This window comes from Dyadobacter ginsengisoli DSM 21015 (assembly GCF_059568735.1).
On sequence record NZ_JCANTY010000002.1, the window covers coordinates 115344 to 346029 of the forward strand.

At 47.6% G+C, this 230686-nt stretch carries 161 protein-coding genes (2 of these 161 only partly in view); 62 read left to right on the plus strand and 99 right to left on the minus strand.

Features of this window, described 5'->3' with window-relative positions; all coding sequences use genetic code 11:
- A protein-coding gene (locus BP71_RS06920) for an alpha-amylase family glycosyl hydrolase (protein ID WP_496377836.1) crosses the window boundary here: on the minus strand, positions 1 to 451 show its 5' end (the start). It extends 1238 nt beyond the left edge of the window; only the first 451 of its 1689 coding nucleotides appear in the window; the start codon lies at positions 449 to 451; the stop codon falls past the left edge of the window.
- A 33-nt stretch (positions 452 to 484) separates the two neighbouring features.
- A complete protein-coding gene (locus BP71_RS06925) occupies positions 485 to 1045 on the minus strand; it encodes a VTT domain-containing protein (protein WP_496378997.1) in 561 nt (186 codons plus the stop codon).
- A gap of 245 nt (positions 1046 to 1290) precedes the next feature.
- Between BP71_RS06925 and BP71_RS06930 the strand changes: the two genes are divergently transcribed.
- The gene (locus tag BP71_RS06930) at positions 1291 to 2493 is read left to right on the plus strand and encodes a S1C family serine protease (protein WP_496377837.1); all 1203 of its coding nucleotides are present in this window, start codon (positions 1291 to 1293) and stop codon (positions 2491 to 2493) included.
- Between the two features lie 16 nt (positions 2494 to 2509).
- Here BP71_RS06930 and BP71_RS06935 read toward each other — a convergent pair whose 3' ends face one another.
- Complete coding sequence (locus BP71_RS06935; RefSeq protein ID WP_496377838.1) at positions 2510 to 3574, minus strand: response regulator; 1065 nt, start codon at positions 3572 to 3574, stop codon at positions 2510 to 2512.
- A gap of 306 nt (positions 3575 to 3880) precedes the next feature.
- Between BP71_RS06935 and BP71_RS06940 the strand changes: the two genes are divergently transcribed.
- Positions 3881 to 4717, plus strand: a complete 837-nt coding sequence (locus BP71_RS06940) for a universal stress protein (RefSeq protein WP_496377839.1) — start codon at positions 3881 to 3883, stop codon at positions 4715 to 4717.
- 48 nt (positions 4718 to 4765) lie between these two features.
- The gene (locus BP71_RS06945; protein ID WP_496377840.1) at positions 4766 to 5344 is read left to right on the plus strand and encodes a hypothetical protein; all 579 of its coding nucleotides are present in this window, start codon (positions 4766 to 4768) and stop codon (positions 5342 to 5344) included.
- Positions 5345 to 5539: 195 nt separating this feature from the next.
- Here BP71_RS06945 and BP71_RS06950 read toward each other — a convergent pair whose 3' ends face one another.
- Entirely contained in the window at positions 5540 to 6103 is a 564-nt protein-coding gene (locus BP71_RS06950) for an NAD(P)H-dependent oxidoreductase (RefSeq protein ID WP_496377841.1), read from the minus strand.
- A gap of 790 nt (positions 6104 to 6893) precedes the next feature.
- Between BP71_RS06950 and BP71_RS06955 the strand changes: the two genes are divergently transcribed.
- A complete protein-coding gene (locus BP71_RS06955) occupies positions 6894 to 7028 on the plus strand; it encodes a hypothetical protein (protein ID WP_496377842.1) in 135 nt (44 codons plus the stop codon).
- 118 nt (positions 7029 to 7146) lie between these two features.
- Entirely contained in the window at positions 7147 to 7566 is a 420-nt protein-coding gene (locus BP71_RS06960) for a Crp/Fnr family transcriptional regulator (RefSeq protein ID WP_496377843.1), read from the plus strand.
- On the opposite strand, the gene BP71_RS06965 is transcribed toward BP71_RS06960, so the two are convergent.
- A complete protein-coding gene (locus BP71_RS06965; RefSeq protein WP_496377844.1) occupies positions 7532 to 10033 on the minus strand; it encodes a cation-translocating P-type ATPase in 2502 nt (833 codons plus the stop codon). The genes BP71_RS06960 and BP71_RS06965 overlap by 35 nt on opposite strands.
- 280 nt (positions 10034 to 10313) lie before the next feature.
- On the opposite strand from BP71_RS06965, the gene BP71_RS06970 reads away from it, so the two are divergent.
- From BP71_RS06970 to BP71_RS07010, 9 genes are all read left to right on the plus strand, one after another.
- Positions 10314 to 10706, plus strand: coding sequence for a hypothetical protein (locus BP71_RS06970; RefSeq protein WP_496377845.1), 393 nt, complete (start codon positions 10314 to 10316; stop codon positions 10704 to 10706).
- Positions 10707 to 10797: 91 nt separating this feature from the next.
- Positions 10798 to 15144, plus strand: coding sequence for a CusA/CzcA family heavy metal efflux RND transporter (locus BP71_RS06975; protein WP_496377846.1), 4347 nt, complete (start codon positions 10798 to 10800; stop codon positions 15142 to 15144).
- Positions 15144 to 16286: an efflux RND transporter periplasmic adaptor subunit gene (locus tag BP71_RS06980; protein ID WP_496377847.1), complete on the plus strand. Its 1143-nt coding sequence runs from the start codon at positions 15144 to 15146 to the stop codon at positions 16284 to 16286. Before BP71_RS06975 ends, BP71_RS06980 begins: the two co-directional genes overlap by 1 nt.
- A 95-nt stretch (positions 16287 to 16381) precedes the next feature.
- Positions 16382 to 16891 (plus strand): heme-binding domain-containing protein, encoded by a 510-nt coding sequence (locus BP71_RS06985; RefSeq protein ID WP_496377848.1) that lies wholly within the window; start codon positions 16382 to 16384, stop codon positions 16889 to 16891.
- 334 nt (positions 16892 to 17225) lie between these two features.
- A complete protein-coding gene (locus BP71_RS06990; RefSeq protein ID WP_496377849.1) occupies positions 17226 to 17756 on the plus strand; it encodes a Rieske 2Fe-2S domain-containing protein in 531 nt (176 codons plus the stop codon).
- Between the two features lie 12 nt (positions 17757 to 17768).
- Complete coding sequence (locus BP71_RS06995; protein WP_496377850.1) at positions 17769 to 18200, plus strand: thioredoxin family protein; 432 nt, start codon at positions 17769 to 17771, stop codon at positions 18198 to 18200.
- Position 18201: 1 nt separating this feature from the next.
- Positions 18202 to 19131: an FAD:protein FMN transferase gene (locus tag BP71_RS07000; protein WP_496377851.1), complete on the plus strand. Its 930-nt coding sequence runs from the start codon at positions 18202 to 18204 to the stop codon at positions 19129 to 19131.
- 5 nt (positions 19132 to 19136) lie between these two features.
- Complete coding sequence (locus BP71_RS07005; protein ID WP_496377852.1) at positions 19137 to 19361, plus strand: DUF4266 domain-containing protein; 225 nt, start codon at positions 19137 to 19139, stop codon at positions 19359 to 19361.
- Positions 19362 to 19379: 18 nt separating this feature from the next.
- Positions 19380 to 20597, plus strand: a complete 1218-nt coding sequence (locus BP71_RS07010) for a DUF3570 domain-containing protein (protein ID WP_496377853.1) — start codon at positions 19380 to 19382, stop codon at positions 20595 to 20597.
- A gap of 98 nt (positions 20598 to 20695) precedes the next feature.
- Here the strand turns inward: BP71_RS07010 and BP71_RS07015 are convergent, their stop codons facing one another.
- Positions 20696 to 21211, minus strand: a complete 516-nt coding sequence (locus tag BP71_RS07015) for a DinB family protein (RefSeq protein WP_496377854.1) — start codon at positions 21209 to 21211, stop codon at positions 20696 to 20698.
- Between the two features lie 265 nt (positions 21212 to 21476).
- Between BP71_RS07015 and BP71_RS07020 the strand changes: the two genes are divergently transcribed.
- The 6 genes from BP71_RS07020 (at position 21477) to BP71_RS07045 (ending at position 27690) form a co-directional block, all read left to right on the plus strand.
- Positions 21477 to 21812: an ArsR/SmtB family transcription factor gene (locus BP71_RS07020; protein ID WP_496377855.1), complete on the plus strand. Its 336-nt coding sequence runs from the start codon at positions 21477 to 21479 to the stop codon at positions 21810 to 21812.
- A gap of 84 nt (positions 21813 to 21896) precedes the next feature.
- Positions 21897 to 24359 (plus strand): YbcC family protein, encoded by a 2463-nt coding sequence (locus BP71_RS07025; protein WP_496377856.1) that lies wholly within the window; start codon positions 21897 to 21899, stop codon positions 24357 to 24359.
- 5 nt (positions 24360 to 24364) lie between these two features.
- Positions 24365 to 26224: a proton-conducting transporter transmembrane domain-containing protein gene (locus tag BP71_RS07030; protein ID WP_496377857.1), complete on the plus strand. Its 1860-nt coding sequence runs from the start codon at positions 24365 to 24367 to the stop codon at positions 26222 to 26224.
- 201 nt (positions 26225 to 26425) lie between these two features.
- The gene (locus BP71_RS07035; RefSeq protein WP_496377858.1) at positions 26426 to 26731 is read left to right on the plus strand and encodes a DUF983 domain-containing protein; all 306 of its coding nucleotides are present in this window, start codon (positions 26426 to 26428) and stop codon (positions 26729 to 26731) included.
- Between the two features lie 11 nt (positions 26732 to 26742).
- Complete coding sequence (locus BP71_RS07040) at positions 26743 to 27063, plus strand: acyl carrier protein (protein WP_496377859.1); 321 nt, start codon at positions 26743 to 26745, stop codon at positions 27061 to 27063.
- 57 nt (positions 27064 to 27120) lie between these two features.
- The gene (locus BP71_RS07045; protein ID WP_496377860.1) at positions 27121 to 27690 is read left to right on the plus strand and encodes a PhnA domain-containing protein; all 570 of its coding nucleotides are present in this window, start codon (positions 27121 to 27123) and stop codon (positions 27688 to 27690) included.
- 893 nt (positions 27691 to 28583) lie between these two features.
- Here the strand turns inward: BP71_RS07045 and BP71_RS07050 are convergent.
- Positions 28584 to 29360 (minus strand): NUDIX hydrolase, encoded by a 777-nt coding sequence (locus BP71_RS07050; RefSeq protein ID WP_496377861.1) that lies wholly within the window; start codon positions 29358 to 29360, stop codon positions 28584 to 28586.
- Positions 29361 to 30077: 717 nt separating this feature from the next.
- On the opposite strand from BP71_RS07050, the gene BP71_RS07055 reads away from it, so the two are divergent.
- From BP71_RS07055 to BP71_RS07065, 3 genes are all read left to right on the plus strand, one after another.
- Complete coding sequence (locus tag BP71_RS07055; RefSeq protein WP_496377862.1) at positions 30078 to 32966, plus strand: TonB-dependent receptor; 2889 nt, start codon at positions 30078 to 30080, stop codon at positions 32964 to 32966.
- 111 nt (positions 32967 to 33077) lie between these two features.
- The gene (locus BP71_RS07060) at positions 33078 to 34772 is read left to right on the plus strand and encodes a TolB family protein (protein WP_496377863.1); all 1695 of its coding nucleotides are present in this window, start codon (positions 33078 to 33080) and stop codon (positions 34770 to 34772) included.
- An 18-nt stretch (positions 34773 to 34790) separates the two neighbouring features.
- Complete coding sequence (locus BP71_RS07065) at positions 34791 to 35594, plus strand: SDR family NAD(P)-dependent oxidoreductase (RefSeq protein ID WP_496377864.1); 804 nt, start codon at positions 34791 to 34793, stop codon at positions 35592 to 35594.
- A gap of 187 nt (positions 35595 to 35781) precedes the next feature.
- Here BP71_RS07065 and rpiB read toward each other — a convergent pair whose 3' ends face one another.
- From rpiB to BP71_RS07115, 10 genes are all read right to left on the minus strand, one after another.
- Positions 35782 to 36273: a ribose 5-phosphate isomerase B gene (rpiB, locus tag BP71_RS07070; protein ID WP_496377865.1), complete on the minus strand. Its 492-nt coding sequence runs from the start codon at positions 36271 to 36273 to the stop codon at positions 35782 to 35784.
- Positions 36274 to 36330: 57 nt separating this feature from the next.
- Positions 36331 to 37173, minus strand: a complete 843-nt coding sequence (locus tag BP71_RS07075) for a TIM barrel protein (protein WP_496377866.1) — start codon at positions 37171 to 37173, stop codon at positions 36331 to 36333.
- Positions 37170 to 38450 (minus strand): MFS transporter, encoded by a 1281-nt coding sequence (locus BP71_RS07080; protein ID WP_496377867.1) that lies wholly within the window; start codon positions 38448 to 38450, stop codon positions 37170 to 37172. Before BP71_RS07080 ends, BP71_RS07075 begins: the two co-directional genes overlap by 4 nt.
- Before the next feature lie 47 nt (positions 38451 to 38497).
- Positions 38498 to 39283 carry an SDR family NAD(P)-dependent oxidoreductase gene (locus BP71_RS07085; RefSeq protein WP_496377868.1) on the minus strand — a complete coding sequence of 262 codons (786 nt, stop codon included), beginning with the start codon at positions 39281 to 39283 and terminating at the stop codon, positions 38498 to 38500.
- Entirely contained in the window at positions 39276 to 40154 is an 879-nt protein-coding gene (locus tag BP71_RS07090) for an AraC family transcriptional regulator (protein WP_496377869.1), read from the minus strand. The genes BP71_RS07085 and BP71_RS07090 overlap by 8 nt, the downstream gene beginning before the upstream one ends.
- Positions 40155 to 40172: 18 nt before the next feature.
- Positions 40173 to 41105, minus strand: coding sequence for a nucleoside hydrolase (locus BP71_RS07095; RefSeq protein WP_496377870.1), 933 nt, complete (start codon positions 41103 to 41105; stop codon positions 40173 to 40175).
- Between the two features lie 71 nt (positions 41106 to 41176).
- Complete coding sequence (locus BP71_RS07100) at positions 41177 to 42175, minus strand: nucleoside hydrolase (protein ID WP_496377871.1); 999 nt, start codon at positions 42173 to 42175, stop codon at positions 41177 to 41179.
- Between the two features lie 19 nt (positions 42176 to 42194).
- A complete protein-coding gene (locus tag BP71_RS07105) occupies positions 42195 to 43649 on the minus strand; it encodes a RagB/SusD family nutrient uptake outer membrane protein (RefSeq protein ID WP_496377872.1) in 1455 nt (484 codons plus the stop codon).
- A gap of 83 nt (positions 43650 to 43732) precedes the next feature.
- A complete protein-coding gene (locus BP71_RS07110) occupies positions 43733 to 46750 on the minus strand; it encodes a SusC/RagA family TonB-linked outer membrane protein (protein ID WP_496377873.1) in 3018 nt (1005 codons plus the stop codon).
- A gap of 423 nt (positions 46751 to 47173) precedes the next feature.
- On the minus strand, positions 47174 to 47395 hold the full coding sequence (locus tag BP71_RS07115; RefSeq protein WP_496377874.1) for a hypothetical protein: 222 nt from the start codon (positions 47393 to 47395) through the stop codon (positions 47174 to 47176).
- 400 nt (positions 47396 to 47795) lie between these two features.
- Between BP71_RS07115 and BP71_RS07120 the strand changes: the two genes are divergently transcribed.
- A complete protein-coding gene (locus tag BP71_RS07120; protein ID WP_496377875.1) occupies positions 47796 to 48773 on the plus strand; it encodes a serine hydrolase domain-containing protein in 978 nt (325 codons plus the stop codon).
- A gap of 233 nt (positions 48774 to 49006) precedes the next feature.
- Here BP71_RS07120 and BP71_RS07125 read toward each other — a convergent pair whose 3' ends face one another.
- From BP71_RS07125 to BP71_RS07145, 5 genes are all read right to left on the minus strand, one after another.
- Positions 49007 to 49678, minus strand: a complete 672-nt coding sequence (locus BP71_RS07125; RefSeq protein WP_496377876.1) for a LuxR C-terminal-related transcriptional regulator — start codon at positions 49676 to 49678, stop codon at positions 49007 to 49009.
- Positions 49679 to 49823: 145 nt separating this feature from the next.
- Positions 49824 to 51050 carry a T9SS type A sorting domain-containing protein gene (locus BP71_RS07130; RefSeq protein WP_496377877.1) on the minus strand — a complete coding sequence of 409 codons (1227 nt, stop codon included), beginning with the start codon at positions 51048 to 51050 and terminating at the stop codon, positions 49824 to 49826.
- A 36-nt stretch (positions 51051 to 51086) separates the two neighbouring features.
- Positions 51087 to 52562: a hypothetical protein gene (locus tag BP71_RS07135; protein WP_496377878.1), complete on the minus strand. Its 1476-nt coding sequence runs from the start codon at positions 52560 to 52562 to the stop codon at positions 51087 to 51089.
- 86 nt (positions 52563 to 52648) lie between these two features.
- Positions 52649 to 61063 carry a DUF7948 domain-containing protein gene (locus tag BP71_RS07140; RefSeq protein ID WP_496377879.1) on the minus strand — a complete coding sequence of 2805 codons (8415 nt, stop codon included), beginning with the start codon at positions 61061 to 61063 and terminating at the stop codon, positions 52649 to 52651.
- 327 nt (positions 61064 to 61390) lie between these two features.
- Complete coding sequence (locus BP71_RS07145) at positions 61391 to 64558, minus strand: sensor histidine kinase (RefSeq protein ID WP_496377880.1); 3168 nt, start codon at positions 64556 to 64558, stop codon at positions 61391 to 61393.
- A gap of 458 nt (positions 64559 to 65016) precedes the next feature.
- On the opposite strand from BP71_RS07145, the gene BP71_RS07150 reads away from it, so the two are divergent.
- Positions 65017 to 65664, plus strand: coding sequence for a response regulator (locus BP71_RS07150; RefSeq protein WP_496377881.1), 648 nt, complete (start codon positions 65017 to 65019; stop codon positions 65662 to 65664).
- 101 nt (positions 65665 to 65765) lie between these two features.
- On the opposite strand, the gene BP71_RS07155 is transcribed toward BP71_RS07150, so the two are convergent.
- The 4 genes from BP71_RS07155 to BP71_RS07170 all read right to left on the minus strand — a co-directional run bounded on the left by BP71_RS07155 (position 65766) and on the right by BP71_RS07170 (position 72518).
- Positions 65766 to 68801 carry a sensor histidine kinase gene (locus BP71_RS07155; RefSeq protein ID WP_496377882.1) on the minus strand — a complete coding sequence of 1012 codons (3036 nt, stop codon included), beginning with the start codon at positions 68799 to 68801 and terminating at the stop codon, positions 65766 to 65768.
- A 17-nt stretch (positions 68802 to 68818) separates the two neighbouring features.
- Positions 68819 to 69439: a LuxR C-terminal-related transcriptional regulator gene (locus tag BP71_RS07160; RefSeq protein ID WP_496377883.1), complete on the minus strand. Its 621-nt coding sequence runs from the start codon at positions 69437 to 69439 to the stop codon at positions 68819 to 68821.
- A 213-nt stretch (positions 69440 to 69652) separates the two neighbouring features.
- Positions 69653 to 71653 (minus strand): T9SS type A sorting domain-containing protein, encoded by a 2001-nt coding sequence (locus tag BP71_RS07165; protein WP_496377884.1) that lies wholly within the window; start codon positions 71651 to 71653, stop codon positions 69653 to 69655.
- Positions 71654 to 71765: 112 nt separating this feature from the next.
- Positions 71766 to 72518, minus strand: coding sequence for a hypothetical protein (locus BP71_RS07170; RefSeq protein WP_496377885.1), 753 nt, complete (start codon positions 72516 to 72518; stop codon positions 71766 to 71768).
- Positions 72519 to 73255: 737 nt separating this feature from the next.
- Here BP71_RS07170 and BP71_RS07175 point away from each other — a divergent pair.
- From BP71_RS07175 to BP71_RS07185, 3 genes are read left to right on the plus strand one after another with little or no spacing between them, the layout of a single operon-like run.
- A complete protein-coding gene (locus BP71_RS07175) occupies positions 73256 to 73621 on the plus strand; it encodes a hypothetical protein (RefSeq protein WP_496377886.1) in 366 nt (121 codons plus the stop codon).
- 60 nt (positions 73622 to 73681) lie between these two features.
- The gene (locus BP71_RS07180) at positions 73682 to 74323 is read left to right on the plus strand and encodes a TetR/AcrR family transcriptional regulator (RefSeq protein WP_496377887.1); all 642 of its coding nucleotides are present in this window, start codon (positions 73682 to 73684) and stop codon (positions 74321 to 74323) included.
- Between the two features lie 10 nt (positions 74324 to 74333).
- On the plus strand, positions 74334 to 76508 hold the full coding sequence (locus BP71_RS07185; protein ID WP_496377888.1) for a hypothetical protein: 2175 nt from the start codon (positions 74334 to 74336) through the stop codon (positions 76506 to 76508).
- Positions 76509 to 76533: 25 nt separating this feature from the next.
- On the opposite strand, the gene BP71_RS07190 is transcribed toward BP71_RS07185, so the two are convergent.
- The 11 genes from BP71_RS07190 to BP71_RS07240 all read right to left on the minus strand — a co-directional run bounded on the left by BP71_RS07190 (position 76534) and on the right by BP71_RS07240 (position 93641).
- Positions 76534 to 77427: a helix-turn-helix domain-containing protein gene (locus BP71_RS07190; protein WP_496377889.1), complete on the minus strand. Its 894-nt coding sequence runs from the start codon at positions 77425 to 77427 to the stop codon at positions 76534 to 76536.
- A 49-nt stretch (positions 77428 to 77476) separates the two neighbouring features.
- The gene (locus BP71_RS07195) at positions 77477 to 78295 is read right to left on the minus strand and encodes an SDR family NAD(P)-dependent oxidoreductase (RefSeq protein WP_496377890.1); all 819 of its coding nucleotides are present in this window, start codon (positions 78293 to 78295) and stop codon (positions 77477 to 77479) included.
- A 258-nt stretch (positions 78296 to 78553) separates the two neighbouring features.
- A complete protein-coding gene (locus BP71_RS07200; RefSeq protein WP_496377891.1) occupies positions 78554 to 80722 on the minus strand; it encodes a T9SS type A sorting domain-containing protein in 2169 nt (722 codons plus the stop codon).
- A gap of 60 nt (positions 80723 to 80782) precedes the next feature.
- Entirely contained in the window at positions 80783 to 81073 is a 291-nt protein-coding gene (locus BP71_RS07205) for a hypothetical protein (protein ID WP_496377892.1), read from the minus strand.
- A gap of 61 nt (positions 81074 to 81134) precedes the next feature.
- Positions 81135 to 81296 (minus strand): hypothetical protein, encoded by a 162-nt coding sequence (locus tag BP71_RS07210; protein ID WP_496377893.1) that lies wholly within the window; start codon positions 81294 to 81296, stop codon positions 81135 to 81137.
- Between the two features lie 825 nt (positions 81297 to 82121).
- Positions 82122 to 85007 carry a glycosyl hydrolase gene (locus BP71_RS07215; protein ID WP_496377894.1) on the minus strand — a complete coding sequence of 962 codons (2886 nt, stop codon included), beginning with the start codon at positions 85005 to 85007 and terminating at the stop codon, positions 82122 to 82124.
- 128 nt (positions 85008 to 85135) lie between these two features.
- Positions 85136 to 86857, minus strand: a complete 1722-nt coding sequence (locus tag BP71_RS07220) for a RagB/SusD family nutrient uptake outer membrane protein (RefSeq protein ID WP_496377895.1) — start codon at positions 86855 to 86857, stop codon at positions 85136 to 85138.
- Positions 86858 to 86869: 12 nt separating this feature from the next.
- Positions 86870 to 90298 (minus strand): SusC/RagA family TonB-linked outer membrane protein, encoded by a 3429-nt coding sequence (locus tag BP71_RS07225; RefSeq protein WP_496377896.1) that lies wholly within the window; start codon positions 90296 to 90298, stop codon positions 86870 to 86872.
- 231 nt (positions 90299 to 90529) lie between these two features.
- Positions 90530 to 91579, minus strand: a complete 1050-nt coding sequence (locus BP71_RS07230) for a FecR family protein (protein ID WP_496377897.1) — start codon at positions 91577 to 91579, stop codon at positions 90530 to 90532.
- A gap of 161 nt (positions 91580 to 91740) precedes the next feature.
- Complete coding sequence (locus BP71_RS07235) at positions 91741 to 92322, minus strand: RNA polymerase sigma factor (RefSeq protein WP_496377898.1); 582 nt, start codon at positions 92320 to 92322, stop codon at positions 91741 to 91743.
- Positions 92323 to 92885: 563 nt separating this feature from the next.
- Positions 92886 to 93641, minus strand: a complete 756-nt coding sequence (locus BP71_RS07240) for an SDR family oxidoreductase (protein WP_496377899.1) — start codon at positions 93639 to 93641, stop codon at positions 92886 to 92888.
- 525 nt (positions 93642 to 94166) lie between these two features.
- Here BP71_RS07240 and BP71_RS07245 point away from each other — a divergent pair.
- The 3 genes from BP71_RS07245 (at position 94167) to BP71_RS07255 (ending at position 105185) form a co-directional block, all read left to right on the plus strand.
- A complete protein-coding gene (locus BP71_RS07245; protein WP_496377900.1) occupies positions 94167 to 98165 on the plus strand; it encodes a hybrid sensor histidine kinase/response regulator transcription factor in 3999 nt (1332 codons plus the stop codon).
- 198 nt (positions 98166 to 98363) lie between these two features.
- Complete coding sequence (locus BP71_RS07250; RefSeq protein ID WP_496377901.1) at positions 98364 to 102356, plus strand: hybrid sensor histidine kinase/response regulator transcription factor; 3993 nt, start codon at positions 98364 to 98366, stop codon at positions 102354 to 102356.
- 552 nt (positions 102357 to 102908) lie between these two features.
- Positions 102909 to 105185, plus strand: coding sequence for a DUF6923 family protein (locus BP71_RS07255; RefSeq protein WP_496377902.1), 2277 nt, complete (start codon positions 102909 to 102911; stop codon positions 105183 to 105185).
- Between the two features lie 493 nt (positions 105186 to 105678).
- Here BP71_RS07255 and BP71_RS07260 read toward each other — a convergent pair whose 3' ends face one another.
- On the minus strand, positions 105679 to 106443 hold the full coding sequence (locus BP71_RS07260) for a helix-turn-helix domain-containing protein (RefSeq protein ID WP_496377903.1): 765 nt from the start codon (positions 106441 to 106443) through the stop codon (positions 105679 to 105681).
- Positions 106444 to 106954: 511 nt separating this feature from the next.
- Between BP71_RS07260 and BP71_RS07265 the strand changes: the two genes are divergently transcribed.
- Positions 106955 to 107617 (plus strand): response regulator transcription factor, encoded by a 663-nt coding sequence (locus tag BP71_RS07265; RefSeq protein ID WP_496377904.1) that lies wholly within the window; start codon positions 106955 to 106957, stop codon positions 107615 to 107617.
- An 80-nt stretch (positions 107618 to 107697) separates the two neighbouring features.
- Here BP71_RS07265 and BP71_RS07270 read toward each other — a convergent pair whose 3' ends face one another.
- Positions 107698 to 113943, minus strand: coding sequence for a DUF8202 domain-containing protein (locus tag BP71_RS07270; RefSeq protein WP_496377905.1), 6246 nt, complete (start codon positions 113941 to 113943; stop codon positions 107698 to 107700).
- Positions 113944 to 114649: 706 nt separating this feature from the next.
- Positions 114650 to 115429, minus strand: a complete 780-nt coding sequence (locus BP71_RS07275) for a helix-turn-helix domain-containing protein (protein WP_496377906.1) — start codon at positions 115427 to 115429, stop codon at positions 114650 to 114652.
- Positions 115430 to 115861: 432 nt separating this feature from the next.
- Between BP71_RS07275 and BP71_RS07280 the strand changes: the two genes are divergently transcribed.
- The gene (locus tag BP71_RS07280) at positions 115862 to 116443 is read left to right on the plus strand and encodes a LuxR family transcriptional regulator (RefSeq protein WP_496377907.1); all 582 of its coding nucleotides are present in this window, start codon (positions 115862 to 115864) and stop codon (positions 116441 to 116443) included.
- 220 nt (positions 116444 to 116663) lie between these two features.
- Here BP71_RS07280 and BP71_RS07285 read toward each other — a convergent pair whose 3' ends face one another.
- Entirely contained in the window at positions 116664 to 120518 is a 3855-nt protein-coding gene (locus BP71_RS07285) for a hybrid sensor histidine kinase/response regulator transcription factor (protein WP_496377908.1), read from the minus strand.
- Positions 120519 to 122186: 1668 nt separating this feature from the next.
- On the opposite strand from BP71_RS07285, the gene BP71_RS07290 reads away from it, so the two are divergent.
- Entirely contained in the window at positions 122187 to 125282 is a 3096-nt protein-coding gene (locus tag BP71_RS07290; RefSeq protein WP_496377909.1) for a T9SS type A sorting domain-containing protein, read from the plus strand.
- 162 nt (positions 125283 to 125444) lie between these two features.
- Here the strand turns inward: BP71_RS07290 and BP71_RS07295 are convergent, their stop codons facing one another.
- The 3 genes from BP71_RS07295 to BP71_RS07305 form a co-directional block, all read right to left on the minus strand.
- Positions 125445 to 125612, minus strand: a complete 168-nt coding sequence (locus BP71_RS07295; protein WP_496377910.1) for a hypothetical protein — start codon at positions 125610 to 125612, stop codon at positions 125445 to 125447.
- A 195-nt stretch (positions 125613 to 125807) separates the two neighbouring features.
- Positions 125808 to 126581: a DUF4249 domain-containing protein gene (locus tag BP71_RS07300; RefSeq protein ID WP_496377911.1), complete on the minus strand. Its 774-nt coding sequence runs from the start codon at positions 126579 to 126581 to the stop codon at positions 125808 to 125810.
- 4 nt (positions 126582 to 126585) lie between these two features.
- Complete coding sequence (locus BP71_RS07305; RefSeq protein WP_496377912.1) at positions 126586 to 128898, minus strand: TonB-dependent receptor; 2313 nt, start codon at positions 128896 to 128898, stop codon at positions 126586 to 126588.
- Positions 128899 to 129135: 237 nt separating this feature from the next.
- Between BP71_RS07305 and BP71_RS07310 the strand changes: the two genes are divergently transcribed.
- Both BP71_RS07310 and BP71_RS07315 read left to right on the plus strand, forming a co-directional pair.
- Complete coding sequence (locus tag BP71_RS07310) at positions 129136 to 130167, plus strand: sensor histidine kinase (protein ID WP_496377913.1); 1032 nt, start codon at positions 129136 to 129138, stop codon at positions 130165 to 130167.
- Positions 130164 to 130895, plus strand: coding sequence for a LytR/AlgR family response regulator transcription factor (locus BP71_RS07315; protein WP_496377914.1), 732 nt, complete (start codon positions 130164 to 130166; stop codon positions 130893 to 130895). Before BP71_RS07310 ends, BP71_RS07315 begins: the two co-directional genes overlap by 4 nt.
- Before the next feature lie 602 nt (positions 130896 to 131497).
- On the opposite strand, the gene BP71_RS07320 is transcribed toward BP71_RS07315, so the two are convergent.
- Complete coding sequence (locus BP71_RS07320; protein ID WP_496377915.1) at positions 131498 to 133648, minus strand: alpha/beta hydrolase; 2151 nt, start codon at positions 133646 to 133648, stop codon at positions 131498 to 131500.
- Positions 133649 to 133672: 24 nt separating this feature from the next.
- Entirely contained in the window at positions 133673 to 133825 is a 153-nt protein-coding gene (locus BP71_RS07325; protein ID WP_496377916.1) for a RagB/SusD family nutrient uptake outer membrane protein, read from the minus strand.
- Positions 133826 to 134649: 824 nt separating this feature from the next.
- On the opposite strand from BP71_RS07325, the gene BP71_RS07330 reads away from it, so the two are divergent.
- Positions 134650 to 135879, plus strand: a complete 1230-nt coding sequence (locus BP71_RS07330; RefSeq protein ID WP_496377917.1) for an exo-beta-N-acetylmuramidase NamZ family protein — start codon at positions 134650 to 134652, stop codon at positions 135877 to 135879.
- Positions 135880 to 136543: 664 nt separating this feature from the next.
- On the opposite strand, the gene BP71_RS07335 is transcribed toward BP71_RS07330, so the two are convergent.
- Entirely contained in the window at positions 136544 to 137140 is a 597-nt protein-coding gene (locus tag BP71_RS07335) for a short chain dehydrogenase (protein WP_496377918.1), read from the minus strand.
- A gap of 459 nt (positions 137141 to 137599) precedes the next feature.
- The gene (locus BP71_RS07340) at positions 137600 to 137833 is read right to left on the minus strand and encodes a hypothetical protein (protein WP_496377919.1); all 234 of its coding nucleotides are present in this window, start codon (positions 137831 to 137833) and stop codon (positions 137600 to 137602) included.
- 262 nt (positions 137834 to 138095) lie between these two features.
- Between BP71_RS07340 and BP71_RS07345 the strand changes: the two genes are divergently transcribed.
- On the plus strand, positions 138096 to 138851 hold the full coding sequence (locus tag BP71_RS07345; protein ID WP_496377920.1) for a helix-turn-helix domain-containing protein: 756 nt from the start codon (positions 138096 to 138098) through the stop codon (positions 138849 to 138851).
- 283 nt (positions 138852 to 139134) lie between these two features.
- Here the strand turns inward: BP71_RS07345 and BP71_RS07350 are convergent, their stop codons facing one another.
- From BP71_RS07350 to BP71_RS07480, 27 genes are all read right to left on the minus strand, one after another.
- Positions 139135 to 139665 (minus strand): hypothetical protein, encoded by a 531-nt coding sequence (locus BP71_RS07350; protein ID WP_496377921.1) that lies wholly within the window; start codon positions 139663 to 139665, stop codon positions 139135 to 139137.
- A gap of 23 nt (positions 139666 to 139688) precedes the next feature.
- Positions 139689 to 141116, minus strand: coding sequence for an FHA domain-containing protein (locus tag BP71_RS07355; protein WP_496377922.1), 1428 nt, complete (start codon positions 141114 to 141116; stop codon positions 139689 to 139691).
- 42 nt (positions 141117 to 141158) lie between these two features.
- Complete coding sequence (locus BP71_RS07360) at positions 141159 to 142433, minus strand: protein phosphatase 2C domain-containing protein (protein WP_496377923.1); 1275 nt, start codon at positions 142431 to 142433, stop codon at positions 141159 to 141161.
- A gap of 7 nt (positions 142434 to 142440) precedes the next feature.
- The gene (locus tag BP71_RS07365; RefSeq protein ID WP_496377924.1) at positions 142441 to 143343 is read right to left on the minus strand and encodes a serine/threonine protein kinase; all 903 of its coding nucleotides are present in this window, start codon (positions 143341 to 143343) and stop codon (positions 142441 to 142443) included.
- The gene (locus BP71_RS07370; protein WP_496377925.1) at positions 143340 to 145589 is read right to left on the minus strand and encodes a protein kinase domain-containing protein; all 2250 of its coding nucleotides are present in this window, start codon (positions 145587 to 145589) and stop codon (positions 143340 to 143342) included. Before BP71_RS07370 ends, BP71_RS07365 begins: the two co-directional genes overlap by 4 nt.
- Positions 145590 to 145626: 37 nt before the next feature.
- The gene (locus BP71_RS07375; protein ID WP_496377926.1) at positions 145627 to 146208 is read right to left on the minus strand and encodes an FHA domain-containing protein; all 582 of its coding nucleotides are present in this window, start codon (positions 146206 to 146208) and stop codon (positions 145627 to 145629) included.
- A gap of 138 nt (positions 146209 to 146346) precedes the next feature.
- Positions 146347 to 146841: a hypothetical protein gene (locus BP71_RS07380; protein ID WP_496377927.1), complete on the minus strand. Its 495-nt coding sequence runs from the start codon at positions 146839 to 146841 to the stop codon at positions 146347 to 146349.
- A gap of 63 nt (positions 146842 to 146904) precedes the next feature.
- Positions 146905 to 147699 carry a hypothetical protein gene (locus BP71_RS07385; protein WP_496377928.1) on the minus strand — a complete coding sequence of 265 codons (795 nt, stop codon included), beginning with the start codon at positions 147697 to 147699 and terminating at the stop codon, positions 146905 to 146907.
- A 66-nt stretch (positions 147700 to 147765) separates the two neighbouring features.
- The gene (locus tag BP71_RS07390) at positions 147766 to 149934 is read right to left on the minus strand and encodes a M48 family metalloprotease (RefSeq protein WP_496377929.1); all 2169 of its coding nucleotides are present in this window, start codon (positions 149932 to 149934) and stop codon (positions 147766 to 147768) included.
- A 425-nt stretch (positions 149935 to 150359) separates the two neighbouring features.
- A complete protein-coding gene (locus tag BP71_RS07395; protein WP_496377930.1) occupies positions 150360 to 153119 on the minus strand; it encodes a CHAT domain-containing protein in 2760 nt (919 codons plus the stop codon).
- A 6-nt stretch (positions 153120 to 153125) separates the two neighbouring features.
- Complete coding sequence (locus BP71_RS07400) at positions 153126 to 155024, minus strand: caspase family protein (protein WP_496377931.1); 1899 nt, start codon at positions 155022 to 155024, stop codon at positions 153126 to 153128.
- A gap of 92 nt (positions 155025 to 155116) precedes the next feature.
- Positions 155117 to 155884 carry a hypothetical protein gene (locus BP71_RS07405; protein WP_496377932.1) on the minus strand — a complete coding sequence of 256 codons (768 nt, stop codon included), beginning with the start codon at positions 155882 to 155884 and terminating at the stop codon, positions 155117 to 155119.
- Positions 155881 to 156897, minus strand: a complete 1017-nt coding sequence (locus tag BP71_RS07410) for a sigma-70 family RNA polymerase sigma factor (RefSeq protein ID WP_496377933.1) — start codon at positions 156895 to 156897, stop codon at positions 155881 to 155883. Before BP71_RS07410 ends, BP71_RS07405 begins: the two co-directional genes overlap by 4 nt.
- A 16-nt stretch (positions 156898 to 156913) precedes the next feature.
- Positions 156914 to 158737 carry a sensor histidine kinase gene (locus BP71_RS07415; protein ID WP_496377934.1) on the minus strand — a complete coding sequence of 608 codons (1824 nt, stop codon included), beginning with the start codon at positions 158735 to 158737 and terminating at the stop codon, positions 156914 to 156916.
- Positions 158734 to 159396 (minus strand): response regulator, encoded by a 663-nt coding sequence (locus BP71_RS07420; protein WP_496377935.1) that lies wholly within the window; start codon positions 159394 to 159396, stop codon positions 158734 to 158736. The genes BP71_RS07415 and BP71_RS07420 overlap by 4 nt, the downstream gene beginning before the upstream one ends.
- A 135-nt stretch (positions 159397 to 159531) precedes the next feature.
- The gene (locus tag BP71_RS07425; protein WP_496377936.1) at positions 159532 to 160161 is read right to left on the minus strand and encodes an N-acyl amino acid synthase FeeM domain-containing protein; all 630 of its coding nucleotides are present in this window, start codon (positions 160159 to 160161) and stop codon (positions 159532 to 159534) included.
- Between the two features lie 54 nt (positions 160162 to 160215).
- The gene (locus tag BP71_RS07430; RefSeq protein ID WP_496377937.1) at positions 160216 to 160875 is read right to left on the minus strand and encodes a methyltransferase family protein; all 660 of its coding nucleotides are present in this window, start codon (positions 160873 to 160875) and stop codon (positions 160216 to 160218) included.
- A 406-nt stretch (positions 160876 to 161281) separates the two neighbouring features.
- Positions 161282 to 161524, minus strand: a complete 243-nt coding sequence (locus BP71_RS07435) for a hypothetical protein (RefSeq protein ID WP_496377938.1) — start codon at positions 161522 to 161524, stop codon at positions 161282 to 161284.
- Positions 161525 to 161636: 112 nt separating this feature from the next.
- On the minus strand, positions 161637 to 162572 hold the full coding sequence (locus tag BP71_RS07440) for a DUF7674 family protein (protein ID WP_496377939.1): 936 nt from the start codon (positions 162570 to 162572) through the stop codon (positions 161637 to 161639).
- Between the two features lie 164 nt (positions 162573 to 162736).
- Complete coding sequence (locus BP71_RS07445; RefSeq protein ID WP_496377940.1) at positions 162737 to 164482, minus strand: HAMP domain-containing sensor histidine kinase; 1746 nt, start codon at positions 164480 to 164482, stop codon at positions 162737 to 162739.
- A gap of 18 nt (positions 164483 to 164500) precedes the next feature.
- Positions 164501 to 165625: a sensor protein KdpD gene (locus BP71_RS07450; protein WP_496377941.1), complete on the minus strand. Its 1125-nt coding sequence runs from the start codon at positions 165623 to 165625 to the stop codon at positions 164501 to 164503.
- Between the two features lie 102 nt (positions 165626 to 165727).
- Positions 165728 to 166813 (minus strand): porin, encoded by a 1086-nt coding sequence (locus BP71_RS07455; protein ID WP_496377942.1) that lies wholly within the window; start codon positions 166811 to 166813, stop codon positions 165728 to 165730.
- A gap of 90 nt (positions 166814 to 166903) precedes the next feature.
- On the minus strand, positions 166904 to 167464 hold the full coding sequence (locus tag BP71_RS07460; protein WP_496377943.1) for a K(+)-transporting ATPase subunit C: 561 nt from the start codon (positions 167462 to 167464) through the stop codon (positions 166904 to 166906).
- 57 nt (positions 167465 to 167521) lie between these two features.
- Complete coding sequence (gene kdpB, locus BP71_RS07465) at positions 167522 to 169561, minus strand: potassium-transporting ATPase subunit KdpB (RefSeq protein ID WP_496377944.1); 2040 nt, start codon at positions 169559 to 169561, stop codon at positions 167522 to 167524.
- A 13-nt stretch (positions 169562 to 169574) separates the two neighbouring features.
- Positions 169575 to 171263, minus strand: coding sequence for a potassium-transporting ATPase subunit KdpA (kdpA, locus tag BP71_RS07470; protein WP_496377945.1), 1689 nt, complete (start codon positions 171261 to 171263; stop codon positions 169575 to 169577).
- A gap of 149 nt (positions 171264 to 171412) precedes the next feature.
- Positions 171413 to 171490, minus strand: coding sequence for a potassium-transporting ATPase subunit F (locus tag BP71_RS07475; RefSeq protein ID WP_084599926.1), 78 nt, complete (start codon positions 171488 to 171490; stop codon positions 171413 to 171415).
- Between the two features lie 285 nt (positions 171491 to 171775).
- Positions 171776 to 173125 carry a sigma-54-dependent transcriptional regulator gene (locus BP71_RS07480; protein ID WP_496377946.1) on the minus strand — a complete coding sequence of 450 codons (1350 nt, stop codon included), beginning with the start codon at positions 173123 to 173125 and terminating at the stop codon, positions 171776 to 171778.
- A gap of 338 nt (positions 173126 to 173463) precedes the next feature.
- On the opposite strand from BP71_RS07480, the gene BP71_RS07485 reads away from it, so the two are divergent.
- Together BP71_RS07485 and BP71_RS07490 are read left to right on the plus strand one after the other, a co-directional pair.
- Positions 173464 to 173775 carry a DUF7674 family protein gene (locus BP71_RS07485; protein ID WP_496377947.1) on the plus strand — a complete coding sequence of 104 codons (312 nt, stop codon included), beginning with the start codon at positions 173464 to 173466 and terminating at the stop codon, positions 173773 to 173775.
- A 194-nt stretch (positions 173776 to 173969) separates the two neighbouring features.
- On the plus strand, positions 173970 to 174875 hold the full coding sequence (locus BP71_RS07490) for a prohibitin family protein (RefSeq protein ID WP_496377948.1): 906 nt from the start codon (positions 173970 to 173972) through the stop codon (positions 174873 to 174875).
- A 57-nt stretch (positions 174876 to 174932) separates the two neighbouring features.
- Here the strand turns inward: BP71_RS07490 and BP71_RS07495 are convergent, their stop codons facing one another.
- Together BP71_RS07495 and BP71_RS07500 are read right to left on the minus strand one after the other, a co-directional pair.
- A complete protein-coding gene (locus BP71_RS07495; RefSeq protein ID WP_496377949.1) occupies positions 174933 to 175268 on the minus strand; it encodes an HflX-like GTP-binding protein in 336 nt (111 codons plus the stop codon).
- 129 nt (positions 175269 to 175397) lie between these two features.
- On the minus strand, positions 175398 to 175769 hold the full coding sequence (locus BP71_RS07500; protein WP_496377950.1) for a DUF7674 family protein: 372 nt from the start codon (positions 175767 to 175769) through the stop codon (positions 175398 to 175400).
- A 529-nt stretch (positions 175770 to 176298) separates the two neighbouring features.
- Between BP71_RS07500 and kdpA (BP71_RS07505) the strand changes: the two genes are divergently transcribed.
- The gene (gene kdpA, locus BP71_RS07505) at positions 176299 to 177993 is read left to right on the plus strand and encodes a potassium-transporting ATPase subunit KdpA (protein ID WP_496377951.1); all 1695 of its coding nucleotides are present in this window, start codon (positions 176299 to 176301) and stop codon (positions 177991 to 177993) included.
- A gap of 34 nt (positions 177994 to 178027) precedes the next feature.
- Here the strand turns inward: kdpA (BP71_RS07505) and BP71_RS07510 are convergent, their stop codons facing one another.
- Positions 178028 to 179992: a KUP/HAK/KT family potassium transporter gene (locus BP71_RS07510; protein WP_496377952.1), complete on the minus strand. Its 1965-nt coding sequence runs from the start codon at positions 179990 to 179992 to the stop codon at positions 178028 to 178030.
- Between the two features lie 273 nt (positions 179993 to 180265).
- Here BP71_RS07510 and BP71_RS07515 point away from each other — a divergent pair, with 273 nt between their 5' ends.
- From BP71_RS07515 to BP71_RS07525, 3 genes are all read left to right on the plus strand, one after another.
- Positions 180266 to 180418 carry a Ca2+-dependent phosphoinositide-specific phospholipase C gene (locus BP71_RS07515; RefSeq protein WP_496377953.1) on the plus strand — a complete coding sequence of 51 codons (153 nt, stop codon included), beginning with the start codon at positions 180266 to 180268 and terminating at the stop codon, positions 180416 to 180418.
- A gap of 55 nt (positions 180419 to 180473) precedes the next feature.
- On the plus strand, positions 180474 to 180704 hold the full coding sequence (locus BP71_RS07520; RefSeq protein WP_496377954.1) for a Ca2+-dependent phosphoinositide-specific phospholipase C: 231 nt from the start codon (positions 180474 to 180476) through the stop codon (positions 180702 to 180704).
- Between the two features lie 379 nt (positions 180705 to 181083).
- On the plus strand, positions 181084 to 181995 hold the full coding sequence (locus tag BP71_RS07525; protein WP_496377955.1) for a metallophosphoesterase family protein: 912 nt from the start codon (positions 181084 to 181086) through the stop codon (positions 181993 to 181995).
- 9 nt (positions 181996 to 182004) lie between these two features.
- Here the strand turns inward: BP71_RS07525 and BP71_RS07530 are convergent, their stop codons facing one another.
- Positions 182005 to 183129 carry a helix-turn-helix domain-containing protein gene (locus tag BP71_RS07530; protein ID WP_496377956.1) on the minus strand — a complete coding sequence of 375 codons (1125 nt, stop codon included), beginning with the start codon at positions 183127 to 183129 and terminating at the stop codon, positions 182005 to 182007.
- A 252-nt stretch (positions 183130 to 183381) separates the two neighbouring features.
- Between BP71_RS07530 and BP71_RS07535 the strand changes: the two genes are divergently transcribed.
- The 5 genes from BP71_RS07535 (at position 183382) to BP71_RS07555 (ending at position 189564) form a co-directional block, all read left to right on the plus strand.
- Complete coding sequence (locus BP71_RS07535) at positions 183382 to 186282, plus strand: TonB-dependent receptor (protein WP_496377957.1); 2901 nt, start codon at positions 183382 to 183384, stop codon at positions 186280 to 186282.
- Between the two features lie 27 nt (positions 186283 to 186309).
- Entirely contained in the window at positions 186310 to 187128 is an 819-nt protein-coding gene (locus BP71_RS07540; protein ID WP_496377958.1) for a tyrosine-protein phosphatase, read from the plus strand.
- A 395-nt stretch (positions 187129 to 187523) separates the two neighbouring features.
- Entirely contained in the window at positions 187524 to 188234 is a 711-nt protein-coding gene (locus tag BP71_RS07545; RefSeq protein WP_496377959.1) for an alpha/beta hydrolase, read from the plus strand.
- A gap of 170 nt (positions 188235 to 188404) precedes the next feature.
- The gene (locus BP71_RS07550) at positions 188405 to 189265 is read left to right on the plus strand and encodes a helix-turn-helix domain-containing protein (protein WP_496377960.1); all 861 of its coding nucleotides are present in this window, start codon (positions 188405 to 188407) and stop codon (positions 189263 to 189265) included.
- Between the two features lie 41 nt (positions 189266 to 189306).
- Positions 189307 to 189564, plus strand: a complete 258-nt coding sequence (locus BP71_RS07555) for an alpha/beta fold hydrolase (RefSeq protein ID WP_496377961.1) — start codon at positions 189307 to 189309, stop codon at positions 189562 to 189564.
- A 98-nt stretch (positions 189565 to 189662) separates the two neighbouring features.
- On the opposite strand, the gene BP71_RS07560 is transcribed toward BP71_RS07555, so the two are convergent.
- The gene (locus tag BP71_RS07560; protein WP_496377962.1) at positions 189663 to 190421 is read right to left on the minus strand and encodes an SDR family NAD(P)-dependent oxidoreductase; all 759 of its coding nucleotides are present in this window, start codon (positions 190419 to 190421) and stop codon (positions 189663 to 189665) included.
- 261 nt (positions 190422 to 190682) lie between these two features.
- On the opposite strand from BP71_RS07560, the gene BP71_RS07565 reads away from it, so the two are divergent.
- From BP71_RS07565 to BP71_RS07580, 4 genes are all read left to right on the plus strand, one after another.
- On the plus strand, positions 190683 to 191267 hold the full coding sequence (locus BP71_RS07565) for a Crp/Fnr family transcriptional regulator (protein WP_496377963.1): 585 nt from the start codon (positions 190683 to 190685) through the stop codon (positions 191265 to 191267).
- 232 nt (positions 191268 to 191499) lie between these two features.
- A complete protein-coding gene (locus BP71_RS07570) occupies positions 191500 to 192162 on the plus strand; it encodes a hydrolase (RefSeq protein ID WP_496377964.1) in 663 nt (220 codons plus the stop codon).
- 117 nt (positions 192163 to 192279) lie between these two features.
- A complete protein-coding gene (locus tag BP71_RS07575; protein WP_496377965.1) occupies positions 192280 to 192699 on the plus strand; it encodes a hypothetical protein in 420 nt (139 codons plus the stop codon).
- A 387-nt stretch (positions 192700 to 193086) separates the two neighbouring features.
- Positions 193087 to 193689, plus strand: coding sequence for an NADPH-dependent F420 reductase (locus BP71_RS07580; RefSeq protein ID WP_496377966.1), 603 nt, complete (start codon positions 193087 to 193089; stop codon positions 193687 to 193689).
- Positions 193690 to 194068: 379 nt separating this feature from the next.
- Here BP71_RS07580 and BP71_RS07585 read toward each other — a convergent pair whose 3' ends face one another.
- A complete protein-coding gene (locus BP71_RS07585; protein ID WP_496378999.1) occupies positions 194069 to 194467 on the minus strand; it encodes an aldehyde dehydrogenase family protein in 399 nt (132 codons plus the stop codon).
- On the opposite strand from BP71_RS07585, the gene BP71_RS07590 reads away from it, so the two are divergent.
- Entirely contained in the window at positions 194432 to 194584 is a 153-nt protein-coding gene (locus BP71_RS07590; protein ID WP_496379001.1) for a helix-turn-helix domain-containing protein, read from the plus strand. The two genes, BP71_RS07585 and BP71_RS07590, sit on opposite strands and share 36 nt — an antisense overlap.
- Positions 194585 to 194901: 317 nt before the next feature.
- On the opposite strand, the gene BP71_RS07595 is transcribed toward BP71_RS07590, so the two are convergent.
- Both BP71_RS07595 and BP71_RS07600 read right to left on the minus strand, forming a co-directional pair.
- Positions 194902 to 196650 carry a RagB/SusD family nutrient uptake outer membrane protein gene (locus BP71_RS07595; RefSeq protein WP_496377967.1) on the minus strand — a complete coding sequence of 583 codons (1749 nt, stop codon included), beginning with the start codon at positions 196648 to 196650 and terminating at the stop codon, positions 194902 to 194904.
- A 45-nt stretch (positions 196651 to 196695) separates the two neighbouring features.
- Positions 196696 to 199779 carry a SusC/RagA family TonB-linked outer membrane protein gene (locus BP71_RS07600; protein ID WP_496377968.1) on the minus strand — a complete coding sequence of 1028 codons (3084 nt, stop codon included), beginning with the start codon at positions 199777 to 199779 and terminating at the stop codon, positions 196696 to 196698.
- Positions 199780 to 200207: 428 nt separating this feature from the next.
- Here BP71_RS07600 and BP71_RS07605 point away from each other — a divergent pair, with 428 nt between their 5' ends.
- Entirely contained in the window at positions 200208 to 200522 is a 315-nt protein-coding gene (locus tag BP71_RS07605; RefSeq protein WP_496377969.1) for a Ca2+-dependent phosphoinositide-specific phospholipase C, read from the plus strand.
- A gap of 385 nt (positions 200523 to 200907) precedes the next feature.
- Positions 200908 to 201465, plus strand: coding sequence for a hypothetical protein (locus BP71_RS07610; RefSeq protein ID WP_496377970.1), 558 nt, complete (start codon positions 200908 to 200910; stop codon positions 201463 to 201465).
- Positions 201466 to 201503: 38 nt separating this feature from the next.
- Here the strand turns inward: BP71_RS07610 and BP71_RS07615 are convergent, their stop codons facing one another.
- A complete protein-coding gene (locus BP71_RS07615) occupies positions 201504 to 201854 on the minus strand; it encodes a hypothetical protein (RefSeq protein ID WP_496377971.1) in 351 nt (116 codons plus the stop codon).
- Positions 201855 to 202379: 525 nt separating this feature from the next.
- Positions 202380 to 202910, minus strand: coding sequence for a hypothetical protein (locus BP71_RS07620; RefSeq protein WP_496377972.1), 531 nt, complete (start codon positions 202908 to 202910; stop codon positions 202380 to 202382).
- Between the two features lie 472 nt (positions 202911 to 203382).
- Between BP71_RS07620 and BP71_RS07625 the strand changes: the two genes are divergently transcribed.
- Positions 203383 to 204018, plus strand: a complete 636-nt coding sequence (locus tag BP71_RS07625; protein ID WP_496377973.1) for an FISUMP domain-containing protein — start codon at positions 203383 to 203385, stop codon at positions 204016 to 204018.
- Positions 204019 to 204151: 133 nt separating this feature from the next.
- Positions 204152 to 205651 carry a recombinase family protein gene (locus BP71_RS07630; protein ID WP_496379003.1) on the plus strand — a complete coding sequence of 500 codons (1500 nt, stop codon included), beginning with the start codon at positions 204152 to 204154 and terminating at the stop codon, positions 205649 to 205651.
- A 293-nt stretch (positions 205652 to 205944) separates the two neighbouring features.
- On the opposite strand, the gene BP71_RS07635 is transcribed toward BP71_RS07630, so the two are convergent.
- Both BP71_RS07635 and BP71_RS07640 read right to left on the minus strand, forming a co-directional pair.
- Entirely contained in the window at positions 205945 to 208137 is a 2193-nt protein-coding gene (locus BP71_RS07635) for a BspA family leucine-rich repeat surface protein (protein WP_496377974.1), read from the minus strand.
- A 272-nt stretch (positions 208138 to 208409) separates the two neighbouring features.
- Positions 208410 to 210401: a tetratricopeptide repeat-containing sensor histidine kinase gene (locus tag BP71_RS07640; protein WP_496377975.1), complete on the minus strand. Its 1992-nt coding sequence runs from the start codon at positions 210399 to 210401 to the stop codon at positions 208410 to 208412.
- A 165-nt stretch (positions 210402 to 210566) separates the two neighbouring features.
- Between BP71_RS07640 and BP71_RS07645 the strand changes: the two genes are divergently transcribed.
- Positions 210567 to 211304 (plus strand): LytR/AlgR family response regulator transcription factor, encoded by a 738-nt coding sequence (locus tag BP71_RS07645; RefSeq protein ID WP_496377976.1) that lies wholly within the window; start codon positions 210567 to 210569, stop codon positions 211302 to 211304.
- Between the two features lie 263 nt (positions 211305 to 211567).
- Complete coding sequence (locus BP71_RS07650) at positions 211568 to 211708, plus strand: transposase domain-containing protein (protein ID WP_496377977.1); 141 nt, start codon at positions 211568 to 211570, stop codon at positions 211706 to 211708.
- Between the two features lie 167 nt (positions 211709 to 211875).
- Here the strand turns inward: BP71_RS07650 and BP71_RS07655 are convergent, their stop codons facing one another.
- The 3 genes from BP71_RS07655 to BP71_RS07665 form a co-directional block, all read right to left on the minus strand.
- Entirely contained in the window at positions 211876 to 212328 is a 453-nt protein-coding gene (locus BP71_RS07655) for a hypothetical protein (RefSeq protein ID WP_496377978.1), read from the minus strand.
- A 143-nt stretch (positions 212329 to 212471) separates the two neighbouring features.
- Complete coding sequence (locus BP71_RS07660) at positions 212472 to 213059, minus strand: Crp/Fnr family transcriptional regulator (RefSeq protein WP_496377979.1); 588 nt, start codon at positions 213057 to 213059, stop codon at positions 212472 to 212474.
- 38 nt (positions 213060 to 213097) lie between these two features.
- Positions 213098 to 214111, minus strand: a complete 1014-nt coding sequence (locus BP71_RS07665) for an NAD-dependent epimerase/dehydratase family protein (RefSeq protein WP_496377980.1) — start codon at positions 214109 to 214111, stop codon at positions 213098 to 213100.
- A 130-nt stretch (positions 214112 to 214241) separates the two neighbouring features.
- On the opposite strand from BP71_RS07665, the gene BP71_RS07670 reads away from it, so the two are divergent.
- Together BP71_RS07670 and BP71_RS07675 are read left to right on the plus strand one after the other, a co-directional pair.
- Positions 214242 to 214730, plus strand: coding sequence for a hypothetical protein (locus BP71_RS07670; protein WP_496377981.1), 489 nt, complete (start codon positions 214242 to 214244; stop codon positions 214728 to 214730).
- 55 nt (positions 214731 to 214785) lie between these two features.
- The gene (locus tag BP71_RS07675; RefSeq protein ID WP_496377982.1) at positions 214786 to 215052 is read left to right on the plus strand and encodes a dihydrofolate reductase family protein; all 267 of its coding nucleotides are present in this window, start codon (positions 214786 to 214788) and stop codon (positions 215050 to 215052) included.
- 341 nt (positions 215053 to 215393) lie between these two features.
- Here BP71_RS07675 and BP71_RS07680 read toward each other — a convergent pair whose 3' ends face one another.
- From BP71_RS07680 to BP71_RS07720, 9 genes are all read right to left on the minus strand, one after another.
- Positions 215394 to 216476, minus strand: coding sequence for a glycoside hydrolase family 99-like domain-containing protein (locus BP71_RS07680; protein WP_496377983.1), 1083 nt, complete (start codon positions 216474 to 216476; stop codon positions 215394 to 215396).
- Positions 216477 to 216498: 22 nt separating this feature from the next.
- Positions 216499 to 217485 carry a metallophosphoesterase gene (locus BP71_RS07685; protein ID WP_496377984.1) on the minus strand — a complete coding sequence of 329 codons (987 nt, stop codon included), beginning with the start codon at positions 217483 to 217485 and terminating at the stop codon, positions 216499 to 216501.
- A gap of 34 nt (positions 217486 to 217519) precedes the next feature.
- Entirely contained in the window at positions 217520 to 218641 is a 1122-nt protein-coding gene (locus BP71_RS07690; protein WP_496377985.1) for a glycoside hydrolase family 99-like domain-containing protein, read from the minus strand.
- A gap of 83 nt (positions 218642 to 218724) precedes the next feature.
- Entirely contained in the window at positions 218725 to 219738 is a 1014-nt protein-coding gene (locus BP71_RS07695) for a DUF5627 domain-containing protein (RefSeq protein ID WP_496377986.1), read from the minus strand.
- Between the two features lie 38 nt (positions 219739 to 219776).
- On the minus strand, positions 219777 to 221531 hold the full coding sequence (locus tag BP71_RS07700) for a RagB/SusD family nutrient uptake outer membrane protein (RefSeq protein WP_496377987.1): 1755 nt from the start codon (positions 221529 to 221531) through the stop codon (positions 219777 to 219779).
- A gap of 17 nt (positions 221532 to 221548) precedes the next feature.
- Entirely contained in the window at positions 221549 to 224545 is a 2997-nt protein-coding gene (locus tag BP71_RS07705) for a SusC/RagA family TonB-linked outer membrane protein (RefSeq protein ID WP_496377988.1), read from the minus strand.
- Positions 224546 to 224573: 28 nt separating this feature from the next.
- Positions 224574 to 226415 carry a RagB/SusD family nutrient uptake outer membrane protein gene (locus BP71_RS07710; RefSeq protein ID WP_496377989.1) on the minus strand — a complete coding sequence of 614 codons (1842 nt, stop codon included), beginning with the start codon at positions 226413 to 226415 and terminating at the stop codon, positions 224574 to 224576.
- A 9-nt stretch (positions 226416 to 226424) separates the two neighbouring features.
- On the minus strand, positions 226425 to 229967 hold the full coding sequence (locus tag BP71_RS07715; RefSeq protein ID WP_496377990.1) for a TonB-dependent receptor: 3543 nt from the start codon (positions 229965 to 229967) through the stop codon (positions 226425 to 226427).
- A 166-nt stretch (positions 229968 to 230133) separates the two neighbouring features.
- Positions 230134 to 230686 carry the 3' portion of a FecR family protein gene (locus BP71_RS07720; protein ID WP_496377991.1) on the minus strand. The gene runs 500 nt beyond the window's last position, so the window shows 553 of its 1053 coding nt (coding positions 501-1053); the start codon falls outside the window, past its right edge; the stop codon is at positions 230134 to 230136.

The window sequence follows — 230686 nt, forward strand, 5'->3', positions numbered from 1 at the left end:
AAGACCAGTTATCACCCGAATGATGCAAGACCACATCCAGAAAGACTCTGATATCAAGTTCATGGGCCCTTTCCACCAACCGGGCTAGATCTTCTTTGGTCCCAAACCGCGGATCAATACTCAGGTAATTCTCAATCGCATATCCATGATAAGCATTCTTATTGTTTTCGAATACCGGACTCAGCCAGATCGCCGTACAACCCAGATCATGGACATAGTCCAAATGCATAGTGATGCCGTTTATCGTGCCACCACAGAAGTTTTGCAGCTGCTCGGCATTGCCAAACCCTTTTTGCCGGCCCTCGTGGTCTGCGCAGCTTCGGCTATGCTCGTCATGAAAGCGGTCAACGAGCAGAAAATAAATAAATTCTTCCCGCCACTCCCGGTTCGTGCCGGTCCAGTACTTTTTCCCGGGAACCGGACTTAAATCAATTTCTTGAATAGAATTCATACGTTCTTCTTTCTGCATTTAGTCCTTTCCCGGCTAATTATTGTTGATCCTTAATTTGCCGCTTTTTGGATTTGATTCTCCCGATAAAAAACAAATGGCAATCAATACAACCAAAGCCGCGAACATTAGGTGTCTCCAGGCTTTTAAATGAAAGGAGAACAACTCGAGTTGTTTGTTAAAAAACATTCCGGCAGTGATATAAAAAGTCACATAAGCTGCTGTAATAACACCGTTGACCGATATAAAGCGTATCCATGAAATCCCGCTGGAAGCCGCAACAATGGGGCTCAGAAACCGGATCTTTGGCAAAAGTGCTGAGATAATAATGGTCCGGGTGGCATGTGACACAAAATCAGACTCTAATTTTTGTATCAACTTTGAATTTTTCTTCGAAAAAAGGCGGCTCGTCCATATTGCTCCTTTACGCGAGATAAAGAAAAGTATCGAATCAGCAATCAGTAAACCAGTCAGCGAAAAGGCGCCCGCCACAAAGACATTCAATTTTCCATGGGTGCAAATATAACCAAGGCTCAGGAGGGCCGCTTCCTCAGGTACAGGCGTAAACTGTTCCAGGACGGAGAACCACAGCAGAATACCAAAATTAAGAAAGGTGGGCCATACTTGTTACTTAGGAAAAGTGATTCGAGCCAGAACTTATATGATGGTATTGGCTCACATTTTTTTTATAAATCTCCTTTATCTGCACGCGAAAGACGCTGACTAGGATCATCTTTTCCGCCAATTTTCATCAGTCTAACACTACTGCCGAATTCCAACCTTTACCTGCCGATATTACTTTCGAAAAACTTCGGGACAGCCAGGCTTAAACGGTAAAAAAGATGAACTGCAATCGCATTTCTGAAAGAAAACTATTCAAATCGCTTTTTGTTCTGAGCGTATGTTTGCTGCTATCGGCTTGTAATGGCCAAGGTCAGCAAATAGAAAAGCCGAAAGGCGTCTTGCCGGTTACATCTTTTGCCTCAAAACAATTATCTGTACAACCCACGATGAACGTTCGGGCAGATAAGCGCTCGACGAGTATCTTGAATTTTCGATTTGCAGCCCTACGCGCAACACTATCAACTGTCCTGATTAAAACCAGCTACCCTAAAGAGACTCCCAAAGCAGTTCCGGATTTCTATTATGATTTCTTTGATAAAGACGTTGTCGGTCCGTATAACCGCTCCACAGGAGACCATTATAAGAACAGGAGCGGGACTGCATCCGGGGTGCTGATCAGTGATGACGGATTTATTGTCACCAATTACCACGTCATTCAGGCAGCCGACCTAGTCGAAGTCACACTCAGCGACAAAAGGTCGTATTCCGCCCGGATCATCGGTACTGACAGGGCAACAGATCTCGCTTTGCTTAAAATTGAGGAAAAAAAATTACCGTTCCTTTCATTCGGCAATTCAGATTCGCTCATGGTAGGTGACATAGCACTTATTGTTGGGAACCCATTGAACTTTACCTCCACTGTAACAGAAGGGATCATCAGTTTCAAAGCACGAAACATTGCCCAAAGCAATCAACGGTGGGTATTGCAATCCTATATCCAGACAGATGGCGTGGTCAATATTGGTAACAGCGGTGGGGCGCTCGTGGATCTCGAAGGGAAATTAACCGGCATCATCACGGCGATCGCCTCACCGAATGGCGTATACGCGGGCTATTCTTTTGCAATTCCTGTGGAGGTCGTTAAAAAAACTGCCGACGATCTGCTTAATTATGGTATGGCAAAGCGAGGGAGCTTTGGTATGAGCACTTGCGAAATGGATGCGGACAAAGCAGCGTCGCTGAATACATCCGTTGTAACAGGTCTGCTGATTGAAGATGTCGAGCAAACCGGTGCCGCTCAGTCTGGTGGACTAGCTAACGGGGATATCATCACCATGCTAGACCATGTCGAGTTGGAGTCCACCGCGCAGCTTAGTGAACTGATTGCACGGTCACACCCTGGTCAGAAAATGACGGTAACTTTTGTAAGAAACGGCCGCAGGCATCGTACCGAGGTTCACCTGGGTAACCAAGTCGACTAATTGAGCTGACTCCCAACTAGTTTCGCATGCGGGCCAGCTTTTCATAATTGAGAATCGTAATCGTGCTCCCTTTCAGTTCGAGCAAGCGCTCATCCTTGAAATCTGACAGCATCCGGATCACCGTTTCGGTGGCCGTACCAGCCATCGATGCGATGTCTTCCCTGGAAATGGCCATAGCAAAGGGTTTAGATTTATCCTCATGATATCGATTGACCAGTGAAACGAGCGACTCGGCAACTCTTTTTCTGACCGAATCATAGGCCAGATGCAAAAGCTTCTCTTCCCTCTCACGGACATTATCTGAAAGCATCCGAATGAATTTCGATGCCACAATGCGGCTTCCCTGAATCAAATTCAAAAAGTCCTCTTTGGGGATGAGGGCGACCTCACAAGCTTCCAGACACACCGCTGATTGTTGATATGGCTCTGATTGCAATAAATCCAGATACCCTAAAAAGTCGCCTTCCTTATATAAACTTGTGATGTATTCCTTACCCTGATCATTAGAACGGCATTCCTTGATTTTCCCCTTTTGCAGAAAAAAAAGATTGCCAGGAAAACTGCCTTCCGAATACAGCATATCTTTCTTTTTCAAAACCTTGACCCGTTTATTCGCGCACAGGTTTCCCAAACCATTCGCCGTCCCTGCTTCTGTCAAAAACTCGTTGATCCCTTCTCCCGACCTTTCAAAAGAACGTTTGAGCCGATCATTCTTACTGAGTCGTGTCTCAACTGCATTGAGCAGCTCAACGTCATCGTAGGGTTTTGTCAGATAGTCGTCAGCCCCCAGCATCATCCCTTTACGGTAGTCCTGCCTTTCGGCCCGGGCGGTCAAAAAAATGAAGGGGATGTTGGCAGTCCTCTCGTCTTTGCCCAGAAGATGCAGCACTCCGTACCCGTCCAGCTCAGGCATCATGATATCGCAAATAATCAGGTCGGGCTTGGCCTGAGAAGCAATCTGGAAGCCTTCCTTCCCATTCTGAGCGGTCAAAACCTTATAATTGGCCAGTTCGAGAATCTCAGCGGTGTTTTCACGCATCATGGGGTTATCCTCTATCAATAGAATAATTTTTGCTTCCAAGGGTTGGTCTAAAATTTCGCCAGTAGTCCTGCCAAGTTAACATCTTGACAGGCAAGAATCAAGCCTATTAATTTCAATCATCATAAAGCTCGAACTATAAAATCTGATGTATTTGCTATCTAACCAGGAAATCGTAATCAGCGACTTGCGGTCTGCTTTCCTGGCCCCGGGAAGGACATAAATGTACCCTCAAGCGGAAAAACATACTGATCCTAATCATATTAAACATTGACCTTGATCCTTCCCCCAGCAAAATCAGGCTGTTATTTTAGTGAAGATTATTGTTTCACGTAAAGTTATCCGACAATGAAAAAGATCATCGCCGCTATTGACGGTTTGAAATACTCAGAAAGCACAGCCGAGTATGCCGCCCAGCTGACCAGAGAAACCCATGCGCATTTGGTCGGCGTCTTTAACGAAGATAAAAACTACCACAGTTACTCCATTTATGACCTTTCACTTGAGGACGCTCTGGAGCAGAACATCACCCAGGCATTGGATGAACACGACAAAATCATCCAGGAAAATGCCGTATCGCAGTTCACACAGACTTGCGGGTCCGCCCAGATTAATTTCAGCGTTCACCATGGCAAAAATGCGGCCATGCCCCAACTTTTACACGAAAGTCTGTACGCGGATTTGATGGTCATCGGTAAAAAAGAAACCTTCTCGCGCTTTGATCAGGACATTCCGACGAGCTTTGTCAGGAACCTGCTTGAAAACGCGGAGTGCCCGGTATTGGTCGTACCCCAGCAATTCGAAAATATCGAAAAGATTATCCTGCTATATGACGGAGGTCCTGCGTCGGTACACGCGATCAAAATGTTCAGCTATTTACTTCCTACCCTGGGTAAAATGCCCGTTGAAGTGCTGACGGTTAAACCATTGCAACTGGACTTACATTTACCCGATAACCGCTTGATGAAGGAGTTTATGAAGCGACATTTCCCCAAGGCAACTTACAAGGTAATACAGGGTGAGCCGGCCGTCGAAATTGTCAAATACTTAAAAAACAAACATCAGAATGAACTTGTTGTCCTTGGCGCCTTTCAACGGTCAATGGTTTCCAGATGGCTTCGCGTCGATATGGCAGACCATTTGATGGCCCAACTCAAAACGCCCCTTTTCATTGCTCACCGCTGAGCGGGCGTCACCCGATCGATACAAACAAACCTACCAATTTGTAAAATTATGAACATAACTACCCCCACCCCCGAAATTGCCGGTCAACCGGCAAAGCCCGAATTTATCCCGGGCTCGCCGGTTCAGCCGCAAATTCCCTATGAGCCTGAAATTATTCCCGAGCCAGGTGTTAAGCCACCAGAACAGCCACAGGAGCTGCCTCCAATCAGAGAAGCGAGATGGACCAGCCTCAGTGTGCTTCTGATGTTAGCGATGGCATTGCTTTCCGGGTGCACAAAAGATCATCAGATCCCTATTTTTGAAATCGAAATAAGAACCCTTCCTTTTAGCCTGGCAACACAGTCAACCGTTTTCAGGATGGAAGCAGTCCAATTGGGAGATAAGCCCATTGTGGAGCATGGTGTGGTATACACAGCTTATTTCCGCGGTGTGGGCAATCATAATCAACTGCCCACGACCAGGGACAACAAGGTTGCGTTTGACACGAAGCTGTCCCTGGGTGCTAACGAGTATAGTTACGCAAAAGACATCATTGCAGGACGAACGTATTTTTATTATAGAGCTTATGCAATTCTGGATGATCATTCGGTCGTATATGCAAACAAGTTGAGTTATGTGATCGAGTGATCTCGGCGAAGTTGACATTTGTTCCTACCGTTTTGCTGGTGTACGACACCATTTAGCCCCGAATTCATCGGCGTTTCCGACATGCGACTACACGAATTTGGAGTAATGAAAATAGGGTTCTTTACGGCATCAAGATCCTCACACAACTATTGAGCGGCCCAGCCAGAGCAATCGAGATTGCCCAATGAAATGACCTCAATCGATACGCGCAATCTCTTTTTCGATGTGTCGGCGTTGCTTTTCATCCATGTATCTGACTCGTCCAATTCGCGTTATCTTTAGGGGTTTGATACCGCAAAACTCCAGAGTAGCCTCTTTAACTGCTTTAATATCACTGTTGGAGTATTGCCACCAAAGCCAGATCGCCGGGGCATCAGATGTCGTAATGATATGAGCTGACTTTCCTGACAGGTATTTGTCCCAAAAAGGATCTTTCTGATGATATTTAAAAGCGAACCCTGGCAGCAAAGTCCTATCAAGAAAGCCCTTGAAGAGAGCCGGCACCGAACCCCACCAGACCGGGTAGATAATCACCCATTTATTGCACCATAATATATTCTCCTGGGCCTTACGCAAGTCCGGCTCCAATTGCTGAATATCGGAATAACCCCTCCACAAAATCGGATCGAAGTGCATTTCGCCAGGGTTTTGTCGGCGGACATGATGTCCGGCGGCGAGCATTGCGCCTTCATAAACGTCGGCAAGTTTTCCGTTAAAGCTGCTTTTGTTCGGATGCGCCAGTAGTAAGTAAATGTTCATTTTAGTTTATTGACTGATGAGACCGATACCCGCCGGTAATAAGATTTTATTGTACGCAACGGAACGGTTTGCTCCGACTCGCTGATGAAAAGCTATTGGATTGAGGCGACGTACATCGCTTTTCAAGGATGAACTGCAAGGTGAAACTTTCCTCGGAGAACGACAATGCTAACATTCAGTCTAAAGGATGACCTAGGTCATCAATTTAAAGGGTCTTCCGATGGGAATTACTCCAACCGGCTGCGAAATCACCGATCTCCACATATGTTAAATCAGCCATATCTTCATATCGTCAAATTAATGCAGAGTAAACCCTGCACGCACTGGCCAGTAATCCACACGGACTGTCTGTTGCCGAGGTAGCCCGTCGCCAGGCCAAATTCGGTGACGACCATTGCCGGACTATTCACGAATGTTCCCTTGCTGCTGACCATCCTTGTGTCGACCGCTTTGCAGATGCTGCTATTGTATGTACCCACAGTTGAGGATACTTTTTAAGACCAAACCTTGGTCAGCAGAGAGTTTGTTGCTGACAGCCGCCGTATCGCTGGGCTGCATTATAGCAATCGAGCTCTCAAAATTTATCCGGGTAAAACGTTAGCCATGGCTGACACTGATCGTTCAGGCCTCAACAAAATTATCCTCGAAGGAGCCGTCCCGATAAGCATCGAAAACCATGTCACGATGAATACAGCATATACTTTGGACGTTTTGCGTTGCTGTGTGACCCTGGTCACAGACCGACGGTAGTCATTTTGTAAATTTGCATGATTTCCAATCCTGTCAGAAAATGAACATGCACGCAGAGCAAGCCGCAATAAGCCAATATCTGGAAACCTATTTCAGCCAATTCGCGCCGGAACTGGTCAGAAAACTGGCCCAAAACGGCATCCTGCGGGACTTTGGGATTGTGATGAGCAACTGATGCGACCGGGGCAGTATTTTAAATCTACTATGCTGATTGTGGAAGGTGGCGTGAAGCTATACCGGGAAGGCCAGGATAGCAACGAGTTTTTTATTTACCAGCTAGGTCCGGGCAATGCGTGCGCGTTGTCGATGATCTGCGCAACAAAAAAGAGCAGAGCCAGATTTCAGCCAGGGCGGTAGAGCCTACAAGGGCCATACTCGTACCCATAGCATTGATGGATGAACTGATGACAAGCCACAAAAGCTGGTACTATTTCGTGTTGGAAACTTACCGGTCCCGGTTTGAAGAGCTTTTGCAGGTCGTCGACGGCATTGCTTTCAGGAGTATGGACGAGCGGCTGGAATTTTATCTAAAAAACCAGCGAAAACTCCTGCAAAGTGATGAAATATCAATCACTCACCAGCAAATTGCCAGTGATCTGAATTCATCCAGGGAGGTTATCTCACGGCTGTTAAAAAAGATGGAACAAAGAGGCCTGGTCCGCTTAGGCAGAAATACGATCACATTACGCCCCGATTCCGGTTATAAACCTTGACTATTTCATACCAGACTGTAAACAAAAATCCGGTACCTATGCTGATCAGCAGCTGGCTAAAACTCAGCTTCTCAAGGCTAAAAAAACGGGTAACGACCGGTATGAGAAAGATCAGGACCGAGAGAAGTACCGTAATGCCAATGATCATCGGAACCAGGTTGTTTTTATATCGGATCGTTTTCCAGATCGGGTGGCGGAATGACCGGTTCACTAATGTCAAACAAACATTTGCAGCCAGCAGACCTACAAAAACCATAGAGCGGGTGAGATTTTCACGATACGACTGCGTCAATGCATACTGGTACAAAAGCAGCATGCCAGCCGCGATAACAAGTCCTTGCAGAATACTCACCGAGAGCTCTTTCAAGCTAAAAAAGGTGGAGGTGAAAGGTCTGGGCTTTTGCAACAGTAGGTCCTTTTCCAGGGGCTCGTTTTCGTAAATGATCGAACAGGTAGGCCCCATGATCATTTCAAAAAAGATGACGTGGACCGGTGTGAAAATATTGGGATAGGTCCAGTTCAATGCCAGGGGTATAAAAACGGTCAGGATGATCGGAATATGGATGGAAATAATGTAACGGATAGCGTTTTTAAGCGATACATATATTTTGCGTCCCATCGCCACAGCATCTACCATCCGGGCCAGGTCATCATCGACCAGGACCAGCGACGATGCCTGCTTGGCGATTTCAGTTCCCTTTTTCCCCATCGCAATCCCGATGTGGGCAGCCTTCAATGCCGGACCGTCATTGACACCGTCGCCGGTCATGGCCACAATCTGCTCCTGTGCTTTCAGGGCGTTAACCACTCTCAGTTTTGCCTCCGGAAACATTCTGGCAAAAATCCCCGTCTGCATTACTTTCTCCTCCAAAGCTCTGTCATCCAGGGCAACCAACTCTTCACCCAGCATAACCTGTTCGGCTCGGTCAAAACCAATCTGCCTTGCAATGTTCTGCGTGGTAGCCGCATTATCACCGGTAATGATTTTCACCTGGATTCCCGCGCGGCCAAACGCCTGAAAAACTGATTTGATATTGGCCTTGGGAGGATCATAAAAGGCCACCAAGCCCAAAAAATGAAACGTCAGTTGCTGCTGCTTTTCGGGAAATACTTTTTCAGAATAGCTGCTTTGTCCTACTCCCAATACCCGGTACCCTTTGGCGGCAAGCGCATTGACAGCCTCCCATACCGTGCTCATCTGATCGTCGGACAGGCCGGAAAGTGCCATAAGTGCTTCGGGTGCTCCTTTGGCTGCAACAATGCGTTCCGAATCTTTATTTTCAAATACATGAGTCATCATAGGCGGCTTCCCTTCCAGTGGATATTCGTGCACCAGCTTAAACTCGGCCCGCCTGTCGATCGCTGCCGAACTTGCATACGCCTCATGCAAGGCCACTTCCATCGGATCGAAGGGCACCGGCTCACTTGACCACATCGCCATGGCCAGCAGATCTTTGCCCTGTTCACTTAATGCGCTGTCAGGGGCATGGATCAGGTTTTGGGCATGGATATATAAACTGGCCAACTGCATTTTGTTCTCGGTGATCGTTCCGGTTTTGTCCGTGCAAATAACCGTTGCGCTGCCCAGTGTCTCTATGGTCTGGGTCCGCTTGACTATGATGCCCATTTTCATCAGCCGCCAGGCTCCCAGCGCCATAAAAGTTGTAAACGCCACCGGAATTTCCTCCGGCAAGATGCTCATTGCTAATGTCAATGCTTTTAAGAGGCTATCTAAGAGGTTTTGTGTGCGTATATAGTTGATCGCCCAGACGAGCAGAAAAACAGCGCCGCCGATAATGGCCATCTTCTTTACGAAGTTGGAGATCTGTACCTGAAGTGGTGTAGGCTCCTGCTCTATGGATTGCAGGCTTGTTCCTATCTCAGCCAGTTTTGTTTGACTACCTATTGCAGCAATCTGGACGACAGCCCGCCCGCTGGCCACCAATGTTCCCTGAAACACCTGGGCGCCGGGTTCATTTTTTGCAACAGCTAAGGATTCACCGGTAAGAATAGACTCGTTGACAGAAAAATCGTGTGCTTCCAGAACTACTCCGTCTGCCGGGATTCTATTTCCTTCTTCTATGATTAGCCAGTCGCCGATCACAATATCCTCTCTCGGGATTTCGATTTCGAGACCATTCCGAATTACCCTGCATTTGGGCTCTGTGAGTGATTTAAGCTCACGCAACGCATTACGACTTTTGGAGTCCTGATAAAGCGAGATGACAGAAATAGCCAGAATCGCACCGAGCATGAAAAAGCCTTCTCCCCGGGAGCCGGTGACAAAATAAATCGCTGATGCAGCGATCAATAAAATCAGCATCGGCTCTTTTACAAGCCCTAAAACAGCACCCCAAAATCCGCTTTCCCTTTCGTCCTCCACCCTATTCTCACCATATCTGTTGCGTGACTCCAGTACCTGGCTGGCCGAAAGGCCCCGAGCAGTGTTCATTGTGGGGATAGACATATAGGGTCGATTAATGCATACTGAAGGTCAATGATGATTACGGAAAGAGGTGCGGAATTCCGGTGCAATCATCGGTATTAAAACCCAGTCAATACCCATTTCTACTCCAACGAATGCAATCAGGCACTTCCGGATGGCGCCCTTTAAATAGAACAAATCCAAATTTCAGTGATCTGCTCATTATCACGACCAATTCCGAAGAACTTAATGCAAGGCTTTGTAAATTTGACAACTGCCGCGGCGTCAGCTGCAATTTTGCATATCATCAGCACTGATCTGGTTGAAAAAAATTGTTTCCATATTGCTCCTTTCGGTATACATGATCTCGACAACCGAGCTGGTCGAGTTCTCGAAATTACCTGTGCTTTTCAAGCATTACCAAGAGCATAAAGCCTGGAACAAAAAAATTACATTTTTTGAATTCATCGTTGAGCATTATGCGGAGTCCATCGCAGATAACCCCGATTACGATCTTGATAAAAAGCTGCCCTTTAAATCGCATGTAGATCATTCGTTCGCGTTCAGCCTGGCAGCTCCTCCGGCTCCGCCTTTTCATTACAGCTTCAATCCCCGGTTGGTGCCGGTCGCGAAAAAGCTATCCTTTGCATTTTCCCAGCACGAAACATTCTCCACTTTTCTTGCCACCATCTGGCAACCGCCGAAGCTCTGTTAATCCAATTTAGTTTTTCAATGCGCACGCAAGACCAAGGCTTCGCGGGCTGTACGCATTTACGCTAATCTATTCCGGATTAACCATAACATTCATGCTAAATAAAATTATTGGCTTCGCTGTGGCCAACAAGCTCATCGTGGGCCTGTTTGTCCTGGCGTTGATAGCCTACGGCAGCTACGAACTGACCCGGCTCCCCATCGACGCGGTGCCTGATATTACCGATAATCAGGTTCAGGTCATTACCATCGCCCCATCGTTTGGCGCTACGGATATCGAACGGCTTGTCACTTTCCCTATCGAACAGGCCAACAATAACATCTCTGGCCTCAAAGAGATCCGAAGCTTTTCCCGCTTCGGGTTGTCGCTGGTCACGATTGTCTTCGACGATGCCACAGATATTTACTGGGCCAGACAACAGGTTTCAGAGCGGCTTTTAAAAGTGCAGTCACAAATCCCCCAAGGCATCGGCACACCGGAACTCGGCCCGATCAGTACCGGCCTTGGTGAGATTTATCAATATGTGGTCAGGCCCAAAGCGGGCTACGAACACCGTTATAACGAAACCGAGCTGCGCACGATCCAGGACTGGATCGTCAGACGGCAGCTGCTGGGTGTCAAAGGAGTGGCGGAAGTGAGCAGCTTCGGCGGAAAGCTTAAACAATACTCTGTTGAAGTAAATCCCGAAAAACTGCTGTCATACGGAATTACGATCAACGAAATATTTGCCGCTTTGGAGGCAAACAATCAGAACACCGGCGGTGCCTACATTGAAAAAGGACCAACGGTACTCTACATACGCAGTGAAGGCCTGGTCGAAACCCTGGACGATATCAACAACGTCTCCGTCAAAAACCTCAGCGACGGGCAACCATTATTCATCCGGGATATTGCCGAGATCAAAACAGGTTTTGCGACGCGCTATGGCGCCATGTGTTACAACGACCAGGGGGAAGTTTCCGGGGCGGTGGTGATGATGCTCAAAGGCGCCAATAGCAGTGAGGTCATTAAAAATGTAAAAGAACGTGTGGCGCAGATCCAGCAAACCCTGCCGGAGGGCGTAGTGATAGAACCCTTCCTGGACCGCACTAAAATGGTCAACAATGCCATCGGCACCGTTGAGAAAAACCTTCTGGAAGGCGCCCTGATCGTCATTTTTGTTCTGGTGTTGTTCCTGGGAAACCTGAGGGCCGGCTTGCTGGTAGCCTCGGTGATCCCGCTGTCGATGCTTTTCGCCGTGATCATGATGAACACCTTTGGCGTAAGTGGGAACCTGATGAGCCTGGGCGCGCTGGACTTTGGTCTGATCGTCGATGGTGCGGTCATCATTGTCGAAGCGGTCATGCACCAGATCACGCATAGCAAGAAGTTCAGCGGTCTGATGGCCATCAGCCGGGCGCAGATGGATGAGGAGGTAAACGAGTCGGCTGACCGGATGATGAACAGCGCAGTATTCGGCCAAATCATTATCCTGATCGTGTACCTGCCCATCTTTACGCTGGAAGGGATTGAGGGTAAAATGTTCAGGCCGATGGCGCAAACAGTCGCTTTTGCACTACTGGGCGCATTCCTGCTCTCGGTTACCTATGTCCCCATGATGAGCGCATTGGTTTTGAGTAGGAAAGTGAAGCATAAACCCAACGTGTCGGACCGCCTAATGGCAACGCTGGAACGCGGTTACCAAAGCGCACTTGCACGGGTGATCAGCCACCCGAAGACCGTTCTGGCGTTCGTACTACTGCTTTTCGGATCAGCAATTTTCACATTGACCACCCTGGGCGGCGAGTTTATCCCGGCCCTGGAAGAAGGGGATTTTGCCGTCGATACCCGCGTGCTCACGGGAAGCAACCTGACTACGACTATCCAAAACACCCAAAAAGCAGCGCATATCCTAAAAACCCGGTTTCCGGAAGTCGAAAAGGTAGTGACCAAAATAGGTAGCGGCGAGGTCCCTACCGACCCCATGCCCATGGAAGCGAGCGACATGATGGTGATTTTGAAAGATAAAAGCCAGTGGACCTCTGCGAAAACCTTCCCCGAACTGTCTGAAAAAATGAGTAACGCATTAAAGGCGGTTCCCGGCATTACAGCCGGCTTTCAGTACCCTGTGCAGATGCGGTTCAATGAGCTCATGACCGGTGCAAGGCAGGATGTGGTTTGTAAAATCTTCGGCGAGGACCTGGATACCCTTGCACATTATGCGCAAAAGCTGGGGACACTGGTAAATCAGGTCGATGGAGCCCGCAACTTATATGTGGAAGCGGTCTCCGGCCTGCCCCAGATCACGATCCGCTACAACCGGAGCAACATCGCACAATACGGGCTAACGGTCGGCGCAATCAATAAAACTGTCAATACAGCCCTGGCGGGGCAAAGTACCGGGATGATTTTTGAAGGTGAAAAGCGTTTCGACCTCGTAATCAGGATCGGTGGCGGGCAGAAGAAAAATGTAGAGGACATCCGTAATCTGCTTGTACCGACCCTAAACGGAGCACAAATCCCCCTGCACCAGCTTGCAGATGTAAAAATCCAGAATGGCCCCAACCAGATCCAGCGCGAAGATGCCAAAAGACGCATTGTGGTGGGTTTTAATATAGCCGGAAGAGACGTTCAAACCATCGTGGAAGAGCTCCAAATCAAAGTCGGTCAAAACCTCAAACTTCCGGCTGGTTACTACGTGACGTACGGCGGCTCGTTTGAAAATCTGAATGCGGCCAGGCAAAGGCTTATGGTTGCAGTACCTATCTCGCTCGTCCTGATCTTTATCCTGCTCTTTTTTGCCTTTCATTCCGCGAAAGACGCATTGCTGATCTACTCGGCCATTCCGCTTTCCGCCATTGGGGGAATTCTCTCCCTGGCCCTGCGTAACATGCCATTCAGTATCAGCGCCGGGGTTGGGTTCATAGCGCTGTTCGGAGTAGCTGTCTTGAACGGGATCGTGCTGGTTGCAGAGTTCAAAAGAATCAGAAAAGAGGGAGAAACCGATATCCGCAAGGCCATTATGGAAGGTACCATGCACCGGTTGCGGCCTGTTTTAATGACGGCGTTTGTGGCCTCGCTGGGCTTTCTGCCCATGGCGTTCAGTAACGGAGCGGGCGCGGAGGTGCAAAGGCCACTGGCCACGGTGGTGATCGGCGGGTTACTGGTCGCTACCCTGCTGACCCTTTTTGTATTGCCGGTCCTGTATTTGTTTTTTGAAAGCGGCACAGATTCCAGGCTTAACAAACCGGGTGTCGCCATGATACTGGGACTTACGTTGCTCTCTACTTCCGTTTTGGGACAGGAGAAAATCAGTCTGAAAAGCGCGATAGAACTGGCGATTGCCCACAACCTGACGCTGAAAAGTGAGCAATTGCGCACAGATTATCAGAAAGCAATGATGAAAACCGCCACCGCGCTCCCACAAACCAGTTTTGCGGTCGAGGCGGGCCAAATCAACAGTTTTTACACCGATACCCGCCTGAATGTTTCTCAGTCGTTCAGCCTTCCGCTTGTATATTCCAGACAAAAAAACCAGCTTCGGCAGGAACTTACAGCCAGCGTGCTTACCGTGGCCGTCAGGGAAAACGAGCTGAAACGCAGCGTCGCTAAGCTCTATTATACTTTTCTATACCAGCAGGAAAAGCTGAAACTGCTGCGGTCACTCGACAGCCTTTATACTGATTTTTCACAAAAAGCACAGCAGCGGTTAAAAAGCGGGGAAACCGGAATCCTCGAAAAAACTGCCGCTGAAACACAGCTGGGCCAAATTCAAATGCAGTTGCAGCAGCTGGAAGCAGATCTGGAAGTATCGCGGCTGCAATTTCAGTTATTGCTCAATGCGGGAACTCCGGTAGAACCCTCGCCAGTTGACCTGAAATTCAATTTGGTTGTCATGCCGGATTCGGCAGCAATCACACGCCATCCGCAAGCCAGGCTACTCCAACAGCAGCAGCAAATCGCGGCAGCTTCGGTTGAAGTTGAAAAAAGCAAGCTTCTGCCTGGGCTAACGCTTGGATACAACAATATGAGCATACGGGGAACAGGTGCCGACGACAAGCGCTACAATGCCTCGCAAAGGTTCCACGCCGCGCAGCTTGGCCTGGGCATACCTTTGTTTGCCGGATTCCAAAAGGCCCGCATCAGCAGCGCCAGAATAAGCCGCCAGATTGCCGACCAAACCTACAATGCCGGCTTGCAAACTTTACAAATCCAATATCAAACCGCGTTAACCGAGTATCACAAATTTGGAGTAACCGTGGATTACTACGAAAAAACAGCGCTTGCCAATGCAAATGTGATTACCCGCGCCGCCACCGGGCAGCTTACTAACGGAAGTATCAACTATCTGGAATGGGCGCAGCTGATCAGCCAGGCTGTCAGCATCCGCAGCCAATACCTGGACGCTGTTCTGAACCTGAACTCCCAAGCCATCGAACTCAATTATCTCCTGGAAAACTAATGCGAAACAAACTGAAATACGTAATCTGTATCGGCATGCTCGGCCTCACACTGAGCTGTACGAGCAAGAAAGAATCCCAGGCGCCGGCTATTTCCGGGCCGGAGGCGGAAAGCACTGTCACGCTGAGCGACGAGCAGCTTGCCAATGCGGGGGTAACGTTGGGGACTTTTCAAACCCGCACCGTTTCGTCGACCCTCAAACTCAACGGCAAGATCGATGTCCCGCCGCAAAATGTCGTTTCCATCAGCGTACCATTGGGTGGCTATCTGAAAACAACCCGTCTGCTTCCAGGTACTCCCGTTAGAAAAGGAGAGGTTTTGGCGGTAATGCAGGATCAGCAGTACATTCAGCTGCAACAGGACTATCTGACTGGCAAGGCACGGCTCAGTTATCTGAAAAGCGACTTCGAGCGACAAAAAGAACTGAATTTGAGCAAGTCCAGCAGCGACAAGATCTTGCAGCAGGCCGAATCCGACTACCACAGCCAGCAGGTGATGATCCGCTCCCTTGAAGAAAAACTAAGCCTGATCGGGATTAATGCCGAAAGGCTCTCCGGCGAGAAAATTTCCGGGAGCATCAACATTTACTCTCCCATCAGCGGGTATGTCTCGGCGGTGAACGTGAACATCGGAAAGTACGTATCCCCTACCGAGGTGCTTTTTGATCTCATTGACCCGACCGACATTCACCTTGCGCTGAAAGTGTTTGAGAAAGACCTGTCCAAAATCAGGATCGGGCAGCAGCTTACCGCCTACACCAATAGCGACCCGGACAAAAAGTACTTTTGTAAAATCATCCTGATCAGCAAGAACCTTTCGCCGGAGCGCACCGCGGAAATTCATTGCCATTTTCAGCGTCATGAGCCCACGCTAGTTCCGGGAACTTTCATGAATGCGGATATCGACCTGGAAAGCAAGCGTGTACTCGCTTTGCCCGAGGAGGCGATTGTTTCTTTTCAAAGCAAAGAGTACATTTTTTTGCCTGAACAAAAAGGAAAATACGTGATGACCCCGGTTCAAACCGGAACAACCGAAAATGGATTTACGGAAATCCTGGGCGGCGAAAATCTGGCAGGCAGGCAGGTGGTCGTACAGGGAGCTTACTCCCTGTTGATGTCGCTCAAAAATAAATCCGAGGATTAATTACTGTTTTTAATTCCATCCGGCAAACATTTCAGTAACTAACTGATTACCAAATCAATAAACGTTTCCCCTTAAAGTGTAAACAACTAGGAACCATGTTAAAGAAAACCCTTTTTGCCCTGCTGACCATCTTGGTCATAATGCAGTTCGTCCGTCCGGAGAAAAACCTTTCCGACGACCAGACCCACGCCTTGTCCACAAAATATGTTGTACCTGCGGAGGTAGGCGAAATCCTGGCGGTCGCCTGCAAAGACTGTCACAGTAACAAAACCAGCTACCCCTGGTACGCCAACATCCAACCCACGGCGTGGTGGCTGGATCATCACGTCCAGGAAGGGAAGCGCGAACTGAACTTTTCGACATTTGCCAGACTGCCGGTCGCCGTCCAGAACCACAAATTCGACGAGATCATCGACGAGGTGAAAGAAAAGAAAATGCCGCTCCCCTCCTACACTTACCTCGGGCTTCACGCCGGGGCGAATTTGACTGACGAGCAACGGGAAGTGCTTATTAGCTGGGCGCAAAGCCAGATGGCACTATTGAAAAATCAGTATCCAGCCGACAGCCTCAAAATGAAGCGGCCCCTTGTTCCGAAAGCTGAATAGCGGCCCGATTAAATTTCGATTAAAGTGTAAGTTTTAGGAAACAAAAAAATATAATTCATCCGTTACAATAAAATAAAAAAATGACTTTAATCAGTTTCCATATGTTAAATTATATCAATGTATTTAACTGACAATCATAGACTTACCAATTATATACAAATTAACACAGAACCTGGGAACCTTATTTAGCTATTGCACAAAAGGAGTATTTAGAATAAATAAAAATTCAAGCGAACCAACACCGTTACAAGTTGCTTCCGGACGACAAAATCAACGCAACAATAGGGTATGCCTATTCGTATTCTATACCAGAAATTCAACGTCCTGCTAATTTATGATGACACGTCTTGATTTTTTAAAATCCCTCGGGTTTAAAGGTCCGGCCCTGATGGCGTTATTGACTTCGTGCGTGCACGAGGAAGATACCTTTGTAGAAGCTTTGAGCATTCAGGACCAAATTTCCGACTCCCCGGTTGCCGCCACTCCTTCCCTTGACGGCACTATCGGTAATGTCAAATTGAAATCCCCGACTGCGATTACAACGGAAGCACTCAATGCCATTAGGGGTGTCAGGCTTAGAATCGACCTCACGCAATCCGCTAATGCCGGGTTACTCACCGTCAGAGGCTACCTGATCAGGAACGGAATTGTAATCGCCCAGTCGTCATCGGGTGTCATAGTAGCGGCCACGCAGACTTGCAGCCATGAGGCAAAGAATAAAGTTATTTTCAACAAAACGGAATTTTATTGCACCGAGCACGGTGCCAGATTTAGTCTATCCGGAGCAGGCCTAAACACTTTCGGAAATGCGGGCCTAAACATTTACAAAACGGCAACCGACGGAAACACGGTTGTTGTGTACTAATCAAAAGACAATATGAAAACGATTATCACTTCCCTGCTTGCCATTCTTACAGCATTGCCATTACACTGGAAATTGAACTTTGCGGACGCCCGGGCGGAAGCCGAAGCTTCACACAAAATGATCCTACTCAGCTTTTCGGGCTCCGATTGGTGCGGGCCCTGTATCAAGCTTACCAAAGGTGTTTTCGGGTCTGCAGAGTTTACGGAGTATGCCCAGGAAAACCTGGTACTTGTCAGGGCTGATTTCCCCAGGCAAAAGAAAAATCAGCTGGATCAAAACCAGGTAGCACTCAATGAGAAACTCGCCGATCAATACAACAAAAAGGGCGTCTTTCCCCTGACCGTCCTGCTCGACCCGAAGGGAAAAGTATTGAAAGAATGGGAAGGTTACCAGCCCTCGGTGAATGCATTTATCGCAGATATCCGCTCCCATTCGGGAAAGTAATATGAAAGAAATCCTGGTAAAACGCTCGCTCCGTCTGATGGGGAACCGGTTCGACATAAGTGCTGTGGCAGACAACGCCGCCCGGGCTGATCAGTATATAGACCTCGGAATAGCCGAAATTCAGCGTATCGAAAAACTGCTCACTACTTTCAGCGACGACAGCCAGACCAACCGGATTAATCGCCAAGCCGGACTGGGCCCGGTTGTCGTGGACAGGGAAGTTTTTGATCTGATTGCCCGGTCGATCAGGATCTCCGAGCTCACCCAGGGCGCATTCGACATCACCTATGGCTCGATTGACAAATCACTCTGGAATTTCGATCTGACGATGACATCCCTGCCGCCCGCCGCAGTCGCGAAACGGATGGTCAGGCTGATCAATTACAAAAACATTGTCTTAAATGCGTCGGACTGTTCCGTACTACTGAAAGAAAAGGGTATGCGGATTGGCTTTGGCGGCATTGGCAAGGGCTATGCTGCCGAAATGGCAAAAAAAGTAATGCGGGAAGCGGGAGCCGTCTCCGGCGTAGTGAACGCATCGGGCGACCTGACCACCTGGGGAAAACAACCCGGGAACGCCGACTGGACTATTGGGATTGCCGACCCGGACGCGAAGAACTCGCCGTTTTCGTATCTGAAAATCAGCGACATGGCCATAGCAACCTCCGGAAGCTACGAGAAGTTTGTCACGATTGACGGACGCCGTTATTCGCACACGATCAACCCCAGAACCGGGTTGCCTGTTACAGGGATAAAGAGTGTTACCATCTTCTCCCCCAATGCAGAATTATCCGACGCGCTGGCCACACCGGTGACCGTGCTGGGGGTAAGAACCGGACTGGATTTAATCAACCAAATGAAGGATATAGCATGCGTGATCATTGACGATCACAACAAACTGTTCACCTCCTCAAACATTCATATCCATTAAAACGTATGGACATTATCGTCACCAGAAAACTCGTATTAATTAGTGCCCTCGCGGCCGGCCTGTCATCATGCGTGTCTGTGAAGGAGTACCAGAAAAATCGCATCAATGACTCGGAAATGGAACTTTCGGCCCGCAAATCCGAGAAGTTCGAACAGAGTTTTTACCTGTACCGGGAAGGCGCTTCCGGGGCAAACGGAGGAAAAAGTGGCGGTGGCTGCGGCTGCAACTAACCCTACTATCAGAACCTTATGAAGAGAATAACCTATACCGTCGCGGCACTATTGAGCTTTTTCGGATCAGTGCGGGCACAATCACCAGATAGCACCGAAAATGGGTACAAGCCCAAAAAGCTGAAAATCGAAGAAGTCAATTTCGTTTCAGGCTACTACCATCAGAATGGCAACAACTCCGCGATTACAGGTGGAATCGGCACGGAAAAGCTCTATGATTTTGCGAACTCGCTGGAAATACGCCTGAGCAAGACCGACCGGAGAAACCGCGTCCACACGATCTCAGCAGAAGCGAACATCGATTACTATTCGTCTGCTTCTCAGGACAAGATTGACCCTTTGACGATTTCTTCGGCTTCCAGAAGCGATACGCATATCTATCCGAGTCTATCCTGGAACATGAAAAATGATGCCAACCGCACGACCAAGGGGGCTATGTTCTCCTATTCTACCGAGTATGACTACAAATCCTATGGTTTCGGGATCAATTTCACGAAATCTTCCAAAGACAATAACCGGGAGATAACCCTGAAAGCGGGGACATTTCAAGACACCTACATCGCGATTCTACCTTCCGAATTGCGGCCAAGCGGTTATAGTTCCGGCGCCGAGGGGGACAAATCCAATCTCTATCATAAACCCAGGAACACTTATAACGGCTCGATCGCCCTCTCGCAGATCGTCAACAAGCGCTTGCAATTGATGTTTATCGTAGAACCAACCTATCAGGAAGGTTTGCTCGGTACTCCTTTCCACCGCACGTATTTTACCGACGGAAGCGAAAAGGTAGAGCATTTACCCGGCAGCCGGTTCAAACTGCCCGTTGGCCTGCGCGGAAGTTACTTTGTCGGCGACCGTATTGTATTGCGGGGGTTTTATCGCTTTTATGCCGACAACTGGGGAATGAGCGCCCATACTGTTTCACTGGAAGCCCCTGTCAAAATTACGCCGTTTTTGTCGTTAAGCCCCTATTACAGGTTCAATACGCAGAGTGGCGTCAGATATTTTGCCCCCTACAAGCAGCATAACCCTGACGCTACCTATTATACGAGCGATTATGATTTATCATCCTTCCAAAGCCATTTTGGCGGCATGGGTATAAGGCTTGCACCTCCGGGCGGTGTGATGGGCATCCGTCATCTTGCGTCATTGGAGATTCGTTACGGCCACTTTTACCGCAATGCCGGGACAGGAATGCAATCTGATATCGTCACGCTGGCCGTCAAGTTTAAGTAAACGGCCCGACAGACTGATTGAATGCAATGCTCGATTCACCGCAGGTGAAAAGGGAAGCTCCGCGTAAGCAATTTTTGCCGGGGCTCCCCTACCCTTTTTTAATCGCGGCCCGCGCCTGAAAGGATGTATCTGATCTGCTCCAGGTGATTTATATCATGGCCGGCATAATACAATGCGATGTCCCGGATACTTTCCATTCCCCGCTCCTGGTGGATACCATAAAAATCCCATTGCGCTGGCTCAAGCTGGTGATACAAGTTAAGATTGCTCTGCCTCAATTGCCTGAACAATGCAATGGAATCCCGCACCGGCACTTCTGCATACTTGCCTCTAATGGCCCACTCAGCCTGATCGAATGCCTGGATCCCAGTTCCCGGCATGCTAAGAATTGTACGTATCCGGTAAGCCCCGACAAGTTCATCGTCGGCCAGGTGCGCCAGAATTTCAGTAATTAACCACTTTCCTGGTAAAGGCCTGAGCAGCAATATCTCCGGTGGAACATTGGATACCAGGTATTCGAGAATGTCAGCCGTCTGCGCCTGCATTTGTAACGGCTCCCGTCCCTGGACATAGCTTATAATACGTTCCTTATATGCCTCGAAAGATTCAGTCATAAAAATGTATTTTCATTGAAGTGCTTAAGTTCAATGGAATTTACGGAACAGCGCAAATCTCATCGACAGAAAGATATGTATTGTAGACCAAAACCTGACAACGGCAAACAGTCACCTTCACGCCCGGTACCAGCTCAGTGAGGCAACAAACTTCGGCGCAAAATTCCACTTCGTGGAAACACCGGTGCCGATGGATTTTTAAACCAAAATCGTTGAAAGTCGATAAAATCACTTATATTTGAATATTCTAATATAAGAATTAAGCATGAATAGCCCACTACACCTTTATAAAGCCGAGTTCTTCAAGACGCTGGGGCATTCTGTCCGTCTGGCAATCCTGGACGCGCTCAGAGAGGGCCCGCTTTCTGTGAGTGAATTGCAGGCTATTATACAAACCGAACAATCCATTCTCTCGCAGCATCTGGCCAAACTACGTGCAATGAAGTTTGTAAGCAGCCGCAGAAAAAAAACCACGATCTACTATCATGTCCATGACCGGGAAGTCTATCAGTTCCTCGATCTGGCGAAAAATATATACGCGCGCCAACTCCAACAGTCGCAGGAAATGCTCAAAGAGCTTATTCCCTCAGATATAGGCTAATGGTTTATGCAGGAATGCGCGGAACCGATGAAGAAGATCGGGATATCCCACGGATATGTTAGCGGTAGACAGCAGCAAAAGTAAATGAATGCCTCAATTAACGATAGTCGGGCCAAAAATGGCTTATACAACGAGCAGGACACGCTTGCACTGCTGAGGCATTTTTTGCCTTCACAACCCCCGCTGAAAGATTTCATACACCACAACCCGCTACATGGCTTTCAAGGGTTAAAATTCGAAGACGGACTTGCCCGCGCCTCGAAGATTTTTGGTTACCAGCTTTACCTTCTATTGGAGGAGTACAGGTCGCTTTACAGCTCGGGACGTATCAGTCGCTCCGCGTTGGAACGGGTGATGATGGAAGAACATCCCGGCAAAGATTTCGAAAGCTGGCAGGACAGGCTTTTTTCCAAACAATACAGCAGCCACAAGCACGCTCGTATCGGATCACTGCGATCCAACTGGAAGAGATTATATAAAATTGACCTTGACTCGCAAACACATCCGGCTCTGTTTCGTATCCTGTCCGGTTACCTGGACCAAGGGATCGCTACCTGGCGTTTTCCGGTAGACCCGGCAGGGTTTATCAGCTCCCTTCGCAAAATGGAGCAGAACGGCCTGGTGAGTTTCTTTCGCAATAAACGTGCTTCGCGCCTCCTACTAGATACTTCCTGCGAGACAAAAGACCTTTTGGATACCCTTGTTGGCCGGCCCGCTTTATACCGGCAATATATCTTTGACCAGCAATTTGCCCACCCCGGATGGTCAGGCATGGCTTCCTGGGTCGAAAACACCCCCGGAAGCCTTCCACTGGAAAGAAGAATTTCCGTCCGGGAGCTGATTCAGCTTGAATTGCTGCTGGAAATCGACGCGCTGGATTCCCGTTTCGGGAACACCTGGCTACCATTGGGCAAGCAGGTCGGGACGGTGTCCGGGGATATTTTCGCTCCTGTGGAAAAGACCGAACTGGAGCAGGTACTGGCAATCTGGCAAAATGCTTTTGAATGGACCTACTACGATCAGGTACTGGCCATGCTTTCCCGCCGGAAGGGCAACCATGAACAGCATAACAACCGATCCTCTCAAAGTTTGTTTTGTTTGGACGACCGCTCCGGCTCACTCCGTCGGCATCTCGAGCAGGCTGATCCTGCATGCGAAACCTTCGGGACACCCGGCTTTTTTGGTGTATCGTTCTTTTTCCAGACTGAACCCGGCGGAAGTTATACCAAACAAGCCCCGGCCCAAAGCAAACCTACGCACCTGATCAAGCTGGTTGGCGCAACACAAACCCGCAAGACCAGCCTTGATCTTCCCATAGGCTCCAATTCTCTTTTCCGGGGCTGGCTTATTTCGCAGACATTTGGCTTTTGGGCTACATTCAAGCTACTGCTGAACATTTTCAGGCCCCAGTCAGGCCTGGTCACACCCGAGCCTGTCAAAGAACAGGACAACGCCCCCTGGCTCAGCATCGAAAACAGCGCCTCATTCGAGTTGGAGAATGGCTTGCAAATTGGCTACACAGTACCCGAAATGGCCGACTGCGTCGAAAGCGTGCTGCGAAGCATCGATCTGACAGTTGATTTTGCCCGGGTTGTATATGTGATCGGCCATGGAGCGAGCAGTGTCAACAACCCCCATTATGCCGCATACGATTGCGGAGCCTGCTCGGGCAATCCGGGCGCGATCAATGCCAGGGTTTTGGCCTGGATGGCCAATCATCAAAAAGTACGCGAGCTGCTTAATAAAAAGGGAATCCATATCCCCGACCGCACCCAGTTCGTGGGGGCCCTTCACGATACCACCCGGGATGATCTCACTTTTTACGACACCCAAACGCTTTCCAAAGAAAACGGTCGGCGGCATGACATCAACCGTAAAGCTTTTGTCAGTGCCCTGGACCTGAATGCGAAAGAAAGAGCCGGAAGGTTCGCTTCCGTAGACCCCAAACTGACGCCTGAAAGGGCTCATCAGGCGGTAAGGTCCAGATCCGTCTCCCTGTTTGAACCTCGTCCCGAGCTCAACCATGCTACGAATGCGGTTTGCATCGTCGGGCACCGGAACTTGTCCAGAGGACTCTTTTGGAACAGGCGCCTTTTTATGAATTCGTACAATTATGCCAGCGATCCCGATGGCGAGACCCTGTACGATATTTTAAGCACAGCAACGCCGGTTTGCGCCGGCATTAACCTAGAATACTTCTTCTCGCGGACAGATAATCACCGGCTCGGGGCGGGTAGTAAACTTCCTCATAACGTCATGGGACTTTTAGGGGTCGCAAATGGCATGGAAGGAGACTTACGGACCGGACTACCCAGCCAGATGACTGAACTCCATGACCCTGTCCGTCTCTTGATGATTGTTGAACATTTCCCCAGTGTCGTCTCAACGATCATCGGCGGATCCGATAAGCTTCGTGAATGGTTTGCAAACGAGTGGGTCCATTTGGTGGTGATTGAGCCCGGAAGCGGCGCTTTACTCAGGTTTAAGGATGATCGTTTTGTGGCTTACCGCCCATCTGCTTATCATGAAAATGCTGTGGAGCCATGACGTGTATGATCATACTGTTGCTACTGATTCCGTTGGCCGGATTTTTGATAAGCCTTATTGCCCCTTCCCAAAACGAGGGGCTGATCTCCCGCATCGTATTCATTACGACAGGCCTGCAACTGCTTACTTCCCTGGCATTTACAGCCTTCTGGATACTGACCTGCCGCCAGTCCCTCGCCGCAGGGAGCATGGTGATTTTCAAGTCTGGCAGCTACGAATATACCCTGAGTTTGTTCTTTGACAAAATCACTTTTGTCTTCCTTCTCACGGGATCCGTACTAACTTTCCTTGTCACTACTTACAGCAGAAGATACCTGCACCGGGAGGAAGGTTACAAGCGCTTTTTCTACACCATTCTCCTTTTTTATTCAGGATACAACATCACCATTTTCTCAGGGAATTTCGAGACGCTTTTTATCGGCTGGGAAATCCTGGGCATCACTTCATTCCTGCTGATCTCGTTTTACAGGGACCGCTATTTACCTGTCAAAAATGCGGTCAAGGTATTTTCGGTTTACCGCCTCGCGGATGTGGGCATATTGCTGGCTGTCTGGGCGAGCCATCACTTATGGAGCACCTACATTACTTTTGAAAAAATATCCGACTACCAGCTGGTACACCGTCAGTTACAGGCACACGGTCTGATTGGCATCGCCGTTTCCATTATGATTGTCCTTGCTGCGGCAGCCAAATCCGCTCAATTGCCATTTTCGTCCTGGCTTCCCCGGGCGATGGAAGGGCCTACCCCTTCGACAGCGATCTTTTATGGCGCCCTTTCTGCGCATATGGGTGTGTTCCTGCTGCTGAGAACATGGCCGTTCTGGCAGCACCAACCTGGGATCCGTCTGTTGATCGGCACGATTGGGTTATCAACAGGCATCGTCGCAACAGGCATTGCACGGGTGCAATCGTCGGTGAAGAGTCAGATTGCCTATGCATCCATTTCGCAAATCGGATTAATTTTTGTGGAGATTGCGGCAGGTCTGGAAAACCTTGCGTTGCTGCATTTTGCCGGAAATGCCTTTTTGAGGGCTACCCAACTTTTAATATCCCCTTCCATAGTGAGCCAGAGGATCGGTGGCTATCGGCGAGCCGAAGAATCCCATTCTGCCAGCTTGGAAAGATGGATTCCGGATCGCCTTCGAACCGGGTTATATATGCTCAGCCTAAAAGAATGGGGACTGGATCTTTTCATGTACCGTTATCTGTGGAACCCATTTAAAAAGGTTGGAGGGGTGCTCGGTTTTCTTACTGCCCGCCGAGTAGGCCTGTTCTTTATTCCCGCCTACCTGGCGGGCGCGTTTCTTAGTTTTAACCAACACTATCTCCCCCAGGACTTACGGAGCTGGTTGCCTGCTGTGTTTTCTTTCCTTGGGCTGATAATGGCCATCAAATCCTTTTCCGAAAGGAAAAATGTCTGGCTGAGCTGGATACTGGTTATTACAAACCATCTTTGGGTTGCTCTAGCCGTATCGTACAACGAAGCGGTCCCCGCAGATCAGCTCCTGCTGTATTTAAGCGGGGTCATCGTTACCGGTCTGGCCGGTTACTGGTGCCTGTCACGCCTTCGAAAGTTGGAACGCCACATCGGACTAGGCCAGTTTCACGGGCATATTCAACGGCATAAACGAATTGGGATCGTATTCTTTCTTTCATGCCTGGGATTGTCAGGATTTCCCATCACGCCAACGTTTATCGGCGAGGATCTTGTGTTCTCCCACATTCATCAAAATCAGGTCTTTTTTGCATTTTGTGTGTCGCTGGGGTGCATTATTAACGGTTTATCCCTGATCCGCATTTATGCAAGGGTCTTCCTGGGGCCGGGCATGCGCTCACAATATGAATTGACCTACCGCTCGTCCTGACTAAACCGGCTATGTCCAGAAAACAGGCCTGTCAGATAGAGATAAACATAAAAACAACATAGAAAACATTGAACTCAGCTAATGAATGATGGCAAGCAAGAGAATAGCAAAGTGGAACAGCCTTCAAAGACCAGCCCTATCCTTTTGGTAAATAGTATTCTAGGAATGAAATGCCCACGCTGCCGTAAAGGCCATCTTTTTGTGAAGAAAAATCCATATGTGCTCAGGGATAGCCTGAAGATGCCTGACTCATGCCCGGTCTGCGGACAGGACTTCAAGATCGAGCCTGGATTTTACATTGGCGCCCTATGGACCAGTTTCCCGATCGTGATACTGATTATGACCGTGCTTTCCGTACTCCTGCTCGTCGTGCTCGGCATAGCACTGGAATGGTTCTTCGTTGCGATCACCATCACGCTATTGGCGTTGCAACCGCTGATCATCCGGCTCGGCAGATCTATCTGGATTCACATATTTGTGGGTTTCAAGCTGCAGAGCGATAGGTAAAGATGGTTACAATGACTATGGAACTCCCGATCGCCAGGTCTAAAATATCTCTATCTAAAAACGACCTTATCATTCACCCCGACCACCACCACATGCAACTCACTGAAAAACAAATTATTAACATCTTATACGACCGCTTCACGCCAATGGATTTGGTCATTACCCGTTCGATGAATTTACAGGCGGACCTTGGACTTGATTCACTGGATATAATGGAACTGGTTGTCGTCCTGGAAACCGAGTTTAACATAATCATTTCAGATCAGGAGTCCGATGAGATCCGGACCGTCGACGGAATTATCAGATTAATCTACGAGAAAATACAGCGATGAACCTGCATATCACTCGGACAATAACGTGCAATTGAGGAAAACAATTTTTGACCATATATGAATTTGAAACTTGAAAAAAGAAGCGGCAACGCATGTGAACTATGTAAGTCCGATCAGCAGATCTCCGTTTATCAGATCCCTCCGGTCGGTTACACCGACAGTGAGATCATCATATGCAAGAATTGCCGGGCACAGATAGAAAGAGAGCAGGAAATGAATAGCGATTACTGGAGTTTTCTATCCGAGGCTATGTGGAGCGAGGTTCCAGCCGTCCAGATCGTAGCCTGGCGTATGCTTAGTCGACTGAAAAATGAAAGTTGGGCTGCCGACAATCTGGATATGATGTATCTGGACCAGGATTTACTGGCATGGGCCCAGGCAAGTTCGGATCACCAGGGAGCCGCTGATTTGGCCGTTCACCGTGACAGCAATGGCAATATTCTAAAAAACGGGGACTCGGTTGTGCTCACCCGGTCACTGGATGTCAAAGGGAGCTCCCTGAACGCCAGAATGGGCACTGTAATAAAGAACATACGGGTTGTGGAAGAGAATACAGAGCAAATTGAAGGCAAGATCGACGGTCAAGTGATCGTCATATTGACCAAGTACCTTCGCAAGCAAGTTTAAAGGCCTATTAACCTCTCCCTGATAAAAAAATGATCCAGAAATTAAATCAGCTTTTCAAACAACTTGACCGTCAAAAGTACCCCTTTGTCGACGGGCTGTACTATTTGTTTATCATTATTTTTCTGCTGCTGCTCTTTTTATTTTTCGCCTGATGCCTTTCAAATGAGCAAACGACTGGCAAGACCAACCTTAAGATCCTATTATTTATCAAAGGGAATTACCAGCAGTATTGAAAGGAAAATTATCAGATGCCCCATTGGAGCTTCTCTGACCGCTGGCCATTAATCGAAAAAACGTTCCAGCTGCAATAAATGAACGTGAACAGACTGGTAATGGCCTGTACCTGGTTGAGCTTTACCGGCAAACCACTTGTTCAAATATTAAGGGGACACTTTCCAGTAGACCAAAACAAGTACCGCGGAAGAATATCGAGGAAAAACCGCTCTTAGGATAGTTCGAAATATTATGGCCGGGTCCCGTGGACCTGGTTATAATTGTAAAGAGGAGCGAACTGGCCGGCTATATTTAACACCTATCTCTGTCAATGAAAAATATCCTCCATAGGGAGCATCGAGCCGTAGTCAGGCGCGCCAACCCAGACATTGTTGCAAAAACACTTTCCGTCCTTCCACTATTATGCTGCTATATCTGCCGAGCACGTATTGGAGCTACTCTCGCTCAGACAGTACGACACTGTAATCCTTGTAGACTTCGTCCGGCAAAGCGAACTACTACCAGCCATTAAAAGAATCCGCCTTGTTCCGCCAAACACCCCTATTCTGATTTTTTCCGATGTACCGGGAGAATCTATGCTAAAAGCATTTCCTACTAATTGAGAATGCCCGCACTGGGCACGGTAGCTTCGATATATCTAGAAATTGATAAAGAACCCATCATTCAAACAAATCATTCATCAGCAGTTGACTATGGTTTTGATTATTGAAACGGTATAGGTACGGCGCCTTGTTGGCGGCCCCGGTATACTTCTTCTCCAGACGCTCCAAGACATTCAGGCGTAGAATGCGTTTGGGAAAGTTGTTCTGTGCAAAACGTTTGTCAAAAATTGCCTCGTAAAGCTCCTGGATTTCCTGCATCGTGAAGGTTTCCGAGAGCAGATTGAATGCATTTAATTTTTGGTCAACTGTGAGCCTGAGCGTCGTGAGCGCATTTTCCACGATCTGGTTGTGATCCATGATCATCGGAGGCAATTCTTTGATCGGATACCAGTCGATCGATACGTCAAGGTCCGTCTTCTGCGGAACGACCTGGCTCATATCTACCAGCGCATAGTAGCCAATGGATATGAAACGCCGCGTAAACCAGTCATAGTCCATTCGGCTCCTTTGTCCTTCGACGAGTGGGTTGTTGAACAGGTCGGCATTCTGCGCTATCATCCGGTCCAGGAAAGCCCGGCTATTCCGGTTTGCCTTTCCCATCACCTGAAATTGTTCCAGATACACGTCCTTGATACCCGTGCGCGCATGAAGTATTCGCCTGGCCGCTTCGTCTGTGTCCTCATCCTGATAGACAAAACCGCCGGGCAGGCCCCAAAAATCGCCTTTGAAAGAAAGTTTAGGCACCAGTACTTTCAGCTGCCTGTTCTGGTAACCCAGAATGACACACTCAACAGATACCTGTTCAATATAATTCTTGTCACTTACTGTTTCCATCTAGCATTTTGTCCACTTAAAGTCCCCCGGGCATCCCGCAAAGTGACGGCTACGGAGGTCCCAAATATACAGATTTGTCCGTATTATCTGCTATTGTAGAAAATATCCGCCAATTTCTCATTTGCCCACTTCATTTCAAACCGGAAGTCGCTGGTAAATATGAACACAGAACATATCCCGGTGAGTCCTTTTCTTAAATTAATTCAATGCATAGCCGAGCGAAGACGACACAATCAAACAACGTCCCTTAAAAGGAGACGGCAAGTTTAGTTGAAAAATTGTAGGCTTCCAGTGACTAGGATGACGGCATTAAAATTTGGAATAAAAGCGAAAAAAATATTATCTATTTGTGTAGATAATAATAATATTTTACCTCTATATTTGTGAAGTAATATATGATTAAATATTTACGCATTGAAATAAGTAGCTTCCAGTCATGATATTATGACATGATTGGATTTTTTAAAATTTCTCAGCCTTTCGCTCGGAAAGCTGCCGGTATTCTCTGTTGACTTGTGGATTCCCTGAGCTGTCCGTCTGCGCCAGGGACGATTAGCCAGCGTATGTTTCTGGCGGCGATAGATAGGTATTTAATGGAAAATTATGAGTAAAAAGCGGTGTTTCAGAAACGAATCATCATGGAAAAATACAACCTGACAATATCATTCGCCGGGGCAAAAGCAATTACTTGATTTGTACACAATAACCGATATATAGATGAACAGACAATTCTACCTTCCCCGGCCTAAAAAGATGTTTCGGCCGCTCTCTGGACTTGTGTTCCTATTCGTTTTCAGTTGTCAGGTTGCGTTAGCTCAGTCATCGGTTCACGGAAAGGTGGCCGATGGAAAAGGAGAAGCCCTTTTGGGCGTCAGTGTAAAAGTGAAAGGTGCCGCACAGGGCACCGTTACCGATGGTTCGGGCAGCTATCAGCTTTCGAACCTTAGCCCGTCCGCGACGCTGGTGTTTAGTTTTATTGGTTTTTTGCCCAAGGAGATAGCAGTCGGCTCCCAGACGACCATTGATGTGACGCTTACTGAAAGTCCTGCCAGTCTGGATGAAGTGATCGTAACCGGTGTGTTCGATAAGCGAAGCCGGATGGAATCCTCGGTCGCGATATCCGTTCTTCCCTCCAAGCTCATTCAAATGCAGGCCCCGCTGAGCGCGGCCGATCTGTTGCGGAATGTGCCAGGCGTGTACGTCAACTCATCGCTGGGGGAAATCCGCAACACGGTCAGTTCCAGAGGCGTGAATGTGGGCGGAAACGATGTGTCCAACGGGTATTACTACGTCTCGATGCAAGAGGACGGCCTGCCTGTAACGAATGCCACCTATGGAAACTATGGCCCGGATTTCTTCCTGCGGCCAGACCTTACATTAGGCAAATTAGAAGCCGTCCGGGGCGGCACAGCGTCGATTCTCGGCAACAATGCGCCAGGCGGCATCTTCAATTATGTGTCCAAAACTGGAGGCCAGACGTTTGAGGCGCAGGCGCGGGTCAAATTCGGGCTGGAAGGCGACGGCCGAAATCCCTATTACCGGGCCGATGTCAATGCTGGTGGCCCGCTAGGCAGCGACAAGACGCTCACCTTTAACTTGGGCGGCTTCTGGCGGCAGAACAACGGCGCCCGCTATCCGGGGTATCCCATGAACAACGGCGGCCAAATCAAAGCCAATGTGGCGAAACACTTCAAAAAGGGCTCACTGAAATTGTACGCCAAGTACCTGAACGACCACAATTCGTGGTTTGAACAGTTGCCGACCGTTGATTTCAAAAACCCTCATCTCGCGCCCGGCGTCAAGCAAACAAGCTCGGTACTGATCCCTGCTGTTTCCGCCGACTACACCATCAACCAGACCGGCGAGCGGGGTACTTTCGATTCGCGGGACAAGATTCATTCCAAGGACCTGGCCATCGGGCTCAATTTTGACCATAGTTTCGGCAAAGGATGGACGATCGACAACAAGGTCCGTTATTCCTACAAAACGTCGTATTGGAACACAACCTCCATTCCATACCCGTTTGCGATTGATAACGTGACATTCTACGGAGTGAACAGTCTGGCAGGAAAGCTCGGTACGTATTCGTTCCGGGATCTGGCCACCGGTACCGAGTTGGCCAATGTTACCCAAGGCATCAACTTCGTGAACGGGGCACCCGCCGGACTTAAATTTACGGTCAACAGCAGCAGCCTTCCCGGGGAGCAGATCCAGAAAAACTCCTTGTTGTTCAATCCGCTGATCGTGTTTGACAATCGCGTAAAGGAAACCATCGATCAGCTCACACTGACCAAGCGGCTTAGCCACATGAGCTTTACGGGAGGTCTGTACTATGCGCATGCCAGTGTCAGTCGGCGCAATCCGAACGGGGTCGGCAGCATGTTCGGGCTCATGGTAAACCCACGTCCGCAGCCGACAGCCATCGTGTATACCGACATGCAGGGAAAGGTGTACCAGGTTACCAACCCGCAGGGCATAACGGGCGGCTCGGGCCGAAGTGTTGCCACTAATATCTTTGACGTCACCCAAAATCAGTTGGCAGGTTTCTTTGGTCACAACTGGGAAATGTCCGACAAATTGAACTTCGACTGGGGCATTCGCTTCGAACGTATATGGGTTAGAGGCAGCAATCAGATCGCCTCGGCGACGACTTCCACCGACGGGGGAACGGACAAAAACCCACTGACATTATATGACAACATGGGCGGAGCCGTAACCTCGACCTTAGGCTATAATAAATCGGTCAAAACGATCTCCTATTCAGCGGGCCTGAACTACAAATTCAACGACCAGCTTGCCGTATACGCCCGGTATTCGCGGGGCCGCAAAGCGCCCGATCTGGGTATCTATCTCAACGTGCAGTCTTCGGTCAATGCCGATTACCTCAACCCGATCGCCCAAAGTACACAGCAATATGAAGTAGGTTTCAAAGCCAAAAAAGACCGGTTTTCCCTCTTCGTTACCCCTTTTTACAGTCTGCTGGGCAAAGTCCCACAGCAAGCCCTCGGCCAGGAATCAGCCGAGCTGACCTCCACGTACACGACCGCCGTTCTTTACAACAAGTTTAAAACCGTGGGCGTCGAAATTGAAGGGACCTACAACCTGACCAAACAACTCAGTGTCAGGGCCGTGGCAACATTCCAGAAATCAACGGCTATCGATTTCAATACCTGGGTACTGAATGGCAATGGCAAGGCGGACGATCAGATTCAAAGTTATTCGGGTAACGAAACCGACTATTCGCCTCGTCAGATCCTGCGCATTTCCCCGACCTATACGTCGGACAAAATCTACGGTTCGATCGACTGGTCGTATATGGGCAGGCGGGCAGGCAACGTTGCAAACGTATTTTACCTGCCAGGCTTCGACCAGACCAATCTGAACCTGGGCTATAACGTTTCGCGCAGGTTACAGATTCAGGCCAATGTCAATAATGCATTCAATCAAAATGGCATTATGGGTTGGTCGGCGCCGGGCGGGTTTCCGGCTTCGCTGAACACACAGGGCTTCACAAAGGCCCAGATGGAGGGCAATCCCAATGCCGTATTTTTTTCACTCAGCCTGCCTCCGAGGTCTTATTTCCTGACAGCAACCTACACTTTTTAAGCTAATACCATCACAAACGAGCGATAATTCCCTCAAAACCCGATCACAAGGCGAATGCTGATTGTACCATCCATTTCACAATCCTGTTATAAATCAAACCAAATGTTTAAAATGAAAAAGTTAAGTCATCTGATGTGGGCTTGCAGTGTGGCGTGCCTGCTGCATTTCCCGACCGTCAGCAAAGGGCAGAAGGCTCCCGATAAGCAAACCAATTACGCGCTTACGCCAAAACTTCCTCCCCCACCCAGGCCAGAACCATTCAAAGTCTCGACCATCCCTCTACCTGCCAGTGTGCTGGACGCAGTGTTGGTCAACTACCTGCCCGATGCCCAACACCTGATTATGGAAGTTACGCTGGTCGGTGCAAAAAAATCGAATCTTGCGGTTATGAAAGACGACGGCACAGGATTCAAGTGCCTGACCTGTGATCTGCCCGAAAACATTGGCGGAGAAATGCCGGTACCGCTCCCGGATGGCAAGCGCGTTTACACGCCAACCGGGATTCTGGAATGCAGCCCGTCTATCCTGGATTGCAAGCAAGCCCGGATATTGCCCCTGACCTACCCTACTGTGCCGGGAGGAAAAACGATCGCCCGTATTGCCAGTAACATGTCGCAGGACGGCCTTCACGTGGCCTACACTTTGCTGGCGGCCAGGCCATTGCCGAGCGCCCTGGTGCTGGTAAGCGAACTAACACGCGTTTCAGATGAAAAAGGGGACCGCTATGAACTCGCTAAAACCAAAGTAATTTCCGGAGACAAGACAGCCTTGCCGGGCGCGCCGGATTTCAGGCCCTTCTTCTTTGGAGGCGGAGAGGTAAAGAGCTTTACCGGGATGGGTCAGTACCTGACAACCATCAGCGCATTCGAGGCGGGTAACTTCGATATCGCCAAAATCGATCTGACGACCGGTGATGTAAGCCGGTTCACCCGGCATTACAGCTATGATGAGGGTGTATACCCGTCCCCGGATGGCAAGTGGTTAATTTTCCAGTCGCACCGGCATACGACCCGGATGGACGCATTTAGCCTGATCCCCCGCCCGCTGATTGTCAACAATGCGCTGGCACCGGGGGTTGCCGAATGGCGGAATGAAGAAGTGGAAGGGTTCAGGGATGCCAGAAGGTATTACGGCCTGACAATGACCGACCAATATGGCGACCGGACCCGCCTACCCGAGGACGGATACACCGGCCAAAACCTGACAACGGCATCCGACAACCTGACCGAATACAACCATTTTGGCAACTTAACCTGGCACCCAAGCAGCACACGCGGGGTTTTCTGGGAACAGAGAGATCCGAGAAAGGTAAAAAAAGGCGAGGCAATGGGTCGTCTGCGGATGATTACATTTACATCGAGAAAACCGACTACCCCGCTTAAAATCGTGACCCCGAAGATGGAATGGGCAACGGACCTGGAAAACATCAAGCCGCTCGATTCTTCCCAACCTACCGAAGGAAAATTGATCGGGTTGGTCTCCGGCCATGCCAATGTAAGCACGCAAAAGCCTGCATCGCCCTCCGAAGCTACGGTTCTTAAAATCGAATACGTCAATTTTTCAGATGATGGAGAATATGTATTGAATGGCTCCGAAACGATTAGTCAGAAAACGTTTTGGGATGCAAACTGGAACGCAGACATTACAGTCACAGGCAAACACAAAGGATTTCTGAAAGTCGACAATGCGAAGTTTACCGGCAAAAGTCATGGATCGGGCATCATCCGGACACAACTCGACAACCACAAAATCGAGGTGGATCTTTCAAAAGGCCTGCCAACCGGCGTGCCGGGTGAGCTTCGGTAATCCTCAACCAAAAACTCTATGCAATTAGCGAATAAAACGATTGTTGTTACCGGTGCCGGAAGCGGCATCGGCCGGGAGCTGAGCTTGCAACTGCTGCAAGGCGGAACCAACGTTGCGGGCGTGGATATCAATTCCAATGCGCTTGATGAAACCAGGCGACTCGCAGCTTTGGGACCTGGTCAATTCAAAGGCTTCCAGGCAGACATTACCAATCGGGAAAGAGTAAGCTCGTTACCGGCCGAAGTGCTCGCCCATTTCGGCACGGTCGACGGGATCATCAACAATGCCGGTATCATTCAGCCTTTCCGCCCCATTCTTGAACTGACGATGGCGGATATCGACCGCGTTATGGCCGTTAATTTCTACGGCACACTCTACCTGATCAAAGCATTTTTACCCCTTTTGCTGGCGCGGCCGGAAGCGCATATCGCCAATGTGTCGAGTATGGGCGGCTTTGTGCCGGTACCTGGCCAGACGCTCTACGGCGCAGCCAAGGCAGCTGTCAAACTGCTCACCGAAGGGTTGTATGCCGAGCTCAAAGACACCCATGTGGAGGTAACGGTCGTTTTTCCGGGTGCTGTTGCCACCAACATCATGCAGAATTCGGGCCTGCATGTCCCCAAATCGGATACGGGCGGCGAATCCAAATTCAAACCCATACAGCCCGGGGAAGCCGCCGGTCAGATACTCCGTGCCATTAAGAAGGATAAATTTCGCGTGGTGGTGGGCCGGGACGCCTGGGCGATGGACAAACTGTACCGGTTCAGCCCAAAATATGCGGCTGACCTGATCCAAAGAAAGATGCGTTCATTGCTTAATTGATCGCCAACCTGATGCGCACAGATGGAAAGCTCACGGGTGAAACCATCAACACAGCTGCTGATGCACCAAAAGATCCAATACCATTTACAAAGGAAGGGAAAGATGCCGTAGCACTGTATTTCTCGAGTCAGGGCTACGACGTAAATGTAGCTTTGAAAGCTATTGATAATTGGAGCACAAGCATGATTTATCTCGAATCCAGGGTGTCAAGGTCGTCTTTCTCTCTAAAATTAAGCGCTTCGGTTTCTTCGATCAGACCCAGCGAAATGTCGTGTCGGCCGCCCTCGTACGGGGTCGTCAGCCAATTGTCAACGATGTCAATGGCCTCGAAAATGCCGATGCATTTACCTCCCAGACAAAGTATGTTGGATTTGTTGTGAGCTGACGTCATTTTAGCCTGATAGGTACTATAGCACAATGCGGCCCGAACGCCCTTATATTTGTTAGCGATGATGCTCATGCCAATTCCAGTCGAGCAGATCAGGATACCTCGGCTGGCTTTCCCGCAGGCTATCGCTCCCGCCACTGCGGCAGCATAGTGCGGATAGCGGACAATCTCCTCCGAATTCGACCCGACATCTTCCATCGTATAGCCCTTATCCCTTAGATACTTCACCAGAGTCATTTTCAGCGCATACCCCCCGTGGTCGTTACCAATCAGAATTGTTTCTTGTTCCATTAGCTAATATTCTTTCAGTTTTAAACGTGTTTTTCCGTTTGCCTAAATCTATAAACCTTAAACTTGTTTCATGGCAGCCTGTTTTTCATTGTAAACATTCAACAGCGGTAGAAGGTATTCGACGGTTTGGCGGGCAGCTTCGTCAGGGTCAGGTTTGGGTAAGATCTCAGCCGAAATCCAGCCGTTGTAACCTGCCCCGAACAGTTCATTGAACAGTCTAGGAAAATCGACATGGCCCTGTCCTGGTGCCTTGCGATTGGAATCGGCCACGTGGATGTAATGAACGTAGTCAATGTATTTCGCGAGTTCAGGCCCAATAGACCGGTCTTCGATATTCATGTGAAAAACATCCGGCATCAGCATCATATTGGGCCGGCCCACCTTTTTCATCAATGCAACACCCTCTTCAACCGTATTGATAAAATCAGTTTCGTAACGGTTCACAGGTTCCAGAATCAGGGTGACCTCTTTGCCCAGGGCGTAGTCACACAGCTCACGGGCTACTTCGATAAACAAGTCTTCCACATACAATGAGGGTCGGTTTTCGAGCGCACCACGAACCCTTCCAATATTGACCGTCTTGCCAAAACCGTCAGCCAGATCGATGAATTCACGGAAAATCCGTTTAACCTCCTCCCGCTTGACCGGGTTTTCATGTGTCAGCATCAAACCGCCGTCGGCGTATACCTGCCCAGTGGAAATACACGAAACTTCCAGGCAGTTGTCGGTCAGCAATTCGCGAAGCCGTGGGGGATCAACTTCCTCGGCCCGTTTCAACGCAAGTTCTACCCCATGAAACCCAAGGTGAGCCGCCTTAGGTATACAAGCTTCGAAGCCCCTATAAACCACAAAGGCACTGGGCAGAGCATGGGTATTTGCAATCGCGATGGATAGTTTCATTTCTTGATCAATGAATAAGTGGACGGCAACAGAGGCGCAGTCTCGATTTTTTTGATGACAACAAAAACCAATACAAAACTTAGCGGGTGTAACAAGCCTGAAATCAGAAAGGCCGGGCTATATCCAAATCGTTCGATGACAAGACCTATTACCAGACTGAACAGCATTGCCCCGTACGTAGCCGCACAGCCCATTAAACCGGATACAGAGCCGACGATCGCCGAAGGAAATAAATCGGCCACGATGGTTTGCACGATGGTTGAATATAATTGATGTCCGAACATCGCCATGCTAAAAAAGACAATCGCCATCGGCAGCGAGGCCTCAGTGATCAGTAGCGATGCGGGTAACAATGCTGCGGCCATCCCCAAAGGTATTTTTCGCGAACTGTCCAGCGAAACGCCTCTTTTCAACAAATAGCTGCTCAACCAGCCTCCCAGGAAACTTCCAGCTCCGGCGAAGGCGTAGGGTATCCAGGCATAAGCCCCAATACCTTTGATATCAAGTCCGCGGACGTCGTTGAGATATTTGGGCAGCCAGAAAATAAAAAAGTACCAACCGGCATCCGGCAAAAATTTAACAAGCATTATACCCCACACTTTCTTGTATCGAAGTATGCTCAGCCAGGGGACATGTCTTTCACCCGGATCGACCGGTTCGGTGGAAGCTCGAATGTAAGCCCGTTCTTCCTCCGTGACAAACCGGTTATCGTCTGGTTTAGAATATACGCGCAGCCAGACCAGCACCCAGATCAGGCCCAGCGCACCGGAAACGATAAAAGCCCACCGCCAGTTCAGGGCGATAATGACGGATGCGATCAGGGGTGGGGCCACCACTGCGCCCAAGCTCGAACCGGTATTGAAAATCCCGAAGGCCAGAGCGCGTTCTTTCGCTGGAAACCATTCCGAAACCACTTTGGCCGAGCCAGGAAAACCACCTCCTTCACCGATACCCAGCAGAAACCGGGCCACGCCCAACCCCAACACACCGGATACAAAGCCATGCAGCACATTGGCTACCGACCACCAAATGATCATGAGCGCATAGCCTTTTCGGGAGCCTAATACATCAAGAATCCGTCCGCCAATAGCATACATAGTGCCATACGCGAGCAGAAACAGGCTATTAATAAACCCGTACTGGCTGTCGCTAATGGCGATTGTTTTGCGAATTTCGCTCAACGCCACCGGAAGGTTCTGTCTGTCAAGGTAATTGACAGCGGTCGCCAGGGCAATCAGACCAACGACGCACCAGCGAAAATTTGGAATCGTTTTCAAAAGCAGTTCCGAGTGATAATGAAATAAATCTCACTTTAAGTATTTGACTAATAGGGCTTTCCAAACGTATTCAATAAACCTCCGTCTACGTACAGGATCTGGCCGTTGACAAAATCCGATGCCCCGGAAGCCAGAAAGATCGCTGCTCCGACCAGGTCCTCGGGTGTCCCCCATCGGCCGGCCGGCGTGCGGCTTATGATGTACTCGTTGAGTGGATTACCGGGTTCCCGGTAACTGGTGTTGATAGGTGTGGCGATGTAGCCCGGCCCGATGCCATTTACCTGAATGTTATATGTCCCCCACTCTGTCGCCAGACTCCGTGTCAGCATTTTCAAACCGCCTTTGGCCGCAGCATATCCTGACACGGAGTCCCGGCCCAATTCGCTCATCAGCGAGCAGACGTTGATGATTTTACCCCGTTTCCGTCCGATCATCGCCTTTCCAACGTATTTCGAAACCATGAACGGGGCAGTCAGGTTGGTGAGGATCATCGCCTCCCAATCATCTTCTCTCAGTTCTTCCGCCGGCGCTCGCCGGATAATACCCGCATTGTTGACCAGTATATCAATGGGACCGCTCATCTCGATTTGCCGGATGGCCTCTTTTACTTCATCCACTTTTGTAATATCAAACAGCGCCCCTTGTGCATTGATACCGGTATTCTGAAATTCCTGTATACAAGTCGCCAGTTTTTCCGGATTACGGGCATTGATGATCAGCGACGCTCCCGCTTCACCCAGTCCTTTGGCAATAGCAAACCCGATTCCTTGCGTGGCACCAGTGATCAGGGCGCGTTTTCCATGGAGGCCGAATCGCGATAACGAGTCATTCATTGTTATGAAAATGTAAATACTGGTACTGAGTCGGTGTAAATCCGGTGATTTTCTTGAACTGACTGTTGAAATGGGTGAAGTTATTAAACCCGGTTTCGAAACAAACCTGAGAAATACTTAACCTATTATCTATAAGCAACTTACAAGCACTTCCGATTTTAATCTCATTCAGAAACTGCGTGTATGTTTTGTTGGTATGGGATTTAAAGTACCGGCAGAAAGCGGTAGAACTCATGTTGGCAATACCGGAGACGTCGTCAAGCGAAGGATTTTCGGTGTAATTGTCAATAATAAACTGGTACACTTTGTTGATGCGCTCACACTCATCTTCATTGATGGTTTTCGCAAACGCCTGGCTGGAAAGCAATTCATATTCTTTCGTCTCGGCCATTACTTTTAAGACCGAAAGCAGGTCAATGATCTTTTCGATACCGTCTTTTTTCTCATCAATATTCTGCAAGAGCCGTTTCAGAACCTCCCTTCCATCTCCTTTAAACTTAATGCCACGTTTTGATAAGGAAAACAACCGACGGATAGGGGCCGTTGAGGGTAAACCCAGAAAGTCATCACCTAAAAACGACTCGCGAAAATAAATGACCATTGCTTTGGAGACAAGACCAGAACCTTTATGGTAATACTCCTGATCGCTGCGATAGAGGTGGGGTATATTGCTGCCATACAGCACCAGGTCTCCGGGCTGGAACCGTTCCATGCTATCGCCGACAAACCGGATCCCGGTTCCTTCCTGCACGAACATGATTTCGAGCTCCGGATGAAAATGCCAGGACGGGAAAAAGTACGGGTCTTGCACGTTCATGATCCCAAACGGTTCATTCTGCTGTTTACTGATTACTTTCAGCAATGGTTTCATACCAAAAAGCTAACGATTTTATTGTTCCTCCCCCAGCATTAACGCCTCGATTCTGTCGCTGATCTGCACGTTCGGAGCCATTATTTTAAGGTAACCGTGCCTGAGCGCTGTAGCTGACCGTCTCCACTCGTTGCTGCCATCCGCCGAAACCTTGCAAAAACCAGTTTGTTCTACTTTAAAATACGGTCCGGGGCCTTCTACGGCTTCCAGCACAGCAACCTGGTCCCAACTGGCCCGGCCCTTGAAACCGTTAAAATGCGCATAAGCCTGGTAAACCGGACTAGCGGATTGACATCGTTGCTTAAACCTTGCTCCACCTGTAACCAGCAAATCACCTACCTCCCACCCGGCGAAAGTCACAGGTAACTTCCAATGAGTCAAACAATAAAGGGTTGAACCTGGGTCTGGGCGGTAAAAATTGGCTTCCTTCCCTGCCGGGAACTGACCACCCATGCACGACCATCTGATGACTTTTTTTGCAATCAATTCTTCCCCGGTCAGTGCACTGATGGTGTCGGCTGGCGATCCAAGAAGCCGACTCAGACTAGTAAGGTGCCCAATGGTTATGATAACGACGCTTTGATCGGGTTGACTGGCCAATAAACGGCGGTACACCTTGGTGGCCTCTTCCGCTGTTCGGTTGGTAACTCCGTGCGGGTAGTTTTCCTTAATTTTGGCAGTATACCTGGAAAATGATTTCAACGAATCCCGCTGACTGACACCGATGGGCAGATTCGCACGCCCAAACCATGTGTTGATCGCGCTGGTACAGGCCGCACTGTTCTCCTCGTCGCTGGTAACAATGACTCCCAAGAGCCTGACCTTTTTCGACCGCTCGTATGTATGCAACATCGCAAGCGCACCTACGTCGTCGACGTCTGAATCCATGTCCGTATCCAGAATCACCGACAGCGGCTTTTTAGCGGGCGAAGCGGGAAAAGAGTGTCCCATTACCCATAAACTCAATATGCCGAATAGCCAATACCATTTCACCATTGCCATGTTTTCAAGAATTTCTGATGCTACTGTCCTTTAGATGTTGCTTTAATCAAGAGTTGATCGAAGGTTTTGGCAACCTCGTTCGGGTCGATGCCCGCTCCAAATTCGTTGACCAGGAAATGCCGCTTGTCGTCCGGTTCCAGCCGCCAGACATTTGTACCATTCTCAAAGATGTAGTTGGAACCTTTCTCCTGCAATTTGAAAAAAGGTGTTACTCCCCGCACCGCCACGTAAACGGAGATGATGTCGGCGCTATGGTGCCAATTACGGTTCCAACCCGTCAGAAACAATTGATAAGCCCGCCCCATCGGAGTTTTTTTGTAGGGCTCTTCAAAAAGGATTTTACCTGTTGGGGCCAGGTCGGCAAACGCGCCGCCACCTGTGAAAATAATTTTAGTTGGCCATGCTTCTACTACATGTTTGGTCGATTGCGGGTCGGGTTTGAAATTGCCATTTGGAGTCGGATCCTGGTCGTACGGGTATCTCCCACCCATGCAGACCAGATGTTTGACTTTTTTAGCGACTAATTCAGGACCTGTCAGGGGGCTGATCGTATCCGAACCCGTTCTCAGTAGCTTGGAAAGATTTGTCAGATCGCCTACCGTCACAACCACCACGCTCTGATCCGATTGCTTCGCGAGTATCTTGCGGTATAGAAGCGTAGCTTCTGGTAGGTTCTCACCCAAACCTACGTCTTGTGGAAACTCTTCGGAGATTTTCCTGGCGTATTTTGACGGGTGGTATACACCAAATCGTTTGACATTTCCGATCGGCATGGCAGGCCTGCCAAAATACGTATTGATCACATCGACAGCCGGCGCGGACCATGGGTTCAGGCTCGATACCATCACACCCAGCACCTCGGCCTCGCCCGCATCTGCGAGATGATGCAGCATGGCTAGTGCTCCGATATCATCAACATCCGAGTCCATATCGGTATCGAAAATAATTCGGGTAGCTTGCTGGCCCCTTGCTGACATGTTAAGAAGGCAAATCAGGAATAACGTAATAATCTCTTTCATTTTGCTGAAACATTCTTGGTTAGTAGCCGGGATTTTGGGAAAAATCCGATGTCGTTAGATCGATCTGATTTTGAGGTATAGGTAGTAAAATATGGTATTCTTTCATATTAGCAGCCGCATCCGGGTCACCATATTTTCTGCCCCGCTCCAGCAGCTTCCCTGTCCGAATTAAATCCTGACGTCGGTTTACTTCTCCTGCCAGTTCGCGGGAACGCTCATCAAGGATCGCATCAAGTGTCAAATCTGCTGGTGAAATCGTGAAATCAATACCCGGCAGGGCTGCCCGTTTCCTTATTTCATTGAAGTACTTCGCAGCTTCTGCTGGATTACCATCCATTAGATATGCCTCAGCAGCTAATAAGTACGTTTCTCCTAACCGAAATACTATAAAGTCCTTGTTACCACGGGTTTCATTCACAGAAATACGTGACGGATCCTGAAACTTTTTAAGTGCCCAGTGAAATTCCGGTTTACCTTTCCAGCTGGGGTCGATCGGATCGCCCAGTTTTTTTCCAGTGGGTAAGGAGGTCGGGTTGTTATACCAGTAATCCTCTATCCGACGCCATATTTTCCACCTTTGATCCCTCGTTTCGTCAAACAATCCCATTAATTGATTACTGGGCGCAAAACGGGTAAACGGACGATCCCATTCGAGCGTTCGCTGCATACCCTGAACATCACTGTACGAGTTGGTAAACCATGCATGCGCCAGATTCCCCGTAGCTCCGGAATTCAGCAAGTCGTTTTCATATTGGATAGACCAGATAATTTCGGAATTAGTCTGGTTAGCGACGTCAAATAGCTTCGCATAATCAGTCTGCAATTTATGCTTACCGGAGTTGATTACTTTCAATGCATTCTCAGCTGCGGCCTTCCAGTCCTTTAGTACCAGATACACTTTGGCCAATTGATGCTGAGCCGCTGTCTTTGTCAATCGCCCCCATTGAGTCGAAGATGCGGGAAGATTAGCCTCTGCAAATTGTAAGTCTTTCAATATCAATTGATAGACTTCTTCCTTGGAATCCCGCTTAAATACAGTTTGAAGACCATTTGTCGGTTCCGTCAGCAAACTGATGTCTCCATAATACTGAACCAGGTAAAAATAGCTATGCGCGCGCAGAAATCGGGCCTCCGCCATCAACTGATTTTTTACTACCGAATCCATCGTCGCATTTTTTTCGTTAGCCAGAACGGTGTTTGCGATGTTGATCGTTTTATATAAATTCCGCCATACAGAAGCCGTTGCCGTTAGGGTAGCGTTGAAATTAGCGTCGTATTTGGCGACAGATGCACCTGCTACGTTCTTGCCCGTCAGGAATTCATCGGTGCCAAGCAGTGCTAAAAAGAAGACACCTTCATCTTCACCATACATAGAACGCAGACTGGCATAGATGGCATTGACGCCTTGTGTCAGTCCAGCTTCACTGGTATAAAAACTGGCGGGGTTAAGTACCGACACCGGGTCTTCCTTCAAATAGCTTTCCGTGCAGGAAATTGACAACATACTGACGAGCGTCAGCAGAGTGGTATTTTTAAGTATTCTCATGACGGTGAAATTTAAAGGGTTAGATTCAAACCAGCTAAAAATAGCTTCGTGGACGGGTACGAGTTTATCGAAGATCCTGCCTCTGTGTCCCACCCTTTGAACTTTGTGAAATTGAGCGGATTGTTAAGTGTGACATACACTCGCAATGACTGCAAGCCAACTTTATGGGCGGTCTTTGGAGCAAAATCATGGGATAACGTTACGGTGCGCAAGCGGACGTAAGATCCATCGACATATCCCAGGGTATTCAGGTTGGGGTTACTGGTGCCGATAGGTAGCGGGCTTGGATACCGCGCATTCGGATTGTCCGGCGTCCAGTAATCTATAAAATCTGGAATATTGTAACGGGAATTTAGGTTATCGAGATTGGAAGCATAAATAGGGCTATTGATCATGAACTTTTGCCGTGTGTAAATAAAAAACGAGAATGACCACCCTTTGTAGCTGAATGTGTTCGTCAGGCCTCCTGTCCATTTCGGAAATGGGGATCCCAGGATAACACGGTCGTTGGCGTTAATGATCCCGTTGCCGTCCACGTCCTCGGCCTTCACTTGTCCAACCGTCCGGCCGTAGCGTTTAGCCTCGTCCGCCTCCGACTCCTGCCAGATTCCGGTATAGCGGTTGTCGTAAAACACCTGAATAGGTTGCCCAATAAACCAAGCATTCCCCACATCGTTCTTACCGTCGCCAAGCAGTTTGTGAATCTTGTTCCTATTGGCTGAGAAGTTGACATCAGTCGTCCATTTAAAACCGGACGGGCTATCGATATTGACAGTCTGCATTGTAACTTCAAAACCTGTGTTACGAGTAGATCCGATGTTTGTCATGATGTTGCTATAGCCGGTAGTTGGGGGCAAGGATTGGCTTAGCAAAAGATCATCTGTTTTCGTACGATAGTATTCGAGCGATCCCGTCAATCGGTTATTGAATAGCCCAAAATCAATACCGGTATTCAGTTGCCGCGAAGTTTCCCACCGTAAATCGGGGCTAGGCAACGTGCCGGGGCCAAAGCCAAGTGCCGGGTTTGAACCAAAGAGGTAAGAAGACCGCGTCAGAGAACCAATGGTCTGGTAAGGTGTAATCGCCGTATTGCCTACCTCGCCATAACTTATCCGCGCTTTCAGGTCACTCAACCAAGATGTTTTGGGAGCCCAACTTTCTTCGATTATTCTCCAGGCGAAAGCTGCCGAAGGGAAAAGTCCGAATTTGTGTTGCCTGCCAAAACGTGACGAACCGTCGATACGCGTGGCCAATGTCAACAGATAACGATCTTTTAAGCTATAATTTACCCGGATCATATATGAAAGAAGCTTCCAGTCTTCTGATCCCGTATCATAGTCCTTGATCGTCCCACTTGAAAGCTTTTGCCATTCAACCTGATCCGTTGGAAAACCCTGGGCGCTAACATTGGTATAATTATATTTTCGGCTTTGGATACTGTGTACGAAAGTCACGTCCAGCTTGTGAATGTTCCTGAAGGTGTTATTATACCGGATAATATTTTCCAGTGTATATGAAAATGACTCTGACCGGTTGCTCTGTCCCTCATCGAGTGCCCCCTTTTTTGCATTGGTTTCAGAGCCGATATAACGTCCGTTGTTATTAAAAGTGAGATCGGGGCCGAAATTCAGTCTATAACTAAATCCCTTACCAAAAGTCATTTCGGCAAATAAACTCCCGAAAATCCGGTTGGTCCATGTTTTGTTTATATTATTGACTATATCGGTTAATGGATTAACAACCAACTGCTCGCTTTGGGTAGGGAATAGTAGCAGATCACCGTGCTGATCGTAAACATCGCCTAACGGACTGATCTGAGATGCTGCCACCAACGCACTCCCTACATCAACGGTGTTGGTTAAACTGCGTGTCAGAAGAGACGAGACACCAACTTTTAGCCGCTTACCCACCTCATGATCCAAATTGACCCGCAATGAACCTCTGTTAAAATCAGATGGCGCAATAATGCCTTTCTGCTGAAGGTAATTCATCGAGATCAGAAATTTGGTTTTATCGCTGCCCCCCGCCAGGCTCAGCTGGTGATTTTGCTGAGGAGCACTTTTTGATAGTAATAGATCCTGCCAATCCACCGATTTCCCTGCCTGGTAGTTTGCTATTTCCTCCGGTGCTAAGATAGTGTTGAGATCCTGTCGACGCTGGGCCGTTTTTCGGAAATTCACAAAGTCCTCAGCCCCCAGCACCTCCACCTTATTGAGAATGGATTGGAAGCCGAAGTAAGAATCGATGCTTATGGTAGTCTTCCCTGCACTGCCTCTCTTGGTTGTGATCAGTACTACTCCGTTTGCTCCACGTGATCCGTAGATGGCAGTTGAGGAGGCGTCTTTGAGTACTTCGACCGACTGGATATCATTGGGACTGATCTGGTTTAATCCCCCGTCGAACGGAATCCCGTCGACCACATAAAGTGGGTCATTTCCTGCCTGGATGGACCGTTGCCCCCTGACCCGGACCGTCATCCCTGATCCGGGCGCATTGCCAGCCGCAACAACATCGACACCCGCGGCCTGGCCCTGTATTACCTGTTCGGCAGATACTACCGGTACGGCTTTTACTTTCTCGGGAGATATCTGCGAAATGGCACCGGTTATGTCGCTCTTGCGTTGCGTTCCGTATCCTACCACCACTATTTCCGATAAGGCCTTGACGTCTTGTAAGAGGACAATGTCGATCTGACTAAGAGACCCAACCTGCTTTTCCTGAGAAACGTAGCCCAGAAAACTGAAGACGAGTGTGCTTTGGGGATCGGCGACGGAAAGCTTATATTTTCCGTCTATGTCGGTTATTGTTCCATTGGTGGTCCCCTTCTCTGTGATATTCACTCCGGGAACGCCTTCGCCTCTGTCATCGGTCACCCGCCCGATAATCTCCTGCTGATTGATTTCATCCAAAAAAAACTTGTGTGGGTGGCCCGTCGCAGAAGCTACGCCGAACCCCGGCATAAACGAACAACAGCCGACCAGGGCTATTTCGCAGCATTTTTTTTTGATAAGTAGAACATTCTTTTTCATAATATATAGGGATAAGAAAGATCTTCGTGATTCTGCCAGAGATTCGCCTTAGCATCATCATAAACTTTTGGTTTGCAAAAACAATAGGACTATTATTTGATTATATTGTTTTAAGCCAATACAAAGGTAGTCCGCCAAATCAGGACAAAATGAACGGAATTAGCCGATGCTTAAACTATTTTAGCAACTATTTCAGGTGATGACAGCCTTTTAAGTTAGAATAGTGGTTACCATCGGGATTCCACCTGCGATGAGCAAGAACATTGCTTGCGCAAATGGCGCAGCGATTAAAGCAAGATTAGGCGCGTAACATCCGGATACAAACAAGCGTCCCGTTCAGGATCGAGGGACTAAGTTTTCCAGCTTTGGGTGTAGAGAAATCAGCAAACATGGGAGCCGCCACATATTTACGAAAGAGGCCCATCAGAATGCCCGCGGGCACAGATAGAAAAAGTCCACGTGGAAACGCTTCTTCTTTCGCGAACTGTCATACCTATACGTAAAATCACTGAGCAAGATTCTGCCAACTACAAGCGCGACTCCGGAGAATAGTAGCAACGCGTCACCGACCGGATCATCCAAATAATTCAGCACTACACCCCACACCAGCGCGATGCCAATACCGACTGGAAACGCGACCGCCATACCTGCCAGTGCAAATGTAAGCTACAAAGTATTTCATCCCTAAGGCGCCACCAATAAAGCTGCCAGTCCTCTCGTACTCCGTAACATCGGGGGAAGTATCGCAGCGGACATATTCTCGTCAGTATTTATTCACCGAAATTAAATGTAACCCTTTTCCCAGATAGGCAGTCTTATAGGCATATCAGCAGAAGCCTGCCTTTGCAATGCAACATAACATTTAGATCCCTTTCCGTAACAAACCCGTCAAATACTAAACAACACGCTGATGCAATCTTTTAAACAATTCCGTCTGTCCAAATACAAAGAGATTCTGAGGATGCACTTAAACCTGTTAACCTTGCTATTTTGTCTGATTGCTTCCCCGGCAAAGTCACAAGGACCTGTTAACACGATGCCAAATATGGACGACTCCCTTGCGGTCACACGCTGGCTGAAGAAAAAGAATGTTCCGTCCCTGGCTGTTGGTTACATTCAAAACGACAAAATCAAAACTATTAAGATGTTTGGTGAACTTCAACCCGGTATTCCCTCACAGGAAAAAGCAGTATTCAATGTGGCTTCCATTACCAAAACGATAACCACCATGGTGACGCTAAATCTGGTCAATGCCGGGAAGTGGAAACTGGACGAGCCGGTAGCACAGTATTTCACAGATCCCGATATAAGGGACGACCCCAGAAGTCGGCAACTCACGACGCGGAACATTCTTACACACCGAACTGGGTTTCCAAACTGGCGCACCGAATTACCAGGAGGAAAGCTGGCTTTCCAGTCCGATCCGGGCACCAGGTATCAATATTCGGGAGAAGGGTTTGAATATTTACGGCATGCGTTGGAAAATAAGTTTCATCGTCCTCTGGACAAACTAGCCGACTCAATCATCTTTACGCCACTTGGATTAACCGACACGCGCTTTACCTGGAATGTCGCCGATGACCATCGTTTTGCCTATCCTTTTGATGCGGCAGGAAAGCAGTTGGAAATTATAAGAAATACAATGCCTAATGCGGCCGACCTGTTAAAAACCACCATAAACGATTACTGTAAGTTTGTCCTATGGATTCTTGATGGCGCAGGGTTGAAGAAAGACTTGTTCGAAGAAATGGTCAGCCACCAGGTCGAAAGAAAACCCGGTACTTACATGGGCCTCGGGTGGGTCCTATATGATCCGGTCGGAAACTCCGAATATGCCATGTCACACGGTGGTCATGACCCGGGCGTACATACCATTGCTATTATACTTCCCAAATCAAAAAGGGGGTTGGTGATCTTTACCAATTCGGACAATGGTATCCAGCTTTATCCTGATTTGCTGAACTATTACCTTGGCGCGCAAGGCCAGGCCATAGTGACAATTGAAACAAAAAAGTATCCCTGAGCCATTTTGATAAAAACACCGGTTCGGGTCTGAAAGCCACAAAATTATAATTTGCTGCAGGTGAAGGATTCACATTGAACAATTAAACACTTACCGGTATGCAATATCTCGAAAAAATTCAATTGTCATTACGCGCCTTTGAAAAGAGATTCTTTATTGAAAAAGCCGTTAGTTATAGAAATTCCACAACTAAACGACTCTCCGGCTGCCTTACGATAACAATGTATTGCCAGCTAAATGAATTTTTGCCGCAGGTGATCATGGTTAAAGATTGCAAACTTGCTTTTCAATTCATGCTGATCGTTGACATTCATTTTCCGATATATTCGCCTCTTGTAAGTGCTGATCGTATTGTTTTTTAATTTGAGTTCATGAGAAACTTCCTTGGTTGTTTTACCCTGCATCAGTGCTACCATGACAGAGCGCTCTCTATTTGACAAATTCTCTATTGATTCCAGGTACTTGCCCTTATCCCTGGTGTTACTGCGAGGGATGTCAACCTGTTGAATGAGCGCGTAGAGAAATTCAACATTCAGATACTTTCGTCCTGTTGAAATACTCGTAATTGCTTTGATCAGCTCAGACACCTCCGATTGACTGGATAAAAAACCGTCAGCACCGGCTCTCAACAACGGCAAAGCGTAAAGTCTCTCCGAAAACTTGGAATAGAATAGGATACTAAGGTCTTCCCTGCATGCCTTAAGAGTTGCGATCATGTTTATCGCCGACGTGCCACTGATATTAATCTCACTAATGACAATTTCAATTTGAACTTTGTCCAAAATCAGTAATGCCAGTTGAATAGTCTGGGCTTGAAAAAGCACATAGTCAGTAGAAATTTCATTCAAAGTATGTTGCATACCTTCATGCATCAGGGTATGCTCATGAATTAATAAAATGTTCATTTTAAGTAGTGGGTCTAAACGGTGATATTCACTGCTGCCAGTTAAATGCCGACTAAGGATATTTTTGAGATTGATTCTTTCAAGACATGCAGTCACGCCAGAAGGTCTTTCCGGCGCGATGCTATGTTCTTTACCAGAGTTATGGCTATTTACCGCGGACGAATTTGTGTGTGTGAACCGATCCGTCTGTGTGAATGAGGCGAAGAATGTAAATACCCGCATCGAGCTTGCTGATATCGATGGTACCGGACTGTACGGCGTCGGAGACGTAAACCCGGGCGCCCGACAGCTTATTGATCCTGACGTTTTTGACCCGTTTCCAGTCAACTACTTTCAGGTTTAGCACATCTTCGGCAGGGTTGGGGTAAATACTGCTGGTCACCAGGTTCTCGAAACGAACATTTTTAATGCTGCTGAATGCGAAAGTGCTGTCGCGATCGATCATTTTGAGGCGGTAAAGGTTGTTGCCGCTCACCGGCTGGAGGTCGGTAAATGCATACGTTTGTAGCACCTTGCTATCACCTTCGGATTTCACGTTCCCGATCGCATTCCACCGTTTCCCGTCGAGGCTGTGCTGGATCTCAAAACGGTCGCTGTTGGTTTCTTCCGAAGTAGACCAGGTAAGCTGTACCACATTTTCAGCGGCATTAGCCTGGAAGGAAATCAGTGTGACCGGAAGCGCGCCTGCCGGGCAGACGTTCAAGTCCAGCGGCGTAGTCAGGTCATAGCATTCGCCAGTCAGTGCCGCCAGATCATTTCCGACCGCCAGGCCTGACAGGCCTCCGGTGGTTTTGTAATTGATCCCGTAAACGGAATAGCTATTGACCTCCGTCACCTGGAAGCTGGGTGTGCTGCTGATGGTGCTGATCTTGCCGTCCGGGCCGAGCAGCAGGTATTGTTGGTTATAGTCAGCCCGGGTGTTCTGTCCCGAAGCAGTGAGCGCCAGGGTCAAACTACCGTCGGCGGCCAGCTCATCGGTACATTTGCATACGCCAATGCGGATCGGCGAAGAAAGCGCCGCGCAGGATGCCCCGGCAAGCAATGCGGAAACATTGCCGCCCACGGCCAGCGATGCCGGTGCCGGCCCCTGGTAGTTGAACGAATACACATCGTATTTGCCAGCTGTCAGATTTGCCAGCTGCTTGCTGGTGGTGCCGGAAAGGTACCGGATATTTCCCGCATCGTCAGTTGCAACTACGACGGTCGAGTAGCCAGCCGAAGTATTGCTACCCGCGATGTTGAAAGTGGGGCTTGCGCCCTCATTGTAGTTGCATTGCGCATTTGAGGTAGCGGGTAGCGATGCGGCGAGCAAAAAGGGGCAGAGCATCGAAAGCCATAACCTTACGCTCACCAATTGTCGTTTTTTGTACATTGATGTTTCGTTTGATTGAAGTTTATATTCTGATGCTTATCTGCTGATAGTTCCTGCGTTTGCAGCGCAATTTTCGACAGTGATTTCCTGGGTAGCCGCGGCGCTCGCATAAGTCCAGTTATCGATCATTCGGTCATTACCCCATTCGTTGGACCCGTTTCCGCTCCATCCATGAACACCTGTGGCGCTGTTGCTGTCGACACCATTAGTACCATTTTTTTGAGGTGTTACAGACGTTCTTCCTGCATCTGTCAAGAGGGTGTCATTCCAATATAGCAGGGTGGCATTCGCCGGATCGCCCGTCGTTCTGGTGATTTTAACCCCTGCCAGCAATTCAACATCGAGCATCGTGAAATGTACTTCCCCGGTTTTATCTACCAGTACCTTGGCTTTGATCGTGCTCCCTGCGGGAAGAGGTGAGCCACTGGCGCCGAGCCCGTCGAACGCAACAGTAATCGTATTGGCATTGGCAACTAAAAATGGAATACTCCGGTCGTTGCTTCCGCCGTAAACCCCGTCATTGTCCAGATCCAGTTGCAGTGTGGCAGTACCTATGTGGTCAGAAATTTTCAATGTAAAGTCTCCGGCCAGACTATTTGTACCGCTACCGGCCGAAGCATAGGCAAGTTCCGTCACCACAGGTCCTGATAAGGCGGGGTTCAGCCATTCACTTGTCATTTGATCCAGGACAGTATCCCATCTGGGGGCAGAAGCTGGTAGCGCCGGATCGGAAGCAGAGAAGAACAGCTTATTTTGAACGCCGCAGGTGGGTAGGTTGACATCTCGGATACCCAGATCTGCCGCCTCCGCGCTTCGGTAAACCGAAACACCGCAATCGTCTTTGGATGTTATTCCGAATTGGTCCGATGCGATTCTTGATGAAATACCATTATAGCCTTTAAAAACCACGTCATACTTGTGACCCGAGGGCGTGTGAAGGTAAAGGGGAATGTCAACGGGACTGGCCGTTGTACCTTGAGTAAGATTCAGTATCTCCATATAGACACGGCCTCCGATTCTGCTACCAGCAGGATCCGAAGCGTCGGACACCGCGTTAAAATCATACCGCCACGTGTTAAGCGTGCCGGTCAGGATCAGTTCTATGGTCCAGATACCTGCCGTTTGTGCAGTTGCTGTTATACTACCCGTGTGGGCCGCTCCGTCTGTACCGGATATCGTCTCGGTTGTACCGACCTTGCCCTGGGGAGAGTAAAACGAGTAAGCAATGAAGTTCGTCGAACTGTTACCAACCGCACTTTCGATCTGATAAGAAAGTGATTCCCCTTCTTTCAAATAAACGTAAGTATATTGCTTTGCCGGGATACCTCTAAGACCACCGACGAATATTTGTCCTGGCTTGATGGCAGGATCAAAGCCGATACCGTCAGCCTTTACCGAATCGAATACGGCTGTTGATAGCAGGAGTGCAGATGCCACGCAGCCCAGTCGCCGGCCAAGCTGCCTGACATCGGCTGCTTTATCTTTCATTACTTTGGAAAAGTGGATTTTCATAGTTGTTAGAATGAATTTTAACAACGAGGCCCGCAGCGAAAAGAGCTTCGGCTGCGGCCCCATTGTCGCTTATCCAGCGTTATGCATTATTTAATATGGACGAATTTGTGTGTGTGAACAGATCCGTCAGTGTGTGTGATGCGCAGGATGTAGATTCCTGAATTCAGCTTGCTTACATCTACTTTACCCGATTCAACCGGTCCGGAGCTGTAAACCTGCAAACCTGCCAGGTTGTCGATCCGGATGGCTTTCACCTGTTTCCAGCTGGTCACTTTGAGCGTCAGCTCATTGCTCACAGGGTTAGGATAAATGCTGCTTTCCAGCTTGCTTTCGAAACGAACGCTTCTGATGCTGCTGAATGCGAAGCTACTGTCGGCATCGATCATTTTCAGGCGGTACAGATTGTTTCCCTGAACCGTTTTCAGATCTGCGAATGAATAGCTTTTCCGCACCTTGCTTTCACCTTCTGCCTTCACGCTTCCGATTGCTGTCCATGCCTTGCCGTCAATGCTGCGCTGGACCTCGAAACGTTCCGAGTTGGTCTCTTCCGAAGTCACCCAGTTTAGTTCAGCGGCATTTTCACGTGCGGTGGCAGTGAAGGACACCAGCGTCACTGGAAGCGGTTTCTCCCAACGGATCGTGTAAGGCGCAGGTGGCGATTGCTCACCGGCCTCGTCTACATAAGCATATTCGAAAGTGGTACTGGTGTAGCCTGTTCCGGTCAGCTTGATGGTCGTCAATGCAGGGTTGTAGTTCGGGATCACTTGTCCTTCCGTGACCAGGATGCCGTTGTAATACAGTTCCCCGTTGTTCGGCAGGGTGGTGATCACCACGGTTCGGTCTTTGCCCGAGCCGTTCAGCGTACCATCCTCAGGGTCTGTACCGGTGAGTTGGCCTGGGGAAGTGGTTCCCGGACCAGTGCTTACATGGGTACCATCGAGGGGGATGATCTGGTTAATCTGCGGCTGGTCTATGATGTAGTCCTTCGAATCCGCAACCGGCGGCTGTTGCACGCCGAAGTTGGCATTGGTCACATCGGTGGTCGTTACCACGATGGCCGGTAAAATACCATTCACGGTTCCGTCGCTTCCTGCATCCGTGCCCAGGTGCTCGCCAGTGTTGATCCAGCCGGTTGGCAGGCTTGGCGTCGTCGAACCAGCTGCTGTTTGGTGCAATACCACGCTGTACGTGCCCGGTTCTACCTCATCGAAGTCATAAGAACCATCTGCATTTACCGGAACGGTTGCGACAGGGTTACCAGCATTGTCTACGAGAGTCACGTACAAACCAGTCGGAATAGTTGTCACAGAACCCGGGGTATTGACAGTGTTATCCGTCAGTGCATTCGCATCATGGAACACATTACCTGACAGGTGAACTACAGGGGTTGTGAACGGCTTGGTGACAGTACTTTCGTTGCTTTCCAGACCGCCATTGTCGGTTACTGTAAATGGCACGGAAACAGTCGGGTTGCCATCCACTGGGTCAATCAGTATTTCCAGACCAGTTACAGGAACCGTTACGCCTGTTACTGGGAATACCTGCTGGCCTGTTCCTGGCGTTTCGCCCGGGGCTACGTAGGTTGTTCCGTTGATAGTTACAGTCGTGACGTTCTCAGGGAATTCGGTGAAAGTGATCGTTTCTACCGTTCCGTCCGGATCCTCGAAATTGAAATCATCCGAAATGTCTACGGTCAATATTCCGCCAGGGTTTGGTGAAGACGGCAGCGTTTCGTCAGTCGTTACCGGCGGCTGCTGTACCCCAAAGTTTGCGTTGGTCACATCGGTAGCAGTTACCACAATGTTTGGCAGAATACCATTCACCGTTCCATCGCTTCCCGCATTCGCGCCCAGGTGCTCGCCAGTGTTGATCCAGCCGGTTGGCAGGCTTGGCGTCGTCGAACCAGCTGCTGTTTGGTGTAATACCACGCTGTACGTGCCTGGCTCCACATCACCAAAGTCGTAAGTGCCATTTGCATTCACGGGGACGGTGGCAACCGCATTGCCGGTGTTATCCACCAATGTCGCGAACAATCCGCTTGGAATGGTAGTCACCGAGCCTGAAGTATTGACCGTGTTGTCCGTCAATGCATTCGCATCATGGAATACATTACCTGAAAGGCTTACGGTTGGGATCGTGAAATCAGCGGTTACGGTGCTGACGTTGCTTTCCAGGCCGCCATTGTCGGTCACAAAGAATGGAATTTCCACTTCCGCACCGCCATCGACAGGGTCCACCAGCACAGACCAACCTGTTGCAGGAACGGTCAGGTTACCACCCGGCCAAACCTGCTGACCTCCTCCCGGTGTTGTTCCCGGCGCCACGTAGGTCGTGCCATTGATAGTGATCGTGGTCACATCCTCAGGGAATTTTGTGAATGTGATGGATTGCACAGCTCCGTCAGGATCGGTCAGGCCGAAATGCGAAGTAAGGTCTACAGAGTTTGTACCTCCAGGGTTTGGCTTGGTAGGCTCAGTGCCGCCAATGGTTACCGGAGGTTGCTGTACGCCGAAGTTCGCATTGGTCACATTGGTGCCCGCCACGGTGACGCCGGTGAGGATACCGTTCACGGCCGCATCGCTACCTACGCCCTCGCCCAGGTTCTCGCCCGTGTTCACCCATCCCGCGGGAAGGCTTGGCACGGTAGACCCAGCCAAAGTTTGGTGTAATACGATGCTGTAGTCGCCGGGAGTGGTTACACCAAAATCATAAGTGCCGTTAGCATTGACTGGCACTGTTTTTACTGCCGCACCCGTGTTATCCACCAGGGTCACATAAAGACCGGTCGGGATCGGGTTAGCAGAAGTTGTGTTGACAGTCACATCTTTCAATGCATTGGCATCGTGGAATACGTTACCGGTCAGCGTTACCGGTGCAAAACATGCCTCAGGTGCATTAACTGCCACATTAACTTGTTTCACCAACTGGCATTGACTTACATTGTCGGTTACGGTAACCGTGTAAGTTCTTGGAGAACCAGTCGAAACAGTCGGATTGGCAACGAATGCATTGGAAAGACCTACCGATGGTACCCATACGTAGGTATAGTTACCAGAAGAAGTCACATTCAAAGGCAGGGAAGCCGAAGTACCCTCACAAAGCGCCACATTGCCAACAGTAGCTGCAATGGTATTTGGATTAACCATAACCACCACTTCTTTGTAGTTGCTGCAACCGGTGTTCAGGTTGGTCTGCGTCAGACGGTAAGTCTGGGTAGAAGTAGCGGCTACGGTAGTAGAAGTACCGGTTGGGTTGGAAACGCCGGCCAATGGGCTCCATTGCCAGGTCGTGTTGGCAGCGGGAGTGCCAGCCAATGAGAGCGTCGCAGCGCCGCCTTCACAAATCGCGGTGTTACCGGTGATCGCGAAATCAGCAGGAGCGTTAAGCGTTACGACCACCTGGTCGGTCGTGGTACAGCCGTTTAATGTCACGCTAACTGTGTAGGTTGTCGTTGTAGTCGGCTTCACGGTAGGCTGGGCTACGTTGTTGGCGCCTACGATACCAGCGCCTGTCCACGAGTAGGCAGCGCCTGCGATGGCGGCGGTACCGATAGTTGTGGATTCACCAGGACACAGCGTAGGATCCGAACCAGCATTGGCAGAAGGCGTCACCTTCACTTCATCGGTGAAAGTACAACCACTTGCCAAAGTGACGGTTACGGTGTAAATGCGTTCCTGGGTTACAGTGGCAGTCGGATTGGCAACTGTAGTGCTGCTTAGTCCCGTTGCAGGTGCCCATGCGTAGGTAGCGCCCACAGGAGCGGCAGGGTTTCCGGCAGCGCCGTAACCAATCGCGATCGGGCCAACCGGACAAACATTCTTGTCAATCAGTTCAAGTCCTGTTACAGGGTTCACCGTGAGTGTTACCTGGTCGGTCATCGGGGTATTACAACCCGGGAAGCTCACCTTTACCACGTAAGTAGCGGTTGCATTCGGAGTGGTCACGGTCGGATTAGCCGCCGTATTATTGCTCAAACCGGTTGCAGGCGTCACGCCATCAGCCATAAACCACTCGTATTGTGCAAATGGCTCCGCGTCGCGGCCCAATTGCGCAGGTACGCCCTGGCAGGTTGCTTTGGCGGCACCGGCATATTCTCCGGTTGTAACAGTATTTCTGAGCACAACCGTATCCTTGTCCATACAACCGGTCAGTGGGTCGGTTACGGTCAGAATGTAGGATTGTGGTGTCGAGAAAGCGAATTGTACCTGTGGTTGCGCGTCGCTTGGTCCGGTGCCGTTGGTCCATGCCGTGTTGGATGGTTCCCATGAGTAGGTCCAGCTGGTTCCGGCAGGGGCAGCGGAGCCAAGTGTGACGGTAGATCCGTTACAAACCGCGCGGTCGTTTCCTGCATTGGCTACTGGAGCAGGCGGAACAATTATGGATACAGTGTCTTTGTTCACACAACCCGACGCGGTTTCCTTAATAGTTACGTAAAATGCCCGCGTAGAAGCCACATTGGCGATAGGGTTGGCAATGTCCGTTGCGCTAAGGCCTGCTGCAGGCGTCCATGCGTAGGTAAAGCCCGCAACAGGTGTGGTACCGATCTGGATAGCGGTGCCCGGACAAGTATATTTATCAGGTGCACCAAATACCGGTAACGTCCATCCCGGAGGATTGATCACGATCGATTTCTGGCAGGTGACGGATGCATCGTACTTGCTGGTTACAGTCACGGTAATGGTAGCCTGTGCCGAAGAAGTGATGTTTACACTCGATGCATTCGGATTGTCTACCAGATTGGCAGGGCTCCATGAAAAGTTATAATCCGAAGCGGAAAGGGTCGTTCCTAGTCGAAGCGCGGTAGCGCCGAATACTTTCGGACAGCCTTGGCCCGAAAGCGTTACGATTTCAAAATCGCAACCGCCTCCCGTACATGGTTCCACATCTACGTCTGCTGAGCAACTTACTCCATTCAAAGTCACGGTACGACGGAATTTAGTCACACCGCTGTTGCTTTTCAGGTAGGCATTCTTGCCCTTGTCGGAAGTTTGCAGCACCGCGCCATTACCCGAAACGACGGTCCATGTGTAAGTAGTACCAGGCGCGTTGTCTTCGTCTGCGTGCGTAACCCACAGTGGGCCGCATTTCAGCTCATTCTGGAAGCTGATGCGCGAGTTGATTACCGATACCTTCACATCGTCGGTGAATGCGCACCCCGCTTTTACGGCAGTTACGGTGTAGCTGATATAACCACCGGTAACTGCTGCTGTTCCCGCATTGAAAGTCGGATTGGGAACCTGTGAAGCGGAAAGGTATTGGCCGGATGTCCAGGTGTAAGCAAATGTATTATCCGCTGTGCCCCCCAAAACTACGGTTGCGTTCTTACAAATAGTTTTGTCGGTTCCTGCAAATACAGGCGTGTTGTTCGGCGCGCTGACCGGCGTTACAATCACATCATCGGTAGAAGTACAAGTGGCGCCACCTTTGCGTGTCACGGTTACCGTCAGGCGGTAAGTCGTGGCGACCGTTGGAGTAGCGATAGGCTGGGCACAAGTAGTACAACTCAATGTAGACAGCGGACTTCCTGAAACCACCGTCCAGTTGTAAGTTACCAGAGGGCTTGCCACAGGCTGCTTACCAAGCTGTACGCCTCCCGTACCCTGGCAGATAGATTGGTCGATACCTGCATTGGCAACAGCCGGAACGAGGGTCACCTGATCGATATCCTTACAACCTGCCGCATCGGTTACCTGCAAGGTGTAGGTCGTAGCCTGTGTAATTGCCGGCGTCGTCCATGCGGCGGTACTTGCGCGCAACGTTCCCGTGCTAGTGCTTCCTTCAAACCACTGATAGTTATATCCCGTGGTTCCGCCTGTTGCCGAGCCGTTCAGTGTAACGGTGTTCGAGCCGGGTCCGCAGACATACCATTGCGGGCCATCCGCATTGGCGATCGGGGACACATCGGCGTTGATGAGCACGGAGGCCACGCTCGACGAGTCGACGACTACCTGATTACAGTAGTCGCTGTTGACTTTAACCAGACGGCGATAGTAAACGGTCGCTTGCGAAGCCAGTGGCTGTAAATCTTTAAAAACTTCGCCTGGAAGATTTTCCCACGGGCCTGTTGCCGAAGAAGATTTCTGCCATTGATAGAATAGCTTCCGGGCGTATCCTGCGGGAGCCAAAATGCCCACGGCATTTCCTGTAACTATACCAGGAATACCGAGAATACAGGCTGTTTGGCTGGCCGGGCTTAATGTGCTTGACGAAACAGCAAAATTGGCGGGCAATTCGCCCATATCAAATTTGAATATTACTCCATCGTAGGTGCCACCCGCATGATTTTGCTGGTAGGCATTCGAAGTGGACAGATTACTGCTCCCGGCCTCGGCATAGCCTCCTACGATGATACTTCCACCATCCCCAATGGCCAGATTAGAACCTTTGGAGGCACTGTTTAAACTTGATAAGTTTATATTATTGGCAATATAATCGTTTCCGGCACCGCCCAGATAGGTTCCCCAAATTCTCTGCCCGGTTGATGGATCGAACTTGTTGATAAAGCCGTCATATTGTCCGCGTGGGTTGATCTGATACGAGCAATCCGAGGCCAATTCCGAACCTGACGTGTTACTTTGTCCGAGGATTATCAGGTTTCCGGTGTCGTCCTCTGTTACGTCGAGAGCCATGGTTTCTCCACTTTGGCCACCAAGATAGGTACCTCGTAAATAGTGACCATTGATGTCAAAAGTTGTCCAGAAACCGTCTTGGGCGGCGCTAATTGCGTTTCGATATGCGCCGCCGGAAGCTATTCCTGTTGCACTGGTAGTAACGCCCACAGCCTGGATCAATCCGTTGGTTTCGTCCAACTGGATGTCCTGGATCGCTCCCTGATAAAAACGCCCCCAAAGGCGTGCTCCGTTGCTCCCTGAAAACTTTGCAAGATATCCATGATCGCCGGAAGCGACGGTGCCTTCTCCCACATTTGCCGGTAAATTGCCGTCGTAACTAACGTTCTCACTTGCATATCCTGCGACATAGGCGTTGCCGCTAGTATCTAGCCGGAGCGCAAGGCCAGCAGGATAATCATTAAGAGACTTTACTTCTGCCCCGGCGACAAAGGTGGCCCATTGCCTTACTCCGGCAGCATTAAACTTCACAAGAAAGCTGGTTGACGAGCCACCTGTCTGGCGGAAAGTGCCTGCTGTCGCTGTATTTCCGGGATCGTTGGTTTGTATAGGGAAGGTGTTCAGCTCAGAGCCACCGAAAGCGAATATATTTCCGGCTGCATCCACACGTACCGTTTCAAGAAAGCAATTACGTACACCTCCATAGTAGGTGGCCCAATTGCGCTGGCCTGTACCTGCATCAAACTGTGCCAAAATGCCTGGCCTTACAACAGTAGGTGGTTGGGTGAGATAAGTACTTTGATGTGTTCCGGCAGTACCAAGTCCGGTGCTGGCAGATTGCCCTGCGATAAACAGCTTCCCATTGTGGTAGGTCAACCCATAGGCTTCATCGGCGGCGCTGCCACCATAATAGGTAGCCCAAAGACGCTGGCCCGATGCGCTAAATTTAGCGATAAAAATATCAGATACTCCTGCCATCGAAGTCTGATAGGAGCCCGAACTGGCAATGTTAGCGGTACTGGTGGTCGTCCCGGTCACGTAAATGTTGCCTTGAGGGTCTGTGTCGGTTGCCATGATCTGGTCTGCGCCGGTTCCTCCATAATAGGTGGCCCAACTCAGATCAGGTGTCGGGTCGATGATCAGCGTTTTGCTTTTGTCGTATGCAGGCACGTTAAATGCGTACAAATCGCCGTCCAGCGATTTGTAGTTTACTTTCACAGCCTTTCTCGTCTGAGCCAGCCAGCTCGCGGGGATTTCCTCGCTCAGCTTTCCGTGGCGCAGGTTCATCACGACCTTTCCGTTTTTCAACATGGTCTGGTCGGCGCCCTTGTATTTTAACCGGATCAATGAGGGATCTGCCTGCGGATGTACAATGAAGTTGTATTCAACTGGTTTGTCATTCCCCGCAACGGCAACAAATTCAAGGTCGATCCCGGGGTAAATGTTTTGGTAGGTAAGCCGTTGATATTGGTTGATACCATAAAACTCTCCCGTCCCGTTGACCACGTTCCGCGGAGATCCGATTGGCTCCGCGGCCGCTATTCCCGCAGATGGGTTGGCTCCCTCCAATTCGATATCGACGCGGTGAAAAGCGTATTTTCCGCCGGAAGTACGGGAATAGGTGTCGTAACTAAACCCGGTCGCCCGGAGTTGTACGTTTAATCCCGGCCTGGTCAACAGGTATTTGGCCAGCCTGTTGGGCCTGCCTGCCTGGTCGAGTAACTGACCTTTGTTTTCCAGGAAGCCTGTCTGTTCCCGGGTAATCCACTCTTTCGCATTCTTGTCGTTTGGAGAAGAATGCGATTGTCTGGCCTGATCGATCCCGGAAATCTGATTCCCGGTGGCTCCTCTTGCAAGGGGCGCTTTTTGGGCACATAGTACATGCGCTACCAATAGCCAGCAAGCCAATATCAATTGTAATGGTCTTTGCATGTTTAGTTGAATTGAATGAAACAATGGACGGATGAAATAATTGCTTTGGTTTTTTGTCATAGGCATCGGGGATGTTGTGAGGAAATAATGAATGGACATACCTATCCGCTCAGGAAAATGCGCTTCCTGCTGAAGGTATCTGGTAATAGCTCCCTGGAATGGGTAACGGTTATGTGTATACTGCTTCTCTAAATTTCCAAATCAGAAATCAAATTACTTTGATACGACAAGTCCTATATTTTAAAAGTATATGTCTTCTGATGGCAAAACTATATCGACATGATGTCAGAAAATATAGTCAGAAAGCCTGCTGGAATAGAAAAATGACTACAATGAAGCGAGGGGGAACGTAAGACAGAAATGGGCACCATTATCGTTGTATGCATAAATGTGCAGCCCCAGCATATCGGAGATCTCCTTAATGATCATTAAGCCCAGCCCTTCATATTCTTTTGGCACTGCATCTTTTGCTCCGTGAGCGGATGAAACATTGATCCATTCCAGCAAATTTTCCGGCAGCCCGGGTCCGGAATCCGAAATCATCAAAACCACCCGCCCGTTCTTATCCTGGCAACGCATCAAAATATTGGCTACTACTGAGGCCTTTATGGCATTGTCGATCAGATTATGTATAATCACGGAAAGGAGCTTGGCATTGGTATAAACTGTTTCGTGCCCGGATACATTTATTGAAAAGTTGACTTTGCGGGCCAGCAGAATGTGTTTAAACAAATCGGCCTTTTCTGTAAGCAACGGCGAAAGACGAACGTTTTGAAAGGAGATTTTGGCATCCTCAAGTTCTGATTTGGTGAATGTCACCATCGTGTCCAGGAGGTTGGAGATTCGTTTGCTGGTCGACTTTATGGCATCAACCACCTCGAAGGCATTGTCGACCCGGCCAGCTTGAAGCAAACTGTGGATCAGATCGCTCGCATTGCCGATGTAGTTAACCGGGGCACGCACATCGTGAGAAATTGAAGCTATCATTCTGACATGCAACCTGAGCTGGTGCAGAAGTGTGTCCTCTGAGCTTCTTAGCGAGGCAAGCATTTCGTGTAATTCCAGCGTTCGCTCAATCACTTTTGTTTCGAGTTCGATATTACGAAGTTGAAAACGCCGTGTCCTGAATACCAATAACATCCAAAACAATGCCACAACTGCTATCAGCATTGAAATCCGAAAGAGCCAGGTTTCATACCATTCGGGCGCAACTTGAATCCGAATGGACCTGTAAACATAATTTGAATGACCTAAATTGATTCTCTTTCGCAAAAAAAGGGTGTATTCTCCTGCCCCCAGACGTGATAAGTTCACAAAGCCATCGATTGGATCTATCCGTGCCCAATCAATCGCTTTGGGCTCCCGCCCATCGTTTAGCAGTGCGTAACCCAGCTCTATATTGTTTGGATGTCCAAAGAATGGCGTTGTCAAAAAGAGCTTGACCTCATTGTACTTCTGGCTTAAGATCAACACACTGTCGCGAAAAGGAATTGATTTACCGGCTGCTTCAATTCGGTCTATAAACAATGGTCTGTCCGGTGATTTAACCTGCAATTTCTCGGGCTTAAACCATACTAAGCCATTCAAGCTAGGGATGGAAACATAACCGTTATCAAGTCTTACAGCGCAGGGCCTGCATCGTCCGTTAAATTCGTTGGTCAGAAATCCGTCGTCCGAATCATAATAACGATAGGCGGGAGAATTCTGTTGATCTCCTGCCGCATATCGGAGCAATTCCTGTTTGCTTATTTGAAACAAACCCTTATTTGTGGGAACCCAGAAAAATCCGGCGCGATCCTCAAAAATATAGTGAGCAGATGACAAATACTGCTGAGGATCCATCGGGAAAGGCGTCAGAATGCCGTCTTTCAGCAGCATTAACCCGCCATCATGGCTGGTGATCCACAACTCGCGCTTTGTGTTCATGCCAGGCGAGATGTGAAGGCTCCCCACATCGCGGCCAGCAGTCCCCCGAATGTGCCGAAGCTTATGCGTAAAAAGTGAAAATTGAAAGAGGCCGTCGTCAGTTCCTATCCACATCTGATCAACAGTCGGCTGAACGATAAAATTGAGTTGCGTAGCAGGTAAATTCAGATTAGCAACCAGTCGCGGTTCGGACGGAAGCTTGTGAGCGTCAATGATAAACAACAGGTTCCGTGCCAATGCTACCCAAATTGTATTATTAAAACCCATGAATATATCCGAGACCCTATCTTTAAATGTCCATTGATTTTGAATATACTTTCCGCTCTTATCAAAGCACGTAACTGTATTTTCCTTAACTGTCCAAGTATTCTTATCGTTGTCAACCAGAATGCGAAGGCCATCCATTTTACTTCGCACACCAACTCTTCTTTCAATATGTTTCCATTTTGATCCCGGGTCCTTCCCCAGGACCAATCCTCTGGGGGTCTGAATGGTATTGCTACCAAATTTCTCCTGAGCATAAAATACATTATCCCAACCACCTCCTTTTGCCAGCACGGAATAGAACATTTTCTTCTTTAATACAAACAAGCCTTTTGTTCCGCTTCCTAAATATATTACTCCATTTGAGGGGTCCTCATAAATGTTTATAACCAAATTTTTACCAAGATCAAACCCATCCAAGATAAGCCTTGTACTAAGAAATCCTTTATCATCTTCGACCACCCGGTATATTCTATTTTTCAATGAAACAAACACCTGATTCATGGAATTGTTCCAATATATTAAAATTGGCACCTTAGTGTCGTCAAATAATTCATCTTTAATAATATCCCCCACAAAATTTCTTTTTTGAATAGAATCCAATGGCGCCTCTTTGATTTTGCTTGTAACAACATCTAAGTAAGTTTTGTCATTATTTAAATAAAAAAGTGAAGATCCTAATCGAAAATAGCTCCAAGTTTTTAATTTATATTCATGGTGATTTACTATTTTCCAATTCCGAAAATGATACACAAAACTCTTCCCTAAAACAAAAAACTCTCCCTCCATTTTAGATACCTGAATAATGTAAATATCCGGAAAAAAGAACGGGCTGAATCCATCCGGGAGTCCCATTGAAAAATAAACGGATTTATAATTCCGAATCGAGTCAGGGAGCAGATCGAGAATTTGCTTGTAGTCTACTGTGTCGGAATGTATATGTGCGTTCGAAGTGCTAACAACACTACGATTGTTAATATCAACATAAAACTTTTTAAATGGACTTCGCGCACTTCGGTGTATATACGAAATACGGTTGGAAGGAAGATCACTATTCGATTTATTGAACACCTGAAATTTTTGTCCATCAAAACGCACTAATCCATTTTCTGTTCCCAGCCAGATAAAACCGTCATCGTCCTGGACGAGGTTTTTAATGCTGCTTTGCGGCAATCCTGATTTATCATCATAATGACTGATAAAAAACCGGGAAATGTTCTGCGATTCGTCTCCGAAGGAAAAGGCCCGCAATGTGGTGAGTGAAAGGAACAGGCAAATGACATTGACTTTGAATCTGGAAGGCATGGGTGGTTTTAAGCAATTAGCGAAATCGTGATTGTAGATTAGTACTCGCATCAATCCGGGCCTTGTAAATCAGATATATGATTTTCGTCATTTTTTTTCCGGATTGTTTTAGCGTCCGCTATTACATCTACTTTTCAGTACAAAATACTACACTGTCGCAAAACTCAGATTTTTTTTTCAAACTTTTACTAGTAGCTTTTCGCTGAAAATGTAGAGACTTGCCGGCTGCGGCGTGACTTCTTGTTTGAGTTAATGCGTAAGACGCGCAAAATACAGGTTTTAAAACAGGTGTGATCTGTTAAAATCTCCTGCTAATGTAGAATATATTTGTCAAGAGCGTAATGAGGCCGCGTACAGGGATGTAGATTTTCATGAGTTTAGATAGCTGGTAGTATATTTTCTACTTTTTTAAAAAGCCGCTTGTATACCTTTGAAGGGGTGTTTATTTGTGTTCATATATGAAAAGGTTTTTAATTGTTGAAGATCAGGTTTTGTTTCGCATAGGCCTGGAAGGTACGCTCAGAAAAATGGTCGCAAAATCTCAGATTCATTGTGTTGACAACTTCGAAGATGCTGTTGAAGTGCTAAGCAACAATAAAGTAGATTTAATGATTCTAGATCTGGGCATTCCAGGATCGCCAGGCTCCGGTATGATCCAGGCATTCCGGGAAATGCAGAAAGATTTGAATATATTGGTTTGCAGTGGAAGAGATGAGCTTTCTAATGCTCCGATGTGCATTAGTGCCGGTGCTTCCGGTTATTTGTCAAAAAATGCCTCTGAAGAAGAGTCATTCAGAGCTATTGAAATGGTAATCAACAAAAAGAAATACGCCAGTAAGGTTGTCGAGGAAAAAATATTGAATGATTTCATGCACAGAAAGCCTCAATCCACTGGCATTAAAGAAGTTTTATCTCCGAGAGAGCGTGAAATTATGGACCTGGTACTTCAAGGTTATTCGACTAAGGCTATCGGGAGTGAATTGCGTATCAAATATTCGACAGTCAGTACACACAAGGTTCGTATTTTTCAGAAAATGAATGTTAAGAATGTGATCGATTTATTTAAAAAGATAGAAAGTCAGTTTTCAGGTTATTTGAATAATTGATGCAAAGTTGCATTGGGCAATGCCGAGAACTTTGTGTGGCACTATTAATGAATGATTTAGGTCATGTTATTTTTCACGGGGCAATTCTCAGTTTTCACTTACTACCATCGGGCTTCTATTCTTACGATCGTCCCTTTTCTGCCCGATTCCACATGAATTTCTCCTTTCAGTAACGTAACCCGGTTTCTAATGTTTAAAAGCCCATTTCCTGTTGAAGCCAAAGAAGTGTCGTATCCTGCACCATCATCTCTATACGACAGGATCAACCTCTCACGTCCATAACCCAATCCCAGCCAAACACAGCTTGCTTTGGAGTGTTTCACTGCATTCTGTAAAAGCTCCTGTACGATCCTGAAAAAGTTGATCTCCAATTGCTCGGGTAAATGTTCGGGGACATTTGTGACGGAAAAAACTACCTTTAACCCGTTACCAAGATTAACCAATCTTGCCATATCATCAACAGCCTTCGCTAATCCCATTTCCTTCAAATTACGTGGGTGCATATCATGGATCAGTCTACGTATTTCATCAACCGAACCAGCCAGTAGTTTTTCAGATCGTTCTTTTAGCTCAGCCATTGGAATATCCGTTTCTCCAAACGAGGAAAGATACATTTTCAACAGCGAGAGGTTGGCGCCCACGCTATCATGCAATTCCCTTGAAAAACGTTGCCTCTCGGCCTCTTGGGCCAATAACGACGCCTTTATCTCGGCTTCCCGCTGGCGCAATTGCTGGGCGAGGCGATAACGGAACAATCCATAAACACCTCCCGCGAATAAGAGTATCAATAATGTCCTGAACCACCAGGTCGCCCACCAGGGGGGAAGAATAGTAATCTTTACAGTGGCCGCCTTTTCATTCCAGACACCGTCGTTGTTACTGCCGATAACCCTGAAAACGTAGTTGCCCGGTGGAAGGTTGGTGTAGTTGGCCGTACGACGCGTTCCTGCATGAATCCACTTACTGTCAACTTCCTCGAGAATATACCGGTATTGATTTTTAGATGAACTGGAGAAATTAAGTGCTACAAATCCAAAACTGATGAAGTTTTGTCGATGTGGCAGAGTTAAATGCGTCAAATACGGAGCATAACTGCTATCCATTACCTGGATTGACGTTATTTTCACAGGGGGCACATAATCGTTTGTTCTCAGGTCGTCGGGATGAAAATAGTTGACCCCTCTTACACCACCGAAGTACATGGTTCCGTCGCCGTCAAGGTAAGCAGCACCCGTATTGAATTCGTTGCTCTGCAAACCATCTAAAACGTCAAATGTTTTAATCACTCCATGGGATAAGGAAAATTTGGTAATGCCTTTATTACTGCTAATCCACAGATGGCCGCGTTTGTCGGGAAGGATAGCATAAATTACATTATTAGGCAGTTGGAAAGGTTTACTGGATGATTCCGAAAAATGCCTTCCAATCGACATCGTTGACATATTCAGCTCATACATGCCACAATCGGTTCCGATGTAATGGTTTTCGCCAACCTCTGAAAAGTATCTTATATTATTGCATGAAAGCCCGTTTGAGGAATCAAATACTTTCAGCTTCTGAGTGGTCACATGATAGTAGATTAACCCGTGCCCTAATGTTCCGATCCACAGATTTCCGGCTTTATCTTCCTTAATAAAACGGATGGTGTAGTTGATAAACGGTTTCAGGGCCGGAAGTTCCGCCCAATCCAGCCATACATTTTTATCTGTATCGTATCTTCTCAATGAATTATGGCCCCCTATCCACAGCCCTCTTCCCCCTTTCAAAAACCTGCCTGCGTAGAGATAGTAAAGCTTGTTACCCTGATCGGTAAAATTAATGTTCAAAACACTGGACCAACCGACCAACTTATATAGGCCTTTGTCCGCAGTTGTAACCCATAGATTTTGCTGATTGTCTAGTGTAATATCATATATTTCAAAATTAAGCCCGGGCAGCGTTTGATGCCGCGCGCGCCTAATTTGTTTCGTCTTCCTATTGAACGCGATTACTTCACTCCCCAATCCCATAAAGAGATCCTCGCCCTTCGGCTGCAAAGCGAATACTGATGTACGCGGCAGTGAGGATGCCCGGCCGATCAGTGATATTCTGCTTTTTTGAGGGTCAAATTTCGAAATACCCGAGTCGTTCATTCCAAACCAAACAATACCCTGATTATCCGTAAAAATACGGAGTACAAACCCTCTGAGCAGCGCGTTTCCATTGAGATCCGCCCTTTCAATTGTCTCTGTTCCCATTGAAACGGGATCGATCAGGTACATCTTTTCATTTTTGGCCCCTACCCAGATCCGTCCCTGCGGGTCTTCCGCAATGCCTCTGATTTCACTACGCAAATCCTGCAAAAGATGTGATACTTCGAAACCTCTGCGTCCTGCCTTAATCAGCAGTAATCCCCGGTGAAAAGTACCAACCCATACGTTACCCTTGGAATCGGCATAAATATCTTGAAACATAAAGGGAGAATCTTTTTGAACGAAGATTTTGCTTTTAATTTCAAAAGGGACCATAGCGTCGGTTTTGCTATCGAACCTGTAAAGCTGATTATATGTGGAAACCCAGACTGTTCCGTCCGAGCTGCATGCAAAATTATAGGTCGATAAATTACCTGACAGGTACGAATGGATTTCGTTTTGGCCAGGGTCGTATCTGAATACACCATATTCCTCTGTCATGATCCACATATTTCCGTCTTTGCCTTTCATCAGCTTTTCAATAGAAACGGAATCTACCAAATGCGGACGTCCGGAGAAGGCTTTGAAACTTTGGAAATTTTCTTTCCTGGGATCATAGATGGACAGTCCTTTGACCGTTCCAACCCATAATTTATGATGGTGATCGGGAGAAAGGGCCTGAACCCAGTTACTCTTTAAGCGTTCGTCCACCGGTAATGACAAATTGGTTTTCAGCACTTTGAATTCATGACCATCAAATCGGTTCAACCCGTCCTGGGTCCCAAACCACATATAACCGTCAAACTGGTCAATAGCATATACCGAACCCTGTGACAGGCCATCTTCCAGTGAGAAGTGCTCGAAAAACAAGTTATCTGTCGATATCGACGGGCTATTTGTTTCCTCCTTTGTCTGACCTGACAAAAGCTGGGGGAGAATTAACAACAAAAATAGCATGCTAGCCATACATGGCCGGGATTCAGTCAGGTTAACAATAAATACTTCCGTGCATGTGAGGCCAGCTCCACATTCGTATGCACTTTCAGTTTCCTGTAGATGTTTTTACGGTGCGTTTCCACAGTCCGGGTGCTTAGGAAGAGCCTTTCCGCAATCGTTGCCGTCGTACTTCCATCGCAGATCATTATGATAATTTGGCGTTCCCTTTCTGTCAACTTAGTTTCTGACAGCTTTTCAACCTGTCCTTCACGTAACCGCAGAAAAGACTTTGGCCAGTGCGGGGCCCCTTCCCGGACTTTTTCGATACCCTTGAAAACTTCATCCCGCCCATCGCTTTTGATACAATATCCCTGTACGCCCGAACGGAACATGCGGTCCATAGACCCCATATCATCCAGCATCGAAAGCGCCAGGATCCTAATATCCGGATAGGCCTGCCGGACTAACTCTGCTACTTCGAATCCCCGCAGATCAGGCAAGTCAATGTCCAGCAACATGATGTCGACCGGATTTTTGAGCAGAAATTCAAGGACTTCTTTTCCGGCATGCAGTACGCCAATGACCCGCAGATCAGTGGTATGTTCGATCAGGAAGCGGATACCGTCAGTAAAAATACGGTGATCATCAACAATGAGCAGTTTGTTCATAGAGTGAACGAGTGTTTGTCTAAAAATAAGGATTGTGAATTGGCGGACACTACCGTTAAATAAATCACATCATTAGAATTCCCGCAATAGCGACCAAAATCGCCAGCAATGAAACCGCCAGCCATACCAGCTCCATTTTTTTGCCTTTGAACTGCATAAAAGATGCGGGTTGGATTGAAGAAGCCTGGAAGGCATGCCGCCAGGACCATCGCATTACTCGATGATGAGCTTACTGTGCTGAGTCTGTCCGCTCCCAAGCTTTATCTCCAGAACGTAAAGTCCTGGTGCTAAACGAAGGTCCTTCAATTCCAATCGCCTGGTATTTCCACTCAACCCTGCCACTGCAACCGTTCCATTTGAATTGAGCAGCCGGGAGGAAACGATTGGAACCGTACTCGTAACAGAGACAAGGTTCTTGGCAGGGTTTGGAAAAACACTCAGGTCACTTGCCGCATCCACATCGACCGAAACAATCCGTGATACAGCGAACATCGCATCTTTGCTGCCAGTCGCGCGGTCGACCATTTTCATCCGGTACAGGTTTTCTCCTGGAACGGGGGATGTATGCGTGTATGTATAATGCCGTAAAGTCATGCTTTCTCCCATAGTAGCAACCTGTCCTATCCTGTTCCATTGCCTGCCATCGGTACTGTGCTGGATTTCGAAATAATCACTGTTGCTTTCCTCGGTGGTTTGCCAGCTGAGGACAATCGCATTCTCATATTGTTTTGCTCCAAAATTGATTAGGGTTACAGGCAGGGACTCGGCATTTTCGGCAGTGACAAAGAAACCCGAGAAACCATTTGTGTTGAAGCGTACCTCCCAACAGTTGAGTGTACTATTCCAATTCGATGAAATAGCAGCCTGCCATGCATAATCTGCTGGCGGCCCACCTGTGTAATTTGCCGGGGTCGCTGGCAACGAGGTCGGCGTGCCATGAACCTGCCAAATCCTCAGATTGTTCAGATATCCTTCCGGATCAGTCGAACTAGTGGGCAGCTTCACCGTACTGGCAGCATTGAATGCGTTAAAATCTGCCTGGGTGAAATACATTTTTATCGAGTACGAGGGATCGACAGCCGGCAAAGCTGGCTCGAAATCATAGTGTCTTTGAAGATATGGCTGGTTGCCGTATAACATAACAGAATTATCCGAGGTAACTTTTGCGGTGAGCCCCCTGCCATTCATAACATTAACCTCGTTATTGTTTGTGTTGGCTGCAAAACTGGCGATCAATTGGCAATTATCGTCGACCAAGGTGTTAAACTCTTGCACATGTGCTACGAAAGTCCGGCTGGCATTTGACGCCAGAGTGGTGGGCGAATTTACTGCAAAGGTCCTGGTTTGACTGATTTTATCGGTACATCCCGGCACAGACAACATCGCGTAGTACTGGGTTGCCCTGTCCCGTATCGTGACCGATTTGTTTACACCTGTCCCGACGGAAACGAATGCGTCGGACCCGAATTTTTCGTACCATGTAACCGTGCCGTTTTCAAGACCGGCTCCCGAGGCCCGAAGCGTTCGTTGCGACCACATACAAACGGATTGATTTGAAAAAGGTGTTTGAATTGCGATGTAAGGTTCAACCCCGCCAGCAGCAACCAAAATGCCTTCGCTTCCAAAGCTCTCCTGACCATTGACAGTACAGGTTGCACAAAAAGTACCGCTGCCCTCAACCTGATAGGTAGGGTTTTGTGCTCCTGAGATCGGGGTCCTTATGTAATCGGGAAAGAAACCGTTTCGGCTAAGTGTATACCATTTAACCTGTCCTGGGCAACCGGTAGCGGTCAACAGCGGATTAGTCTCACAATAACTATTGGCTGAGATCAGAGGTTCGCTAACTCCCTGCTCGGGAAGAATAGTGACGATAATTGCGTTGTTATTGCTATTGTCCACCGTAAATGCCCTGGTCACACTTTCTGTCCCGGGATTGGTCAATTGTACTGCCGTTCTAAACGGTGCCCCTTCCGCAGGAAGCCCCTGACCATACCATAGGCACGGCCCCTGGTCGCAATTTCCGTTCAAAACAATCGTCTGGCCAGATTTGACAGTTGCTGTATTAGGCTTGGCAGAGAGACTTGGTGAGACTAAAACACCGGATGGATCTGATGCGTAAACCTGATATACCACCTGAGTCCGGGTATTAACCAATTGTGCTCGAACTTCACTCAACACGAACAAATACAACGATATAAGTAAAAAATGTTTCATAATGATAGGATTTGTGTAAAAAAATGAGGTAAGTAGTGATGGAAGAAGATTTTCTTCGCTGTGTCCCTCAGGAAGGCCCGGGGAATGTGACTTGGGTTCGACAATCTGGGCGTCACTGCTTTTTCAATCTGGCCAGATGCTCTTTCCCACTTTCATTTTTGGGGTTCAATTCCAACGACTTTTCGTAATTGGCAATTGCTAGCTTTGTGTTTTCCGATAAGGCATATGCCTCGCCAAGGCTATCGTATGCGTTCCACGAAGCAGGGTTTAGTTGTACATTCACTATAAATATTTTGATCGCTTCGTCGATGCGCTTTTCGTTCAACAATTCATAACCTATCGTATTCAATTCATTTTCCCGGTTGAGCGGGGTCTTGGAAAACGTCGCCGTTGCGACCCTGACCTGATTTGCGATTTTCCAAACGTTATCCTCTCTCAATAGCAAGGTATAGGTATGTGTATAGTCATATGGAGAAAGTTCACCCCCCTCCCATCTTACATGTTCATTAGCCTCAGTAAATGCCATGTTTCCTGATAAGCGGATATGTACATCTTCAAAGGATACTGTGCCCTTATAGGGGCCATCCCGTTGGCTATCTTCCGCAAGTTTGGGGAGAAGGCCTTGCCAACCCACTTGATTACTGAACCCAAATTTGGAAATAACAGACCGGCTGCTGCTGCTATCTTGTAGCCAAAAAGACTGCCAACCATTTAGATTGGCATCGAAGTATGCTTCCGTCTTTGCCTTCATAACTTCCAGGATAGCATCCTCTTGCTTCATTTGCGCTTTTGCGTGGTGCGCAGGCATCATTAAGATCCACAGACCAACAAGCATCAGGATTTGAGAAAGATTTTTTGGTTGCATGTTTACGACTTTGTTAAGACTAGGACTTATCAAACTGTTTTTGAGCGATTTAACAGGTCTGCCAATCCCCATCAGTCAATTAGGGAGAGGTGGGGAGAAAATGTGGGCCGATCAAACTCGATCTAATCGGCTCTAGGCAAAGTGCGGTTTTATAACCCTTCCCCCCGATTAAACCACATACAAAGCTATCGGCAGCTAAGACTCCTATCAATACCATGATTTTGGTATATTAACAGCGGATCCTGGTGGCTGGGAAACCATACTGAGAAAATTACTTCCATAGCATCCGAAGCTGTTTACAAGGGGTAATTCCGGGAAGATGATGTGCTGGTCCCTTTTTTGACCGCTTTACAAAATCAACCAGGGAACTGGTGAATGTCACGCTAGGCGGAGATTTCGGACGGAGGAACCACCGTAGCAGATTGACCAACGGCAATCCTCAATAAATCAAATACTTGGATTGATCAATTCAGCCCAACACAATATGACCGGAGAATCCGAATCAGGCGTCAGCAGCTCCGGATTCTCCAGTCAGTGCTTCGATACTTCACCGTAGAGCTTGATATCTTAAATATCCGATCTATCGCGGAAAAACATTTTGATGGAAATTTTTTTTATTAAATTAATTTCCATCATCTTTACTGGAAATTATTAGTGTAAAAATAATTTCCAGCAAGGTGCTTATTGGCTATTGCTTTCCAGACTCCGATTTTCTTCAACTTTAAACATCATCGATCATGAGAATTGCAAGTGTCATTTTTTTCTTATTCCTAAGTTCCAGTATTACGTGTTTTTCGCAGACCTCTGATTTCTTTGCGGGAAAGTGGGAAATTACCGTGTTAAACTCACCCAAAGGTGATGTTACATTTCTGACCGAATTGATCCGAAAAGATGGAAAACTGACCGGAGAGCTCATTGAAAAGTCGGATCCCGCCAGCAGTAGCCGCAAAATATTAAGGGTCGAAGAAAGTCCTGAAAAGCTGGTCGTCTACTTTGAGTCCTCACAGGGAGGTGAAACTATTCTGGATCTGACAAAAGTTGATCAGGATCACTTAAAAGGTACCGTGCATGACTTTGATGCGACGGCTAAAAGACTGAAATAATTCGGTTACCAACAACATGACTTCCGAGCCTCCAATAGGATTCAGTACAAAATAGATGCCATGAAGGACGAAATATTACAAAAATCACTAACCCTGTTTTTGAAACATGGTATTAGAGAGATGTCCAACCAGAAGCTCGTTGACTGGCTGGGTATCTCTACTAAAACCATTTACAAATACTTCCAGAGTAAGGAAGGGCTGCTGGAAGAAGCTTTGTATTTATATCACAATACAGAGTATGAAAAGCTTTTAAATCTTTCCAATGAGCAAAATGCTGCTTGTCATTTTTTTCAGATCTGGCAGATCGCCGTTGAAATGGAGTATCAGATCAACCAATCGTTTTACAAGGATCTGGAATATTATTACCCGGACCTGGCAAGGAAAGTTGAGAAAGTCATTGCCCCAAAGTTCGAACAGCATTTTTTGTCCGTCATAAACCGGGCAGTGGCGCAAGGTGCTTTCCGTAACGACATCCTGCCCGAAGTTGCCTTACGAAGCGTATTCGTGCTGCACCGCGCATCAGTGGCAAGCGAAGCTTTTGCAAAACTCGGCTTGTCTACGATGGATCTGTTGCTGCAAACAACGGGCCAATATATCCGGGGCCTATCTACGCCAGAAGGCTTAAAAGCGCTGGAAAAGCACATTCAGACCCTTACAATATCCGAGTCGGCAGAAAACCCGACAGTCACCGATCAACACTAAACATACAGCGATGCCAGCCAATACTTTTCGTAACCTGTGGGTGTGCCTCTTGCTTACCCACGCCGTGATTACGCATGCACAAACCAGTTTGCTACCGATGAGCAGTAAGCTTGCTCAAAAGTTTACTACCCAGGACACTTTGTTTGCACGACCGTATATAGACGTTGATGAGTGGCGGGACAAACCGGTTCGTCATCGCTATGTGCATGGTGGTTTCGAAGGCACAGGCGCACGTTTCTCATTGTATTTCCCGCCGAAGGAGCGTTATCAGGGACGCTTTTTCCAGTACATTACGCCTTTCCCCGATAACGAAAATCTGTCACAAGGAGCTTCTGGAGAGGAAGATAAAATTGGTTTTGCCGTCACACACGGCTCTTATTTCATCGAAACAAATGGCGGCGGGCGCGTAGACTTTGCAAAACCCGAATCGGCAGATCCCACCCTGGGTGCTTTTCGGGTAAACGCCGCTGCCGCGCAATTTTCCAGGATAGTAGCCACCCAAATATACGGCGGCAACCGGCCGTATGGTTACGCGTTTGGAGGAAGCGGTGGCGCATACCGCACGGTGGGCAGCATTGAAAATACAAACGGCGTTTGGGATGGCGTAGTCCCCTACGTGCTGGGGTCACCGATGGCCATACCCAATGTTTTCACCGTACGCATGCACGCCATGCGCGTGCTCAAAGACAAGTTTCCACAAATTATTGATGCTTTGGAGCCAGGCGGAAACGGCGACATGTATGCTACATTGAATCCGGAAGAAAAGGAGGCGCTTCTGGAAGTAACCAGAATGGGGTTTCCGCCAAAAGCCTGGTTCGGGTATCGAAAAATGGGTATTCATGGGTTTTTAGTGCTGTACCAGGGTGTGGTCAGGGCTGATAAAAGCTATTTTGAAAAAGACTTTTGGAATGCACCCGGGTATTTGGGGGCCAATCCCCCCGCGTCTTTGGCCAAAGCCCGTATTCAGCAACCTAGCCTTATCAAAGCAGGCATTACGATTGATGAAGCGGTAAGCTTGGGATTGACACAGGCCATGTCGCCTGCTGAGCGCGGAACTGCCGATGCGGCCTGGAAAGCCATAGGTGGCGTGGATAAAGGAATGCCCGTTGCCTTTCAATTGACAGATATGCTACCTGATATTGATTTTCTGGGAGGTGATTTGCTGATATTAAGTGGTGCCGGTGCAGGCAAAGCTCTACAGATAACTAAAATCGCAGGAGATAAAGTAGTACTAGGCCCTGCCGAAGCGTCAGTGCTGGCCCAGGTAAAGCCCGGCGACCGGGTTCAGGTTGACAATTCCAATTTCCTGGCTGTTCAGACTTACCATCGTCACCAAGTGCCTGGTAAAGAATACTATGTATATGGCCAATTTCTTGACAAAGAGGGCAAACCACTTTATCCGCAGCGGGCAATGCTTCTCGGGCCGCTGTTCACGCGCGGAGCTGCGGGCGTGCTGCCAACGGGGAAGTTTACAGGTAAAATGATATTGTTAGAGTCACTTTGGGACCGGGAAGCTTTCCCATGGCAGGCAGACTGGTATCGCTCCAAGGTGCAAGCCAATCTAGGTGACAAATTGAATGATAATTTCCGGCTATGGTATACCGACCACGCGCTTCACGGAGATGTGTCTGTTGAAGACGATCCAACCCGGACGGTGGGTTATCTGGGTGTATTGCAGCAGGCCTTGCTTGACATAAGTGCCTGGGTTGAAAAAGACATTGCTCCCGCTTCGACCACCCAATACAAAATTGATGGAGGCCAGGTGATTGTACCACCCACTGCCAATGAACGGAAAGGTATTCAGCCTGTCGTTACGCTAATGGCTAATGGAGGCAAGCGGGCTGAGATCAATGCAGGCCAATCTGTCACATTTAAAGCGGAAGTCGAAGTCCCTGAAAATATGGGAAAGATCGTTGCCGCCGCCTGGAATTTCGAAGGGTTGTCCAAAGAGGTCGAAAGGCAGCCCGGATGGAGCTTTGAAAACGCTGATGCATTCCCCGTTGCTGGTAAGATCACGCCGGTGGGCAAGAGTGGTTCCCGCGTCACAATCGAGGCTACCTATCAGTTTTCAAAACCCGGCACCTATTTCCCAACGCTCCGGGTTGCCTCCCAGCGGGATGAAAACGCTAAGAGTCCATATACCCGCATCCAGAATCTGGACCGGGTTCGGGTGGTCGTTAAATAGATTTCAACATTCATTGGAGCGTTAACTAATTCAAACTTTGCTGCCGAAAAACATGCGGTGTAAGCCCGACCATTCGCTTAAACAAGCGAGAGAAATAGTTGGGATTTTCAAAACCAAGTTCGAAAGAAATTTCATTGATGTTCAGGCTGGTTCCTTTGAGCAAATTTTTAGCTTCTGCTATTAAATAAAGGTGAATTAGCTCCAATGCCGTTTTACCCGTTTCCTGTCTGAGCAGATCACTCAGATATCTCGGCGACAAATTCAGCCTCTCAGCCAGTGCGCTCACGGTTGGAAGCCCGGATTGATGAGCTTCTTCTCCTACAAAATAGGCTGCCAGCATTTCATTGAACCGGGTGGCAATTGCTCCCGTAATCTCGGCCCGGTTGATAAATTGTCTTTTGTAAAAACGCTCTGCATATTTCAGGAGCGTACCCAAATGACTCAGAATGATGGTTTGACTAAATGCATCCGTATTGTTATGGAGCTCCTTGTTCATGTTTTGCATCAGCGTCCAGATCGTCTCCTCCTCACTTGGCGAAAGGTGCAGCGCCTCATTAATATCATAATCGAAGTAATGATATTTTTTTATTTCATTGTGCAGCACCGAACCTGACAGATAATCCTCATGAACAAGAATAAGGAAGCAGTCTTCTTCCAGGTGTACATCCCTAAACGTAACTTTTTGACGCGGCTTGAAGAATGACATCGTCCCAAGGTCGTGGTCATATTTTGTTTTCCCGTAAAGCACACTACCCGACGCCAGTTTTTTAAAACCAATAATGTAAAAATCGGCCATAAACTCAAAGTCGCCGGCCCAATGGTCGTCTTTATTGCCAGACAGAATGCTGAACATAGGATGCTCCGGCGGTTGCGCCCCGGCCGCCTGGCTGAATGCGCTGATACTTTCGAAATGGTTCATTTTGGGGATCGGTTAAGTAGCCCCGTTGAAAGGGCTACCATTTAAAGTGTTATTTGCCGTGTGCTGCAATGGAAACATCCTGCCATTCCTCCCACGTTCTCATGCGCTCTGCATAAGTGTATTTAATCCACTGTAAACCGGCCTTACCCAATATCAATCTCAAAGGCGGGTTTTCCGAATTAATAAGTTTGAGCATGGCTTCGGCGGTGGCTTCCGGCACGCCCCAGTCTTCAAGATTGTTTGTCTCATTCAGTGCAGCTCTCACCCCGTCGTACAAACTTATCGGCTCGCTCTGTACTCCGGAGGAAGTGGCAAACTCTGTCAGATAACCGTTCGGCTCGACAATCGTTACCTTTATACCAAAGCCGCTCACTTCACTTGCAAGGCTGTCACTGATCGCCTCGACGGCAAACTTGGATGCACTGTAAATACCAAGCGTCGGAAACGCTACTAACCCTAATGCGCTTGAAACCTGGACAATATGACCTGAATTTTGTTCACGCATGATGGGTATAACTGCCTGGGTAAGCCATAATAAGCCAAAAACATTGGTTTCAAACTGCTCTCTGATCTCCTGCTCATTCAACTCCTCAATTGCACCAATATGTCCGTATCCGGCATTATTTATCAGCACGTCGATCTTTCCAAAATGGGCTTTTGCAGCTGTAATGGCTTCAAATCCGGCTTTTTTATCAGTTACATCTAATTTCAAAACGAGCAAACGGGATGGATACTTTTCAACCAGCGCCTGCAATGAATCCGTATTTCTTACCGCTACAATTACCTGATGCCCTTCACTTAAAAATGCCTCTGCCCAAATACGCCCCAATCCGCGGGACGCCCCTGTAATAAAAACTGTTTTTGCCATTGCTTTCTACTATGTTAAATACAAGGCAAATCTCCGCATAAGCTGACTGACTCTTAGGATACAAAAGTCGGTAAAAAGGAGACGTTTTTACGAAAACCAAAAGCCATTACGGACTATCACCTTGTTATAATGGTATGGCTTCAAAAGGGTTAAATTACTTTGCTGTCATTGCAAGGCACCTTGCGGCGTTCGATTTAATATCTCCGCCCCAAAAGCGGCGGAGTTTTACCAAGGTATCGGTAGAAGCGATCTAAAAATTTATTTCTTCAAAATCTTCAAAGTTTGCGTTTGGGTCGGCGTACTCACCCGCATCAGGTATAGTCCGGTTTGTTTTTGCGTCATGGGGATCGTTTCCTGATAATTTCCGTTTTGAGCAGTCACTACTTTGTCAAAGATCGTTCGGCCCGAAAGGTCCGACAATTGAAGGCGTATTGTTTCGCCAGTCGCCCCTTCCACATCCACCGAAAATTGATCCAAAACTGGATTGGGATAAGTAGTAGCCTTGAATGCAATTTCGGGCGCAAAGTTTTCAAGTCCGGTACTATCTCCCGCGAAAGCATGCCGCATATTATTATCAGCTGAAAATGCATTTTGTTGTGCCGGGGCAGGATAGCTTGTGCCAGGCGACGTTTGAATTCCTACATATCCGCCGGTAATGAAAATACCATTGCCATAAGTAACGGTCAGCAAGTCAATGCTTACCTTGCTCTTCAAAGCCGTCCACGCTACACCAGGAACATATCTGAACAATTTTCCATCTCTTCCACAAATCACGAACTGGCCATTTGCAAACTCCACGTCGAGATAGTCAATATCACTGTACGGATCGCTGGTGGCCGACCATACCTTGCCATCAGAAGATGTGGCAAAAGACTTTGCAAGGCCCACAGCTACCCATTTGCCATTTCCATAAGTTACACTTTCCAATGGATATGGTGTGCCGCTGGCTCTGAATGTCCATTGATTGCCATCCGTGGAAGTGGCTAAAACTCCCTGCAATCCAACCAGCACGAACATTCCATTGGCATATGCCACAGCTTTGTAATGGTAATTACTCTTAGTAACAGCCTTATTCCAAGTTTTACCGTCAGAGGAGTATAATATGAGGCCATTTTCGCCGACTGCAACGAATTTACCACCACCATATGCAACGCCATCCAGCCTTTGGCCGTACTCTACACGGCTATAATTCCATACGTAACCGTCGATCGAGGTTTGAATGATGGCGTCTGTGCCCACGGCGACAAAAAGGCCTTTTCCAAACGTAACAGAGGTAAACAGTTCTGCGCCAAGATTCAACTGGATAGTTTCCGCCGCGTTATAATTTATACCGTCCAGGGTAGTCAAAATCAGGTTGCGCTGCGTTCCGTAGTATTCGCCGTTATTTGATCCACCAGCGAGTACAAGACGCCCGTTTCCATAAGCCGAACCGCAGATCTGCGTCTTCCAGTAATTGACTGTTTCTGAAACCCAGGTGACGCCGTCGTTATATGAAGAGCGGAACATGCAACCTTCACCGGTGGCCAGAAACTGATTCTGAAGATAGCGCACACTGTAAAGACTTTGATCGATGAACGTGGCAACGAGTGGATTGTTCCAGGAAATGCCGTCAGCAGAAGTGAGCACCTTATTTTTGTTTTGGATCATTACAACAAACTTCCCGGTCTTCGGATTCGATGCGACTGCTTTCAGGATCAATGTCTGATCAGCCAGGCTATGTGAACTCCACACCATTCCTTCTGTCGAAGAGACGATCGTACCTTTAATGCCGACTGCTACGTAACGTCCGAATTTGTTGATACTAACGCCATACAAGGTGTTTGTCGTTGCTGAAACCCTTGCAGTCCATGTTACACCATTGTCATTGGATGTTTTCAAAATGCCACTTTCCCCGACTGATACAAAAAGTCCGTTGCCGTAAACCACGTCATAAATACTGTTTTGCTGCTTATCGGATCTGTTAGTCCAGTCAATGCCATTCGATGATGTTAACCGGCAACCTTGCATCCCGACCGCGACGAAAGTTCCGGCACCGTAGGCAATGCTGTACAGGTTCCGGTCTGTTCCCGAATTATGCTGGTACCAGCTCATGCCATCGGTTGATGTCATGACTGTCCCGAGATCCCCCACCACCACAAAAAATCCGTTCACATATACAATGCGCCTCAAATTTCTGGTCTTGCCGACGGGTGATGATCGTTCAGCCCAGGTAATGCCGTCGGTTGAAACCCGGATCATCCCGGACTGCCCCACTGCTACATACTTTCCTGCACCAAAAGCAACATCAAAAAGAACAATGCTGGGCAATAGCTGCCGGCTCGTCCAATCAATCTGTGCCTGAGTCGCGAAAATCTGGACAAACAGCAGGAATGCAACCAGTGTGTGTCTGAAGTAATTAGTTGGTCTTATGGTAATCGAAAGTTTCATGACTCATGTTAATTTGTATTTGAAAAAATGAAAATGGCGTTGGCAACAAGCAATCGCAGGTTAATTTTTACGCCCACCTGAAAACCGGAATATCAACAGCCAAAGCGAAAAGGCCAGTCCTGGCAAATCGGGTATGGCGAGCAGCAGCTTGGCGGTTCCGTAGCAGCCGTGGCTGAATAGCCAAAAACTTGCCGACAATGCAAAAACAGGCACGCCGATGGCGACGATCGCTGCCAGATAAAAGGATGCTGGCGGGCCTCCCGGAGTAGTGTATACGCTATCTCTGAAAAGGTAAAGCAAAACCAGCAGTATACAGGCACAAAAAATCCAAAGAACCCAGAAGACGATCATTTGCAAACATTATTAGTAGTGCATGTTGGGTAAAAGGCCAGCGGTTTTACTGCCACTGGCCTTAAATCCAAGGTATTTTCGTGACGATATCCAGCACCAGGGTATCGGTGCTTTTGACCTGCAACTGCATAGCTGCTGTGGTTTCGTTTGGCGCGGACGCATAACCAGCCATTGTGGATATTGAACGTAAAAGCATTGCGGTTCTCATAAGAACAATTTTCATGGCGTTTGCTTGTGGTTTAAATGAATTGACTCATTTAGTAAATATCTTAGATAAGCATCGCGGAGAAAACTCCGTTGACATTCGGCGATTGTGTGCGAAATCATGATGATCAAATGATGCAAATATTCTCAGATTCGACTGATGCAAACTTAGGAATGGTAGCAGCAGACATCCCAATCGGGCGGGTATACAAGAGGTATACTGACTCAAAAAGCAGGTATACAAAAGGTGACGATCAGGCCTGTCCTGCAAAATATCAACTAAATTGTAGTGGCCAATAGTTTCGCCATCTGGTAGCTCGCGGAGCGCTACCCATTTTCCCCTCGCTTCTGATTTCAGCCTTTCGGTGACAATAATGACGTATTTGGAATCCGCACCGCCTCATTAATTTGACGACATCCGAGCGTACTTCGATGATCCAAATATGACTTTTTGAAGGATCAGAAATGACTATAAGTGTAGCAAATGTTATGAGCCATCACAATTTACCCATGGAAGTAGTCAGCCATTTTGGTTCGGTAGACGGGTCTGATCAATAATGCAGGCATCATGCAAAAATCCGTCCCGGTCAATGAGCTGAGCATAGGCATATAACAAGCCAAAAACCCACCAATTCAAATGCAAAAAGAGCAACCAATTTGTAAAAATCGATTGCTCTTTTTTTGCGTTGTGCCTAACCGGACAAAAGTCTAACCTTTTGCCGGAGGATTTCAGGAAGTTAGCGGCGCTGTTTGAACGACATTAAAGTTCCACCGATTACGTCACGGAGATTCACACTAACAAACTGGCTGACAATGTAAAGTTTACTTTGTAAAAACATCAATACTACTTGTTGTCAGCGACTAGCAGGCGAACGGGGCCTAAAAGACCGGACGGTGTCAACTGCCAGCTATCCAGTACCTTCACATTGGTTTTGGTCAACCGCTTTTCAACAGGCTTTGTGCGGTCGCCGATCAGCCGGTTTCGCCAGGTATTGGTTACCTCCACTTTCAGTTCATTGTCTTTTTCTCGCAAAACTCCGCTCACATTGACTCGCAATGGTGGTGCCCAAAGAATTCCCAGATCCTTTCCATTCAATACAACCCTGGCGATACCAATGTCCTTCACATCCCCCAAATCGAGGTATACAGGCTTTCCCGTGTTTAAAACAGCATCTGCATCGAACTTTTTGGAATAAACCGCTTTGCCCGAATAGAATTTGATCCCCTCTTCGTTGCGATCGGTCCAGCTGGTCAGTTCATTAAAAACCACGTTGGAGGGGCCGCCCCAATTCGTATCGAATGCCACGTTCCAGGCACCATGGAGGGTTGTTTTGTGTTGAAATTCAGGATAATTCATTTCAGCAGTCCCATTCCGATCTTTCCCGATATCGTTTTGAAAAACAACAAACACGGAACCATAAGGATCAAGTTGGAGTGGTACATAAGTGATCCCGTCCTTTTGGGTAAATGAGGTAGCAGGTTTCGTCTCTCCTGTCACTGCATTCCAAAGTTCAGGTTGCTTGCCGGAAATTCGGAACGCGGCGGTCATTTTCGAAGCTGCGCGGTTCTGGCTGCTGATAAAGTAAAAATCGGCATTTTGAGCAGTACGGTGAATATAATCATAATGGCTACCTGTTTCTTTTTCTACGATCTCCATATCAAACGCGACGCCCGCCGACCTCAGATATTCCGTCGCATTTTTACCCCATACCACCAATCCGTTTCCAACCTTCCGTGAACCGTTTGGCTCGCTTGCATTCCCCCAAAGCGCATCGGCGATCTTTTTCAAACTTTGCTCCGAAGCCGGATAATTCACCAGACTGGCCGTAGTCGTAGCTTTATTACCGATCACAACTGCACCCGCCTTCACCAATGCTTCAATTTTAATTAAAGCTGCCAGTGACAAGGTTTTATGGTCCGGCAACGCCAGAACGCGATAGGAAACGCCATGCGGTAAAAAAAGTTTTCCATCCCTTACTTCCAGCGCCAGAAGCCGGTCTTCATTGATCAGATCGTAGTCAAACCCTGGCAAAGCCCCCGCCGGATCATCCTCTTTTAATCTTCCGATATTCGGCGAGTGGTCACCATAATAATACAGCACGTCGGCCACAGACGTCCCTTGTTGCAGTATATACTGGCACCGCGTCAGATACCTGATAAACTCTGTGGATTGGTTCCACCAGGTCACATTGGGATTAAAATGCGTTCCGGCAAAGTATTCCTGACCCGGAAGGCCCATCGCCTTGGGCGAAGCCGTGAATGTATGCAGGTAAACCAGATTCAGGCCGGCACAAAATTCGTGGTCTGCACTGGGTTTCATATCGGACCACATTACATCGTTCCAATGCGGTCCGATTGTGGTAAACGATTCTGCACCAACCAGCTTTTTGTTAAATATCTTAGCAGCACTTCCTGCTTGCTTCACGAAAAAACGGTCGACAGGACGAGCGCGGTGTGGCGACGGTGACCAGAACTCGCTCATTATAATCTCGCTGTGGCCGTAGTTTTTCAGCCCGTCAAATGGCCCGGCATGCGGCCCGGCGGATTCCGGTTGCAGCCCGATCCCGTATGCGCTGGCTCGTTTTGCGAATGTGCCGTAGTGTTTTTCAGAAATCAGATCGCCTAATGTTTTGCGAAGATCGGCCAGGAAACGGTTGCTAACCTCCCGATTCCCGATGATTTTGCCGGCGAGCACCGGGAGATACGGGACAGGATCGTATCCCCTGAGTTTGACGAATTCCTTTTCGAACCCTTCTGTCCAGTTCAAACCACCTGCTTCAAAGCTATCTGTCTGCAGGTACTTCAACGTTTTACCGGCCATGGGGCCGATCGCTTTCAACAGGGGCTCTACGTGGGTATCCCAATAGCGATTAAAGTGCTTATCGCTCAGATAGTCGATCACATGTCCCTGCCATTTTCCACTGGACGTCGAAACCTCTGCATCCGTCGGCGTGAACCCCATGCGTAGAATCGTCCATTCTCCTGCCGGTGCCTTCCAGTTGAGGTTTCCGTTTTTCACAAACCTGGTAATGTTTAACACCTGCTTAACACTGGCGTCTTCTTCGCCCGGGGTGCCGGGAATATCGGTCAGCAAAGGACGGGTTTCCGGGGCAGATCCACCAACTTCGCGGGCAGCCGCTTTATTTTTGAAGTCGCTGATAGGCGCCCGGTTTGTGAAGGTTTTCGTAGGAATAGCGAGCACTACAATGTCACGGTAATAATCATAACGAACTTCCGGCATAGGCAATTCAATAGCCACTGACGAGCCGCCTTTGACCTTCGTTTCACTATAAACAACCTGTTTTGCGGTTTCAGCTGGTGTTATATCCGGCCCGCCAAGGTTCCAACCGCTCTGAATGCTCATCGACATGACCAGCCCCAAACGGTCTGCCTCCCTGATCGCGTGCACATAGAGTTCCTGCCACGCAGGCGACCCAAACATAGGTCCTTCCGGAACCTGACCATTTCCACGCTGTTCTGCCCCGCCTGCATCAAAAATACACGCGCCGCTAAAACCTTTGGCTTTCATTTCTTCTAAATCACGCGTAATCGTCTCTTTGTCAATATTGCCATTCAGCCACCACCACCAACAGCGGGTACCATAGTCGGATGTGGGATTCTGAAAGACCGAAGGTTCTAATATGCGGGTACTTTTTTGCGCGAATACGGTTTCAAATGATATCGCCGCAAAGGTCAAGACCAAACAAAACGGAAGTAACTTTCTAAGCATTGGAAGAGAAATTTAATAAATGCCGGCTCTTATTTCAGCTACGACCTAAAAACCGAAGAGATATCAGGCAATAGCCCGGACCGAAATCCGGGTTATCTTTTTAAATAATACAAAATGAATGTCTGAAATTATCGCTGCCAGCCCGGGTTTTGTTCCCAAATCACGTCCTTGTTGGTATCAATGATGGTTTGAGGAATAGGCCATAAGTTGTAGTTGAAGGTCAAAGTTGCCTTGGCTTCGGGCCAGTAAGCGTATTTTTTAATGCGATCCACTGCAATAGTTCCGCCCATCCGGAGCAACGTGTTCCATCTGGCCTCTTCGTAAATCAGTTCACGCGCCCGTTCGTCCAGGATCAAATTGAAGCCGTCGTCCATATCGGCCGCAGTAACTTTATAGGTGGCCTTGGCTCGCTCCCTCAGCAAATTAACATCGGCTGCTGCCCCAGCCTTGTCACCCGTCCGCTGCTTGGCCTCTGCCCGTAAAAGAATTGTCTCAGAAAGCCGGATAAAGTAGTCATCCCGGAAGAGGTTACTCATGTTTTCACCGTCGGCAAGACCTGTGTATTTGTCCGTCGCGATTTTGCAGGAAACAGGATACACCAGACTGGTATTGTTGAGATTGGTCGTCGCATCGCCACTTCCATTATACAATACCTCCCAGGGCACAGGCTTCTTAAAATAGGGTGACGTACTTACGTTTCCGTAAAATACCCGACGGAATACGATTTCTGAATTCCGAAGATCCGTACCGAATTTACCTGTATACACACCATCTCTGACATACATGGTGGGAACGATCTGCGCAATACCACGACCACCGACATCTTCGAGTGTGCCGGTCAGGTGATCTTTCGCACCGTCACGAAAAACCGGGCCATATGTACGGGAATAAGGCAGTTTGGATCTTCCGTCTTCCGCGCGATATGCTGCATAATCAACCTGCAATGCCCAGATACATTCCCTGTTTCCATCCTGATAATTTACATTTCTCTCCTGAAACAGATCCCAATACACATTGCCCTGTGCCTCCGTGCTTCGCGATCCAAAGCGTGAAGTCATCAGGTTATAGTTCCCACCATCAATTACCTTATTGGCATAAGCGATGGACTGCGCAAAAGCCGCCTGACCTTCCGCTGCTTTACCATCTGCGATCAGTTGTGTGCCCATCGCCAGATACAACTCTGCCAGGTAATGCTGGGCAGCGCCTTTTACTACGCGACCGCCGCTTACGGTCGTTTCCGGCAAATCTTTTTCCGCTTCTAAAAGATCATTAATAGCGAACTGATAGGTTTCAACACGCGTAGCTCTCTCGAAATTATACTGCGGGACTTTGGATACAGTGGTAACAATGGAGACGCCGCCAAAAAGCTCGGCCAGGTTGCGGTAACCGTAGGCCCTGAAAAATTTGGCCTGTGCGATGATGTTCGCTTTTTCCGCTTCCGACGAAAACGATATATGCGGAAGCTGTGCGGCCTCCAAAGCAAGATTCGCCTTCGAGATCAGCTGATAGTACGTACTGTAAATGTTGTAAAACGTAGCATTATCCGCATTGATCAGGCCATAGTTATTGAAAGTGGAACCTTTGCGGATACTGGCCACATCATACATGTCGGTACCATTGCCACGCAATACAAAAATCCAGCCTTCTTCCGCAGGATTTGCCCATAAATCCCGAACCTGCGAATAGGCCCCTACCAAAACCTGATCTACCTGCGCGGATGTAGAGAATGCATTATCGACTGTATAAAAAGTAGTTGGGTTCTCCTTCAAAAAACCGTCGTTGTCGCAGCTGGTCAGGTTAGCCAGTAGCATCAGCCCCCAAAAGAACTTTCCGGAAAATATATTTTTCATGTGAATTGATGTTTAGAAACTGATATTAGCGCCAATGGAGTACGAGGTCGGGACAGGGAAAGTATTGTCACGCACCGTGGTACCTGTTTCAGGGTCGCCGCCCTCCCACTTGGTGACGGTGGCCAGATTCCTGGCGCTCACAAAGAACTTAACTGAATTCATACGTAATTTCGATATCCATTCTGGTTTCAGGCGATAAGAGAGTGTAACGTCCTGCACACGAACAAAAGCACGGGACTGCAAGCCCAGAAAACGGCCGTCGCCGGTGAAATATGCCGATGGATATTCATTGCTGGCATTTTCAGGTGTCCAATAGGGCTTGGAGGTCATATTATCGTTAAAGCGACCAGTGCCCGCGGTCATATATGCCTGCTGATTGCTTCTCAAAAACCGGTTGCCTCCACCAAAGGTACCCGTCAGCATCACATAAAGTTCAAAGTTCTTATACACCAACGTGTTGCTCATATTCAGCCTGAAATTCTCCTGCGCATAACCCAGTATCTTCCTGTCCTCAGGTGTTATTCCGGGCTTTCCGTCGATGTCCCTGTATTTTGGCGCTCCCGGTGCCGCACCTGTCTGCGCGATGTACTCTGCATCTCCCTCCTGAACGATGCCGACCTGCTCATAACCGAAAATAGTACCCAGCGGCTGCCCGATGAAAAGATTATTGGCGATATCATCATCCTCCCTGCCGTCGCCATTATTGTCTTCTCCGTAAAGCCTGGCAAGCTTATTCCTGTTCTGCCAGAAAGTAAACGAAGTATTCCAGCTCAGGTCCCTGCTTTTCAAGTTCACCGACCGTACGGTGATTTCAACGCCCCGGTTATTGACCTGCCCCATGGAGGTCCGGATTGTTTTAAAACCCGTCATTACAGGAATGTTCCGGGTAAAAATCTGATCGGTGGTTTTGCCATAATACACATCCAGATCCACAAACAGGCGGTTATTTAACCAGGCCGATTCAAATCCTGTGTTCCACGAAGTAGTGGTTTCCCATCCCAGGCCAGAGTTTCCCAAGGCATCTTGATACAACCCATAATTGATTCCCCCCGGCGTATTCGAGAATTCATATCTCGATCCGCCGCTTGCTGCGTTAGCAATGGTGGATAATGTAGCATAGGGTGCAATTCCTTGATTCCCGTTCTGTCCGTATGAAAACTTAACCTTCAGGTTATTAAGCGGCGCGAAACTCTTCAGAAACTCTTCGCTGGTCAGCTTCCACGCTACACCGGCTGCAAGGAAATTAGCCCATTTATTATTAGCGCCAAACACACTGGCTCCGTCGCGACGGTAAGAACCTGTAACGAAATACTTGTCGTCGAAAGAGTAGCTCGCACGGGCCAGGTAGCCAATGTTCGAGCGCTCGTTCGCATCCTGATTAACCCGCTGCACCGTTGCCTTGTGCAGTCCCCACATCCCGAGCGTGGTATTGCCGTTCGCTGCAAAGTTGTTACCCGACGAAGCTATCAGCTGGTATTGCTGGTGGTCGCGTGTGGCGACCAATGTCAGGTCGATACCGTGTTTTCCAAATGAATTTTTGTAATTGATAATATTATCAAAAACATAGCTTTTGGTACCATAAGTATTAACTACGCCATTTGCATTGGTAAGAAAACCCTGGATCGTTGACGGCAAATAACGATTAGGCCCATCTCCTTCCTGCACGTAGTAACGCTCATTGATGAAATTCCCGGACTCGTTGCTTGTGGTGTTGTAAAGTAGGTTAACCCGGTAGGTCAGTCCTTCCACCCAGGGTACAGACACCACTGCGTTGGAATTGACACGGTAATTAAGCCTCACATCCTGGTTGCTCCTTGTTCCGTCATTAACCCCCCAAAGCGGATTGATCGCAGACTGCGTGTACGGATATTTTTCAAGATTACCCATTTCATCCCGGTACATCACACCATAAGGCGACATTGTCTGCGCCTCGTTGATATTAGCCGCAAACCGGGTTTCCGGCTGCGCGGCATTCCGGTTACTGTTTCTTTGTATCAAAGGATCTGTTCCGGTGTATGTCCTTTTGGAATATCCCGCATCGACCCCTACTTCCAGCCAGTCGGTGATGTTAGTTTTTACCTTTCCTGAAAGAGAAATCCTGTCGAAACCGTCGCCGATAACAATTCCTTTATTCTTATCATAAGCTGTTGACATATAATAGCTCACGCGCTCGCTGGCTCCGGACACCGCAGCCTGGTGGGTTTGTATCACCCCCGTCCGCGTAACCTGATCCAGCCAGTTGGTTTCCTTTCCGGCCGCCATGTTTGCCAGCTCGCCGGGTTTCATCCAGTTGGTAGAACCTTCCGCATACTTGTTCCTTGCATTCACTACTCTGATCCACTCCTCTCCTTTCATCATTTCCGGCCTGTTCTGCCAGGTTTGAAAACCGGTCGAAGAGTTTAATGTAATCACAGGTTTGCCTACTTTTCCTCTTTTAGTAGTGATTGCAATGACTCCGTTAGCCGAGCGGGAACCATAAGCTGCCGCCGATGTAGCGTCTTTCAGCACATCAAAAGACGCGATGTCATTGGGATTGATGTCTGCCAGATTCCCGAGAAAAACAACTCCATCCAATACGATCAGCGGATCGTTAGAACCATTGATCGAATTCTGTCCGCGAACGTCCACACTAGGCTGCCCTCCAGCTGTATTCGAAGCCCCGATGTTAAGACCCGGCAGACTTCCTTTCAATGCTTCCAGTGGATTCATGTTGGGCATCAGCGCGATAGACGAACCCTCCATTTTCAATGAGCTGACCGATCCGGTAAAATCCTGGCGCTTGGCAGTACCATACCCGATCACGACCACCTCTTCCAGCGCTTTGGTATCGGGCTTTAATTCAATCTGAAGGGATGTCTGAGCGCCAGGTTGTATCTCCTGCGCAATGTAACCTACGAAGGAAAAAACCAGGGTCACATTATTGTCAGCAACGGATAAGGAAAATTTCCCGTCCACATCTGTGGACGTACCGGAGGTAGTTCCCTTAATGGTAATGCTTACCCCCGGAAGTGGTTCGCCCGTATTATCTTTAACCAAACCCGTCAAAACGCGGTCAGCGACTCTGTTCAGTGGCGTAGCCGGGCTGATCGGGGCCATTTCCGGGAAGTCCGACAAGGTGCGATCCACTTTTTTAAGCACGATCTTATTTCTGATTTGCTTGTAGGAAATATGGTCGGGCTGAAACATTTTTTCGAGCACTTCGCTCAACTCCCTGTCTTCCATATGAAGGGTAATCTTACGGTCGATCGGAAGTAACTGTAAGCTATATACGAACTTCACATCCACATTTTTTTCCAATATATCCAGTACCTCACGAATCGCTTTTTGATCAACTTTAACGGATACTTTCTGCGAAAGGAGTTGTTGCGCTTCCGATGTGTAGGCATGCCCGTAAGCAGTGGCGATCAGCATCAGCACGATTTGTAAAGTTGACGCCTTCATAATTGTCCACAAGGGATTTATGATCTTTTGTTTTTTTTTCATTGCTTTGTAGGTAATAGATCTCTTAACACGATGATTTACAACTCCCAAGCGCTCGTTTCCAGACGAACGCTACGATTATACCAGTAATCGGGACGGGAGAAGCCGAAGCATGTTTCCAGCATCTTCGGCTTTTTATCTTGAGGTAATATTCTTACTGCATAGGTTTATCGGGTTTACGGTTTTACAATCTTATTTGGCTGACTCGCAGCCCTGTCCGGAAAGGGCAACAGTGTCACCGACCAGCTGGTATTCGGCACTGACACTCTCGCAAAGAATTTCCAGCTGCGAGAAAAGTGTCTTTTCCTGAGACAAGTCTGCATTGATGATACAGTTACGAAGCTTTTCATTGGTGATTGAGATCCTGACGCCGTAGGCTTTTTCCAAAACCGACACAATCTCCGGCAATGATTTTTCTGCATAATTAAAATCAAACACACGGGCCTGATCCGCCTTGGTCTTGATCAAAGTAGGCATTTCGACTAACCCGGTTACCAGCTTTTCATCCTCTTTAAAAAAAGTTACCTTTTTATTCTGGGTCAATATCACCTTATCATCCGCAATCGTGCTTTCCGGCCGGTCTTCTGCTTTCCGTACTTCGACTACACCGGTCATCACCGCAACTTCAATGCTTTTGGTTTTTGCATTTTCACGTATCGTGAAGCTGGTACCCAGCACTTTTGTGACGATGTTGTTGGCATGCACAAAAAACGGCCGGGAAGTATCGTGGGCGATTTCAAAAAACACATTCCCTTTCAGAAAAACGTTTCGCTGGTCTGATTCAAACCGGTCGGGATAAAACAACGTAGCTCCCGGCTCCAGTACGACCTTACTTCCATCCGACAATGTAAATCGCATGCTGCCGGACCCGGAATTTTGAACATGCTGCATGTTTTCCAACACTACATTTTTCACGCCTGATATAACCTCGCCGCTCCGCGTCAATGCCCGGTATGAGAAGAAGCCTGCCACAAGCAGCACACAAGCTGCGGCCAGTTTGAAATAAAGCCTTCGCACGCTCCGGCGGGATATTCTTTGCATATCCGATTCTTCCATCCGGCTTTCCATTTCCACCCACATTATTTTTCCGGCCTGCTCTTCGCTGAGCCGGTTTTGACTTTCATCAGAATGATCGATCGAATCATACCAGATATCCATGATCCTTCTATCCTTGGGATCAAGTTTATTTCGCTGGTAGCGCTCCAATAGTTTCAGGAAACCTCGTAAATTTTTAATCACCACTTGATGGAGTATGAGTCATCGATAACGGCTTATGAGAGCCTTTGCGATGTAAGTCGATCAAATGGTAAGTGACCGCAAATGATTTCAAATATTCTTTAAAAATTCATATAATATACCCCAAAACAATTAAATATTATTGGATTTGTAACGATCGTACGACCTCACGACCAGGTCGAAAATGTGAGCAGAAGCAGCAGAATGTAATCTTTGAGGTTTGATCGTAATGCTTTCAGTCCCTGGGTAATGTGATATTCGACGGTCCGAAGCGGGATATTAAGCAGTGTCGAAATCTCATCAGAGCTGGCATTTTGAATCCGGCTCAGTTCGAAAATTTTCTTTGTTTTCTCCGGGAGTTTGTTAATGCAATCCAGAATCGAACGGGTGAGCTCGTTTAATGCCAGAGTCTCCTCTGTGTTGAAGGATTGATCCAGACTGCTAAGCTGGGCAAGCTGCATATAGCGCTTCCGCTGGAATTCCTTTTTAAAGTGATCCAGCACCTTGTATTTAATGGCTGAGCACAGATATCTTTCAAGATCATTGATTTCTACTTCCTCACGCCTTGCCCATAGATCCAAAAAAACGTCCTGGACAAGCTCCATGGCATTTTCCTGCGTCCGGACTTTGCTGAGCGCTATTCTATACAATTTAGGATGATAACGATTGTAAATTTTTTCGAAGCCAGCCTTATTGCCTTGTACTAAAAGCTTCAGTAATTTGGTATCATCGCTAACAATTGGGTGCATTCGTCTCCAGCGTCATAGAATAAATCCTAAAGAGTACTGCAAATACGTCTTTTACTCAATAGCAGATGCAATTGGTGGTTACAAATATCCCTACGCACGCAGGAAGCTGCCTATCGGTACATATTCTGCCGTGCCAAAATTGAAGATGTACATCTCACCAAAAAATTGGTAAAATCGGGTAAATAAAATATCAATCCGGACAGGGTCTCACTTCGGGCCTAACGACGACTGCAATCAGGAGATTTTGCTGCCTAAGCAATCGGCCGACATAAGTAATACACCAAAAGACCTTCGAAAATGAGTCAATGTTCCCGGAAAGTCTAACGCTCTCCGGGAACGTCTTTAAATCGCCATTGGCGGCATTTGCGATCTGATTTCAAAATAGTTGAAATCAGCGTCAGGCAGGAGGTCTGACCGGCCCAAAATAAAATTTACGCAGCCGATGAAAAGCCCACAAAGCACTTCGGCTATCAGAATGACAGGCATTGAAAAGTATGTGATTACCCAATTAATACTATTTGTCAATAGCTAGTCGAAATAGTCTGCTGATGAAGCCATCCAATTCACCTGGTTGTGTAACCACCGTTGGCAAAAATCGTCTGCCCGGTGATCCACCAGCCGTCGGTTACCAGAAACTCAATCAACGGGGCGATGTCCTTGATGTCGGTGAGCCCGCCTAATGCGGCGGCCGACTTGTGATATGCGACGGCATCAGGGCTTTCCTGTCCGTAAAAGAACGGAGTATCCATTGGCCCGGGTGCTACCGAAGATACAGAGATACCACGGGCTCCGAATTCCTTAGAGGCTGCGCGGGTGAAATGTTCGACGGGCGCTTTCATCCCTTCGTAAGTGGAATAAAGGCCGGTGTACGCAGCAAGCAACGAGGTCACAACAGTACAGATCTTACCATTGTCTTGTAGCTTTTTGCCTGCCTCTTGGATGAAAAAGTAGGCTACTTTCGAGTTGATGTCGCTCATACTGTCATACTCCTGCTCGGTGGTTTCCAAAAACGGTTTTTTTAAAACCTTCCCGACGGTATTGATCGCAATATCAATTGCCCCGAAGCGGCTAAGCGTTTCATCAAAAAGTCTTGTGATGTTGTCAACCTCAGTTAAATCGGCCTGAAAAAGGAAGGCTTGCGCCCCGGCGGCGGTCACATCTTCGAGCGTTTTTTCGGCTTGGAGTCTGGCACTTTCAGTATTATAATGAATGGCTAGTTTTGCTCCCTTGGCGGCAAAATTTCTACTTAAAAGCCCCCCCAGGTTTTTTCCTCCCCCTGCGATAAGCACGACCTTGTCCTTTAGTGTTGATGCTGGCATTTTCTTTACAGTTTAGTTTTTCGATAAACATTAAAATACTGCATTGCTGCCTTGCAAAAGTGAATGACTTATCCCGATTGAATGGATTACTAACTTATCAATCTGAGGGGAAAATCTGGTAGGTGGCCGACTTTCAAGCAAAAACACCAATTGAGACTTGAGTAGTCCGGAGATGATCCTGATTCACTTCAGAAACATTCATGTAAAAAATTCCGGCTTACACTTTCGGACAAAGGGACTTTGTCTTAATCGAAGAAACACTCAAAATAATTGGCGGCAGCCATACGTTTTTTGAAGGTTCTTTTTCCCAAATCCACTATGGATGAGGCACATCCTTGACATGTGCCGTAATTCAAAGGCCAACCGACGTATTGACGGTACGGTTTAAAGCTGGTTACTCGTGCTATTTTTTACCGCTCTTCTTCGTGGGCTTCATCAACTGGTAAAATATTTTGCTCAAATACATTAACAGACCGTAATTTGCATCATTTACTCCTTCGTCTATTACCAATTGAGCGCTCATTGATGACCAGCTACAAATATATTCTAATTGGCTTGCTTAGCATTTACAGCTGCTTCGCCCAAGTTACGGCACAATCATTCAGAAATATTTCAGAAAATGAGATTGATCCTATTGCCGGGGTTCTTGCAATCGCACAAGGCCACGATGGTCTGATGTGGTTTGGAACGATGAACGGACTGATCAGCTATGACACCAGGACGTTGAAGCCCTATCGAAAGGACATCAAAGGAAATCCGCTTTTTGAGGACATTCGCGACATTCTTTGTGACTCCCAGGGACGTATTTGGGTAGGGACAGCCTCCGGATTAACCCTTTACAACCCTAAGAATATCGATATCAAGCATTTCAAACATGATCCGGCCCGGGCTAATACGCTATCCAATGGGTACGTAAATTGTCTTATGGAAGACAGCAAGCGACAAATCTGGGTCGGAACCCAGCACGGGCTCACCCGGGTCAATGCCCGTAGCGGGACATCCATAGTATCCCGTCATCTGCAAAGTGAATTCAAAGGTAGCGCTCTTAACATAAAATGCCTTGCCGAAGACAAAGAAGGAAATCTTTGGCTGGGAACCACCGGCGGTCTGATAAAAATGCCGGCCAATGGGGGCAAGCCCAAGCTCCACAGAATGCCGGAAGTAAAAAATGAAACATCACTCAATGAGTTTCTTTCCGTCTTTGTCCTTGACAACGGAGCTCTCTGGCTGGGCAGCGCCAGTGGAGGATTGATCAAATTTGATATCGGGACGGAAAATTTCAGTAAAATTCAAAAACTAAAAAGTCCGACCGGCAATTACCCTATAATCAGGAAAATAACATCTGACCGCAGGGGCAAACTCTTACTTGCAACCTCCTCGGGCCTGGCCCATTTCGACCCGTCCACAGAAGAAGCGGATTGGTATATAAACCAGCCCGGCGATCCTCACAGCTTACCTGACAACTCGCTGTTTTCAGTATACCTTGATAACCAAGGCGGGCTCTGGCTCGGATCTTACTTTGGCGGAATCAGTTATTTCCATTTTAATTCTCCGCGGTTCAAACGTTGGCCATTTGGCCCTGAGGACCCACGCGCCGGATCTTTCGTCAATGCGTGGATAGGAAAAAGCCGGACAAATCGTATGTGGAGCATTTCAGACACAATAGACAAACTGCTTCTTTTCGATTCCAGCGGCAAAAACCCCGAAACATTTCCACTTAAACTGTCTGCGGAGGCTGATTACTACTCATTCTATTTTGATCAAAACGAGGTACTCTGGGCAGGTGGCAAGACAGTTCTGACCAGTTACGACATCCGTCGCGGATCGTATCACCATTATCCCTTATTGCTCCAGGGTGAGTCAGCTGGGGGACGAACTTACAAGATCACCGAAGACAGTTACGGGCATTTCTGGGTCGGAGGGTCTTATGGTTTACTATTGTTTGACAAAACGACTGGCACGTTTACCAAAGATCCTACTGTCAGCTACGCTGCGACTATTTTTGAAGATTCCCGGCGTAATGTCTGGATCGGAGGGAAAGCTGGACTCTACCGCGTAAAGCCACACACGGAAAGATTCCCGAAACCCACGATAGAGAAAATTCATTCACAGGCGGAGCTGGTAATGGCCTGGAGTATTAATGAAGACCGGTGGGGAAAAATATGGGCCGCGTGTCACACTCAATTGCTAAGCTATAATCCAAAAAAAAATCAGTTCGAGCTGAATACAGATATCCCCCGGGAAGCAGCTTTGGATGTCGTTCCTGACAAGCTGGGCTATCTTTGGGTAAATGCCTCTTCGCTGCTTTACAGGTATCATCCCAAAGAAAGGACGCTTCAATCTTACAGCGCTCAGGATGGCCTGCCTTCAAAAGGAACGCTGATGCAAGCCGGCGGCTCGACCGATAAGGATGGCAATCTCTATTTTGTCACCGACAAAGGCGCGTTTAAGTTTGACCCAACAACTATTTCTGCCCTAAAGCGTAATTCTCCAATTATTCTTACCTCCCTGAAGTTGTACAACAAAACTGTAAGAACGGGCGACAGCACCGGATTGCTTCCAAAACCCATTACAACAATAAAGGAGATCACGTTCAGGCACGATCAGAGCATTTTCACACTTGATTTTGCACTTTTGGATTACATCAAATCGGATGTCAACAAATATGCCTACAAAATAGACGGGATCGACCGCGATTGGAACTACGTTAAAACGCCTTCGGCTACGTACACAAACCTGCCGGCAGGCAGCTATACTTTTCAGGTAAAGGCCGCCAATGGCGACGATGTATGGTCAGAAAATCCTCTACAGGTAAAAATCAACATCCTGCCCCCGTGGTGGAGAACCTGGTATGCCTACCTGTTTTATCTGCTGCTAACCGCCGTAATTGTGTATTCCATTACGCGTTTTTTTTGGATCCGCAGCTCGTTCAGACGGGAAAATACTTTGAACCAGATGAAACTCGATTTTTTCACCAATGTGTCTCACGAGATCAGGACGCACCTTTCGCTGATCAGCGGGCCGTTGGAGAAAGCACATCAACAGGCGACAGAAGGTAAGAATAATGAAAATTACCTGAATTACGCGCGGGCCAGCTCGGACAGGCTGATGCTTTTGGTGAACGAGTTGCTGGATTTTCGAAAAATCCAGAGTGGAAGCCTGCGCTTACAGGTGCGGGAACACGATGTGATAAGTGTCATTAAAAGTGTGGTCGCAGCATTCGAGCACGTTGCGAAGGAAAAAGGAATAGAGACCTTGCAGATATTTCCTGAAACCCAGGTCCTTTTGTGGTTCGATATCGCTCAAATACAAAAGGTCCTTTACAACCTGCTAAGTAATGCCTATAAATTTACCCCCGAAGGCGGCAGGGTAGTCGTAAGGGTCTTAATGATTTCCAACGAAGTCAGGATTACGATTGAAGATAACGGCAAGGGCATGTCCGAAGAACATTTACAAAAGCTCTTCACTTACTATTATCAGGCGGACTCAGAAAAGCCCGGTTACGGGATAGGTCTGGCCCTGTCCAAGAGTCTGGTGGAGCAGCACCACGGTCATCTCACTGCAGAAAGCCGCCAATTTAATGGTAGCTCAACCGGCAAGGCGTTGTCCGGCGGCACAACATTGACGATCACAATGTTGCAAGGGAACCGGCATTTTACTGCTGATCAGCTGGCCGTCAATCAAAACGAATATGTAGGCAGTATGCTGGCCGAAAGGTTTATTCTTCCCGCCAACGCTCCTATCAAAAACGCAAAGCACATCAATACGATTTTGATCATCGAAGACAACGACCAGCTACGCGTGTTTATCCGCAACCTTTTTGAAGAGGATTTCAAAATATTAGAAGCGGACAATGGTTTGCGAGGGTTGGAATTAGCCGGCGAACATCTTCCTGATATCGTTCTGTCCGATGTGATGATGCCGGAAATGAATGGAATCGAGGTGTGCAACCGCCTCAAAAACAACATTTCTACCGCGCACATTCCAGTCATATTGTTAACAGCCCGGACCCAAAATGATCAAATCGTTGAGGGCCTGGAATCGGGCGCTGACGATTACCTGATAAAACCGTTCGACCCGCGAATTCTTGAATTGAAGGTCAACAATCTTATTCGCGTCAGAGACGACCTGAAAGAGCGATATCAGCAATCGGTGTTTGTCAATCAACGGGACGGAAGTAGCATTGCCCAGGATGTCAACGAGGCATTTATCGCCAGGCTCAGGGAAATGGTTACCGAAAACATATCAAACCCCGACTTTGGCGTAAACGACCTCGCCAGCCAGGTTGGAATGAGTGTTTCCGTACTTTACCGGAAATTGCGGACGCTAACAGGCATGACTGTGAATGAGTTTGTTAAAGCCATCCGGCTCAGCGAAGCAAAAATACTGCTCGAATCAGGTGTTTACAATGTTGCCGAAGTAGCAACATTCATTGGGTTTGACGATAGTAAGTATTTCAGTAAGGAGTTCCGAAAAGTCTTTGGAAAAAACCCAAACGAGGTCAAAAAGCAAATACCCGGATAAATGCAAAATTGTTCGACCCATGATATGATCTGCTGATTCTTATGCGAAGTATCATCCGCAAAAGGGGTGTTTATTTTACCATAATGGCAGACCATCCTGTCTTTCGTCGTGGACATCTAGTATACCCATTGACTAGACATAGTGTGATGACATATATTTATTATGTTTTATCATGCACCCTATCAAGTTTGCTCGAACATGGAGAACAGCAAACGTCTTTTGACTATTGGGTTCTGCGTCTTACTTTTTCTTACCAACTCCTACGGGCAGGTTTTTAAGAATTTCAAGGAAGTCAATGGCGTTCCGTTATCGGCCACATTAGGAATTACCCAGGACAAGCTAGGCTTCATGTGGTTTGGTACCGAAGCCGGGCTGTATCGGTATAACAGTAAAACATTCGATCAATACCATAATGGCAAACAGAAGAATCCCAAATTCATCAGGGATCTTACCACTGATTCCCATGGAAATATATGGGTTGCTTCGACAAGATCCGGCTTATATCTTTTTGAGCCCGATACAGATACTTTCACGAACTTCGAGCCTGATTCAGCGAACGTCAATTCGCTCTCTCACAATTCGGTCAATTGCGTTATGGTGGACCGGAACAACCAGGTTTGGGCCGGAACCCAACATGGGCTGTCACGAATTACAAAGGATCACGGAAAAATCAGGATAACGCGCCATTTACAAACTGAGTTCTCCGCCCAGACCCGGCAGATAAGATCACTCGCCGAAGATAAAACTGGCAACATCTGGATGGCAACCGGAGACGGTTTGGTTAAAATGCAAAATGATGGCAGCAAACCCAGATTGTACCGGATTCCGTCCCCAAAAAAACAGATCCACCTAAGCGACCTTATTTTTGTTTATGCAGACAGCAGCGGCACTATATGGCTGGGGAGTAACGGTACCGGATTATATCAATTCAATCCTTTTACCGAGACCTTCAGGTTAGTCGAAACACTGAGAACGCCAAAGAATGAACTTCCCCGTGTTTCCAAGATGGTGCCGGATAGCAAGGGGAGATATTGGATGTCAACCTCCTTAGGTCTTGTTCATTTCGATCCGCTTACATCACAAGTTGAATGGTATGTAAATCATCCCGGTGACCCCAACAGCCTGGGCAGCACCATGCTTTACTCGTTGTACCTGGACCGACAAGGCGGGCTTTGGTGCGGCTCTTTTTATGTTGGCATTAGTTATCTCCATTATGACTCTCCCCGGTTTAGGTCCTGGCCATTTGCCGCCAACGATCCACGGAGCCAGTCGTTCTCAAATGCATGGTTAGGCAAGAGTAAAACAAAACAAATTTGGATTATTTCGAATAATCTGGACAAACTTCTTGTCTTTAACTCTGTTGGTGCGCCCCCCTTGACTTTCAATCTAAAACTTTCGAAAGAGGCCGACTATTATTGTTTTTTCCTGGACGAAAACCATGTACTCTGGGCCGCAGGCAACGCCGTATTGACCAGTTTTAATCTCCGTACCGGAAATTATCGCCATTACCCACTTATCATAGAAGGGCAATCTGTAACCGTTAACGCCAGGACCTTTGCCATCTTGAAGGACAGCTACAATCGATTTTGGATTGGTGGTTATTACGGATTACTTCTGTTCGATCAAAAACAGGGCATATTCCTTATGCAAAACGCACCAAATATCAGCGTCCGAAGTATTTACGAAGATTCCCGACGCAATATCTGGGTAGGTAGTACGAATGAAATTTATCGTGTCAACTCCACGAATAGTACTTCGCTTGCACCAGCATTAGAAAAGCTACCCGTTGGGCCCGGCATGGCCGAATACTTTTGGCGGATAGCCGAAGACCTGTCTGGAAATGTCTGGGCTGCGGGTACGACCTCACTTTTTCGTTACAACCCGAAGAACAACAGGTTTGAACCGAATGCAGATGTCCCTGGCGGCTATATTAAAGATGTTGTTCCGGACGAGTTGGGCTACCTATGGCTCAGTGCCGCGCATATGCTGTATAGATACCATCCCCAAAGCAGGACGCTTCAATCTTACGACGATGATGATGGCTTGCCGCAAAATGGTCAGTTAATTCAGGGTTTCGGAACGAAAGATGGCAATGGGAGCCTCTATTTTCTGACCAACCAGGGAATGTTTTCCTTTGACCCGTCGGCTATTGCAGTAAATAAAAATACCCCTCCTCTTGTACTCACTTCTCTAAAACTGTACAACAAGGAAGTTACTACCGGCGACAGTACGGGGCTCCTGGTGCGGCCCCTGTGGAAAACAAAAGAGATTACCTTTCGTCACGACCAAAACATTTTCACACTGGACTTTGCGTTACTGGATTATGTGCGCTCCGGTCAGAACAAATACGCCTACAAAATCGATGGGATAGACCGTGACTGGAACCATGTAGAAAACCCGTCGGCCACCTACACGAACCTGCCGTCAGGAACTTATACTTTCATGGTCAAAGCTGCCAATGGCGACGGTTTCTGGATGAAGGAGCCTTTGGAAGTCAAAATCATCGTCCTACCTCCCTGGTGGAAAACCTGGTATGCATATCTGTTTTACTTGCTTGTCATCGGTGGAGCGATTTACGCTGTCAACAGGTTTTTCTGGCTCCGCTCCTCGTTCCGGAAAGAAAATTCCCTGAACCAGGCCAAGCTGGATTTTTTCACCAATGTGTCGCATGAGATCAGAACACACCTTTCATTGATCAGCGGACCTTTGGAAAGAGCACATCAGCAGCTTAACGATACGCAACGTGTTGAGCATCATCTGAATCATGCCAGAAACAGCAGTGACAGGCTAATGCTGCTGGTCAACGAACTGCTTGATTTCCGCAAAATCCAGGGCGGCAGTGTTCAATTGCAGGTATGCGAACATGATGTGGTGAAAATCATAAAGAGCATCCTGGCCGCCTTTGAACACAGCTCGGAGGAGAAGAATATTGAAACAACGCTCGTTTTCCCTGATACACCCGTGCTGCTATGGTTTGATATCGCCCAAATGCAAAAGGTATTTTACAACCTGTTAAGCAACGCGTACAAATTCACGCCCAACGGCGGTGAGGTGTCCGTTCAAATCATCGAGATTTCAAATGAAGTCAAAATCGTCGTGAAGGACAACGGCAAGGGAATCTCGCCCGATCACCTCAAAAAGCTATTTACCTACTACTATCAGGCCGACCCGGAAAAGCAGGGTTACGGAATCGGGTTGGCCCTTTCGAAAAGCATTATCGAGCGGCACCACGGCCATCTGTCCGCCGAAAGCCGACCTGCGACCGAAACCGAATCAGGTGAAACAGCGCTGATCATCCGTTTACTGCGCGAGAACAGGCATTACTCCGCCCAGGAAATTTCACCAAAAGGCCACGATTACGTCGCTGACGTATTTACCAAATCAGTCGCAGCCACGTTGATCGGCAACGAAATCGCAGATAAACAACTGAATACCATTCTGGTCATCGAGGATAACGATGAGCTACGGGGGTTTATCTGCGAGCTTTTCGAGGGGGAATACAACACACTTGAAGCAGAAAATGGCCTTCGTGGCATTGAATTGGCCAACGAACACATCCCTGACATTATCCTGACTGACGTGATGATGCCGGAACTGAACGGACTGCAAGTATGTCGCCGACTGAAGAATGAGGCCAATACTGCTCATATTCCGGTTGTGTTGCTGACAGCCAGAACGCAGAGCGCACAAATTATCGAAGGACTTGAAGTAGGGGCTGACGATTATTTGATGAAACCGTTCGACCCGAGAATCATCACCCTGAAGATCAACAACCTACTCCGTTTGCGGGATGAGATGAAGCAGCGCTACCGGCAGTCGGTGTTGGAGGCACCTGAAGTCCAACGAAGTGTTGCCCAAGATATGAATGAGGCTTTCATCGCCAAGCTTAAAAGCCTGGTTATCGATCATATTTCGGACGTCAACTTCGGTGTTAATGAACTTGCTTTTGAGGCAGGGATGAGCGTGTCGGTGCTCTACCGAAAATTGCGATCACTTACCGGTATGACGATCAACGAATTTGTCAAAACCCTCCGTTTAAATGAAGCGAAAAAACTTCTTGAATCAGGTATTTACAATGTTGGCGAAGTTGCTACGGTCATTGGATTCGAGGACAGCAAATATTTCAGCAAAGAGTTTAAAAAGGTGTTTGGTAAAACGCCTAATGAGGTTAAAGGCAAAATAACTAATTGATCCCGCTCAAAAGGCACATTTAGTCAAACGTTTTGTCTCCCAGTTGCGAATAGGTGTCGTGTACTTTTTAGAGCGCCGAATAAACAGACTTCAATACTGCATCCTCCATTTCGTTACATTTCCTGACCTTCCCATTAAGGTTTTAATTAACTGGCCCGCCGACAGCACACCGGCTATCTCAACTCATAGTACCTCCCCTTTCCGGATTCTCACAATCCACTTTTTTGACAATATTTGATCTTTTATTTGACAAGAAAACCACCTGTCTGTATCAAAACTAATTCTTAATATTACGACATTCAAACCATGATTGTTGTTATATCAAGTAGATACAATACTACATCTCGCCCGGAAAACATTATCAGTTTGAAATAAGCATAGCTTCAATTTAAACGATCGCTTAACATAGTCACTATAACCCAATCGCCGTTGCTATTGCTAATAAACCCATTTCAAACCAATATTCGATTGGAGTTGAAATGATTTAAGTCAAGTGCACCACCACAATAGGATAAAATAAATTGATTTACACACCACTCAACTCCGTAGCAAATGAAAAAAATCTTTAACAGTAAAACACTACTTAAAGCGGTATTGATAATTTCCACGTACTTGTTTGGCGTCCCCTTTACCTGGGCGCAAGAACCTACGCCATTTGCTTGTTCTAATCTTGCTTACCAGGTGAGCGGACCCAATACCGGAAATTCGATTCTTTATAGCTACAATGTCTCCACAGGTGCCCGAACCCTGCTGGGAGCACTCCCGGCGAGAATTAATTCCATCGGTTACAATACATTGGACAATTATATTTGGGGCATCAATGTGTTAACCAATCAGGTCGTTAAGGTTGGCGCTAACGCCGCCCTCACAACTTACTCAATTCCTAATTTGCCAGCTCCGACGGTCACCGCTTACTACAATGTCGGAGAGGTTTTTGGGGATGGCTACCTGTTTATATACAGCAGACTAGCCACAAGATATTACGTAGTCGACATCAATCCTGCCAGAACATCGACTTATCTGCAACTGGTTGACCCGACAGCCTCTTATATACTGGATACCGCTCCGTTCGGAAATACTTTTACCGGCGTTACGAGTCTGGACATATCAGATATCGTCTACAACGCTTCAAACGGGCTGTTTCATGGCATCATCGACGCACAAAGTGCAACCAATGCGTACCGCAGGCTTACCATTAATCCGGTAACGCAACAAGTGACAATCACGCCAACAACAATTGCCGGAGGCGGCATCCAAAATAATGAAAAGGTGGCTTTTGGTTCGATTTTTATGGATCAGACGCCTAATGCATTTTATGTGTTTGCCAACACATTGGGGGGATTCTACAGGGTTGACATGACTACAAATGCTGCTACCCTGATATCGACAGCTTCCACGGGAGGAGCAAACAATAATGACGGAGCGAGTTGCCCCAATGCACTATTGGTTACATCTATTTCCGGTACGGTGTTCCATGATCCGGATGGAGGAAATGTTAATAACAGCACAGGAAGTCCAAACGCAGTGCCTTCGGGACTTTATGCCAATTTGATCGGAACTGACGGAAATGTCGTTGCTGTCGCTTCGGTAAACTCATCTGGGTTCTATGGTTTTCAGGGTATTTCGGCTGGCGATTATCACGTAGTACTGAGCACAACAAATGCTACCCCGGGTACGGCCGCCCCGTTGCCGGGCCTTCCCACAGGCTGGATAAACACCGGAGAGTACAATGGCGCTGAGAACACAGGAAACACAGCCCCGACAGACGGTATCAGCCCTGTATTTACATTAGGCGTAAATAGTACAGACATCAACTTTGGTATCCAACAGCCGCCCATTGCGGACATTAAAACTTACGTTGTACCCAACGCAGCATTTAGCGTTATGCCGCCTGTCGGCTACCCCGCATTACCGAACTATCAATCCATTCCTGCATCGTCGGGAAATCTGACAGGCTACTCTACCGGCGGCTCGCTTTCAGGCTCTGACCCGGAAGACTGCGCCAGCGCCGGGACCTGTAACACGGGCACCGGCACCTCATTCAATATCGAGACGATTAACGGATCAACCAAGCTATATTACGATTTTGGGGTAGGTCCGGTCCCCCTGGATGTGGCCGGGGGGCCGGTGAGTATCCCCAATTTCGACGTTACTAAGCTGGTGATCTATGGGGTAACCGGTAGCGGGACAGGCAGTAACCTAATTGGTTTCACCTATTCCATAACAGATAACGCCGGAGCCACCAGCTCTGCCGCAGCCTACTCCATTGAGACGGAAAGTCCAATGCCAGTAACACTAGTCAGCTTCAATACCCGTCTGGAGGGCAGCGTTGTCACTTTGCAATGGGCTACATCCAGCGAGGAAAACAGCAAAGGCTTTGAGATCGAGCGAAGCGCCAATGCATCCGTTTGGACCAAAATAGGATTTGTACCGACCCTAGCGCCTGAAACAGGCAGTAGCAACCTGCTCTATTACCACTTCGCCGATCCAACTTCCATCGGACGGCGGACCTATTACCGCCTGAGGATGATTGATTTTGACGGCAAATTTACTTACAGTTCTATCAGAGTGGTAACTTCTGAAAATGGCGCTATTATCATTACCTACCCGAATCCGGCTATCGATAAATTGACCATCGACGGTTTAAGCGGCTCGGAGGCGATTAAGATCCTGGATATTTCCGGGCGCACACTGATAGAAAATCTCAACAACAATGGCGAAACCAAGAAAACTGTTAACATTCGGTCTCTGCCAAATGGGACATTCCTGATCAACATTCAAATGCCTGATGGCAGTTCTTTTTCACAAAGGATGATCAAGAGCAAGTAGTTCTCTAATTCATTGAAAGAGCCCCTGGATACATTTTTCCAGGGGCTCTTTTCGATTATGCGCCCATACACAAGCTATAATATAAATGTACCGAGACGAAGGATAGCTTAGGATACAAAGCTTTTTTAATTCGAAAAGCCAAATCCCAACCATGACCATCTGGGAAAAACTTTAAAACTCCGGTTCGAACGCCCAGATACGTTCATCAATAAACCTTAATCAGGAATACATCCCTTCCAGGTCCTTCAATAACGAAAGCAATTAACTATTTAGACTTCAAAAAAGCTGTTCACCCAAATAATAGTCCTTCGAAGAGTCAAAATCTCCGGATGTGCAAATCACCTAACCTATGGAATTATAGGATATTTCAAGCCTGCTAGGACCGAGACCTGGATTCATTTCCGGGGCTTTTTTTGCGCTACCGAGTTCCGGAATTGAGTTTGCCCCCGACTTGATCAGAAATCCGGCGCGCTGTCCACCGCCTGAAAATGGTCTAAGACAGCTCTCTAAGTACACGGCGTTTAACTTCTATTGGCGTGATCTTAAAGAATTTTCGAAATTCCTTGCTGAAATACTTGACGTCTTCATATCCTACCGCGGTAGCCACCGCATTGACCGGATAGGTTCCGCTTTCCAGCAATAGCATGGCCCGCTCCATTCGAATCGACTTCACGAATTCATTGACTGTAATTCCTTTAAGCACCCTGATTTTACGATAAAGGACAGAAACGCTGATGCCAATCTGAAACGCAATTTCATGAACACCAAAATTCGGATCGGAAATATTCTCAATCACTCGTTGTCTGAGTTTTTCAATGAACCAGCCGCCCAGCTCGTTGGATTCAGTTTTATCAGAGACCTCCCGCAAGTATCGCTCCTGCAACGTCTCCCGCATTCGGATCAGATTCTCAATTTTAAGCCCAAGCACGTCACTATTGCCGGGGTGCAATATATAAGTATCAGCCCCTGCGCGCAGTCCATCAATTTCCTGTTCTCGCGACCCAAGCAAGATTACTGAAATATGGCTCGTAACGACGTCAGATTTTAATGCAGCACAAATCGCCAGGGCGTCGACTTTTGAATCTGCTATTTCACAGATAACCAGATCCGGGTTTATCTGACGAGCCAAATCTACCGCGTGATCACCGCTGTTACTGGTTAGCACATGGAAGTTGTTTCTCAGGGCTTCCATACCAAAACTATCAGGCTCCGTATTGCCGGCAAAAATTAAAATCTTTCTGATATTTTCCGATTTCATAACACTCACGGAGTGCAGTAGTTTAGATTATACTTCAAAATATATTCTGGTTCAAACCGACCATGACAATCAAAATGATATTCGGCGATGACTTTGAAATAATCGTTTTGAAATGAGTTAATAAAGTTGAGTATCAATCAGTAATGCACTATCTAACCGACGCAAACATAGCTCATAAAGCCTTCATTTTCAATGCAAAAAACCGTATTGGAAGACATAGACACAAAATCCTAACTAAAAAAATAAGCCTTTCATCTATGGCCGTGGTGTCCTTGCTAACCCCATGAATAAAACGTTTCATTGCAAATCTTTCAGGGTTTGCAAAAACACGCATTGCTCCATTCCGAATAAGTTCAGGCCTTTAAAATGGATTAAATAACACACCAAAAGGACAATTTTATCCACCATCTATTTGTGGATAAAACGACAATTTGCATTGAAAGAAGTTTCGATCATTCCGAATAGAACTTCGGGCGAAAACAACTATTCAAACAAAAACCATTATACAATTATGGAACATCTCGATAGAGAACGGAACAATTTAATTGTTATAGTAGACGAACGCCCCATGTTCTGGGCAGGAATAAAGTCAACTATTGAATCGATCATCCCTCAATCTGAATTTTCGAGGCATTCTCGATTGGATGAATTCGTTTCTGCCGGTTCGCAAGCCAGTTCATTTTACATTCTGATCTGGGCAGGAAACCTATCTGACAAAACCATCATTAACAACATCAGAGCGTTGAAATCTCTGGAAAAACCATGTAAGATTATCCTGTACGGCTACAAACAGTCCGTTCGATACATCCTCCCGTTTCTCAGAGAAAAAATTGATGCTTACCTGCCTGAGGATTTCGGAGAAAACGATCTCAAAGAATGCTTAACGTCGATCGCGGCAGACCGGATCTTTGTCAACACACAAATAGTAGTTGAGCTGCTAAATATTAAGGCAAAAGGACAAAAACATAAGAGCGGAGGTCTTACACCAACGGAGGTCAGGGTTGCTAATTTACTGGTCAGTGGATTGAGCCCATCGCTGATTGCCAAGAAAATGCACCGGAAAACATCGACGATCAGCAGTATAAAATCGAACATTTTCAAAAAAACAAAGGTCACTAATGTCCTGGATCTGGCTGGGGCAATGGGAAATTCCATCACGGGAATAACAATCTAGGGGGCTGGTTTGTAATTTATAAGCGAAGAAAAACGGGATCCGAAATTCGGATCCCGTTTCATTTACTACCGGAAGTCCGGCTACTTTACCACAAACGTCTTGCTGTGAACTTCCCCGTTCGCGTATGTAACGCGCAACACATACACTCCCGCACGAAGGTTTCTGATGTCCAACGTGTTTCCTGACTGCGCGGCATTCAATACTTCCGTACCTGCGACATTGTAGACCGAAACCTTGTAAGAACCGGATTGCGGCAGTGCCAGCGACAGTTTCCCATCCACTACCGGGTTAGGATATACGGACAGCGCATTCCCCGACTCGAACCGGACCGCAGCGATGGAACTGTACGCGTAAGATCCATCCGTATCGATCTGTTTCAGACGATAGTAGTTCGTACCCGACAATGGTGCGGCGTCTGCAAAGCCATAGGTCAACAGGCTTTTGCTGTTGCCGTCAGCCGATTGGTTTTCCACAAAACCGATAGCCTGCCATTTGCGCGCATCCGCACTTCTCTGGATCTCGAATCCGGTATTGTTCATTTCCTCGGCTGTTGCCCAGGTCAGGTTAGCCGTGCTTCCTTCTTTGGCCGCATTGAAATACGCCAGCGTAACAGGCAGGGCCGACTCCTCGGTCGTAGACAAGTAGACAAACGATGAGAACGAAGTGAGGTTATGGAACTCCACATAGTTCACACCATCTTCCACGCCCGTGGCATTGGGTGTAAGCGAAACTGCCTTCGAAGCGTCGAGTTTTCCGTAGGCATAAATGTTCGCGATTACTTCATCAGCCGTGCCCTGGTATTTGAACCATCCAAATGATTGCTCGCCTGGTACAGCTGTTGCATTTTTCTCGGGTAGGCTGTAATAAATACGCACTTTGCCAGCTGACAATGGAGACGAGCCATTGTTTGTCACCGTGGTAATCCGTTGCATCAGGTTGGTTTTGCGGCTTCCGTCATCGTAGCTGGCGCCCAGAGGTGTAATTGTTACCGTCAGGTTGGCCAGTTCAGGATTGGTATAGCCTGTAATTCCCATCAATTTCTGGGTGTTGTCTGCCGTCTTGCGGAAATACTTCCAGGTGCCTACATCGCAGGCGTCGGTCGAATTGTTGGTTGTTTCCGTAGTTGCAGGCAAATAAACCACACCCTGGTTGAACGGTGTTACTTTACCATAGGTGAAGTAGCTGGCTCCATTCGGGAAGTTGTGTGCCACATCATAGTCCGTTCCGTTTACAGTCAGCGCCTTGACAGTGACGTTGGTTGTAAATGTAGCGTCGTCAGCGAAAATGATCACATAATCCCCGCAGGCATCACCGGTTGTAAACGCAGTGGTACCAACAGAAGCGATCGGGAAGCGAATCAGTACATCGTTGGACACGTTGTTGGTGTTCTGCACTTTCCAGACCCGGTTCATGCGGCGTCCGTTGCTTGCGCTACCTGCATAAGTAAAGCTGGTGTAGGTGCTTGCAGTATTGGTCATCGCCTGGGTATTTCCGTTGTCACCCCAAACCAGGAACTGACCATCGTTTAGTGCATTGGTATTAGCAGCATTGGTGGCCGCAATTTCACCCAGACCAATAGTTACCTGACCATTGCTAGTCAAATTCACGCTCCGGCTTTGCTTTTGATGCAGTGCCGACATGAAATCATTAGCAATTCCCGCAATATTCTCGCTAAACCCGGCATTAGCAGTACCATCCCATACAACAGAAGCGCTGCTGCTCAAATAATTCGGCACACCTGTTCCATTGTCGTTTTTCAGGGTGATTCCGTATTTGATAGCGAGGTAAGAATTAATCCGTTGCTTCTCATTACCCGTAGAGTTTTGGTGATCAATGCTGTAAGCAAACACCTCTGCGGTACCACCCAAATGCGCTTCACTCGGAACGTTACCCTCAGAGCCGATATTGAAAGGTCCATTCGGGTTAATGTTTATGCTCACATTACCGGTGCTCGTATGGCCGTTGATACCGGGAGTAACGCCATTGGCACTGCCTACCCATGCTATACTACCGATATGTGCGGGTATTGTGGTAGCAGGATAGCCTGCCGGAGCCGCAGTAGCTGTTAAATTGGCAGAATAAGCACGGTATTCATTACCTACCCTTGACAAACTAGGTCTGTTGTCGTTTTGGCTGAAACTATAAGCCGTTCGGGTACCGCCACCACCATTCATCATGACTCCATAAATTGACCCGGGGCTATTGGCGGCTGGGAAGTAGCCATCATTCGCTCTGTAAAGAACGTCTCCTCCATCGAAATAATAGAAAGGATTGAAATTGAAGAAATACTCCCTGCTATCCGCCGAATGGATCGCATCTGTTACCAATAAAGGCTCTCTCGCTGCTGCATCTTCTTGCGTAACTTCTCTGCCGTTACCGGATATGTCATTCCAGACAGCTTTGTTGCCCGCTGCCACTACACCATCATTAGCCTTATGCCACATTAGGATGCCTGCGGTTACACCACCTGGCCCCTGTAGCTGGGCAGCAAAAGTAAAATATTGACCATTCGTGATGGTAACATCTGCGTAAGCATATTCAATGCCATTTACCGTCTGGGTGTTGGTCATCGGTGTGGCAGTATATCCACCTGCGAATGTAGGATCATTGCCTTGTAACAGGTTAAGATTCGCATATCCTGCGCGCCAAGCCACACGTACCGTTCCAACAGAGCCGGTATTCTGCGCTTTCCAAACAGATGCAAAACGATGATTCACACCTGAAATGCCAGTAAATGCTACAGTTGGCGCTTTGGCAAGATTGTTATCTCCCCAAATCAAAAACTGGCCATTGGCAAGTGCTCCCGAATTGGCTGCATTGGTATTATCCAATCCCGTTGTGCTGATCAACACCTGATTGCCAGGGTTTGTACTCCACGATTGCTTCTGATACAAAGATCCCATATCGTCGCGGGCAACACCTGCTATGTTGAAATGATAACCGTTGTTGGCTGCATTTGCCCACACAGTACCAGAAGACGAGTTCACGTAATCTTTTGTACCTGCTGCATAAGTTGTACCATATTTGATCGCCATGTATGTTTCAACCCGGTTCATCTCATCTTCACTAAGTCGCTGTTCAAATACAACTACTTCGTTCAATTGGCCGTTTAAAGGTCCATGGTCGTCATCCTGACCAATTTGGAAATCCCTGGAAGCCGCATTGATTACCGCATTCTGAATCTGGTTGGTACCTGAATAAACGGTGCGGTTACCATTTAACGACACGGTAGCGCCCGCATATGCAGCTGTACTTCCCTGCCCGTTTTCCCATCCGGATCCGATGGTAAAGTAGTTCTTATTCACAAAACTATTACCCGACAAACCTTGATATCCAGGCCCCCCTGTGAAAAATAAGAGATTGTAGTTCCCACCACCTGTTGGGTAAGTGTGTAATCCAGGATAGTTCATTGAGGAATGAAAACCGGCAAAGCCAACATTTTGTAAGCTGTTCATATACCCTGCGGCGTAAATCGATCCGTTTGCTCTGTCAATCACATCTACTCCTGTCGGCGCAGTATATCGCATCCAATGGCTACCAGGGAAAGTTACTGTAGGATTGAAATTGGCCAGCGTTGTTGCGTTAGAGAAAGTAGGTCTGTCTCCTGTACTCGCCTGTACAAGATTATATCCGGTGCCTTTGTATTCATTCCATTGCTGCAGAGTCTGTCCATCTTCGGCCACAGCTGTGCCTGCATCAGAAAACTGCTGACCTGCTGCATCTGCCCTATACCATGCCGCCGAAGCTACATTGCCCGGCCCGGACACGAATCCTGCGAAAGTGAAGAATTGACCATTACTCAGGGTCACATCAGCATAGTTGTAAGAAACACCGTTGACAGATACCGAATTGGCAGTCATGTCTGTTCTCGTATCCGAAGCGTCGATGGTAGCATCGGCGCTTTGAATAAGCGTAATACTAGGAATGCCTGCTGGCCAGGCCACACGTACCGTTCCAACAGATCCTGTATTTTGTACTTTCCAGATCGCAGCAAAACGCAGGTTCAAAGAAGGTACACTTGGAAAATTGAATGATGTGGAAAGCGATTTCGAGAGTCCGTTGTCACCCCAAATCAAATATTGTCCATCAGAAGCAAGTGAAGTTGCGTTACCGGCATTGGTATGGGTCAAGCCTGTGGTTGAAATGATAACCTGCTGCCCTTTATTAACGCTGATACTCTGTTTTTGATTTAAAGAGGAAGCCTCATCATTGGCTATACCGGCTACGTTGTTATGGTAACCACTGTTAGCAGTGGCATCCCAGGCAACGATTCCATTGGACTTCACATAATTTACACCCGCCGGCAATGTGATACCATATTTAATTGCAAGATAAGTGTCTACCCTGTTTCTTTCAGCCGCAGTCAAATTGCCGCCACCATAAATAATCACTTCACCGATGTGACCTGTGAAGCCCCAGTCATCGCCACCGGGAGGATTTACGCCTCCGTTGGAACCAAAAATATGGCCGCCGGTCATCTGGCCTCTTGCCGAAATATCCCATTGCGTACCCAAACCTGCACCATTTACTCCTTTCCTGACGGAAGTATTTGTGAAAGTGTGGTACATGATACTTGGTATAGTAGCTGAAAAGTCAATGTTACCCGGATTTGCAATGCCCAATCCTCCACCCGTGCTGTTTCTGGTAGCAATGTTTCCACTGGCATATAATCCAGGCTGATCCCAGTTGGCACCACCAGATGTATTGTCCATCCCAATATTAAAATACCGCGTTCCGCTCATACCCTCTTTGGTCAGAGTGAAAATATCGAAGGAAGTATTTTCTAAGGTCTGGGTGGTGATGTTGCCCAACATTTGCTGGATTGCTGTAAAATTAACCCCCGGGTTAAAGTTGAAATAATTAGTAGCTCCTTGTTTGAAGACTGGTACGGGTGCTGTTGCAATTTTACCGGAAACAGTACCTCTTGTAAAATCTGTCCAGGTCGTAACATTAGTGCCATCCCCGCCAACTGCAACCAAGCCTTCATCGGCACGATACCACTGGGTTAAACCCGAGGTAACACCGCCGGGAGCGCGCACCTTGGCCGCAAATGTAAAATACTGACCATCAGCCAGCGTTACGTCAACATAGTTATACACAGTGCCGTTAATGGGAGTTGTCTCAGCAGACATAGCCGTTACCACATCGCTCCCATTTATTACGGCATCGCTACTTTGAATTAATTTAAGGTTATCCAACCCCTTAGGCCACGCAACACGCACAACTCCTGTACCAACATTTTGCACCTTCCATATCGAAGCAAAACGGGCATTCACATCTGCTCCTAAATCGTTGACCGGAACGGAAGGGGCTTTAACTAAACCATTATCACCCCACACCAGGAACTGGCCATCGGTAAGTCCCGTAGTATTTAATGCGTTGGTATTGGCCAAACCAGCAGTGCCAATTAATACCTGCCTGCCGTCGTTAATACTACGTGATTGCTTCTGATGTAATGCACCGTTATCATCCTTTGCAATCCCCGCAATGTTATTGTTGTAGCCGGTATTGGTAGCCTGATTCCAAATGATGGTACTTCCATTGCTGGCAATATAGTTGTGTGGCAAAGTAATGCCATACTTGATCGCAGTATAGGTTCTTACCCGTTGTTTTTCCACCTCGGAAAGATCCCTTTCATAGGCAATTACTTCACCTATTAAGCCATTTCTAACCTCGGGTTGTGATCCCAATACACTTCCGTCGGCATGCCTAGAATAGACCGCAGCGAACGTTTGCGTATTGGCCCCGGTTGTACCGTTCTGACCATACTTAATCCCGGCAGCGCCTACAGTAAATGATACATCATTTATATATAGTTTATTTACCTGGACGGCAGGCAAAGCAGGACTGGCATCCGCATAAGGATAATTGACTACGTTAGTGCCCAACCTGGTAAATACAGGACTGTTTGAATTGATCAGACTGGCAGTGGTTGTAGTAGCCCCAAAACCAATAATATCACCATATCCTCCAACCGCTCTGTCAAGGTTTACTGTAAAAACCGAACTGCTGGTTCCATTAGCCGAATAGGGTTTACCCGCCGGAACAACCATAAAGCGGGCATCACTGCCGGAAGTTCCGAAGTCGACTACCGGGTTGAAATTATAGTAATCTGCAGCCACAAAAGGCTGACGGCTGGCATTGGTCTGCGTATAATGGTTGGCATTCCCCGATCCATCCGTCCAGGAGGAGGGGGTGAAACCATTATCCGAACGTAACCATACCCGCAGATTAGCGGAAACCCCTCCGGGCGTTTGCGCCCGCGCGCCAAAGCAAGCGAGCATTGAAGCAAGCGCGACGGCGGCAATTTGTACATTTCGTTTCATAAAATAGTAGTCATTTGTTCATAAAAAGTTTAGACACTCTTTCTCGTTTTTATTTATTCATAATCAGCGCATTAAGAGTTATAAATCTATTTTTAAATTATTGTACATGCCCCAACGGTATCGATTTGTCCCGCCTTTCCGTACGGCTTGACATGACATCCGGCCGGGCGGTCGCAGTCGACCTCACACAGTCCGAGTTCCTCACACAATTCGACCCCACGGTATTTACACAGGCCTGATAAACAGGCCGTTGCATGAAAAAATATCAATGGTATAGTGTGGTATAGCGCAGCATGACTTCGAGGGAAGTATATCGAAAGAATTAATTCTAGTCTGGGAGGTAGCTTGAAAAATATTTCTACGACAAATGTCTCAACTTAATTCGATTAAGACGGGTGACTATTTTAGCTAATTAAGAGTCTTTTCTTGTCAAAAAAACGTAGGCCAATATTTTTTATGAACAGATAGAAGATGCGTGTTAGCTGGATACGAGCGAAATTGACACATTCCAATGATCGGGTGCCATGAAGAAAGGTATAAGAAATACATATCCATTTGATTATAAAAAATCAAGCCTCCTGGAAGTTCCGGAAGGCTGACCCATTACTCAACGTTTGCCAATACATCGGCACTATTTATTGCGTATACATTAGTGCAGAAAATAAGTCAATTTTGTGAGTTTAACCAATAAATACATTTCATTAATCTAGTTTGATCTACGTTTTATTTCCGCTGGTGTACTGCTGAAAAATTTACGAAATTCTTTACTAAAGTATTTACTATCCTCGTAACCAATTGCAGAAGCCACTTCGTTTACCGGATATATTCCTGTTTCCAATAATTTCATAGCTCGTTGCATTCTAATGTTTTTAACAAATTCATTTACGGTAACTCCTGACTGCACTCTAAGTTTACGATAAAGAACAGAAACACTCATTCCGATTTTAAATGCCATTTCGTGTACGCCAAAATCAGGGTCAGCAATGTTTTCAAAAACCAGCTGCTCTAATTTTTCCATAAACCGGTCACTTTCACCTTTCAATTCGGGTTGAACAGACATCTCTTGCACAACTTTGCCACGCACTGCCTGGCCAAGCCGGATCAGATTTTCTATTTTCAACCCAAGCGCATAGTTGTCGTATGGTAGAGAAACATAGTCTTCCGCACCAGCGCGGAGCCCTTCGATTTGATACACACCAGGCCCTAATAAGATGACAAATATATGACTTGTAGCAGCGTCAGACTTTAAATTTGCACAAAATGAAAGTCCGTCACGTGTCGATGCAGAAATGTCGCATATTATTACATCAGGTCTCAATTGTCTAACCAGCGAGAGTCCATCCTCTCCTAAATTACTCTTCACTACCCGAAAGCTCTTTGCCAACACGTCATTTCCAAAACCATATAAGTCTATGCTATCGTAAACAATAAGAACTTGTTTCCTATCCTGCGCGTCCATAACACTTTCGAGTGCTATAATTTTCAATTAAAAAGCTGCTTGTATTTCCTACCGGATGTGTGCAAACATAGCTCACCGCGCATTCGTTACCAATGGATTAACCCTCATAATCAGCCATAAACATAAAAACCTCACCAGATTGGCAAGATTTTCTCCCGTACCGCATGAATTGAACTATTGACAAATCGGGTCCATCAAGTACTAACGCGACCTTCGAAAGTGATTGTGCGAAATAAATTCCCCCGGTTCAAAAAAAATCACACCAAAAAGACGATTAAATCACCCATCGTTTCCAAAATAAAACAACAATTTACAATGAAAATAAATCAAGTAAAATGAAGCAATGAATTTCAATATTCAAAACAATTTATCGACATGACACACCATTGCACAAAAGAAGAAACCCTAATAGTAATAGTCGACAATCGCACAATGTACAGAGCCGGGATAAAATCAAATATGCAATCACTACTCCCTGGGTGCGTATTTTTAGAACGAGATTCATTCAATGAATTACCGCTTGATAGTATAGAAGGAAATTCAGTTTATTTTATGATCAGAATCGGAAACACTTCTGATCATACCATTTTAAGCAGCATCAACAAAATAAGGGGATCAAAAAAGTCTTGCAAGATCATTCTTTATGATTATCAAAAATCGATTCACAACATCATTGATTTCTTCCGGAAAAAAATCAATGGATATCTTCCCGACGACTTCAGCGAAAGCGAACTTAGAGAATGTATCGCTTCGATAGCAGCGAATCGGCTTCACGTCAATATGCAGATAGCAGTCGAGCTAATGATCGTGAATCCACGGACACGTTCAAAGAAAAGTCCACCTCTTACACCCACAGAATTGAAAGTTGCCAATCTATTGGTAACAGGGCTGAGCTCGTCATTAATTGCCAAGGAGATGGATAGAAAAATATCGACTGTAAGCACAATCAAGTCCAACATCTTCAAAAAGACAAAGGTCAACAACGTTATTGACCTGATTGATGTGCTGGAAAATGGCCCCCGTGGGTTACGGGTTGTATAGTGGGTCTACCGAACGCGAATGCCGCATTACGGCAATTCCGGGTCAATCTCGCCGGCTGATGCTGAGGCTGCATTTGGATAACTACTTAAACGACGGGCGAAACGGCTATTTTGAAAAGAAATCCTTCATTTTTGACAAGATTGCCCCATGCATGTTTTTCCGAAAGAAAGCACAGTCTCCTTGTACATTTTTTGCCACAACAAATTGCCATTGACGCAGTTCATGAAACACTACTACCCTTTTTAGTCTCAGTCGGCGTTTTGCCAAAAATCTTTTTGAATTCTGTACTGAAATACTTGCTGTCGTCAAAACCGATCATCGTGCTCACCTCGCTGACGTTATAAACTCCCGAATCGAGCAGCTTTTTGGCTTCATTAAACCGGACCGTTTTCACAAAATCATTGATAGTCAATCCTGTAAGCGATCTCAATTTTCTATACAACGATGATACGCTCATTCCAATCTGCATAGCAAGCTCATTGACCCCAAAGTCACGATCGGAAATATTCTCTTTAACAAGTGAGCTAAGTTTAATGATGAATTCCTGGTTCTTGTCCTGGGCAATGTTTCTGCTCTCCTGTTGGTCGGTTATGACAGACTGGCGGTAACGTTCTTTCATATCGTCTCGCAGTCGGACCAAGTTGCGCACCTTTAATTCAAGAATCCTCGGGTCGAACGGTTTAACAAGGTAATCGTCAGCCCCCGAGGCAAGCCCTTCGATGATTTGCTGGTTTTGTGCCCTTGCCGTCAATAACACGACGGGTATATGTGAAGTCGTAATATTTTCTTTCAATTGGCTGCATAACTGCAAACCATTCATATCAGGCATCATGATGTCCGACAGGACGATGTCGGGAAGGTGCTCATTTGCAAGTTGCAAGCCGCGAAGCCCGTTTTCGGCTTCCAACGTGTTGAATTCGCTTTCGAAAAGCTCCCTGATAAACACGCGTAACTGTTCGTTATCCTCGATAATCAGGATCGTATTGTCTTTCTTTGCAGAGACGCCATTGTGGGCCGTAGGCAAAGTTGCCACCGTTTCCAATAACGCGCTTCCAATGTAGTCGCTGTTTCTCGGGGCAATTTGCTCGGGGGAAAAGTGCCGGTTTTCACGCAGCATCCGGATCGTTAACGTTGTACTACCGGCCATCGTTTCGGTCTCAGCACGGCTTTCGGCAGTAAGGTAGCCATGATGCTGCTCCACAATGCTCTTGGAAAGCGCCAACCCGATCCCATAGCCAGGTTTTTCCGAATCCGCCTGATAGTAATACGTGAATAGTTTCCGCAAATGCTCTGCCGGTATTCCTTTGCCGTTGTCGTGGACGGCAATGCTGACCTCATTGGAGGCTTCTACAATGCGCACCGCTACTTTCCCCCCCTCCGGTGCGAACTTATAGGCATTGCTGAGCAGGTTATAAAACACCTTCTGCATCTGGGCGATATCCAGCCACAGCAGTACAGGCGTGTCAGGGTGTACGAGCAACGTGTCAATATCCTTTTCTTTCGAGAGATGCTCGAATGCGGCAATGACGTTTTTTAGGATTTTGACCACGTCATACTCCTGTACTTGCAGTCGGACTCCGCCGCTTTGGATCTTACGGAAGTCGAGCAGCTCGTTGACCAGTAGCATCAACCGGTCCGAATTGTTTTTGGCATATCCCAAATAATGCTCAACGGATTGGCCCTCGTGCGCATGCTGGAAGGCTTTTTGCATCGGCGCTGAAATCAACGAAAGGTGCGTCCTGATTTCGTGGGAAACATTGGTGAAGAAGTCAAGCTTCACCTGGTTCAGCGCACTCTCCTTTCGGAATGAGCTTCGGAGCCAGAAAAACCTTGTAACAGCATATACAGTGGCAGCAGTCAGCAGGATATAGGCCAGGTAGGCATACCAGGTTTTCCACCAGGGTGGCAGTATGCTGATTTTAAGGCGAAGCGGATCACGGTTCCAGTAACCATCCCCATTCGCAGCCCGTACGGTGAACACATAGTCTCCCGGCGGCAGGTTCATATAATTAGCAGATTGGCTGCCCGTGTAGGTCCAGGTATTGTCGAACCCTTCCAGCTTGTAAGCATACCGGTTTCGTTCCGATCTTGGAAAGCTCAACAGGGCAAAACTGATCGTAAAAATGTTCTGATCATGGTGCAGGGTCAACTCCTGGGTTTGATCGAGGTTTCGCGCCAGCAAACCGGTGTTGTCTCCGGCTCTTACCTCCCGGTCCAATAATTTCAGCTGCGTTAACACTAACCTGGAAGTGCCGCTCCTTGCTGTCACCTGGTTGGGCGAGAATTGAAAAATCCCTTTGTTGGTCGTAAAGTAAAGCATCCCCGAGGCACTTTTCACGCTCGACGCAGGCCGCGAAATTCCGTTGAAAGGAAGGCCATCCTGGTAGCCATAGGTTTGCCGGGTCCGTTTTTCGGGATTGTAACGTGTCAACTCGGCTTCGGTGGCAAGCCAGAAATAGCCTTCCTTATCTATCTGGATATCTTCGATTTTCGAAAGTGTAATTTTCGGGTCAAGCAGAAATTTGCCCGATGCGTGGTCGAAGCTTTGTAAACCTTGCCGGGTGACTGCCCATATCCTGCCCGCCCCGTCTTCTGCCATTCGCCATACCGCAGCAAAATTTCCGGCACCCCTGCTTTTGTCCGTAGTCAATTCTTGGAAATCGACTGCGTCACGTTTGAGTACAAATGCTTCGTCACCGCCGCCTATCCATATATTTTGCTTCGAATCTTCCAGTATGCTGTGGGCATAGGTGACAGACTTACATTTTCTGAACCCGCCCGTATGTTTGTCAAACAATAATGCTCCGAAAGTGCCTACCAGCCAAAACCTGTTCCTCGAATCTTCCAGAATCTCGTGCACCCTGCCATCTTCCAACTCCTTATAACTTCCGGTGGCGGCAATAGGATAATGGTGGTAGCTCCCGGAATTAAGGTCGAAGCTTGTCAGCACCGTGTTTCCTGCTGCCCAGAGCGTATTGTTCCCGTCAATGTAAAAATGATAATAGTCCGAGGAGGGCCGTAATTTCAGGTCGAACGATCTCGTCTGTATACCCGACGGGTCAAATAGGTGTAACTTTTTCTGATCCTTGCCGATTACCCAAAGTTTGCCATCCCTGCTATTGCCCATCCATGCATTGGCATAGCGAACATCGGAGATGCCGTTCACTGTAAAAGGCCACGAAAGGAAACGGGGGGCATTCGGGTAGAAATTACTGATACCAAAATAGTAGCTTCCCAGCCATATCCCGCCCTGCCGGTCCAAACACATGGTTTGAATGTAGTTATCGGCCAGACTGTATATGTTGCCCGGCTGGTTTCTGTACCAGGTAGTCTTTCGGCTCACAGGATCGAACAAAGCCAGCCCGGAGTGCGTCGCGATCCAAAGTTTCCCTTTGCCGTCGGGCAGGATGCAGCTTACAACGGGCGCCTCCCCGTCCGGGGCGACGAAGTCTTGCATTGGTCTGAATGTTTTCGTCGCTACGTCAAAATGAACAATCCCGCCGGAGCTCGGTCCCAACCAGATTACGTTCCGTTCATCCAGGTACTGTGTACGAAAATCATTAATCAGCGGCGATTTATTGGCTGAATTGAAACGATAGATTCGTGGAGGATTTCCGTTGGCGGGTACATGTACCAACCCATTATCGCTTCCCGCCCAGAAATCACCCTGGCTTGTTTGGCTTACCGAAAAAATGTCTTTGTCAAGGCGCTCAAAAGTACGGTGGAGGATATAAGTGACCTTTATTTCCCCTTTTGTAGCCATGATACTGTTCAGGCCGAAAGGCGTCCCCACCAATATCCGGTGATCGCGGTCTTCCGCTATGAAATAGATGTTGTTGTTGAGTTCAGGGTTGGTATTGGGCAGATTGTGATCGACGTGCGTAAAGTTGTCCGCCTCCCGGTTATATCGATCGAGTCCGCCTGTGCCGCCCACCCAAAGGTCGCCTTTCGAGTCGCAGAAGACGGCATTCAGCATGTCGGACGAAATGGAGTTTGGATCGGAGGAATTATGCAGGTATTTTTTCAGCGTGTGAGAATCATACCGGAATAGACCCGCGTACGTGGCAAACCACATGAATCCCTGTTTATCCTGGACCACCCCTCTGGCATTAGACATGGAACCGACTTCCAGGCCTGCCAAATTCCTGAAGGCCTGAGCCTCCGCAAAATGAGTAGAGCAGATAATTATAATTAAGAGCACTACCCCTCGAAAGACAAACAAAGTTTTCAAAAACGTGAGTTAAATTAATCCAACTAATTAGACAAACCAATGAAGAAGGTTCTCTTACACTTCTACTGAACACTAGCATCGTGGTCAGTTCTTCGTTTAGATCAGCATCATCCCAGTTTGGTTTTTCATTCTACTTCAAGATGAGCAGGGAAAACGAGAACGTGTGCAGATTTTCGGAACCACACCAAACTGATAATAAACACGTTGGCCCATAAATCCTCATTTTCAGAAAAGTGATCTGAGCGCCATGGCTGTTTTGAACATCATCTCTACTCGGCACAATTACTAAGAAAATACTTTGCAAGTATATACCTATATAAATTTCTATCAAAAAAATTCTACAAACATGGAAGCATATACCGATGAAGCTTTGTCGAGTATTTTGCTGATTGGTTCGGGCTGACTACGATACCAAAAGCGATTTTTTTGACCGGCAGCTATCGATTCGAAAGAATCCACCTGTGCGGTAGTACGGCACCCAAGGCTCGACATTACAATGAGCCTGGTTGGCAACGCACAGCGGATACTTCTGGTCTACTCTGCCACCTGTTGGCCCCGGAGGCCCTTACAGAGACTTGGAAAATAATGAAAGAACTGGCGACAGGTTGTCACCACCGTGTTTCTAAGACTTGGTAGTTCTTCTATCTTTTGCATGCCGCCACCGCGGTTGCAAATAGGAAAGATGGCCTGGGAAATTATCAGCTGTCTGGTTTATCGCAGGGAAGTCAAAGCATTGTATACTTTATAAGACACCCTCAATTTATAGATTAAGGCCTTATTCTGACAGCACGAAATAATTGACAAAAAAACCGCATCAAATTGCTAAAACTCTCTACCATGCGTTTGTAAATAAAATTCAATATTTACAATTAATTAGACAACCATAACAAACTATGTCAATACTCGAAAATTTTGTTTTGAGATGACTGATGAAAGGTTTCAAATGGTTAAATCACATTCACAACATCGAACGCCTCCTGAATTAATCATTTCAAATAGATTTCCCTAATATCTATTTTTTGTCATTCGCGCAACTTATAAGGCGATATAAATAAGAAAGCCAATTGAGTATTTATTCCCTTTCTGCCTAAAATACAGGCAGGCATTGTGATCCTTTTTCTAGCTATAAATTTTACTAGCTAAGATTTATGATTTGTTACAATGATAAAACGAAGTAATTCATTTCATCACTTTAAATGAACTTTATCTAAATCAACAACCATGAAACAACGATTTACTCGCTTGAGTCCTTCGGAAACGTCCAACGTATCCCTATTCAGGAAGGCTTTTATTATCTTAGTATTTTTGGGCGTCTTAATTCCGTCTCTCTTACTTGGGCAGGACTGTAGTGTAAATGCTGGTGGCAACGCTCTTGTTTGTGGGTCCAGTACAACGCTGATCGGAGGAATTGAAAACAACGCGGGGGCCGGGGGGCCGACCTGGACATTTGTTTCCGGGCCCGTTACTCCAACGATTGCTTCACCCACCCAATTCACCACCAATGTCACAGGTATGACAGTGGACGGAAACTATGTATTTCAACTGAGCCACGCATGTGGTACAGGAACTGCGACCAGTCAGGTGACCATTACCGCGCGTGCGAAACCCGCTTCCTTCACCGCAGGGCCGGACATTACCGGTATTTGTGCCACAACAGGTACAACTCCCTTGGCAGGCGTCATACCCGCAGGCTTTACCGGACAATGGAGATCTGTAAATATTCATTACAGAAATAGATTTAGTACAACAGTATCTACGAATTCTGAATTCAGCAGTACTACTTCCGCCACACCTACATTTTCTTTAACCAATAAAGCGGACCACCCAATAGACCCTGCCTATTGGGCTATTCTGAGGATAACCTCTAACGATGGCCTTTGCAGCTACGAGGACACCACCGTAGTAAGATTTGTTCCGAATCCGATAATCGTTCCACCTGCAACAAAAACAGTATGCCGTATTCCTGAATCGACAAGCGATTTTATTGACTTGCTAGCGACTTCACCTACTTTCAATACCAATTACGCTGGTTCGGCCGGGACGGTGGCAAATGGCACAACCATTACTGTAAACCCGATTGTTCAGCCGGCAGGGGGTAATATCAGTTTTAACCGCCTGGACGATACGAGAAGAATGTACTTCAATGGCATGAATGTCGATGGACTTTACCGATTTACTTTAACAGTAAGCAATAGCTGCGGAACCCACACAACCCCCGAAATTGCATTTACGTATACGGGCACCCAACCACGTCCGGTCAACTTTCAGGTAGCCGGACGCCCTGAGCAAATGGTTGTATACTCTGCTGGACTATCCGGCGGAGAGGTGCACTGCAGCAACAAAGTGGGTTCTACTACGCCCGAGGTCTTTTACTTTGATATCGACCCTTTGGATAATGCCGCAAACGTTACAACAGTGGTTACCTCCATTGGTACCAACCCTCCGGGCGGTGCTCCCGCTTCTATAGTTGTGAGTGGTACCGGAACAGCAAACAGAGTAGCTACAGTGACACCACCGGCAGGTGGCTGGCAGGTTGGAACTTATAGGTTCACTATCGTTTCAAGTTTCTCGGGAACCTGTGGCAGACCTCAGAGTTACTACATCCATATTTCAGACAGCAGCAGACCAGATGTAGCAGTGGCCGACCAGAGCATTTGCTATCCGGGAACCGGAGCCATATCTGCAAATATCCCTCTGCCGGCAGTTTACCAGGGTGTGGTTAACAGCAGTTACTTTCAGGATTTTTCAGGGGTTTACAATTTTACTGTGGTATCCAAGCCGGCCGGCTCCGGGGATCCAACCTTCGGTACGGCGAACCAACGGGCGACGACGCTTACCAGTACTACCATCGGTAATTTGACCACTGCCGGAGACTATGTGTTCAGTATCACGGCAGCACCCAGAGCTGGTAGCGCGGTAGGTGCATTTCTGGCCCAAGAGTATGCCTGTTCGGGGACATCGCTCACCTCTACCTTTACCATACATGTAGAGAACCGGGTCAATGCGAATGCGGGTAGTGACGTATCCATTCTCTGCCCAACCACCGTATCCCTGCTCGGAAATTCTCCCGGTGCAGGCAGCGGACAATGGGTGCTGGTGTCATCACCAGCAGGTTCCACCCCTGTTTTCACAAATCCGACCAGCCCTTCAACCAGCGTTACAGGTTTGACCGAGGAAGGCAATTATGAATTTTCCTGGCAGATTACTTCGCCATTGGGAGGCTGTACAAGCACAGATAATGTAATCATTAACCGGGTTTGTGGCCCGGCAATAAATATTCCCGGCCAGGTATGGATAGATGCTGACGGCGATGGTGTAATAGATGCAGGTGAAGGCAGTACTGCCAATGGCTTATGGGCCAATTTACTCGACCCATCCGGTAACGTAATAGTGTCGGTTGAAATACAGCCGGACGGCTCATATAACCTGGAGATACCCAAAAGTGTTCTGACAGCATCGGGCAGTTATTCCATAGCATTAACAAATAGCAGCCAAACTCCCGGCACGAATATTACCGCGGGAGATACGCCTCTCAACAACTACCAGTACACCGGTACAAACCGCGGTGGTACCACTTCTGTTGATATAGTAAACCAGACAGGTCTTTTAGCCATTGGAGATTTAAGCACGGTAGCAGCCGGGACTACCACGAATCCGGTAAACTTTGGCATTGACCAGGAGCCGAATACCAGCTCTGTATCGCATGTTTTAACCAGTCAGCCGGCTGTAAACGATGAAGTTTTGCTGAATGGCATAGCCGGTCCGTTGCCGACAGGTAACGATCCCGAAGATGGTGCATATACCGGTAGTGCAGGCACTACAAACGATCCGCGGGGTGTGGTAATTACTTCGTTGCCAACTGACGGAGAATTGTGGTACAATGGTCCTGGGGCTCCTGTTCTAGTATCAGCGACAGATGTAGCCAATGGTGTTTTGTTTCCTGATCCCTCATTATTTAGTGTCATACTTACCGGCTCAGGTTATACCAGTACTACTTTTGAGTATGCTTATGTTGATGCAGCCGGGGTAGTAGATCCTACACCTGCTAGCTATACGGTTAGCTGGGAAAAGCCGCTGCCGGTCAAACTGATTAACTTCGTTGCCCGATTAGAAAGCAATGTGGCCATATTGGCCTGGAGTACGGCCCTAGAGGAGAATAGTGACTACTTTGAGGTTGAGCATAGCTCCGACGCGAAGCACTGGACAGCACTGGGCAGGGTCACCGCCAACGGAGAGAGTAGCGTACATAAGGATTATGGTTATGAACATGCTGATTTAAACGGTGGACTCAATTACTATCGTCTAAAGATGGTAGACAAGGACGGAACGTTTGCCATGAGTTCGATCCGCACCTTGCGGCTGGATAATTCCGGACATGTTTCGCTTTATCCAAACCCCGCATCCGACCGCTTTATTCTTAAAGAGATTGACCTCAGTAAAGTAAAATCGGTGAAAGTTCTAAACACGGCAGGAATAACAGTTTGGGAGAATGAAGGTATCTTGTCCGGTCAAGGTATTAAAATAAGCCTCGCAGACGGCCTGTACCTGGTGCGCATCGAGAAAACTGACGGAAGCAGAGAAACACTCAAACTCGTGGTGAGTAAATGATCATCTGTGAGATAGACAAAGAAGGACTAGCAGCGGTTTTCAAAGCAATAAATGACACCGGACGGCCCTTGATTGTAATTTTATTGCTTCCAAAATAGTTACAAAACAGAAAGCTGCTTTACTTCTAGTAAAGCAGCTTTCTGTTTTGTGATGAATGCAAAACTATTTAAGCAATCCCATCACACCAATGGTATTGTTGTTACCGGCCTGCCACGTGGCCGACATATTTTCACCATTATACCTGATCGTGTTGGTGTTCAGGATGAATTTCGGATGACGAAAGCAATTGCTCTCAAATACAATCGTCCCGATCTTGACTGGCTCGGCCATGCGATACGGGTAAGCGCGGCCTGCTCGAATATGTCCGTCGAACAGATCCGGGACGTAAGAGTTCCGGCTATACCCTTCGCTGCCGGTGACCGGCAAACGAGGAAAATAACCTCTGACAGCATAGGATTCCAGCGGGATAACTTCAAATCGACTTTGAAACTATTGTAGATTTTCACATTCTTAAATGGAGAATTCTTACTTAAACACAAAACTTCTTGTTCTAATGGTGTGTGCGCAGAAATAGCCCATAGCGCCCCCCAGTATATTTGTTTTGGGATTGGCTATCACTGCTGAGTTTTGTTTCAAAGCTTGGTCCAGGGTGTAATAAAAGTCATACACGTCGGCATCAATGCATTGCAACTTCACAGTAATCGTATCGCCTATTTTGACATCTATATCATTATTTAAAATGTGGTTCACTCTTGAGCCGTTGTTAATTTTGTCGTTATGCAAGTATATCTCTTGCGACAGGCTATCCTGAATAGCTAGCACGAGGTGGTAAAAATTGCCCGGTCCGACGGGATCATCATATATGGCTACAATGTCTGTACCGTCACCAAATGAAGCTGATTTCGTGTATAGGCTATCCAGTGCCAGGGGTGTTGGCATCGTAGAAACGGAAGAAAACATTTCATTCCCCAGTATCACCGCCAGTTTGTAAGTGTGCCCGGGGACGCCCTTCAAAAAGTGTGTCCGGTATCTGCCCGGGGCCACCTCTGTCAACGTATCTGTTGACGACGCGTTCTGATCTGTAATATATACTTTGGCGCCACTTACTGCCGGGAAATTGTTGTCCTGGTCGAAATTTATTGAACTCGTTATTTTTATCTCATATGGTCCCGGCTGGTCGGTGATATTCCCGGTGATGACATATTGGGGAGACGACGGGTTTAGTTCGACTTCAATCACTTTTTGACACGAATAAAGCGCGATTACGCAAAATGCGAGCATCCAAACCGATGTTTTCATAAGGCTAAAATTTGAAATTATACGAAATAGAGGGTACCCATCTGAATAACGAGGTCTGGAGCGCTTGGGTCTTGGTAGGATTGTCAGGGTCAGTCTGGAAGGTGATGACGTAAGGGTTTTGTCTCCCATATGCATTATAGATGCTGAATGAAAGTTCCGGGGAAAAACGCTTATGCTCCTTTAATTTGACCGTAGCGCCTACATCCAGTCTGTGGTAGGCTGGCCTTCTGTATTGGTTTCGCCCTGTATAGTAAGGTATTGCCTGGTTGTCGATCTCATATTTGCCACTTGGAAAGGTGGCTGCATTGCCGGTATAGTAAACAAAATCGGCTGACACCGTCCATTTCCTTGACACTTTATACATTCCCACAAGGGACAGGTCATGGGTGCGGTCTTGGGCGGCAGGATACCATTTGTTATTATTTACGCTGTTGACCCGAAGCTCTGTTCGTGACAATGTATAAGACAGCCAGCCTGTTAACCGGCCTTCGTTCTTTTTCAGACCGAATTCAATACCATACGCGCGACCCTGCCCAAATAAAAGCTGCGGTTCTATTGGTTCGTTGCTGTTCAAAATTTGAGCATTGTCTTTGTAATCGGCTACGTTGTGCATCGTCTTGTAGTACGTCTCCACACTGGATTCATAAGTATTCTCTTTTAGATTCCGGAAAAAGCCGAGCGAAACCTGGTCAGCGACCGTCGGTTTGATAATGTTATTGGTCGCCACCCATTTATCGATAGGATTACTCGTCAGGAAATTGGAATACAAGTGCAGATACTGTGCGTTCCTCGCGTATGCAGCCTTGACCGATGACGAATTTCCTAACTGGTAACTGGCCGATATCCGGGGTTCAAAATTCAGGTAAGTCTTAACTATGTGTCCTGACGGAAATTGAAGTGTGTCAACGATTTGGCGGCTGTCATCCAGTGTGTAAAATTTGGAATTGCCGCCAAGGACCAGAAAGGCGCTTAATCGCGCTCCGATATCGATGTTAAGTCTTTTGGTCGCCTTCCAACTGTCGCTAATGTAAATCGCATTTTCCCACGTTTGTGAATTTGCAGTGTCGGAGACGGCAGGACTGGCGCTGATAATACCCGGAGCGATTGAATGGTGAATAGCATTGAATCCAAAATACCAGGAATTGTTAGTGTTCATATAATACTCGAACCCTTGCTTAAAATTCCAGTCTTTGATGGACGACAACATATTACCGTTAACGCCTGCCGTATTTACGTTGACTTTGTAACGGTAGTCGCTGTAAATAAGGGAGGTGTTTGAGAATAGTTTCGAACTAAAAATATGGTTCCAGCGAAGGGTTGCCGTGGCATTGCCCCAGTCAATGCTCAAAACGTCTCCAAAAGACAAAATATCTTTGCCATAATAACCGGAGAGATAAATCCGGTCTCTGTCGGTGATTTTGTAATTTAACTTAGCGTTCAGATCATAGAAATACAAGCGGTTGTTCCGGACAGTCGAATCACCGGACAATCCGAGAAATGCATCTGCATAGGTCCGTCTGGCACTCACTAAAAATGACCCTTTGCTTTTTACGATCGGACCCTCCACATTTAGCCGGGCGGCAATCAGGCCAATTCCTCCGCTTGCGTGATACGACTGGTCATTGCCGTCGTTCATTTTCACATCCATGACCGATGACAACCGACCGCCATATTGCGCTGGCTCATTGCCCTTATACAAGGTAAGGCTCTTGATCGCATCCGAATTAAAGACAGAAAAAAAGCTCAGAAGGTGTGATGGATTATACACTATCGCTTCGTCCAGCAGGACAAGATTCTGATCGGCTCCGCCTCCTCTTACATAAAAGCCGGTGCTGCCTTCGCCGGCACCTTTCACTCCCGGCAACATCTGTACAATTTTCATCACGTCTTTTTCTCCAAACAATACCGGTAGTGAAGCCAGTTGTTTCACATTCAAATTTTCCCTTCCCATCTGCGCCGAAGTCACCGCTTCATTTTTCGCTTTATCACTGATGAGTACTTCCTGTAATGTGTTGCCTTCGGCGATTAACATTATCTTTAGTTTATGATCCTTATCGAGCACTACCTTTTCAGAGTATCGTGCATATCCCAAATAGCTGGCATTGATAGTGTAAGAGGCTGCTGGCAGGGAGATAGAGAAAAAACCGTATTCATTAGTTACCGTACCATCATGAGTCCCCTCGACGCTGACAGTAGCCCCAATCAAAGACTCACCAGTCGCTTTGTCGGTCACTGTGCCACTAATCGTGTATATTTTCTGGGCAACAGCGCTTAGACTGGCAAAGAGTAGCATACCAGCAATGAGTAGTTTGTTCATAACATAGAATTGAAGTCGGACAAAACTACTTTTCTATACCTCAGGGGTTTCTGCGAATTATAGGAAGAAGGCTAACTTTTATACCAAAGATGCCGGGCATTATAGAACCCCAACCTGTGTTCGGGCAATAGAAATCAGGGAGCTGTGTTGGTATAATAAAGCAAGCGGTTTGTATAATTCCGCATTTTCGCAGGATTCCGAGCGTTATCTTGGAGTCGCAAAAGTGGAGACTATAAGATGGAACCAGCCAATGGACTTTCAGCCCGCGATGAATATATGGAGCTTCTGATTGCGCCAAGGTACCGGCTATACAGGCACCTGATACTGGTATTTATGCTCGGTGCTTTTGTGTTGAGCATGGAGCCGAGCGACAACGATACCTCCGAGGATCTGTTAAAGCTACGCTTCTTCATTTTTTTCATGTCCCTTCTTTATGCAAACATGTATTTGCTGGTACCGCATTTTCTTTTTAAGAATAAACATGTCCAGTTTGTAACGGCTATCGCGTTGTTTATCGTCTTGGCATATCCCCTGGTATTTTTCAACTATAAAGCAAATGGCTTTTCGACCACGCCGTATTGGGGAGTGGCAAAATATGTATTCATTTCCCTGGTATGGGTTGCAGCCTGCACTGCAATCAAACTATTTCAACGTTGGTTGATAGATTCTCAACGTATCAGCGAACTGGAGCACCTGACGAAATCTGCCGAATTGGAGCAGTTAAAAAATCAGATTAATCCTCATTTCCTGTTCAATATGCTCAATAATGTGAATGTACTCACTCAAAAAGATCCGGAAAAAGCGTCGCAGGTACTCGAAAAACTCAGCGACTTTTTGAGATATCAGTTATATGACAGCGCTAGGCCTAAGGTGTTGTTAACGTCTGAGATACGCTTTATTCAGGGCCTTCTCACTATGGAGAAAATAAGACGGGACAACTTTGAGTTTACCATTTCAAATGAAGGAGTGCTTGCCGGTATCCAAGTCGCTCCCCTGCTGTTTATGACCTTCATCGAGAATGCGGTGAAACACAGCCTCGATGCCGACAATGGATCCTGGGTTCATGTCTATTTTGGCATCCACGAGGGTGAATTAGACTTCAAATGCATCAACTCAAAACCTCAATTGATGGCGGTACTCCAAGGTCCGGGAGGACTTGGGCTGGCGAACGTTAAGCGTAGGCTTGCCTTGCTTTACCCGGACAGGCACAGTATAAAAGCGGAGGATTCCGCAGAAACCTATTCGCTAAGTTTAACCATAAAGTTATGAGATGTATCATCGTTGATGATGAACCACTAGCAAGGGAGGGAATTGCGTCCCTGGTAAGTAAAACATCAGGAGTAGAACTGGTCGGAAGCTTTAACAGTGCTAATGCCGCTGCCAGGTATCTGTCCGACGAGGCGGTTGACCTATTGTTTCTGGACATTCAAATGCCGGGAATGAACGGTATCGATTTCGCTAAATCCGTACCCCAGTTGACATTGGTGATTTTCACCACGGCGTACGCGGATTATGCTTTGGATAGCTATGAAGTTGAAGCGGTAGATTATCTGATCAAGCCGATCAAAATCGACCGTTTTCAAAAGGCTGTTTATAAAGCATCGAACTATCTGGATCTATTAAAATCGAGCTCCACGTCGACCAACCGCATACAACAGATAACAGACGACTATTTCTTTGTAAAAGCCGAAAGACGCATTTTCAAGATACAGTTTAATGATATCCTTTTCATAGAAGGGTTAAAGGACTACGTAGTCATTCAGACCGTATCGCAAAAAGTAATCACTGCGATGAATATCAAAACCATTTATGACCAGCTGCCCCAAAATACATTTGCGCGCGTAAGCAAGTCATACATTATCAACATGAGCCAGGTAACATCCTTTGATAACAACACCGTTTTTATCGACAAGTACGAGATCCCGATTGGCGATGCCTATCGGACCCAGTTTTTTGACGGCTTTGTAACAGGGAAATTATTGAGCAGAAACAAGTAAACAGCAGCCTCTGCTTCCGCTATCAGCCAACGGCATTGCAATATCATTAAGTCTTTCATTTCGCGAAATGGGCCAAAAACGAAGCAGCAAGCATATTACGAATCCCGACGAGAAAGAATTTAACGAGGATGATCAAAAAGTATCTGACAGGACACTTGAATTGATGGTATACATGTTCGAACTAAACCCATGGCTTGAAATTAGTTATCTAATCCAGACGCAAGGCCGAAAACCTCAACCCGGATCTAATCGCAGTTAGGAAAGGGAGCGAGATGGATACACGGCCTGGTAACGGATATGCTGCGGATCGAATTCCCCATGGCCCAGAAAACGTTGGAAGTCCTGCGCGCGGACGGAACCAACTTAAGGCATTGCGACTCCGCTCAGCGAAACCGTCGTGACATCCGGCAAGGATTTCTGAGAAATCAATCTCCTTAATCAGAAATCGGACATTTATGTACTTACTATCAACAGAAAAAGCTTCAAGGTGATCAAGCAATAATTGAAGGAATATTTGCTGGCCTGCTTCAAGATGGGTTTAAAGTAAATCTTGAAGCAGGCCAGCAAATTTCATAAACAGGATAAACAGCGCACGTTTCGCTCTATTTTATCCATGAAGCTAGATTTTCTAAAAACGCATCCTCATGTATTCCGCTCCTGATACTTACCCCACCGGGTTGCGACCGGCCTAGCGCTTGGCTGTAAATGGCATCGGCCTGTTTTTGATCAACCGGTTTTCCACTTGCTGTGACAGGATTAATCAGAAGCAACCCATTGGAAGAGAGCATTTGCACCAGATCGGGCAGATCATATTCGGCCAATGCGCCGGGTACGACGGAAAGCGCGAACATGGGTTTGTAGAGCCTTTCCTCCACGATGGACTGATAGGACATCAGCGGCTGGACCAAAACCAGCTTATCGAACGGGTTACCGATAGCCGCCGCGTGGAGCAGATCGGAAGTGAGTGTACCCACTGCCACGCCGGACAGCGTCGTTCCGGGCGTGTCCGATTTTTTGATAAAATCGGACAGAATCATAATTTCCTCAACACGGGTGGCGACCAGACTTTTGCGTGTCAATATACCAAAGAACCATAGATTTAGCGGAATATCCTCGATCACCGAGTCGCCGCCCTGGATAAAGCCGCCCCCCAGTTCGCCGACGCCGCTCAAATCGGCAACGACTACCTCGTATCCCCTGCTCACCAGTTGATCAGCCAGCTTGTCTTTCCGGGCCGCCTGCGCCTTGCCCAGCTCATCGAGCAACAGGACCGTCCCGCCGGTGCGCTTTGCCGGTTTCAGCCACAGAACCGGAAGGTGATAATCGCCGCTCCCCTTTACCAGATACTTCTCGATGGCATAACCGGGCCGGTGCAGTCTGCCCGAAAAAACCACGTCAGTTTTACCCGCCGGTTTTGTATAGCCTGACAATGCGATTACTTTCTTTCGAAGATCACTGAGAAAGTTGGCTGCCGGCCGGACATTCTTTCTCCTTTCGGCGAGCTTTCGTGTATATTTTTCATTCAGGGAAAACATGCTTTCGCCCTTCAAAGCCGCTATGGCCCGCCCCCCAGGTGTGGCGTGAAGTTCCTCGTCGGTAAACATCTGCACTTTCAAATCGACAGGACTGCCGGGGTTATCGAGGTATTTCTGGAAAAATGCGTACGAAGCCTCCCTGTTTTTGAGCGTGGATGCATGACCGGCATCGTCTTCGGTCATCTGAATCTGCTCCGGTTTTCCGAATGCCTTGTACGCTTTTTGAGCCTCCTGATAACTGTCCCTGGCGCCTTGAATAGCGAATATATCCCTGGTGGTAGCGACGATCAATGCCGGTTTGGGCGCACGCACTTCCAGAAAATCGGCCATATCGATCCCTTCTGCCAGTCCGTACATCAGGTTTTGCTCTGCATCCTGTGGTCCGTTCGAGCGGATCAGCTTATCAAAGGTGGTGATGTAACACTCGGGCGCGACCACGGCGATACGATCATCCATCGCTGCGATGTAGGCGGCCTGCGTGCCTCCGCCCGACCGGCCCGCGATCCCTATGCGGGCAGGGTCCACTTCTTTCCGGGTAAGCAGGTAGTCCACCGACCGGATTCCGTCCCAAATAAAGTAATTAGCCGGCGACAACCCGGCGACAAACGACTGTACCCCTGCGTAAGAATGTTCGACCGTTGCACCTTTCTTTAATTCATCCGGCTGGTATTGAATGCGTTCCCCCTGCCCGATCGGGTCAAATGCAAATACAATAAATCCCTTTTTGACATAATTCAGGATCAGGTGCTGATAGGCTTCGCTCCGGAAACCGTTCTCGCTGTGCCCGCTGCAAAAAATGATCGCCGGTGCTTTTGCCTGCCGTTTATCCGGCACAAACATAGCGGCCGTTACGTGGTAACCCGGACGGGATTCGAAGTACAACTTTTCGACCGTGAAGTCTTCCTTTTTCAATGTGCCCGAAATCACCGGGTTCAAGGGCGTTTTTTCGGGAAAAGGTCCGACGGCCTTTGCCAGCTTCGCGCGGACCTCTGCCTGCCGCTGTTGCCATTGTTGCCTGGTAGCGAGTCCTGCGATAGCTTTCCCCCGTTTGTTCAACTGCGAAAAGGCCCTGTCACTAAGCGCATTGTAAAACAGTTGACCGGTTGTGTTTTGATTATATTTCCAATAACCATAGACCGAAAGATCTTCCTGCGCAAAAAGGCTGTTTGATATCCCTAAAAAACAGCACGTAAAAGCGATCCATGCATAGTATTTCATTGTGTTCAGATTTAGGCCGGAAACTTAATAGCCGGGATTTTGTTCGAGTTTTCCGTTACGCTCGATCTCGGATTGCGGAATAGGAACCAGGTAGTTGCGTTCGTTAAAAGACCTTGGCTGAAAAACTTCTACTTTATAGGTTTTCTTTCCTGTTGCTGCGTTGCGGATTATGACCATTTTCTTCGCGTCCTCATTATCCCTCGCCTCCGCGATTTCCCATCGGCGCCCGTCGAAAAGCGGAGCTCTTACGGAACCACTCCGAAATCGTCGCTCAAATCGAAGACATCGGTAATCAGCAGTACACCGGAGATTTCGGACTGGGGGACCACCAGTTTCCAAGGCAGATTAACCGAACAACGATTCTAATCAAACTGATAATTTTCAATAAATCAGATACTTAACCTGGGCAATTTAACCCGAAACAATATGACTGCAATTTCCGAATTCAGGTGGTCAGAGGTTCCGGATTCTCCAATGTAAATTAACGAATTCCTTCGGGGCTGGCTGCGGGTTAAATCCATCAATGCACCGTGTAGCCGGAAGTGCCCGGACTCCCGTTGAAAGTCTTCGATTCCTTCTATCACTCGTCCAAAAAACACAAGCCAATTGACAGAGAGACATTCATCCCGGAAAACAACCTGGGATCAACTTGCGCCCCGTCCCCATAGTTTCGACCAGCTCATCCATCGGAAACCAGATATCTGGCATTGTAAGCTTCCCTGCATTAGCTCGCACCAGAGAAGTTAAATCTCACATAAGACTGAGGGTGAGCACAATAGTGGCAAGCCCCCTTATTGACTCTACCGTGCGTCGAAAAAAATATTCATTGATTTTTGTTCTGTCTGCGCGACATGCATTCAAGATTGGTGACAGATAATAACATAAAACCTTCTCCCTACTAGTACATTTCTATTACCTAAATTGGCTAATTTGCCATTTGTCACTTAGGAACTTCCCGGCTGGCCACGAATGGCAATAACCCAATCATAACCCTTACAAAAATGACGAAGCTTATTTCTATACTTTTTTTGGCGATTCTGTCTGTCGGTATCATTGAATGTATCGGACAAACTGCATCATCAAACCAGCATATATCCGGCAAGCAGGAAATTATCACAGGTGCAGACCAGACTGAAAAATATTTACCTCTTCTAAAAGGGAAACGAATTGGCCTGGTGGCAAATCAGAGTTCCATCATTGGCAAAAAGAGCAGTGTGGATAGCTTGCTCAGCCTTGGAATCAAGATTGTTAAAGTATTCGGACCTGAACATGGTTTCCGGGGCAACGCCAGTAATGGAGCCGCCGTACACAATGAGACAGACGCCAAAACCGGCATTCCAATCATCTCTTTATATGGCAAAAACCAGAAACCAACGAAAGAACAACTGGCGGATATCGACCTTCTTGTATTTGACATTCAGGATGTGGGCTGCCGCTATTACACCAATATCAATACCCTTGAGTATGTAATGGATGCCTGTGCGGAAAATGACAAAGAACTGCTCATTCTTGACAGGCCCAATCCAAACGGATATGTAGTAGACGGACCGGTAATGACGGATGATCGATTTAAATCTGCCATTGGGATCCATTATACGCCTATGACACACGGCATGACGATGGGGGAATTTGCTCAATACCTTAACAGTGAAGGATATCTGCAAAAACAATGCAAAATACAGATCATCAAGGTCGCTAATTATGATCATGATATGACGTATGTATTACCGATCAATCCCTCGCCTAATTTGAATACCCGGCAAGCCATTATGCTTTTCCCCAGCTTATGTATGTTTGAAGGGACGGCCATCAATGAAGGCAGGGGAACCTATATGCCATTTACCATTCTGGGGGCGCCTGCATTGAAAGGCAAGTATCCATTTTCTTACAAACCGGTCGGTATTCCCGGAATGAGTGAGCGCCCCAATCACAAAGACTCTGTTTGCTACGGGCTCGATCTTCGGGAATACGATATTGCCACTCTTCGCAAGAGCCGCCAGATCAATATTGAGTGGCTCATCGAGTTGTACAATGCATATCCGGATAAAGCTAATTTCTTTACCCCCGGACGGGCTAATCAGGATATATCCGCCTTTGACCTGCGAATAGGAACTGATCAATTGAGAAAACAGATTATAGCGGGCCTATCGGAAGCAGACATCAGAAAAAGCTGGGAGCCCGGATTGCAGCAGTTTAAGGCGATCAGAAAGAAATATCTCCTATATCCCTGAGATGGCTTTTCACTAAGCAGCCCCAAGCGGTACGTCTACAAATCACCCAATCGACACAATTTTCACAGATTATTCTTATTTAATGGAGAATTAAGTCAAAAATATACCCACAGTACCCAAACCTACACTAAGCTCATAATCAACACCTTAACCAAATCGATTTTTTTAATATGAGATATATCAACATTCGTTCGAGCCAATAGAAAACTTAACAGACGATCTAGAATCACCTTAAAACCAAACGGTTTAAATACAAAAAGAGCGACCAATTTGTGAAAACTGATCGCTCTTTTTTTGCGTTGTGCAAACCCTACGAGACAAAAGTCGAACCTTTTGCCGGGAGATTTAAGGAAGCTGGCCGCGCTGTTTGAAAGAGGATAATGTCTACTAAGGAGTCGAGTAGATTCCTTAGATTGTTCATTTCGTGCGTTTTGTATTCTCCGTCGGTTTAGGACACTTCCAACACCGTATTCTAGGTCTCATATGCGTTTAATCTAAACTCTAAACAAAGCTGGTTCACTTTAAATTTAAAGTCGACAATCGATTAGCCAACGGCAGAGTACTGATTTTTAGTTTTGCGAAAGAGGATAAAAAGAGCCGCATATGCAGAACAGACATTACAGATCGACAATGCCCTTTTGATGGTAAATAGTTAAAATTAAATTTATCCAGGAGTTATAACCTGACCTGTTCTAGCTCCGAATATGCTTTTTCGGAAACCGTATTCAAGTTCCCTCATGGTAACCGGCACTTCTCCCGGGAAATATGGAAAATACTGGGGAGAATCTTCGATTACAGTAGGGCTTATGGCGTTGATCCTGATGCCGTTTCCCAGTTCGATCGCTGCCGCTCGTACGAACGCTTCGATCGCCCCATTGGCTGTTGCGGCATTCGCAAAGTTTCGTTGTGGGTCAGTTGTCAAAGCACCGGCGATCAAAGTAAATGACCCCCTCGGATTAATATAATGCTGCCCGACGAGCACCAAGTTGATCTGACCCATCAGTTTTCCTTCCAAGCCTTTTCGGAATTCCCGGTCTGTCAAGTTCTTCCAAGGGCCAACATACGAAGGACCGGCGGTAGAGATCAGTGCATCAAAGCTGCCTACCTGCTTGAATAAATTCTCTATTGATTCGAGTGAAGTAATATCGGCTTGAATATCACCGCCGCTGGAACCAACCCTTATAATTTCATGGTCTTTTTCAAATGCATCCGCAAGGTACTTGCCCATGGTGCCTGTGGCACCCACTACTACGATTTTCATTTTTTGTCTACTGATTTAAAATATGTGTTCTATGTAAGAAGATGGGGTGCACTGGTATGAGGTAACCCATTCAATGGGGAGGTGGCGCCGAATTGGTGCGAATTCGGTTATAGAAATAGGAAAATGCGAAGCCCCAGCCGGTTTAAGAAGATCAAGACACGCCTTGCTACCGAAATTCCAATCATTGCTATAATGAACAGGCTCATGGGAAGGCGCTTTTTGTACAAAATTCTTCCATGATCAGCCTTTTGCCAACCATTATCCCTGCGGTCGTCCCGGTGGAGAATGCGTTAGCGATTGTGAATACGGCGTTTGCTGGTTGCATGGTTTGCCATTATCGATGATCAGCACCTGCTTTGACGCACGCCCCATATTGCCATGGCTGCTGCCAGTCCCGCATAACTTCCCCCTATTACTATTACGTCAAAATATTGCGTTTTCATCGCTATTTGGAAGGTTTCAGATTTTGTTAATACTTTCACGCTTAGATGATAGCAGCTCGACAACAAGGTTTACTACCGGAAGCCCGACAAAAACAATCCAGGGGACGAGTGAAACTGTAAGCACCAGGGTTCTCTGATATAGTGGCAACACTGACAAGGGCTCTCCAAAAAAATAAAGGAACAGGGTAATGGAAGGGTAAATCACAACCCAAATTTTTATCGAGGCTGTTATTTTAGCTTTGGTTTTCATAGCTTAATTTGTTTTCTCCGAATGATGCAAAGGTAATTCGTGTTGAAGGTCAGGAAATAGGATAAAAATTGAGTTGTATAGCAGAATTGTCGATTATGATTAACTATTGTAGGTTAATCCGAACAGATCGTCAACCACAATGGGCCCCAGACCGATGAAATCAATCCCTGTAAGACATATAGCACAAACGCACCAGATTCAACATGATCATGGCCGGTTCAGTATTAGGGAGCTTAGTGCAGTTCTCAAAGGAGAAGACCTGATGCATGATCTACACAGGCACGACTTTTATTTCATTCTGGCAATAGAGCAAGGCCAGGGCGTCCATGAAATCGATTTTATCGAATATGAGGTTCATGAAAATGCGGTATTCATCCTGCGACCCGGCCAAGTCCATCACTTACGGCTAGCAGCCAACAGCCGGGGATATTTGCTGGAATTCGATAATTCATTTTACAAAGCCCACAGCCCGGGCACAGAGGCGCAGTGGAAAAGGGCAACTTCTCAGAATTACCGACAGGTTGACCAAATCCGTTTCAAAAAACTGATTAGCTACCTTTCCAGCAGTTTCTGTGAATATACATTAAGAGAAGACGGATACCTGCCGGCCATAAGAGCCAGCATAGAACTGTTCATGATTGAATTTGCCAGACAAAGCCCAACTCCCGCAAAAAGCGCGTCTGGCATTCCCACGTACACACAGGAGCGTTACGAAGAGCTGATGAGGCTGCTCGAATCAAACATCACCCAGATCAAAAGCGTCGCAGAATATGCCAAGATGGCAAATCTGTCGGTCTATCAATTAAATGCCATCACCAAGGCATCTGTCGGTAAGACGACCGCAGACCTGATCAATGAACAGATTATTCTGGAAGCCAAAAGGCTTCTGCTGGCAACATCGAATCAGATCAAGGATATTGCCTGGCATTTGGGTTATGAAGATACCTCCTACTTCATCCGCTTTTTCAGGAAGCACACCGGTTATTCACCGGAAGCCTTTCGGAAGCAACTGAGCTAATAATTTACGGGGACATCCCGATTCCGGCTATCCGTAATAAATTCGGCAACCTGCTTATGAACGATCCCAACTAAACCTCTTAAAACAAACACACAGGTTCAATAAGATTGTCGTTAGAATTTACATACTAACGACAGTTTTATTGAAGGAAAATATTACAGGGACATCATGCACAAAATCCAGCACCGATCATCGTTGGAGTAAGCGAACCAGTGACTTGCGACTGATACACACGGCCCTTAGCACGTCGGCGCCATATTCGTTTCGACTTCAAAAAGTCAATTTACACACTTATTACCTTGTGCACGGTTACAACATAATGTGAGTTGTTAATTTCATTAACTCCGGAAAATAATATGTACTCAATATTTTTCTTTCTTAGGACAGAGTAGAAGTTGATAAAACCACCCCCTGGTGCTGACGAAAACTCCCCTAAACCAAGCTTATGTTTCAGATCTTCATATTTATCCGGGACGTTCCCAACCGAAAATTGGGTGTCTATAATGGCCATAAAGTCAACAATTAGTTGATCTATCGGCGAGGGAAAAGCTATAATACGGACAAAAAATATAATCGGCCAGAGCATGAGGTACGGGAGGAGTTTATCCGGAATTTTAAGCGATGCGGTAGGTGCTTGGCTTGCAATTAGGTGACAATATGCAGGAAAGCCTTGTCCGAGACCCATTAGAAAGGGCCCCACCAGTCGACTTACACTTTTTCCGATTAACCCGATACCATCTTCATCAGTACAAAATTTCTGTGCAAAAGCAGTATCAACTACATGCAGTGTAAGCAATGATAAGGATAACTTCATTTTCACAGACCTTTGCTTTTAAATCAGTCATCTAACAATTTTCTGATGTGGGTTGCAATAATTCCAAAATTATATCCCTGCGCTTTTTCAATACCAGCGTAGTTGACCGCGATAAGCTCGCCATTCTGATTAAAAACCGGGGAACCGCTGGCCCCATGAAATGAGGGAGCATTATATTGTATTTCATACCGGTCCGAAATTTTGCTGACCTTGCCATGATCTAGCGATGCTTTTACTTTATTTTCCGAATTTTTAGTTGCAAGGTCAAAACCAAACGGGTAGCCAAATACGATAACTTCGTCATCCTCCGAAATATCTTCCATTTTGGAAATAATATCCCTCACCGGCGAGCATCCCGCAGCTATTTTTTTTGATTCAAGCTGAATTAGCGCCAGGTCGACCTCTTTCTCATTCGCCAGCTTAATTAGTCTGCAAGGGAGCATGTTCTTAAAAAAATCGGTTCTTTCAATCGTTGAGCCGTTTGGAAATATGCCTACCCGCACTGGCAAACCAACGACTTTTGAGTTCAAAGAATATTGGCCCACCGACGACCTGGCTATATTAATCGCCTTTTCCATTGCCTCCTTATCGTCGGAAGCTTCACTTTCCCAGGGAGCGGCCACGTGTTTATTGGTGATGATATCCCCTTCGTCACTGACATAAAAGCCGGAGCCCGTAATTTCAAATGGGCGTATGTCTTCCTTGTTAAGCGAAATGGAATTACCTGCGCCAATGAAATATAGCGTATCTCCGTTGTCGATATACGCCAGGTAATAGGAGTTGTAAATTAACCCGATACTGTTCTCGTATTTTTTCGAAATGGGTTCTCTGGTAATTTTCTTCCCGAATTCGGCTAAAACATCTTTATAAAAGATTCCCAGGGCGATCAGCACAACTACGACCGGCGATATAAACAAAAGGGGCCGTAGAGGTATTGTTTTAGGTATTTTCTTCCAGTCCAGGTCCTGAACCTGAGCAAAATTCATTCTGTCGCCACGTTGCACCGGGAAATCGGTCGATTTTGGAATCCTATGCCCGTTTACAAAAACGCCGTTGGTACTCTGATCATTGACGAAAATACGTCCACGCTTGTCGATCTTAATGGTAGCATGGTACCGACTGATATTCTGATTAGGAATCTGAATGGTGTTGTCCGTATTCTTGCCGACGGTGATCCTGTATTTTATGCCCGGATAGTCGTTCTGAATTTGCGGCACAAGATTCCAGTCCAGTCTAACTACGTTCGCAAACAGCACCGTATCACCGCGACGGAGAGCGACGACGCTCTTATGGACACGCCGTCCATTGACCCACGTTCCGTTCATGCTCATGTCGAAGAGGAACATTGCCCCGTTCGCTTCTATTTTCAATTCGGCGTGAGAGCTGCTGATATGGGAATTGCTCAGCACGATTTTATTGCTGGAATTGCTTCCGATAGTGATGATATTCATGATAGCGGATGGTTATAAGATTGAAGTTGACAGGTCGGCGGCTTAGTGCTCCTTCGGGACCTTAATGAGCTTCAAGACCTGGCCTTCTTTCAGTTTTGACCACGAGATATGCCTATTGCACTGTTCAAACTCCCGGAGGAGAGCATCATCCACACCCAGTTCTGTTGCTATTTTTCGCATCGTATCATTCGCTTTGACAGTGTACTCCTGAATGATATTGTATTGCAGAGAGTCTTTTGCTGGTGTGCCCGTCTCCCCTACTTCGGCCAGTTTATCGACGCTGTTTCCCCTGAGAGCCTGACCTCGATTTGTGCGAGAATTCGCCGGCGTTCCCTCTGCTGGTCTTTCCTGCGTTGGCAGGGTTTTTCGGCTGTCCAGCCTTAACCTGACCTCTTGCAGCTCATTTGACAATTTTTCCACCCGGGCCGGGAGGTCTTTTTCCATGGTTAGAGGCTTCGATGGCAGTCCTCCCAAAAAGATAACGTAGGATAAGGCAATGGTGAGGAGCGCCACCCAGACGCTCAAAACGTTTATGACAATTCTGGTCTTCATGTCTATACGAACTTTTAGTTTTGAATTAATTAATGGCTGCAAAAAAGACACAGTGAGATTGTCATGTCCTCCACCCAGCCGGTTACCGGCGAGATCGATTTGCTCAATCACATTTTGCGAGAGCTTCTTAACGTCCCGAGTGCTGGTCAGCATGCCTAGAAGCTCTTCTTCCGGCAAAGCGCCGCACACACCATCCGTACACAGCATGAACAGGTCCCCCTCCCAGAACGGGATGTTGTCATTGATCTCGACATCGACGTCCGCCGCTATGCCCAGAGCACGCTGAATGACATTCGATTCTTCTGATAAGCGAGCCTGCTCCTCCGTCAGAATACCCCGCTTGACAAGCTCGAACACCTTGGAATGGTCGTCCGTCCGGAATACCTTTTCGCCCTCCCGGAGCTGGTACGCGCGACTATCGCCTACATGAGCGACGACGGCCTTGTCGGCATTAATAATGATCGCAATCGCCGTGGTACCCATTCCCCGCAGTTCCGGACGATGGTGACCGCGACGATAAATTTCCTGGCTGGCTTTACTGATCGCACTTCTCAATGCAGACGCCGGGTCGGCATTGCGGGTATTATTCAACTCGTGCAGGATAATGTCGACGGCCATCGCGGACGCAACTTTGCCACCAGCGGCACCGCCCATTCCGTCGCACACCACGGAGGCGAATCCAAACCGGGTTTGCATACTTCCTGCGCTGTCCTGATTCTCCGTTCGTCCTCCGATGACGGATTTGGACGCATAGTTATATTTCATAAATCTCCTAGCTAAACATTCCTTTTAACTTGTCCCACCACCCTGCTTTGTAGTTTTTCGTCTGCAACAGTGCCTCCTTGAATTCCAGGGCGGTCTGATAGCGGTCACTTTGCTTTTTTGCAGTAGCTTTTTTCAGCACATTGTAAATCCCGGGCGGAATGGCATCCGATGGCGGGATATTGTATTTCACTTGCATTTCCATAATCGAATACTCGTTGGATCCGTTGAATGGGGGTTTACCGGTAATCAATTCATAGAATGCGATCCCCGCAGCATAGATATCCGTCGTGGCATTGATGTTGTTACTCTCACCCCTGATCTGTTCCGGCGGGGAATACTGTGGCGTGCCTATGACGATGCCTACGGAAGTCTGGCGTTTGCCGCCCGTCACCTTTGCCACACCCAGGTCCATCACGATCGCCTTGCCGTTTTGCACCATGATGTTATCCGGCTTGATATCCCGGTGAATAATCGGCGGCGTCTGGGAATGCAGGTAGTGAAGCGCATCCAGTACCTGACAAAACAAATCCGTGCTGGGTATCATGAGCGGTTCGCTCGCATCTCTCCTTAGCCGCCCGGGCCAGAGATATTCCGCAATGCAGACACCCTTTATCAATTGGCTGACAATGTGATATTTGCCATTAGCCAGGACAAAGTCGTAGCTCGCAATGATATGGGGGTGACTTAAACTCGTCTGAATGAGTGCTTCTGTCTCGAACCTTTCGACAAACTGTTTTTCGGCAGCAAGCTGGCCAAACAGCACTTTAATGGCGACCGGCGTGCCATCCGATTTCATTCCTGCATAAACCTTGCCCATTCCACCCTCGCCCAGGGGCCGGTTGGGCGGAAACGGATTGAAAACGTACAATCCTCTCCGGCCCCTTAGATAGATTTCCTGTGAGCCTGTCATTCCCCAAGGCTGTTCATGTGTCGGATATTCCCGGCAGCCGAAGCATTCCCTTTGGCGACTGCGAGGCCGAAATATTTACGGGCGCTGGCGTACAATCCATCATCATGAGCTTTAACCCCCTTCTGATTATAATAGACGCCGAGCACCTCAGGCACCGATGTGTTGCCATGCTTTTCGGCCAGGTCGCAGAACTTCACAAACTGAAACTCATCGCCAACAATCCCGAAACCTCCAACTTCATAAAGCGCGGCGATATTCAAATAATTTTTCCCGGCCGACGTACTGTCGTTTTTGATCGCTTTCAAATAGCATTTCTCTGCTTCCTTGTAACTTTTGGCAACCCCCACTCCATTTTTGTAATCGTAGGCAAGGTTTTCGATGGCAACAATGTTGTCGTTGTCAAAATCAACCGCTTTCCTGGTGTTGGCGAAAGATTTCAGGTCGTCTTTGGCGATAATGTTCCCTGTGAAATACAGGTAGCCCAGCCGGGAGAGTGCAGGAGAGTAATTCTGAGCCGCGGCTTTGTTGATCAGTTTCATTCCTTCCGTTGTACTCTGCCCCACGCCATTGCCCGTAAGATACATGTTGCCCAATGCCAGCTGAGCGGTCGGATGCCCCTTTTGCGCCGAAGATCTATACCAGCGGACCGCCTCGGGAAGATTTACAGGTGTCCCGGACCCATACAGGTACATCTGCGCCAGGTTGGATTGGAGGAACGCATACCCCGTTTTTGCGGATCTCAGCATATATTCCAGTGCCAGCTTCTCGTTTCTCGGCACTCCGTCGCCGTTGGAATACATCATTCCAAGGTTCCCCAACGCTTCCGGATCATTCGCCTCGGCCAGTTTTTTCATGGCTTCGACAGCTTCCAGATAATATTTATCAGACTGGTAAATGTCTTTCTTAACTCCTTTCCCTGTTTGATATGCGTAAGCCATCCGCCAGTACGCCATTCGGAAACCTCGCTCGGCCGCGCTTGTAGAATATTTCCAGCCGGTTTGATAATCCTTGACTGTACCCAGGCCATTATACGTCAACTCTCCGAGGTAATAATCTGCGTCTCCCGAACCCAACTCGCTCGCCTTTTTCAGTTTTTCAAACGCAGACTTATATTTGGCATCATAGAAATCCGCCATGCCCGGCACCAACGAATGAAGCATTGCTATCCTTTGCTGTGTAGAATCTGTCCCATAATAATCATCTGCTTTTTGAAAATAATATTGAGCGCTGTCGTACCGGGCAATGCCCAGGAAATGTGCGGCTTTGGTGGCATTTGCTTTGTAATTCTTCACGTTATGCCAGTACCAAAGGAGGCCGGACAAGCCCAGTACAACTGCCAGCACGGCAGCTCCCGCCATCATTTGCACTGATTTCTCCTTCCACCAGACATTGCTGAGCGCGAGTTCGAAGGCTTGCCGGAATTCCGCCACGGTCTGGTAGCGCTTTGCCTGGTCTTTCGCCGTCGCTATTTTAAGGAACTGATACAGGCTTGGAGACAAATGCTTGCTGCGGGGCAGCGGGTCGTTCACCTGCGCCTGCATGGTGTCAAACTCGTTACCTTTTTCAAACGGGGCATTGCTCGTCAGCATTTCATAGATTGTCACGCCTAATGCATACAGGTCGGTGTTCATTTTGATGTTATCGCTCTCGCCCCGGATCTGTTCGGGCGGGGAATAATTGGGCTTGCCTATGAGCGTTCCGACACCCGTCAGCGATTTGGTCTTTCCTCCCGTGAGCCGGGCGATGCCGAAATCCATCAGTTTCGTGCTTCCGTCCACGCAAATCCGGATGTTCGATGGATCTATATCTCTATGAATGATCCCGCGCTGGTGCAAAGTTTCGAGCCCGTTCAGCACATCGCCGATAATCGCCTTCGCTTCGTTGACAGAATAGACCTTCCCTTGTGCCTTGTTGCCTTCGATGAGCTTATTCAGATCTGTGCCTTCTACATAGGCGCTTACGTCGTGACAAATGCCGTCCTGCTCAATAAAATCAAGCATTTCGATAAGGTTGCTATGCAGAATTCTGATTTCACTGGAACGTCTGACTCGCTCCACGACGCTGATATGTTCGGTAAGGTCCCGGAAGAGGATTTTGACCGCCACCGGCCTGTCGTATCCTGTCTCCTTGCTAACACCCCTTCCTTTGAAAACCACGCCCATTCCTCCCGTACCCAGGTAATCAGTCTTATTCTTTGGATCGAAAAAGTAGGTTGCTTTCGCTCCGCTAAGTTGGATTTGTGCCATTTCAATAATCGGTAATGGGTAGAAGTGAGATTTGGTATCAGGTATTGAAATTCATCGGACGAGTGCCATCCGTGTAAAAATCCCGGGAAGCATAATCGTAATCGAGCATTTCCTTAAACACTTCACTTTTCTGCAGATTTTCAGCATAGCGATCTACCAGCATCAATTTCACGATGTAGTTCCCTATTTTCAGCTTGTCGGCATCCCTGACGACAACGCCATTGTAAGCCAGGATTTTCTTGCCATTCAGGAATGTTCCATTGGCCGAGGCGGTGTCGATCAGAATGATATCGAGCCGGTTTTCTTCCGCATTGACAGTAATGTTCAACGTCGCGTGCTTACCCGAGACCGTCGCTTCATTAAGCCTTATAGAGCAGTCCAGGTCCTTGCCCAGGAAGTTGTTGCCCTCACGCAAAACCCAGTACTCGCCAGACTCTGTCTTGGAAAACGAAACAAGAAACCCGACGACAGGGTTTGAAGCAGTCATCTGACCGTCGGTCTGGCTGTTTTCCTGCCCGGAGATGATCGTGCCGCCTTTTTTGGGTACATCATAATGGTGGTTATTCGGAACCGTGCCTTCATGAGAATACGGATTGTTATTGGGGACTGTTTTGTTCATTGTAAATTGAATTTGAAGGTTTTACATTGATTTTCTTTTCAAAGAGGCAAAGGTTTCCTGATGCCCTAAGGTTGGGCGGGTTGCAGGCAATGCAGTTTTCGAAGGTCGGTAGCCTGGACGCAGGAATAAACCAGGTGCTTATTTCCCGGCAAGCAGATATTTGATTACATTCCCGGGAAACTCTTTCTTTAACAGGTAGCCCGAATACTTTTTGTCGTAGATCAGAAATTTCCACGTCATACCGTCGTCCTTTGAAACAGCGATCAACTTGTCGTCAACAGGCAATGCTTGTACTGCCTCGTCCTCGGCCGCCTCTCTTTCTATGGAATGGTAATTTATCACATACAGCTTGTTCCCGCTAAAACTGGTCCTTTTCAATATCTCGATATTCTTCGTATCCAGTTTAAGATAAAACTTATAACCTGCGGGCATATCATAGCTCAGATCATAGAACTTCTCGAAGTCGATGGCGGAGACATAAGCGATCACGTGGCGATTAAGACTACTGTCTGCCCGCACATTAGCAGTAGTATCGAAAGGTTTGTCCTTGATTTTCTTCGAATGACTCATCGTTTTTTGCGCACAAGACGCCATAGCTGCCACAAACAACAGCACAAAAAAAAATGTTTTCATCAGGATGGGTATTTAACGCTATGGTATATACGTATTTAATTTTGGAACTTGGCAGACCAATTCTTAATTGAAGATCGTTTTGACGCCGCCAACAACGAGATCTTTTGCGGCTTCCTCCTTCATAGCGTCTGTGACCACATTTTTTCCAAACAACCATTCACCAACATTGGCGGCTATGGCCCCAAACACCCCCTCCAACATCTGTTCCGGGCCTTCCGACAAAGCCAGTGCAGCGTTACTATCGATCCACTCCCCTTCTGTAGTCGCAGCGATCAGGCTTGGATTCGCAGGATCAGGAAGGCCGGGAGTCCATTTGACGTTAAGATTGTCTGTTGGATTTGAGAACGTGTATCCCGGGAAAGCTTCAAATCGGTCGACTACATTCGAGGCCTTGATTTTGAATTCGTTATAAGCCCTCCCTGCGTCCCATACAGTGTTAACGGCATTTCCATAGGCATCAAATTCAAGTTTATACCCTATCTGCGGCCGCCATTCTCCTTCTGTTGCAGACGAATATGCCTTCATATCCGGATGTCTGAGGTTCTCTGTCCAGGTGGTGGACAAATCTCCGTTGTCGGTATTCGCGAACCGATATCCCGCCTTTGGAATCCATTTCCCTTCCGCTTCCGCAGAATTGACATTGTAATCCGGATGATCCTGCCCGGACTGCCAGTGCGCGTCAGTATCGTCCCAAAATACTCTTGCCTCATGGGTCATGTCCTCCGTCCAGACATACCCCAGCTTGGGCGATGCCTTAAAAATCCCGGCAATCTCCTTTTGATCTGAGAAAAAAACGTGCAGATGCCAGATAATGGCTACAAATACGATAATTCCGAAGATGTCTTTAAGTGTTTTCATTGTCTTTATGATTTATAAATTTGATATCTTAATTTGAAATGTGGTTTAATCCTAAAACTGGATTATCTATTTTGAGTCACCCTTTTTTAAAGATTCCAGATGGTGATATACTTCACTGATAGCCTCGTTGGAAGGCGCGATATAATTCGTGATGCTGCCATCCTGGATTGCTGATTTTATACTATTTAAAACTTCAACATCGCAGACTTGATACCTTGCAGCCACAGAAATCACAAAATCATTGTATGCCTTTTCCATTTCGTGGTGTATTGCAAACGAGCGGTTTTTGGAACTTGGCGAAACATTGCCAGCTTTAAAAGCATTGACGAATGTCGTAATTTCAACACTATGGCTATCATATAAACCGCTCAACAGCGATTTCAATCCAGCAACTTCGCATTTTCTCTTACCTGTAAAATCCTCTACTTTCAGGCATGTATTAATTTTAAAGCCGTTGTAATTCAGAATGGTTTGGTCCTTCGAGCTCATCTTCAATTTTATTCTTTCATATGCGGAATTAAATGCTTTATCAAGATTATATCGCTTTGCATACTCTCGGATTTGTTGTTCGAATAGCTTTCGCTCAGCCGCTCTCATTTCGTCGTCTGCCTTCTCCAATATCTTTGCCAGTTCGGCTTTCCCAACAAAGGATTTTCTTATAAGCTCGGGATCTGAGTAGTAAAGATTTACATAACCATTCAGTAATTCAAAACGCTTTGCATCAGACGGATGCGTTTCCAATTGACCATCGGGACGTATTGCCTCATCAATCAGTACACCAGATTTCGTAGTCAACTGATTCCTGAAAAAGTATACACCGATGTCCGACGCGCTGGGCAGCTTCCTATATCGATCGAAAATTTTTGAGAAACTATTGACCTGCGAACCAGAAATAGATCGCTTCTCTTCACTTGCAGTATTCTCAAATTTCCCGGCAAACAGTTTGCGCCAAAACTTCATTGCTTCTCTTGGGTCATATCCGGATTTTGTAAGCAGATACAGACCAACACGATCGCTCTGCGCCTCGTTGTCCACGGAGTATTTCGAATAAATGCTTATCTCTTTGGCTTTTTCGTAAATCTTGAATGCGTCAGAGAGTGAGTCAATGTTCAGTTTAAAGGTTCTTTTTGTAGCATTTGGAATTTTCATTTTAGGAACTTTAACCCAATCCGCAGATATTTTTGCTAGATCTTTGGCAGCATCTATTATTCCTTCGTTAGACTTTCTTTTGTTTGCAACACCTACGTTGTTTTTAGACTCATTTGCGCTATGTTCATATATTGCATGGGTTATTTCGTGGCCAATAATGGCCGCTAACTGCGCTTCATTTTCAACCTCCTTTAGAAGACCTGTATTCACCAACACCAATCCATCTGGTTGAGCAAAGGCATTTACTTCCGGGTCGACGAACGTAACAAACATAAATTTGATCTTATCTTTTATAAAAGCAGGAACCATCTTCGCGCCAAGGTTTTGAACATAGTTTTGTAAAGTGATGCTATTGGCAATTGGATTCCCGTTATACATCGTCCCAAGAAACCGTTGCCTTTGTGCCGGATCCATCCATTTGTCGTAATTAAAATTGTGGAAAGAGGAATCATTGCTAACGGATTTCATTTCCTGATCCAGTTTGGTTTCAAGATCAGGCGATACTTTTACTTCGGATGCCAGTGTGAAGCCTTTTGGGTCGTAAACCCCTTCCACAGTCGCGTAATCTCCTAATTTGAGTTGTTTGAAATTCTCGAAGACTTTGCCTTTGTAAAGGGTCTTTTTGTCACCGGTAATCTTACCTCCGGCTTTCATCTTCACTTTATGTCCGTCGATGATTGCGATATCGTCCGAAATGTCGTCCAGCCTTCCCTTTTCTATTTTTATTTTTTTCGGAATCTCTTTAATGTGGATGCTATTGGCAATCACCAGATTCTGCTTCGGCATTTTATCGCCGATGATTTCGATTTCCATCCCAAACTTTAATGTTTTAAAGTCTGAAATCCCTTTTGCAATAGATTTTGTCTTGGGATCTACGACGAGTACAGTCTCAGTGAATATCCCTACCTTCGATGTAAAATTCACAACAAGCTCCTTCTTGTCGAAGTTAATCTCCTGGATAAACCCATCCTGTTTGAAGTACAACCCAATTTCATCCACCTGAGCGTAGCAACTGTTAACGAAAACCAAGAACAGCGGTAGCACAGAGATCAGGTGGTAATTTTTATAATTTTGGAATAGTAACATGGCTCAAATGAGTTGATTAGTTAAAAAAAGCTTATGATTTGTTCGCCAGGGCCTGAAACTGATATCACTTCTGCTTCAAGCCCAGTTGTACATCGCTTCCGCCAACAAATTTCAATTCTAGTTGCCCTTCGGATCACCCCGCAAACGGGGGTTTTTTCGACAATTTTTGTTTGACTCATTTGCATGGTTATTTGTTTTGCCCCTTTATCGAAGGGCATAAACAGAATCTCATCGCGGGGAAGAAAAAATGAAGGAAATTTTCAGCACAGGCTATTTATTGGGCAACAGTCTATTGCCCGCTCAAATCAAGTGGTTGATTATAAAGCGATTTACCTTTTTACAGACAATAAAAATCTATTGCCCCCGAGAAGGAGCGAAAAGAATAAAAATGGACAGGCTTTCGCTTGGATCAGCGAGTTCGCAGGTTATTCAATGAGTACGAAAGGTGCCCATAGCTTAGGCTGAATGTGCTTCTTTTGAATGGCTCTTTGTGCCTCCCTAAAAGCCTCACGGACTTCCATACCCGCGGCCATTTTTGTGTAAAAGGCAGTCATTAATTGTTTGGTCACCGAATCGTCGACGGGCCACAGGCTTAGGAGGAGTTTTTCAGCACCCGCCATCCTGAATGCCCGTGGCAAGCCAAACACTCCTTCCGAGCCACGAACATCCCCAAGGGCTGTTTCACAAGCACTTAACACGACTAGTCGCGTCCGACGCAGGTCCTGGAATTGCACTTCGTATGCAGTCAACAAGCCATCCTCGCTGCCTGCCGGAATTGCTTTGAATTGCCAAAGATCATTAGCCCCTGAAAGAGCCAGGCCTGTCCGCATATACGCCTCATCCTGGGACTTATCTTCTTGCTTTGCGTCGGGCCGGATATACAGCCCATGCGTCGCCAGGTGCAGTATGTCCGGGGAGTTTCCCGAAAATTGCCGGAATCGCTTTTCCGAAGCTTCCTTGTCCATGAAAAGCTCCGATTTGCGCAGTATCCGATGAATTTCAACCACTTCTTTCGAAGTGGCTTCAAGAGGCGCGAAAGGTCTGACATGCTCTTTCGCTATTGCGGTTTGCAGATAGGTTAGCGGTGCGCCTTGTTTTGCGGGAGCATTTTCCCCGCGAGCCAGCCCGTAATCAACCCCTCCGAACAAAGCGACTGACATGCGCGGTTCCAAACGGAATGGGGAAATGCCGGGAACCAGTTGTTTCGTGCTAAAAAGCTGATAAAGTTCATACTTCCCTTCCAGATATTGCCCGCCAATAGGGGTTTCAGACGTTGTCCCTGGGAGCGGCAATGCAGCAAAAGCCACACGGCTCAACAATCCCTGAGCGGAGTAGTAAACCCGTGTTGCCCCGTCCAGCAATTTATCGATGGGCCTCCAAACCAATCGATACAGCGAATCACCATAGGCAATTCTTGCAAATCCTCTGTCCCGTTCCTTCGCATAGAGATCCGGCTGTGCCAGCAACTCATTAATTTGCGCTTCGTTGCCCAGCGATACAAAACGCGGTGACGTGTAATCCGCCCGGATGACCATGGCCGCATAAAGCATATCTTCCGGTTTTTCCGAATACTCTCCGCCGGCCGAAGCCATGACGGAGAACGATCTGAACCGGACAAAACTCACCACCGCCTGGTCCGTCGCAAGACTCTGTCTTATCTGGTTCCACACGATCTCATTGTCCGTTTGATTCGTTTTAGGTGCTTTTGCCAGTAACTCTAACAGGTCGTCTTTTATTTCCTCCGCTCTGGTCCTGGCGGAGTCTCTACTGGCAACGGGCAGGTTAGCAATGCGCTGTCTCTGGCCCAGCCACGATTCGTAGAGCCCGGTTACGGCTTTATTATTTTGTGCCCTGATAAAATCCCGTTCGCGGCGCGTTTCATCGAACAACAAACCGTTCAGGTACAGCTCGGCGTCGTAACTGAGACGAGACAGGGCTGTATCCGGGTTTTGTCTCTTTTTCTGGATAAAATCAGTAAACGACAGGGTCATTTGCATTCCCATATCCAGTCCTGAATAAGCCTCTTTGTCATCTTCCGTCCCGCCCATGTTGAAAGCGAGGCGGTGTAAGTTCTTTATCAGGTTATGATTTTCTCTGACCTGTGTCGCAACTTTGTCGTATTGCCCCAATTGCATATACACAAACATCAATTCCTTTCGGCAACTGGCTGCCAATGGAGTGTTAAGTGCATTCAAATCTTTCAAAATGGAAATGGCACGCTCCAAGTGTTTCTGGGCTTTTCCAAGATTGATTTTGACCGTGCGATAAAAATTCCCCGCCACACGGTGACAAGTAACAGCAGAAGGGCTCGCTTCTCCGTTTTGCACGATGCAATCCCTAAACGATTTCTCCAATTCGGCTTCGGTCATATTTTTCTTTGGTGGCGGCATTTCCGCCACCATTGCCAGATAAGGATTCTTGATAACCAATGGCTCTTCTGGCTCTTCGCTGGCTCTTCCTGAGGCCACCCCCGAAGGCTTTTTATTGTTGCTCTTATTTTCAGCTTTCTTGGGAGCATCATTCTCTTCCTCCTCCTCCTCTTCGTCGCGCTGTATCTTTTCCATTAAAGCCAATGATTTTGTCCGTGCCACTCTTACGCGCATGGGATCTCGTGCTTTCTCGAAAAGCTGCGCCGCTGTTCCGTAAAGCCGAACCGCCGTGAAAACGCCGTATTCCTCTGTTCCCTTTACGAGCTCATCCCCAATGGCCATATAACGGTCACCTAGTTTAGCCGCACTTTCCGGAGATTTTATTTTTGCCTGCTGCTTTTCTGCTTTGGTAAATTTCTCAAAAGAAATGCCTTCATATTCTTCATCGTTGGTTCTGAGATATGCATAGCCCAGGTTGACCAAATTGTTTACGACAATCAGATCCGGCGGATATTTGTCCAGAATCTTTTCCGCTTTGCCGGCATACTCTATTGCTTTCAGATATTTCTTTTGACGAAGCTCCAGGTCACCCTTCTTCGCCAGGTAATTCCCGTAGATCCGCTGCTGCTCCGGTACTTTGGGATTAAGCGTGGCAAGCGCTTTGTCAACCAACTCGCTGGCCTGTTCATACTTCCTTTTGGTTATGGCATCCTGAATCTGCGCTTCGATTTGTTTCAAATCCTGTGCGCCCACGCGGGATAGCATTATGAATACCAAAAGTTGCGTCAACGCAATGGTTTGTATCAGTCGATTCATGTTCGGTTACTGTTTAGCTGTCTCCACCCAAAATTGAAGTTCATCGGTACCTGCTTCATCAAGTTTGAGTGCCTGATTATTGCTTCCTCTCAAACGGGCCGAAAGCAGGTTGCTGATCGGATTTGACTGTGCGCCGGTTTCCGGACTGAGCCCCCGGGTTTGAATCGTGGTATTCAGGGATGCCGGATTTTTAGAAAGAATCAATTTGTAAGTTTCCAAACCGATCGGCGGTGCAATTCGTACGGGAATCGAGCGTTCCTCCCCGGGTTTCAGCCTGAGCGTAGTCGGCGGGTATTTGTTATTTGGCAGCCCTACGTCTATTCCCGCATCGGGAAGTATGTCTATCACAGAAAAATAGAACGGTACGGAACCAGTGTTCCTGACGGTGAAAAGTGCGTATTGATTGGTGCGCAAAACAGGTATGCCCTGCCTTAGCTCTACGGGTAACCTGGCCTCCACATTGTCGTTATCCGGATTGATTTTAACTGGAATGATACTCATGGTAGCACGCATCGACGGATTACGAACGTCGAGGTCCCGGAGCCAGTCGGCCTGCGCGTATGCCGTAATGCGGTCGCCCAGGTTGCTCAAATCTCCTGCCTCGAATAATTCCAGTTGCAGCCCGTCAGCAGCACGACAAAGCTCGATCTGCTTTTTAAAAGGCCTGATCAGCCAGTCGGCATCTTTTTCAACCAATCGCAGGTTGGGTACGTCGGATAGCTGTGATTCAATTTCCCGCCTGCGCGCATCGGATTCGAACCCGGTCAGGGTAATCCGCGCCGAGCCTGCCTCGAATGACTGTTTCACCAAAGTGGTTTTGAGCAAGACAGAATCGGTCTTTGGTAAAGGGCGGCTGAGTTCAATGACCGACTCAAACGGTGTCGCCTCCACTACACGTCCGGTCACTGGGGTTCCGGCATTATTGTTTTGTCCCGTCAGGTTTACGGTAACTTCCGAGCCTCTGGTAAAGCCGAGAAACATGCCCTTGGGAAAACGAAACTGCTGATATGCCTGATCCATCCCCGTCTTTATCCAGGTAAACAAATCGGGTAAGACAATATCCCCTCCCAGCAATTTTGCCGTTTTGTTGCCTTCCATAACAGGGTTCTGCTTCGGGTCTCTGAGCGACATCATCTTTTGGATCTGGTTAAAGAGGGACTGATAAGAGGCCCGCTCATCCATTAGGAGCATCGCTTTGCTGAAACATATCGACAATGGGCCAACCGGCAGTCGCTCATCATCGAGTATTTCGCGCAGCGGTTTATCGGCTTCCGTTCCGGAAATCATCACCACATTACCCAAACTGTTTGCTGTGGCCGCACGGAGTGCTGACGCGGGTAAATCAAACCAACCTGACTGAGGCTTCGCTTCGGAGCTGGCCGGTACCGACTCGGTGGACCGGATGTTATCCGTCCGTGTGGCCGCCTGCCCGCGCGTCATGGTTCCCGAATGGCACGCATCGATGAGTATGAGCACATGCCCTTCCGTGCCCACGGCGATTCGAAGCGAATCGATGTACTTACCCAGTTCGTCGTCGCGTATAAACCGGCGATCGCCGGGGGCATTTTCTAGTGGAGCGTCGTACGGTACCAGGGCTTCATCCTTTTGGTCTATCATTTCATCGCCTCCGTCTTCGTCATCCAGTTGTGTGCCGTGTCCCCCGTAATGGATCACGACCTTGTCATTCACCTTGCATTGCCTGATCAACTCACTGAATGCTTTGCGAATGTTCGCAGCAGTAGCGTCTTTATCCTGTAAAATGCGTGGGGTTAGAAAACGCTGCTGCCTGAGAGCTCCTTTCATCCAGTAGGCGTCGCGTTCGGTATTAAGAGCCTGCCTCTTGGTCGGATATCGTCCAATCTCGATCAGCAATGCTCTTTTTACCGCAAATACAGGTTCTGCCATAAGCACACAAATCAGCGCCAGTACATGCAAAAATATCTTCCGAATTTTCATAGTGACAGGGAGGCTATCTATTCTTTAAGGGTTTGAATCGATTAGAATTGGAAATGGAACATGAGTGGCTTTTTATCCAGACTTGATTTCAGGCTCTCCGCATCATTCCTGTGCTTATGCTCCCCCGCTCCCGAAATAATCTTTCCCAATAAAACCTGCGCCTCTGCTTTTTTGTGGTCCCTGACATAAGCAATACTCAGGTACCACTCTGCATTTTGCCGTAGCTCGTCGTCGGCAGATTGCGTCGCACTCAGGAGAAGCGGAACCGCACCAGACGCATTTCCAAGGCCCAGGTAGCTCATCCCTTTATAGAAGTCGAAACAGGGCCCGCTCGGATATTTGTCAAGACTGTCGAGTACTGTCTGATAAGCTTCCGTACGGTCCTGGCCCTGGTAATACAGTTTCATGATGTCCAGATCAGGGCATTCTTCTGTCGTCTCTCCTCTCGACGCTCCCGCCACAGGGCTATACGCTCCGTTGAAAGTTCGCAGGTCGAGAGTCGTATCACGGATAAACACCCCCACCAGCAACAGTACACAAGCCGCGGCCAGGTATTGCATTCTTCGCCACAGCGGCCTTACTTTCTGCTGCTCTTCTTCTGCGTCGGCGTCGGTGCCCTCGATGATGCCCTTGATCCTGTTAGCGGTTTCTACTCCTTCGAGAGTTTCGAAAATGGGGCGAAGCTCCTCCACCCGAGCCCTGAATACCTGATCGTTTTGCAAGCGTTCCTCGAATTTCTGCCTCCGGCCCTTCGGTAACGTATCCCGGAAGTAGGCTTGGATATCTCTCGTTTCTTTATCTGGGATCATAGCGGTTTCTGTTTGATAATTGCCCCAAGTTTCTTCAGGCAGCCGGAATGGAGATTGTCGATCGAGCCTGGCGAATAGCCGATCTGTGCGGCCAGTTCTTTCGACGTAAGTCCGTCTCCGTAATCTCCACCAAACCATTTTCCTCTCACTACCTCCCGGCAGGGCTTGCCCAGTTGCTCGATTGCTTCGATAATGCGGCTCCGCAGATCGTTCTCTTCGAACGGCTCGACCATCGTCTCATCCTGATAATCCGACTTCAATTCATCGTACAGGGCTTTCTGGTGCCTGTTCTCGGTTGCTTTTTTACGCAGGACGTCGAGCCACCGTGCTTTGCAAATCCTGATAAAATAAGTAAAGATGCTGGCCTTTGCAAGCAACCCGGAGTCGGTGGGGCGCCACTGGTAATACCCGGTTTCTGTGGGTTTCCTATCGAGTTTGCGCCTGAATTCGGACTGTGCAACTGACCATAACTCCGGCGCATCGTCCTTCTCGCCGCTGTTTCTGATCACATTGCTCACCACCTGATTGATGGTCTTTTGGTATAATTCGATGGTCGCGTTTTTCTCGTGACGGAGAATATTCTTGAAAATGCTGCCCGCACCCTCCGCTTCCCCAAGGCTTTCGCACTTCTTAATGGCATGGATGTCCTCATCATCGATCAGTACATTCGATCGGGCAGTTACATCATTATACACCATTTCAACCTTCTCACGTCTGCCCGACAGCATTTCAAGGAAATATTCGGCATACTTTTCTTCCAAGTCCCGGAGCAAGCCCGGTAATGCGGGATTACCCTCAAGAACCGCAGCCGATTCGAGCGCCTGTTCTTCGTCCTCGTCCAGCATATCTCCGTAATAATAGATCAGGTCCGAAGTAAACGCCGCGATGTTTGACTGCGGGGTATTGGCTTTTTCAATCAAATCCGCCACTCGCGCAGCCAGCTTGTCGGCATACCTGAGGTTGCCCACCATAGCTCCCTTCAATAAACTGGTGTAAAGAATCTTCTCGTCCATGAACCTCAGACAGGGTTTATTTAATGTGAAATTTAACCGATATAATGGTTCCGTTACCGGGACTGCTTTCAATTCTGATGCTGCCTTTAAGCTCGTTTTCAGCCCGATGCCGCAGATTACCTAAGCCCATCCCCACCTTTTCGGTCTTTGCAATGTCAAAGCCGATGCCGTTGTCTTCTATACGCACCTTGACCAGTTTATTTTCCTGGACTATCGTAATGCCCACTTCCGTCGCCTTGGCATGTTTTAGAATGTTCTGGACCGATTCACTGATGATCTTGTTCAGTGAATGCTCCACAAATGGCTCGAAATTGGGGCTTACGTCAGGAAGCGAGAACTTAAATTCCGGGTTTGCGATCGACCCATACCGCTCCCGGATCTCTTCGATCAAACCGATCTTGGTCAGTACCTGCGAGGCCAGTTCGTGTGAAAGCCCTCTTGCATCCCTATAAGCTTGCGCCAGGTAGGTCATAGCATTCTTGAACTCGATAGAAAAATGGGCAATGTCGGCATGCTTGTCGGAAAACTCCCGCAGTTTGAGCATCACGCCGGCAATGGAAGCACCGATATTGTCGTGCAGGTCTTTCGCGATCCTTTCCCTTTCCCGGTTTTGGGCATTAATCTCGGCGATAAAAAAGTCGTTTTGAAGCGCGTGGTAATCAGCCCGTTCGATACGGAACCGGTATACGATCCCGATCGTGAGAAAGAACATTTCGATAAATGTGGCGGTGTAGTAGATATCGTGCAGCGTCTGGGCCGGGATTCCATTGAAATCCGAGGTGATCTCCATTACACTTACAATAGCAACCGGCGTTGTCGCGATGAGGAAGTACCAGGATGGTGAATATTTCTTTTGAATACTGGTAATCAGATGGTAATACATCACAACAGTATTCATGCCAAACAGTGGGTAGAAAAACATCCTGTAATAGAACAGCTCCTTACCCAGTAAAAGCATTACGGTGAGCAATGTAAGCAGAAGCCCCATCACGATCCGGCTGAACCTGATCACCACGGAATTCTGCCTGGCATCAATCCGAAGGTATTGCTCCGCAAACAGCAAATAAATGATGTTCAGGAGCGTAGTGAGAACAGCGAAAATGTTCTTGTTTTTGATAAAAACAGGCGTTTCAGCGAACACAAGGTAATGGTAGTCGTTCACCACGGCCGCCATCAGGAAGGAACCGATAAGGCAGAATAAATAGAACAAGTATAGCTTCTCCTGAAAAAAGGTAAAAAGGATGACACTGAACAGGATCATCAGAAAAATCCCGCCCAGGTACAGGTTATAACCCAGTTCTCCTTTCTTAATCGCAACCCGCGTGTAACCCGGATCCGCGATCGTCAGGTACGGAAGCGACAAATGATAGCTCTGATTGTATATCCTGATGTAAATGATGGTCTGGCTGTGGGGAGGCAGTGTCACAGGCACGACCAGGAACTGGCTCGCGAAAAGTCTTTTCGAAATAGGCAGGTTTTTGCCTGTGTAAAACGCATGCCGGTTATCCAGGTTATCGGTCCAGTATGCACGCAGGTCGTCGATCCCTTTGGTGAAAACCATAACTGATGCAGGCTTGGCCATCTTGTTAGCTACCTTGGCCCTCAGCCAAACCACCTTCGTAGCGGTAGAAAATGTCTTTGGAAAATGATTGACGATATGCCAGTTACGGCTTTCCATTACCGATTCCAATGCGGACTTGGGCGATGGCTCCTCAATTGCTTCCCACACACCGGTAAGTTTATCCGATACCAATCCATGATCCCACACGATGGCTTCCTGCGCTTTCAGGGCCAGGCCATTCGATAGCATCAAGAGAAGTACTGTAAAAAGTCTTGTCATTTTTCGATCAGGTAACCATTCTCACCGGCAATCTTGACGAGGTTCACCGAGTTCCTGGCGCCGAACTTTCTGATCAGGTTGTCGCGGTAATCCCGTATGGTATCATGAGCAAGGTGCTGCTTCTCGGCGATTTGCCTGCTGGTGAGGCCTTCCGCAATGTCCCGCAGGATGCTTCGTTCGCGATGCGTGAGCACGATCCCGTTGGGATTTTCTACGATCAGGATTCGCGATAGCAAGTTCTTTTGAATGTATTCTTTGCTTTCGTGGTAAACCTTCCTGATCGCTTGCCTGATCTCCGACGCATCCGCCTTCTTAGAGAGGTAGCCCATAGCCCCTTTCTTTTGGGCTTTGACTATAAAACTGGGTTCCTCGTGCGTGGAAAGAATGATCGCACGGGCTGCAATGTCCTTTTCCCGCATAAAATCCAGTATCTCGTAGCCCGACACTACCTGAGAATACTCTGTTCTGCTCAGATTGGGCAGGATCAGGTCCAGCAAGAGAATATCGACTTTCTGGGCTCTTAATTGGTAATAGACTTCCTGGACAGTACCTGCGATACCGACCACCTGAAAATCATCGGTATCTTTAAGCAGGTTTGCGTAACCTTCCGCTACCACCGGATGGTCCTCAGCGATGAGAATCCTTATAGCTGCGCACATTGGGCTGGATGATTATGATTCGAGGAGGTAAAGTTGGGTCTCTTGATCTAAAAGCAGGCCCCGCAAATGCGGGGTCTTTATTCAGTTTTGTGAAAGATAAGTAATTCTTTGTTGTGACCGGAGGCGACTCAACGATTATTCGATGAATGAGACTAGCTTTACCCTGCCCCTCACCAGATAGCTTTCAAATCTGCTGAACGAACGCTCGGTTTCCCTCAGTGAAACATCGAACAGGTGCAAAGCCGCATCGTTGCCGACATATCCCCTCAACGGATTGTTCCCGTGGAGCATCGGGGTTTGCTCTATGCTATGCAAGGGAAGCGCCAGTTTACTCAGAAAGCCGAAAATATCGTCCTTGACCGTCGCCAGCCAGCCGTCTGCACCGATGATTTGAAGGTGCCTGAGCGCCCCGAGAAACAGTGATATCACCACGGCCCGGTTCTTTTTCCCCTCTTCCGACGTTGCGAAGCGCCCGATCTCCACATACTTCCCCAATGAACGTCCGTAGCACGAGAGGTCGAAACCGAAGAGCGATTCACAAGGAAAATTGCCATTGTGGTCGGGGTACATTACACTCATTGTCCCAAGGATTCTTTGGCTGTCGGCATCGGATGCGATCAAAACATCGCTTTTGAACTGGTGCGTTTGGACCGTGCTCAGCTCATTGATGTCGAGCTGGAAGGCTTGCATGTAAGTTTCACGGACCAGTTGATAAGCCATTGCGCGGTTGGCAAGATTGTCGGCGCGTGTTACAGTAATTGTCATAAGTGGCTGCGATTAAGGTTAAACAACGTTTAATCGCAGTCATCAAAAGCAATCTCATTTTTTGGGGAAAATATTTATCCGCGGCAAGAGAGAACCTGTTTTTTCCTTGTACAACCGGTAATCGTCTCCAAAATGACTGATCAAAAGGCCTTCCTCCTGGGAGATGCGGTGATAGTACGCCAGACCGACCGCCACCACTGCAAACGGAAGACATGCAACGGCATGCAGCCAGAGCACCGTACCCAAAATGGTCATGATAGCGCCGGTATAGCTGGGATGGCGTATATGTGCGTAAATACCCGTATCGATCAGCCGATGCTCCGGTTGTATGGTCACCGGATTGCTGAAATACCGGCACAGGGAAACAATGGAGTAAATTCTCAAAGCCAACCCTCCCCATATCAAGCAGAATCCCAGGAAGTCGGTCAGTTCAGGGAAGGCAGGTTCATGGCCCAACAAAGCCCATTCAATGGCACTCGCATTCGTAACCAGCACGCCCATGACCGAAATGCCCAGCATGGAATACTTGTCGGTCGGATTGAACAAATCCGCCTTGGTCAGTGTCGGCTGCGAACCGAACATGACAACCGTTGCCAGTATTACCATACAGAACTGCCATTGCAGCAGCACCGAGGGATTAATGACACAGGCTGTACCAAACAAAATGAGGATCGTAAAAACGATCGGCGATGAAATACGCATAGCTTTTTTCATAAGAATTGAAATTAAGTTCAACGCTTAATCGAAGCCTGCGGCATGGTTCTCACATTATGATGAAATTATTCAAGTTTTCAGCGGAACAAAGTCAAATGCTCACTCCGCAATAACGCATTGAATACTATTCACTCAGGCACCCATCAGAGTGAGGGGCACGAACCTCCCTATGCAGTTGTATTCGATGTCTATCAGGTTCGTCTTCGCAAACAGCTGATAGGGCCCTTCGTCTCCTGTCCTTTGTCCGGATTTCGACTCCATCATTTCCCGAGACAATATAGGCGGTAGTCTTAAAGGTGTAGCGCAGCCCCTACCCGCCAAACTCGGCAATCGGGCTGAACCGTTAAATGTGAAGCGAATCAATTCTCTCCCAAGGGATCGTCTTATACTTCATTCGAAAGGGAAATCATTTGTAGCTGATACCATGTCGGTCGATCAAGATATCCAGACGCAACAAAAGGAAAAAGATAAGCACTGTGGCCAACAAGACAATTGGGGCAAAAGATTTGACAGTTAAATTATGGAACTGTGCAGCTGAATGCTCCTGCCAGGAACGGTAAAAAATGACAATTGCTGAAAATACCAGGATTCCCCAAAACCAAAGTTGGGAGAACTTTTGCGATTCTTGATGTCTTTGATTTGCTTCCATGATTGCCAATTTTAACGGCAATATATTACGGTCTGTTGTGCGTGGAGCTTTCTCAAAAATATAAAACTACCGGTAACAATGGGATCTCTTGGATTGCTTCGACGCGATGAAATTATATTTCACTTTTTGTATTTGGGCAAAAAAGCATCGCCGTACAAAAGCAGTTCTGGCAATTCTTACTGAGCAAGGCAGCGTGGTTCACGCAGCTTTTACAGCCTTCCCAGAATTTGGGATCGTTAGTGATTTCAGCGTAAGGAACCGGCTCGAACCCGAATTTGGAGTTCATTTTCATTACCGCGCCACCACTTGTAATACTGAAAATTTTGGCTGTCGGATAAAGGGTTCTGGACAGGTCAAAAATACGCTGCTTGATTTCCCATGCCACTCCATGTTTACGGTATTCCGGAGAAACAATCAACCCTGAATTGGAAACATACCCGCCGTTTTCGTAGACTTCGATGTATGAAAAACCTACCCATTCACTCCTGGAATTGATCGCTATAATCGCCTTTCCATTTTTCATCTTTTCAATAAGCTCGGCAGGCTCCCTTTTTGAAATACCACATCGACGAGCGATAGCGGAATCGTGCATTTGACGACAAATTGCTTCGGCGTAAACATGGTCCTCTTCACTGGCCAGGCGGTACACAATTTCCTCCTGGTAAACGGCTTCACTTCCTGCAGTAGATTGCTGATCGAGATTTGGCTTGCCGTTCACAAACAGGTTGTAAAAATCGGATGGCACAAAACGCCTTAGGTTTGCCTCGTCCTGATCACCTCCACTTAACGTCTGCCTGAAAGCGTTTACAAAACAGACCTGAGTCAACAGCCTGATTTGCTGACTTCCATGGTGAAGTAATGCATTGGCAAGCACAAAACATTTTCGTGTTAATTTCTGATCACGGGCGTCAACGGCAAGCTTAGTCACATAAAATAATCGCTCGATCGATGAACGCAGGTCGGAAGATATTGATTGATGATGGTTGACGGATTGAAAATGAGCGACCCTTCCAAACATGAGCGGTGCGCCCTTACCTAAGTAGTCCATTGTTGAATAGTTAAATATCAACGATTACTACAAAATAAAGGCCGCAACATCGCCGGGATTACAACCACCTATCGATCAATAACATACCACAGCATTCGCCCCATTTATCCTTTTCCGATACCTTCAAAATGATAATTTAATCTCATTTTGGAAGCCGCCTGTTTTCATGCGGGTTGCGCTACTTCGACAGCACCCAGCTTAAAATAAAAGGTGCTTCCGGATCCCATTTCGCTTTCGACCCCAATTTCGCCGCCTTGCGCTTCTATAAACTCCTTGCTGATTGCCAGTCCCAGGCCTGTTCCAGATTTCTGGCTTCCAGGCACTTGAAAATATCGGTTGAAGATTTTCTCCCGGTACTTTTTATCGATTCCCTGGCCATGATCTGTCACCATGAAACTGACCCGATCTTTATCTTGCCCGACTGAAATTACGATCTGGCCGCCTTCGCCGGAATAACGGATGGCGTTGGTTAAAAAATTGATCAGTACCCAGGATGTCTTTTCGAGGTCTGCACGAACAGCCGGCAAGTGAGGTTCGATGTGTACGGAGAGATCAACGTTTTTCTGTTCGGCTTGAAAACGCACCGCATCAAGTGCATAATGCCAGATCGCCGCCGGGTCCGCCGTCTGGATGTTGAGCTGGATATTTCCGGTTTCGACCTGGGACATATTCAATAGCTCGCCGGTTATTTTCAATAGCCGCTCGCTGTCTTCCTTAATTGACTCAATCAATTGAGCTTGCTCAATATTGATGGTCCCTGTTCCTGGTGACTGCAATAGCTGAAGGCTCATTTTGATGGAGGAAATCGGTGTTTTAAGCTCATGTGAAACCGTAGCAATAAAATTGGTCTTAGCTGAGTCGAGCTCCTTGAAAGGAGTTATATTTTTTAGAAGGATTACTTTCCCGATATGGACCCGATCTTTCTCGCCGGTAGGAACTATGCTAATGTCGATCACTTCTTTTTCAAAATAGCTTTCCTTTTCGTCAGCATATATTTTAAGCAGATTTCCCTCTTTCTTAACTTCTTCAATTTCTGGGTCGGCCTGATTGGTCAGCGTTCTAATCAGGTCGTTTCGCTCAGAGAGTTCCTGGACGGACCTGCCAATCATTTCGCTCATCGAAAGACCCGTAATTTTGATCGCTTCCTGGTTGGCAAACAAGACGATGCCTTTCTGGTCCAGCCCGATCACCGGCTCGTGCATGTTGTTAATCAGCGCCTCAGTCCTTTTCTTTTCGATCAGCAGCCGCGCCAGGCTACTGTCGTCATATTCTTCGAGCTTTTCAGCCATCGCATTGAACGACTTTCCAAGCTGTCCAAATTCGTCCTTACGATCAAAACTGACCCTTCGCGAATAGTTCTTGGCCGCGATTTGCTTGATACTTTCACTGAGCTCCATGATGGGATTGGCGATATTTCCCGGCAAGTTTACAAAAAGGGTCAGGGCAATAATCGTGCAAGCGGTCGCCGTCAGCACGATCCACAGAATAGCTGACCCAACAGTACCATTGGCCACATCGTTTTTTGCCCGGATCGCCTCCATATTGATCTTGATCAGCCCCAAAATATCTTCGCGCAGCATAGCAGGAAGTGTGTCGGGACGTGCACTTACCCGCAGCAAATTAAAATGCCTTCTCACACGCTCTGTCGCCTGCTGCTCTCCTGGCTCTGTGATATTGCCAAATTGTTTTTGAAGATTATTCTCAAAAGAGGTCTTTGCCCAGGATTCATCTATATGGTCCAGTGCCAGCATCATGTTGCGGGAATATTCCAGCGTGTTGTAATTATCTGCCAGAATGTCTGCAGTCTCGTCTTTGAGCTTGTACACATTGCGCGAGGCAACCAGGGATTGCAGCAGTATCAGTACAAACAGCAGCCCCAGGCTTAGTCGTAATTTAGGTTTGATACTCATTTCTTATCAGTTGAGAGCTCAGGACAATATGACAAGGTCAATGTCTGAGCTGGTTAATTTTTTCAATAGCTTATTGAACAGATTGGTCGCCAGGATCACCCGGATCAGCGTAATGTGCGGTTTGCCGATGCAAATCGTGGTGACCTGCCGTTGCTCGGCTGTTTCGATGATCGCGCGCGAGACGTTCGAGCTTGAAACACGGATGATTTCAGCGCCCATTTCGGTAGCCAGCTTAAAATTGTTGATCAGGTGCCGCTGTTTATCGAGCGGTATCCTGTCACGGCTTTCCGCGGGAGTCTGCACGTACAAAAGCAGCCATTTGCTGTTGTAGTAACTGGCCAGCCTTGCTGTCTTCCGGATCACGTGTTTGGCAGTGAGTTCATTTGAACTAATACACGCCAGAAATCTCTCCCTGCGCTGTGCGACGAGCTTAGGCACCTCGGTGTCTACTTTACGCTCTACCTGGCTTGCTACCTCCTTCAATGCGAGCTCACGCAGTTGCAGAATGTGGTCGGAGCGGAAAAAATTAGTCAGCGCGGTCTGGATCTTGTCCTGCCTGTAAATTTTACCCTCTTTTAACCGCGTGATCAACTCGTCGGCAGTGAGGTCGATGTTTACTACTTCGTCGGCCACAGCCAGCACATTGTCGGGAATGCGCTCGCGTACCTCCACGCCAGTAATCTGCTTCACCTCCTCGTTCAGGCTTTCTATGTGCTGGATGTTGACCGCGCTGATCACATTAATACCCGCATCCAGGATTTCCATCACATCCTGCCAGCGTTTTTCGTTCTTGCTGCCTTCAATATTGGTATGGGCCAGTTCGTCGATAATCACGATTTCAGGCCTCAGGCTGATCACGGCCGGCATATCGAGCTCTTCCAGCTCCTTACCTTTGTAAAACAATTTCCGACGGGGGATGACGGGCAATCCTTCGAGCAAGTCGTGGGTTTCCTTGCGGTTATGGGTCTCGATGAAACCAATCTTGACGTCTATCCCGTTTCTTAACAAGGTTTGCGCCTCTTGCAGCATCCGGTAGGTTTTACCCACGCCTGCACTCATTCCGATGTATATTTTAAACTTACCCCGGCGGGATTTCTTAATGAGGTCAAGAAAATGCTGGGCGCTTGGATTGGTCTCGGACATATCTGAACTAAATGGAGGTTAGAAACAAAACAACCTTTCGGGTGTTTGCCCGAAAGGAATTTGATTTTTAAGCTGTTGCTGGCAGTATTCTATGTTAATTTACTAAAATGAAATCGCGAGTGAAGTGGTTACGAAAGTATTATTCTTACTGGTCGAGCCACTGCGCTCCGTAAAGATTTCATCCTTACTGCTAAGCGTACGCGCCTCGATTCTCCAGAGCACATTCTGCATCACCGCGTAGTCCAGGTTGGCCGAAAATCCCCAGGTTTTGAAGCCCGCTGGCGGTGCCGTAGCAATGATCACACCCTTTTTGTCCTGAAAATATTCGCCTCTGACCGCAACGTTGATTTTCGAAGCAGGCGAATACCGGACGATCATCACCGGAACCAGCCAATGGTTGGAGCCGCTGCTGCCTTTCTCTTTTTTCTCGGTACCATAGTCAAATCCGGCGGTGATGCCCCATTGCGGACTAAGCTGGAAAATACCGTACACATTATGGTAATAACGCATCTGACGTACGCTATCGGGTTTGTCATTGCCGATGAAGGTGCTGTAATTAAGCGTCACGGCCGCCGACGGCTTATAGGTGATTTGCGTTCCAAATGCCGGGGTTGTGTTACCGTCTACCCGCTGAATGCGCTGCCAGCCGTTCAGGTAGAGGGCAGCCAGGTACAGCTTCCCGTCATCGGTCGTATAATTCAACTTCGCACCCGATTCGAAATAGGGCGAATTTTCTGCGACCAGGCTGCGGGTCAACGTCCAGTTATCCTTGCCGATCGCGCTTTCAAATCCGATATGGGAAGACATAATACCCGCATCAAGCCACAAATTGGCCTTTTTGGCCAGCTTGATCCCGGCATTGGCCTCATAGATATTGCGCAGCACGCCCGGTTCGGCAGCATAGTTCGCATTCATATAAGTACCCACAGCCAGCGCCAGGTTAGCCCGAACGCGATCGCTGCTATAAGCGCCCTTTATGAAGCCGAGGTTCAGGTTGACTTCTCCTGCGCGGTTGAAGTTGTACATGAACGAAGGCGTCGTGTTGTTCTTCGGACGGTTAAAATCATAGTTATAGTACGCTTCCAGATACCCGCTAACTGAAAAAGAAGGCGCGGTAGCAGTAGAATCCTGAGCCTGTGCGGTCCGAAAAAAGGCAAGCGCCGAGGCCAACAAGAATAATTTTTTCATCGATTAAAGAAGAATGCGTGACCGGAAGACCGTGCGGCGTTTCCGGCCACAGATTTGTGAAAAGCTGCAAATACCTGCCAGCAACAGCATTTATTTGAGCTGGTCCAATGCCAGGTTCAGCTTCAATACATTCACATGCGACGGCCCGAACATTCCCCAAAGCGGGCCCTCGGTGTGTTTTGCGATCAATTCCTCAACCGCCTTTTCGGACAATCCACGAACTCTTGCAATTCGGGACGCCTGAACTTTCGCACCCGTGGTGGAAATGTCAGGGTCAAGACCACTGCCACTGGCTGTCACCAGTTCAACGGGCACGTCGGCTTTGTTCACGCCAGGGTTATGAACCAAAAGTGTGTCCAGACGTGCCTGAACGGTTTGCAGATAATCGGGGTTAGACGGGCCTTTGTTACTGCCGCCGCTACCCGCAGCATTGTAATCCACAGCCGAGGGACGAGCGTTAAAGTATTTATCTTCGGTAAACTGCTGTCCTATGTTGGCATAATACTTCTTGCCATGAGCGGAAATCACCTCCCCTTTACCATTGTTAGGCGCAAGCTGGGCAATCGCCCATACGACGGCAGGATAAATCACGCAAAAAAGGATGAGTGTAGCTGCGGTAAGCCTGATAGCAGGCAATATGTTCGTTTTCATTGTCTTATTGTTCTTTGGTATTATAAATGCCGGCCCGGTAGGTACCGGCTCAATCCACTAAATCCAGATACTGACTACCATGTCGATGAGCTTGATGCCTGCGAAGGGGATCAATACGCCGCCCAATCCATAAATCAGCAGGTTCCTGCGCAGCAATGCGCTCGCACCGATCGGCGTATATTTCACCCCTTTGAGCGCCAGCGGGATCAGGATCGGAATGATCACCGCATTGAATATGATCGCCGAAAGGATCGCACTCTCAGGGCTTTTCAGGTGCATGACATTCAGGCCTTGCAGGGCGGGAATGCTGGCGATGAACAGTGCGGGGATAATAGCGAAATACTTGGCCACGTCATTGGCAATCGAGAAAGTAGTGAGCGTACCACGGGTCATCAGGAGCTGCTTGCCAATCTCGACGATTTCGATCAGCTTGGTCGGGTCGTTGTCCAGATCAACCATGTTCCCCGCTTCCTTCGCTGCCTGTGTACCGCTGTTCATGGCCACGCCTACATCAGCCTGTGCCAGTGCAGGCGCATCGTTGGTACCGTCGCCCATCATGGCGACCAGACGTCCTGATTCCTGCTCTTTCTTGATGTAATTCATTTTATCCTCAGGCTTGGCCTCGGCGATAAAATCATCCACACCGGCTTTCTGGGCAATAAACCGGGCTGTAAGCGGGTTGTCGCCGGTTACCATTACCGTTTTGACACCCATTTTCCTCAGTCGCTCGAAACGCTCGCTGATACCCGTTTTGATGATGTCTTGCAACTCGATCACCCCGATTACACGCTCGTTTTCCGAGACCACCAGTGGTGTTCCGCCATTGCTTGAAATTTCCTTCACTTTCGATTCGATTTCCTCCGGGAAACGGTTGCCTGCCCCTTCGGTCAACTTACGAATCGAGTCGAATGCACCTTTCCTGATGCGGGTGTCATCGAAGTCTACACCCGAGCTGCGGGTTTCGGCCGTGAATTGAATAAATACAGGACTGTTCAGATTATAGCTCGAAGGCGTCGCATTGGCTAGTTCCAGGATGGATTTACCTTCCGGTGTCTCGTCGGCAATCGAGCTCAATGCGGCGGATTTGATAAAATGGGCTTCCGTAATGCCGCGGGCCGGGTAAAAGTTTGTTGCCTTACGGTTACCGATGGTGATCGTACCTGTTTTGTCGAGCAATAGCACATCCACATCGCCAGCGGTTTCGACCGCTTTACCCGATTTGGTGATCACGTTAGCCCGAAGCGCACGGTCCATACCTGCAATACCGATGGCTGACAGAAGCCCACCAATCGTGGTCGGGATCAGGCAGACAAAAAGTGAGATAAATGCCGCAATCGTAATGGGCGTATTGGCATAGGTTGCAAATGGCTGCAACGTGGTACAAACGATGATAAACACGAGCGTAAACCCGGCCAGAAGAATCGTCAATGCTATCTCGTTGGGCGTTTTCTGACGCGTTGCACCCTCTACGAGTGCGATCATCTTGTCCAGAAAGCTTTCGCCGGGAGCGGTCGTGACCTGGACCTTGATGCGGTCGGAAAGCACTTTGGTACCACCTGTAACACTGCTTTTGTCGCCACCCGACTCACGGATTACCGGTGCAGATTCACCGGTGATCGCACTTTCATCGATCGTGGCAAGCCCTTCGATGATCTCGCCGTCCATGGGAATGTTGTCTCCGGCTTCGCAAATGAAGATATCTCCCTTTTTCATTTGGGCAGACATCACCTCGCGGGTAGCCACATCAAAACCCTGGGCGTTATTGATTACCAGCCTGGCGCGGGTTTCCTCCCGCGTTTTACGCAGGCTGTCAGCCTGTGCTTTCCCTCTGGCCTCCGCGATTGCTTCTGCGAAGTTGGCAAAAAGCAGCGTGGCAAAAAGGATCAGAAAGACGGTAAAGTTGTAGGCAAAAGAGCCCTGGGAGTTTTCACCGGCCAAAATCCAGAGACTGACAATGAGCATTACTACGGTACCGATCTCCACGGTGAACATCACCGGGTTACGGAACAACAGGCGAGGATTGAGTTTAACGAATGATTGTTTTATCGCTTCGTTGACAAGCTCCTTTTGAAATAAGGATGCACTTTGATTTTTCATTTCAATATCGGTATTACATCATGGAGAAATATTCGGCGATCGGGCCGAGAGTGAGGGCCGGGAAGAAGGAGAGCGCTGCAATGATGGCAATCACGGCAAGCACCATCACACCGAAGGTTGCTGAGTCCGTCGGCAGCGTTCCCGCGCTTTCAGGCACAAACTTTTTCTTGGCCAGGAGTCCCGCAATAGCTACCGGACCGATAATCGGCAGGTAACGTGACAGGATCAGCACAATACCGGTGGTAATGTTCCACCATGGGTTGTTATCCCCGAGCCCTTCAAATCCGCTACCGTTGTTGGCTGCCGATGAAGTGTATTCGTAAAGCATCTCACTGAACCCGTGGAAGCCGGGGTTATTCAGGTTAGCAGAGGTAATTTCAGGGAATGCCGCGGCCAATGCAGTTCCTGCCAGGATCATCAATGGATGCAATAGCGCTACGATCATGGCGATCTTCATTTCGCGTGCCTCGATCTTCTTACCAAAAAATTCTGGTGTCCGTCCGACCATCAATCCGCTGATAAATACAGCCAGGATAATAAATATGAAGAAGTTGAGAATACCGACCCCGCAACCACCATAGAACGCATTGGTCATCATAGAGAGCAGCTGCGTCATACCCGAGAGTGGCATCGTGCTATCGTGCATAGAGTTGACAGACCCGGTCGAGATAACGGTAGTAGCTATACTCCAAAATGCCGATGCAGCACTTCCAAACCGCACTTCCTTTCCCTCCATCGCCCCCGATGAAATATCCACGCCCATTTTCCCCAGTGCCGGATTGCCGTTAATCTCCCAGACCATCGTAGGAATGGTTAAAAGCAGGAACCCGACTGTCATTACCCCGAAAACCATCCATCCGAATTTCCTTTTCTTCAAAAAGTACCCGAATGCGAAAATCATCGCCAGCGGAATAATCATCTGCGAGAACATTTCCAGCATGTTCGTGAAATAGTTGGGGTTTTCAAGCGGATGGGCCGAGTTGGTCCCGTAAAAACCACCGCCGTTAGTACCCAGGTGCTTGATCGCCACGAAGCCCGCGACCGGCCCTGTCGAAACCTGTACGGTATCGCCCTGCACGCTGATCATTGTGTCTTTGCCATCGAAAGTCATTGGTGTTCCGTTGAATGCGAGAACCGAGCCTACGACAATTGACAAAGGCAGCAATATCCGGGTGCAGGATTTAACCAGCAGCGCCCAAAAGTTGCCCAGCTTCTCGGTAGTGCGGTTTTTCAGCGCGATAAAAATGATCGCGGCCGCTGCCATACCTGTACCCGCACTGACGAATTGAAGGAACATCAAAAACAGCTGTGAGAGGTAGCTTACCCCGCTTTCACCGGAATAGTGTTGCAGGTTACAGTTGACCATAAAGGAAATGCTGGTGTTGAAAGCAAGGTCGGCTGTCTGATCGGGGTTGCCGTCCGGATTGAGCGGCAGCCAGCTTTGATTCATTAAAACGAAAATCCCCAGCAGGAACCATACCACATTGATGGTCAGCAAAGCGAACATGTGCTGCTTCCAGCTCATCTCTCGCTTTTCGTCGATGCCGCTCAATTTATACAGCAGCTTGTCAAGAGGATTGAAGACCGGATCTAGCAACGTTTTGTCGCCTGCATAAACTTTGGCAATGTAAGATCCGAATGGAATTGCCAATACGATCGTAGTGGCAAACATGGCAATGACGCCCAATAATTCTGTATTCATTTATCAGAGATTTAGTCCGGTTTTGGCCTTCCAGAAGATGATATAAAGGAATGAAAGCACTAACATCCAGATGAAAACAATCATCAATACTTCGTAGACCTTCTGTTTTCCATTATTCTTGGTCCGCCTGGTGGCCATTTCCGGTCAGGTTAAAATTTTTCAGGTTTGACAAGTACATAGCACATGTAGACAAACACGAGGATTGCGACGATAAATAGCGCTGCCATAATCAGATTTTTTCAAAGTAGTTTACCGAACCGTAAAAGATTGCGAAGCATAAAAGCCCGGCAAGAATTAAGAGGATTGTTAACATGATTAGAATGGATTGGATGAATATTAAGAGCATTTTTGTTTCGATTGTCTATAATGTCATCAGTGGTATTTACCAAGGTTATGCCAACCGAAAGAATAAAACACAACCACCTGTTTTACAGAACAATGAGAAAACCATTTAGCATTGCCATGTTTAGGCGATCCTATCAAAATGATAGGCCACTATCAAACTGAAAGCCCTACCCGTTCTCGACCGTGATATGGTATTCCTGAATTTTACGGTACAGCGTTGCGATCCCGATTTCAAGCAGCCGCGCCGTCTCGCTTTTATTGCCCCCGCAGTAATTAAGGACCTTCTGAATATGCAGCTTTTCAACGCTGGCCATCGAGAATGCTGACAGTTGCGGGCTGCGGTAAGACCTATGATTCTGTATGTCCAGCGACAAGCATTCACTGGTTAGCTTTCCGTCACTGATGATCACGGCGCGCTCGATCGCATTTTTCAGCTCACGGATGTTGCCCTGCCATTCGTAACCCTGCACCGTCTTTAGAAAGCCAGGCGTGTATCCTAAGTTTTTCTTGTTGGTCTGAGCGCAAAAATGGTTCAGGAAGTGATCGACCAATAGCGGCAAATCCTCTTTGCGTTCCCGGAGCGCGGGGAGGCGGATCTCAAAGACGTTCAGCCTGAAGTACAAATCGCTGCGGAACCGTTCATTGGCCGATTCTACTTTGAGGTCGCGGTTGGTAGCTGCGATCAGCCTGAAATCCGATTTTGTCGTTTTGGTGTCGCCTAGTTTTATAAACTCGTGAGTTTCAAGCACTCGGAGTAGTTTCGCCTGCATATCAAGAGGCAGCTCACCGATTTCATCCAAAAAGAGCGTTCCGCCATTAGCTTCTTCCAAAAGTCCTTTCTTGTCGCGGATCGCGCCGGTAAAGGCCCCCTGCTTATAGCCAAATAGTTCGCTCTCGATAATATCCCGGCCCAGCGCGCTGCAATTCAGGGAAACAAACTGTTTATCTGCCCGGCCGCTTCCATAATGAATCGCCTGGGCGAACACTTCCTTTCCGGTCCCGGTTTCGCCCGTGAGCAGCACGGCCGCATCGGTCGCGGCCACGCGCTTTGCAAGCGCCAATGATTCCTGGAAAGGTCGTGAAATGCCAATGATTGATTCAAAAGAGAACTTATTACTAACCAGCGATTCGAGCCTCTTCACCTTATGGCTTAATTGGCTGCGTTCGGCGGTTTTAGCCAGAAGCGGCAAAATTTTGTCGTTATCGTCGCCCTTAACGATGTAGTCAACCGCGCCATTTTTCATAGCCTGAATGCCGTCGGCGATCTTACCAAACGCGGTCATGATGATCACTTCTATCGCTGGTCTGAGCGTTTTGATCGTTTTGACCAGCTCTACGCCATTACCATCCGGAAGCCTGACATCGCTTAGAACGATATCGATTTCCTGGTTTTGGATCATTTGGATGCCCGACTTTACATCTGCTGCTTGATAAACCTCGTACCCCTCGGCAGAGATGATTCTCGCGAGCAGCAACCGCAGCTTATCCTCGTCATCGATCAGCAAGATTTTTTTCATTTTCCATTGGTGTTTGCCAATTATCAAATGAAAAATTGTTCCTGACCCAAGCAGGTAAGCCTCAACACGCTCATACGCAAACGATTGCTAGTTAACAGGCCGCAATACATGCTCGCCCAACCTTATCATAATGATAGGGTAACACCATTTTTGATAGGGAGCCCCAGCAGCATGAACCTGTCTGTTTCATTATGATTCCTGTTATCAGAATGATAGGAAAATGTAGTCACCAAATTAACTTTAACTAATTCATATTCAATAAGTTAAAATAAATATTACAGTTTGGAACAGCTTTTGGCATGCAACCATTACCCATTCAAATTTTGCCAGCAAATACAATGAAATCATTGATCCAACCAGTCCATCTCACATTCCAGGCTGCGAAAACGATTATCAACCAATACCTGACCGAGACCAGCGTTGCCATTTCCCGCCGGGATTATCGCGCCGTTAAAAAGTGCTTCGCGATCAGCGAACGGCTTTATCAAAATGGTAATTTCCTTGTTAAAATGCTGATTGAGAATGTTTACATCTATTCCCTTTCGCTTTACATGCCGCACAACGCGGCAGGCAGAAAACATATCGAGGCACTCTTACCACCGCAATTAAGCGCGATCTATCTCAGACAGCGCTATCAGTATGGATCCTGATCAGAGCGATTCTAATGCCAGGTATTCCAATCTGATAGCACAATTATCAAAATGATAGGCTGGTTGGACAACAGGAGAGATCAAGTTTTCAAATCAAGCTCACTAACAACAGATTAGGCAAACAAATCAACCATGGCATGTAATTAGAGCGTATACCAATGTACGTTTTAAGTCACAGTTAAACCATCCCGCTTATGTTTGTTGTAATTATAGGACTTTGCCTGATTGCCGCCGGGTTCTACGCTTCCAAATCAAGCTATCAGCTTGCCAGATATGCAAATATTCTCAAATTTGCCGGCGTCTTTGTTGTGGTTCTGGGGCTGGCAGCTGCCAGTGTTCGCCAAATCGACGCCGGTACGATCGGCGTCCAATCGCTGTTTGGAAAAGTGAGTCCGAACATTTTAGACAATGGGCTCCACTTCGTCAATCCGCTGGCCGAGGTTACTGTTTTTGATACCAAGGTCCAGAATTATACCATGTCTGCGGTAGCCACCGAAGGCGAAGTCAAGGGCGACGACGCGATCCGCGTGCTTTCGGCTGATGGACTGGAAGTGGTAATAGACCTTACTGTCCTCTACAAGATTTTGCCAGAGAAGGCTCCCTCCATCTACAAAGGCATCGGCGCCGACTACAAGGACAAGATCGTTCGCCCGGTGACCAGGACCCGAATTCGCGACAATGCAGTTTACTACGATGCCGTTGCGCTTTACTCGAAGCGTCGCGATGAATTTCAAAACCGGATTTACCAATCCATTGACAAGGATTTCAAAAGCCGCGGCCTGGTCCTTGAACAACTCCTGATCCGCAACATCAATCTTCCCGAATCGGTCAAAAAGACAATAGAGTCAAAAATCAATGCGGAGCAGGAAGCGCAAAAAATGGAATTTGTCTTACAAAAAGAAAAGCAGGAGGCCGAAAGAAAGCGCGTAGAAGCCAAAGGTATCGCGGACTACCAGACAATCATTTCATTAAGTCTTACGGACAAACAGCTTCAATACGAAAACATCAAAGCCCAGAAGGAGCTTGCCGCATCGCCCAATGCAAAAATCGTTATTATTCCTGCCAAAGGAAATATGCCGCTACTGCTGAGCGACAAATAACCTACATTAAAAAGAACCTGGCCGTAAGTTACGGTCAGGTCTAACACTGCGCTTTTACTACCGAGTCAGACTTTGTCTGGCCGGTTCCAAAGCAAGCCTAGATTGCTGGCTTTGCGCCCTGCATTCAAAATCTGCGAAACGAGAAGTGTCCCGTCCATAACCCGCACCGGCCAGAACTTCCAACTTGCCCTTGCCCAAATAGGTCCGGCAATCGGGTTGCGCAAGGCGCTGCGTAAATCTTGCGACCGAAGTAATTCCCTGTGTCCGCGCCAGAAAGTCCAGCTCGTCCAGGCACTCATTCGCCTGGCCGACGGGCTGCCGACCGGTCGCGACGGCGACCAGCACGGCAACCTGCATGTCGGCTGAGACTGTATACAACGTTGAGTATTCCATGGTTAAAAATTGATTGGTAGGTGTTCTGACCTGTCTTCTGATGCGTTTCTTTACATTCACTTCGAGCGCCGTTAATGTTCTTCTTCTGATTCAAATTCTGCTTCACCCGGCTCCTCTGTAGGCTCCGGGTCATCTCTGCTGGGGAAACGCATAGCTGTCATATGTTTGCTTTAAACCTTGCGGTATGAGGTTTTCCCAGCGCGTTCGATCCTTTTCAGCCGCCGGTAGAAATGACGCGAACAGATATACGTAAATGCTTTCGATCAGCATCCTCACCGTAACATCGCCATTTAGGTAAAGCTGCTCAGCGACCCGCAAACACTGCTGCGTCCTTGCCAGGTCGCGGTGGACGACCATCAATTTGGTATACTCTGAAAAGGCCAGAATAGCTGCCTTAGCAGTCAGTGGCTGCTCGTTTACCTGTTTTGCCGAAATTCTGCGGTGCAAAAGTTTGGGCAACTGCTCGATAAAATAAGAATGAACTTGAAACTGGGTAATCATAATCGTTACTAAAAAACTGTCCGCAAACCGCCTGGCCTATTGCATTGCCGGTTTCTAGCTAACAGCAGCCAAACCCGTGCCGGAAGTGGCGACGGGAACAATTCACCTGTAAATGAAATACTTAACTTCTACCCCTAATTCCAAAAATCTATCATATTGATACCTGGTTATCAAAAAGATTGACAATAGGCGCAGCAAACTGTCTTCTAAATTTTGCCGACAGCTTCAAGATAACAATCAGGCAGTCGATCATTTTGAGATTTCAGATATTCATTATGATAGTATTTCTCTTTTCGGCAGAAACAGAATACCACACAACACTTTATTAATCAACACATTATACACTTCACAGATTTTTGGCATGACCTTGTTTCTGAACCCCTGCAAAACAAACATCCAATTAATCTCGACAACTATGAAACCTCGAAGTCGTCATCGGGTCAAGCCTTTCAGCTTTCTGCTTCTGATTCTCTCGATTATATCCATTACGGCCTTTGTTTGCCGTGTTTATTTCAAATGACAAGTTAGAATGGATATCGAGCAACTACTGATCTTCACGCTGCTCTTCGGCAGCACAGTCCTTCTGGCTTGGCCCCTTGGCAAATACATGAGGTGGGTTTTCTCCGACGAGCTGCCATCAGTCCTCATTTTCTCCTCTATTGAAAACCGGATCTTCAAATTCGCCCGAATTGATCCGAACCAGGCTATGGGCCTTGGGCAATATCTGCGGGCATTTCTTACCCTGAATTTGCTTTGGGTCGTTTACGGCTTTACGTTGCTCTTGTTTCAGGGCAACCTACCGCTTAATCCGGATGCTAATCCGTCGATGGAATGGCCCCTGGCTCTTCATTCTGCCATCAGCTTTATTACCAGTACAAACCTGCAACACTACTCGGGCGAAACCGGGGCCACCTATTTTTCGCAGGTAGCTGTATTTTCGCTTCTGCAATTTGTGAGCGCGGCCGCAAGCCTCGCAGTCGGAGTAGCCGTCGTCCGCTCGCTCGGCCGTCAAAATGCGTGCCTTGGCAACTTTTACGCCGACTTCCTGCATTCGGCAACCCGGATCCTGTTCCCCTTGTGCCTGATCGTTTCAGCACTTTTTCTCATGCGGGGAATGCCTATGACATTTTCAGGTGCTGAGACCTTGCATACCCTGCAAGGCGATACCATCAAAGTATCGACAGGCCCGGTAGCCAGTATGATACCAATCAAAGAGCTTGGCTCCAATGGTGGGGGGTTTTTCGGCACCAACGATGCGCACCCTTTCGAAAACCCTGATACGCTCACCTACATTGTCCATTATGTCATTGTACTGCTGCTCCCGATTGCCTTTCTATTTTTCACCGGCTTTTACCTGGGCAATCGCCGCTTTGCATGGATGGTATTCAGCGTCATGCTTGCCGGCTTTATTTTTGTGAGCGTGCCGATCATTTTTCAGGAACAAACCGGTAATCCGGCCGTGGCTGCCATGGGTATCGACATCAGCGGGGGTAATATGGAGGGCAAAGAGACACGTTTTGGCCCCTTCTTATCGGCTCTGTATGCAGGTGAAAATGCATGCGTGCCTGCTGGCACGATCACGGCCATGCACGACAGTTTCATGCCGCTTTCGGGGCTTGTGATGATGGTGGGAATGCAGATCGACGCCTTTTTCGGCGGACTAGGAACGGGATGGATCAATATGTTCCTTTACTTGATCGTGGCTGTTTTTCTGGGTAGTTTGATGATCGGCCGGACACCGGAATTATTCGGCCGAAAAATCGGGATTGCAGAAGTTCAGCTGGCGGTAATCGCGAGCGTGCTCCAACTGGCAATCCCGATGTCGCTCACAGCCGTGGCAAGCTGCCTGTACTCGGTTCACGGAGACGGGTTGGGATGGCTCAGTAATCCCGGTGCACACGGACTTGCTACCATGCACTACGAGTTTGTCTCGGCATCTGCCGGTAATGGCAGTGGATTTGAGGGCCTTGGTGACAACACGCCTTTCTGGAACCTGTCAACCAGCATCGCGATGCTCACCGGCCGCTTCGTGCCCATCATAGCGGCACTGTGCATTGGCTGGCGTATCAGTCAGAAAAAAACGGTGGAAGCATCAGCCGGGACACTCCGGACGGAAAGTGCAACCTTTGGTATTTTCCTTTTCCTGACCATTATCATCCTTAACGCGCTTTGTTCGTTTCCCATCTTCTCGCTCGGGCCACTGTCGGAGTATTTCTCTTTATAGTTTCCAAAAATATCCCCGACGTCAGGCGCCCAACTTAACTGCCTGGCGTCGGCACGCGCTGGATCGCATACTCGTCCAAAGACTGATAAACTAATGGGTATTTCTCGTAGACTACATTGCTTTCATCGAGTCCGAAATTGGCCCCCTCCTGCACGCCGATCAATTTCAAATTGTAATAGGATTTAATGAGCAGATTCTTCCAGAAAGACAATGCGTTGTCGTAGGACAGATAAGAACTCCCGACCACAAAACGGTAATCGCCCATATCGCGTTTATCGTACTTCTTTTCCTCCGCTTTTTCATATTCCAGTTCCCCTGTCGCGAGCAGGTCCTGCACAATGCGCCGGAAAAAGAAATCTACTTTGGGCTCAATCCGAAAACCGATGTTGATAGTAACGAAATAGGCATCGTTGGGAGAAATTGTCTTTGCCTGGTATTGCAATGTGTAAGGCTCATCGGCAACATTGACGTGGATAAACCAGTAGATATCCGCCCTTTTGGCCGGACTATGGAAAATGGAATCCAGCGCCCTTGCCTCGATAAGATCATCCTTGGTGCTTGAGGTCAGGTAAATCAAGTTGGTCGCGTAACTTCGGATGGAATAATTGGTCGAAAGGTCTTGGAGCTTTTGGGCAACAATCGGGGTAATGGGTGAAAATGCGATCAGCTTTTCCTGCATCCGGCGTCCCTGCTGCCAGGTCAGCATCGTCAGTGAGAGGATGGCGCCTACGACGAGCATGATCCATCCCCCTTCGTGCAGTTTTTGCAGATTAGCAATCAGGAACGAGCATTCTACGGCCAGAAACACTGCCGTAATGATGGCCACCACACCAGTGTTTATCCTGCGGGTAACAAGGTACAGCGCCATTAGGAATGTGGTGATCAACATCGTCAGCGTAACCGACAAACCAAAAGCAGCCTCCATGTTTTTAGACTCCCGGAAGTGCAGCACCATCAGAATGCATGCGCACATTAGAAACCAGTTGAAAAACGGGATGTACATCTGCCCGCGGATAGTTCCCGGAAAGACAACCCTGTTCCTGGGCCAGACACCCAACCGGATCGCTTCATTCACAAGGGTAAAACATCCGGAGATGAGTGCCTGGCTTGCAATCACGGTCGCCATCGACGCCAAGATTACGGAAGGAATGTAAATGCCCTGAGGAATGATGTTATAGAAAGGGCTTAGCGCATTGGCCTTTCCCACGCTCAGCAGCCAGGCGGTCTGTCCGGCGTAGCTTAAGATCAGACAAATCTTTACATAGATCCAGCTTACACGGATATTATTCCGCCCGACGTGGCCCATGTCGCTGTAAAGCGCTTCGGCGCCTGTGGTACACAAAAATATGCCGCCCAACAGCCAAAAACCAGCCGGATAATTAACCAACAGCTCATAAGCATACCAGGGATTAATCGCTCTGAGAACTGACCAGTCAGAAGAAAGCGCCATCAGGCCTATTATTCCGATGAAGGAAAACCAGATGAGCATCACCGGGCCAAAGAACTTCCCAATTTGTTGGGTTCCCAGTTGCTGAATCAAAAACAAAACGATAATAATGGCAATCACGATAGGGACCGTATCCAGGTGGGGATCGAACTTTTGGAGACCTTCGATGGCCGATGCCACAGAGATCGGCGGGGTAATGATTCCGTCCGCAATCAAAAATGCCCCTCCCAGGATCGCAGGCACAATCAGCCACTTACCAAAATAACGTCTGATCAAGGTATATAGCGAGAAAATACCGCCTTCACCATGGTTGTCCGCCTGCAAGGTGATCAGAATATATTTTAAAGTGGTTTGAAGGGTGAGCGTCCAGATAATGCAGCTGAGAATGCCCAGCGCTTTGGTATGAGAAACAACCTCCCCGTCATGAAACAGCGCATTGAGGGTATACAAAGGTGATGTTCCAATATCCCCGAATACGATCCCGATGGCTATCAGAAGTCCTGCGGGCTTGATCTGTCTGTGAAATGCGTGATAATCTGCGCTGTGTTCCAAAGTGAAAGGAGTTTTCGATTTTTACGAAATAAATCAACTTTCGAAGGAATCTGCAAGATTTAAATGTATGGTTTAGAATCGGCGTGTTTTCCACCGACAACGCGTTACAAGTAATCAACAACCAGAAGTAGCGTAAATACAGCCAATAGTAACTGCTTTTTTGCAGGGCCGCTCGGCGCCTCTACAACGTTCTCGTGGGAAGCATGACGCCCCAACGATCCGGTCCGCTTCGGACAGTTTTAAAAAGAATATCCGCTTCCTGACAACAGCAGCATGGGTTCTTCCGAAAATTTCACCGAAAAGACGTTCGAGGCTTTGGACAAAGTAGTCGTCGAAAAGCTGGGAAGAAGCCACATTATTATGCCGGATATCGTGCGAGGTAAATATGAAACCCTGGAAAGCGCAGTACTTGCTGGCCGCTGGTGAAGAATGCAAAAGGTAAATTCCTTTTCCTGCTTGACGACCATGCTGCGAAAAGGACATGTTGTACATCACCGGCCACCCTTCATTGAAAGGGCGCGTGATGTTCGCCTGTGCAGACCCTGGCACACCGGAGGCTGCCATGATGATCCGCAACAACCTAAAAGACGCGACGATCTCCGACCTCGTTAAGAAAGGCTACATTGTCCGTACTCGCGCCGATTCGGACACCAAACAGGCCCGAGAAGACGACCGGAGCGGTTTCGAAGCAGCATGTAGTTCAGGGGCATAGATCGTGACAACAGATTATTACCTAAAAAGCACGCATTTCAGATCGGATTATCCGGTAAGCTTTGAGGGGAATGGGCATTTCCGCGCCAATCCCCTACTGACGAAGTAGGATACAGCAGCCCGTGGAAAATCGAGAATGAAGCAAAGTGGAAAAGCGGCAGATTTTAACGAAAGGTCTGCCGCTTTTAAATTCCGTTCGATGTAGGTTAAAATTTCGACCTTTACTATCAAAAATATACGCTCCCTGCCTTCGCGAGCCTGTTGACCGAATGATTTTTAGTCAACGACCTGCTCTGGATTTCATACCTAAAGATTTGATAATCTCTCCTTAACGGCTGATTCGAAACGGTGGAGCATCTTTGCAAAACGGCTTGCGTTGTATGCAGAGAAGAAATCTATTAAAAACACTGGGAATGGCTGCCGGTGGTCTTTCCATACCATCGGTCACAGCGGCGGAAAATGTTCAGCCTAAACGGGTCATGCGTATCGCCCACCTTACCGACATCCACATCCAGCCACATCTCTGGGCCGGAAGGCAGTTTGAAAAATGCCTTCACCATCTTCAAACCCTTGAAATCAAACCCGACTTAGTGCTGAATACCGGCGATTGCGTGATGGGCTCCCGCGGAATATCGCAGACCAAAGCATCAAAAGAATGGGCATTGTACCACGAAATAATGTCTTCCGAAAACAGCATTCCGGTTGTTTCATGCATCGGAAACCATGATATCTGGCTTCCGCCTGGCGGCATGTTCGGCGACGGCAAGAAGCGAGCGATGAACGAAGTAGCCCTGTCACGTCCGTATTTCAGCATATATCGAAACGGATGGCACATCATTATGCTCGATAGTGTCCAATCCCGCCCGGACGGGACCGGATACCTGGCCAGTTTGGACGAGGAGCAATTTGAGTGGTTAAAAGACGACCTTCGCCAAACTCCATCAAAGGTGCCTGTATTAGTCGCTTCTCATATACCTATACTATCTGCGAGTGTCTTTTTTGATGGCGATAATCTGAGGGAAAACGACTGGATAGTGCCAGGCAGCTGGATGCACATCGACGCGACTCGAATCATCAAACTTTTCAACAAGCATAACAATGTGAAACTCGCAATTAGCGGCCACATCCACCTGCTTGACCGCGTGGCTTACAACCAGGTCACATATTGTTGCAACGGCGCAGTTTCGGGAAACTATTGGATGGGGAAATACCACGAAACAGATCCAGGTTATGCAATCATAGACCTTTTCGATGACGGGTCTTTTTCTAATCAATATGTGCAATATCGATAATCGACCATCTCAAATCGCGATTTTGGGCTGACGTAGGGTTCTTAAATGCTCTGAAGGAGTAGACCCTGTGATCTCCTTAAAATACCGATTGAAGGAGGACTTGGCTTTAAAACCGGACTTATAGGCGAGCGAAAGAAAGTTGAACTCCTCTGACTGGCTTGCAGAAACCAGCTCTAATTCTTTTAAAGCATAGGCAATGCGGTACTCGTTAATGTATTGGTAAAATGACTTGTCGGCGAAATTATTTAGCGTTTCTGAGAGGTGGTATTTGTTGATACCGGTTAGGCTGGCCAATTTGTCCAGGTTCAGATCGCAGTCGGTAAAAACCAGGTTTCGATGCATTTGCGATTCCAGCGCTTCCCAAATCTCTTTTTGCTTTTCCCCGGACAGGACAGCCTTTCGTGAAAGCGGGCTTTCGATTACCCCGATTTGTGTCACCGGAGTCATTTCCCGAGCCTGAGCAGAAGCATTCGGTGCGGTTCCTGCAACAAATTTGTAATAGACGATCATCACGCAAAGCGCACTCAATGTGGTGTAGGTAATCACGCGGATTGGGATCATCAAATCGGCATGGAAGAACGTATTGGCAAAATAAACAGGGCCCGACACGCATATCATGGCCAAAAAGCACCAGGCAACCATTCCTACAATACGCTTCTCCACCGCTTTCTCTCCTCCAAACCCGCGCCTGATGCGTAGTGCTAGCGATGCGTAACCAATGTCCGAAAGTAAAATCCCGCAATAGCTTCCCAGGTTGTACCATTTGAGGAGCCCATAACCCGACATTCCGGAAACCATGATCACACCCGCGATAGTAAAGTAGGCAATGGCTGCGGCAATGAACGGCAGGAAAACGTACCAGCGCGTAGCGGGCATGAAAGCTTCGTTATCCACTTTCCGGGCATACAGGTACAGGAGCGGGGCGTAGCAAAAGCCGATAAAAGTATTCATTTGCTGCCTCACCTGCTCGTCGTTCACGAATGTGTAAATCACAAATTTGATCGAAAGGTGGCAGCCAATGCATGCAATAAACATGATCAATAACGAATCTGCGCTCGTACGCACTTTGCCTTTCCATAACATACCCACGGCGACGGTCGCCTGAAAGATGCCGATTGCGATGATATGATGCATGTATTGCTGTTTTTGCTGACGCAAATTTAAGATTTCAGTATTAACTGGATATTAAGGAAGCGGTTTCGATGTGGTGCCACACATGCTCGCAAACTTTCTTAACGATTTCATAATAGAAATAAAATCATCTGACAACCAATCACTTACAAGTCCCACTCCAACGAGCAGGACCTGGGCAGGTAGCAACTGTTGGCCTGGGTTGAAGCGCCACAAAAGTCACCGCACCTTTGCCGCAAACAATCCCGGACTATCATGTACACTTTTACAAAAGTCGGTTCCCTCTCCGACAAACGATTGCAACGCAGGCCGCTTTGGTCGCTGATGGCGCTGCTGGCGCTCGTATCCGGAGCCCGTGCCCAGACAGTCAAAGGCACTGTTATCAGCAAGGATGGAAGCCTTCCCGGCGCAACGGTGCAAATGCCGGCGCGTAACCTTTTTGCCTCCACAGAAATAGACGGTACGTTCACATTAGTTGCAAATACAGAAGGGCACGTGCGACTTACCGTAACATATGTCGGATACAGCAGGAAAGAAATGGACGTCGTGATCGGCAAAGGCGTGACCGACCTGGGCAATATCGAACTGCAGCCCGATCACAACAATACGCTGAGCGAAGTACTCGTAACCGGCAGCATGGCACCATCGCAGATCAAGGCGATGAGCATCAAAAGAAATTCCAATGCGATTATCGACGTAATGGCTTCCGATGCCATCGGCAAATTACCCGACCGCAACATCGCGGAAGCTGTGCAACGCATGCAGGGCGTGGCGGTGGCCCGCTACCACGGTGAAGCCGACCAGGCGACTGTACGCGGGACGCCTTTTGCGTGGACCTCAACGCTATTCAACGGAAGCCGGCTACCCAGCTCCAATGTATTAGGCAATCGGTCGTCAGTCCTGGATGCGATCCCCTCGGAGATGATCCAGTACGTGCAGGTAGCCAAAGCCATTACGCCCGATATGGAGGGCGACGCTATTGGAGGTTCCATCAATTTTATTACCAGAACTGCCCCGGCTTACCGGCAGCTGAATACCAGTCTGGCCGGCGGATACAACTCATTTTCCAAAAATGGCACCTATAATGCCTCGCTGATTTACGGAGACCGGTTTTTCAAAGATAAACTTGGGGTAGTACTTGCCGGCGCCATCTGGGACCGCCAATGGGGTGCCGATGCATTCGATGTAAGCTATAACACCGGACTAGCCAACGCCGCGCAAAAGAAATCGATTAACTCGGTTATGTTCAAGCGGTATATGGGTAAGCGCCAGACAATGGGTCTTAGCCTGGGAATGGAGTACAAGCTCAATGCGGCAAACAAGCTTTTTTTCAGGGGAATGCTGAATAAATTCAATGATATCCGCCCCGTTTCAGAATCGTATGTTGACTACACCAACAGCCGCTATCAGTATAACTACCGCTATTCACACTATCAGACGGCCATTCAGGGCGGCGAGATTGGTGGTGAGCATCAGGTAGCCGCAAAACTCAAACTCGACTGGTCGTACAGTGACTATAAATCAAGGTATTTCCTTGAAACCCCTCCTACTTACGGCATCAAAGGTCTGCCGATAGGCACTTTCCGCCAGAAGATCACAGGTGGCTTCAGTGATCTGTCGTCGGACGGAAAACGATACTGGGGTTTTGATTCACCCGACGGTATCGGCGGCGATCCGATGCATTTTGAAGCGGGTCTGGCCAATGAATCCGAAACAATGAACCCGCAAAAGCTGACGCTACAACAACTTGTGATCGCGCAGCTGGATAACAGCGAGCACGACCGGAATATGCAGCTGAACCTGCAGACAGAGGTTTCGAAAGATCTGAAACTGAAATTCGGCGCTAAATACCGCCACAAATACCGCGAAAGCACCTACGGGTCGAGCATTGTATTGATGCCTGGCGCTGCGCTGGGTATACCTAACTCGCCGGCGCTACTCAGCCTGGCTGGCCTGCAAACTGCTGAGCCAGCGAAAGGAACGGAGTTTTTCGGCCACATGCCGGGCAATCACAGCCAGTATGTGATGAACCCGCTCACCAAAGACCAGCTTTTTAACCTGTATGGCGCTGAGTCGCGTGCTAAGAACGGCTTCACGGAGGTAACGCCCAAAACCAACCCCACGGCTTTGTACGAAGGCTCCGAACAGGTAACCTCAGCGTACATCATGGCCGAATATCAACTCAGCGACCAGTTGCGGCTCGTGGGTGGCGTGCGCAACGAGTATACTGTAATGAACCTGGAAGGCTCGGCGGCTACCATCGCCGGAACACCTGCCACGACCATCATTACCCCTACGAATGTGACGAACAACTACAATGCATTGCTGCCGATGCTGCATTTGAAATATGCATTGAACGCCAACACCAACCTCCGTGCCGCCTACACCCGCACATTCATCCGGCCCAACTTTGGGGACATGACCCCGGGTACCTCGATCGACAATACCAAAACGCCGATGACCATCAGCCAGGGCAACCCAGATCTGAAACCCACATTCTCCGACAACTTCGATCTGATGGGCGAGCATTATTTTCCCAATATCGGCCTGCTCTCAGGTGGTGTATTTCACAAACGCATTCAGGATGTGGTGTTCACTGATATGAACATGCAGACGATCGACGGCGGCAACTACCTGGTAACGCAGGCTAAAAACCTGCAAAACGCTTCACTGATAGGCTTCGAAGCGGGCATTAACAAGCGCCTTGACTTCCTGCCGGGATTCTGGTCGGGTTTCGGGGTGGAATTTAATTACACCTTTATCGACAGCCGTGTGAAAGTACCGAGAGGTGTGGAAGGCAATGTAACAATAGACCGCACACAGCTGCCCAATCAGTCGAAAAGCCTCTTTAATGCCATTCTTTTTTATGAAAAAAACAATATCATGATCCGTTTGGCAGGCAACTACCGCGGTGCCTCAGTGGAAACCATCAACCAACAACTTGGCCCCGATTACTACATCTGGACAGACGCGAACTTCACGATCGACGCCTCTGCCACCTACACAATCAACAAACGTTTGCGTGCATTTGTGGAACTCAACAACCTGAGTGATTCACCTGTCAAAATGTTTATGGGCGACAAACGCCGCACCACATCCAGTGAATGGTACGGCCGCAAGGGTCAGGCGGGCTTGCGATGGGATATTATCAAATAAACAACTCCAATTTAAATACACCATTTAATGAAAAAGCTGATTCTCATCTTCACATTGCTTTCTCCTGCTATTTCATTCGGCCAGCTCGCCGACAGCACCCAGAGACTCGTACACATGCGCGGCGCGGTCAATTTCAGGGACGTGGGTGGATATAAAACCACGGACGGCCACCAGGTCAGATGGAACCGGGTATTCCGCAGCGCTTCCATTCATGGACTTACACCATCGGACCTGGACACGCTCCGTGCCCGACACATCTATACGGTCATCGATTTCCGTGGTAAGCAGGAGTCCGCGCAGACGCCCGATCGCCTGCTGCCCAATACCGATTACCTGCTCAGCCCGGCAGGCAGCGACGACGGCATGATGTCGAAGGAACAAATGAGCAAAATGTTCAAAGGCGACGGTTTTCTGGAAGAGTTTTACGGAAAAGGGGGGATCAAATACTTCGGGGAGCGTTATCGTCCGCTTTTCCAGAAATTACTGGTGATGAGCGATACCACTTCGATGCTCTACCATTGCACTGGCGGCCGTGACCGCACCGGCATGGCGACCGCGCTTTTCCTGTACACGCTCGGTGTGCCGCGTCAGACCATCAACGAGGATTTTACGGCCTCCAATACGTACTTGCGCCCAATCATGGGCCGGATGATGAAACCGATGGCCGAGCAAACCGGAATGACTGTGGAAGAGCTTAACAGGAAAATGGAACTTCGACCCGATCTGCTGGACATCTTTTTCAATGCGCTTAAAACCCAATACGGAAGTGTAGAAGCGTTCATGCAAAAAGAGTTGGGTATCGGCGAGCGTGAAATCGGAATATTGAAAGACAAGTACACGATCTGATCCGAGCCGGGATTTTTTCAACCGCCGGGGCACATGCTCCGGCGCAATCCGAAACAGCGCTAACATATTAGTTCCTTGTATTCTTCCATATCATCGCTGAGTAAAGAACCTCGATTGCTTTGATCAGGGGATATAGCTCTTTGTATCTTCACCTTTTACCTGGCAGAGGCTGTCGCCTTTTCATCGTCAGGATAGTCGTGCCGAACCAGGCCATTTGTTGCTGTCAAATCACAGAATTACAAAGGTATGCTGCCCATTTCGGGCTGTGTATTGAGATTATCAAAGCACGAAGGGAAATAATCGCAACTAATCGGGAAATACGCTCATTACCCATGGGTTCTTTTTGCCGCACCTTTGTATTGTTCATTCAAACATAAACTTCAAAAACAAAAAAGATGGAAAATCAAGCAAATGTGCAAGCAATTAAGAATATCGTTTTGGTACACGGCGCTTTCGCCGACGGGTCCGGTTACCGGGGCGTTTATGAAAGCCTCACCAAACAGGGTTACCGTGTAACTGTGGTTCAAAACCCATTGACTTCCCTGGAAGATGATGTTGCCGCCACCCACTTGGCATTGGATAATCAGGATGGGCCCGCGATCCTGGCCGGTCATTCCTGGGGCGGCGCGGTGATTACCCAGGCCGGAAACCATCCCAAAGTTGCCGGTTTGGTTTACATCGCTGCCTTCCAGCCAGACAACGGGGAGTCCGCCCTTCAATGGTTCCAAACCGCGCAGCCTGCACCTGAGAACGGGGTGCTACCGCCTGACGAGAAGGGAATTGTCTATTATGACAAAGAAAAGTTCCATACCGGTTTCTGCGGCGACCTGAGCAAAGAGGAATCTGAGTTTATGTATGCCTCGCATGGCGCATTCTATGCCAAATGTTTTGTAACTCCGATCACCGATGCCGCATGGAGAAAGAAACCCGTTTTTGGTATCGTAGCGACCGAAGATAAAAGTATCCTTCCTGAGATTCAACGTAACATGTATAGCCGCTCCGACACAAGGATTACAGAGATTTCCGGCAGCCATGCCGTTTATATTTCACAGCCCGAGAAGGTGGCGTCGGTGATCGCAAAAGCGGCACAAGAACTGTCGGCCTGATAACCCCAAAGCCTCCAGGCTCTCCAAACCCCATTTGCCGCAACGAGCAAATGGGGTTTGCTGTTTATTGGATTCTCACTTCCGGGATACTTTTGTAATTTGGCCAGGTAAATGGTTGCCCGCTATCCGGGGCCGCTACCTGATCAGGCTAAATTTCATTCGATCTGCATATGAGGCTTAAACTAAGTGATGAAAACACCGGTGGGGAACTGTTGTTTTATAAAGAGGAGCCCGGTTTTGACAGGCTGTTTTTTACCAGGGACCGGTTCAATAAGTACTTTACCATTGCATGGAACCCAGCGGAAAATCAAACTGTCTCCATTGACGGCGAGGAATACGAATTCCCGCAGCATTCCCTGCTGACGCTACTATTTAACCAGACTTTCAGCTTTGAGAATTCGCAGGCCATCGTTGCCTGGCAGTTCAACCGGGAATTTTACTGTATCATCGACCACGACAGCGAAGTAAGCTGTGTTGGTTTTTTGTTCAGCAGCACAGATCATTTATTTGTTAAGCTCAGTGAGCAGGCACAGCAAAAGTTAAAGCTGCTATCCGATGTTTTCATGGAGGAATTCAAGACCTCTGACCAGATACAGAATGAGATGCTGTTGGTACTTCTGAAGCGACTGATCATCTACGTGACCCAATTGGCGAAGTTGGGATATGCACCGGTCAAAAGGCTTGCCGATGAGAGGTTTCATACCATCCGAAAATTCAACCTGCTGGTCGAAGCGAATTTCAAATCCGAGCATTCGGTTAGTTTTTACGCGCAGCAACTTTGCAAATCACCCAAGACCTTATCCAACCTTTTTGCGATCTTCAATCAAAAGACCCCTTCCCAACTCATCCAGGAAAGGATTACCGTTGAGGCCAAGCGGCTTTTATGCTACACCGATAAATCCATTAAACATATCACTTTTGAACTCGGGTTCGAAGATGTTTCCTATTTCTCTAATTTTTTCAAGAAAAATGGCGGCTGTTCCCCTTCGGAGTTTAGAATCCGGCAACAAGTTTCGAAAGAAGGGAAATAATCACAACTAACCGGGAAGTCTGCTCATTAACATCTGACTTCATGTATGCATCCCATGGTGCATTCTACGCGAAATGTTTTGTAACCCCGATCACGGATGCGGCATGGAGAAATAAACCTACCTATGGAATTGTGGCGACTGATGATAAAAGCACCCTTCCTGAAATCCAACGCAATATGTACAAACGTTCCAATACCAGAATTACTGAGATCAAAGGCAGTCACGCTGTTTATATCTCACAGCCACAAAAAGTAGCAGCAGTAATCGACCAAGCCGCAAAAGAGGTTTCAAAGAAATAGGATCGCGCAATAGAATTGTTGCCCGGAAAGTCAGATATGATCGAGGGAACAACAAAGCCCGGGACAGTTTGCCCCGGGCTTTGACGGCTTTATAATTGTTACAGCGCAGTAGCCCCTCCGTCAATGATGAACTCGGCCCCGGTGGTGAAAGTAGATTCATCGGAGGCAAGATAAAGTACCCCGAAGGCAACTTCATTGAGCTCCCCGCCCCTTCCCAGGGGTGTTGCCCCAATAGCCATATCTGCAAAATCGGCTGCACCTTTCATGGTTTGTGTCATCGGTGTGGCTACATACCCGGGGTGAACGGAATTAACGCGGATATGGTCTTTGGCCAGTTCTGCCGCCGCTCCTTTGGTCAGCGCGCGGGAGCCTCCTTTGGAAGCGGTGTAAGCGGTAGCTCCTGCTGACCCGATGATCCCTCCGATAGAAGAAATGTTGATAATGGAGCCTGAGCCTGCTTGCTGCATATAGGGCACCACCGTTTTGATCCCTAGAAATTGGCTTAGCAAATTGACCGATACGACACGGTTGAATTCATCAACGCTCCGCTCCTGCATCGGAGCCAACAAGTTCCCGGTAATGCCGGCGTTGTTGACCAGGATATCGATCCTGCCATAAAGCTCTGCCGCTTTCTTAACCGCAGCTTGCCAGGAGGTTTCCGAGCTTACATCGTGGATGATGTAATCGGCCGTATGGCCTGCCAGGCGGATCTGACTAGCGACGGATTTGAGCTTTTGTTCCTGCACATCGGTCAGCAGTACCCTTGCGCCCTCGGCTGCAAAGAGCTTTGCCTCTGCTTCGCCCATCCCTCCGGCAGCGCCGGTAATAATGGCAACTTTGTTTTCTAACCTTCCCATAGATTTCGCTTTGTTTCAAGTGGACAGTCAAAACTAATCTCTTCAAATGGCTTGGGAATTGATGCAGATCAATGAAATTGCTTATTTTAAATCAAGGTTCTCCGGTCTGATGTTGAATTTTATCAAGACAGAATCTTATTTTCGCTCAGACTAGCCTTGTCCCGGTGGCCGACAGGTGAGGATGATGTTGTAAAGCAGGAAACAGGCGCGGTATAGTGATGTACGTTAGTTTAGTAATACCTTTAGAATTGCCATAAATCCATGTACGACATACTCCGCAAATATATTGACCGCGTAACTTCTGCCGTAATTTCCGACGAGGAGTTCGTATATATAGAACAGGCGTTTGATATCAGGAAGATTAAAAGGAAGCAGTTTCTTTTGCACGAAGGAAGCGTCTGCCGGTATATGGCTTTCATTGCTTCCGGGGCGATGCGCCAATACAGCATTGACGATAGCGGCATTGAGCATATCACGACCCTGGCCGTAGAAGGATGGTGGATGAGCGACAGGGGAAGTTTGATTAACCTGACGCCTTCCCGCTATAACATTGACGCAGTAGAAGATTCGGAACTGCTGGTTTCGACCCTTGATAAACTAAACCTACTGAAAGATCAGTCGCTGACATTCCTGAAAATGGCCCATATCCTGGACCAGAACCATTCGGTCGCCGCCCAGGCAAGGATAGAGGCAGGCATCAGCTTTAGTGCCGAAGAAAAGTACCGGTACCTGATGCAAACGCATCCTGAGTTTTTCAACCGGTTCCCTCAAACTATGCTCGCTTCGTATCTCGGTTTGACCCCGGAAACGATGAGCAGGGTGCGAAAACAGATCCTTTCACGATAAGCTAAGTTAAAAATCTTCCCAGTGGCCCGGTTCAGACCGGGCCGTTTTTTTGGTCCTGATAAGGAACCCGACAGACAATTCCATTGATCTGGATCAACCGTATTTCTTAATTCAGATCAAAGTTTACCCTCCCTATCTGCTCCACCTTTGCATTATCGATAGCGGTTTAAAACGAGGAATTAACGCGCTGCCGGTCTCTTAACATTTTCTCACCTATTAAAAGTCTAAGACAATGCAAGTTCAAAACCAATCCAATGCAAAAGCAGGCCTGGATGCCCTGTTAACTCCTGACAACTGTGCTTTGATCCTGATCGACCATCAGCCATTCCAATTTGCGGGGCTCAGAAGCCATGATACACAGACCATCATCAACAACGTGGTAGGACTGACCAAATCGGCAAAGGCATTCGGTGTACCGACACTCTTCACAACGGTACTTGAGCACCGGGGTGGGCTTTTGCTCAAACAACTTCAGGACGTTATCCCTGATCAAAAACCCATCGACCGGACCTTTATCAACACCTGGGAAGATACCAGGGTAACCGACTGGGTCAAAGCGACAGGAAAGAAGAAAATTGTAATGGCTGCTCTGTGGACAGAAATATGCCTGGCGATGCCTGCGATCCAGGCGCTGGGTGAGGGTTACGAGGTTTACATTGTCACCGATGCGTCGGGCGGCGTGAGCCTGGAAGCGCACGAGATGGCCGTGATGCGGATGGTGCAGGCCGGCGCTGTGCCTATCACCTGGACAGTATTCGCAGCTGAATTGCAACGGGACTGGGCACGCACGGAAACCGCTGGAAAACTGGGTGAAATGATGTTGGACCACATGGGCAATGTGGGCACAAGCCTGTCCTGGGAGCTTCAATTGCTGGCAACACCAGTTGAGTCATAATTTCAGCGGGAACCCTAATAAAAGGAAATGTCAAGGCAATGCTTGCCAGGTCACAAATGAGAAACAAGCAGGCGTTGCTTTGTCACTTCCGTTATCAAACCAACAATTTTTACCCGAATGGCCAGTCCAGCAGCTGTGACAACCCGAATACTTGTGATCGTTGCCGTTATGGTCTTGGCTGTTAACCGGATCTCTTTTGGGCAATTGCGGGACAGGTTGCCAACTGGTTATCTGGCTGACGCCTCTGAGCAGTTCTGGCCAGCCGACACATCGAAAGCGCCGCTACACAGGATCCGGCACCTCCCGATTTTTGATGGGAATGGCTACCTGAGCTCCAGAATCAGTATCCGGGAAGGGTTTGAATATTTTAGGGGCTACCTGTGGGGAATGGGTCCGCAGGACGATAATGGATATGTTTTACACCGCGTGTTACTGCATAGCGATTTACGGTATAGCAAGCATTTTCGCTTGTTCACTGAATTACAGACCAGCCTTATCTCCGGACGTATCGGGGGGCCCGCCCCGTACAAGACTTAAATAAGCTATCGGTAAACCAACTGTTTGGAGAAGTGTCAATGGCTCCGACCACAGACAGCCGCTTTCGGTTAGGAAAGCAGAACCTGAATTATGGACAGGGCACCTTGCTGGATTTACGGGATGCCAACGTCCGAAGGTCTTTTGTGGGAGGCAAGTTGTTAACGGAGCTTTCTTGTTACCATCTTCTGATGCCGGCAGGCATGTGGGTGACATGTGCGATCTGCAGCTGATATACAGGGCCGGAAGGCACTTCAGTTTTCAATTCGTTTCCGCCTACTATCTCAGAGGAAGCTACCTGAAAGTTAATCCTGCCACAAATAGTGACATCGTTTATTTCAACATCAAAGCTGCAATTAATATTTAGTTCAAAATTTCAAAACAAGATTTATGAAAAAGACATTTGGCATTATTGGCGCGGGGAATATCGGTCAGACCGTGGCGCGCCATCTAGTAAAAGCCGGGCACCCGGTGATCCTGGCCAATAACAGCGGGCCGGATTCGTTGAAAGAGATTGTTCAGTCATTGGGTAACGGCGCCACTGCCGGTACCGCTTTGCAAGCCGCCCATGCTGATATCGTGTTACTTTCGCTTCCCTGGTCGCAGATTCCAACTTTGGCCGAACTCACTGACTGGACAGCGCGTGTTGTGATTGACGCTACCAATCATTTTATTACCTACGCACCCGAGTTTAAAGTACAAGACCTGGGAGGGAAAGCGTCCAGCGAAGTGGTGGCTGCAACGCTGCCCGGGGCCAGAATTGTAAAGGCTTTCAATACCATCTTTTACAAGACGCTGGCCGAAGACCCCAGGGTTTTAGGGGGCAACAGGGTGCTATTCGTGTCGGGGAATGATCTGCCTGCCAAAAATGAAGTCATGGGTGTGATCGAATCTTTGGGATTTGCGCCGATTGACCTGGGTTCCCTCAGCGAAGGCAGTAAACTACAACAGGCTAAGGGAGCCCTTGCTACTTTAAACCTCGTCAAATTTTAGGAGACGTTCCATAAATGGCATGCTGACAGCGTTTTTGGATCGGCAGTACTGACAAGCAGAACTTCCCGCCTGCTATGCTGCGCTTGCCAGGCGTTACCAGCTGGCTAGGGCTGAAGAGGTAGCCCTGTAATTAGCAACTAACGGGCACATCCAGGCTTTGCTACGCCGTTGGAAAAGATGCAGTATTCTAGCCAACGCGGTTCCCTGACTGATCAGGACGATATAGAAAGTATGCGCGCCGAACCTAAATTGAGAAGTAAAACTGTTAGTGAACCGATTTGACAGCAGTTAAAACGCCCCGGGGGAATTACATGCCCGGGGCACTAGTTCCAGATTACCAGCCTTTTGTTTGTTAATGGATGAGAATGCTTAAAATCGCTTACTTCTTTTTCACCCATATAGTTTGTGGTGTGGTATATGCCAGCAGCCCTTCCAGGCCACCCTCGGAACCAAACCCTGATTGTTTTCTTCCGCCAAACGGCACTTCCGGCGCAAGTTGCATAAACTGGTTCACCCAAACCGTGCCGGATTCTATGCGTTGTGCAATCCTGATCCCCTCTTCTGCATTACCTGCCCATATAGTTCCACCTAGTCCAAATTCTACACCGTTGACTTCCCTGATTGCTTCTTCTATATCCTTGAACTTCACGATTGGAATAACCGGGCCAAACTGTTCCTCTTTTACGATCCGGGCATCTTTGGGAGGGTTGCCGATTACGGTGAGCGGAATAAAAACAGGGTTATAGAGAAAGCAAAAGAAATCCTTAGCCTGACCAATCTATCGGTCGCTGAAATTGCCTATATGCTTGGATTTGAGCACCCTCAGTCATTGAATAAACTATTTAAGAACAAAACAAATTTATCCCCATTGGCATACAGGAGGTCTTTTAATTAGTCCGGCGCTATACGATTGTGAACAATCACTGGGATTGAGCTAAGTGATATCTTCTAATTCTAAATTGCCTGCCGTTTGAGAACACTTACAGTTTCAGAATTCCAGCATCTGGTGTAAATGGGAAAACATTTGGTATGACATATGGCTTGCCCGGCTCCACGACGGGGATGATATCTGCCAGATAGATGGACAAAGCCATGTGAAGATGAGGACTTACAAACAAAAAACAGTAGCAGACCTGAGTCTGCCACTGTTGGAAATCTAAATTTATCCATCTGAAAACCTGTGTCGGCTGTTCAGGATTAGTGAGAGTGGATCTAATATCCCTGATTTTGTACCAAGAATCCTTGCTGGCCGGAAGCTCCGTCGATCGCTCTCTGAGGGATTGGAAATAGTCGCTTGTTGACATTACTATCCATTTTTTCCGTCCACTTACCCTCATATTTTCCAAACCGGATCTGATAGTTTCTTCTGAATGCTTCCCAATACAACTCAAATCCAGACTCACGGAATAAGATGTCAAGGTCAATTCTGGTCAGCGCTTTCGGAGTCTGGGTTGGTCGGGCATTTCTTGAAGTTCTTAATGTATTGATATCGGCCAAAGCCCCTGCATTGTCACCGTTTCTTAACTTCGCTTCGGCACGCATCAGGTAAATCTCTCCAAGCCGTATCAATACCAGGTCGACACTGCTGTAGCTACAGCAATTGTTACCGGTATGACTAAACTGATACTTTGAAAACCGGTAGCCCGTGTTGTGCAAGCTGCCTGGGCCTGTAAAGTCGACATTGCGTGTGTGATTTACATAAGTCAGGTTCGCTCCGCTGGTTCTTTTGTTGATCACCGGATATATCCTTACCTTGCCGTCGTCGCATCTTAAAATATTCCCGCTTCCATCTTTTCTAGGACCCCAGATAATTCCCCGCAGAATTCCTCTGTCCATTTCGAACTGCGTGGCTTCCACGCAATAATAATGCTCCGCATCATTCAATGGAGTAACTCCTGTAAGGTCTTTCAGGTTCTCAGGTACGATTGTATTTTTCTTAAAAAAACGAGCATCAGCATCGGCTGGATCTGTATTACCATAAGCATCCACCCAGGTTTGATAAAAGTCGGGAGTTGCTGCTACCGCATCTGTTCCACGCGTATTTGGAAACTCCGGTCTTGGTATCTGGTCACCGGATATCGACCAATACGCCCATCGCTGTTGATCAGTTTCCAATACGCCTCGTTGGTCAAGCGCAAAAATGAGCTCCTTGTTAGTATGGTTCTCGTCGCTGAACAAATCGAAGTATTCAGGAGACAGCGAATACGGTCCGGCAATGATTTCGTTGGTGTATTTAATCACCTTATCCATATCCTCCTTTCTGAATTCAGGCGTGCCATATGGATTGCGATAGACGGCAGCGTTCAAATATAAACGCGCCAACAAAGCCTTCACCGCATTTTGGTTTAACCGGCCCGGGTCGTTGTCTTTCCTGATCAGATCAACCACCGATAAAAGCTCGCTTTCAATATAACCAATTGCCTCCTGCCCCCTCATAATTTGAGACACCTCACTTGAAAGCTCTTTTTTGAAAACCAGGCCCCAGTTATCCAATGCCAGCATATTGAGGTACGCCTTCATGGCCACCATTTCGTAGTAACCTGCCTGCGCACTTGCATTACCGGTCTTAGCCGCTTCGTTCAATCTTTCCGCAGCAATGACGGCTCTTGATAAAGTAAGGGTAATTTGCGTCCAGGTATCGCCGACGAGGGCATTACTTGGGGTCATCAAATGCTGGTGAATCGCGATGAACTTGCCACCATCGTACCAGTCGGTGCCGCCGCGATAAGGAAGGATACCTTCGTCAGAAGCTACCTCCTGAAGTCCGAAATTGTTTGTATGCAGCCAGACGCCGGAACGCAGAAGACCATATACCGGGGCGATGGAGCCGCTTACAAGTTCTGCCTGGCCTGTTCCCGTGAGGGATTCGTCGAGAATTTCCTCATCCAGGCTGGTGCAACCGATAAAAGCCGTCAGAAATGCTATGACCATCAACGCTCTATAAAGTCCTATATTTTTCATTGTGATTTGATTTTCAACGAATAGCAAATAATCGTTTATGTTCTGTTAAAATGTCACATTAAGACCAAGCAGAAAAGTTCTCGCTCTCGGGTAGGTAAAGCGGTCAATTCCAAATGTCTGAATTCCGCCGGAAGCCGATCCTGTATTAACTTCCGGATCAAAGCCTGAATAACTGCTTATGACAAACAAATTCTGACCGGTTAAGGTAAGACTGGCACGTTGAATGACATTCCCTAGCTTGGTTCCTGCAAAATTCAGATTGTAAGCCAGCGTAGCATTATTCAATCTCATAAACGAGCCGTTTTCGAGATATCGGGTCGAGACAATATTGGCATTGCTCAACGCCTCATTGGGGTATTGAATGGCAAAATCAGTAGTGTTGTTGGATTTAGCCAATTGTGCCCTGCTAAACAAGGTCATGGTCGTATGATTGAAAACCTTATTGCCGGCTACACCATTAAAATTCAAGCCGAGATCAAAAGCCTTGTATTTAAAATTGAGGTTGTATCCGTAGATGATTTTAGGGATCGCGCTGCCTACCACAACACGGTCGTTGTCCAATATCGCCCCATCTCCGTTTGTATCCCTGAATACATTTTGACCATTATCCGCATTAATGCCATCGAATTCGTACATATAGAATGCACCCAAAGGATAATCATTAATATAGCCATTAATAGTCGCCCCTGATTGGCCGGAACCTTGTGCCGCCCCGGTCGCCAAAACTGCGTAAGGTGACTTCTTAACTTTATTCTGAATGTAGGTGAGGTTACCTCCGATATTGTAGGAAAAGTCCCGCTTCGTATCGCTGCTGTAGTTCAAGGTCAGTTCCACACCATTGTTCTGGATTTTCATATTCGGGATATTGGTCCAGTAAGTGGAAGTGGGCTGAACAGGATCGGGCGGAACTACTTCAAGAAGGATATTGGAAGATTGCTTGTTAAAATAATCGAGCGTACCGGTCAATCTGGATTTGAAAAATGCGAAGTCAATACCTAAATCGATCTGTGTGGATACCTCCCATTTTAGATTAGGATTTGCCAATCTCGTGAAAATAATCCCGTACGGATAGCCTTGCAAGGAAGTGGCATCGGTATCAATAGGATAAGTATTTACGCTTCCAGTGCCTGTTTGCAAACGCTGCTCCAGATAGCTCGCTTTTGTAATCTTGGATGGAATTTCCTGATTACCAGTCTGCCCCCAACTCGCACGTAATTTCAGGTTGTTGAAAACCGTATTGTTCATGAAAGCTTCCTTGGAGATGTTCCATCCGGCGGCGAATGACGGAAAATAACCGTATTTGTTATTCTGCCCGAACTTGGAAGATCCATCGGCGCGGAATGTACCGGTGAACATGTATTTATCAGCAAAGACATAGTTGACCCTTCCGAAGAAAGATTGCAGCTCGTTTTTCAAGGCTTCCGAATTCACCGCCGTCGGCAGTGCAGTTGTGCTTGTATGGTCCTGATAAATCGGGTCGATATTATTATTTGCAAAGCCGCGGTAGGTAGTTATTCGGGTCTCATCCAAAAACTTCTGATAAGAATGACCCGCCAGGAGCGTAATATTATGATCATTACGGAGCCAGTTATACGTTAGCGTGTTCTCTACAAGCTGATTGGTATTTCCACTTACTGCATTGTCGAGGACACCATTAGAAACGTCGGACTCATTGACAACCGCAGGAAAGGGCTTGTACTGTTGATTTCTCGTTGTAGTAGAATAATCGACGCCGAAATTCAATTTGTAAGTAAGGCCGTCCACGATTTCTATTGATGGCGAAATATTTGCCAGAATCCGGTGATTAATAGCCTTGTCACTAAACAAATTATATCGCGCAAGCGGGTTTAATGCATTGGTGTTCAACAAGGTAGGAGCACCGTTGGTATAAGGGGGAATCGTCGGATTCAAAGTGAGCATGTCGCTCATGGTAGACGTGATATCCGGGCGTAAATTTTCCGTACGGGAAGCCGTTAAATTATAGTCGACTTTTACCCGGCCGTTGAATGCCTTCTGGTTCAGATTCAATTTTCCCGAATAGCGTTTCAGCCTGCTGTTTTTCAGAATACCTTCCTGATCTTGATAGCCCACGGAGGTGAAATAGGAAAAACTTTCACTGTTGGCTCCGCTCATCGATAAGTTGAGCGTGTTGGATACACCTGTTTGTGTAAGTTCATCCTGCCAATTCGTGTTCGCTCCAAAATCTTGCAGAGTTCCGCCCGTGGCAACAACCTCCCTGCGAAAAGCGTCGGCGTCGAAAACATCTATTTTATTTGCCATGGACGATATCGCTGTGGACGCCGACAAGGTCATCTGCGGTTTTCCCTTACCTTTTTTCGTGGTAATTACCACAACCCCGTTAGATGCCCTGGATCCATATACGGCTGTCGCACTAGCATCTTTCAGCACATCGATACTTTCAATATCATTAGGGTTAATGAAGGTAAGCGGATTCGTGGGAACGCCAGTGTTGGAATTGTCCAGCAAAAATCCGTCGACTACGTATAGCGGCTGCGTTCCGGACCGTAGGCTACCAATACCCCTGATAATGATATCCTGCGCAGCCCCTGGCTCACCGCTATTTGCAGCAATGGAAACACCGGCCAGTTTGCCTTGCAGTAATTCACCCGGATTCGTAACAACGCCCCTGTTGAAACTTTCGCTGCTGATGGAAGAAATAGCGCCGGTAATGTCCGACCTTTTCTGTGTGCCGTAGCCAACTACAACCACCTCATTCAATTGCGAAAGGTCCTGGCTCAACTGGATAACGATCGAGGATTGCCCGGCTACGGGAATTTGTTTGGTGGCATATCCAACAAAAGAAACTACGAGAACGGCGTCAGCATCGGCATCTATAACAAATTTCCCTTCGGCATTCGTTGATGTCCCCCTTGTTGTTCCTTTGACGACAACCGTTGCACCTGGCAGCGGCACCCCGGCCTGATCTGTAACCAAACCCGAGATGGACTGCACAACAGGCTCAGGATTTGAAAAAGAAGTTTCTACCTGAAACGAAAGCTTTGTATTAACACTCGCAGGGAATGCCTGGGCCGGATATGTATTTAGTACAACCCATAGCAAACCTGCGGAAAGACCTACAAGTTTTGATAGACGTAATTTTGAACGCATAAAATTAAAGTTTTACTTATGATCCGGGTTCAAAATTACTTTCGGAGAGGTAAGGGGTGAGTTAATACGCATTACCATTGTATTAACAAATAGTTACCTGGCTTCCGAGGTCAAGCGCCACAAACTCTGGTAACACAAATTTAACACCGCTGTCTTTCTCGCCGGGCTACCTTTGCATAGTACAAAACCATCACAGATGAAAGCGCTATTAGGTCTGTTGCTCGCGTCAGCTGTTTTTCCGCTTTTGCCCAAACGGATGACAATTTAGAGATTAATAAACGCAGGTAATCGGTTCTCATAACAGCTATAAACAAGCCATAAGCCAGGTCTTGTTCAAGGAGTTTTGGAAAATTTGTTTTTGTACTGGACGATTCGGGCAGCAAGCGTGACATGTACATCGCCGGCACCCATCCCTGCACGCCGGAACAATGTTTGCCAACGCATTGCCTGGCACACCGGAAGCCGCTTTTCTGATCAGAAATAATGCCAAAGCTCCCGAAGTACAGGATCTGGTAAGAAAAGGCTACATCATTCGCACCCGGGCCGACTCCGATACCCGTGAAGCGAGAAGGAATGATAGAACTACATTCGAGGCGGCATACAAATCAGGTGCGCAGATTATTACTACGGATTACTACCAGCAAAGTACCCTTTTTGAATCCGATTATTCTGTGAGCTTCGAAGACGGCACTTATTTCAGGAAGAACCCCGCTCGTTTAACCATGGGCAGAGAATTCCTCTGATTGACTTAGCGGTCGAACCGTATGCGCTGACTATGCCCGTCTCTCGTTTGAGCAAACTATTTGGTTCTTAGCCCAGCCTTGCACAGAGCTCTTAGAGTTAGGTAGCTTCTTAATGTAAGGCATATGGTAAAGTGCTCCTGGTCCCAAAAGTTTATAGCCATTCTGCCTACGGACGCTGATGTACTTGGATTTTTATAATACGCCACACGAGTTCTGTGAAAGCAAAAATGCACGGCCCGGAATGGCATTCAATAAAGGTAGAACTCCATGACGAAGAATCGCTGGGATTTACCCGTTGAAAGGCATGCCCTTCATCCTTCCTTTTGATAAAAGACTTGGTTCGACTAAATTGAGAACTTATCAAATATCGCAAACCGGATGTCGAATGTTAACAGAGTTTGAATTACTGATTGACGAGCTGGAATCTGAGAGACTAATACTGGACAAAGAATTGCAAGAGTGTCTAATGATGCAGGATTATAAATATGCTGACTACTTTCAAAAGGGAATTTGGCGGATCGAGCGGCGGATTGATCGACTTAAACGGCTTAACCGAAATCCTACATCGCTTGATACCCAGTATTTGGCCGACGCAATCGTTGAGCTTAATGAAAGGCGCATATCACGCTTCTCGTTGGTGTTGACGAGAAATTCAGATTTTTATCTGAATTTTCATAGACTGCCAAACAACACGCTTTATTGCCAAATACCCACAGAACGGGAAATGTTGGAAGCCTATCATTATGTTTACCTTTCTTCGATGAAAAAGAACATATTATCACTTGGCTTTCACCTACTTGAAGAGACTGCGGGGATTGAATTTGCCGTGGAAGCAAACCTCTCATGTGACAACATACTCACAAAACTCGCTATACTAATGTTTGACATACTGCAACTACGACCGGACGCCAGTGGATATATTGAAAAGAAATATGACGGGTAAGTAAGCGGAAGTACGCATGTGCAAAAAAGGCGGGTGTTTTATATCGTGTCCTTACCGCTCACTTTCTCAATATGACATTTATCAGCCCGGATCAGGTAATCTTCATTTACGGCGACGGTGTCGCCTCTAAGGCCTATAAAACGAAATTCCTCCTGACGCCCCTCCAACATGGGTCTGTGTAAATCATTTAATACAACATACTGATTGTTATCACCGGCTATATCCCCGTTTACCCGGATCGTGTCCGACGTCGATAGTCTGACAGTGTAAAAATCTGTAAGAGCTGGCCCTGACACGGTCAAAGCGACGAATCTAAATTCATCCGTGCAAACCTGCCAGATCGGATTCCCATTTTTGCAGTCTGTCAGAGATGCTATCAGCAGCATCATTACTAGAAATCTGGTTTGGATCATTTTTCCGGAACGTTAGTCTCAATAAAGGAACCGATAACGTCCACAATAGTTGCCTGGTCCTGTAACTTTGCCAAAATGATAACGACTTCAGGCCATCTAGGAACAAAATTCCTGCTTAAATTTTGCCTAGACACCGATCTAATTCAAAGCTGCTTCTCTAAAACAAGTTACAAGTTGCTGTCGTCAATGCTTATGAGTGTTACAGTTTAGGGTGCCGAAGTTTAATTCATCAAACTTTTTTAACGTCGTGCTTAGTCCAATAGTGGTATTTTGAAACCGGCTATGATTTACGCTTTAATCACTGTTTCGACGCACTCCGAGAACATGCTCATCAATACCCGTTTGATGAAATGGTCAAATACAAATCCGCATCAAGATGGCCGAGGGCAAATTCGTTGCCAGGTACATTAAATAGGCTTGTGTCCTCAAACACAAGCCTAGTCCGCTATGATCACAGAGCGAAAACAAAGACAGATCCTGATCTAAAAAATAGTATTGAGGCTAGCCTCCAACATGTCCGCCGTCTTTTTTGGCGACCCCATGTGAACCACTTCCCCCACCTTCACTACTAGCCTCTGCTTTGCCATGCCCTTTGTCGCCGCCAACTTCGCGGCCACGCACACCCGAACCTCCACCATCTTTATTCTCGGCTTTTCCGTTGCCCACCCCATTGCCGCCTGCAACGGCCAGCGCGCGCGCGCCCTTGTCCCCTTCAGCCTTCCCACCACGAGTACCAGCACTCCCCTCGTCGACGTCAGCCACACCATTGCCCACACCACCTCCACCCTTCTCCGGTACCGGGACGATACCGTTTCCTACTTTGTCGCCATCGGCAATCCCCCCCTTGGTACCAGCGCCGCTCTCGTCAGCAGCGGCTGTCTTCGAGTTGCCAGCTCTATGCCCTCCCTCGGCCGTATTGACCACTCCGTTCCCGACGTTTCCTCCGTCCACGCTTTTTGTTGTTAAGTAATACCCGGCTGCCCCCACTACGACTGCGGATACAGCGGCAGCGATCTTGTGTTTCGTTTTCATTGCTTGCTAGATTTTAGTTACAAATAATTGAGGAAAAGGCTTTCCGATGTAAAATCGGATTAAATAGAAAACAACGGCATATCGACAACCGGAACGAATCTATCCAGTCGACTGCGAAAATGATCCTTAGGAAATTAGTGGGAGTTTCCCGCAAGAAAGCGGGTTATCAAATGTGGGAATTATCAATACAAAAAGCAAGAAAACATAGAACTTAAGTTGCTATAAATAAACAACTTAAATTACATTGAACAATACAAAAGAAATACCCGGTCGGCGTCTATTTGACGGACAACTCATTACTAACATACCTAGTACCCCAGCAGAATAACTACCCCATGTTATATTACATTCCGAAACACAGATCTGGACACAATAATGCGTACTTGGAGCACATTGAATGCTCGGAGGTGCAGCTGTAAATTAAGTATCTTTTGATAAGTCTTATAATGACAAAACTAAACCTGAAATAACAATGATGAAACAACGCATCCTTACCGTACTTGCTACCTTGTTTTTTACACAAGTGGGAATTGCCCAATCTACCGGTACCTTCACTGACTCACGAGATGGTCAAACGTATAAAACGATCAACTTTAAAGAAGTTTTGACGGGCAAAACCGTTACCTGGATGGCACAAAACCTGAACTACAAAGTTGAAGGTAGCTATGCTTACGATGATAATGAGAATAATCGAAAAGAGTTGGGCTTGCTTTACACGTGGGAGGCGGCGAAAAAAGCCTGTCCCAGCGGTTGGCATTTACCGACGGATAGCGAATGGGCTATGCTTGTGAATCAATTTGGTGGTATGGACATGGTCGGTGAAGCGCTAAAAAGCGTCAAAAGCTGGAATGAAGACGGTAACGGCACCAACAGCAGCGGGTTCGATGCGCTTACAGGAGGTCACCGAAGACCTGATGGCAGTTATATGTTTCAAGGTATTCTCGGTGGCTTTTGGACGTCCTCAACTAATAATTCGGTTGACAGAGCCTGGGCGTGGAACTTTCACTATGGTGGGCCTCCCAGTAGCAATAAACAAAATTTAAAAAAAGCGTTCCGTTACGATGGCGAAGTTTCTGCCGGACACTCAGTTCGCCTGGTTCGGGATTAAGTTACGTCCCTCCCAGCCTATTTTTAGGTTGTGAGGCTAGGACGAGTCGACAGGGAGCAAAGCGAAATTGAAAAAGCCATTAGAGCTTTAAAAGAATCAGGTGAAGACCTTACCTCCGAGCAGGCAGAATTCTGTGGAGGTAGTCGAGGTAATATTTGAAGATCATTCAGCGAAAACGTTCATGCGCCCAAAGTGGCAAATGTTATTGAACCGCATAAAAGAGAACAAAAGACTACGAATTGATCAAATTTTATTTACTAAATGGGACCGGTTCAGTCGTAATGCAGATGATGCATATCAAATGATCAGCATACTTCGAAAAGCTGGCATTGAACCACAAGCTATCGAACAACCACTTGACATCCGTATTCCGGAGAACAAGATCATGCTTGCCTTCTATTTAGCGGCGCCTGAGGTCGAGAATGATCGCCGCGCGTTAAATGTCTTCCACGGCATGCGGCGTGCCAAGAAGGAAGGGCGTTGGGTGGCCACCGCTCCAATAGGATATCGAAATTCCCGCTCATCAGATGGTAAAAAAATAATTGAGCCCGACCAGTCCAAGGCACCTATCATAAAGTGGGTATTTGAGGAACTTGCATTGGGCAGGTTTAACACCGAGCAAGTCTGGAAACAAGCGGTAAGAAAGGGACTCAAATGCAGCAAAAATAATTTTTGGCTCGCAATTCGGAATCCGGTGTACTGCGGACAGATATTTATTCCCGAATTCGACGGGGAAAAGGCACATCGCGTAAAAGGATTGCACGAGCCAATTGTCACGCCAGCAACGTTCAACTTAGTACAAGATATCATTTCCGGACGGAAAAGGAATCCGTACCAAAGGCCTAAAATAGTCTCCGACGACAATCTACCGCTGAGGGGATTTTTGCGTTGTACGAAATGTGACAGAATGCTTTCGGGCAGTGTATCGAAAGGAAGGAGCACTTACTATTACTATTATCACTGTTCTTCCTCATGTGGTGTTCGATTTAAAGCGGACGAGGTAAATGAAAAATTTGAACGCCAACTCAACATGCTGGTACCGCGACCAGGCCGGATGAAGATCTATTCTGATCTGGTGCTAAATAGCTACAAAGAACAGACCAAAATTCGGGAAAAAGAGCGAAGAGATTTAGTCGAAGAACTCGACAAGATTAATGAAAGATTGCGAAACGCACGAATCAAATTGGTTGATGGCCTTCTCGCAGCGGAAGACTTTGAGCATGTAAAATCGCTATGCACAAAACGAATTGAAGAACTTGAAATTAAGCTGAACAGCTTTTCCGACGATCAAGCAGAAATAGGTGCCTATTTAAAGCATATACTCACGGGACTCGAACACCTCTCAAAGCTTTATAAATCAGGCACTTTAGAAGAAAAAAGACAGATAATTGGTTCGATCTTCCCTGAAAATTTGACTTTTGACGGAATGGAACATCGAACCGCTCGACTGAACGAAGGGATTGATCTTATCTATCAGATAACGAGCAAGTTAAGAACACAAAAAAAAGGGACAAGTGCGTTTAAAAACGACTTGTCCCGTAGGGTGCGCCCCAGGGGACAGAGTTCGAACCTTTTGCTTCAAGATTTGAGAAAACTGGCAGCATTGTTTGAGTTACGTGAAAGAGCTCAATGAGCGACTCTATATAACTCAAGATCGTCTGTAATTTTAGAACACTTACAGTTAAACTGTGCGTTTTCTCCTTCTTTAGTTTCGATGGCATTTGACCTTCCTTTTGCATTTATTTAAAAAGCAAAATTTATTTTGTCACCTTCGTAACAGCAGGTCGCTTAATTGTTCTGAGACACTTACATAATCAAGCTCCACGACCCAAGGCGTTTAGTCCTGGCGATCGAGAGAGGGCTCACTTATCATAGACCGAGAACACGGGAATCATTTCCTGCATCTATCCTCTCGTCGCCTTGCCGCTACCGCGCAATGGCGACTTTTTGGACATAGCTTCGTTTATCGTCCAGCGTGCATCGAAGGATGTAAATTCCCGTGGCGAGATGACTAACCGAAACCGATGTTGTTGATACTGGTTTTTCCTGGCTGAACACTGTGTTACCCAACATATCTGTAAGCGAGAGTGCATGTATGCGGCCGGTAACCGTTTTGAGGGAGATATGACTAACAGCCGGGTTCGGGTAGACCTGAATGATTTCTTCATGATCGGCAATTGTTTCATTATTGTACGTTTTCGTGCCCGACTCAGTTGCGGTATCGGCGACTGTACGGCAATTAATACACCACCATGTCCAACAATCTTTCTGGTCCCCAATAATGGTCCAGAGATAGGTTTGGGTGAGCCGTTTCCTGCCGCGGCCATTGTCTTCAGCCCGGCAGTACGTCAGCCCGTCCGCACCGAGTGTCACCATGGCTTTAACAGGCTGCTCTGCCCAGCCCAATAGTGTGGCGTCATATTTGGAGGTTGAAAGTCCCGAATAACTAAGCATCGCCCCCATGTTGGCTACGTTTGTGATATTCCACATGCCGAGCCCCTGGTTGAAAGATTTTGCTTGTTCAAACATCCATTGCATGGTGGTTACCTTGCCGGTATTCCAGTTATTCAGGGGCTGATTAAAGGCTGTTGCATAGGCAAACGTGCCTGCCATTGCAGTAACGTTGGCGGTATTCCAGCTGTTGATCGGCTGGTTGAATGATCCCGCATAAGTAAACATGCCTTCAATATTGTTCACATTGCCGATGTTCCAGTTGCCTATCGGTTGGTTAAAAGCGGCCGCCTTGTGAAGCATCCACTTCATGGTAGTCACATTTCCGGTATCCCAGTTGCCAATCGGCTGATTGAATGAAGCGGCTCCTTCAAACATCGATTCCATGGTGGTTACCTTGCCGGTATTCCAGTTGCCGATGGGTTGGTTAAAGGACTTGGCATTGACGAACATCCATTGCATTGTTGTAACGTTGCTGGTATTCCAGTTGCCGATAGGCTGGTTAAATGACCAGTTGTGCCCAAATGCACCTAACATATCCGTAATATTGGCTGTGTTCCAGCGGTCAAGGGGCTGATTGAAGTCGGAGAGCATAAACATCCGCCTGATTGTGCGCACGCTGCGCACATCCCAACTGCCTATAGGCTGGTTAAACTCGTGAATGCCGTAAAACATAGACTCCATCGTAGTTACATTTCCGGTATCCCAGTTGCCAATCGGCTGATTGAATTTGTACGCACTACTAAACATGAATGACATGTCGGCTACACGGGTAGTATTCCATCCCCCAATCGGCTGGTTAAAATTAGAGGCAGACTGAAACATACCGGCCATGTTAGTTACCTTACCTGTGTCCCAACTGTTAATTGGCTGGTTAAACAGCTTCGCGCTGCTAAACATGTATGACATGTCGGTTACGTTCATCGTATTCCATCCGCCGATCGGCTGGTTAAATTTGGAGGCCCAATTAAACATACCGGCCATATTAGTTACGTTACCAGTGTCCCAACTTCCGATCGGCTGGTTGAACATCTCCGCAACGCCGAACATGTATGACATGTCGGTTACGTGCGTCGTATTCCAGTTGGCGATGGTGGCATTGCCGGCAAAAGCCCGGCATCCGCTGAACATTCTACTCATATCATTCACCGCAGACAGATCGGGAATATCGGTCGCTGTCACCTCCATCTTTGCACAACCTTCAAATGCGGAGGCCATACTTGTCCATTTAACATTTCCCCATTGCTCTACTTTTAGTAGTTTCTGTTGATTGACATATTCGGTTTCCGCCATTTTGAACCCGTGAAATGTGCCCGCTCCGGGTGCGGCCCAAATAACGTACATACCGGCATACGGTAGCATCAAAGTAGTTGTGTTACTGCCCTTAAGGGAGCGAACCACCCTGTAATCTGCCCCGACATACATCCATGTAAGGTCATAATTCTGGCCTGCTCCCGGGAAAACGATCTGCTTTTTAGCTGATTCGGACAGTCCGTATCCTTTTAGGTCCGTATTCCAAACAGTCACAAATGCATTTTGAGATTGCGCAAATACCTTATCGGTGGACCTACTGAAAAGAAGTGTTCCTATCAAGAAAATCACAATTTGCCGACCGGCAAGGATTGCGCCGGGCAACAGGTTCCTGGAAATGTAAGATAGAATTTTCATGTCCTTAGTTGATATGTTGTGACGACCTAGCTTGAATTGATGCCCCCACCCACCTAAAATGAAGCCGGCTAAGCAGGATGTACTTTCAGAGCGTGGTGAGACTGGTTTGATAACCTCTTTATTCTCGTTCAAGTTAGAAGCAAATATTGTATCTCCTTATGGGACTGAGTGTATACGCCCTATCAACGAGCAAGCGCGGCTTCCCGATTAGGCGGCATATTCAAATTGAACCTGTTTGCTCTTCTCCGTTACGTTTTTCCATTAATATGGGCCTACCCCGGAGTGTTCCTGAAGATCTTCGGAAAAGTCAACCTGGCTATTGTCCCGGTTCCCTCTCCCAAACTTTTACTGCGTATTTCAAAGGCAGCCGCCGGATCGTCATTCATGGAATTGAAGATATCTATTCTCTCTTTGATAGAGGACAATCCGAAGGATCTGTTTTTATAGGGTAATCGGGTTCCGGTGTTTTCTGTATGCTCAATGCCGATCCCATTATCAGAAACAATAAATATTAGACTGTCAGCACTGTACGTCAGGCTTATGATGACTTCTCTATTTTCTTTTGCTGATCGACGCAATCCGTGATGTATGGCGTTTTCGATTAAAGGTTGTACCAGCATTGGAGGTATCAGCAGGTTGGTGAGATCAATTGACGGGTCAACCTCAAACCGACAGGCGAATTGGTTCCCGAACCGTATTATTTCGAGCTCTGCGTATAATTGTAAGGCCTTCCACTCACTATCAACCGGGACCTGGCTTTGAGTAGAATTTTCGAGGATCAGCCGGCTCAGCAACGCAAACTTCTGCACAAGCTTTCCGGCGGTATCCGGGTCCTGCTCAACGACATAGGACTCAATTGAATTCAGGATGTTATAAGTAAAATGCGGGTTCATCTGGCACCTGATGGCCTTTAATTCACTCTCAGCAAGTTTATGCCGGTTTCTCAGCTCCCTGTTTTGCAGCTCATTTTTCAGGCGAAGGTGCCCGATGCGATATCCTGTCAGCAAAATGAGCAGTAACGCACTTACGCCGACAATAGCCAGTGCGCCATACAAATAGGCCTGTCTGAGCTTTAGCTTTGATAATTGTTGCTGTTGCCTATACGCTTGCTCCCTGGAATGAAAAGTATGCTCGGCCCGGAGAGAAGCAATCTTATTTTTATTTTCTTGAGAGTACAAGGAATCTGTAAGAATTTTAGATCGTCTGAAGTTTTTAAGCGCATCTTTGTACCTTCCGTTAAACTCCTGCAGGTTGGCAAGTTCTGCCGAGAAAAATGCCAGGTTGTCCAGGTCCCCCGATTCCTCCGCCGCTTGTACGGCCCGCGTTAAATATGCTAATGCTTTTCCGGAAGACTGTGCGTCCTTGGTTTTGTAGAAGATCCCGGCGTAGACCGATCCTATGTTGCCGGTATTTGTGATAGAAAGGGCGTGAAAAGGATTCGTTTCATCGAATAGCTTTTGTGCATTCATTAAATATTTCAGCTTTACGGCGATATTTGCTTCATGCAGCAATGCAATATGCGACCATGCTTTGGCTTGCCCTATTCTGTCATCCGCCTTTGTATAATTATTAAGGCTTTCCCAGAAATACGGTTTAGCTTTTACAGGCTTATTCCTGGCCAGGTATACCGAGCCAATGCGATCTGCCGCTCCCGCGATGCCCGAAGGGTCACCGAGCTGTTGATAAGCATTATAAGCCTGTAAACTGTAGTGAAAAGCCTCCGAATAGCTCTCCTGGGATAAATAGACATCGGAAATATTGCCATATAGCAATGCTATGTACCTTTTTTCGCCTATGTCCCTGGCAACTTCCAGCGCTGCAAAACTGTTTTTTAGCGCTTTTACGTTGTCGCCCTGACGCTGGTAAACTGAGCCGATATTAATGACATTGCCTATTTCATTTTTTTTGTTTCCGATCCGTCTGTTAATTTTTTGAGCGGCACGATAGTACTCGATCGCCCTTTGATAATCCCCGTTGTTGCTAAACAGGCTTCCTTGGTTGTCATACAACGCAGCTATTCCTTTTTGCCAGTTATTTTTTTTCGCTACGCTCAGGCCCCAGGCAGAATAGCGCCATGCGGAATCAGTATCGATGTTCTTATATATGTCCGCAAGCCTGAAAAGCATCTTTACCTGGACCGTATCAGACAAAAGGTAGGCATCTAAATCCGCTTTCATGGAATCTATCACCGCCAATCCCCGACTTTGGGCTTTTGTAACCAGACTCGCACACAGAAACACAAAAACGAGGGCAATTTTAGCCATTAACATTTTGTTTGCGATTGTTGGTAAATATCTGACTTTGAAATAAAGTAATATTTCCCCGAATGGGGGGATATGGCCTGTTTGTTGAGAAGGCTATGTGAATAGCCTTCACTTGCACTACAACAATAAAAAGACGAGATTTACCACTACAATACTTATCAAGTTATGCTCAAAGCGGTAATATTGGACGACGAAACAAGAGCAGCAGCCTTGCTGAAACACAAACTGAAAGCATTTGCCGAAGAGTTGTGCGTAACTGCAATTTTTGACGATCCGTATAAAGCGCTTGATGGGGTTACAGAACAGGCCCCTGATGTTCTTTTCCTGGACGTAGACATGCCGGGATTGAACGGGTTGCAGTTTTTGGAACAACTGGGCCATTTTAAGTTCCAAGTCATATTTACGACAGCTTATGAGGGCTTCGTCCTGGAAGCGCTTCGCCTGAACGCCGTAGATTACCTTGTAAAACCAATCGACCAGGAGCAGCTGCATGCAGCTATCGGCAGATTGCAGAAACGTGTTGCCAATCAGTCATCGAGCGTTTCTGTGGCAACACAGGAACCTCTTTCAGCTAACCTAGCCTTATCAACGGCCGAAGGAATCTATTTTGTAAAAAAATCCAGTATTGTACGGATCGAGGCAATGAGCAACTACAGTGTTTTCTTTCTTCAGGAGAAAAAGAAAATCATTGTCTCCAAAACCCTAAAAGAGTACGAAGGAGTTCTGGCCGGTTTTCCCTTTTTTCGTATTAACCGCTCTGTAATTGTCAATCTGGAATATGCAGTGAAATATAAGAGAGGCGACGGTGGAATACTAGAGATGACCGACGGAATCGAAATAGAAATCTCTGCCTCAAGGAAAAACGACCTCCTTAAACTTATGTCAGCGGATCCGCACCATTAGCATGGAGGGAACTAAACGAACACCTAACACGGCTGCGCATATCCGGGAAAGAAAGCCAGGCAAAATCATTGGGATCAGTAGTATTGGGATAGTTAACTCATTTGGGGGTAAATTCGTCAAGTGATAACCGGTAAAGCCGCGCATCGGGTTAACACCCGACTGGTCTTCAAATATTTGCCATATTACATTATTGGCGATCGAGTAAAGCGATTGCGGATTGTGAAAATAGCGCTGGTTGGTGTTGGCTTGGGGGGTTATACTTTATGGCCACGTGCAAGAAAAATGGTGTTAATGAGCAGGAATGGCTCAAAGACGTATTCGAAAGGATCCAGTCACACAAACAAAAAGATCTTTATCAACTGCTTCCAAATAACTGGTTGGAGTATCGGAATCAGAACGTTTAACCTGCCTGTCAGAAAGTCAAACTACACAATACGGGTTCGTCGGATGCATACTTTTCATCAGCAAGCTACGTAAAATAGTTCGAGATCGGACTGGTGGTCAATCTGCGGTTCATCCCCACTTTTGGTGGTCTGTCTCACAGTATTCTCCACTTAACCTCACAAGTTGTCTAGTCAATCAAATCAGCGTTTAGTGGCTGGATGTCTGGTGACACATACTCTTTCCGAGCTTTGACGGAAAATATTAGAGCTTTACTATAGAATTTCAGAAAGGCGGTTCGCTCAGAAAAAGGGCTAGTGAATAAATGATTACAAGCTTCTAAAAAAGTCATCTTATCTCGAACCCGTTGCCAATACACGTCCAAAAGCCATATCCAGAACTGAGTAATCGTTTCATGATAACCGCCGGTATCAGTGTTTTTTGTCCCAACGGACTTGTTGTACGTATAAATACAATCAGGCATTTTCCGAGCTGCTTCAGCCTGGCCGTACTCACGGACAAACCATAGCCCCACAGTCAAATGAGCGACATGAGTCCACTCTTCAACCGGCAAGGATTTGTCGGAAAATTTGCTGATTAAAACGTCTATCTCTGTTAAGTCTTTGTAGCGAATTGAATTCATACCACTTTTATCTATTGTGATTATTAAAATAATCTAAAATACAATTACTGATAGTCTACCTACAACGGAATCCGATGGGCAACGCCGCCGAATTCTCCAAGCCTTTGATGTACAAAACTGCGTAAAACCGACCATGCATTACCCTACTTGAAGTTTTCGAGGGCGACTTTCCTTCTGACCCGACTCAAACTTTCCGGCTTCATACCCAGGAAAGATGCAATGTATTGGACCGGCACATTGTGCAGGATTTCTGGGTGCGAGGCGATAAGCTTGCGGTACCGTTGCTCCGCGTTAAGCGTGGCAAGCTCCTTTGACCGATTTTCATTGTAAGCAATTGAGTGCTGAAAAACGGATATGCTGAAATCCTTCATTACGGGGCTGGCTGCTATCAGCTCATCCAGATCCGGTTTGGTTATTCTTAGAAGTTCGCATTCTGTAATGCATTCAACATTTTCGCCCGAGACGGTTTGGGTAATAAAATGGCCATAGGATGTAAAAAAACCTGGCGGGCAGTTAATGTGCGTCGTTACTTCGTCACCATTCTCATTATAGTGGAACAGGCGCAAGAAGCCGGAAACGATATAGTACAGGTATTTAGGAAGTACGCCCTGCTCCTCAATGACCCGGTTCTTAGGAAAAAGTACAGGATCAAACGCCTTCCGGATCAGAATTGCTTCTGGTTCCGGAAGAGCGTGATATTGTTTGATAAAATCGATGAGTTTGTTATGCATTGACCGTTGCTTGTTCGAGGCTTTCAATATATGCAAAACTATTGAAGCAGGTTCTTATGTTCCATTAGGTAAGCCAGTGCCGACTTCACAGCTAGTTCAGGTTTGCCAGGATTAAAACCAAGCTCGTTTCGCGCTTTTTCGATATCGAAATTTTGTTGCAGGCCCGAAAACATCTTTATGTCCTTTCGGGTCAGCAGAGGCGCCTTTCCTGAGCCCCTCGCTGACAACTCCATCATAGCGGCAAGGCCCAACAGCATAAATTTGGGTAAGGCTCCCGGCACTTTCAAATTCAGTTCCGGATAAAGGCTGCTGGCCAACCGGGTTGTCTGGGTAATGCTCATACACTGCTCGTTGGCCAGGATGTACCGTTCACCCGGAATGCCCTTTTGCGCAGCCAGGTAACACCCCTGGGCCACATCCTTGACGTCGATCCAATTCAAGGTGATTTGGGTGTCGACGGGAATCCGCTTATTCAGGATCAATTTCAAAATTCCATAAGAAACATTCAACGGAAGGGTGGCGTACCCTCCTATCATCGCCGAGGGCAATACGGCTACTAACTCAACGCCGAGCCCGTCGGCCAACCGAAATGCCAGCTGCTCGCCGTCATTTTTTGAGTTGTAATACATGTCCCGTCTTTCGGGATTATAACCGTAGCGCTCCTTAGTCGGAAGTTTCGTATAATTAAGTGCAGCAACCGAACTCACATATACGATTCGTTTGACACCCATTTCAGCCGCGGCTTCAATCATGTTACGTGTCCCGTTCAGATTCACATCGTAGATCTCCTTTTGTGGATCCCTTGCCCAAAGCTTAAATGCCGCGCCTACCGCGTAAAACACCTCCACGCCTTCGAGTGCTTTTACAAGCGAGGCTTTATTGGTAATATCAGCTTGAACTACCTCACAGTCCACCCCCAAAAGCGATGCTTTGTTTTCGATTTTGCGTATCGAGGCCCTTACCGGTATGCCCTTCGATATCAACAGTCGAACCAGGTTATTGCCCAGATGTCCATTTGCGCCGGAAACCAGCGCTAAATTCTTTTGTCCCATTGTTAATCTTTCTGATTGTTCGGGACAAAATTCAAGACTTCCGGGTCCTGAGCACTTGACATTTGTTATTTAATCATCCGACCCATTACTCGACTAGTTTTACGCCGAACGGATCCAGCAGGGGAATGCATTGCGGCAATCTTTACCGGAAAGAGACCAGGCCGAAAAAGCGGAGGGTAAAGATAGAACCGCTTTTACATGGCTAATGCAGAATACGCCGGGCTCTTTACCATTCGTGGTACAGTCGACGCCGCTGCAATACCATGTCGATGGATTTTCAGTCAGGATTAATCCGTTCTTCCAAGCTCCTTTTTTACATTATTTCATTTTTGTACATCGCCTTCCTCGGCATCGGTGTAGTTTCTGGCGAGGTAATGTTGATCTGGTGTTTGCGGCACAGCTCAGCGACCAAGATTTCCACACGCAGAGCTTCCATAACGATCAATACCCTCTGCTCGGCAGTGAAAAGTCGTCTGGTCTTGCGACGAATGTCTTTGCGGCCGCCGCGCGAATGCAATTTTCAGGTGTAGGCTTCTTTGCGTTTCTCATAGTTTTAAAGTACTCATTTTTAGGAAAACACTCTCTTCACTTTCATTCAAAATTGTCCACTTTTCTCTGACGATTTACACGTATTTCCCGCACCCTGTAAAGTGTGGATTGGAAAAGCGCAAAGGTTGCTACCCGCGACCTCGAAGCGGAAACACTGGCGCTCCGGAAAGAAGATGGGCGGTGACATTCTGGTCTGCAGTCGCAGCCTGATCATTGCCCTGATCAATCTCGGCCTCGTAGATGAATTCCAGCTGATGGTCCATCCCGTGGTGGCGCGAAAAGGTTTGCCTTCATCTAAAGAACTGGCAGACGGAGTGGTTTTAGAATTGACAAAGATGCACATCTTTGCCAGTGGTGTCGTATTGCTGAACTATCGAAGCAACAATAGCTGAACCGAACGCATATTTTCAGCGCGGATATCGGTCCTGATGCTTCAAAAAACATATAGGTACCCGACGCCCCGCTCAGTTTTCGTTTACAAATTTAAGGTATGTAAACCACTGCTCTTAACTCGCTTTCCAGGGAAGAATGAATCGATCTTTTGACCAAGGAGCGAGATATTGTCAGCCAGCAAGACGGAGAGATAACTGTATCGATCCGGCGAAGCCAAATTACACAATATTGCTTCGTCGGATAGATACAAATATTCTCAATACTTCCTCTTTCACCCGCTGCGAATACCTTTGGAACGGTCGTTCGAAGCGGGCATACTTATTGAGCTTTCAGGCCTCTTTCACTTGCTTTTTCTCATTAATGCTGCTTTAACACCGTCCAGAGGGTTCAAACCTGTTTTACCGGGAGTAAGCCATGCTCCTTCCCCGTTTTCGTTCCAGGCGTAGAGCAACCCGATCCGCTCGCCTGTCATCAGGTTCGGATTCGCATTCATCCAGTTGATCATCCCGCTGACAGAGGCCGCCGCCGACTTGGCCGAAAAGCCGGTAAAATAAGGCCGCTCATTGTATTTATTTTTCTCATTGGACCATGGACGTGGATCCCATCCCATGGTCGACACGGGAATGTAAGGTTTCCTCAAAGACTTCCCTAAGTTCGTCCAAAGTCTCCGCTCGGCCGCGTGCAGGGTGTCTATCGGAATGGCCTGGTCCTTGCCGATGAACCCGACACTGTGGTAATTATATCCCGTAATGACATCTGCCCCAGCCCCTTCTGCCTTTGCAATTCCGTCGGGAGACCCAGCACACACTGCGATTGTGGCACCCGCCAATCCTGCGTCCCTGGCGCTTTGTCTCAGTTTTTCAAATGCTTCGCTCACAGCTTGCCCCGACCCGAAATTTTTCAGCAGCGAGGCACTTTCAAAGAAAATCAGCAGCGGTTTCTTGTCCACCTTCAGGTACTGCGGATTTTTAAACTCTTCGAGCCACATTCTGGTGAGCTTGTCCCAGTTCTCAGGGCCCACGTCAAATCCGCCGTGATTGGCCACCAACAAACAATATTCCAGCTTCTTTACATTTTTCGAAGACTTGTAAAATGCCAGCGCCCTGTTTTCAGGCAGCTCTTCCACGGTGCGACCATTGCGGTGATACCAGCAAAAGCTGAAAAAAGAAAGACCTGCATCGGCGGCAAGGACGATCTGCTCATCCACAACTTTCTGACTGCTGGTAACCCATCCCCACACTGGTTCACGGTCTGTGTAGTTGGTTTTCAGGTCTTCGGTAATGTGAAAAGTAGTGCCGCTCCATCCGTCAAAATAATATGCTCCGATTTTATTCTTACCCTTTTGGGCTAATGTTTCACTTTCTGCAGACAGAAGCAAAGTAATTGTAAAAAAGAAAGAAAAGGTGTGGTTCAGGAATTTCATGTCTTGTGGATTTTAAAAATGACTACTTTGCTACCGGCCGGGTTTTTGATCTTTCTTCGGATTGTTTGATGAAATCAATTCCTTCGATTTCAAATTTTGAGGTATCTTCTTTTGTCTTTTTGTAATAAGGGGAATACATGCTGGCCGCGACGATCTTTTTGTCGATATCGAAAGACAACAACCGGATGTACCCACCTCCAAGATCTTCATTCTGGTAGTTCTGGAGAATTTGGTATACGTTATTGCCATTTTCACCCTTGTCCGTTTTCAATGCCGAACTCATGACATGGCCGCTGAGCACGAAGCGGATATTCGCATATTTTTTCACCAGTCTGTCGAATACAACTTGAGGGCTGAAATCTCCGTAACCCGCATTGCTCGCGGCAACTTCGCCTTTGGGTGTGAGGTGATAATGGGTAATGATGATCACATTGTAATTGAAAAATTCCTTTACCACATCCCCTGCCCAGTTAACAGGGCCCATACGCGGACAGAATTCCAGACTGATCACCAGCCAGTTGGTATCGCCTGCTTTAAAAGTATAGTATGCATTGTCACTTTTGTCGGCCTCATATCTTCCCCGCTGATTGGAAAAACGGCTCACCGGAAAATAGGAATTGAATTTGTGGGTCTTCCGCAGATTTTGATTCACATTACCGGGAGCAGCACTGCCACTGTGAAAGCCTACGGCCTCCGTATCATGATTTCCCAGGGCGATGGCATAAGGAATATGATGGGCATCAAACACTTCGTATCCTTTACTGGCCACCTCATAATGATCGTAATTATCAAAATTGACCAGATCGCCCACATGCAGTACCATGGGAATGCTAAGTGAATCTTTGTGATCTGCAACCCATTTGATCCTGCTGTTGAACATGCCGTGATTACCACCCACCTCGCTCTGGGTATCCGGGAACACCGGTATGGTAAATTTCTGGGCGAAACCTGGAAAGGTAATTGCAACACCAAGAATTGGCACGAGAAGTGATTTTCTGAAATATTTCATTTGATATCAAGTTGTCCTTACAAGTTCCGGTGGGTTATTTTATTTGTTTGTTCTGATCGCGCACTACTTCTTTCACCGCTTTCAGATACAGTGCCTTGGGATCTCCCTTGGTAGGCACAAGGTAACCGCCTTCTCCCAGTTCATTCCAGGCATAGATTAGCAGCAGGCGTTCCGGTACGGTCTGGTCAGGGTGTTCGTCCATCCAACGCACGGCATCCCCAAGAAAATCTTTGAACTGACCGGGCGTTCGCCCTGTGTAGTACCATCCCTGCTTGGCTCCGCCTTTGCCGTTCCCGCTTGCGTCCTCCCAGGGGCGCTTATCCCAGCCCGCGATGACGGTCGGAATATACGGCTGTGCCTTTGTCCCCACCCATTTGGCCCGCTGGGCGTCGGCAAGCTCGGCGTATTGATGTTCTTCATGACCACCGGCGTAGCCCGGCACAACATTATAATGCGTGGTCACGTCGAAATTCTTACCCGCGGTATTTCCGCATCCGGCGATGGTCAGCCCCTGCGGCAGCCCGCCCTGTTTGGACACTTCCTGCATTTTTGTGAGCGACTCATTTTCAACACCTTTCGAATTAAAAATAACCACCAGCGGCTTGCCGTTTACCTGCATATATTGCGGATCATTGAAGTACTGCATCCAATGCGCAGTTGCCTGCTCCCAATTATCCGTCCCGGTTATTTCGGCGCCCTGGTGATTGGCAACCAGCAGTGCAAACTTGATCCTGTTCTTGTTTTTTGCTTTGAGATAGCGGTTCATGCTCTCGTGGCCGGGGAGTTTTGCAATGGCTTCCAGGTTGATAGGCCCCTGGGTGTCCCTCCAATACCAGCAGAACAAAAAAAACTCGATACCATTGTCCGCAGCCAGATCGATCTGCCGCTCCATGATTTCCTGCGAATCATTCCGCCAGCCCCATACAGGCTCCCGGTCGGGAAATTCGTCCAGCATTCGTTTGGTGACCTGCCGGGGTACATTTTTCGCCCAGGGTTGGGAAGGATCGTCTGCCTTGGCATTTTTGCCCCCCCAGCCGTCATAATAATATGCCCCCACTTTAATCGACTTATTAGCCGACTGGGCCTGTGTGGGCAACCATAAACACAACACAATGAACGTCACCGCCAGAAGACGGCCCGAAAATGTTTTTTTCATAATTCTGTTTTGTTAAGTCATCGACCTGCGATCCTGTTGCGCACAACTACCGGGATCCGGACCGCAGGATGAAATGAATAGATTTATCTGGCAACAACCGGTGTGAAAAGTTCGAGGACAACTCCCCTGTCCCGCACTACCAATGTATCGGTGGCTGTATATTTTTTACCTGCCTGGGTAAACTCGTAAGTCAGATGAATGGCGTTACGTTTTTCATTTCCCCAGTTATCCGCATCATTCAGGAATTTACCTGTGCCGGTGATTACCCCCGAAGTACCCGCGGTGCCCTGGACCGTGCAATTCCCTCCGTTGAAAGTCAGTAGCATGCGTAAATTTCCGGTAATACCTGTGGAACGGATCACGCCGTCTACCGTAACCTGGCTTTTACTCTTGGTATTCAATGTCCAAACCTCATCTTTTTCAACATACTGCTGGCGGTACACATTGGTTTCCAGCGTTTGCCCCGCCGAATCAACTACGCTTTTTCCCCGGTGGAAGTAGTTACCATGAAATGGATTGACGTATTTGACGGCAAACATGGTAAAGTCCTTGGGAGTCACATCCCAGTTTCCTACGATCCTGGGATCGGGTTGTGGCATGGTGGACCTGCCTCTGAGCAGCGAGTCCAGATTGGCTACCTCCTTGATGCGAATCGGCAGAACATAGGCTAGCCTGCTGGCCAGTGTATCATCGAAAAAATCGTCGGACAGCTGTACTTCAATACTTCCGTTGAACTGGCCTGCCGGAATGATCAGTTGATTGAGGGAACTCAGCTTATAGTACTTTTCCGGAAGCGCATACATAGGCTGCCCGGTAGAGGCAAATCTGGCCTGATCGCACAGACTATTGTCGACTTCAATGGTAAAAACCCGCTCCTGGTTGTTCTTATAGACCCCGCCCATTGCCGCCGAAATCAGGAATTTGTGGGCATTGTCGTTTGTATTGTCATAAATGTAATCCCCCAGCACCAATGTACGGATCGGATATTGATACGGGAAATAACCGGTTGTGTATTCAAAGTCTGGGAATTCTATTTCCTGATTTTTGCAACCTGTCACGATCGCCAGCAGGATCAGTATGAATGATACCTTTTTCATATTTAAAATGATTTGATTGTCGTCGGTACAAGGAAAGCTCACCATCCTTTGTTTTGGAGAATAGCCGGATACTTAACAAGTTCCGTCTGGGGGACAGGACCGTAATGCATATAGTCATTGTTGAAAGCGCGCGGCTCCACATCCACGACAGTATAAACTCCTCCATTGATATTGACTCCTTTGGCCGGCTCCGCCAAGTTACTTTTCCAGCGGCGCAGGTCCCAGAACCGGAATCCTTCGAAGCATAATTCCAGCCTGCGTTCGTTGCGGATCAGGCCCCTCATAGCTTCTTTGGTATTAATAGAAATCAGGTAAGGATCAGCTTTGGCAATGCCGGCGCGTGCGCGTATCGCCGCAATCACATCTCTGGCAGAAAAACCCCAGGCTCCGGCTCCCTCAGGACCCCATGCCTCATTGGCCGCCTCTGCATAGATCAGGAATAGCTCGGTATAGCGCATATGCGTTTCATAATGCTTTTGCGTAGTAGTCGATACCGGGTTCAGGTTGACCTCTTCCACGAGCAATTTCTTAAGATAATAACCCGTGCGCGTCGACGCGTCGATGGAATCTTTCGCGTTCACGCCGCCGCCTACTCCCGTCAAAATGGTGTTTCCGGAAACCGTATTTCCGTTGTAAACAATATACTGGCGCAGGCGCGGGTCACGGTTTGCGTACGGGCTTGTCCGGTCATACAAGCTTTCAGCGCTTGAAATCGGGTATCCGTTGAGGGCAGGAAAAGCATCTACCAGGTTCTGAGTCGGGTTTACATTTCCTTTGCCAAAAAGAGAAGGCGGGAAATTGGCCGCCTCCCGGGTATTGGTCGTGACCACCGACCGGCGCCACAAAATTTCCTTTTGATCGCTAGGCGTCGCAGCAGACACGTTCAGCGCATCGACCAGTGATTTCAGGTAAAATTTATTTCCTTTGGGGTCCATACCCGCAATGCCGCCGATACCTTCAAGGACTGCGCCCGCATAATTGGCAGCCTCCACCCATTTGGTCTGGTCGGTATTAAAAGCCGGACTGGCTGCCAGAAGCGCTACTTTTGCCCGTAAAGCCTTCACCACCCTGGCGCTGATCCGCTGATTGAGCTCCGCCCCGAAAACAATATTGTAATTGGTAACACCCACTTTTTCGTACCCCGTCGGCAACTGGTCGGCACTGGCGATATTGACGTAATCATTCATCGTGAGGTACTTCAATGCCTCATTGATATCGGCGTAAATGCGGTCGACAGATTGCGAAAAGGTAGCCCTCGGAATATTGAAATTGGCATTCACATCCAGGAACTGATCAAATAAGGGTATCCCCAGCATCTGACCGTCCGTCCCGGGACCAGCCACGCCAACCAGCAAATGGTACTGAAGAAGCGCCCGGAGCGCAAAAGCCTCTCCTTTAAACCGCTGAGTATACAGCCAGTTGAGCTCGGGCACAGAACCTTTCCAATTGACTGTATCGATCAGGGTAGTAAACTGGTTCACCGTCTGAATCCCTGCAATACAGTTGCTCCACTGGTCGACGGGATTATACAGTGCCGACCATTGCCCGGTTGCCATTCTAAGGTAATCATTGAGCTTGTTGTTGCTGACGGCGTCATCTGTAGCCACGTCGTTAAAACTTAGGTTATTAGTCGGTATCCTGGCATATGCACTCATCAAGATACCCTCTGCGTAGGCGGGGTCCGCGTAGATACGCGCGATGGTACTGTGATTGTCGTCAACGGGTTCCAGTAGTGTGCAACCCGCCATCATCACGGCAAAAACCAAAAACAATACATTTATAGATAATCTCATGATCTTCCGTAAATTATTTAAAATGAGACATTAAGGCCCAGTGAGTACGAGCGAAACTGTGGCTCGGCACCTATATTTAACTCTTTGATATGCCTGACTTTCGACAACATGACCAGGTTTGACGCGTCGGCAAAAACCGAAAGCCCTTTCACTTTCAGCTTGTTCGAAATAGGGATCGGGAACTCGTAAGTCAGCTGTACACGGTCCACTGTAAAGAAATTGTCGCGATAGAGCCAGAAGCTCGAACCCCGGTAATTGTTTGTATTGGCTATGGAACTCAGCCTGGGCAATGTTGCCGTAGCAGTCGTAGCTTCTGTCCACCGGTCCAGGATAAAAGCTGAATATTTATCATCCCCGTCTACCCAGAAGTAGTTGTTTGTAAGCATTCCGTTCGACCCGGCGCGACCGTTCCCGCGCGCAAAAAGACTGAATTTTTTATAAACCAAACGAACATTCAGCCCGTACGAAAAAGGAGCCAGCGAGCGCCCTATACGGACTTCGTCATTGGCATCCACAATCCCGTCACCATTTTGATCCTTGTATTTGATATCGCCTGGTTTTACGGTCCCGAAGGCTTGCAGCGCGTGTTCTTCGATGTCCCCAGTGTTTGCAAACAAACCTTCTGCTTCCATACCAAACATGGCATCGACCGGCTGGCCCGTCCGGTTCCTGCTGCTTATCGCATACAATTCATCCTTCTTTTTCACCTTGGAGTCGGCCAGTAGCATGTTGGCACCCAGCGTGACCGAGAAATCCCCCCAGTGTTCCCGATAGGAAAGGCCCAGTTCTACACCACGATAGGTATTTTCCTCGAAGTTACGGTAAGGGATAAATGTGCTGAAATAGTTTGGGTAGAGCGTCTGTGGCCGGGTGATTTGATCGGAATAAGCACTGGCAAAAACATTTGCAAGGACCGACAGGCGGTTTTTGAACAGTATGCTTTCCACTCCAAAATTGATCTCATTACGCTTTTCAAACGTCAGATCCGGATTCCCGCCATTCACCGGAATTACCCCGGCCCGTGATCTGGTACCCTCATACCAGCTGTAACTTCCCGATCCGCCGTAACGCTCATCATAGTTGAAAACTCCGGAAATGCCGTTATCGGAATTCATTGAGCCTGCGGAAAGGCGTATTTTCAAATAATTTATCAATGAAACGGATGACAAAAACGGCTCAGAACTCAGTACCCAGGCAACACCCAGCGATGGAGAGAATGCCGTGCGGTTACCTTCCGGAAGTTTCACCGAATTGACATAGGCACTGCTAAAATCAATCAGGTACTTATTTTTGAATCCGTACGCAATGCGCAGGCCCAGGTTTGCATTTTTTGTTCCCTGCCAGTCATTTTGCACTTTATCATTGGTCACAAAAGCAAGCAGCGATCCTGCGAAATGATGATCTTCATTGAAAGTACGATCATAGTCGAACATTCCGTAAAATCCGATCCGGCGACGATAGGAAGCATTGCCCACATTTTGCGTTCCGGTACGTACATCCTCGCCAAACTTCGTAATGCCTGTAATTTTATCTTCAGTAGCCGACCAAACCGGAGTGTATACCGCATAAGTATTACTGATGTACTGATCGTAAAGCGTCAGGTAATCAAAGCTCAGGTTGGTATGAAAGGCAAGGCCCTGAACCGATCTGCTTAAGTCAAAGTCTATTCGATCATTGAATGAAAAATTACGCTGCACACGAAGGTTAGTCCCTCCCGAATAGCTCGCGGCAATGGGGTTTGTCAGATAGTTGGCCGCGCCACCCAGGATATAGGTGTCATTTATATCATTTTTGCGGCCTTTTAAAATGGCGTTTTCGGGATCTATTAACGAGATAGGCAGTAGGGGCGAAAACAAGTTGGGGCGGAGCGTTGCCGCGTTTGTGAAATAATCCCCGGCAGGATTGTTGGCATTGCTCAGAACAACGACGGCATCCATCGCAGTCTTGATCCAGCGGTTCACTTTAAGGTCAATATTTCCGCGAACATTGAATACATTGGATTTCAGCGACTTGCCTTCTCCGAAATTATACAGGCTACCCGTTTGTGACCAGCCCATATTGGTATAATAGGTAGCCACATTGTTTCCCCCCGAAAAATCTACCATTGCCCTGGAAAAAGGCCTCACGTTTTTCAGATATTCGCTGGAATAGTAATCTATGCTCGGGTAGCGATACTTATTGCCGCTTCTGTACTGCTCTATCAGCTCCGGTGCATACTGGATCGCCAAACCATCGTTTTTCCTGGCCTCATTGTAAAGTTCCATATATTGGGCGGAAGGAAGATATTCGGGCAGTGCGCTCGGACGTGAAATCCCGTAAAACACAGTGGCGTTTACCTGCTTTTTCAATGGCTGGCCGCGGCGTGTAGTGATCAGTACAACACCGTTCACCGCATCGTTGCCATACAAAATGGAAGAATTAATATCCTTCAAAACGGTTATGGTCTCAACCTCCGACAAGTTCAGTGTGCTCACGTCACGGGGCAGCCCGTCCACGACGAACATAGGCGCACCTATCCCGCGTAAATTGGAATTTCCGATCAGTCCCGGGATCATTCCGGTGAGTGCGGAAGTGACCGTTTGGGTATTGTCGAACTTTCTTAGTTCGACGGGATCCAGTACGCTCACAGCATTCACCAGATCACCTTTTTTCACTTTGCCGAAAGCGATATTGACAAAGTCTTTCCGGCCGTAGAGAAATGGCGATTTTTTCAGCGGCAGCGATGCCAGGTTTCTGTAATTTTCAGGATCAAAAACGCTGGATTCATAACCCGGGGCCTCGATCAGCAAGTCTCCCAGCTGCGGGGTCAAAAGAATGAATTTACCTTGTGCATCTGTTTTTGCCAATGCTGTCCCCTCATTCCCGTAAACCAATGCATCGCTGATTGGCTTACCGTTTTCGTCGACCACGACCGATTCAATCGTGATCATCTTCGCGTCGGGCGTTTGCTGCGCTTTGACCATGAGCGGGCAAAGCAGTAGCATGTAAGTTATGTACCTATATATCTTCTTCATGTAAGTTTGCTTTTAAGAGGTCAATGGATTACCAGCCGGGGTTCTGTGGAAACTCGGCATAGAGCTTCACGTCTTTCTGCTGAAACGGCAGCCAGTTGTGCTTTTTCTCAAAGACCCTGGTCACCACTACCCTTTCTTTGATATTGAGAGGCTTGCCATCGGCCCCGCGGTCGAAGTCCACTGCAGTTTTGTTCAGGTATTCAGGATTTCCGGAAATATTCCAGCGGCGAAGATCGAAGAAACGATGCCCCTCGAAGGCAAATTCCACGGCACGCTCACGTATGATCTGCTTCATGAATGCATCTTTGGAGGCCGTATACTTTACAGTCAGATTGGGCAACTGGGCTCTGTTACGGATTACATTTACCGCGTCGATAGCTGTAAGTGCAATGGCGTCGGATTTGGATGCAGCAGTACCATAGCCATTGACCACTGCCTCCGCATACATCAGATAAACATCCGCCAACCGCATGATCGGGTGATAGGACTGAAAGCTCCCCCACCTGTTGTCCCACGGATTGCAACCTCTTGGCGTCCATTTTTTGTAGAAATAGCCGGTTACGCTACCAGCAACCCCTGCACTGGCAGTGGTCCCATTACGATGAAATCCGTTGTTGGACAGCTGGGCAAATTCGTTTGCCTTGGCAGCTGCGGCAGTGGCATTGTCGACCAGCCTGACGCCGTCGTAAATGATATCGACATAAAAGCGTGGGTCACGGCCGGTCCAGGGATCAGCGGGGTTAAAACCGGATTCCGGATCGTGGATCGGCAGACCGTTTGCCATACCATAGTTCTTGGTAAAATTATGGGTGGGCACCTCCACACGGCTATTCCCTGCTCCGTACTGGACGGGATTGCTGGTACGATTGGTGGTAAATCTAACATAGCTGGGGATGATCACCGTAGGATTCATGATCACTTCGGTTCCTCCCGGCCGGTCGCGGTTACTTGGCGACCATACCCAGAAATTGTCCGTCCAGGTAGTCCATGGCTGCAACCTGTAAACGCCCGTTTCCGTACATATTTTGATGACCTGGGCAAAAGCTTCTGCCGCACGCTTGCTTAAGTCCACATCATAGGTATTGCTGCCCGTGGAAGATTCGTTCATCATCGGGCTGGCTGCGTAGAGCAGATTTTTGCCCAGTAGCGAAAGTGCATGGATTTTTGTAACACGCTGCCCGTTGTTGCCCAAAGTGGCCTTGCCCACCTGTGTATCATCCCATTTAAGAGGAAGTAGCCCGGCAGCGTCCTCAAGATCCCTGGCCACTTTCTCGGCTGTTTCGTTATATTTCAGCCTCGGTAGCTTGAATTCTTCTGAGGAGGGCAACACCTGGTCTACGTAAGCAAGCCCACCGAAGTAGCGCATAAGCTCAAAGTGCAGAAATCCACGAAAGAATAACAGCTGGCCCCTGATCACGCTCTTTTGCTCATCGGTGGCATCAGTAAGCAAATCGATCTTGCTCAGTCCCAGATTAGCTTTTCTGATGCCGTACCAGGCAAAGGGCCATACCCGCATCCGGGTTAAATTACCGCTATAAGTAAAATCAGGGCTCGCGCCGTAAAGGAAGGTGCCCTGGTTCCAATAGTTGCCGTCATCCCAAATGATGGGTGCGGTGGTAAGCAGTTCATCCGAGGCACTGAAATTATAAAACTGGTTTCCTCCCAGCACTTTATGTATATCAATGACGCAGTCATACATTTCTTCTACATAACCCTGAAAGCTGACGAAGCTCCCGAAAACGTCATTGTCCGTAATAGTTGCCTGTGGAGATCTATCCAGATAGTTTTCGCAGCTATTCAATACCAAACCTGACAGAATGATACTCCTGACAAGTACTTTGCTATATCTGTTTAATATACTTTTGATCATATACGTGTGTTAAAAAGTTAAATCAATACCGAGGTTGAAGCGTTTCGGAGTAGGGTAAGCGCCCTGGTTCGCAGCTCCTCCGGAGGCTGCCGATTCTCTGTCATCCGGAAGTTTCGACCAGAAAATCAGGTTGCTCCCATTGACAAACACCCGCAGGGAAGAAAAGCCCAGCCGGCTCAGTACAGGTTTCTGGAAACTGTAGGAAACCTCGGCTGTTTTGAGACGAACGTAGGAAGCGTCGTAAAGAAAATAATTCCCAACAAACTGCCCCTGCGATTTCCATCTCGGCAAAAAGGAAGTCGCATCCGGATTGTCTTTGGACCAGTGGTCCCTTACATGGGAGAAAAGCACGTTCTGATAGAGATAAAAATTATCCAGCGGCACGCTTCTTGACACGTTATTAACCCCGTAAAACTGCAGCATCAGATTGAAACCTCTATATCCGGCACCGATGGTTGCATTGTAGTTGTTCTGAGGTACATCCGAGTACTGATAGGGAACCGTATCATCGTTTCCGGTGACCAGTCCATCCCCGTTGAAATCCAGCATGTTGTAGTAACCGGGAAGCTTTGCGAGATCATTGGTCTGCTGCGGTACGCTGGCAAATACATCGTCCCAGGTGTTATAGAATCCGGTACTAATCTGTGTCCGGGCCTGCCCTATCTGATAGCCAGCCTGTTTCAGATAGCTCAACTGTAAAGCCGGATCATCCCGGTTCAGGATATTGTTTTCGGTATGTGTAAAGGAGAAATTACCAAAGAGGGTCAGACCTGAGCCGAACCGCTTGTTCAACTTCAACTCCACTTCGTAACCTTTGGATTTCACTTGTCCGATATTGACAGCCGGAGGGGTTGCCCCGAAATAAGGCGGTATTGCCCGGGAAGTTCCGCCGATTACGATATCCGTCCTGTTTTCGGTGAAATAATCGAAATTGACGGTAATCAGATCGTTGAGCGCGCCAAACTCGGCTCCGTAGTTAATCTTGCGCGCCTTCTCCCAGTGAATATTGGGGTTTCCGACAGTGGCTTCCTTGTACCATAGATAAGGGCTTTTTTCGTTTGGATTCGCATTCAGAAGCCCCGATCCTCCGTAGGAATACTGGGACTGATATGCCCATCGCGATCCCCCAGCATCGTCCCCTACGGTCCCGGCACTATATCTGAACTTCAAGTGATTGATCCAATCCACCTTGAAGAATTTCTCATTGGAAACCAGCCAGCCCAGGGCGTAAGAAGGAAAAAAGTCGAAACGATAGCCGGGGCCGAATTTTTCCGAACCATTGTAAGCCCCGTTAAATTCGAACAGATAACGGGAATCGTAGTCGTAAGTGACCCGGCCAATCCAGTCTTCCCGATAGCTTGGAAACATACTCCCCTGCGCGAACTGTTCTCTTTTAAACAAAGCCAGTCCCGTGAAATGATGCTTTCTAAAATCATTCGCATAGTTGGCCTGAAGCTGATACATCAGTCTTCTGCGGATGGGTAAATAGCCTGTAAAGGTGGAATTGACCTCCTCCGGGTTCACCGTCCATGGACTAACCACCCAATCAAACGCATTGGCGGCTGTCACAGGTGTGGTTTCTGTGTATTCGTTTGGATCCTGGTCTCCCCCCGTATAGCGCGAAGGATATACTATTTTCCCCAAAAGGTTACCTTCCGGCCTTACGTGGTTACCATCGCCGATGCCACCCACAGTCTGTACGCTGTTGTCATAAAACAAAGAGCCCGTCACGCTCAGCCCCCTGGTAATAAAATCAAGCTTTTGCTCAATTGTAAAATCTGAATTCAATGCAACTTCGCGGCGTTGCCAGACTCCCGTGTTGTATATCAAAGCAACCGGGTTCTGAAGTGCCTCCGGAGGCAGGGCGTAGTTCTGTCCCCAACTGCCGTCGGGATACTGAGGCAGGATTACATCCGGCGGGAACCTGTATACCGCAGCCCAGGCCAGGGGATTGGTCCCGGAAGTAGAGTTGGCATAGGAATAGCTTGTATTTTTCTGGCTGAAATAGCCCGCAAGATTTACCCTGACATTTGTTGTCGGAGTCAAGCGAAAATCAAGGTTGCTGCGAAAGTTGAAGCGGTTGAATCCATAACTTGGGTCATAGCCCTTGTGATTATCATACTTCTTGAACATGTCGCTCTCGTTCAGATAAGAAAGCGACCCGAAGTACTTGACAAACTTAGTACCTCCGGTAACATTCATATTGGCACGGTGCGACCATGATACATCCTTGAACATGGCCTTTTGCCAGTCAACGTTGGGATAGAGAAGTTCGTTTTCAGTGGTCTGTGGCCTTTTGTATCGAAGTGCCACGTCGTAAGGAATATAATCTGCCCATGACACCGGGCTCAGCAACCCCTCCCGCTCGATCATTTTGTTCCTCAACATGATAGCTTCGTACGAATCGAGCTTCTCGGGCAGCTTGGATACGGTAAGTGCCGTTGCATTGTAGGTAACCGAAAGTTGCGGTTTGGATACTGATCCCCTTTTGGTAGTAATTAAAATAACCCCGTTGGCACCCTTCACCCCAAAAACGGCTGTGGCCGATGCATCTTTAAGGACAGAAATCGTGGCTACCTCACTCACATCGACATTTTCCATAGCCCTTTCCACCCCATCGACCATAATCAGCGGCTGCCCGCCGTTCCAGGTGTTGCGCCCCCGGATGAATATCTGCGTCGCGCTTTCCCCGTTGGCTGTGCCGCCCGGTTCGCCGCTTGATGTAATGGTGGTGAGGCCCGGCAACTGCCCCGTTAACGCCTGCTTCAAGTCTGTTACGTTACCCGCCCGTTTCAGCTGCTCATTGGTGGTTTGAACGATCGAACCCACCACGCTTTGCTTTTTTTGGGTTCCAAACCCTACGACTACCACTTCCTCGAGTATCTTCTCATCCACCTTCAGGAGTACCTCTATCTTCGTCCGGTTCCCGACAATAACCTCCTGTGTGACATAACCTACAAAAGAGAAAACCAGCACCGCCTGGTTATCTAAGACGGAGAGCGTAAACTTCCCTTCCACATCCGAAGTAGCACCCTGCTGGGTACCTTTGATCAAAATACTTACACCGGGAAGCGGTTCACCTTTATCGCCGGTTACCCGACCAACCAGCGTGTTTTCAGTGGCATGATCACGAGCATTTGATGAAGCATCCGAAGGCACATTCTCTGAGGGCTTGATTTGCGCGGGCGGCATGGGTTCCGTTGCTTGCGGACTGAGTACAATCTGATTTCTGACAACACGGTAATTGATGCTCATCGGCCTCAAAAGCGTTTCCAGGACCGTTTTCAAAGGCTGATTCTGGATGTCCACAGTCGCCCGCCTTTCGGCCCGGATGGCCCTTGCGCTGTACACAAATTTCACCGAGACCTGATTTTCAATAGCTAAAAACACCGATTTCAGTGGCTTGTCAGTCAACTGGATAGAAAGCGGTTTTTCCAGCAGTTCCTGAGCAGGGGCATCCGTTGCATAGCTTAATCCAGCGAAGATCACAGCCATTATCATCTGTGTGAACGATATCCTCATGACCGACAGGATTAGTAAATTTTTCTTCATAGATTTGAATTACCTGGTTTAGGTGTTTTTGTTTAGAATGGTAGAAGTTTTAAGCAAAATGATCTCGTTTACGCGTTCCCCAACGCGTGTCACAAAACGGGATGTCTTCCCGGTCAGCAGTGTTAACGGCATTGCTGACCGTTTTTTAGACTATAAATAACGATTTTCAGTCACAATCTCTGGCATAGATTACGATCTGACCGTCTACGATTTCGTAACGTGCCTGAATCGCTTCACAGATCAGACCGAGCTTTTCATACAAAGGCTCGTTGGTTAAGCGTGCCGTAAAATTGCAATGGGCAAGCAGGTGTTCGTCAAAAACAATTTTGACCCCATATGCTTCTTCAAGCATCTGCAGTACCTGTGGAATAGGTGTATCCGAGAATTCAAGCACGTCTACGTGCTCACCCGGGTTCAAAACGACCGGACTTTCAACCAGTGTTTTGATCAAACGTGCTCCCCTTTTTTCAAATACCGCCTGCTGATTGGGAACAAGTATCATTTCTTCTGAAAGTGATTGCGATGTACGCTCCTTCGAATTTTGTTTGAATACCGTAACCTTACCTGATCTTACAGCCACAGAAACGTTCTCATCCGACTCAAATGCCTTTACAGTGAAACTCGTACCCAATACTTTCGTTACTACCTCTCCCGCGTATACATAGAAAGGTTTGTCAACATTCCGGGCGACGTTGAAGAATGCCTTTCCCGTGAGGATA

What these genes read in the sequence shown, in the direction of transcription:
- BP71_RS06930 (WP_496377837.1), top strand. Translation starts at nt 1,291, where the DNA reads ATGAACTGCAATCGCATTTCTGAAAGAAAACTATTCAAATCGCTTTTT.
- BP71_RS06940 (WP_496377839.1), top strand. Translation starts at nt 3,881, where the DNA reads ATGAAAAAGATCATCGCCGCTATTGACGGTTTGAAATACTCAGAAAGC.
- BP71_RS06945 (WP_496377840.1), top strand. Translation starts at nt 4,766, where the DNA reads ATGAACATAACTACCCCCACCCCCGAAATTGCCGGTCAACCGGCAAAG.
- BP71_RS06950 (WP_496377841.1), bottom strand. Translation starts at nt 6,103, where the DNA reads ATGAACATTTACTTACTACTGGCGCATCCGAACAAAAGCAGCTTTAAC.
- BP71_RS06955 (WP_496377842.1), top strand. Translation starts at nt 6,894, where the DNA reads ATGAACATGCACGCAGAGCAAGCCGCAATAAGCCAATATCTGGAAACC.
- BP71_RS06965 (WP_496377844.1), bottom strand. Translation starts at nt 10,033, where the DNA reads ATGTCTATCCCCACAATGAACACTGCTCGGGGCCTTTCGGCCAGCCAG.
- BP71_RS06975 (WP_496377846.1), top strand. Translation starts at nt 10,798, where the DNA reads ATGCTAAATAAAATTATTGGCTTCGCTGTGGCCAACAAGCTCATCGTG.
- BP71_RS06980 (WP_496377847.1), top strand. Translation starts at nt 15,144, where the DNA reads ATGCGAAACAAACTGAAATACGTAATCTGTATCGGCATGCTCGGCCTC.
- BP71_RS06985 (WP_496377848.1), top strand. Translation starts at nt 16,382, where the DNA reads ATGTTAAAGAAAACCCTTTTTGCCCTGCTGACCATCTTGGTCATAATG.
- BP71_RS06990 (WP_496377849.1), top strand. Translation starts at nt 17,226, where the DNA reads ATGATGACACGTCTTGATTTTTTAAAATCCCTCGGGTTTAAAGGTCCG.
- BP71_RS06995 (WP_496377850.1), top strand. Translation starts at nt 17,769, where the DNA reads ATGAAAACGATTATCACTTCCCTGCTTGCCATTCTTACAGCATTGCCA.
- BP71_RS07000 (WP_496377851.1), top strand. Translation starts at nt 18,202, where the DNA reads ATGAAAGAAATCCTGGTAAAACGCTCGCTCCGTCTGATGGGGAACCGG.
- BP71_RS07005 (WP_496377852.1), top strand. Translation starts at nt 19,137, where the DNA reads ATGGACATTATCGTCACCAGAAAACTCGTATTAATTAGTGCCCTCGCG.
- BP71_RS07010 (WP_496377853.1), top strand. Translation starts at nt 19,380, where the DNA reads ATGAAGAGAATAACCTATACCGTCGCGGCACTATTGAGCTTTTTCGGA.
- BP71_RS07015 (WP_496377854.1), bottom strand. Translation starts at nt 21,211, where the DNA reads ATGACTGAATCTTTCGAGGCATATAAGGAACGTATTATAAGCTATGTC.
- BP71_RS07020 (WP_496377855.1), top strand. Translation starts at nt 21,477, where the DNA reads ATGAATAGCCCACTACACCTTTATAAAGCCGAGTTCTTCAAGACGCTG.
- BP71_RS07025 (WP_496377856.1), top strand. Translation starts at nt 21,897, where the DNA reads ATGAATGCCTCAATTAACGATAGTCGGGCCAAAAATGGCTTATACAAC.
- BP71_RS07030 (WP_496377857.1), top strand. Translation starts at nt 24,365, where the DNA reads ATGATCATACTGTTGCTACTGATTCCGTTGGCCGGATTTTTGATAAGC.
- BP71_RS07040 (WP_496377859.1), top strand. Translation starts at nt 26,743, where the DNA reads ATGACTATGGAACTCCCGATCGCCAGGTCTAAAATATCTCTATCTAAA.
- BP71_RS07045 (WP_496377860.1), top strand. Translation starts at nt 27,121, where the DNA reads ATGAATTTGAAACTTGAAAAAAGAAGCGGCAACGCATGTGAACTATGT.
- BP71_RS07050 (WP_496377861.1), bottom strand. Translation starts at nt 29,360, where the DNA reads ATGGAAACAGTAAGTGACAAGAATTATATTGAACAGGTATCTGTTGAG.
- BP71_RS07055 (WP_496377862.1), top strand. Translation starts at nt 30,078, where the DNA reads ATGAACAGACAATTCTACCTTCCCCGGCCTAAAAAGATGTTTCGGCCG.
- BP71_RS07060 (WP_496377863.1), top strand. Translation starts at nt 33,078, where the DNA reads ATGAAAAAGTTAAGTCATCTGATGTGGGCTTGCAGTGTGGCGTGCCTG.
- BP71_RS07065 (WP_496377864.1), top strand. Translation starts at nt 34,791, where the DNA reads ATGCAATTAGCGAATAAAACGATTGTTGTTACCGGTGCCGGAAGCGGC.
- rpiB (WP_496377865.1), bottom strand. Translation starts at nt 36,273, where the DNA reads ATGGAACAAGAAACAATTCTGATTGGTAACGACCACGGGGGGTATGCG.
- BP71_RS07075 (WP_496377866.1), bottom strand. Translation starts at nt 37,173, where the DNA reads ATGAAACTATCCATCGCGATTGCAAATACCCATGCTCTGCCCAGTGCC.
- BP71_RS07085 (WP_496377868.1), bottom strand. Translation starts at nt 39,283, where the DNA reads ATGAATGACTCGTTATCGCGATTCGGCCTCCATGGAAAACGCGCCCTG.
- BP71_RS07090 (WP_496377869.1), bottom strand. Translation starts at nt 40,154, where the DNA reads ATGAAACCATTGCTGAAAGTAATCAGTAAACAGCAGAATGAACCGTTT.
- BP71_RS07095 (WP_496377870.1), bottom strand. Translation starts at nt 41,105, where the DNA reads ATGGGACACTCTTTTCCCGCTTCGCCCGCTAAAAAGCCGCTGTCGGTG.
- BP71_RS07100 (WP_496377871.1), bottom strand. Translation starts at nt 42,175, where the DNA reads ATGAAAGAGATTATTACGTTATTCCTGATTTGCCTTCTTAACATGTCA.
- BP71_RS07110 (WP_496377873.1), bottom strand. Translation starts at nt 46,750, where the DNA reads ATGAAAAAGAATGTTCTACTTATCAAAAAAAAATGCTGCGAAATAGCC.
- BP71_RS07115 (WP_496377874.1), bottom strand. Translation starts at nt 47,395, where the DNA reads ATGGCGGTCGCGTTTCCAGTCGGTATTGGCATCGCGCTGGTGTGGGGT.
- BP71_RS07120 (WP_496377875.1), top strand. Translation starts at nt 47,796, where the DNA reads ATGGACGACTCCCTTGCGGTCACACGCTGGCTGAAGAAAAAGAATGTT.
- BP71_RS07125 (WP_496377876.1), bottom strand. Translation starts at nt 49,678, where the DNA reads ATGAACATTTTATTAATTCATGAGCATACCCTGATGCATGAAGGTATG.
- BP71_RS07130 (WP_496377877.1), bottom strand. Translation starts at nt 51,050, where the DNA reads ATGTACAAAAAACGACAATTGGTGAGCGTAAGGTTATGGCTTTCGATG.
- BP71_RS07135 (WP_496377878.1), bottom strand. Translation starts at nt 52,562, where the DNA reads ATGAAAATCCACTTTTCCAAAGTAATGAAAGATAAAGCAGCCGATGTC.
- BP71_RS07140 (WP_496377879.1), bottom strand. Translation starts at nt 61,063, where the DNA reads ATGCAAAGACCATTACAATTGATATTGGCTTGCTGGCTATTGGTAGCG.
- BP71_RS07145 (WP_496377880.1), bottom strand. Translation starts at nt 64,558, where the DNA reads ATGCCTTCCAGATTCAAAGTCAATGTCATTTGCCTGTTCCTTTCACTC.
- BP71_RS07150 (WP_496377881.1), top strand. Translation starts at nt 65,017, where the DNA reads ATGAAAAGGTTTTTAATTGTTGAAGATCAGGTTTTGTTTCGCATAGGC.
- BP71_RS07155 (WP_496377882.1), bottom strand. Translation starts at nt 68,801, where the DNA reads ATGGCTAGCATGCTATTTTTGTTGTTAATTCTCCCCCAGCTTTTGTCA.
- BP71_RS07160 (WP_496377883.1), bottom strand. Translation starts at nt 69,439, where the DNA reads ATGAACAAACTGCTCATTGTTGATGATCACCGTATTTTTACTGACGGT.
- BP71_RS07165 (WP_496377884.1), bottom strand. Translation starts at nt 71,653, where the DNA reads ATGAAACATTTTTTACTTATATCGTTGTATTTGTTCGTGTTGAGTGAA.
- BP71_RS07170 (WP_496377885.1), bottom strand. Translation starts at nt 72,518, where the DNA reads ATGCAACCAAAAAATCTTTCTCAAATCCTGATGCTTGTTGGTCTGTGG.
- BP71_RS07175 (WP_496377886.1), top strand. Translation starts at nt 73,256, where the DNA reads ATGAGAATTGCAAGTGTCATTTTTTTCTTATTCCTAAGTTCCAGTATT.
- BP71_RS07180 (WP_496377887.1), top strand. Translation starts at nt 73,682, where the DNA reads ATGAAGGACGAAATATTACAAAAATCACTAACCCTGTTTTTGAAACAT.
- BP71_RS07185 (WP_496377888.1), top strand. Translation starts at nt 74,334, where the DNA reads ATGCCAGCCAATACTTTTCGTAACCTGTGGGTGTGCCTCTTGCTTACC.
- BP71_RS07190 (WP_496377889.1), bottom strand. Translation starts at nt 77,427, where the DNA reads ATGAACCATTTCGAAAGTATCAGCGCATTCAGCCAGGCGGCCGGGGCG.
- BP71_RS07195 (WP_496377890.1), bottom strand. Translation starts at nt 78,295, where the DNA reads ATGGCAAAAACAGTTTTTATTACAGGGGCGTCCCGCGGATTGGGGCGT.
- BP71_RS07200 (WP_496377891.1), bottom strand. Translation starts at nt 80,722, where the DNA reads ATGAAACTTTCGATTACCATAAGACCAACTAATTACTTCAGACACACA.
- BP71_RS07205 (WP_496377892.1), bottom strand. Translation starts at nt 81,073, where the DNA reads ATGATCGTCTTCTGGGTTCTTTGGATTTTTTGTGCCTGTATACTGCTG.
- BP71_RS07210 (WP_496377893.1), bottom strand. Translation starts at nt 81,296, where the DNA reads ATGAAAATTGTTCTTATGAGAACCGCAATGCTTTTACGTTCAATATCC.
- BP71_RS07215 (WP_496377894.1), bottom strand. Translation starts at nt 85,007, where the DNA reads ATGCTTAGAAAGTTACTTCCGTTTTGTTTGGTCTTGACCTTTGCGGCG.
- BP71_RS07220 (WP_496377895.1), bottom strand. Translation starts at nt 86,857, where the DNA reads ATGAAAAATATATTTTCCGGAAAGTTCTTTTGGGGGCTGATGCTACTG.
- BP71_RS07225 (WP_496377896.1), bottom strand. Translation starts at nt 90,298, where the DNA reads ATGAAGGCGTCAACTTTACAAATCGTGCTGATGCTGATCGCCACTGCT.
- BP71_RS07235 (WP_496377898.1), bottom strand. Translation starts at nt 92,322, where the DNA reads ATGCACCCAATTGTTAGCGATGATACCAAATTACTGAAGCTTTTAGTA.
- BP71_RS07240 (WP_496377899.1), bottom strand. Translation starts at nt 93,641, where the DNA reads ATGCCAGCATCAACACTAAAGGACAAGGTCGTGCTTATCGCAGGGGGA.
- BP71_RS07245 (WP_496377900.1), top strand. Translation starts at nt 94,167, where the DNA reads ATGACCAGCTACAAATATATTCTAATTGGCTTGCTTAGCATTTACAGC.
- BP71_RS07250 (WP_496377901.1), top strand. Translation starts at nt 98,364, where the DNA reads ATGGAGAACAGCAAACGTCTTTTGACTATTGGGTTCTGCGTCTTACTT.
- BP71_RS07255 (WP_496377902.1), top strand. Translation starts at nt 102,909, where the DNA reads ATGAAAAAAATCTTTAACAGTAAAACACTACTTAAAGCGGTATTGATA.
- BP71_RS07260 (WP_496377903.1), bottom strand. Translation starts at nt 106,443, where the DNA reads ATGAAATCGGAAAATATCAGAAAGATTTTAATTTTTGCCGGCAATACG.
- BP71_RS07265 (WP_496377904.1), top strand. Translation starts at nt 106,955, where the DNA reads ATGGAACATCTCGATAGAGAACGGAACAATTTAATTGTTATAGTAGAC.
- BP71_RS07270 (WP_496377905.1), bottom strand. Translation starts at nt 113,943, where the DNA reads ATGAAACGAAATGTACAAATTGCCGCCGTCGCGCTTGCTTCAATGCTC.
- BP71_RS07280 (WP_496377907.1), top strand. Translation starts at nt 115,862, where the DNA reads ATGCAATCACTACTCCCTGGGTGCGTATTTTTAGAACGAGATTCATTC.
- BP71_RS07285 (WP_496377908.1), bottom strand. Translation starts at nt 120,518, where the DNA reads ATGTGGTTTGCCACGTACGCGGGTCTATTCCGGTATGATTCTCACACG.
- BP71_RS07290 (WP_496377909.1), top strand. Translation starts at nt 122,187, where the DNA reads ATGACAGTGGACGGAAACTATGTATTTCAACTGAGCCACGCATGTGGT.
- BP71_RS07295 (WP_496377910.1), bottom strand. Translation starts at nt 125,612, where the DNA reads ATGGCCGAGCCAGTCAAGATCGGGACGATTGTATTTGAGAGCAATTGC.
- BP71_RS07300 (WP_496377911.1), bottom strand. Translation starts at nt 126,581, where the DNA reads ATGAAAACATCGGTTTGGATGCTCGCATTTTGCGTAATCGCGCTTTAT.
- BP71_RS07305 (WP_496377912.1), bottom strand. Translation starts at nt 128,898, where the DNA reads ATGAACAAACTACTCATTGCTGGTATGCTACTCTTTGCCAGTCTAAGC.
- BP71_RS07310 (WP_496377913.1), top strand. Translation starts at nt 129,136, where the DNA reads ATGGAACCAGCCAATGGACTTTCAGCCCGCGATGAATATATGGAGCTT.
- BP71_RS07315 (WP_496377914.1), top strand. Translation starts at nt 130,164, where the DNA reads ATGAGATGTATCATCGTTGATGATGAACCACTAGCAAGGGAGGGAATT.
- BP71_RS07320 (WP_496377915.1), bottom strand. Translation starts at nt 133,648, where the DNA reads ATGAAATACTATGCATGGATCGCTTTTACGTGCTGTTTTTTAGGGATA.
- BP71_RS07325 (WP_496377916.1), bottom strand. Translation starts at nt 133,825, where the DNA reads ATGGTCATAATCCGCAACGCAGCAACAGGAAAGAAAACCTATAAAGTA.
- BP71_RS07330 (WP_496377917.1), top strand. Translation starts at nt 134,650, where the DNA reads ATGACGAAGCTTATTTCTATACTTTTTTTGGCGATTCTGTCTGTCGGT.
- BP71_RS07335 (WP_496377918.1), bottom strand. Translation starts at nt 137,140, where the DNA reads ATGAAAATCGTAGTAGTGGGTGCCACAGGCACCATGGGCAAGTACCTT.
- BP71_RS07340 (WP_496377919.1), bottom strand. Translation starts at nt 137,833, where the DNA reads ATGAAAACCAAAGCTAAAATAACAGCCTCGATAAAAATTTGGGTTGTG.
- BP71_RS07345 (WP_496377920.1), top strand. Translation starts at nt 138,096, where the DNA reads ATGCATGATCTACACAGGCACGACTTTTATTTCATTCTGGCAATAGAG.
- BP71_RS07350 (WP_496377921.1), bottom strand. Translation starts at nt 139,665, where the DNA reads ATGAAGTTATCCTTATCATTGCTTACACTGCATGTAGTTGATACTGCT.
- BP71_RS07355 (WP_496377922.1), bottom strand. Translation starts at nt 141,116, where the DNA reads ATGAATATCATCACTATCGGAAGCAATTCCAGCAATAAAATCGTGCTG.
- BP71_RS07360 (WP_496377923.1), bottom strand. Translation starts at nt 142,433, where the DNA reads ATGAAATATAACTATGCGTCCAAATCCGTCATCGGAGGACGAACGGAG.
- BP71_RS07365 (WP_496377924.1), bottom strand. Translation starts at nt 143,343, where the DNA reads ATGACAGGCTCACAGGAAATCTATCTAAGGGGCCGGAGAGGATTGTAC.
- BP71_RS07370 (WP_496377925.1), bottom strand. Translation starts at nt 145,589, where the DNA reads ATGGCACAAATCCAACTTAGCGGAGCGAAAGCAACCTACTTTTTCGAT.
- BP71_RS07375 (WP_496377926.1), bottom strand. Translation starts at nt 146,208, where the DNA reads ATGAACAAAACAGTCCCCAATAACAATCCGTATTCTCATGAAGGCACG.
- BP71_RS07380 (WP_496377927.1), bottom strand. Translation starts at nt 146,841, where the DNA reads ATGAAAACATTTTTTTTTGTGCTGTTGTTTGTGGCAGCTATGGCGTCT.
- BP71_RS07385 (WP_496377928.1), bottom strand. Translation starts at nt 147,699, where the DNA reads ATGAAAACACTTAAAGACATCTTCGGAATTATCGTATTTGTAGCCATT.
- BP71_RS07390 (WP_496377929.1), bottom strand. Translation starts at nt 149,934, where the DNA reads ATGTTACTATTCCAAAATTATAAAAATTACCACCTGATCTCTGTGCTA.
- BP71_RS07395 (WP_496377930.1), bottom strand. Translation starts at nt 153,119, where the DNA reads ATGAATCGACTGATACAAACCATTGCGTTGACGCAACTTTTGGTATTC.
- BP71_RS07400 (WP_496377931.1), bottom strand. Translation starts at nt 155,024, where the DNA reads ATGGCAGAACCTGTATTTGCGGTAAAAAGAGCATTGCTGATCGAGATT.
- BP71_RS07405 (WP_496377932.1), bottom strand. Translation starts at nt 155,884, where the DNA reads ATGATCCCAGATAAAGAAACGAGAGATATCCAAGCCTACTTCCGGGAT.
- BP71_RS07410 (WP_496377933.1), bottom strand. Translation starts at nt 156,897, where the DNA reads ATGGACGAGAAGATTCTTTACACCAGTTTATTGAAGGGAGCTATGGTG.
- BP71_RS07415 (WP_496377934.1), bottom strand. Translation starts at nt 158,737, where the DNA reads ATGACAAGACTTTTTACAGTACTTCTCTTGATGCTATCGAATGGCCTG.
- BP71_RS07420 (WP_496377935.1), bottom strand. Translation starts at nt 159,396, where the DNA reads ATGTGCGCAGCTATAAGGATTCTCATCGCTGAGGACCATCCGGTGGTA.
- BP71_RS07425 (WP_496377936.1), bottom strand. Translation starts at nt 160,161, where the DNA reads ATGACAATTACTGTAACACGCGCCGACAATCTTGCCAACCGCGCAATG.
- BP71_RS07430 (WP_496377937.1), bottom strand. Translation starts at nt 160,875, where the DNA reads ATGAAAAAAGCTATGCGTATTTCATCGCCGATCGTTTTTACGATCCTC.
- BP71_RS07435 (WP_496377938.1), bottom strand. Translation starts at nt 161,524, where the DNA reads ATGGAAGCAAATCAAAGACATCAAGAATCGCAAAAGTTCTCCCAACTT.
- BP71_RS07440 (WP_496377939.1), bottom strand. Translation starts at nt 162,572, where the DNA reads ATGGACTACTTAGGTAAGGGCGCACCGCTCATGTTTGGAAGGGTCGCT.
- BP71_RS07445 (WP_496377940.1), bottom strand. Translation starts at nt 164,482, where the DNA reads ATGAGTATCAAACCTAAATTACGACTAAGCCTGGGGCTGCTGTTTGTA.
- BP71_RS07450 (WP_496377941.1), bottom strand. Translation starts at nt 165,625, where the DNA reads ATGTCCGAGACCAATCCAAGCGCCCAGCATTTTCTTGACCTCATTAAG.
- BP71_RS07455 (WP_496377942.1), bottom strand. Translation starts at nt 166,813, where the DNA reads ATGAAAAAATTATTCTTGTTGGCCTCGGCGCTTGCCTTTTTTCGGACC.
- BP71_RS07460 (WP_496377943.1), bottom strand. Translation starts at nt 167,464, where the DNA reads ATGAAAACGAACATATTGCCTGCTATCAGGCTTACCGCAGCTACACTC.
- kdpB (WP_496377944.1), bottom strand. Translation starts at nt 169,561, where the DNA reads ATGAAAAATCAAAGTGCATCCTTATTTCAAAAGGAGCTTGTCAACGAA.
- kdpA (WP_496377945.1), bottom strand. Translation starts at nt 171,263, where the DNA reads ATGAATACAGAATTATTGGGCGTCATTGCCATGTTTGCCACTACGATC.
- BP71_RS07475 (WP_084599926.1), bottom strand. Translation starts at nt 171,490, where the DNA reads ATGGCAGCGCTATTTATCGTCGCAATCCTCGTGTTTGTCTACATGTGC.
- BP71_RS07480 (WP_496377946.1), bottom strand. Translation starts at nt 173,125, where the DNA reads ATGAAAAAAATCTTGCTGATCGATGACGAGGATAAGCTGCGGTTGCTG.
- BP71_RS07485 (WP_496377947.1), top strand. Translation starts at nt 173,464, where the DNA reads ATGAAATCATTGATCCAACCAGTCCATCTCACATTCCAGGCTGCGAAA.
- BP71_RS07490 (WP_496377948.1), top strand. Translation starts at nt 173,970, where the DNA reads ATGTTTGTTGTAATTATAGGACTTTGCCTGATTGCCGCCGGGTTCTAC.
- BP71_RS07495 (WP_496377949.1), bottom strand. Translation starts at nt 175,268, where the DNA reads ATGGAATACTCAACGTTGTATACAGTCTCAGCCGACATGCAGGTTGCC.
- BP71_RS07500 (WP_496377950.1), bottom strand. Translation starts at nt 175,769, where the DNA reads ATGATTACCCAGTTTCAAGTTCATTCTTATTTTATCGAGCAGTTGCCC.
- kdpA (WP_496377951.1), top strand. Translation starts at nt 176,299, where the DNA reads ATGGATATCGAGCAACTACTGATCTTCACGCTGCTCTTCGGCAGCACA.
- BP71_RS07515 (WP_496377953.1), top strand. Translation starts at nt 180,266, where the DNA reads ATGGGTTCTTCCGAAAATTTCACCGAAAAGACGTTCGAGGCTTTGGAC.
- BP71_RS07520 (WP_496377954.1), top strand. Translation starts at nt 180,474, where the DNA reads ATGTTGTACATCACCGGCCACCCTTCATTGAAAGGGCGCGTGATGTTC.
- BP71_RS07525 (WP_496377955.1), top strand. Translation starts at nt 181,084, where the DNA reads ATGCAGAGAAGAAATCTATTAAAAACACTGGGAATGGCTGCCGGTGGT.
- BP71_RS07530 (WP_496377956.1), bottom strand. Translation starts at nt 183,129, where the DNA reads ATGCATCATATCATCGCAATCGGCATCTTTCAGGCGACCGTCGCCGTG.
- BP71_RS07535 (WP_496377957.1), top strand. Translation starts at nt 183,382, where the DNA reads ATGTACACTTTTACAAAAGTCGGTTCCCTCTCCGACAAACGATTGCAA.
- BP71_RS07540 (WP_496377958.1), top strand. Translation starts at nt 186,310, where the DNA reads ATGAAAAAGCTGATTCTCATCTTCACATTGCTTTCTCCTGCTATTTCA.
- BP71_RS07545 (WP_496377959.1), top strand. Translation starts at nt 187,524, where the DNA reads ATGGAAAATCAAGCAAATGTGCAAGCAATTAAGAATATCGTTTTGGTA.
- BP71_RS07550 (WP_496377960.1), top strand. Translation starts at nt 188,405, where the DNA reads ATGAGGCTTAAACTAAGTGATGAAAACACCGGTGGGGAACTGTTGTTT.
- BP71_RS07555 (WP_496377961.1), top strand. Translation starts at nt 189,307, where the DNA reads ATGTATGCATCCCATGGTGCATTCTACGCGAAATGTTTTGTAACCCCG.
- BP71_RS07560 (WP_496377962.1), bottom strand. Translation starts at nt 190,421, where the DNA reads ATGGGAAGGTTAGAAAACAAAGTTGCCATTATTACCGGCGCTGCCGGA.
- BP71_RS07565 (WP_496377963.1), top strand. Translation starts at nt 190,683, where the DNA reads ATGTACGACATACTCCGCAAATATATTGACCGCGTAACTTCTGCCGTA.
- BP71_RS07570 (WP_496377964.1), top strand. Translation starts at nt 191,500, where the DNA reads ATGCAAGTTCAAAACCAATCCAATGCAAAAGCAGGCCTGGATGCCCTG.
- BP71_RS07575 (WP_496377965.1), top strand. Translation starts at nt 192,280, where the DNA reads ATGGCCAGTCCAGCAGCTGTGACAACCCGAATACTTGTGATCGTTGCC.
- BP71_RS07580 (WP_496377966.1), top strand. Translation starts at nt 193,087, where the DNA reads ATGAAAAAGACATTTGGCATTATTGGCGCGGGGAATATCGGTCAGACC.
- BP71_RS07595 (WP_496377967.1), bottom strand. Translation starts at nt 196,650, where the DNA reads ATGAAAAATATAGGACTTTATAGAGCGTTGATGGTCATAGCATTTCTG.
- BP71_RS07600 (WP_496377968.1), bottom strand. Translation starts at nt 199,779, where the DNA reads ATGCGTTCAAAATTACGTCTATCAAAACTTGTAGGTCTTTCCGCAGGT.
- BP71_RS07605 (WP_496377969.1), top strand. Translation starts at nt 200,208, where the DNA reads ATGTTTGCCAACGCATTGCCTGGCACACCGGAAGCCGCTTTTCTGATC.
- BP71_RS07610 (WP_496377970.1), top strand. Translation starts at nt 200,908, where the DNA reads ATGTTAACAGAGTTTGAATTACTGATTGACGAGCTGGAATCTGAGAGA.
- BP71_RS07615 (WP_496377971.1), bottom strand. Translation starts at nt 201,854, where the DNA reads ATGATGCTGCTGATAGCATCTCTGACAGACTGCAAAAATGGGAATCCG.
- BP71_RS07620 (WP_496377972.1), bottom strand. Translation starts at nt 202,910, where the DNA reads ATGAAAACGAAACACAAGATCGCTGCCGCTGTATCCGCAGTCGTAGTG.
- BP71_RS07625 (WP_496377973.1), top strand. Translation starts at nt 203,383, where the DNA reads ATGATGAAACAACGCATCCTTACCGTACTTGCTACCTTGTTTTTTACA.
- BP71_RS07635 (WP_496377974.1), bottom strand. Translation starts at nt 208,137, where the DNA reads ATGAAAATTCTATCTTACATTTCCAGGAACCTGTTGCCCGGCGCAATC.
- BP71_RS07640 (WP_496377975.1), bottom strand. Translation starts at nt 210,401, where the DNA reads ATGGCTAAAATTGCCCTCGTTTTTGTGTTTCTGTGTGCGAGTCTGGTT.
- BP71_RS07645 (WP_496377976.1), top strand. Translation starts at nt 210,567, where the DNA reads ATGCTCAAAGCGGTAATATTGGACGACGAAACAAGAGCAGCAGCCTTG.
- BP71_RS07650 (WP_496377977.1), top strand. Translation starts at nt 211,568, where the DNA reads ATGGCCACGTGCAAGAAAAATGGTGTTAATGAGCAGGAATGGCTCAAA.
- BP71_RS07655 (WP_496377978.1), bottom strand. Translation starts at nt 212,328, where the DNA reads ATGAATTCAATTCGCTACAAAGACTTAACAGAGATAGACGTTTTAATC.
- BP71_RS07660 (WP_496377979.1), bottom strand. Translation starts at nt 213,059, where the DNA reads ATGCATAACAAACTCATCGATTTTATCAAACAATATCACGCTCTTCCG.
- BP71_RS07665 (WP_496377980.1), bottom strand. Translation starts at nt 214,111, where the DNA reads ATGGGACAAAAGAATTTAGCGCTGGTTTCCGGCGCAAATGGACATCTG.
- BP71_RS07680 (WP_496377983.1), bottom strand. Translation starts at nt 216,476, where the DNA reads ATGAAATTCCTGAACCACACCTTTTCTTTCTTTTTTACAATTACTTTG.
- BP71_RS07685 (WP_496377984.1), bottom strand. Translation starts at nt 217,485, where the DNA reads ATGAAATATTTCAGAAAATCACTTCTCGTGCCAATTCTTGGTGTTGCA.
- BP71_RS07690 (WP_496377985.1), bottom strand. Translation starts at nt 218,641, where the DNA reads ATGAAAAAAACATTTTCGGGCCGTCTTCTGGCGGTGACGTTCATTGTG.
- BP71_RS07695 (WP_496377986.1), bottom strand. Translation starts at nt 219,738, where the DNA reads ATGAAAAAGGTATCATTCATACTGATCCTGCTGGCGATCGTGACAGGT.
- BP71_RS07700 (WP_496377987.1), bottom strand. Translation starts at nt 221,531, where the DNA reads ATGAGATTATCTATAAATGTATTGTTTTTGGTTTTTGCCGTGATGATG.
- BP71_RS07705 (WP_496377988.1), bottom strand. Translation starts at nt 224,545, where the DNA reads ATGAAGAAGATATATAGGTACATAACTTACATGCTACTGCTTTGCCCG.
- BP71_RS07710 (WP_496377989.1), bottom strand. Translation starts at nt 226,415, where the DNA reads ATGATCAAAAGTATATTAAACAGATATAGCAAAGTACTTGTCAGGAGT.
- BP71_RS07715 (WP_496377990.1), bottom strand. Translation starts at nt 229,967, where the DNA reads ATGAAGAAAAATTTACTAATCCTGTCGGTCATGAGGATATCGTTCACA.